This window comes from Sphingomonas sp. Mn802worker (assembly GCF_000382485.1).
Taxonomy (GTDB): domain Bacteria; phylum Pseudomonadota; class Alphaproteobacteria; order Sphingomonadales; family Sphingomonadaceae; genus Sphingomonas.
Window position 1 is genome coordinate 1 of the sequence record NZ_AORY01000011.1, and the last position, 223,670, is coordinate 223,670.

The following is a 223,670-nucleotide window of genomic DNA, read 5'->3' on the forward strand; positions in this document are numbered from 1 at the left end:
TTCGCCCGCGCAGCGCCCGGCGGGGCCGCGCCACACCTCATCGCCGGCGAGCGCCTGCGCCGACTCGCGTAATCCCGCCACCAGCTCGGGCAGGCTCGAGCTACCACGCCCGAACACCGCCGCAACCGGCTCCAGCAATGCGCGCGCCTCCGCCCACCATGGGAGCACCGCGCGGCGCAGTTCCTGCTCGCGCTCGGGACCGCCCTCCAGATGCGCGGTGATCCCGTCGAGTCCCGGCGCCGGACGAGGCCCACGCAGCGCGCGGTCGAGGCGTCGCACGCCCTCCAGCCAGCGACCACGCTGCTCGCCGCTCCTGACCAGCGGGTGCTTGAGCAGCGTCAGCAGCGCCATCGGCGCGAAATCCTGCGCCGCCGCCTCGACGATCGCGGTCAGCAGCGTGCCCGGCGGCAGGATCGACAGCGCGCGCCCGGCGCTGTCATCGATCGGAATATTCCAGCGCGCGCAATGCGCCGCCACGCGCCGTGCGAGCAAACGGTCCGGGGTGACGAGCGCGGCGGTCTGCCCTGGCTGCTCGATCCACTCGCGCATCGCGAGCGCGATCGCCTGCGCTTCCTCGGCCGGGGTGGCGAGCTCGGCCGCCTCGACCCCGGTCAGCCGCCGCTCGGATGCGTCCAGTCCGGTCCACTTGCCGGTGAAGTCGGCGGGGGTCAGCGCGTTGGCGATCGCGCGACCGCGGACCGCGCTCGCATCATGGTCGCTGCCGCCGACCCACGTCCTGACCTCGCCACGCCCGACACCCATGCGGTCGAGGATCAGCTTCAGGTGAAATTGCGGGTGCACCTCGATCGAGCGGCGGCGCAGCCCGGTAACGGGATCGGGGTCATGCGGACCGAGCGCGTCCCATTCCTCCTGCGGCATCCGCGTGTCGAGGTTGGCGAAGGCGACCATCCCCTGCGGCAATCCCGCCACCACGCGCAGCAGCCGCGCGATCGCGGGCGCGGGATCGGTAATCCCGATCGCGCAGACGAACCCACCCGGCGGTGTCGCCCGCCAGCGTGTCGCCTGCGCGTCGAGCAGCGCGATGCGGCGCACGCCCGCCTCGATCCGCCCGAGCCGGTCGCGCTCGGCAGGCCAGCGATCGAGCACGATGCGGAACAGCGCCAGCGCGTTCTGCCAATGCTCGGTCAGCCCCTCGCCCGGATCGATCTCCGCCAGCCGTTCGGGCGCGACCTCCTCGACGATCAGCTGGTCGAGCGTGCGCGCGAGGTCGCCCGCCAACCGGACCGCCTCCGCCGCGTCGATCGGCTGCCCGACACGTGCACGCTCCTCCTCGACCATGCGGGCGAGCACCATGCGTCGCTGGAGCGGATCGATCGCGGGCGGCAGCAACGGGGTGACACCGGCAGGATCGAGCGCGGCCCCCAGCGCCTCACCCAGATCGTCGCCCGCCAGGCTGACGATCCGCGGCAGCAGCAGCGCGCCTCCGCTCGCGCGCACGAACGCGCGTGTGATCGCGACGCCCGCGCGGTTGTTGGGCACCAGCACCGTTCCGCGCGCCAGCGCCAGCCGGTCGCCACCGAACCGGCGCAGCAGCCCCGCGACAGCCGCGTCGGCGATCGCGCGGTGCGCCGGTATGGTGTAGAGGTTGAGGCCGCGTCTCTCAGCCATCAGGCCTCAGCCATCCGCCAGGATCGCCTCGGTCCGCGCGATCGCGCCCGGCGTGCCGACGTCGAACCACAATCCCTGATGCACCACGCCGAACGCGCGCCCCGCCCCGATCGCGCGGTCCCAGAACAGGTTGGTCGAGAACGGCCCCTCCGGCCAATCGGCGATGACCCGCGGCGACAGGATCTGCACGCCGGTGTAGACGAACGGAGCGACCCGGCCCGGACGTCGCCGCCCGGTGATCCTGCCCGCTGCATCGAGGTGGAAGTCGCCCTGCCCGCGATGATTGTGCGCACGCGCATACGGCACCAGCAGCAACAGCGCGTCCATCGCCGCGTCATCCCAATGCGACGCAAGCAAGCGGATCGCATCGGTAGGTCCGTCGAGCCACAGATTGTCGCTGTTAACGACCAGGAACGGTGCATCGCCCAGCGCCTCGCGCGCCTTGACCAGCCCACCCCCGGTCTCGAGCAATTGCGCGCGCTCATCCGACACGATCACGTCGAGCCCGCGGACGCGGTGCGTCACGTGCGCCTCCAGCGCGTCGGCCAGATAATGGACGTTGACCACCGCGCGCTCGACCCCCGCATCGCGCAGCCGGTCGAACACATGGTCGATCAACGGCTTGCCCGCCACCGCGATCAGCGGCTTGGGACGCAGCGCGGTCAACGGGCGCATCCGTTTGCCCAGTCCCGCCGCCATCACCATCGCGGTCTTCGGCACGCCCGCGTTCGGCACCGGGCGGATGTAGCGCGGCCGCGTCACGCCTCGCCGCCCCGGACCAGCATCGGATCGCCTCGCAACTCAGCAGGTATGTTGGCGTCGAACCAGCGCGCGACCGGAGCGAGCACCGGATGGCTCAGGTCACGCTCCAGATAGGCCCAGACGCGCGGACACAGAGCGGCATAACGCGGCTTGCCGTCGCGCCGCCACAACCGCGTGAAGATGCCGATGATCTTCGAATTCCGCTGCGCGCCGAGCACGTGGTAGGCGTCGAGGAACGCAGCTCCCGCGCCGTTCGCCGCGGTGTAGCGCGCCAGCATCGCTTCCTCGATCGACGGCTCGACGTCGCGCCGCGCGTCCTGCAACAGCGAGACAAGATCATAGGCGGGATGCCCGGCAAGCGCGTCCTGGAAATCGAGCAGGCCGAGCGAGCGCTCGGGACCGACCAGCATCAGATTCTCGGCATGATAATCGCGCAGCACCGTGACCGGCGTGTCGGATAACGCATGGTGCAGCACCTCGTCCCACGCCGCGCGGTAGCCATCGGCGTCGACACTCAGCCCGACCGCCGGGCAATACCATTCGATCAGCAGCCCTACCTCGCGCTGCAACTCCGCCCGGTCGTACACGCGCCACGCGCCCGCCGGGTGGCGGTGCAGCGCGATCAGCACGTCGATCGCGGCGGAGTAAAGCGGCACCAGCGTGTCCGGATTGGCGTCGGCGGTTTCGCGCATCCGCTCGTCGCCGAAATCCTCGATCAGCAACAGACCCTGATCGAGGTCGATCGCGTGCAGCTTTGGCGCGGCAAACCCGCGCGCGTGCAGCCACTCGGCGACCGCGATGAACGGGCGCGGATCCTCGTGCGGCGGCGGCGCGTCCATCAACACCGCACGGCGTTCGCCCGCATGGACGCGGAAGTAGCGGCGGAACGACGCATCGCCCGCCAGCGGCTCGATCCGCGCGCCGCCCCAGCCGGCCTTGTCGAGGAACGCGTCGGCGTTCGCGGGAGGAATCATGTCGGTCGCCATCGCCGTTCCCATGCCGCCGACCCGTCCCAAGTCAAGCAACGCCCGCCCGCCGGTGCGGCTGCGAAGGTGAGACACAGCGGATCGCGCCAGTAGCTGCGCGGCACCTGCTCGGGCCATTCGACCAGCAGCGCCGAATCGTACAGCGCGTCGGCAAGTCCCAGCTCCTCCAGCTCGCCCGCATCCTCGATCCGGTACAGATCGGCGTGGAGTACCGGCAGCCGCGTCTCGGGCGGGGCGTAAGGCTGCACGATCGCGAACGTCGGGCTCGGCGCCTCGCCTTCCAGCCCGAGCGCCGACAGCACGCCGCGCGCGAAACTCGTCTTCCCCATGCCGAGCCCGCCCGACAGCAGCACCACATCGCCCGCGCGCAACACAGGGGCGAGGCTGCGCCCCAGCGCCTCGGTCGCGGCCGCGTCGGGAAGGAACACCGCTCCGGTCATCGCCGCGGCAGCTCGACCGTGACGAGCGAACCCTGTCCCGGCTCGCTCACCAGCGACACACTGCCGCCATGCGCCTCGACGAACTGCTTGGCGAGCGGGAGACCGAGCCCCAGCGCACGTTCCTGCCCCGGCGTGATGCCGGGTTGTGCGAAGCGATCGAACGCGCGCGCGGCCTCCGCCACGGTCATGCCCGCGCCGTCGTCGGACACCACGATCCGCGCCCGCTTCGAATCGCCGTCGACGTGGAGCAGCACGCGTCCGCCGGCGCGCGTTGCGCCGACCGCGTGGCGCAGCAGGTGCTCCACCGCCTCGCGGATGCGGCGGCGATCGACATGAACGCGTCCGGCGGTGCGCTGCACCTCGACGACGAACTCGATCCGATGGCGCCTGGCTGAGGCGGTCAGCGCATCGGCGGCGGCGCGCACCACCGCGCCGAGCTCGACATCCTCGCGCTCCAGCGTGGTACTGTCCGCCTGCGTCAGGTCGAGCACGTCGTCGATCAGCACGCCCAACCGCTCGACCGAATCGAGGATCGCATCGACATACGCGATCGCCTCACCCGACAGATTGCCCGCATAACCGCCGTGCAGCATCTCCGCGAAGCCGCTGATCGAGGTCAGCGGCGTGCGCAATTCGTAGCTCATGTTGGCGACGAAGGCGGTCTTGACCCGGTCGGCCGCTTCCAGCGCCTCGTTGCGGTCGCGCAGCGCCTGCTCGATCCGGCGACTGTCGGAGATGTCGAGCATTGTCACCAGCGCGTTGCCGTCGGGCAGCGGCACCGCGGCGAACTCGAAATGCCGCCCGTCGGCAAGCGCGACACGCCCGCCGCGCTGCTTGCGCTCGATCGTGGCGTAGCGGACCAGCTCGGGTACCAGCGCCGATCGCGCTTGGTTGGCGAGCTGCGGCGCCAATCGCTCGGCGATGGCGTCGACGCGCGGGTGCCCGGCGAGGAATTCCTCCTCGAAATTCCACAATGCGCGAAAACGGTTGTTCCACAGCTGCAACCGGCCATCGGCGGCGAACACGCCCAGCGCCTCGAACAGATTGTCGAACGTCGCGGTGCGCACGCGCAGCAACGTGTCGCGCGCGCTGGCGAGCTGCACCTGCTCGGTGCGGTCCTCGAAAATCAGCAGCAGCCCGCCATCGGGCAATGGTTGGGCCACGACGCGCAGGTGCGTGCCGCCGGGCAGATGCCAGTTCTCCTCGGCCGCCCCGTCGGTGGCCAAGAACCAGCCGCGCCGCTCCGCCTTCCAACCGGGAAAGTCGCGCACCTCGGGCACGCGCCCCGCCTCGCGCATCCGCTCCAGCACGCGGTCGAACTCGGGTCGATCGGACAGCCACTCGCGCCGCATCGCGAACATGCGGCGGAACGGCTGGTTGCAGAAGATGAGACTTCGGTCGCGCCCGAACTGCACCACGCCCGCCGACAGCCGGTCGAGCATCGCGCGCTGCGCCTCGGCGAAGCGCTTCTCGCGCGCATTGGCCTGTTCCAGTTCCTCGATGTCGATCGCGAAGCCCGCGACACCGCCGACCGCAAGCGGCACGTCGTGGAGCCTGAACGCGCGACGCGCGCCGCCGATTGTCGCGGGCAGCACACGCTCTTGCGGCTGGCCGGTGTCGCGCGCCGCGATCGCCCCGGCGCGCGGGCCGCCCTGCCCCGACCCTTCGATCAGTTCCAGCCCGCGCGCGATCACGCTCGCCGGATCGAGCGCCTCGACCGCGGAGACATAGGCCGCGTTGACCATCGCGAGCTGCAATCCGGTGTCGCGGTACCACATCGGCAGCGGTGCCGCTTCGATCATCCCGCTGAGCGCAGCGAACGCCTCGTTCAGCTCGGCCGCCTCGGTGCGCAATCCCGCGAGCTGCTCCTCGCTGGCGCTGACATCGCTGAACCACAGCATCGTGTCGTCGCCGCGTCGTTCACCCGTTACCCGGAGCGCGCGTGCATCGTCGCGGGTGCGGACGATGCGGTCGAAGCTGCGCGCGGCGCGGCGCGTCGCCTCCACGTCGCGCTGCAACGCCGTCGCGTCGGCGGGTGCCAGCCCCCAGCCGCTCGCGGCAAGCTCGGCAATAGAGCCGGCACTACCCGCCAGCCCGAGCCACTCGGCCAACCTGACCGGCAGGTCGAGCGCGCCACCGGACGCGATCACCAACAATTGCGCAGGCGCTTCGGCCAATCGACGCGTCAGCCGTTCACGGTCGGCAATCGCGTCCGCCGCCTTGCTCCGCAGCGTCAGACCGCGATAGAGCATCCAGCACGAGCCCGCGAGGACAAGCGCGAGCAGGACGCCCGCGAGGATCAGCACGCCCTCGCTCACCACTGCCGCACCGTTCGCCTCGCCCGCATGGACGGTTCCTATCGCCCCGGCCGGACGAGCGGAAGCGCAGCGACGAAAAAGACCGGCTGGTTACCCAAACAAAAAGGGCGGAGCCGAAGCCCCGCCCTTTCACGCAGATGCAACGGGGTTGCAGCCGATCAGTAGCGATAATGATCCGGCTTGAACGGGCCTTCGACCGGCACGCCGATGTAGCCGGCCTGCTTCGCCGTCAGCTTCGACAGCTGGACGCCCAGCTTCTCGAGGTGGAGCGCCGCGACCTTCTCGTCGAGGTGCTTGGGCAGAACGTAGACCTCGTTCTTGTAGTTCTCACCCTTGGTCCACAGCTCGATCTGCGCCAGCGTCTGGTTGGTGAACGATGCCGACATGACGAACGACGGGTGGCCGGTCGCGCAGCCCAGGTTCACCAGGCGGCCCTTCGCCAGGATGATGATCTGCTTGCCATCCGGGAACTTCACTAGGTCGGTGCCGGGCTTCACCTCGGTCCAGGCGTAATTGTCGAGCGCGGCGATCTGGATCTCGCTGTCGAAGTGGCCGATGTTGCACACGATCGACATCGGTTTCATCGCCTTCATGTGATCGGCGGTGATGACGTCGGCGTTGCCGGTCGCGGTGCAGAAGATGTCGGCGCGCTTGACCGCCTCGTCCATCGTCACGACCTCGAACCCTTCCATCGCTGCCTGCAACGCGCAGATCGGATCGATCTCGGTCACCAGCACGCGCGCGCCGCCGTTGCGCAAGCTCTGCGCCGAACCCTTGCCGACGTCGCCGAAGCCTGCAACGCACGCGACCTTGCCCGCCAGCATCACGTCGGTCGCACGGCGGATCGCGTCGACCAGCGATTCCTTGCAGCCGTACAGATTGTCGAACTTCGACTTGGTGACCGAGTCGTTGACGTTGATCGCGGGGAACGGCAGCTCGCCCTTCTTCGCGATCTCATACAGGCGGTGGACGCCCGTCGTCGTCTCTTCCGACACGCCCTTCAGGTTCTTGACCGTCTCGGTCAGATAGCCCGGCTTCTTGGCGATGAACGCCTTCAGCGCGCGCTGGAACTCGACTTCCTCGGCGTTCTCGGGTTCGCCGAAGCTTTCGCCGCGCTCGAGCTTCGCGCCCCACAAGGCGAACATCGTCGCATCGCCGCCGTCGTCGAGGATGATGTTGGCGGTCTGACCCTTGCCGTCATCCCAGTCGAAGATGTTGCCGACATAATCCCAGTAATCGGCCAGGCTCTCGCCCTTGATCGCGAACACCGGGATACCCGCCGCCGCAATCGCCGCGGCGGCGTGGTCCTGTGTCGAGAAGATGTTGCACGTCGCCCAGCGCACATCGGCACCGAGTGCGGTCAGCGTCTCGATCAGCACCGCAGTCTGGATTGTCATGTGGAGCGACCCGGTGATCCGCGCTCCCTTGAGCGGCTTCGACGCACCGAACTCCTCGCGCAGCGCCATCAGGCCCGGCATCTCGGTTTCCGCGATCTCGATCTCCTTGCGACCGAAATCGGCGAGGCCGATGTCTGCGATGACGTAATCGTTGTTGTCCAAAACGGGGGCGGTAGCCACGGCGTTTCTCCAGTCGTGTGAGGCCGCCCAAGGTGAACACACGCACCGGACGACATGCGCGGCCATGTAGCGGCCCGCGCACGAAGGAGCAAATATAAAGATATCTTTATATGTCGAGTAGGTCGGCGAGCCTGTGGCTAAGCCGACCTACTCGACCGGCCGGCGGCGCCAAAGCGCCGACCGACGACGCGGGGATTAACTCCCCGCGTCATCCCGCCGTTACAAAGCTAAGCCCGCCCCGCCTCGAACCCCAGCATGCGCGGATCGACCCCCGCAACGCGGAACCCGCGACCCCAGCGCTCCTCCGCCGGCGTCCCGAACAGCATCGCATCGTCGTCGGCGACGTTGAGCCAGCCGTGCCGCGTCAGCTCCTCGTCCAATTGCCCCGCGCCCCAGCCGGCATAGCCGAGCGCCACGATCCACCTCGACGGCCCCGTACCACCCGCGATCGCGCGCAGTACGTCGAGCGTGCTCGACAGCGACCAGCGCCCGGCGACCGACAGCGTGTCCTGCCCGCCCCAGTCGGTCGAATGAAGCACGAAGCCGCGCCGCGCCTCTACGGGTCCACCGAAATGCACCGGCGCATCGGGTGCGACGCCGGGTGCGATCTCCAACTGCTCCAGCACGTCGTGCAGCCCGAGCCCGCTGATCGTCGCGCCGACGCCGATGCCCAGCGCGCCCTCCTCGTCGTGGTTGCACATCGCGATCACCGAACGCTCGAACCGCGGATCGCCGATCCCCGGCATGGCGAGCAGGAACTGGCCGGTCAGGTAGCGCGTCTCTTCCATTCCGCACAATCTAGGGCCGACAGCGGGCAAGCGCCAAGGCTTGTATTAGTCGGTGGCGCTTGCGACAGCACGGGCGATCCAACCCACAGGAGCATATCGGACATGACGATCAGCGTCGGCGAGCAACTGCCGCAGGTGAAGCTCACCAAAGTCACCACGGACGGCCCCGAGCCGATCGACACTGGTGATTATTTCAAGGGTCGCCGCGTCGCGTTGTTCGCGGTGCCGGGCGCGTTCACCCCGACCTGCTCGGCCAAGCACTTGCCCGGCTTCGTCGAGAAGGACAGTGCGTTGAAAGCGAAGGGTATCGATGAGATCGCCTGCACCTCGGTCAACGACGCCTTCGTAATGGGCGCGTGGGGCAAGTCGGCGGACGCGGGCGGCGTCACGATGCTGGCCGACGGCAACGGCGACTTCGCCGAAGCGCTGGGGCTGACGATGGACGGCAGCAAGTTCGGCATGGGCACGCGCAGCCAGCGCTATTCGATGGTCGTCAACGACGGCGTGGTCGAGCAGCTGAATATCGAGGGCCCGGGCGAATTCAGCGTCAGCTCGGCCGATCACCTGCTCGGTCAGCTGTAACGACAGGCGCGGGCGGCGTCAGCGCGTCGCCCGCTTTCATCCGCACGCGGACTTGAAAGCGCAACACACCGGGCATAATCGCTGGTGATGACTGCTGCCGACATCGTCCACGAACTGAACCGCCTCTACACCGCCTCGGTCGACCGGCTGAAGACCGCCGTCGCCGCCTATATCGCCGATCGGACCGAGCCCGATCCGGCGTGGCGCAAGGACGGGTCGTTCGCCTACCCAGAGATCCGCATCCGCTTCAACGGCGCACCGTCGCGCACCGCCCCGCCGCGCTCGTTCGGGCGGCTCGTCACGCCGGGCGAGTACCGCATCAGCGTGACCAAGCCCGACCTGTTCCACGATTATCTGGTCGAGCAATTGACCTTCCTGATCGAGGATTACGAGGTCGAGGTCGATGCGGTCGCGGGCAAGCAGGAAATCCCCTTCCCCTACGTGCTCGACGCCGGCAGCGCGCTGAGCCTCGACCAGGTCTCGGCCGCCGAGCTGGCGCGCTGGTTCCCGACCACCGAGCTCGCCTATATCGGCGACGAGATCGCGGACGGCCTATGGGCATCGTTCGACGGCACGCGCCCGCTGGCGCTGTTCGACGGGCTGCGCACCGATTTCAGCCTCGCGCGACTGCGCCACTATACCGGCACCCCGCCCGAGCACGTCCAGCGCTACGTGCTGTTCACCAACTACCACCGCTACGTCGACGAATTCGTCCGCTGGGCCGCGGCGCAAGTCGGCGGTGAGTCGCGCTTCACCGCGCTTTCGGGTCCGGGCGGCGTCATGTTCCGCGCCGGCGACGACCCCGCGATGCTAGACGACAGCGCGTGGCGGCGGTTGCAGATGCCGGCCTATCATTTGATGGCGGACGACCGCACCGGCATCACGCTCGTCAACATCGGCGTCGGCCCGTCGAACGCCAAGACGATCTGCGACCATCTCGCCGTCATGCGGCCCGAGGCGTGGCTGATGATCGGCCATTGCGGCGGCCTGCGCCCGTCGCAACGTATCGGCGACTACGTTCTGGCGCATGCCTATCTTCGTGACGACCACGTGCTCGACGACATGCTGCCGCCCGAAATCCCCGTCCCCGCGATCGCCGAGGTGCAGCAGGCGCTCGCGCGCGCGGCGGAGACGATCTCGGGCCAGTCGGGCGAGGAACTGAAGCGTCGCCTGCGCACCGGCACGATCGTCACCACCGACGATCGAAACTGGGAGCTTCGCTACGCCCGCTCCGCGCTGCGCTTCTCGCTCAGCCGTGCGGTCGCGATCGACATGGAATCGGCCACGATCGCGGCCCAAGGCTATCGCTTCCGCGTCCCCTATGGCACCTTGCTGTGCGTGTCCGACAAGCCCTTGCACGGCGAGCTCAAGCTGCCGGGCCAGGCCAATCGCTTCTACGAACGCGCGATCAGCGAGCATATGCGGATCGGCATCGAGACCTGCGAGGAACTGCGCCGCGAGGGCGACCGCCTCCACAGCCGCAAGCTGCGCGCGTTCAACGAGCCCCCGTTCCGATAAGGGCCTCTCAGTGACGGCAGTCCGTTGAGCGCCGTCGCCCGGCGGGAAACCATCGCACGGCCATGCGTTACGCACCCGGAATCATTTTTCGCAGGGAGCTGACCATGGCCGACGAGAGCGACACCCCGACCCCGCCGGCAAGCGGCTCGCCAGCAACGACGCCGCGCCGTCGCGCGCCGCGCAAGACCGCCGCGACGACCACCGCAAAGCCGAAAGCGCCAGCAAAGACCGCCGCTGCCGATACGCCGGCCAAGCCCGCGAAGGCGCCACCCAAGCCTCGCTCCAGCAAGCGCACCTCGCCGAAAACCACACCGCGCACCCGTGTCAGCAGCGCCGCGCATGACGTGAGCGATGCAGTGACGCAAGCGGAGGAACGCGCCGCCAAGGTCGCGAAGACCGCCGCGCGTCGCACCCGCACCACCGCGAAGAAGGCCGGTGCCGCGACCGGCAAGGCGACAGGCAAGGCCACGGCCAAGGTCGGCGGTAAATGGGGCGCGGCCGCGATCGCGGGCGGCGTGGCAGCGGTCGGCGCGGCTGCGACCGCTGCAATCCTGTCGCTGCGCAGCTCGTCTTCCCGCGCGACGAAAGACAAGCCGGCATCTGCCAGCGCGAAGCACGAGGGTGCCAAGCCCACCGCCACCGCGCACCAGCCCGACGGCGCCGACGCGTCGAAGTCGTTCGAAGCCGGCATTGCCGATGAGAACACGATCCCGGACGGCGGCACACCGAAGGAATGATTCTGACGGGCGGGCGGAGCCGTCAGCCCCGCCCGTTCTTCGGCATTCGACGCGCCGTCGCCGTGTTCATGTCGGAATCTTCGTTGTGCGGTCAGCGCGCGAGAAAGTCCGCGATCGCCTGCCCCAGTTCGGCCTTGGTCACTGCGCTCATGTGATTGCCCGGCACTTCGACATAGCGCCCGCCGGGCAGCGCCTCCGCCAAATCCTGCGCCGACCCGTTGTCATCATCCTCGTCGCCCGCAGCGACGAGAACTTGCTGCGTGATCGTCTCGAGCGCAGCGCGCGGCGTGTCGACGAACGTGTCGAGCACGCGCAGCAACGCTTGCGGATCGCCCTTGGTCGTCTTGAGAAACGCCTCGGTCAGCCACTCGCGGCTACCGCGCTCGAACGTGCCCAGATTGGTCAGCACGTTGCGGAAGTACCCGCCTCGCCCCGCCGTCGCGACGATCCCCGCCAGCCCCATGCCCGACAGCACCACGCGCTTGGGCGTCGCGCCATTCACCAGCATGCGGACGGTTGTGCGCGCGCCGAGCGAGTAGCCGCCCAGATCATAGTCGGTCAGCCTCAGGTGCTCGACCAGCGCCAACCCATCGCGCATCAGCGCATCCGCCGGGTAGCTCGCCGGATCGTGCGGCTTTGCGCTGTCGCCGTGTCCGCGCAGGTCGGGCATGATGACGCGGAAGCCCTTGGCCGCTACCGCCGCCGCGTGGCCGTAACGCAGCCAGTTGGTCTTCGCGTCGGAGAAATAGCCATGGATCAGCACCACTGGCCGCCCCTCGCCCAGCTCACGCCACGCGATCCGCGTGCCATCGAAACTGTCGAAGAATTGCGGCTCGATCTCATTACCCGTCACGCGCTTGCTCCCACTTGGCGACGAGCGGCTGGTATTCGTCGCTGCGCAGCCGTGGCAAGTCGGCGGTGTCGAGCCAAGGCTCAAGGTGGCTCTCCCAGCCGAAGTGCGACGTCGGCCGAAAGCGCGCCGGATCGTCGAAGCTGCCCAGCGTCAGGTCGATCTTCGCGGGCCTCCCGTCGAATGGCTGCTCGACATATTCGAACGTGAGTGGGGTTCCGCATGCCGAACAGAAGCCGCGCCATGCGATCGGCGAAGAGGCGTATCGATCGGGCTCGCACGTCCACGTGACCGCGTCGCGCAGCACCTGCTTGAATGCCGCCGCAACACCGCCGGTCGCGCGCTGGCACATGCGGCAGTGGCACAGATAGGCGTCGTTGCCCTCGACTTCGGCCACGTAGCGGACGCGACCGCACTGGCACCCGCCCGCCATCCGCTCGCTCACCCGCACCTCCTCCTATTATAGCTGGTCAGCCCGGATAGACGCTCGTCGTCGTCGTCACTACGCGCCACACGCCGCCGGTTCGTCGCTCCCACACGTTCAGCCCGGTGCCGGGCAGATGCACCTCGATCATCGCGCGATCACCTTTCACCAGCGGCCCGCGCAGGTCGAAGCACGACGCCGCCGTGCCGATCGGAACGCCGCCCAGCGTTGCGCCCTTGACGCCGCCGCCACCGTGGAACGTACCGGACGCGTAGAGGTCGGCGTAGCCCGGTGGCGCGGGTGGATCGATCCGCCGCGACCTTGCCGCGGACTGCCAGGTTCCGATCACGCGATCGACACACAGCGCCTGCCCCGGCGCGGTGCGCGCAACCTCCTCCATCGCCACACCCGCTATGTCGGCAATCTCGTTGCGCGGGTTCGGCTGGCACGCGGACAGGGGAGCGAGCGCGAACAGCACCACCGCCGCGACCACGCGCCGCATCTACGTCAGTCCGCCTTCTTCAGATGCCGCCGCCCCAGCAACTCGGCGATTTGTACCGCGTTCAGCGCCGCACCCTTGCGCAGGTTGTCGCTGACGCACCACAACGACAGGCCGTTCTCGACCGTCGGGTCCTCGCGCACGCGGCTGACATAGGTGGCATCGTCGCCCGCCGCCTCGATCGGGGTGATGTACCCTTCGTCCTCGCGCTTATCGATCAGCATGATGCCCGGCGCCTCGCGAAGGATGCGCTGCGCGTCCTCGGCCGAGATCTCGTCCTCGAACTCGATGTTGATCGCCTCCGAATGGCCGACGAACACCGGCACGCGGACGCAGGTCGCGGCGACCTTGATCTTCGCGCCCAGGATCTTCTTGGTCTCGACGACCATCTTCCATTCTTCCTTGGTCGACCCGTCGTCGAGGAAGCTGTCGATGTGCGGAATGACGTTGAACGCGATCTGCTTGGTGAACTTCTTCGGCTCGGCCGGATCGCCGACGAAGATGTTGCGGCTCTGCTCGAACAGCTCGTCCATGCCCGCCTTGCCCGCGCCCGACACCGATTGGTAGGTCGCGACCACGACGCGCTTGATCGTCGCGGCGTCGTGCAGCGGCTTCAGCGCGACGACCATCTGCGCGGTGGAGCAATTCGGGTTGGCGATGATGTTCTTGGCGCGATATCCGTCGATCGCATCGGCGTTCACCTCCGGCACGATCAGCGGCACGTCGGGGTCCATGCGGTAGAGCGACGAATTGTCGATTACGGTGCACCCCGCCGCCGCGAACTTGGGCGCATAAACCTTGGTCGCGTCCGATCCGATCGCGAACAGCGCCATGTCCCAGCCGGCGGGATCGAAATGCTCGATATTCTGTATCTTGAGCATACGACCGGTATCACCATACTCGATCTGGTCGCCCTGGCTGCGCGACGACGCCAGCACCGCGATCTCGTCGGCGGGAAACTGCCGCTCGGCCAGGATGTTGACCATTTCGCGCCCGACATTCCCGGTCGCGCCCGCGACCACCACCCGGTAACCCATCACCATCTCCACTTCGTGCGCTGCGTTGCGGCATTGCGCGACGCGGGGCAACTGCTTTCCTAATCGTGCGTACGCGCCTGCCATGTCGCGTGCACGACCCCGTGCACGCGGGCGAGATGCTCGACGATCGCGTCGAGCTCGTCGCTCGGCACGTTGGTGCTGACCAACGTCGCGGTCAGCGACAGGCGATCGCCGCCGAGCGGCTGCGTCGACAGTTCGGCCACCGGCAGGCTCTGCGCCTCCAGATGCTCGACCAGCATGTCACCCATCGGCCCCGCAACCCCGACCGGCGCGGTGAGCGTAACCGTGTAGGTAGCCTCCAGCGTATGCTGGTCGGTCGGCACCCGGTTGATCGCATCGACCAGCGGGCGCAGCAGCGTGTTGGCGGTCAGCACCAGCACCGTCAGCAGCACCGCCTCCGCGATCATGTCGCTGCCCGCGATCGCACCGACCGCGGCCGAGCACCACAGCGTCGCCGCGGTGTTCAGCCCGCGGACGTGCATCCCCTCCTTCATGATGACGCCCGCGCCGAGGAAGCCAATGCCGGAGACGACATAGGCGATCACGCGGATCGACTCGACGTCGCCGCCCAGCCGCTGCCCCAGATCGACGAACGCCGCCGATCCTATTGCGACCAGGGCGTTGGTGCGCAGCCCGGCGGTGCGCTGCCGCAACTGCCGCTCCGCCCCGATCGCGGTGCCGAGCACCAGCGCCACGACATAGCTGACCAGTGTGTCGAGGAACGGCCACAGGTGGAAGGTGGTGAGGAAACGCACCCGCGCGCCCGCTTTACTTCGCCGCTGGCGTCGCGCCCGCCGGCTTGTTCTTCACCTCGCGGTTCAGGAAGTCGAGGATCGTCGTCCACAGATGCTCGCTGATGCGCGGCCCGCCGACGCGGTGCGTTTGCCCCGGGTACATCATCATCTCGAACGGCGTCGCGGTCTTCTGCAACTCGGCGGCGAGCTTGGTCGAATTGTCGAGGAAGACGTTGTCGTCCGCCATGCCGTGGATCAACAGCAACGGATCGCTGATCTTCGGCGCATCACCGACCGCGCCCGACGCGGCATAAGCCTCGGGCACCTGCCGCGGATCGCCCATGTAGCGTTCGGTGTAATGCGTATCGTACAGCTGCCAGTCGGTCACCGGCGCGCCTGCCACCGCGGCGGCGTAGACACCCGGCGTCTTCTCCAGCATCTTGACCGACATGTACCCGCCGTACGACCAGCCATAGGTTGCGATCCTGTCAGGCGCGACAAACGGCAGCGTCTTCAGATAGTCCGCGCCGGCCTTCTGGTCCTCGACCTCGACCGTGCCCATCGCGTGGTAGATCGTGTCCTCGAACGCCTTGCCGCGATTGATCGAGCCGCGGTTGTCGAGCTGGAAGAAGATCCAGCCCTGGCTGACCAGATATTGTGCCAGCGCGCCGTTCCAGTTGCGCATCACCGTCTGGCTGTGCGGCCCGCCGTAGTGCTGGAAGAACACCGGGTAGCGGCGGCCCTTCTCCAGCTTGGGCGTGATCATCTGCCAGTAGAGCGGCGTACCATCGGTCACCTTGATGGTGCCGAACTCGGTCGGGCGATGTGCCGCCATGAACGGCGCGTACGGGTGATCGCCCGCGACGCGGTTCTCGTTGATCCACGCGACGCGCTTGCCCGCCGCATCGGCGAGGTACGTCTGCGCCGGCTGCTGCGGATTGGAGCGCGTCACGATGAAGCGCGTGCCCGTTCCGTCGGCGGTGGCCGAGTTCCACCAGCCACGCTCGGTCAACCGCGTGACGGCGCGGGTCTTCAGGTCGAGTGCGTAAAGCTGCTGCTCGAGCACATCGTCCTTGTTGGCGAGGAAGTACGCCTTGCCTGCGCCCTCGTCGACCGCGACCAGCCCGGTCACGACCCACGGCCCGCTGGTCAACTGCTGCCACGCCCCCGCCCGCCACAGCCACAGATGGCCATAGCCGTCGCGTTCCGACCGCCACAGGATGCTGCCGTCTCTCATCACGCGATAGGCGTCGGTCAGGTTGATCCAGCTCTTCGCGCCCGATTGCTCGGTGAACATCACGCTCGACTTGCCGGTCGCGGGGTCGACGCGCAGCATGTCGAGCCGGGTCTGCGCACGGTTCTCGCGCTGGACAAGCAAGGCGGCGCCATCAGGCGTCCAGTCGACCCGCGCCAGATAGATGTCGGGATCGGCGCCCAGATCGACCTTCACGCGGCCCGAGCCGTCGGGCTTCATCACGTACAGGTCGACCAGCGCGTTGGGCGTGCCCGCCGCGGGGTAGCGCTGCTGGTAGATCCTGGTGCCCGACGCACCGATCGAGGCGCGCGTCGCGACGTGGACCGGCGCATCGTCGAAGCGCTCGACCGCGATGTAGCGCTCGTCGGGCGACCACCAGTAACCGGTGCGACGGTCCATTTCCTCCTGCGCGACGAACTCGGCCTCGCCCCAATGGACGGTATCGCCGCCACCTGTCGTGATCGCCTTTGCTGCCCCGTGTCCGAGCGGTGCAACCTGTAGGTTCTGGTCGCGTACGAACGCGATATAGCGCCCGCGCGGGCTGATCGTCGGATTGAGCGCGCCCTTCGTACCCTCCAGCTTGCGCGCCTGCCCGTCGCGGCCTGCCAGGAACAGCTCGCCGTCGATCGGCACCAGCAGGCTTTGCCCGTCGGGGGACCAGTCATATTGCAGCACCCCGGTCTTGCCGGTCAGCGACCGGTCGCGCTCGCGCTGCATCTTGGCGGCTTCGGACAGTTCGGCGCCGCTGCCCAGCTTCTTGCTGTCGACCAGCATCCGCTCCGCGCCCGTCGTGGTGTCGAGCGCCCACAGATCGTAGCGCTGCCGCTCATCGGCGCGGTTGCGGACCGAGGTCAGCAGCGTGCCGTCCGGCGACAACCGCAGCGACTGCGGCTGCGGTCCGGCGAGGTCGGGGCTGCCGAACACGCGCTTGAGCGTCAGCGTCGATGCTTTTGCCTCGGCCGTGCTGGCAGGGGCCGCGTTGCGATCAGCAGCCACCGCGCTGCCCCCGCTCGCGCACGCGATCGCCATTGCCGCCGCACTCACGCTCCACCATGTCCGCATCTCATCCTCCGCGCCGCGCTGCTGCGGCTTGTCGGCGGCCGGATTAGCGGTCCGCCGCGCGATAGACCACCCGCAGACCGTTGCATCGGCGCGGAACCGGAATCGTTGCGCAGTGTTGCCCGCGCGATGACCACCGACGATTGCATCATCATCGGCGGCGGCCCCGCCGGGCTCACCGCCGCGATCTACCTGGCGCGCTATCATCTGCGTGTGCGGCTGTTCGACAGCGGATCGAGCCGCGCGGCGATGATCCCGCGGACGCGCAACCATGCCGGCTACCCCGATGGTATCGCGGGCAAGGACCTGCTCGCGCTGATGCTCGAACAGGCGGAGAAGTACGGCGTCGAACGGCAGGCGGTACGCGTCGAACGATTGCGGCACGACGATGAAGGCTTCGCGCTCGCGACCGAGGATGGCGACTATCGCGCGCGCTCGGTGTTGCTGGCGACCGGTGTGGTGAACCACCGGCCTAGGCATCTGCTACCCGAGGTGCACGACCCGGCGCTGGAACGCGGATTGCTGCGCTATTGCCCGGTGTGCGACGGTTACGAGGTGACCGACAAGAAGGTCGGCGTGATCGGCACCGGCGACCACGGCGTGCGCGAGGCGTTGTTCCTGCGAAGCTTCACGCGCGACGTGACCCTGATCGCGCCCGAGGCCGAACACGCGCTCGACCCGGCGTGTGCGGCCAAGCTGGACGAGGCCGGCATCGCGCGCGTCAACGGCCCCTGCGGCAATTACGCGATTGAACAAAATGGCCAGGGTGAGCAGCTCGCCTTCGACACTGCACGCGGGCGCATGGCGTTCGACAGCGTCTATCCCGCACTCGGATCGCGCATCCGCTCGCACCTAGCGGTCGAGGCGGGCGCACGCGCGACGGACGAAGGCTGTCTTGAGGTCGACGATCACCAGCGCACCAGCATCCCCGGCCTGTTCGCCGCCGGCGACGTGGTGAAAGGGCTCGATCAGATCAGCCACGCGATGGGTGAGGCAGGCGTCGCCGCGACGACGATCCGCAACATGTTGGGCGATCAGCGACCGCTCTGGCGCTGAGCGAGGGTTCAGTCGACGAATGCGGCCTCGATCACCAGCCGCTCGTCATTCCACTCGGGCACGGCGGTGATCGGCACCATGAAGCGCTTGCCCGGACGACCATCCACCGCGGGTCGCTCGATCTCGATCACGTCGCCTGCGCCGAAGTTCTCGACCGCAACGACATGACCAAGGCTGTCGCCATCGGTTGAGACCGCCGGTAACCCGATCAGATCGGCATGGTAATATTCGCCCTCGTCGAGAGCAGGCAGCGCCTCACGCGCCACCGTCAGCACGGTTCCCCGCATTGCCTCGGCGGCGTTGCGATCCGCGATCTCCTTGAAGCGCGCGATGTTGCCGTTGCGCAGTGACTGAAGCGTCAGCGAACCGTCGTTGAACGACCGATGCGCGTCCAGTTGCTCGGCAAAGACCTTTAGCTTCACCTCGCCGCCGACGCCGTGCGCGCCAGCGATGGCGGCGAGCACGACCTGCCCCGGCGGCACCACGCGCACCGGAGCCGCCGCGTCAGGCAGGCTCGGGCGAGCCGTCGCTGCCGCCGGGGGCGTCGTCGGCGCCTTCGGCGGGCGCGGGGGACGAGGCCCCTTGGTTGGTGGCGTCCTGGTCGTCATGCTCGTGCGAAAACTGGTCGGGGTCGGTCAAGGCTAGCTCCTCTCGTTGGAACAAGGGAACGCACGATGACCGGTCCGGTGCCGCAGCCGATCGGATGCCGGCCGATACGAACACCGGCCGGCACAAGCGGGCTCAGGCCTCCGCCGTCTCGGCCTCGGTCGTCTCGGCCGGGGCGTTGGCGGCTTCCTGCGCCGCCTTTAGCTTCTCGGCACGCTCCTCGGCGCGCTCGGTCGCCTTCTCGCCGGGCTTGCCCTTGGTCGGGTTGTTGCGCGCTGCGCGCTCCTTGACGCCGGCCTTGTCGAGGAAGCGGGCGACGCGGTCGGTCGGCTGCGCGCCGACGCCGATCCAGTGCTTCGCGCGCTCGGCGTCGAGGATGATGCGCTTCTCGTCGTCCTTGCCGAGCAGCGGGTTGTAGTTGCCGATCTTCTCGATGAACTTGCCGTCACGCGGGCTACGCGCGTCGGCGACGACGATACGGTAATAAGGACGCTTCTTCGAGCCACCACGCGACAGACGAATGCTCAGTGCCATGTTACTCTTCTTCCTTCTTCGATTTGGAACGCCCGCCGTAGCGGGCACGTGAAACTTACTTCTTGAACTTGAACCCGCCGGGCATTCCCGGCAGCCCGCCCGGTATGCCACCCGGCCCCGGCAATCCCGGCATCCCCGCCAGGCTTCCGCCCGGCCCGCCCGCCTTGGACATCATGTCGCCCAGCTCCGCGCCGCCCAGCGCGTTGCCAAGACCACCCAGCCCGCCCTTGCCGAGCATGCCAAGCAGTCCCTTCATCCCGCCCATCTTCTTGATCTTCTTCATGGCGGTCTGCATTTCCAGGTGCATCTTCAGGAGCTTGTTGACCTCCTGCACGTTGGTGCCCGATCCCTTGGCGATGCGGATCTTGCGCTTGGCGTTGATCAGCTCGGGCTTGGCACGTTCCTTGACCGTCATCGACGTGATCATCGCGTCCATCCGCAGCAGGATCTTCTCGTCCACCGCGCCCGACGCCATCGCCTTCTGCGCGCCCTTCATGCCGGGCAACATGCCGGCGAGCGCGCCCAGTCCGCCCATGCGCCGCATCTGCGCCAACTGCGCGCGCAGGTCGTTCATGTCGAACTGACCCTTGGCAAGCCGCGCGGTCATCCGCTCGGCGTCCTCCTGCTGGATCGCCTCCGCAGCGCGCTCGACCAGGCTGACGACGTCGCCCATGCCCAGGATGCGCCCCGCGACACGGCTCGGCTGGAACGCTTCCAGCGCGTCCATTTTCTCGCCGACGCCCGCGAACTTGATCGGCTTGCCCGTCACCGCGCGCATCGACAGCGCCGCACCACCGCGCGCGTCGCCGTCCATGCGGGTCAGCACCACGCCCGTCAGCGGCACCTGATCGGAGAAGTTCTGCGCGACGTTGACCGCATCCTGGCCGGTCAGCGAGTCGACGACGAGCAGGATCTCGTTCGGCGTCGTGACCTCGGCCACCGCCTTCATCTCGTCCATCAACGCCTGATCGACGTGCAGACGACCCGCGGTGTCGAGCATCAGCACGTCGAAACCCTGCAGCTTCGCCGCCTGCAGCGCGCGGCGAGCGATGTCGACCGGCTGCTGGCCCGCCACGATCGGCAGCGTCGCGACCTCGACCTGCGTGCCCAGCGTCGCCAGCTGCTCCTGCGCGTTCGGGCGATTGACGTCCAGCGACGCCATCAGCACCTTCTTCGTCGGGCGACCGGTGATCGAACCCTTCGACAGTCGCCGCGCGATCTTGGCCGTCGTGGTCGTCTTGCCCGACCCTTGCAGGCCGACCATCATCACGACCGCCGGCGGCGCGACGTTCAGGTCGAGCTCGGCGCCCTCGGGATCGTCGCCGCCCAGCATCTCGACCAGCGCGTCGTTGACGATCTTGACGACCTGCTGCCCCGGCGTGACCGAGCGCAGCACGTTCTGCCCGATCGCCGCCTCAGTCGCCTTGTCGACGAACTGACGCGCGACGGGCAGCGCCACGTCGGCTTCGAGCAGCGCGATGCGGACCTCGCGCATCGCCTGGCGCACGTCGGCCTCGGTCAGCGCGCCACGACCACGCAGCCGGTCGAACACGCCACCAAGACGATCGCTGAGGCTCTCGAACATCCAAATCCCTTCCGCCGGCCGCGAAATCACACCCGGCTAAACCCGCCCACCGCCAAACGCAAAAGCGCCGGCGGGCGAAACCTCGCCGGCCAGCGTGCGCCGCAGATGGACGCGTTGCTCAAGCGTTCACGGTGGAACGTGGTCGGGCCCTTAGCGCAACGACACCCCGCCGGCAAGATCACATGGGCAACCGCAAACAAGGTACGACGCGGCCACGTTGAACACCCGCCGCCTTTCATGCTTTAATTCAAGCAAGCCGTGAGACCAATGCGGCATCAATCGCAGGAGACGATGCGTGGGCCAGCCATCCGACAAACAGAAACAGCTTCACCACGATGTCACCAACGTCGGGCTTCGCGCGCAGGTCACGGCGGTTGGGCTGATCCAGCTCTGCGTCGAACTGCGCAAGACCAACGCGCTGAGCGAAGACGGATTGAACAACGTCAAAAAGGCGATCGCCGACGAACTGCTGATCGGGCAGAACCGGCGGTACTGCTCGCGCGACCAGCGCTGCGAGATCGAGGAACGGATCGATCGCATCTTCGCGGGCGAGCAAAAGGTCGGGCCGGCAGAAGAACTGTCCTTCGTCACCGATCCCGAAGGTGCGCCGCTACACTGAGGGCCGCACCCGTGGTTGACCTGGCGCGCGGCATCATTGAGGGGCGGGTAATCACCGATCGGAAGCCGCTTCGCCTGTGCCGTTTCACGCCACCGTCCTGACGCTCTACCCCGACATGTTCCCGGGACCCCTCGGTCACGCGCTCGCCGGACGGGCGCTCGCGAGCGGCTTGTGGTCGCTCGACGCGGTCAACATCCGCGACAGCGCGACCGATCGCCACCGCACCGTCGATGATACGCCCGCGGGCGGCGGCGCCGGCATGGTGCTGCGCGCCGACGTGGTCGCCAGCGCGCTCGACAAGGTCAGCGACGATCGACCGGTCCTGGCCATGACGCCCCGGGGTGCTCCCCTCACCCAGTCGCGCGTCCGCACGCTTGCGGCCGGGCCCGGCGCGGTGATCCTGTGCGGGCGCTTCGAGGGGTTCGACGAACGCCTGTTCGATGCGCGCGACGTCGAGCAGGTCGCGATCGGCGACTATGTACTCTCGGGCGGTGAGATGGGGGCGATGGTGCTGCTCGACGCTTGCGTCCGGCTGGTTCCGGGCGTAATGGGCGCGGCTTCTAGCGGGGACGAGGAAAGCTTCGAAAGCGGCCTCCTCGAATATCCGCATTATACCCGACCATATGAATGGGAAGGGCGCACGATCCCCGAAGTGCTGCGATCGGGGGATCATGCGAGGATCGCCGCCTGGCGAAAGCAACAGGCGGAGGTCGACACACGGCTACGGCGGCCGGACCTGTGGGAGCGTCACACCGGCGCTCGGGTTCGGTCGCCCTCTGGTGCGCGGCATGATGATGAAGGTTGAATACACATGAACCTGATCCAGACGCTCGAAGCAGAGCAGATCGCCAAGCTCGTCGCCAAGCGCGAGATCCCCGAGTTCCGCGCCGGCGACTCGCTGCGCGTCGGTGTCCGCGTGGTCGAGGGTGAGCGTACCCGCGTCCAGAACTACGAGGGCGTGTGCATCGCGCGCTCGAACAAGGGCATGGGCTCGAGCTTCACCGTTCGCAAGATCTCGTTCGGTGAGGGTGTGGAGCGCGTGTTCCCGCTCTACTCGCCCAACATCGAATCGATCACGGTCGTCCGCAAGGGTGCGGTGCGTCGTGCGAAGCTCTACTACCTGCGCGGTCGCACGGGTAAGTCGGCGCGTATCGCCGAGCGTCGCGATACCCGCCCGACGGCAACTGCGGCCGAGTAATCGGCGCGCTCCATACGGTAGCGTCACGGGGCGTGGGTGGTGTCTGCCATCCGCGCCCTTTTCGCGTCCGACGCGCCCGTACCGTGGACTTGATCCGCCCCCGCCCCTAGATCGCCCGGCATGTCCGCTTCCCCCCGGCCCGTTGTCACGCTGGGCTGCCGCCTCAACATCGCCGAGAGCGAGGCGATCCGCCAGCTCCTGCCCGCCAGCGCGAACGGTCGCGACGTGGCGGTGGTGAACAGCTGCGGGGTCACCAACCAGGCGGTGAAGGACACGCGCGCCGCGATCCGCCGGCTGCGCCGCGAGCGGCCGGATGCGGAACTGGTCGTCACCGGTTGTGCCTCCGATATGGACCGCGCCGCGTTCGAGGCCATGCCCGAGGTCGATCGCGTCGTCGCCAACGCCGCCAAGCTGCTGCCCGCCACCTGGGGCCCACGCGCCAACATGGCGCCGCCGCGTCGCCACACGCGCGGCTTCGTCGGCGTGCAGAACGGCTGCGACCACGCCTGCACCTTCTGCGCGATTCCGCAGGGGCGCGGCACCAGCCGCTCCGACCCGATCGGCACGGTAATCGATCACGTCGTGACCTTGGTCGAGGAAGGTAAGCGCGAGGTCGTGTTGAGCGGGGTCGACCTGACCAGCTACGACGATCACGGCGCGCGCCTGCCGGTGCTCGTCGAGCGGCTGCTCACGCAGGTGCCCGCGCTTGAACGGCTACGCCTCTCCTCGCTCGATCCCGCGGAGGTTGACGACCACCTCTTCGCGCTGTTGACGCAGGAGCCGCGTGTCATGCCGCATGTCCATCTGTCGCTACAGGCGGGTGACGACCTGATCCTCAAGCGGATGCGCCGCCGCCACACCCGGGCGCAGGCGAGTGCGCTGTCACAGGCGCTCAAGGCCGCGCGGCCGGAGATCACGATCGGCGCCGACCTGATCGCGGGCTTTCCCACAGAGAGCGAGCCTGCGCACGCCAACACGCTCGCGATGATCGATGACGCCGACATCACCCACGCGCACGTTTTCCCCTACTCCCCGCGCGACCGTACCCCAGCCGCACGGATGCCGCAGGTCGCGCCAGATATCGCGCGCGCGCGTGCCGCGGCGGTGCGAGCCGCCAGTGCCCAACGCCGCGCCCAGTGGCTCCTTACGCAGGTCGGCACGGTACAGCCGGTGCTCATCGAGCGCCCGGGTGACCGCGGCCACACTCCTGCCTTTGCCGATCTGCACCTAAACGCGGCCGCGCCGGTCGGCAGCATCGTCAACGCCCGCGTCACTGCGGCCACTTCTACTCACCTGATCGGGACCCCTGAATGAGCACCAGCTGGCACGACAAGCTGCTCGGCGGCTTTCGCCGCACCTCCGACCGCCTCGTCGGCAATCTCGCGGGGCTGGGCGGCGCGCGGCTCGACGACGACACGCTTGATGAGATCGAAGAAGCGCTGATCGCCTCCGACCTTGGCCCCGAGACCGCCACCCGCGTCCGCGCGCGCCTCGCCGAGGGCACGTTCGAGCGCAACATGGAGGAGCTCGGCATCCGCGTCGTCGTCGCGGAGGAAGTCGAGAAGGTGCTGGCTGAGGTCGCCAAGCCGATCGAGATCGAGGCATTTCCGCGCCCGCAGGTGATCCTCGTCATCGGCGTCAACGGATCGGGCAAGACGACCACGATCGCGAAGCTCGCGCACCTGTTCATGGAACAGGATTACGCCGTCATGCTGGCGGCGGGCGACACCTTCCGCGCCGCCGCGATCGGGCAGCTGCGCACCTGGGCCGAGCGGATCGGCGTGCCGATCGTCACCGGCCCCGAGGGTGGCGACGCCGCCGGCATCGTGTGGGACGCGGTCAAGAAGGCGACCGAGATCGGCACCGACGTGCTGATCGTCGACACCGCCGGCCGGCTGCAGAACAAGCGCGAGCTGATGGACGAACTCGCCAAGATCCGCCGCGTGCTCGGTCGCTTGAACCCGGCCGCACCACACGACGTACTGCTCGTCCTCGACGCTACCACGGGGCAGAACGCGCTCAACCAGATCGAGGTGTTCAAGGAGGTGGCAGGCGTCACCGGGCTCGTCATGACCAAGCTTGACGGTACCGCGCGCGGCGGCGTGCTGGTCGCGGCGGCGGAGCGGTACGGCCTGCCGATCCACGCGATCGGGGTGGGCGAGCAGATGGACGATCTGCGCCCGTTCAACGCCAACGAGGTCAGCCGCATCATCGCCGGCGTCGACACGGGGCCGCGCAAGTGAGCACCGCGCCCACTCCAGTCGTCGAGCCGAGCGCCGGCATCAAGCACCTCGTCGACTACGGCCCGCTGGTCGTCTTCTTCCTCGTCAACTTCCTCGTCCCAGCGACCGCGGCGCGCGGGATCGTGTCGCATTTCACCCGCGCGCTCGACGGCATGGCGCAGGTCGAGATGCTGCTGATGGCGCGCGTGATCCTGGCGACCGCCGCCTTCGTGATTGCGAGCGCCGCCGCGCTGGTCCTCGCCAAAGTGAAGCTCGGCCGCGTGCCGCCGCTGCTGCTGATCTCGGCCGGTCTGGTGCTCGTGTTCGGCGGGCTGACGATGTATTTCCGCGACGCACGCTTCATCCAGATGAAGCCGACGATTGTCTACGCTTTGCTGTCGGGCGTGCTGCTCGGCGGCCTTGTCGCGCACAAGCCGCTGCTGCGCGACCTGCTTGGCAGCACCTATCCGGGCTTGAGCGAGGCAGGCTGGCGGCGGCTGACGATCAACTGGATCCTGTTCTTCGCCGCGATGGCGATCGCGAACGAGGCCGTCTGGCGCGGCGCCTACGCGCTCTACGGCAAGTCGCGCGGCTGGGACCTGTGGGCGATCTACAAATTGTGGGTGGTGATCCCCCTCACCCTGATCTTTGCGATCGCGAACGTGCCGATGCTGCTGCGGCACGGTGCGCAACTGGGGCAGGAGCCGCCGCTGCCGCCGGAGGGGTGACATGAAAAAGGGCGCGTCACCCGACGCGCCCTCCTCGTTCACTCGAGAATGTTCAGCCCGCGGCCTGCTCGTAGCGGCGTCCGGCCTCGTCCCAGTTCACCACGTCCCACCACGCCTTCAGATAACCCGGCCGGTCATTCATGTAGGTCAGGTAGTAGGCATGCTCCCACACGTCGTTGCCGAGGATCGGCGTGCCCGGCTCCTTGGCGTCGTCCATCAGCGGGTTGTCCTGGTTCGGCGTCGACGTGACCTTGAGCGTGCCGTCCTTGTCCGCGATCACCCACGCCCAGCCCGAGCCGAACTGGCCCGCACCCTTCGTGTTGAAATCCTCCTTCAGCTTGTCGAGCCCGCCGTAAGCGTCGATCGCCTCCTTGAGCTTGCCCGACGGCTGAGTCGAACCCTTCGGCCCCATGATCTTCCAGAAGAAATCGTGGTTCCAATAACCGCCGCCGTTGTTGCGGACGAGCGCGGGCTGCTGCGAGATCATGCCGAGGATTTCCTCGATCGACTTGCCCTCCAGCTTCGGGTCGGCGGCGACGCCCTCGTTCAGCTTGTTGGTATAGGCCGCGTGATGCTTGTCGTGGTGGAACGTCATCGTCTCCTTGGAGATGACCGGCTCCAGCGCGTCATAAGCGTACGGCAGCGGCGGCAGTTCGAAAGCCATGAGAATGCTCCTTGATGGGGTTCGCGGATCAAACGCGACCGCTCCCAAATGGCTCCGGCAAGGTCGTTACGCAACCGCTCCGATCAGGTCGTGGCGGCGTAGCGCGTGGCGTAGCTGATCGTAGCTGAGCCCCAGCGCCTCCGCGGTCGCGCGCTGGTTGAAGCGGTGCTCAGCGAGCGTGCGCGCCAGCAGCTCGCGTTCGAACCGCGCGACGCGCGACTTGAAGTCGGATGGCCCCTCCTCGCACGCGACGACGGGAGCGTCCTCGTCGGACACGTCGCGCGACTTCGTCTCTGGCGCGGGTTCGCTGCGCGACGTCGGCCGGGCAGTCGCAGGACGATAGGGCGAGTGGAACGGATCGATCTCGATCGCGTCGATCGGCCCGGCCTCCTCCCAGCGGTACACCGCCCGCTCGACCACGTTGCGCAACTCGCGCACGTTGCCGGGCCAGCGGTGATCCATCAGCACCTCGACCGCCTTGGGTCCGAAGCCCGCGAACTCGTCATGCCCCAGTTCCGACGCCATCCGCCGCCCGAAATGCTCGGCGAGCACCGGAATGTCGCTGCGCCGCGCGCGAAGTGGCGGCAGCGTCACGACCTCGAACGACAGCCGGTCGAGCAGGTCGGCACGGAACGTGCCCGCGTCGACGCGGTCGGGTAGATGCTCGTTGGTTGCAGCCACGATCCGCACGTCGACCGTCATCGCGCGCGACGATCCGATCCGCGTCACCTCGCCGTACTCGACCGCGCGCAGCAGCCGCTCCTGCGCGCCCATCGACAAGGTGCCGAGTTCGTCGAGGAACAGCGTCCCGGCATCCGCCTCCTCGAACCTGCCAGTGCGCGCCTTGGTCGCGCCGGTGAACGCGCCCGCCTCGTGCCCGAACAACTCCGCCTCGATCAGCGTTTCGGGCAGCGCGGCGCAGTTCATCGTGACGAGCGACTGGCTCCACCTGGGCGACAAATGGTGGAGGCGTTCCGCGACCAGCTCCTTGCCCGTGCCGCGCTCGCCGATCACCAGCACCGGGCGGTCGAGCGCGGCAGCGCGGCTGGCGCGTTCGAGCGCGTCGAGAAAGGCACCCGATTGCCCGATCACCTGCGTGGTCCTGCGCATGAACCAACGCTTGGCAAAGTTCGCCAAGTGTTGGCAATCCCCAAATCTTCACAACAGGCACCGCTGGCACCAAGTTGTTGCTTTCGCGCGGTTTTCCGATTTGGCACGCTCTCTGCAAAGCATGGGACAACAACGCACACAGGGAGTTACACCAATGACCAACATCACCAGCAAGCTCGCCGCGATCGCCTGCACCATCGTCGTCAGCGCCACCATGCTCTTCGGCGCGGTCGGCCCCGCCACGGCGATCGGGCACACCGCCCCCATCTCTCGCGTCGCCTGACGCTCCGGTCCGGCGGCAGGCCCGTTTCCGCCCCCGCCGGAACCGAGTAAGAAGCGCGTATCATCAGGAGTCCAACGTACATGGGCATTTTCTCCCGAACCCGCGACATCGTCGCCGCCAACATGGCCGAGCTGCTCGAGAAGGCGGACGACCCGGCGAAGATGATCCGGATGATCATCTCGGAGATGGAGGACACGCTGGTCGAGGTCCGCGCCTCCGCCGCGCGCACCATCGCCGACAGCAAGGAGATGCGCCGCCATATCGAGCGTCTGTCCGAGCTGGAGGAAAGCTGGACCGAGAAGGCGGAACTGGCGCTCAGCAAGGAGCGTGAGGACCTCGCCAAGGCAGCGCTGGTTGAGCGCCGCAAGGCCGGCGACATGGCGCAGCAGCTGCGCGACGAGGTCAAGCTGCTCGATGACAGCCTTCGCGCCAGCGAGGACGATATCGCCAAGCTCCAGTCGAAGCTACGCGAGGCACGCACCAAGCAGAACGCGATCGCGACCCGGCTGGAAAGCGCCAACACCAAGGCGCGCCTGCGCGAACTCTGGAACGGTCCTAAGACGCACGAGGCGTTTAGCCGCTTCGAGTTGCTCGAACGCCGCGCCGATGAGGCCGAGGGCCGCGCCGAAGCGATGGGGCTGACGCCCAAGACGCTGGAAGACGAATTCAACGAACTGCGCTCGAGCGACAAGATCGACGCCGAGCTCGCCGCGCTCAAGGCGCGCATGAACAAGGATCGCTGAGATGGAGGATTTCTTCGGTATTTCCGTGTCGGTCATCACGCTGTTCATCGCGCTGCCGTGGTTGATCCTGCACTACGTCACCAAGTGGAAGCAGGCGCCCAAGATCACCGGCGAAGACGAGCAACTGCTCGACGAGATGTACAATCTTGCTCGCCGGCTTGAGGATCGCCTCAACACGGTCGAGCGGATCGTCGCTGCCGACAATCCCGATTTCCGCCCCGGCATGGCCGATTACCGCGGCCAGCCCGACTACCGGCTCGAAGGCGGCGACGCCCGCTTCGAGTCGAACCGCCAACAGCGTCCCTCGTATGAGCGGAGGAACTGATGTCCGACAGCCGCACCAAATTCTACCTCGATAAGCAGGACGCCAAGTGGAAGGGCGTGTGCGCAGGGATCGCCGACTACACCGGGATCGATGTGCTCTGGGTCCGTGTCGCCGCCGTGCTGATGACCGTGGTCGCGCAGCAATGGTGGATCATCCTGGCTTACTGGGTCGTCGCCTGGATGGCCGAGCCCAAGCCGATCAACCTCTACCAGGACCGCGCCGACCAGAAATTCTGGCAGGGCGTACGCAGCAACCCGACGCGCTCGGCCGCCGAGGTCCGCTCCACACTGCGCGACGTGGATCGCCGGTTAGCCGACATCGAGCTGCATTATACCAGCCGCAACAGCACGCTCGCCAACGAGATCGACAGCCTGCGCTGATCGACCGCGAGTTTGAAGGGGAGAAGAACAATGCATGGTCCGTGGTTCGTCCTGTCGATCATCGCGATGTCGATGGCCGCCTGGGTCATCAACAACTGGATCCGCGCCCGGCACGGTTACTCGATCAGCGACGACTGGGGTCGCAACATCGACAAAAGTGACGCGGGCGCCAACCGCAACATCGCGCTGCTGGGACGCGAGAACGAGCGCCTGACCGGGCAGGTCAGTCGCCTCGAAGAGCGGATCGCGGTGCTGGAACGCATCGCGACGGACCCCGCCGTCCGCACCGCACGCGAGATCGACGCGCTGCGCGATCGCTGATCGACGCCCACGACACTCATCAAGAACAAGGAACGACGATGCCCTGGTCCGTAGCTTTCATGGTGGTGATGATCGTGTTGATCACGGCCATCGCGAAGACCGCCCGCCACCGCAACCACCACATGCTGGATGGCCAGCCCGCCCCGCACGAGGTCACCCACGCGCAGGAAGAGATTCGCCAGCTGAAGGAGCGCGTTCAGGTGCTCGAGCGCGTGATCACCGAGAACCACAACAGCCTCGACCTCGACCGCGAGATCGCGCGGCTGCGCGACCGCTGACGAAGCGAACGAAAGGAGATGACCGCCATGTCCGATCCTAACTTCTACCTGACGATGGCCGCCGCCGCGCTCGCCGGACTCGCCATGCTGACCTTCGCCGCGCTGAACGGCTGGCGCGGATGGTTGCAGCTGAAGCATCAGCAGATGTCGCAGGATCAGCTCGCCGCCGCTCCCGCCGGCCCGAGTGCGGGCGCGCGGATCGAGATCGCCGATCTGAAGGAACGCATCCGCAAGCTGGAAGCGATCGCGGCGGGCGTCGACCTGTGACGACCCCGGCGGGCGCCCTCCCCGCCGCCGCGTCTACACACCTGCCGCACGCCGCCGCCCGCCTGCAAGGTTGCCGCACGCAGCCGCAGAAGTTAGCGCGACACGCATGACCGACACCCCCGCCCCTACCCTTGCCGACGTGCGCGACGAATATGAGTTTCTTGAAGGCGACGACCGCTACCGCCTGCTGGTCGATCTGGGGCGTGAGCTGGAGGAGATGCCCGCGCCGCTCAAGACCGAAGCCACGCTGGTGCGCGGCTGCTCCGCGTCGGTCTGGGTCTACCCGACCGTACAGGACGACGGCACGCTTCACTTCCTCGCCGACAGCAATGCCGCGATCACCAAGGGGATCATCGCGCTGGTGCTGCTGACCGTGCAGGACCGCGCGCCCGCCGCGATCCTGGCGACCGACGTGGACGCCGAACTCGCGCCCTTCAACCTCAAGGCGCAGCTCAGCTCCAACCGCACGCAGGGCATTCCCAACATGATCGCGCTGATCCGCGAGACCGCCGCCCGCTACGCCTGAGTGTCCGGCCCGGGCGTTGCGTCGCTCAGGTGCGCGGCAGGCCCGCGATCCAGCTTTCCAGCGCCGCGTCGTCGCGCATGTCGCCGGTGAAGCGATAATGCGGGATCGCGGGCTGGTTCGATGCCCGCTTGCGATCGCGATAGACCTTCATCGGGATCACGGCCTCACCGATCCCGCTCGGCAACGGCTTTTCGCGCACGTCCATGTAGAGCGTGTCGGCCGAGGTATCCTGCCCGACCTGCACCGCGCCGAGCGCCGTCCACAGGTCGACCGCGTCCAAGCACGCCGAGCCGCAGCCCCAGTCAGTCAGCACGAACACGCGCGCGGTGGGCGGCGCCACCGCGGCGGGGGTGACCGGCTCGTTCTTTGTCTCATCGCTGTCGTCCCGCCATAGCGGCTCGCCGCGCGCACGGGCGCGCGCCATGCCGTCCACGATCTTGCCAGCCCAGGCGATCGCCTCGGGTGAGCCGTTGGGCGACGCCTGCCACTCTGCCTTATAGCCCTGCAGCGTCGCGAGATTGCTGGCCGACGCACGCCACTCGACCGCTTCCGAACTGACCGCGGCCTTGTCGACCGCCGCCCGCCCCCAGATCACCCGCGCGATCTGCTGCGACCATTCGGACGAGCCGCCACCGTTGCCGCGCAGGTCGAGCACGATCCGCGGCGCGGCGACGACCTGATCGCGATCGCGCGTCAAATCCGCGATCATTGGCCGCAGCGCCTTCGCAGTCGCGCCCTCGGGATTGCCGTCAAAATTGCTCATCGCATACCAGCGCGTGCCATCCGCCAGCACATGCGCCCCGATCGCCGGACGCGCTCGCGGCGCGGTCGCGGCGAAGCGCGTGTCGAACTCGGCATCGGGTAGCGGCCGCCACGCGAGCGTCACCTGCTGCCGCCTGCCGTTCACGCGAAACGTGCACCGCGACGGCCGCGTGATGAACGGATTCCGCGCATCGATGAACAGCCGCCCTCCCTGCGTCGCGCGCTGGCTGGCAAGCTGCCACCGCCCACGGAACGCTCCCACGTTGCGCGCGGCGAGCGTTTCGGCCGCGATCCCGTCGCATTGCTCCAGCACCGCGCCGACCGGCGGCAGCCCCGCGCCTTCCGCGACCGTCCGCACGACCTGCCGCCCCGCACCATCGAAGCCGGTCAGGAACCCCGGCCATTCGAGCGCGATCGGCTCCGGCTTTTGTACATCAAAGGCGACATGGCCGTCGTTGAAGTGCGCGACATAGCCGCGCATCGCCCACAGATAACCGGGATAGTCGCGCACCTGCCGCGCGCGCGTCAGCGCAAGCGCGAGCGCGCGGTCGTTCGAGGCCGAAAAGCCCGGATCGAGCCGGTTATAGGGTCCGGGATGATCCTCGACGACCTGATCGTGGAACGCCTGCGCGTCGGTGAGCAGCGTCGCGGACCAGTCACGCGGCGCATCCGCAGCGCCGAGCATCGCCGCGCCGGTGAGCAGGATCAGCGCTTTTAAGACTCGTAACCTTCGGCACATCGTTGATCTCCCCGCCCGTGGGCGATCATGTGCGAGCAAGGACCCGTCCGCAATCGTGCGGCGAGGAGAAGCCGGATGGTGCCGACGCTAGCGTGCGCTGCCGCGCAGTTCATCGCCCAGCAACCCGACGTCCATCCCCTCGGCCACGATCCGCCAGCGATCGGGCACCCGCGTGTCGACGACAACGACAGCGCGCTTCGGGCAGATGCCGAGGCATTTGGTCTCGACCACGCCGATCCCCGCCTTGCGTCCCTTGCCGAAGCCCGGCTCGTCGCGCAGCGCCTTGGCCATCGACGTGCGCCCTTTGTCGCCGAACCCGCCACCCAGTTTCTTCGAGCATTTGCCGCACACCAGGATCGCGCCAGACCAATGCGCGCGCACATGGTCCTTCATGCCGGCGCCCGCACGTGATCCCTCACGCCGTGCCCGGCTTCCACGTCCGCGCGTCCTCGGCGCTGCGCAGCACATCATACGCCGCCTGGATCGCCTGGAACCGCTTCGCCGCCTCGGGATCGTTCGGGCGGACGTCGGGATGGTTCGACTTGGCCAGCCGCCGCCACGCGAGCTTCACCTCCTCGAACGAGGCATCGACCTCAAGGTCCAGCACGTCGAGCGCGCGCATCTCGTCGCGCGACCGGGTGCCGTCGCCCGGTCCGGCCCAGGCCTGATGCTTTGATTGCGCAAAGCCGCCCGAATCGCGCCGCTCGTTCGCCTCGCGCTCGGCGGCTTCTTCGGCCGACAGCCCTTCAAAATAGTTCCAGCCGCGGTTATACTCGCCCGCGTGCGTCTGGCAGAAATACCAGCGTTCGGGGCTGTTCGGGCTCTTGGGCGCAGGACAATCGCCTGGCTCCTCGCAGCCGTGGCGATCGCACAGCCGGACCGTCTGCGCCGCGCGCCCGCTGCCGTAACCGCGCCAGCGAGGAAAGCCCCAGTCGTTCGATCGTGTGGTGTGTCGCGCCATGAAGCGCCCGAGATAGGCCGCGTGGGCGCAAGGGCAACCGCGAAGATGCGTGTCAGAGGGTCTGTAAGCCGGGTTCTGTCCCCCTCGCCCTCGCGAACAAGGATAGGCGACCATTCCTCTCGGCCCGCGCTCGCACGCGGGCTCCAGCAATCAACCCGGGCAGCGGGTGGGAACACACCCTGGCACGCGAACGTACCGCGCCGCCCCTATTCGATCTTGCTCCCGGTGGGGTTTGCCGTGCCGCCCCTGTTACCAGGCGCGCGGTGCGCTCTTGCCGCACCCTTTCACCGTGACCGCACCGAAGCGCGGCCGTCTGCTCTCTGTGGCACTTTCCCTGGGGTCACCCCCGGCGGGCGTTACCCGCCACCGTTGTTCCGCGGAGCCCGGACTTTCCTCGACGTTTGCACGACGCGGCCGCCCGACCCTCTGACGGGATGAGCCTCTAGTCGTCACCCTGCGGTTTGGGAAGCAGCAACGCGAGCAGGATCATGCGGCATTCCGCATCGATCTCGCCGTCGATCAATTCGGGGCGGAAGCGCCGCTGGAACGCCATGATCGCCGCCATCCGGTCGGACACGTCATAGCCGAAGCGTTCGAGCGCGAGGCAGAAGCCCGCCTCGCTCCAGAACGGATCGGCGAGATTCTTCGTCGGTCGCGGCAACGCCAGCCGCAGCCGCGCGAGCTTCCCCCACGGGAACAGCTCGCCCGGATCGCGCTTGCGCGTCGGCGCGATGTCGGAGTGGCCCACGACGTTGCCGCGCGTGATCTCGTATTTGTCCTTCAGGTGCGCGACGAGGCGGATCACCGCGTCGATCTGCGCGTCAGGAAAGGTGCGATAGCCCCATTCATGCCCCGGATTGACGATCTCGATCCCGATCGAGGCGGCGTTGACGTCCTCGACGTCGCGCCAGTGCGACTTGCCCGCGTGCCAGGCGCGATGCTCGTCAGCGACCATGCGCAGCACCGTTCCGTCCTCGTGCACCAGATAATGGCACGACACTTCCGCGGCCGGGTCCTGCAAGCGCGCAACCGCCGCCTCGGCGCTCTCCATGCCGGTGTAATGCAGCACCAGCATCGTGATCGGCAGCGTGCGTGCATTGAAATTGGGCGATGGCGCCTCGACGACCTTCACCCGCACACCTGCTTCATCGCGCTTGTCCCCGTCGCTGCGACGCCCGCCTATAGGGCGCGTGCCCGGCAGAGGGAAGCGCGCTAGCCGCGGGCGGCGAGCGGAGCGGTGTCACGCGCGACCCGCTCGTAAAAGCCGCGATACGCCGCACTCGGCCGCAACGACTCGCTTTGCCCGATCACCGTCTCACCGGCACCCAGCAACAGCAACGCACCGGGTTTGAGCGCCTGCGCCAATCGCTCCAGCACTACCTGCCGCACCGCCGGCGTCAGGTAGAACAGCACGTTGCGGCACAGGATCAGGTCATATCGTCCCGGAACTGGATCGGTCGCCAGATTGTGGCGGCGATAACTGATGCCTGTCAGCAGCGCCTTGTTCGCGATCCAGTCACCGTCGTCGCTTTCGAACCAGCGCATCATGCGACGAATCGGCAGGCCACGCTGGATCTCGAATTGCGAGTAACTTGCCATGCGTGCCCGCGCGATGGCGCTTGCCGACACATCGGTGGCGAGGATGTCGGGCGCGGTGCCACCGTCCTCGGCGAACAGCATCGCGAGCGACAACGGCTCCTGACCCGTCGCGCAGGCCGCGCACCAGATGCGCGGGCGTGTGCCCGCCGGCACGGCGCTACGCACCGCCTGCACCGCTGCCTCGATCACGCCCGCATCGCGGAAGAACGACGTTTCATGGTTGAGCAGCGCATCGACGATCCGGTCGCCGATGCGGTGATCGTGTCCGTCGAGCAGCCTTGCGACCAGCGCGTCGGCGTGCGGCAGCGACAATTCGGCGAGCAGCGGACCGAGTGCCGCCTCAAGCCGCCAGGTGCGATTGGCGGCGAGTTGCTGCCCGGTGCGCGCCTCCAGCAGCGCGGACAGGACGGCGGTCGCGCCTGCGCTCGGCGGCTCGCTGCGAACGGCCACGCTCATGGTCGACCGTTGGCGGTGATGAAACCCGCGATCTGATCGGGTGACAGCACCGCGTGCGCCAACCCCTCGCCCGCCACCGCACCCGGCATGCCCCAGACGACCGAGGAGGCACGGTCCTGCACCACCACGGTGCCGCCGCTGGCGCGCACCTGCCGTGCGCCGTCCAGTCCGTCGCGCCCCATCCCGCTCAACACCACCGCCAGCAACCGCTCGCGATAGATCGCCGCGAGCGATGCGAACATCGGGTCGACCGCGGGCAGATTGCCGGTCGTGGCCGGCTCGCGCGACAGGCGGAGCGCCGCCGTGCCGTCGCCCAGCGACCGGGCGACGACGTGCGCGTCACCCGGGGCAACGACGATCTGTCCGGGCAGCAGACGCGTGCACTCGCTCGCAACCGTGCACACCCGGCCCGATGCCGTGGTGATCTGATCCGCGAAGAAGGTTGAGAAACTGCTCGGCAGATGCTGGGTCACGACGATGGGGCGCTGCATCGTCTCCGGGATCGCACGCAGGACGCTGGTCAACGCGTGGATGCCGCCTGTCGAGGCGCCGATCGCGACCACATCGAAGGGGTAAGCGGGCCGGGTCCACGCGCGCGACACAGGAACCGCGATGGCCTCTGCCTCGGTCAATCCATCGAGTTTGGCGAGCAGCGTGTCCGCGAACCGCGTCCCCATCGTCGCCGCGCCCGGCTTGACCAGCGTGTCCGCCGCGCCGAGTGCCAACGCCTCCACCGCGTGCGCCGCTCCGTCCGCCGCCGACCCCGACACGATCAGCACCTTCGCGCCGCGCGCCGCGCGCAGCAGATCGGGCAAGGCCGCCAGTCCGCTGGTCCGCGGCATTTCGATATCGAGCAGGAGCAGCTCGACGCTCGTTTGGCGCAACAGCACCAGCGCCTCCGACGCGCTCGCACACATGCCGGCCACGCGGTAGCGGCCGCTCTCCGCAACCATCCGCGACAAGGCCGCGCGCGCGACCGCCGAATCGTCGACGATCATCACGCGCGGCACAGGGACGCATGACGTCGCTGGTCGTTCGAGGGAGCATGACGACGCCATGGCGCGTGTCCGTGTCCGATTCAGGCGACGCCGACGATCTGGAGCTTGCTTTCCAGCGTTTCGCGGTCGAACGGCTTCATGACATATTCATCCGCCCCCGCCTCGATCGCGGCGCGAATGTGCGCCATGCCGTTTTCGGTGGTGCAGAACACGACCTTCGGCCGCTTCGCCAGCGTCTCGTCGCCCAATGCGCGCAGGAACTCCATCCCGCTCATCACCGGCATGTTCCAGTCGAGCAGCACCACATCGGGTTGGTGCGCGTGGCATTGCGCCAGCGCCTCGCGACCATCCGCCGCCTCCGCCACCGCGAAGTTCAGCGTCTCCAGGATGTGGCGCGCGACCTTGCGGATGACCTTTGAGTCGTCGACGATCAGGCAGGTTTTCATGCGGTTACTCGACTTGCATCGTTGTTCAGAGACCTTGGCAGACAGGCGTAAGTGTCGCGTTAACGGAAGCCGAAGCGATCAAGCGGCGGCCAGTTCGACCAGTCGCTTCACATCCAGCAACATCAGCGTCTCGCCGCTGCCCTCCGCCACCCCGCGCACGGCCGACCAGCCGCCCTCCAGCGCCATGCCGGCGGGCGGCGGCGCGATCGTCACCGTCGCGACATCCTCAAGCGTGTCGACCGCGATCGCGTACAGGTGACCATCGACCATCGTCACGACACCGCGCGACGCGGCTTGATCGTCGCCCGGCAGGTCGAGCACGCGGCGCGTCTCGATCACGGTGGCGACACGACTGCGCAAGGCCGCGAGCCCACGGATCGTCGCCGGCGCACCGGGTGCCGGCTGCACCGCGGGCAGGTCGACCACGGAATCGATCTGCGCGGCGTCGAACAGGATGCCACGGCCCGCGACGTGCGCGAGCAGGTGAAGCGTCGGCTCGTTCATGCGCGGAGTTCCTGCAACGCGGCGACCAGGGCGGCACGGTCACCCCGGTAAAGCCCGGAGCCGGCATGTCGGCTCAATCGGATGACGCGGCCCGGCGCGGTTCCCGCCTCTTCCTCCATCGCCAACGCGACTGCGACCGGGCTGCCGGGTCGGGTGTGGCGCACGACCTGATACCCCGCCGCCTCGATCGTCGGACGCAGGAAGGCTTCCATCCAGCCGCTCTCGCTACCATGAAGCAGGCACAGCGGCCGTGTTGCGGGTGCCGCCGCGACGTCGAAGAGCGTGAGCGGATCGACCAGCTCGATCGGCTCGTCTGCCAACATCACAAGCGTGGTGCCGTCCGGTCCTTCGATCGTTTCCTCCGGCAGGTCGACGATCTCGATCGCTTCGATGACTGGATAGGCCATCTCACGTCCGTCGAGTTGCAGGCGCAGGATTGTCCTGATCGCCGCCGGATCGGCGGCGCGCGTGATCGAGACCGGCACCGCCGCGCCGTCGCGCGTCACCCACCAGCGACCGGCTGCAAGCGACAGCGCATCGGCCGGAACCTGCTCGATCCGGCCGACCGCCTCCGCCGCGATCAGTCGGGTGCGCCCGTCGACGTCGCGGAACAGCAACGCGCGCGGTGCCTCGACCACGACCTCCGCCTCCACGACCACCTCCTGCCGCTCAAATCGCAAGCCTGCGCGTGCGGCGATCCCGGCGGCATCGAGCAACAGGATCGGCATGCCGTCGTCCGGCAGCATCTGCCCGGCGTAGATGCCTGCGGCCATGACCGCGGGCGCGGCCGGCTTGACCACCAGTTCCTGCGTCTCGACGACCCCGCTGATGCCCAACGCGAACATGCCCTCGCGCAACGACAGGATCGCGACCAGCGTCACTTGCTCCGGCTTGGCGAGCCCCAGCAGCGACGGCAGGTCGACCATCGGCATGCGTCGCCCGCGCACGACCGCCATCGCATGTGCGCCGAACCGTTCGATCCGCAGCGCGCCCTGCTCGACCGCGACGATTTCCTCGACTACCTGCCGCGACAGCGCGAACCGCGTGCCCGCCGCCTCGACGATCACCGCGTTCAGGATCGCAAGCGTCAGCGGCACCTCGATCGTGACGGTCAGGCCGCGCCCGGGCTCGTTCTTCAGCGCGATCCGCCCGCCGATCTGTTCGACGTTCGCCTTGACGACATCCATCCCCACGCCGCGCCCGGAAATGTCGCTCGCTTCCTCGCGCGTCGTCAGCCCGGGTTCGAAGATCAGGTCAAGCCGGCGCGCTTCGCTCCATCCGGCGATCTCGCTTGCGCGGCTCGGCTGGGCGCGAATGGCCTTTTCTACAAGCCGATCCGCATCGATCCCGCGCCCGTCGTCAACGATCTCGATGACGATCAGATTGCCCGCCTGCCGTGCGGCGACGCGGAGCGTTCCGGCCACCGGCTTGCGCGCGAAGACGCGGTCGGCGCGTGCCTCGATCCCGTGATCGATCGCGTTGCGGACCATGTGCGCCAGCGGATCGCGCAGCATCTCGATCATCTCGCGGTCAAGCTCGACATCGCCGCCCTCAATCACCAGCGACACGATCTTGCCGACCGCCGCTGCAGTATCGCGGACCATGCGCGGCAATGCCTGGAACAGCGCATCGATCCGCTGCATCCGCGTCAGCGTCACAGTTTCGCGCAGCTCCGCCACCGTCATCGACAGTCGCTCGAGCATCGCCTCGAGCTTCGGATCGCCCGCGTCCCGCAGCTGCCGCGCGACCTGATTGCGCGCCAGCACCATGTCCGACACACCGCTCATCATCCGGTCGAGCAGGTCAACCGACAGTCGCACGGTTCGCTTGGGTGCGCGCGCCGACTTGCCGGGTATTATGGCGGTGCCGTGCGCTTCGGCATCAACGGTCGGTGAGGCCGCTACACGCTGGTCCAGCTGGGCGATCAACGCCGCCTCGTCGCCGTCGTCGAGCGGCTGCCCCGCATCGATCGCCTCGACGATCTCGCCGATCCGATCAACGATCGCGAGGATGGCCGACACGGTTGCGGCATCGGGTTGACGCGTACCCGAGCGGACGGCCGACAGCACATCCTCGGCCGCGTGGCTCAATCGGGCAAGGCGCGGCAGGTCGAGGAAGCCGCAGCTTCCCTTGATCGTGTGGACAAAGCGGAAGATCGCGCCCAGCCGCGCCTGATCGCTCGGATCGCGCTCCCAGCCGACGATCTCGCCCGAGAGCGCTTCCAGCGTCTCGCGCGTCTCGGCAATGAATTCCTGCAGCAGATCGTCCATGCGGCCTCGATGTCCCAGACCGCCGGCATGGCACGATTAGGTTAAGAGCGGCTTAGGAGCCGCCCCTACCATCGCGATACGCGCTCACCGCGAGGACGGGAGCGTCGCCCCGAACATTAGCGAACCGTCCTCCGCTTCGCTCACCACGACAGAACCGCCCGCTTCGTCGGCGATCGCGTGCACCATATAGGCAGCCGCTGCGCGCGGGGTGACCGCATCGTCGGCGGCTCCGTCGACGAGCACAGCGCGCAGGTCGGGATCGAGCACGATGCGTGGCCCCTCTGCGTGCAGCACGATTTCGGTCAGCCCGTCGCTGTCCTCCGCCCCGATCGTCAACCGGCCACCACGCAGCAGCGCATCGCCCGCGATCATCGACAGGTTCAACAGCACCTTGATCGCCGATTTGGTCAGGTCGGCGCGTTCGACCACCCAGTTCAGCGTCAACCGCTTGTTGTCGCCGAGCAGCCCCTCGATCGCGATCTGCGCCTCGCGCGTGTCGACCCGCTCGCCGAACCCGCCAGCCGCGCCAAAGGCCAGCCGGAAGAACTTGAGCTTGTTCGCCGATACCCGCGCGCTTTCGTTGAGCAATTCCATGCAGCGCGCACGCATCGCCGGATCGGTCTCGTCCGCAAGCAACTCCAGCCCGTTGTTGAGCGCGCCCACCGGCGACAACAGGTCGTGGCACAACCGTGAGCAGAGCAGGCTGCCGAAATCGACCGGACTGATGGCCATGGATGATCCTTGGGATGCGCGGAACTGATGCAGGCGTTGTGACCGCTGCGCGGTAGCGGCGCAAGCAGGGTTAATGCGGTCTTATTCCGCCGTGACGACCAGTTCGACCGGATCGAAGCGCCCGTGCAGCGCCCCGTGCTCCACCGCGCGCCATGCCGCCAACTGGCCCGCTCCGACGATGATCCAGACCGCCCCGTCCGCGGCCGCCTCCCTCGCGTCGGTCCGTGACGGACACATGTCGCCGGTCGGATGGGAGTGATAATGACCGATCACGCTCGACCCTCCCTTCCTCGCCGCGCGCCACGCCGCGATCAGCGCGGCGGGATCGAGCTCGAACCGCGTCGCCGGCTCGCGGCTGACGTTCGCGCATCCCTCGACCGCGGCGATCCGCCCTACCCCGCCCAACAACAGTCCGCACACTTCCGCGCGCGACGCCGCGGCGTGATCCAAGATTCGTTGCCGATCCGTAATTGAAATTTTCACTCTCATCGCCATCTAGGATGCAGCATGGACCGGGGGGTTTCCATCATCGAAGCGACGATCGCCTCGGCTGCCGACGGCTGGCGGCTCGATCGTGCGCTGGCGGACGCGGTTCCGACCCTGTCGCGTGAGCGGTTGAAGGTGCTGATTAACGCCGGACTGGTCTCGCAGGGCGAGACGCTGGTGCGCGATCCGGCACGAAAGTCGCGCGGTGGCGAACGGTTCAGCGTCGCCGTGCCCGCCCCCGCCCCGGCGCACAACGAGGCGCAGGACATTCCGCTCGTCGTCGCGTTCGAGGACGAGCATTTGATCGTCGTCGACAAACCTGCCGGGCTGGTCGTCCATCCAGCCGCGGGCAATCTCGACGGGACGCTCGTCAATGCGCTGCTCCACCACTGCGGCGGCAGCCTGTCGGGGATCGGCGGCGTCGCCCGGCCCGGCATTGTCCACCGTATCGACAAGGACACGTCCGGACTGATGGTCGCGGCCAAGACCGACCGCGCACATGAGGGGCTGGCGAAGCAGTTCGCCGCGCATTCGATCGACCGCCGCTACCACGCGATCGTCGCCGGGCGACCGATGCCGGCGGCAGGAAGCGTCGACGCCCCACTCGCGCGGAGCCCGCAGAACCGCAAAAAGGTCGCGATCGTTGCCGGCGGAAAGCGCGCCCTGACGCATTACCGCACCCTGCACAGCTTGCGTGAGGCGGCAATGGTTGAGTGTCGGCTCGAGACCGGCCGCACGCATCAGGTCCGCGTCCACATGGCATCGCTTGGCCATTCCTTGCTGGGCGACCCGGTTTATGGTAGAACAAAACAGGCTCACAAGGGCGTGTTGGACACGCTGAACTTCCGTCGGCAGGCGCTGCACGCCACCCGGTTGGGGTTCGTTCATCCGATTTCGACCGCCACGATGGCGTTCGACAGCCCGATGCCCGCCGACATGCAGGAACTGTTCAGGCGGCTTGACGTATAGGATCGGACCACGCGTGCTGCACCGCAATGGGACAGCAAAGGTGCGTTCTCCGCGAGAAAGGGAGACACAAAGGATCATGGCAAAAGGCAGCAACGTCCCGGCGACGATCCCGGCGCTCGGCGGCGAGCAAAGCCTCAACCGCTACCTGTCCGAGATCAAAAAATTTCCGATCCTAGCGCCCGAGCAGGAGTTCATGCTCGCTAAGCGGTTCCAGGAGCATGGCGACACCGATGCGGCGGCGCAGCTTGTCACCAGCCACCTGCGCCTCGTCGCGAAGATCGCGATGGGTTATCGCGGCTACGGCCTGCCAACGTCCGAGTTGATCTCCGAAGGCAACATCGGGCTGATGCAGGGCGTGAAGAAGTTCGAGCCCGATCGTGGCTTCCGTCTTGCAACCTACGCAATGTGGTGGATCCGCGCCTCGATCCAGGAATATATCCTGCGCTCGTGGAGCCTCGTGAAGATGGGCACCACCGCGGCGCAGAAGAAGCTGTTCTTCAACCTGCGCCGCATGAAGGCGCGGCTCGACGCGTTCGAGGACGGCGATCTCAGCCCCGAAAACGTGCAGAAGATCGCGACCGATCTCGGCGTGACCGAGGCCGACGTGGTCAGCATGAACCGCCGCATGGCAATGGGTGGCGACACCTCGCTCAACGTTTCGATGCGCGAGGACGGCGAGGGTCAGTGGCAGGATTGGCTGCAGGACGATGCGCCGCTGCAGGACAAGGTGGTCGCCGACCAGCAGGAAGCGGACGTGCGCCACGACATGCTGGTCAACGCGATGGAGGACCTGAACGACCGCGAGAAGCACATCCTGACCGAGCGTCGCCTGACCGACGATCCCAAGACGCTGGAGGAGTTGAGCCAGGTCTACGGCGTCAGCCGCGAGCGCGTGCGGCAGATCGAAGTGCGCGCGTTCGAGAAACTGCAACGCGCGATGATGCGGCTGGCAGGCGAGAAGCGACTGCTGACCGCTTGACGGATCGCCGGCCGACCGGTCTTCTTTCCTGCAAACGGGGGGGTGAACCATGTGGCGGTCGATCAAACAGGTGTACGGCGGCGCTGCCCGGTTCGCGCGAGCGGCGCCGCTATTGTTTCTGGTGCCGGTGCTGATCGAGTTGGCGCAGCACATCGTCGAAGTGCAATCCGGCATGTACGTCAGCCGCGACGTGGCGCGCGCGGTGGCAAGCGATCCGGTGCGCATGGCCTTCGGTTTCGCCAAGATATTAGCGCTGCTGCTACCGGGTTACTGGTTCGTGCGCTTTCTCGCGTTTGAGGGTGACACACGGCGGATGCTCTCGTTCGACGCGCGCGCACTCGGGTTGTTCGCGATCCAATTCGTGCTAGCGGGCAGCGTCCAGTATCTGATGCTGTTCGGACCCTCGCTCAGCGCACTGTTTGGACTCGATGCGCGTTCGGCCTCGGTCGTCACGGCGGTGCTCGCGGTCGCACAGTCGGTGCTCGGCATCTATCTGACCGCCTGGTTCGTCGCCTGGCCGCTCGGCAACGCCAGTCTTGGCCCGCTTCGCTCGTGCGCCGTGATGGCCGGCAGCTTCTGGCGCGCGGTCGTGTACCTGCTCGCGGGCGTTATCCCGCTCATGGCACTGCACTACGCGCTTGGACTTGGCGCGATCGGTCGTCCATCTGCGCTGGTGTGGGTTATGCTCGCGCTCGACGCGATCGTGGTCGGCTGCCTGGCGTTGACGATGAGCGCCGCCAAATATGTTGCCGCGCGCGATGGCGCGATGCGCAAGCAGGTGTCATTGCTCCCTGAGGATCAACCCCAATCGGTGCCGTCGTTTCAGTGAGCACCGACGTCCTCGTCATCGGTGCAGGGGCGGCGGGGATTGCCGCCGCGCGACACCTGCATGACGCAGGCGTCGACACGCTGCTGATCGAGGCGCGTGAGCGGATCGGCGGGCGCGCGCACACGGTGCATTACCGTGACGCCGCGCTCGACCTCGGCTGCGGCTGGCTCCATTCGGCGCGGCGCAACAGCTGGACCGACGTGGCACGCGCGGCCGGCTTCACCATCGCCACCGACACCGCGCGCTGGGGCGACCAGTGGCGCGACCTCGGCTACCCGCCCGACGAGCAGGCCGCGTTCAGTCGTGCTTGGGATGCGTGGGAAGCGCGGGCCCGGACAGCGGCAAGTGGTCCCGACCAACCGCTGTCGGCATTCGTTGCACACGACGATCGTTGGCGCCCGATGCTCGACGCGATCTCGGGCTACGCCAACGGCGCGAACCTCAACGACGTGTCGCTGCACGACTGGCTCGCCTATGAGGATGCCGCGACCGAGGACAATTGGGCGGTGCGCGAGGGCTATGGCACGCTCGTCGCCCAGCACGCCGCGGGAGTAAGGATCCGCACAGGTGTGGTCGCGACCCACGTCGATCATTCCGCTCGGGCGCTGCACGTCTCCACCTCTGCCGGTACGATCACGGCGCGCGTCGTTATCGTCGCGGTGCCGACGACGGTGCTCGCCGACGAACGGCTGTCGTTCACCCCCGCGCTGCCCGACAAGCACCACGCCGCCGCCGCGCTCCCGCTCGGCGTGGCCGACAAGGCGTTTCTGTCCGTCGATCGTGCCGACTGGCCGCACGACGCGCACCTGATCGGCAATCCGTATCGCACCTGCACCGCGAGCCACCGCTTGTCGCCGTTCGGCTGGCCGATGGTGGAGAGCTTCTTTGGCGGCGATTGCGCCGACCAGCTCGAAGACGGCGACGCCGCAGCCTTCGCGATCGACGAACTCGTCGCGCTGCTCGGCAGCGACTGGCGCCCTCGCTTCACGCCGATCACCACGACGCGTTGGCGGCACGAGGCCTGGATCGAGGGCAGCTACTCGCACGCGCGCGTCGGACAGGCGGACCAGCGCGCAATGCTGTCGCAGCCGATCGACGATCGCCTGTTCTTCGCGGGCGAAGCCTGCTCGCCACATGATTTTTCCACAGCACATGGCGCGCGTGACACCGGCCTCATCGCCGCGGCGGCAGCCCTCCGCGCGTTGACGGCTTTGAGCTGAGGCACACGCTTGCAGAGGTGACCATCTCTCATTCGCGCGATCACCCTTCACCCCGCCTGCTCGACCGCGTAGGTTCCGCGCCACCATGACCCGCGTGCTTCTTATCGCTTTCAAGGCAGTCCTGTGGTTCGTCGTTGTGTCGGTCCTGTGGGTCGGCATCTACGCGCTCGTCCCGCCGCCGTTCACCTTCACGATGGCTGGCGACTTGGTGCAGGGCCGCTCGATCACGAAGGATTGGACCCCGCTCGCCGACATCGACCCCGACATGCCGCGCGCAGCGATCGCGGGCGAGGACTCACGGTTCTGCATGCATCACGGATTCGACTGGCGCGCGATCGCAGGCGCGGCGGCACGCAACGCGCAGGGTGGTCGCATCCGCGGCGGTTCGACCATCAGCCAGCAGACGGCGAAAAACGCCTTCCTGTGGCAGGGCGGCGGCTATGTCCGCAAGGCGCTGGAGGCGTGGTTCACGATGCTGATCGAGCTGATCTGGGGCAAGCGCCGGATCATGGAGGTCTACCTTAACCTGGCCGAGACGGGCATCGGCACATATGGCGTCGAGGCGGGATCGATCCGCTACTTCAACCACTCGGCCGCGCGCCTGACGCCGACCGAGGCGGGACGAATCGCGGCGGTGCTACCGCTACCCAAGAAGCGCGAGGCGATTGACCCGCGCGGGTTCGTTCGCCGTCACGGCAACACGCTCGCCGCTCGCATCGGCGTGGTGCGCCGCGACGGGTTTGATGCCTGCCTCAGGTGACCAGGCTGCCATCACGGCAACGCTAGTGATCGGGGCGGCGGCACGGTCACCCTATCGTCGCCCGGTCTATATCTCAGCTATTCTTGTCGATCGCCGCACCGGCCTTGTCTGCGGTCGACCCGACGCTCTTCGCCGCCGACGTGATCGCGTTGTTCTTCGCCATTTCGCTGTTGCTTCCGACAAACAGGAAGTACGCCCCGACGCAGATGACGACGAGAGCGATGAGCCCGATGATCAGCCCGCTGCTCGATCCGCGACGCTCGATCACGGTGGTGTGCGGGGTCTGCGTGATGCGATCTTCGTCCATGCCATCCTCCTGTGATTGGTGATGGCAAAAACCGAGCCGGACAGCACTTGTTCCGCGTGCGTGACGAACGCCGGACACGCGAACGGCGGGGCTGCGTCTCCGCTGCCCCGCCGCACATCGCTGACGATTTGAGGCTATCAGAACGGCAGCTTGAATCCCGGCGGCAGTTGGAGACCGCTGGTCATTTTCGACATTTCAGTCGACGACGCCGCATCCGCCTTCGCGCGCGCGTCGTTCAGCGCGGCAGCGACCAGATCCTCGACCATCTGCTTCTCGCTCGGCTGGAGCAGCGATTCGTCGATCGACACCGCGATGATCCGGCCTTTCGCCGACGCCTTGACCTTGACGAGGCCACCGCCGGCGGTGCCATCAACCTCGATCGTGTCGAGCCCGTCCTGTGCCTTCTGCAATTCGGCCTGGACGTTCTGCGCCATCGCCAGAATGTCGTTCAAATCCTTCACGAGAGACTCCGTTTGGCTGCGGGCGGATCGATGAGCTCCGCCCCGGGAAAAGCGTCGAGCGCCGCCAGTACGGCCGGGCTCTGCGCAACAGCATCGTGACGCGCCTGCACCGCGTCGAGTTCCGCCTCGCGCACCGATGGCGCACCCGGCGCGTCGACCATCGCGACCTTCCACACCCGCCCGGTCGCGTCCTTCAACGCGGTCGCGAGTTCGACCAGCAGGTCGGCCGGCAGCGGACGAGTGTTGCTGAACTCGATCTCGGGCGGCGCGTAGCGGACCAGTCGCGCCGCGTGGCGCAACCGCGCGACCAACGCGATCTGCCCGGCCTGTTCGACCACGTCGAGTGCGTCGGCAAACTCGCGCGGGGTTCGATCGGCGGGCGGGGGCGGGCTCGCGGGTGCCGGCGGAGCGGCGGGTGCAGCAGCAGGTCCGCGCCGTGCCAACTCGCCCGGATCGGGCAGGCCGGCGGCATGGATCACACGCAGCAGCGCCATCTCGGCGGTCTCGATCGGCAACGACGCGCCGCTGACCTCCTCATAGCCCTTGAGCAGCAGCTGCCACAGCCGGTGGAGCACCGGGAACGACATCGCTCCCGCCCACTCGCGATAGGCGGCGCGCTCCTCGACCGGCTGCGCAGGGTCCTCGGTCGAGCCGACCTTGATCAGCGTGATGCCGTGCACTGCCTCGAGCAGCCCGCGCATGACCGTCTGCGGATCGACGCCCAGCGCATATTGCCGCCTAAGCGCCACGAGCGCGTCGGGTGCATTCCCCTCGAGCAACAGCGCGAGCAGGTCACGCACCGCGCCGCGATCGGACAGCCCCAGCATGTCGCGAACGGCTTCGGCGCGCACCGCCCCGCCCTCCAAATCCGCGTGCGCGATCGCCTGGTCGAGGATCGACAATCCGTCACGCGCCGATCCTTCCGCCGCGCGCGCGATTAGCGCCAGCGCCTCGGGCTCGGCCGCCACGCCTTCCGCCTCGGACACGCGCGCGAAATGATCGGCGAGCTTCTCGGCCGGGATACGCCTGAGATCGAAGCGCTGGCAGCGCGACAGGACGGTGATCGGCACCTTGTTCACCTCGGTCGTGGCGAACAGGAACTTCACATGCGCGGGCGGCTCCTCCAGCGTTTTCAACAGCCCGTTGAACGCCGCCTTCGACAGCATGTGGACCTCGTCCACGATGTAGATCTTGAATCGCGCCGATACCGCGGCGTAGCGCGATGCCTCGATGATCTCGCGCACGTCGTCGATGCCGGTATGGCTCGCCGCGTCCATCTCGATCACGTCGATATGGCGCCCTTCCGCGATCGCGCGGCACGGCTCGCACACCCCGCACGGATCGATCGTCGGTCCGCCCTGCCCATCCGGGCCGATGCAGTTGAGCGCTTTCGCGATCAGCCGTGCAGTGGAGGTCTTGCCGACGCCGCGTACCCCGGTCAGCAGGAACGCATGCGCCAGCCGTCCACGGCGGATCGCGTTGGCGAGCGTCGTCACCATCGCGTCCTGCCCGATCAACGCGGAGAAGGTCTGCGGCCGGTACTTGCGCGCGAGAACGCGGTACGTCTCGGGCTTGGCGGATGCCGCCGGCTGGGGTGAAGAGCCGAGGTCGAGGGAGTCGGACATTGCAACCGATGTAGGACGCGGGGGCGCGTTTGTCGAAGGCTGCGTGGAGACGAATGAGCTAGTTCGGTGCGACGGGCGGCGCCGAGACAAAGCCGCCTCGTCGGACGATGCTTCGCGTCGCCGGCCGCGCTTGTTGCTGGAGGCGCCTCGCGCTCTTGCAACTGCGCGGTGAGAGCCGGAACGACCCGCGGCGAAATCGTTGTGGCTGCTTCCTTCCGGACCTGACCAGGTTGGCGACGACCACGTCCGCCCGACTCTCGCGCGCCATATGGCGGAGCCGGGCGGTTGGATCAAGCGATTAGCGGCGGTAGCGCACCGTGCGGCACACCGTCACGCGGCGATGGTTGCGCCAACGCTTCTCGCACACGCGCTTGGTGCGCCAGCGATTGTGGTAGCGCGGGCCATCGTGGCGAACGACGGTGCGCTCACGCACCACCACGCGCTGCTGCGCCGCGGCAGGAGCGGCGCTCGCCGCCACACCGGTGAGCGACAATGCGCCGAGCGCGAGCATGGAAAGCAGTTTCTTCATGGTCTTCTCTCCTCAGTAACGAACACGATAGCAGCGGCGGACGGAGCCATAGCGCGCCGGACGATAGCGGCAGACGGTGCGGAAACGCGGTCCACGCCAGCGGCGATCGTTGCGGTATCCGCGGCCACGGAACCGGCGCGGCGGCGCGTAATATCGGCCACCATGATAGTAGCGGCCCGAATGCCAGCCGCGATCGTCGCGCCAGCGCTGTGCGTCCGCCGCCACCGGCGTCATCGCGCTCGCCGCGACCACGCCGGCCAGGCTCAACATCATCAGCTTCATGCCTCTCACTCCTCTGCTTGCCCCCATGCTGCGCAGAATAGGCCAGCGATGCTGCTGGTTCCGTGAACCGCCCGGTCAGCGGAGAGTCAGGCTGCCGGGAGACTGAGGCGCAGCATTTCCTGCGCAGGCGTCAGCACGATCTGACAGGCGAGGCGACTGGTACGGCGGCTTGCGGGTACGAGATCGAGCATGTCCTCTTCCTCCTCGCTGGCGGGGGGCAAACGCGCGAAATCCTCGGCCGCGACGATCACGTGGCAGGTCGCGCACGCCATGTCGCCGCCGCAGGTACCCTCCAGCGGCAACCCCGCACGCTGGCAGGCATCGAGCAATCGCTCGCCCGGTTCGCCCATGAATTCGGAGACGGCGTCCCCGTCGACGACATACAGCTTCACGCCGCGACCCTCTGCGCACGCGCGGCGGCGGCGATCCGCGCGACCCCGTCGCGCACCTCCGCCTCGGTCGTGTACCGCCCGAAGCCGAGCCGGATCGAGCTTCGCGCCTCGCGCTCGCTTAGCCCGATTGCGCGCAGCACGTGGCTCGCGCGCCCCGATCCGCTCGCACACGCGCTGCCGGCGGAGAAAGCGAGATCGCGCAGGTCGCTCATCAATCGGTTCACATCCAGTCCGTCGTGCCGGACATTCAGATTACCGTGGTAGCGCGGATCAATCGCGCCGTTGACCGTCCAGTCTCGCAGTTGTTCGGTCGCGAGTTGCCAGAGCAGATCGATGTGCGCGGCGTCCTCGACCTTACGCTCGCGCATCAAACGCGCCGCCGCGCCGAACCCTGCGCACAGGGCCGGGCTGAGCGTACCCGAACGCCCGTCCTCCTGGTCGCCGCCGTGCAGCAGCGGCGTGAGCGCTACGCGGTCACGCCGCCACAGCGCGCCGATGCCCTTGGGTCCGTGCACCTTGTGTGCCGACACCGCGACCAGATCGACCGTGTCAGGGATCGGAACGCGGCCGTACGCCTGGACCGCGTCGCACAGCACCACCGCGCCCACCGCATGCGCCATCTCCGCCAGCGCCGCGACCGGCTGCACCACACCGATCTCGTTGTTGACCAGCATCGCGGCGACCAGACCGGTGCCGGGCACGATCGCCGCGCGCGCCACCTCCAGGTCGATCAGTCCATCGGGTCGGACCGGCAGCACCGTCACCGATCTCCCACGCGCCGCCTCGGCTGCAACCGTGTCGAGTACCGCGGCATGTTCGGTCGCGGGCGTGACGATGCCGCCGCTCGTCCCCTTGATCGCCCAGTTGAGTGCCTCGGTCGCGCCGCTGGTAAATGACACGTGTCCGCCCGGCGGCAGCAGCAGCGCGATCTCGTCGCGGACGACCTCGACCGCCGCCCTAGCGGCACGGCCCGCGCGGTGCGACGAATGCGGATTGGCGAACCCGTCGCGAAGCCATGGCAGCATCGCGTCCAATGCCTCGGGCGCGAGCGGCACGGTCGCCTGATAGTCGAGGTAGATCACGCAGCGAACGTCCGCGTCTCGCGCGCGATACCGCGCCACGCGGCGATGAACCGCTCGACCTCGGCCTCGCTCGTCATGCGCCCGAAGCTGACGCGGATCACCTCGCCCGTACGTTCCTCGCTCCATCCCATCGCGCGCAGCACATGGCTGGGTTTCAGGCTTCCGCTCGCGCACGCGCTGCCGGCCGACACCGCAATGCCGCCCAGATCGAAGCGGATCAGCTGCGCGTTCGCTGCGACGCCGGGCATGCGGTAGCTGCCGATTGCGGGGTGACGCTCGGCACCCTCACCCACGACCTCGCCGCCCGAGCGGCGGATCGCGTCGTCGAGACGCGCGCGCATCACTGCCCAGCGCTCGATCGGCTCGGCTTCGGCGAGCGCCGCCGCATAGCCGAGCACGCCGGGAAGGTTCTCCGTTCCCGCGCGATAGCCGCGCTCCTGTCCGCCCGACGGTGCGAGCGTCGCCAGATCGCGCACCAGCAGCGCGCCGACACCCGCCGGTCCTCCGCGCTTGTGCGCCGAGAGCGCGACCATGTCGGCGTGCGCGGCGACATCCGCGCCCTCACCTGCCGGCATCTGCGCTGCGTCCACCAGCAGCAGCGCGCCGGCCGCGTGCACTGCCTCGGCGATCACGGCGATCGGCTGGCGCACGCCCGTCTCGCTGTTGCACCATTGCACGCACACCAGCCCGCCGGTGACTGCAGTCAGCGCCTCGCGCGTCACCACGCCATTCGCATCGACCGCCATCACCTGCGGGGTCGCGCCCGAGCGCCACACCGCGTCGTGCTCGACCGCGCTCGCCCAGCGCCCAGGCGCGTGCGTGCGTTGAAGCGCGATGCCGAGCGACTCGCTAGCGCCGCTGGTGAACAGCACTTCGCCCGCCCAGCCGTAAGCCCGCGCCACCTGCGCGCGTGCTTCCTCAAACGCCTTGCGCGCGGCGCGTCCCTCGGCATGCGGCGACGATGGATTGGCCCAGACCGCCATGCCCGCGAGCACTGCCTCGCGCGCGCTCACGGTCATCGCCGTCGTCGCGGCATGGTCGAGATAGAGGCGATCCAACACAAAACGTTCCATTCCTGACGGCCGCGCCTATATAGCGCGCCATTCAGGACGCTTGCGCGTCCTAGGCTCCTATAACGAGTGACCATGCCCGAAGTCATCTTTCCCGGTCCCGAAGGTCGCATTGAAGGCCGCTTCGCCCCCGCGCCGCGCCCGCGCGCGCCGGTGGCGATGATCCTGCACCCGCATCCGACCGCGGGCGGCACGATGAACAACCGCATCGTGCAGGAACTCTACAAGACGTTCCAGCGCCGCGGCTTCGCCACCCTTCGGTTCAACTTCCGCGGCGTGGGCAAGAGCCAAGGCGTGTTCGACAACGGCGTCGGCGAGCTGTCGGATGCGGCCGCCGCGCTCGACTGGATCCAGAGCTTCCACCCCGAGGCGCAGACGACCTGGATCGCCGGGTTCAGCTTCGGCGCGTGGATCGGCATGCAGCTGCTGATGCGCCGTCCCGAGATTCGCGGCTTCATCTCGGTCGCGCCGCCTGCCAACCTTTACGACTTCACCTTCCTCGCGCCGTGTCCGTCTTCGGGCATCATCATCCAGGGCGCGGAGGACGAAGTGGCGACTCCGCCCGCGACGCAGAAGCTGGTCGACAAGCTGCGCACGCAGAAGCACATCACGATCCACCACGACACGATTCCACGCGCAAACCACTTCTTCGAGCATGAGATGCCAGATTTGATGAAGAGCGTGGATAATTACTTGGATATGCGGCTGGACCCTAATTCACCCATTCGGTGAATGAGGGGCCAGCCCGGCCGGCGGCGCGCCAGCGGCGACCGACGACGCGGGCTTCGCCCGTGTCGCTTCCTTACAGCGTCCAGATCAGCACGTTCCCCAGGAGCACCAGCGCCATCGCGAGCATCAGCACGCCCTTGCGCCGATCGCGTCCGGTCCTGATCAGCTGAACACCGCCGATCACGCAAGCGAACACGCCCAGCATGGCGATGGCCGGCGCGGCACTTGCGATCGAGCCATACACGCCCCCGGTCACGCGATCGCCCGCGCGTAAGCGTCGACATCGACGTTCCCGCCAGACAGGATCACCAGCAACCCCGGCTCCAGCGTGACCTTGCCCGACAACAGCGCAGCGAGCGCGACCGCCCCGCCCGGCTCGACCACCAGCCGCAACCGCTCCGCCGCCCAGCGCTGCGCGGCGCGCACCTCCGCCTCGCTGACCGCCACGCCCGTCGCGTCTCGCCGGCTCAACACGTCAAAGGTTAATGGCGAGACTTGCCTGGTCTGCAACGCGTCGCACGCGGTCGGCGGCGGATTTGGGCCGACGGGCTTGATCCAGCTCGCCTCCAGGCTACGGCGCATGTCGTCCCAGCCCTCGGGCTCGACCACGGTGATCGCGACATCCTTGAGCGCCAGCGCGATACCTGCCGCCAACCCGCCGCCGCCGCACGGGATCACCGCGCGGGCGCACGGCGGCAGCCCCGCCGCCGCCATCTGCTCCGCCGCCTCGATCCCGGCGCTGCCCTGCCCCTCAATGATCCACGGATCGTCGAAGCTCGGCACCAATGTGGCGCCGCGCGCCTCTGCCAGCCGTGCGGCGATCACTTCGCGGCTCTCGCTCATACGATCATAGTCGACCACCTCGGCGCCGAGCGCGAGCGTCGCCTCGCGCTTCGCCCTGGGCGCGTCCGCCGGCATCACGATCGTCGCCGCCATGCCGAGCCGCTTCGCCGCCCAGGCGACACCTTGCGCATGGTTGCCGCTGGAGAAGGCGACGACGCCGCGCGCGCGCGCTTCCTCGTCCATCGCGGTCAGCCGGTGCCACGCGCCGCGTATCTTGAAAGCGCCGATCGGCTGGAGTGATTCGGCCTTCATCGCCACCGCCACGCCGTCGATCGTCACCACGTACAGCGGCGTCGGCGGCAGGATCGCCGCGACCTTTGCAGCAGCGTCGCGAACCCCTGCGCGTGTCGGTTGTCGTAAAATCGTCACAGCTCGTGGAATGGCACGAAACAAGGGTCCGTGAAACGCTTTACAGGGGGGTATCGCACTCCTATGTGACCCCTCCGCTGCCCCAAGGGACTTCCACCGCAAGGCAGTGATCTGTCGAACAACAAGTCCGCGGCGCCGCCGTGGCACGGAGGTCCCTTGAATTGCACAACCATCATCGCGCGCTGGGGCTAGCGTCCCAATCGACTGCCGCTCGTGGCGGCATCGACATCGCCAAGGGTGGACCGGTTCAGCCGGTCACGCTCGTTCGTCCCCACGCCGCGGCGCGGGCCGCCCGCTTCTTTTCGGAGAAGTTTCCCGGCCGCTCGATGTATGCGGTGAAGGCGAACCCGAGCCCCGAGCTCCTGCAGATCCTGTGGGACAACGGCATCACGCACTACGACGTCGCCAGCCTCGCAGAGGTGCGGCTCGTCGCGCGCACGCTGCCGCAAGCGACGCTTTGCTTCATGCATCCGGTCAAGGCCGAGGAAGCCGTACGCGAGGCATATGCCACGCACGGTGTCCGCACGTTCAGCCTCGATTCGATCGAGGAGCTGGACAAGATCATGCGCGCGACCGGAAACGCGACCGACCTGACGCTGTGCGTCCGGTTGCGTGTGTCGTCTGAACACTCGAAGCTGAGTCTCGCGTCCAAGTTCGGCGTCGCGCCGCACGAGGCGAAGGAGCTGCTGTTCGCCGCACGCCAGGCGGCTGACGCGCTCGGCATCTGCTTCCACGTCGGTAGCCAGGCGATGACGCCCGAGGCCTATTCCGACGCGATGGAGCGCGTCCGTGCCGCGATCGTCGAGGCAGCGGTGACGGTCGACGTGATCGACGTCGGAGGCGGTTTCCCGTCGAGCTATCCCGGCATGGAGCCGGCCCCGCTCGAACGGTATTTCGAGACGATCCACCGCGCGTTCGAGAGCCTGCCGATCTCCTACTCGGCCGAGCTTTGGGCCGAGCCGGGTCGGGCTTTGTGCGCCGAGTACAGCAGCGTCGTCGTGCGCGTCGAGCGTCGCCGCGGCGACGAGCTGTACATCAACGACGGCGCATACGGCGCGCTGTTCGACGCCGCGCACATCGGCTGGCGCTTCCCGGTCACGCTGCTGCGCGAGCCGGAATCGACCGTTCGCGATCATCCGTTCTCATTCTACGGTCCGACCTGCGACGACCTCGACCATATGGCAGGCCCGTTCCTGTTGCCGGCGGACGTGCAGGTGGGCGATTACATCGAGATCGGCATGCTCGGCGCTTACGGCTCGGCAATGCGCACGGCGTTCAACGGCTTCGGCTCGGACGAGACCGTCATCGTCACCGACGAGCCGATGGTCTCGCTTTATGAGACGATCGAGCAGGACAACGTCGAAGTCACCTCGAACGTCGTCAAGCTGTAACCCACAGCCTGCAACGAACCGGTGGCGGCGCGCATTGACGTGCCGCCATCAACGGGTTTGCGCGTCCCCATTCGAACGACGTCGCGCCGATCATGCGGGGAGCAACCCATGACTGACACCCTCAACAAGACCGCCGGTGCCAACGCGCCGATCAACGACAATCGCAAGGCTGAACTGCTGTCGAAGCAGGTCAAGCATATCGACATCAAGAGCTTCGACGCGCGTCCGATTGTCGATGCGATGTCGGACATGAGCTTCACCAGTCGCGACCTCGGTCGCGCGACAAAGATCTACAACGACATGCTCGCAGATAAGGACTGCACGGTGGTGCTGGTCATCGCCGGCTCGACCTCAGCGGGCGGCTGCATGGACCTGTACGCCGAACTGGTCCGCAACAAGATGGTCGACGTGATCGTCGCCACCGGCGCTACCATCGTCGATATGGACTTCTTCGAGGGGCTGGGTCACAAGCACTACCAAGCGCTCGAGGTGCCCGACGACGACACGCTCCGCAGCCTCTACATCGACCGCATCTACGACACGTACATCGATGAGCAGCAGCTACAGGACTGCGACTTCACGATCAACAAGATCGCGGAAAGCTTGGAGCCAAAGCCGTACAGCAGCCGCGCGTTCATTCGCGAGATGGGCAAGTACCTCGTCGAGCATGGCAAGAAGGACAACAGCCTCGTCAAGTTGGCCTATGAGCATGACGTGCCGATCTTCTGCCCGGCGTTCGTCGACTCGTCGGCCGGCTTCGGCCTCGTCAAGCATCAGGTCGACGCGGCAAAGGAAGGTCGTCCGTACATGGTGCTCGACGCGATCGCCGACTTCCGCGAGCTTACGCAGATCAAGATCGAGGCGGGCACCACCGGGCTCCTGATGATCGGCGGCGGCGTGCCGAAGAACTTCATCCAAGACACCGTAGTTTGCGCCGAGATCCTGGGCCACGAGGATGTCGAGGTGCACAAATACGCGGTGCAGATCACCGTCGCCGACGTGCGTGACGGTGCCTGCTCGTCCTCGACGCTGCAAGAGGCGGCGAGCTGGGGCAAGGTCAACACCGGCATCGAGCAGATGGTATTCGCCGAGGCCGGCTCGGTGATGCCGCTGCTGGCTAGCGACGCGTATCATCGTGGTCACTGGAAGGATCGAGCGAAGCGGGGTTGGGCGAAGCTGTTCGCCTGAGCCGCACGCGAATAGCAGCGCTATTCGCGAGACGGCCAAGGCTCGGCTGGCGCGGGTGCCCGCACTCGCGTCCGACGTCACGGGGTTCATCCCCGTGACGCAGCCCTTTCCTCCACGCCCCTTCCGCGAAACGACCGCCTGCACTAACGTCGCAACATGGACGTGCCCCCCTCTCCACGCGATCCTTCAGCCGGTCGTTGCGCTGATCGCGTGGACGCTGGTGATGCTCGGCTGGATGCTCGCCACCCGGCTGCCTGCGATGACCCGCGCTGGGGTCAAGCTGTCGGCGCTAGTCGGCAGCAAGGCGGCGGACGCCGACCGCTCGCTGCCGGCCGAAGCGCAGTGGAAGGCGCACAATTACAATCACCTGCTCGAACAGCCGGTGCTGTTCTACGCGGTGTGCGGGGTGATCGCGCTGACCGGTACGGGCTACGGGGTCAACGTCGCGCTCGCCTGGATCTACGTCGCCTTGCGCGTCGCGCACAGCATCTGGCAGGCGACGGTCAACCGCGTGTCGGTGCGCTTCTATCTCTTCATCGCGTCGTCGCTGGTGCTGTCCGCGCTGACGCTCCACGCAGGTCTGGCGGTATTCTGACATGGCAAAGGGCGAAACGTTCGAACGGCACCGGCAACCCTGGACCGCGGACGAGATCCAGAAGCTCCACACGCTCGCCAAAAAGGGCATGGCGCTGAAGGCGATCGCCAAGGCGCTGAAACGATCCGAGGAGTCGACCAAGGACCGCGCCAAGGCCGACGGCCTCTCGATCGCCAAGCTGCGCTGAGGTGAATTTTACGTTCGCGCGCTGGACGACGCGCGCGCACTTACGCCATCATCCCCGATCAAAGGGGGAGCGACGATGATCCTGCTATCCATGCTGCTGGCCGCGACGCCGACGTCGGCGCGGCGCGGCTGGCGCGCGCGGTCGACTTGTACGAGACGGCGTGCCTCAAGACCTTTCCCGACGACGCCGCGATCGACGCGTTGATGGCGGAGCGTAGCGCCGAGCCGCTCAGCGCAGAGGATGTGAAGGTCACGCTCCGCGACGATCCAGGACGCGTGGCAGCTCGGCAGCGGCGCGGAACGCTTGTTCGTGTACCTCGAGCTACCGCCTTACCACGCTTGTTCTGTGCGATTTATGATGCCCGACGCGCAATATGACTTGGCCGGCTACCGCGAGGTCGAACGTCGGTACATGAAATCCGTAGGCACGTTCACCGATTCTGAGCCGCTCGAACTCGATCAGGGTCCGTTGCACATCCGACTCATCGGGAAGGAACGGCGAGAACTCGACACGACCGAAACGCTGATGATCGACGACCAGCACATTACCGATATCGCTCGGCGAAAAGCGGGCGAGACGGCCGTGTCATTGCGTTTTGTAAGGCAGATCAAAGCGGACGAACCAGCCACATGACCGCGAGTTAACTGGCGCGGTGACGTCCGCCCGCGCATGATCGGCCGCATGGAGATCGAAGTCAGCGCCGAGGCGAAGGACAAGCGCCTGAACCGCGGGGTCGCTGTGACGGTCGTCGTGCTGTCGGTCGCGATGGGGCTGGGCAACATTAAGGACGGCAACATCGTGCAGGCGATGGACCGTGCCGAGGCGCACAGCGTCGACCGCTGGAACGAATATCAGGCGACGCGGGTCAAGGCGCGTGTGATCGAGACGAGCATGGCCGAGGTCGCGGCGACCCATGCCGCTCCACCGCCCTCATTTGCCGCCGACCTCGCGCGCTACAAGGCTGAGACACCTGTGCTGAAGACGCAGGCACAGGGCTTTGAAACACAGTACGACGCGCTTAACGTGCATGACGATCAGTTCGATGCCAGCGAGGCGGCGCTGTCCACCGCGATCTCGGTTGCGGCGGTGGCGGCTTTGGTCGAGGCGCCATGGGTGCTTGCGGCGGCATGGTGCTTCGGCGCGTTCGGGTTGTTCCTGTCGCTGTGCGGGTTCGCCGGCTGGGGCTTCCACCCCGATGTGCTGAGCACGCTGCTGGGTTAGGCGAGGCGGTCAGGCGAATAGGCGCGTGAGGCTGCGTTCCAGCATCACGAACTGCCACAAGGTCCGCCCATGCTCCTCGCGCCCGGTCCGGTGCGCCTCCGCCACGCGCGCGATCTCGTTCATGTCGAACCAGCCGCTGTCGCCGAGCACGCGCGAGCGCGCCAGCCCGGCGGCCTCACCCGACAGGCCCCCGCGGAACCACGCGCTGACCGGCGTCACGAACCCCATCTTGGGCCGGTAGAGGATGTCGCGCGGCAGATAGCGTTCGAGCGACCGCTTCATCAGCCACTTGCCCTCGCCGCCGCGCAGCCGCATCGTCTGCGGCAGGGTCGCGGCGAACTCGACCAGCCGGTGATCGAGCAGCGGCTCGCGTGCCTCCAGCCCCACCGCCATGCTGGTACGATCGCTCTTGGTCAGGATGTCGCCGGGCAGCCAGATCTTCATGTCGGCATATTGCGCACGGTCGATCGCATCGCGCGCGGGCGCGTCATGCATCGCGGCGACGTAGCGATCCTCCGCCCGGTGCCCGCCGAGCGCACGGCGCGCGGCATCGCTGAACAGCGCGCGGCGCAGTGCCGGCATCGTCACCCCGACCGAGCGCGCATAGGCCTCCGCCCCGTCGTCGGCGAGTGCCAGCAGCGTCGTCTTTGCGCGTAGCGGGCGCGGCGCCCAGTCAGCCTTGGGATAGACACGCCCCAGCGTCCCGAACACTTGTCGACGCAGGTCGGGCCGCAGTAGCCCGCGCACGCGCTCCTCCGCCGCCTGGAAGCGATAGCGACGATAGCCCGCCATCGCCTCATCCGCGCCGTCGCCCGACAACGCGACCGTGACGTGCTCGCGCGCCAAGCGTGCGACCTGGTAGGTGGCGAGCGCGGAGGCGTCCGCGAACGGTTCGTCGAATGCCGCCACCAACGTGTCGATCAATCCGAAATCGTCCGGTCGCACGACGCGAACGTGATGATCGGTCGCGAACCGCTCGGCCACCGCGGCGGCATGCGCGCGCTCGTCATGCCCCGCCTCGTCGAAGCCGATCGTGCAGGTCTTGACCGCGGCGCGGCTCGCCTCCGCCATCAACGCGACCACTGCCGAGCTGTCGACGCCGCCCGACAGGAATGCGCCGAGCGGCACGTCGGCGACCATCCGCGAGCGCACGCCGTCGCGCATCCGCTCGAGCAACTCCTCGCCCAGCGCCGCCGCCGAGCCACGCGCGCGATTGGCGAAGGACACGTCCCACCATTGCCGCTGCTTGGGCGTGCCCTTGCCGCGCTCGATCAGCATGTAATGGCCGGCGGCGAGCTTGCTCACGCCCGCGACCAGACAGGCATCGTCGGGCACGTAGCCGTAGGCGAGGTAATCCTCCACCGCGCGCACGTCGGGTTTGCGCCTTAGCAGCGGGTGCGCGAGCAGCGCCTTCAGCTCGGACCCGAACGCGACCGCGCCATCGGACAGCTCGGCATAGTGAAGCGGCTTCACGCCCATCCGATCGCGCGCCAGGAACAGCGCCTGCGTCTTCGCGTCGTGGATCGCAAAGGCGAACATGCCGTTCAATCGCTGCAACATAGCAGGGCCCCAGGCGGCATAGCCGTGGAGCAGGACCTCGGTATCACCATCGGTCGTGAAGACGTGGCCGCGCCGCTGCAATTCGTCGCGCAGCTCGCGGTAGTTATAGATTTCGCCGTTGAAGACGATCGTCAGCCGCGCATCGGCGGTCGCCATCGGCTGCGGCGAGCCTTCGAGGTCGATGATCGACAGCCGCCGGTGCGCGAAGCCGACGCCGGGCGCGGTCCACACCCCTGCGCCATCGGGGCCACGATGCGCGATCGCGTCCGCTATCGCGCGCAACCGTGCCGGGTCGACCGGCTTGGGCGTGGCGGGATAGAACAACCCCGCGATGCCGCACATCAGCGCGGCGTCTCGGCAACCCGCAGCATCGCCGCACCCGGATCCCCCAGGCTGGCGAGGAAGCGTCCGATCACGGCGCGCGGATCGTGCCCCGGCGCCGCCACCGCCGACAGGTGCAGCGCAATCGCCGGCTGGGGCGCGCCAAACAGACGCATCTTCACCGTTGCGAGCTTCACCGTCCTGTCGTCCCCGGTCACCGTGTCACCGATGCGGTACCATGTCGCGACGACGCGCTCCACCTCCCCGCCGCCTGTACCGGGCGGTGCATCGGCAACGATCCGCATCACGCTGCCGCCATCCAGGCCAGGCAGGTCGGCGACGCGGACCCAGTGGTCGTCCTCGCGCAAGACGCCGGTGTCGTAGGAGACGAGCTCGCGGCCCTCCTCCTGATTGGCATAGACCGCGACGCTCATGTCGACCGCATTGCCGTCGGCATCAGCGTAACGCCCGAGCAGGAAGTGGTCGGCGCCGGGATGATAGGGCGACCACGCCGTGCGCGGATCGAGATCGACGCGGTGCCAGCCCGCGACCGGCGGCAGGCCGATATGCGCGGGAAGCGGAGCGGCGCGTGCCATGATCGCCGCCGCGGTAGCCGGGAACACGCCTGCCCCCGCGATAACCAGCGCGCCTGCGACCACCACCTCCAGCGTCAGCCGCACGGGTGCCTGCGACAATGCCGGGTCGAACGCGGGATCGTCGGGCGAGCGGTCGAACCAGCGCCACGCAATCGCGATCACGCCCGCCATCACGATCGCGAAGAACACCCAGCCATAGACGATATGATCGAATCCCGTCGCCGCCTCGACGCTGGTCAGATGCGCGGCGTAGATCGTCCCGAACGCGCGCACGCCGTTGGCGAGCACCGGCACGACGACGCAGACGAACATGAACACGGCGCGCCTGCCCCAGGAGGTGAAGCACTGGTTCGCAACCAGCACGCCGAATGCGACCATGGAGATGACGAACTTCGCGCCCGAACAGGCCTCGGCCACCTCGAAATAATAGCGCCCGGCATGGATCAGCACGCCGTCGACGACCGCAGGGACACCGAAGAGGTGGAGCAGCGGCATGGTGATCGCGACGGTCACGTCCTGCAGCGGTGGTTCCAGCTCCTGCCCGAACGGCACCATGAAGAAGGCGTAGCCGAGCGGAAACATCAGCCCGCGGGCGACATTCGGCCCAAGTGTCGCGACGACAGCGCCTTCCAGCATCAGCACGAGGCCGAGTTGCCGCGCCAGTGCCACGCCGCCGACCTCGCCAAGCAGCCATCCCGCGCCTCCTGCCGCAACGACCAGCAGGCCCGGCGCCCATGCGACCGGCTGCAACCGCGCAAGCTCGGCGCGTCTGGACCACACCAGCCAGGCGACGACGGGGCCGATGAACAGGCAGTGGCCGAACGTCGTGCTGGTCCACCACAGGTGCACGATATCACGGACGTCGCCCTCGAACATCAGCAGCAGCGCCGCCGCTGCGAGCGTCAGGACGACGAGATGCCGAGTCCACGTCGAGGCCGAAAAGGCGCGCCGGGAGAGCGCGATCGTCACGCCGCGACCTTTGCAGGCGTCTCGAGCTCAATCAGGGTGTCGAGCGGGGCGAGGCACGCGTCCCAGGCATAACGCGCCTGAACCCGCGCCCGTGCCCTCAGCCCCAAAGAGTTCGCGCTTGCCGGCTCGTCGAGCAACGTGTTGACCGCTTGGGCCATCGATGCTTTCGCCGCGACGCAGATCGAGCCGGCGTGGTCGATCCCCTCGGCTGCGGCCGGCGAGGCGACCACCGCGCGCGCCATCGCCATCGCCTCCAGCACCTTGTTCTGTATCCCTCGCGCCAGCCCGAGCGGGGCGACAACGAGTTCCGCGGCGGCGAGCCAGCCGCGCACGTCGGGCACTTCGCCGGTCACGATCACCGCCTCGCCTGCAAGCGCGCGCACCTCGCGCACCGGCGCACGGCCGACGATCGCGAAGCGCACGTTGGAATGTCGCGCGCGTATCAGGGGCAGCACGTCGCGCGCGAAGCCGACCACTGCGTCGACGTTGGGTTTATAGTCCATCTGGCCGGTGAAGACGATCAATCGGCCCTGCCCGACCACCGGCACGAACGCCGCCGCGGGATCGAAGAAGGCGGTATCGATCCCATTCTCCAGCGCGCGTGCCCCGGGCACCAGCGCCGCCTCCTCGGCGCTGACGAACAGGCTCGCCCCCACGCGGGCGGTCACCGCACGCTCGTAGGCGCCGAGCAGGCGCGCCTCACGACGATACATCCAGCGTGCCACCCCGCTCGCATCCTCCGCAAAGGCGGCGAACTTGGCCGAATCGGCGTCGACGAAGTCCATCACCGCCGGCACGCCTTGGGGCAGATATTGCGCCATCTGCCCCGAAAAAGCATAAACGCGATCGATTGCATGTTCGCGTACAATCCGCGCGACCGCGGCACGCACGCGCGCGTCATCGAACGCCGCCAACGACAACGGCCGCCCGCCCGCCAGCGCCTCAACGCCGGCACGCCACCGCGGCTTGGTCCGCTCCACCACCACGCACTCACCCAGCAAGGCACGAAACTCGGCCGGCGGATCCAGGTCACGAGAATCGTCGGCGAACGCGACCAGATGCACCCGCGCGCGCGCTGCCAGATGGCGCAGTATATGGAAGCTCCTGATCTTGTCGCCGCGATCGGGCGGAAACGGCACACGGTGCGCGAGGAACAGGATGTCCATCGTCAGCCCAGCCCGCGGCTGATCCACGGCCCCACCATGTTGGCGAGCGGCAGCGGCAGCTTCGACCAAGTCCGTACCATCAACGCGTATTTGGGATTGAGCGGATTGACCTCGCGCCGCTCGCCCTCGCTCCACGATGCGTAGGCGAGCGGTTCGCCGGTAAAACCCCAGTTCTTCTTGAACGCAGCGGCACCGGTGCCGACCTTCGAGCGCCCGAAGTCGAACCGCGTGCATCCGCGTGCACGCGCGTGGGCCATCAGCGCGAAATACATCCGGTCGTTGGCGCGAAGGCTACGTGCTGCCTGGGTGCCCCCGCCCCAATATGGGTAGACGGTGCCGCGCCAATAGAGGCTCAGCACGCTCGCCACCGCGACACCGGCATGCCGCACCGTCAGCACGTCGGCGTCCATGCGCGTCATCACCTCACGGAACAGCGCGCGCGGGAACACCGGCGTTCCCAAATTACGTACTGACTCGGCGTAAACACGATAATGGTCGCGCAACGCCGCCGCATCGCGTCCGACCTCGACCGTCAGGTCGTTCGCCAGCGCCTTGCGCACCTCGGCGCGCTGTTTGCGTGGGATCGCGAGCAGTTCGGCCTCATCGTCCGCGGCGAGCGGGCGTGCGAAGCCGAGATAACTGCCCGCATCGACCGCCCAGCCCGCCGGATGCGCACCGCCGCGAAGCTCGATCGACGGACAGCCCAGCCGAGCCGCCAAATCGCGTGCCGCCGACGCCAACGGCTCGATCGCAGCTGCTTCACCCAACATGCCGCCATCGACCGCAAACCCGCTCGACACCAGCGCGCGCCCGAACAGCGGCGATCGCATTTCAGTGAGCGGCAACGCGCCTGCAATGCTGCCATCGGCATGTTCGGCGACCAACAAATGCGCGCGCTGCCCGCACGCAGCCGCGATCGCCTCGCCCCATTGGGACAAGTGAAACGGCGTCGCATCGGGGTGTGCGCATACGAAGGCGTCCAGCGCGGCGCGGTCCCCTGCGCCGGCCCCACGCACCCCGATTGGTCGATTGAGCAACGGCATCGTCACGCCAGCAGCCGCTCCACCACGGCATCGACGCGGCCCCATTCGTGGCGTTCGAGCAAGCCGCGCAGCTTGCCCGCCATCGCGCCCAGGCGGCTGTAATGGCGCAGTTTCGACCGGAGCGGCGCCGCGGTCACGCGTGGCTGGCCGGGATCCACTTCCCACGGATGAAAGTAGAACATGCCGGGCTGCGCGGCCGCATTGACCTGTCGCAGCGCGAAGTCGGTCACGCCCGCGGGCAGCAGGCGGAAGAACCCGCCGCCGGTCGCGAAACGTCGTCCCGCCGCCTCGCCCACGGTCACGGGAACTTCGACCAGCGCGTCGTCGCTCAGCGGCCGCCACGCGTAGCGCGGACTGTCGCGCCAGCCGTAATGGTCGTGCACGACCGGCGCGACGCTGGACGAGTAACGATAGCCTTCCTCCGCCAGCACTGCGTGCGCCCAGGGCGTGCGCTGATCGATCGAGAAGCTCGGCGCGCGATAGCCGGTGATCGCGGACCCCGTCGCATCTTCGAGCGACACGCGCGCACGGTGGAGGTCAGCTCTAAACGCGTCGGCATCCATCGTGAACACGCGCTGGTGATCCCAGCCGTGGCTCGCAACCTCATGCCCCTCGCCCACGATTCGGCGCATCAGCGCGCCTTGCCGCGCCGCGACCCAGCCGAGTGTGAAGAACGTGGCCTTGGTGTTCGTCTCGGCAAACAGGTCGAGCACGCGCGCGGTATTGTCGGCGACCCGGCTTTCGAGCGTCGACCAATCGGCTTTGTCGATCGTGCGCTCGAACGCGCCGACCTGGAACCATTCCTCCACATCGACCGACATGCCGTTGAGAACGCGGCCGTTTGCCATTGCTCAGGCGGCTCCGCGCACCGGCATGTCGCGCAACTCGTCGCGCTCGACCCAGTCGATCAACAGCGTCAGCACGCGCCTGAGCGCCGCATCTTGTTCCGCGATCCGCTCCTCCAGCATGGTGAGGCGCTCGTCGTCGATCGCCGCGGGCGCAACCCGCGCCGCCTCGACCTCGTCATGGTTGGTGTTGGCCGCCGCCGGACGCTCAGGCGCGGATGCAGGTTGTGCCGCCACCGCCGGCATCTCGCGCCGTTGATCGTTCACGACCGCGCGCACGACCTTGGCATCGATCATCTCGATCTCGGCCACCGCAGCATGGAGCAACACGCGGCTCATCAACTGGTTGAGCCGGCGCGGCACACCTTCACTGGCGCGGTACAGCACCGGGAACGCATCCTCGGTGAAGTTCGGGCGACCGGTCCAGCCGGCGATCTGCAAGCGGTGGCCGACGTAATCGGCGACCTCGTCGGGTTCCATCGGATCGAGGTGATGCACCGCGATCACGCGCTGGCGCAACTGCTCCAGCCGCGCCGATCCGTTCAACCGCTCGCGAAACTCGGGCTGGCCGAGCAGGAAAATCTGCAGCACCGCATGCCCGCCTGCCTGGAAATTCGACAGCATTCGCAACTCTTCGAGCGCGGAGGTCGGCAGCGCCTGGCTCTCGTCGACGATCAGTAATGTGCGCCGCCCGGTGCGCGCAACGGCGTGAAGCCCGCGCTCGATCAGCAGCAGCAATTCGGCCTTGTTCTTGCCCGCGTGATCGATGCCCAGTCCGGTTGCGACGATGCGCAGCAGATCATCGGCCTCGATCGCGGTCGACACGATCTTGATCACCTTCAGGTTCGCGGGATCGATCTGGTCCATCAGATGCCCGACCAACGTCGTCTTGCCCGCGCCGATGTCGCCGGTGATGACGATGAAGCCCTCACCCTGCGCCAGGCCGTAGCCCAAATACGCCATAGCCTTCTTGTGCGTGGCGGTGTCGAACCAGAAACGCGGGTCGGGCGTCAACTGGAACGGGCGGTCGTGAAATCCGAAGAACGTCTCGTACATGGCCGTTTCCGTTCAGAAATTATATCGTGCGCCGAGCAGCGCCTGCGCCGACACCTGCTTGTCGAAATCACCCTGGTCGAACGCGTACAGCCCCGCCGACAGCGACGTGCCGAGCCGACCGAAGTTGCGGCTGTAGGTGCCGTTCATGCCCGTCCCGTACACGTCCTGCGCGCCGGGCAGGTCGCTCGAAAACCAGTTGGCGTAGAGATTGGCGTCGAACTGCGACACGCGGCTCAAGGCACGCGAGTAGAACACCTGCGCATAGGCGCTCTGGTCCTCAAGCCCCAGCACCTGCGTGCCGACCGCGACGCGCGGCGCATAGAGCCGGCGGTTGGCATAGCCCGCACCGATGCCGTAGCCGGTGCGACCCTGCTGCACGCTCCACGCGCCGTCGATTCCGCGTGCGCGGTAGCTGGCGGTCGAGATCGACTGGAACACGTCGTTCAGGCAGCCGCCCGCACCGCTCTCGCGGCTGCCGCCCTGGCGCCCGAACACGCAGCCGCCGAACAGCTGCCCGAACGGGTCGTTCTGCGTCTGGAAACTGGTCGGCAGCCCCGCAATCCCGTCGCGCAGCTGCCGCCCGAACGTCTCGATCGCGTCATAGACGACGACCTGCAGCCCAGATGCCTCCGACATCCGCCACGACAGTGCGCCGGTATAGGTCTCACCGCCGTAGCGATAGCCCGCGGTCGCCTGCAACTCGACGCGCGGCGACGGACGCCAGATCACGCCCGCGTCGTAGATCAACCCGTCGGTGTCGTAGGCGATTCGCTCGGGCGAGTTCGGGTCGGTGACGAAACGGCCGTTGCCGTCCACCACCGCATTGCCGGCGGTGTCGACCAGGGGGTCGCGCTGCGTCGCCTTGATCCGCTCGTAACCCGCGCCCGCGCGCAGCGCGACGGTGCGGCTGACCGGCACCACCACGTCGCCGCGCCCATAATAGCCCTCGTATTTTTGATCGAGCTGGTTCGCGTCCTCGCGCTCATACGCGCCGCTCAGCGTCACGCCGAACGGCGCGATCCGGTTCGCGGGCACGCCGATGCTCGCCTGCACGACATGGTTGGTCGAGGAGTCGAAATTGTCGAGCCGCGGCGATCCCGGCGCGAGCGCGATGTCGGTGTCACCTTCGACCTTGGTATAGCCGAAACGGTAGCTGCCGCTCACGTCGAACGGTCCTGCCCGCGTCGCGACGCTGGGGCCGGCGAACAGCGAATAGACCTGGCTCAGATTGTCGGTGGTGCCGATCAGGTTGACCGGCGCCGCGCCGCGAATGTCGCTGCGCTGCCGCGTGGCGATCGCACCGCCATCGAGCAACAGCCACGGTGCGACCTGCATCGTGACGCGCGCGAGGCCGCTGTGGATGCTCTGGTCCTCGGTGTTGCTTTCCCATGAGAAACGCCGCTCGTAGCGATAGCTGATCTGGCCATCGGTGCGCGCGGTGCTGATCCCTGCGTCCACCCCTGCGGCGAGCGAGGTGTAGGTGACGACGTCGTCGCCGTTCGACAGATCGGCCGCAACCGCCTGCGTCGCCTCGATATAGGGCGACACGTAATGCGACCGCGACTGCGCCGCGACCGGCACGGCGACAAGCGTCGCCGCCGATGCCAGCAACGCACCCGCCAAGGTGCTGGATGACCGGGCCACGATTACTTCTCCTGACCGTAATAGCTGCCGAAGCGACCGCGCCCCGGCTCGAACGAGACCGAATTGATGACGAGGTGGATCTGCTCGCACCCGTCGAGCAGCTGCACTGCCTCGCGCACGTCGGCCTCGGTGGTGCGATCGGCGCGCACCACCAGCATGACCTGCCCGACCAAGAGTGCGAGCGTGGAGGCGGGCGATGCGGCGAGTGCCGGTGGCGTGTCGAAGATGATGATCCGCCGCGGGTTCGCCGCCAGCAACCGGTCGATCACCGCCTCGGTCCGGTGCGACGCGAGCAATTCGGTATCGGCGTGCGTGCGCTGTCCGGCGGGCAGCAGCGACAATTGCGGCACGTCGGTGCGCACCACACATGTCTCTGGATCGAGCCGCGGGTCACCCAGGATGTCGAGCAGCCCCAGGCTGTCTTCCAGCCCCAGCCGCTGCATGATGTCGGGCTTGGCGAAGTCGCCATCGACCAGCAGGATCTCGACATCACGCTCGGCCGCCAGGCTGATCGCGAGGTTGATCGCGCAGAATGTCTTGCCCTCGCCCGGCTTGCCCGATCCGACAATGATCGTGCGCGCACGCTGTCCGATCGGTCCGGCGGCGATGTCGCGGGCGGTCAGCAGCAGCTGGCGCTTGACCAGCCGGAACTCCTCCGCGAGCGCGCCGACGGGCGCGCCGGGGACGAGCATGCCCGCCTCCGCCAGCATCGTGCGGTCGATCTGCGCCACGTCGCTCTCGGGTGCTTCCCATTCGTCCAGCCCGTCGTCGTCGCTGTCCGACAGGAACTCCGCCGGGATTGCCGCGAGCGTTGGCGACACCGGCTGCGCGTGAGCCGTGACGGGGGGAACAGCGGCCGGCTCCTCGTCCACGAACGGCGCGGGTTCCTCAAACGCCGGGATGTCGCGTGCGCGCAGATGGGCGCCGAAGTCATAGACCTTGGCCGCGCGCTCGATCAGCGATTCCTCGGGGTTGCGTTTCGGGTGCTGGGTCATGCGGCAAGTCCCCGCTGGAGCATCTCGACGCCGAGCAGCGCCACGTAAGCGAGCCCCAGCGCGGCAAATCCACCTGCCAGCCACGTCAGGCGGCGGCGGCGCAACTCGGTCTGCTGGCGGGTCACCATCTCACCGATCGAGCCGATCACGGCCATGCCGGTGACCTTCTCAAGCTTCTGCGCGGTCGGGAACGTGCCCTGCAACTGGCCGAGCGCGAAGGCCGCTCCGATGCCCGCGGCCAGCCCGACGATCAGCACGCCGGTCAACAGCAGCGGGCGGTTGGGTGCGGTCGGCGTGCGCGGCACCGTCGGCGGATCGATCACGCTGAACTTGACCGCGTCGGTCTGCGTCTGCGCCTGGCTGCGCAAGGAAACCTGTTCACGCTGCGCGAGCAACTGGTCATACTGGCTTTTCAGCACATCGTAATTGCGATCGATGTCGCCCTGTTCGGCTGCAACCGCGGGATCGCCTGCCAGCTTCGCGTTCAACTGGTCGAGATCGCTCTGCAACTGCTGCTTGCGCGCCTGCAGCGCGGCAACGGTCGAGCCCTTGTCGGTCATCATCGCCTGCAACGAGGAATAGGCCGGGTTGGCGACGCCGCCGTCGCTGCCGCCGGTCAGCGGCTCGCCGCGCGCAGCGGCCTGCGCCTGCGCCAGCTGCCGCTTTAACGCGATCACGTCGGGGTGGCTGTCGGTGTAGCCACGGCCGTAAGCGTCGGAAAGCTGGCCCTGGATCGCCGCCAGCCGCGCGCGCGCCGGGCCGACGCCGGGTGCGATCCCTGCGCCCGCGATCGTCTTCGGCGTCGCCGCCATCTGCCCCGACAGCGCCGCCATGCTCGACTGCGCCGCCGCCAGATCGCCGTCGACCTGGCTCATCTGCGTGCGAGCCGCACCGATACGGTCGCTGATCGATCCGGTGCCGGGCAGCGCACCGAGATAATTGTTCTGGAACGACGCGCGCTTTGCCTCGGCGTCTTGCAACTTGGTGCCGAGCGTCTGCAACTGCCCGTCAAGAAAGGCGAGCGTCTGCGTGTTCTGCGACCGATCCGACGACAGGTTGGTCTCGACAAAGATATCGATCAGCTTCTGCGTGATCGCGGCGGCCAGCTTGGGGCTTGCGGCAGTGGTGGTGATCTCGAACAGATTGTCCTGCTGCGCGACGATCTTGATCGCGTTCTGCAACCCGGCGACGCGGTCGGCAACATCGCGGTCGCTCGACACCGTTTTCGCAAGGTCGGTGCCGCGCACGACCTTTTCGAGACTGACCGCGCTGGTCAGCGTCTGGCGCACCGTGTCGATGTCGTGCGCGTCGTCGTTCGCCGCCTGCATCGAATCGGCGCCCGTCGGCAGGACCGATCGCATCTGCACGAACACGCGCGCCTTGGAATCGTAGCGGCTGGGGATCTGACTGACGACCAGCCACCCGGCGATGCACACGCCCCACGCGACCGCCAGCGCGATCCAGCGCCGCGTCCAGATCGCGTGCAGCGCGATCCGCGCTTCGTTGATGAGACCGCCCACCCGCGTTTCCTTAGAACATGCTTTCGGGGATGATGATCACGTCGCCCGGCTCCAGCCGGACGTTCGCGCTGGCGTCGCCATCCTTCAGCAGCTTGTTGATGCGCAGGCCGTATTCGGTCTGCTTGCCGGTCGCGCGGTCATAGCGGATCAGCCGCGCCTTGTTGCCCGCGGCATATTCGCCTAGCCCGCCGACCGCAATCATCGCATCGAGCAGCGTCATGTTGGCGCGATACGGCAGGCTGGCGGGCTTCTGCGTCGCGCCGACGATGCGGACCTGCTGGCTGAACGTGCCGGAGAAGCTGTCCACGATCACCGAAACGATCGGGTCCTTGATATATTCGCCCAGCGCCAGCTTCATGTCGGCGGCGAGCATCGCGGGCGTCTTGCCGACTGCGGGCATGTCGCTGATCAGCGGCGTGGTGATGCGGCCGTCGGGGCGCACCTGCACCTTCGACGACAGTTCGGGATTGCGCCACACGAAGATGCTGAGCGAGTCGAGCGGGCCGATGACATACTCCTCGCCGGGCTGCTCCTTGCTGGCGACGAAGGTCGCGGGCGGCAGTTCTGGGCGCGCGGCCCCGCCGCCGGCGCAGGCGGTGAGCGTCGTCGACGCCATCAGCGCTGCGACCAGACCCTTGGAAACCTTCGCGAACCGCATTCAACCCTCCGTACACGCCGACCGACCGGCCCTGCGTGACTCGCGTCAGGCGGACTGGTGGCGTCGGTGCTCAGCTATGGGCGGTAGAGGTGAAGATAGCGTTTAGGACGCCCCTGCCAGCACCTCGGCAGGCGCCGGGTGTCCCAAAAAGGCACTGGGGCTTGCGGTCAGGCCGTAGGCGCCTGCGATAAAGATCGCGATCACGTCGCCCACATCGGCGCGCGGCAGCACGACGCGGTCGGCAAGCCGGTCGAGCGGGGTGCACAGGCATCCGACGACAGATACCGGATCGTCCGGCTCCTGCCCCATGCGGTGTGCAATCGCGACCGGATAGTTGCGCCGCACGACGGTGCCGAAATTGCCCGAGGCGGCGAGTTGGTGGTGCAATCCGCCGTCCACCACCAGGAACGTCTCGCCGCGGCTTTCCTTTCGATCGACCACACGCGTCAGGTAAACGCCCGCCTCTCCGACCAGCCAGCGGCCGAGTTCGATCGCAAAGGCCGTGTCGGCCAGCATCGCGCCGCGCGCTGCCAGCGTCTCATGCAGCGCCGCACCGATCCGCTCGAGATCGATCGGGCGATCGCCTGAGAAATGCGGTATACCGAACCCGCCGCCCAGATTGATCATCGGCGGCGCGTGCCCGCTCTCTTCCGCCAGCCGGGCAGCAAGCGCGAGCGTCGCCGCCTGCGTCTCGATCAACGCGTCGCTGTCGAGCGCCTGCGATCCCGCGAAGATGTGGAACCCGCGCCAGTCGGCCCCGCTCGCGACGATCTCGCGGACCAGCGCGGGCACACGCTCGGCATCGACCCCGAAGGGCGAGGCGCGACCGCCCATCTTCATCCCCGATCCGCGCAGTTCCAGATCGGGATTGACCCGCACCGCCAGCCGCGGCGCGACTCCCAGCCGCGCGCCGATTGCGATCGCACGCCGCGCTTCGCCTTTCGACTCGACGTTGAGCGTCACGCCCGCGCGCACCGCCGAATCCAGTTCGGCGTCGCGCTTGCCCGGGCCCGCGAAGCTGATCGCAGCAGCAGGCTTGAACACCCGCACCTCCGCAAGCTCACCCGCCGAGGCGACATCAAGCCCGTCGACCAGCGGCGCAATCGCCTGCACCAGCGGCGCATAGGGGTTCGCCTTGACCGCATAATGCAGCCGTACGCCCCTGGGCATCGCGGCGCGGAAACGCTCCACTTGCGCGCGCACGCCACCGAAATCGTACACGAACACCGGCGAGCCATGCTCCGCCACCCACGCGTCGGCGGTGCGTCCCGCGATCGTCAGCATGTCGTGCTGGTCCGCGAAGGCGGGGGGGATCGGTCCAATCGGCTTCACGCGCGTGCCCCGCGGATCTCGGCGGCGAGCGCGGCGCGGTCGAGCTTGCCGTTTGCGTTGCGCGGCAGCTCGGCGCGCCAGACGATTTCGGCCGGTTGCATGTAGGTCGGCAGGTCACGCTTCAGCCGGGCGAGCAGCGTCGACGCCAGATCGGCATTGCCTCGCGCCACCACGACGATCCGCTGCCCCAGCCGCGCGTCCGCCACGCCGATCGCGACGGCCTCACTCGCCTCGTGGCCCGCGGTCACCGCTTCCTCTACCTCCTGCGGGCTGACGCGGTTGCCGGAGGTTTTGATCATCTCATCATCGCGCCCGACGAAGCGCAACAGCCCGTCCGCGTCCGCGACCACCGTGTCGCCCGACCAGACGGCTACCCCGCCTTCCTGCGAGAAGTCGGGCGCTGGGCGGAAACGCTGCGCCGTCCGCGCCGGATCGCGCCAATAACCCTGCGCCACCAACGGCCCGGCATGGACCAGCTCGCCCGGCTCCCCCGCGGCTGCCTGGCTCCCATCCCCACGCACCACCATCACCTCCGCGAAAGGGATCGCGCGCCCGATCGAGTCGGGGCTCGCGTCGACCAGCGCGGGCGGCAGATAGGTCGAGCGGAACGCCTCAGTCAGGCCGTACATCGGATACAGGTCAGCCATCGGAAACCGCGCCCGCAAAGCACGCACCATCGCCGGCGTCAGCGCCCCTCCCGAATTAGTGAGCCGCCGCAGCCGCGCCGCCGTCTCTGCCGGCCATTCCGCCTCGATCAATTGCGTCCATAGCGGCGGCACGCCTGCGAGCGTCGTCGCGCCGACGCGCTCGATCGCCTTCACCACGTCGCGCGGCGTCAGGTAATCGAGCGCCGCGACCGCACCACCCGCGATCCAGGTCGAGAACAGCTGGTTCTGCCCGTAGTCGAACGACAGCGGCAGCACCGCCAGTACGCGGTCGTCGGGCGTGATCCCGAGGTAGTGCGCCACCGAGACGGCGCCGAGCCACAGATTCGCATGGCTGAGCATCACGCCCTTCGCTCGCCCGGTCGATCCCGAAGTGTAGAGGATCGCGGCCAATGCAGTCGGGTCGGCATCCGACGGCGGCAGCGGGTCGCCCGCGCCGGTTTCGACGTGCACGCGGGTATCCGCCGGCACGTCCCCTTCCTCCAGCGTCGCAGCGCGCGCGGGTTGGGTAAGGAGCAGCGACGCGCCGCTATCGGCCAGAATATGCGCCACCTGCGCGCGCTTGAGCGCCGGATTGACCGGCACATGGACCAGCCCGGCCCGCGCCGCGGCGAGCGGCATCAGGCACGCCTCGCGTGACTTGGGCAACCAGGTCGCGACCCGCGCGCCCGGTTCCGGCACCGCCGCACGCAGCCAACCCGCGATCCTCGCCATTTCCTCCTCGGCCTGCGCGAACGTCACCGCGCCGGCGCGGTCGATCAGCGCAGGCGCATCGGGCACACCACACAGGATGTGATCGATCGGTCGGGCGTGGCGGTCGAGCGGCACCATCTGCCCTCCATAGCGCGCCCGTTGCGCATTTCACCCCCTGCGCCTATCGCACCGCAGCAAAGAACGGGAGGATGCGCGTGATACCGGAAGGCACCGTAGAGATCGAGAAGACGCTGCGCGCGGTGCTCGCCGACGTGCTGAGCCTGTCGCCCGAGCGCGTCGCGACCTTCACGCCCGACACCGGCCTATTCGGCACGCTGCCTGAGCTCGACTCGATGGCGGTTGCAGGCGTCTTGACCGAGCTTGAGGACCGGCTCGGCATCGTGATCGAGGACGACGAGGTCGATGGCGAGATGCTCGAAACCCTCGGCACACTGACCACCTTCGCCGCGACCAAGGTCCTCAACTGAGCGGCTTGCGCTTCGTCGATTATGCATGGCGCGGCGGCCGCGAGGCGATGTTGCGCATGGGGCCGGACGACGGCCCCACGATCCTCGCTTTCCCCGCGTTGTTCGAGGAAGCGAACCGCACCCGCGCGACCCTGATCGGCGTGCTGCGCCGGCTTGCGGAAGCGGGCAGGTCGGTCGTGCTGCCCGACCTGCCGGGTCAGGGCGAGAGCCTGCTGCCGGTCAGCGCAGTCAACCTTTCGATGTGGCACGACGCTGCCGCCGCCGCTGCGGCGCATGTGTCGGGGTCGATCCACGTCGTCGCGGTGCGTGGCGGCGCGCTGGTCGACACTGCGGTCGCGGCGGCGAGCCGCTGGCACTGGGCGCCGCTGACCGGAGCGGAACAGGTGCGCGAACTCACCCGGCTCCGCAGCTTGAGCGACGGGGAAGGCTATGCCGGCAACGACCTGTCCGACGATCTGCTCGCGCAATTGCAGCAGGCCGAACCAATGCTGACCCCACCGTCGCGCGTCGTGCGGATGGCCAGCGACCCTCGCCCCGCCGATCTGCACCTCGACGGCTTGCCGCCGTGGCGAGCGAGCGAGCCGGTGACCGATCGCGACCTCGCCGCCCGGCTCGCCGACGATCTCGACCAGTGGCTCGCCGCGAGGATGGCGTGAAACGCCAGATGATGACCTTCACGTGCGAGGGCGCGACGCTGGTCGGCACGCTGGATCAGGCGGCGGGCACCACCGGGCTGCTGATCGTATCAGGCGGGAACGAGGTGCGACACGGCGCGCATCGCGGCATGGCGATGCTTGCGGCACGGCTGGCGGCGCAGGGCACGCCGGTGTTCCGCTACGATCGCCGCGGGGTCGGCGACTCGGATGGCGAGAACAGCGGCTTCGCGTACGCAGGCGATGACCTTCGTGCCGCCGCGGACTCGTTCCGCCGCGCTGCACCGCAGGTCACGCGGCTGTACGGCTTCGGCAATTGCGATGCCGCCTCGCTGCTCGCGCTCGAAGGACGCAACGCCGGTATCGCACGCGTGTTGCTCGCCAATCCATGGACGATCGAACAGGACGACGACCTGCCCCCCGCCGCCGCGATCCGTGCGGGTTATACGCAGCAGTTGCTCGATCTGGCCGAGTGGCGCCGACTGCTTCGCGGCGGGATCGATATGGGCAAGGCAATCAAAGGCTTGTGGAAGATCGCTCGTACCCGATCACAGCCGAACACGCTGGCAACGAAGGTGACGAGCGCAATTGCCGAATGGGGCGATGCCGTCACGGTGCTGCTCGCGCGCGATGACAACACCGCCCGTGCCTTCGCCGACGCGGCGCGCGCCCACACGTTCCATACACTCGCGCTCGATACCTCGTCGCACAGCTTCGCGCGTGCCGCCGACAAGAAGGCGCTCGCCGAGATCGTCACCCGCTGGCTAAGCGCCTGAGCGGCTTCACTCCGCCGCTTCCTTGAACTCCTCGAACTCGACCGCCGCCAGGAACCGCTCGGCGTCGAGCGCCGCCATGCAGCCGGTGCCGGCCGCGGTCACCGCCTGCCGGTACGACTTGTCCATGACGTCGCCGCACGCGAACACGCCCGCCACGCTCGTCTTGGTGGTGCCGGTCTCGACCGCGATATAACCATCGTCGTCGAGCGCCAGATGGCCGCGGAACAGCTCGGTCGCCGGATGGTGCCCGATCGCGACGAAGCCGCCGTCGACCGGGATGCGCGAATGCTCACCGGTCTGCGTGTCCTCGAGCTCCAGCGCGACCAGCCCCGCATTGCCGCCGCCGTCGACGAACTCGCGCACTTCCTGATTCCACAGCACCTTGATCGACGGATGCGCATGCAACCGCTCCTGCAGGATGCGCTCGGCGCGGAGCGAGTCGCGGCGATGGATCAGCGTCACGTCGTCGCTGTGATTAGTCAGGTACAACGCTTCCTCGACCGCGGTATTGCCACCGCCGATCACCGCCACCTTCTTGCCGCGGTAAAAGAAGCCGTCGCACGTCGCGCACGCGCTGACGCCCTTGCCCTTCATCGCGTCCTCGCTGTCGAGCCCTAGCCATTTCGCCTGCGCGCCGGTCGCGATCACCAGCACCTCGCCCTCGTACACGTCGCCGCCATCGCCAATCAGACGGAACGGTCGTGTCGACAGGTCGACGTGTATAATCGTGTCCCACATCATTCGCGTGCCGACATGCTCGGCCTGTTTCTGCATCTGCTCCATCAGCCACGGACCCTGGATCACGTCAGCGAAGCCGGGATAATTCTCGACGTCGGTGGTGGTGGTCAGCTGGCCGCCGGGCTGGATGCCCTGCACCACGATCGGCTTCATGCCGGCGCGGGCGGCGTAGATGGCGGCGGTCAGCCCGGCGGGGCCCGAGCCGAGCACGAGCATGCGAGTCGAATGTGTCGTCATGGGTCGCGATGTAGGACGCGAGGAGGGCAATGGAAACTATCGGCCGCGACAGCTTCGTTGCGCCCTCGCCCAAGTCCTGCTTTGGTCGCGCGCATGACCGATTTCACCTTCCTGCTCCAGCCCGACCGCGGCCAGCCCGCACGCGATATCCACGTCGTCCACCCCGACCGGTACGAGGCGTGGGCGGCCGAGCAGGGAGCGCGCGTACGCGCAGCGCTTGCGGCCAATCGCGTCACCGGCAAGCTGGGCAACCGCGCGGTGCTGCCTGGCGACAATGCGGATGACTGGTCGATGCTGTTGGTGTGCAACGAGCCGCTCGACTCGCCGTGGCGCATCGCGTCGCTGGGCGACGGCCTGCCCGAGGGCACCTACCGTCTCGCCGGCAACGCGCCGGTCGGTGCAGCCGCGCTCGGCTGGCTGCTCGCGCAGCATCGCTTCACGCGGTACCGCAAGGGCGAGCCGGTACCGCACCGCGTCCTGCTGACCGACGACCATGCCGGGATCGAGCAGACCGTGCGCCTCGCGCGCGCGACCGCGTACCTTCGCGACCTGGTCGATACCGGCGCGAGCGACATGGGCCCGGCCGAGTTGCAGGCAGAGGCCGCTGCCCTCGCCGACCGCCATTCGGCGACGCTCGCGGTCACCACCGGTGACGCGCTCAAGACCGGCTATCCGATGATCCACGCGGTCGGGCGCGCCGCCGCCGAGCACCGTGCACCCCGGCTGATCGAACTCGAATGGGGCGACGCCAGCCACCCGCGGGTCGCGATCGTCGGCAAGGGCGTGTGCTTCGATTCGGGCGGGCTCGACATCAAGCCCGCCGCGGGCATGCGGTTGATGAAGAAGGACATGGGCGGGGCCGCGCACGCGCTGGCGCTCGCCAGCCTCGTCATGCAGGCGGGGCTGCAGGTGCGGCTCCACCTGCTGATCCCGGCGGTAGAGAATGCGATCTCCGCCGACGCCTTTCGTCCCGGCGACGTGCTGGCGACGCGCAAGGGCGTGAGCGTGGAGAACACCAACACCGACGCGGAAGGCCGCCTGATCCTCGCCGACGCGTTGACCAAGGCGGGCGAAAGCGACCCTGCGCTCATCATCGACTTTGCGACGCTGACCGGCGCGGCCCGCGTCGCGCTCGGTCCCGACCTGCCCGCCACGTTCGTCAACGACGACGCGCTCGCTGCTGATCTGTTCGCCGCCGCCGACGCGGTAAAGGATCCGCTCTGGCGGCTGCCCTTGTGGGACGGGTACGACGATATGCTGCGGTCTGATGTCGCCGATATGGTCAACGCGCCCGACGGCGGGTTCGCAGGCGCGGTCACGGCAGCCTTGTTCCTGCGCCGCTTCGTCACCGCCGACACGCCCTGGGCGCACCTCGACACCTTCGCGTGGCGTCCGGCGGCGAAGCCGGGGCGTCCCAAGGGCGGCGAGGCATACGGCCTGCGCGCCGCATTCGAGCTGCTGCGCCGCCGCTACCCCGCCTGAGGCTTCACGCTTTATGGATTATCGGGCCGCGGCGATTACGGGCACGAACTTCGCTGCGGTCAGGCTGGCACCGCCGACCAGTGCGCCGTCGACATCCGCGACATGGAGCAGCTCACGCGCATTGTCGGGCGTGACAGACCCGCCGTAGAGGATGCGCAGCCGATCGGCCTCGCCGCCGATCAGTTCGCGCAGCTTCGCGCGGATCGCGCCGTGCATTGCGGCGACATCGTCCGCGGTCGGCGTCCGTCCGGTGCCGATCGCCCAGACTGGCTCATAGGCGATGGAGCACCAGTCGCCGCTCGCGCCATCAGGCAACGAGCCCGCAATCTGCGCGGTCACGACCGCCTCGGCATGGCCCGCCTCGCGCTCGTCGAGCGTTTCACCGACGCAGACGATCGCATGCAGGCCGTGCCGGTGCAGCGCTTCCGCCTTTGCTTTTACGTCCGCGTCCGTCTCACCCTGATCTGCGCGCCGCTCCGAATGGCCGACGATCGAGAAGCGCGCGCCCGCTTCCTTGACCATCGCGGCGGAGATGCAGCCGGTATGGGCGCCGTGATCGGCGGCATGGACATCCTCGGCGCCGATCGACAGCGCGGGCGCACGCTCGGCAGCAGGTGCGATCAGCGTCGCGGGCAGCGCGACCGCGACATCGACGCCGGGGCGTGTCGCCGCCGCTTGCGCGATCGCATCAAGCTCCGTCAGGGCCGCGCGGCTGCCGTTCATCTTCCAGTTTCCCGCCACCAGTTTGCGCCGCGCCATGCCACTCTCCCCACGATCATGCCCGTATGTCGTCGTGCGATAGCCGCGGACGCGCCGCTGCGCCAAGTCCTGCCGCGTCTAGCTACATGATGCCGCACGCCATTGCCTCAAGTCGGAGCGGTGCCTAAAGCCGCCGGGTTTCTTGGTCCACGGCTCTCGGGTACATGCTCAGCTTCTTTCGCCGCATCGTGAATTCAAAGGCCGGCGTCTTCATCACGCTCGCGCTGCTCGGCATCATCGCGCTGTCGTTCGCGGCGGGCGACGTGACCGGTCTGTCGTCGGGCGGCGGCGGTCTCCTCGGCAGCTCGGTCGAGACGGTCGGGAATGCCGGCATCACCGCGGCGGATGTGCGCAAGCGCGCGCAGGACGAAGTTCGCTACGCGCAGACGCAGCAGCCCGGCTTCGACATGGCGCAGCTGGTTCAGCTGGGCGGGGTCGAGTCGATCATCGAGCGGCTGGCGAATGCGATCGGGCTTGACAAGTTCGGCCATGACCAGGGTCTGCGCGTCAGCCGCGCGCTGGTCGGCAGCGAAATCAAGAGCATCCCCGCCTTCCTCGGCCCGACGGGCCAGTTCGACCAGCAGACCTATGAGCGGCTGATCGCGCAGCGCGGGTTGAACGACGCGCAGGTGCAGGAGGAATTCCGCCGCAGCATCATGACGCAGTTCCTCGTCACCCCGACGGTCGGCGCGAGCCAGGTGTCGGAAAAGCTGGCGCTGCCTTATGCATCGCTGCTGCTCGAACGCCGTGAGGGACAGATCGCGCTGATCCCCGCCGCCGGCGTCCCCGCCGGTCCCGCACCGACCGACGCAGAGGTGCAGAAATTCTACGCCGGCCACTTGCCGCGCTACACCGTGCCGGAGCGCCGCGTGGTGCGCTACGCCGTGGTCACGCCCGACAGTGTCAAGGCGCAGGCGACGCCGACCGATGCCGAGATCCAGCAGGCGTATAACGGCAACCGCGCCGCCTATCAGCCGCGCGAGCAGCGCAGCGTCAGCGTCGTCACCGTGCTGGACCAGAAGGCCGCCGACGCGCTTGCGGCCAAGGTAAAGGCGGGCGCTGCGCTCGGCGTCGCTGCCCGCGCATCGGGGCTCGAACCGCGCACGATCGAGAAGGTCGAAAAATCCGCGCTCGCCACGCAGACCTCGGCCGCGGTCGCCGATGCCCTGTTCGCGGCACAGAAAGGCGCGGTCGTCGGCCCGATCAAGGGCTCGATCGGCTTCGTCGTCGCGCAGGTCGACGGCATCACGCAGGTCGCGGGCCGCTCGCTTGCGCAAGCGCGCGACGAGATCGTGCAGACGCTGACGCGCAGCAAGACGACGGATGCCCTGTCGAAGATGCAGAACAAGATCGACGACGCGCTATCCGACAACGCGAACATCAACGAAGTCGCGTCGGATCAGAAGCTGACCGTCTCGGCGACCAAGCCGCTGCTCGCCTCTGGCATCGACCCCGATGATGCGGCGACCAAGCCTGATGCGCGGCTAGCACCGATCATGCAGGCAGGCTTCGCGGCTGAGGAAGGCGACACGCCGACGATCGTCGCGCTCGGCACCGATGGCGGTTTCGCGGTCGTGGCGCTCGACCGCGTCGTCCGTGCCGCCCCGCGCCCGCTCGCGCAGGTACGCGCGCAGGTGGTCAAGGACGTGATCGCGGAGCGGCAGCGCAACGCAGCCAAGCAGATCGCGGCGCAGGCGCTCGCCAAGCTCGACAAGGGGGCAGCGCTCGCCACCGTGCTTTCGCAGACCGGCGCACGTGGTCCCGCGCCGCAGCGCATCGACACGACGCGCGCGCAACTGAACGCCGACCGCCGCGGCGTCGACCCGACGCTCGCGCTGCTGTTCTCGATGAAGCAGGGTAGCGCCAAGATGCTCGCCGCCCCCAACAACCTCGGCTGGCTGCTGGTCAAGCTCGACCGCGTGACGCCGGGCGACGCGAAGACCAAGCCCGGCGTGATCGCGGCGACGCGCGCCGATCTCGGCCGCGTGATCGGGCAGGAATATGCGCAGCAATTCACCCGCGCCGCGGTTGAGACGATCGGGATCAAGCGGAAGCCTGATGCGATCGCCGAGCTGAAGCGCGAGCTGGCGGGTCAGGGTGGCAACCAGTAATCCGGGCGACAGGGCCGACGCATCGATCGACCCGCGCGCCGAACTCGCCGCGGCTCGTCCCGCGCTCGTCTGGCGGCGCCGGATCGCCGACACCGAGACGCCGGTCGCCGCCGCGCTCAAGCTGATCGAGCCGGGTCGCGGCGACTTCCTGCTCGAATCGGTCGAGGGCGGCGCGGTGCGCGGGCGCTACAGCCTGCTCGGGCTGGCCCCCGATCTCGTGTTTCGTGCGCAAGGCCAGCGTGCCGAGATCAACGCGCGCTGGCTGGACGACCGAGACGCGTTTTCGCCCTGCACCGAGCCGACGCTGCCCGCACTCCGCGCGCTCGTCGCGTCGTGCCGGATGAAGGTCGCGCCCGAGCTGCCGCGCGCACTCGCCTGCCTCGTCGGCTATTTCGGCTATGAGACGATCGGGCTGGTCGAGCAACTGGCGACGCCCATCGCCGACCCGCTCGGCGTACCCGACTTGATGTTCGTGCGGCCGACGACGATCCTGGTGTTCGACCGCCTCGCCGACGCGCTCTACCTGGTCGCACCGGTCTGGCCCGATCAGGCGCAGACACCGGAGGCGCTGATCGCCGCCGCTGAGGATCGTCTCGACGCTGTCGAGGCGCGCTTGGCGCACGCCGCCTTGCCGCCGCGGGTGCGTGCCGAGACGAGCGACCTCATCCTCACCCCGACGCTGCCCGCTGGCCGCTATGCCGAGATGGTCGCGGCGGCGCAGGACTACATTCACGCCGGCGATATCTTCCAGGTCGTGCTGGCACAGCGCTTCACAGCGCCGTTCGCCCTGCCCGCGTTCGAGCTCTATCGCGCGCTCCGGCGGATCAACCCGTCGCCGTTCCTCTACCACCTCGATCTGCCCGGCTTCTCGCTGACGGGGTCGAGCCCGGAGATCCTGGTCCGCGCGCGCGATGGCGAGGTGACGATCCGCCCGATCGCCGGCACGCGCCCGCGTGGGCGCACCGCAGCCGAAGACGCCGCCAATCGCGCCTCCCTGCTCGACGACCCGAAGGAACGCGCCGAGCATCTGATGCTGCTCGACCTTGGCCGGAACGACGTCGGCCGCGTCGCGCAGGCGGGCAGCGTCACCGTCACCGACAGCTACACCGTCGAATTCTACAGCCACGTCATGCACATCGTCTCGAACGTGGTGGGCCGGCTCGATCCAGCGCACGACGGCGTCGATGCGCTGCTTGCAGGGTTTCCCGCGGGCACCGTCAGCGGCGCGCCCAAGGTACGTGCGTGCCAGATCATCGCCGAACTGGAGCCCGAGAAGCGCGGCGCCTACGCTGGGGGGGTCGGCTACTTCTCGCCCGACGGCAGCATGGATTCGTGCATCGTGCTGCGCACCGCGCTGGTGAAGGACGGCGTGATGCACGTACAGGCCGGTGCGGGCATCGTTGCCGACAGCAATCCGGCCTACGAACAGCGCGAGTGCGAGGCGAAGTCCGGCGCGCTCCTGGCTGCCGCGCGCGAAGCGATCAGGCAGGCGGGCGAGGCAGGGTTCGGGCAGTAGCTGCCTGACCTGCCCGGATGCTTATCGCGGCGCGGCGCCCGGCATCATCGCATCATTCTTCTCCGCCGCCTTTTTGTCCGCGGCATAGGCACGCGCCCACATCTGCGAGCACCCCGACTGGCCGCCGGTGCCGACGGGCGAGCAGGTGTCGGGCAGACCACCCGCCACGCGACCTACCTCATCGGCGACCGCGGTGCGATTGGCCCAGCTCTGGTTCTGCGCCGCCGGCTCAGCGGTGTTCCGCAACTGCTTGGGGATGCGATATTGCTCGTCGGGATTGATCCGGCTGCACACCACGACCTCGTCCCCTTGCGCGGCCGGGCATTTGTCGTTGCCGGTCAGTTGCACGTTGCGGATGCGGCTCGGCGCGCGACCGGTTTCCGCCTGTGCCTGCGCGGTCGAGCTAACCTGACCGGATTGTGCCAGCGCGGCGGAGGGCAGCAGGACGAGGGAAACGGCGGATAGAAGACGCAGCATGCGAAGGGCTCCTTGGGTGCTGCTACAAACGCCCGCCACCCTGAATATCTCCTTACGCCCGGACCACGATCGTGTGTCGCGACGATTTCCGCGGCGTAACGCGGTTTCAACACGTTGCGCCTGCCCGCGCATCGGCTATGGCGGCGGGCATGATCCTGGTGATCGACAATTACGACAGCTTTACCTGGAACCTGGTCCATTACCTGATGGAGCTGGGCGCGCCGGTGCGGGTGGTGCGCAACGACGCGCTGTCCGCCGCCGAGGCGCTGGCGAGCGACGCGACCGCGTTCCTGATCTCGCCCGGTCCATGCACACCGAACGAAGCGGGCGTGAGCCTCGATCTCGTCGCCGCCTGCGCAGACGCGCGTCGCCCGCTGTTGGGGGTATGCCTCGGACATCAGGCGATCGGCCAGCATTTCGGCGGCACGGTGCGGCGCGGCGGATTGATGCACGGCAAGACCTGCCCGGTGGAACATGACAGGACCGGCGTGTTCGCCGACCTGCCCTCGCCTTTCACCGCGACACGCTACCATTCACTGATCGTCACCGACGTGCCCGATAGCCTGATCGTCAACGCGACCGCCGAGGATGCATCGGTGATGGGGCTGCGCCACCGCGAACTGCCGATCCACGGTGTGCAATTCCACCCCGAGAGCATCGCGACCGAGCACGGCCACGCGCTGCTCGCCAATTTCCTGCGCATCGCCGGCCTGCCCGTATCGGCGCACGCGTGACCAGCTTCGCGCAATTGCCCGATCCCGGCTCGCCCTTGAGCCGGCAGAGCGCGAGCCAAGCGTTCGCCGACATCCTCGACGGCCGTGCGAGCGAGGAGGCGATTGCCGAATTCCTTGTCGCGCTGTCGATCCGCGGCGAGACCAGCCTCGAGATCGCGGAAGCGGCGCGCGCACTGCGCGAGCGGCTGATCCCGATCACCGCACCCGCCGACGCGATCGACGTGTGCGGCACCGGCGGCGACGGGCAGCACACGTTGAATGTCTCGACCGCGGTCAGCCTCGTGGTCGCGAGCTGCGGCGTGCCGGTCGCCAAGCACGGCAATCGTGCCGCCTCGTCAAAGGCGGGCGCCGCCGACACACTCGAAGCGCTCGGGCTCGACATGGACCGTGCCGGCGCGCAGGCGGAGGGGACGCTCACCGACCTCGGCATCTGCTTCCTGTTTGCGGCGAACCATCACCCCGCGATGAAGCGGATCACGCCGATCCGCCGCCGCATCGGGCGTCGGACAATCTTCAACCTGATGGGTCCGCTCGCCAACCCCGCGCACGTCACCCGCCAGCTGATCGGCATCGCGCGGCCCGATTACGCGCCGGTTTACGCCGAGGCACTGGCGCAACTGGGCAGTGAGGGCGCACTCGTCGTTTCGGGCGAGGAAGGGCTCGATGAGATTTCGGGCGCGGGCGCGACCGTGGTGGTCAGCATCGGCGATGTCGCTTTGCCCGAGCGGATCGTGCCCGAGGACGCCGGCGTTCCGCGTCATCCGACCAGCGCGATCCGTGGCGGCGACGCGGCCTACAACGCGGTCGCGTTGCGCCAATTGCTGCTGGGCGAGCACGGACCCTATCGCGACGCGGTGCTGCTCAATGCTGCCGCCGCCTTAGTGCTATCGGGTACGCAGACCGCCCTGCCTGATGCTGCCGCGCACGCCGCGGAGGCGCTCGACCGCGGTGATGCCAACGCATTGCTCGACCGCTGGATCGCCTACGCATGACCATCCTCGATCAGATCATCGCCACCAAGCGTGAGGAGGTCGCCGCGCGCAAGGCCGCCGTGACCCGCGCCGAACTCGACGCGCGGATCGCCGCACAGTCGCCGCCGCGTGGTTTTCGCGCCGCGCTCGACCGCAGTGTCGCCGAAGGCCGCCACGCGCTAATCGCAGAGATCAAGAAGGCGAGCCCATCGAAGGGTTTGATCCGCGCCGACTTCGATCCGCCGGCGTACGCCCGCGCCTATGCGGCGGGCGGGGCGACCTGCCTGTCGGTGCTGACCGACGAGCGGTACTTCCAGGGCTCAGATGCCTTCCTTCAGGCAGCGCGTGCGGCTTGCGACCTCCCGGTGATCCGCAAGGATTTCACGGTCGACCCGTTTCAGGCGATCGAAGCGCGCGCGCTCGGCGCCGACGCGATCCTGCTGATCGTCGCCGCGATCGACGACGAGGCGCTTGCCGAGTGCGAGGCCGCCGCGATCGAGGTCGGGCTCGACGTGCTGGTCGAGGTGCACGACGCGGGCGAGATGGAGCGCGCCGCGCGCCTCACCTCGCGGCTGATCGGCGTCAACAACCGCGACCTGCGCGATTTCACCGTCGACTATCGCCGCACCTACGACCTCGTCGCCCACGCACCCGCCGGCTGCACCTTCGTCGCCGAAAGCGGCCTGACGACACGCGCCGACCTTGATGCGATGGCGGATCACGGCATCGGCTGCTTCCTGATCGGCGAGGCATTGATGCGGCAGCCTGACGTTGAGGCAGCAACGCGCGCGCTGGTCGGATGAGCCAACTTACGCACCTCGACGCGGACGGCGCGGCGCACATGGTCGATGTCGGTGACAAGGCGGTCACCCGACGCGAGGCCACCGCCACCGGGCAGATCGTCATGTCGGCGGAGGCGGTCGCGGCGATCCGGGAAGGCGCGGTCAAGAAAGGCGACGTACTCGCCGTCGCGCGCGTCGCCGGGATCATGGCCGCAAAGCGCACCAGCGACCTCGTGCCCTTGTGCCATCCGCTGCCGATCACGCGCGTCTCGCTCGACCTTGATGTCGGCACTGAGGGCGTCAACGCCACCGCGACTGTGCGCACCGACGGCAAAACGGGGGTCGAGATGGAAGCGCTGACCGCCGTGTCGGTCGCGCTGCTGACCGTCTACGACATGGCAAAGGCGATCGACAAGGCGATGACATTGCAGGACATTCAGGTCGTCGCCAAAAGCGGCGGCCGCTCCGGCGACTGGCAGCGTTGAACGACTTTGGCGATCCGCCTGTCGTGCCGTGGCGTACGGCCGCGCGTGAGACGTTGATCGCCGATCGCTGGCTGACGCTCCACGCCGATCGTTGCGTGACCGCCGATGGCGCGGAGATCGCGCCTTATTACGTCACCGATTATCCCGACTGGGTGTTGATCGTTGCGATGGATGGCGACGACAATCTGCTGATGATCGAGCAGTATCGGCATGCGCGCGGGCTCGTGTCGCTCGAACTGCCGGGCGGCGGAGTCGATGCAAGCGACGCCGATCTGCTTACGGCTTCGCAGCGCGAACTGCTGGAGGAAACCGGCTGTGTCGCCGATGAGTGGGAGGTGGTTGCCTCGCTTAGCCCCAATCCGGCGATCCACAGCAATCGCTGTCACGCGATGCTGGCGCGCGGAACCCGCTGCATCGCCGCGCCGCATGACGAACCAAGCGAGCGCGTCTGTCGCCGCTGGATGCCCGTTGTCGAGGTCGTCCGTCGCGCAATGGCGGGCGAGGTGCAGCAGGCGGTCCACGTCGCCGCTTTGGCGATCGTGCTCGGCCGCATGAACCGCTGGAGCGCCGCATGAGCCTGCTGCCGATCGCCGAAGCGCAGGCGCGCGTCCTGGCACTCGGCACCCCTGCCACGCACGAGGAGATCGCGCTGCACGATGCGCTCGGACGCTGGGCGGTCGAGCCGATGGTGGCAAGGCGCACCCAGCCGGCGCGCGATCTGTCGGCGATGGACGGCTATGCGATCCGCTTCGCCGACATGCCCGGACCCTGGCGTGTCATCGGCGAAAGCGCGGCGGGCAAGACCTTCGACGGCAGCGTCGCTACGGGCGAGGCAGTACGCATCTTCACCGGTGCGGCGATGCCTGATGGTGCCGATACCGTGCTGGTGCAGGAGGAGGCCGCGCGCGACGGCGATCGCCTGACGCTTGCGGGAGAAGGCCCACCCCATGCGATGCGCAACGTCCGCCGTCGTGGGCTCGACTTCAATGCAGGCGACGTGCTGGTCGACGCCGGCGAGCGGCTGACCCCGGCCCGGCTGGCGGTCTGTGCCACCGGCGGCGTCGCGCGGGTGCGGGTCGCGCGCCCGATCCGTGTGGCGCTCGCCGCGACCGGCGACGAACTGGTCGAGCCGGGCGACGATGCAGCGCCCGACGCTCTCCCTGAGTCGAACCGGTTGCTGCTGCGCTCGCTGCTGGCCGATCTGCCTGTCCACTTCGTTGACCTCGGCATCCTGCCCGATCGGCTCGACGTGTTGACCGCGGCGTTTGCGCAGGTGGAGGCGGACGTGCTCGTCACAACCGGCGGCGCCTCGGTCGGCGACCATGATCTCGTCCGTCCGGCCTTGGCAGGCGCAGGCTTCTCGCTCGACTTCTGGCGGATCGCGCTACGCCCTGGCAAGCCGATGCTCGCGGGCCGACGCGGTGCCACCGCTGTTGTCGGTCTGCCCGGCAACCCCGTCTCCGCGTTCGTCACCGCCATGCTGTTCGTCCGGCCGCTTGTTGCGCATCTTTCCGTTGCCGCCGATCCGTTTCCGCGCACCACCAGCGCCATCCTGGGAGAGCCGTTGGCGGCCAACAACGGTCGCACCGACTATCTGCGCGCCGAGTTGCGTGACGGACGGGTCTACGCCTCGACGATCCAGGACAGCTCGATGTTGCGCACGCTGGCGCGATCGACCTGCCTCGTCGTACGACCGCCGCACGCCCCGGCCGCCAGCAGCGGCGACTCGGCAGAAATCCTGATGATCGCCTAAGCGCCTCGCTTGACGGAACATTCGTTGTTCCATAAAGGTTCTTCATCTGTTCACCAAAGGAGCCGCGCGATGCTTACCCGCAAACAGCATGAGCTGATTTGCTTCATCGAAGATCGGCTGATCGAAACCGGAGTGTCGCCCTCGTTCGAGGAGATGAAGGCAGCGCTCGATCTCAAGTCGAAGTCAGGCGTGCATCGCCTCATCAGCGCGCTGGAGGAACGCGGTTACATCCGGCGTCTGCCCAACCGTGCACGCGCGCTCGAAATCCTGCGTGTGCCCGAGCGCGCCGATGCGGACGGCACGCCGCGACCCGCGCCGCGCGACCTGCCGCAGCCGGCAAACGACGTGGTCGAGATTCCGCTTCACGGCCGGATCGCCGCGGGCGTACCGATCGAGGCGTTCGAGGGTTCGACCAGCCTGCCCGTTCCTGCGGCGCTGCTTGGTGCGGGTGAGCATTACGCGCTTGAGGTGTCGGGCGATTCGATGGTTGAGGCCGGTATCCTCGACGGCGATTATGCGCTGATCCGCAAGCAGGAGGTTGCGCGCGACGGCGAAATCGTGGTCGCATTGATCGACGAGAGCGAGGCGACGCTCAAATACTTCCGTCACGAAGGCGCGATGGTCCGGCTTGATCCCGCCAATCGCGCCTATGATCCGCAGCGTTACGCTCCCGCGCAGGTACGCGTTCAGGGTAAGCTCGCGGGAATTCTGCGCCGCTACGCCTGATCCATGGGTGTGCGTCGCCAGGTGCGCGCACCGTTGTCACCGTGCCGGTGGCGAAGGTTACCGCCACGCCGCCGGTTCGTCGCAGGCTGGCGCGATCAAGCGTCAGCCATCGCGCGCGACAACGCCGGGGTACGCGGCGCTCGCTCACGACGATGTCGACGCGGCGGCATAGATCGATGAACTCGCCAGCCGGGACCAGGTAGCCGCTGCGGGTCGCAAGCAAGGTGGTGCGGCGATCGCCCGCCATGTGGCTGGCCCAGCACAGATCCTGATTGCAACGCGCCTCGCGCGTCTCCGACAAGGCCGCCATCTCGCCGTCGAGACCTGCATTCTCCGCCAGCGTGTCACGCGTATAGTCGCCCGCGCGCTCACGCAGCAGCGCCAATCCTCCGTAGCTTCCACGCCACGCCAGATGACGACCGTCGCCGGTGACAATCAGGTCGGGTGCGGGCGTCAAAAGCGTCCAGCAGCCGCCGACGATGACGGGCAGCAATCCCGCCCATCTGACACGCGTGCGCCAAAGCGCGATCCACAAGCTGCCGGCGATCATCAACGCGAATGCACCGCGCGGCATCGCCGGCAGCGCCGCGACCGATCCCGGCGCAGCTGCAACGACATGCGCGATCCACAACAGCAATCGCAGCCCCTGTCCGGCCATCCACCACATCGGTGCGCCCAATCCGATTGCGTCGAGCAGCAGCGCAATCGCCTCGACCGGCATGACCACGAAGGTCGTCAGGGGAATGGCGACGATGTTGGCGACCGCACCGTACACGCCCGCCTTGTGGAAGTGGAACACTGCGATCGGCATGAGCGCCAGTTCGACCAGCAAGCCGGTGACGAGAAGCGACACGCCCTCGCGGACGCCGCGTCGCCACCACGCCTCTTCGCGCGCCAGAAATAGGTCGCGGACGCGTGGATGCTCGTGCAGCGCGACGATCGCAGTGACGGCCGCGAAGGATAGCTGGAAGCTCGCACTCGCCACCGCCTGCGGCCATGCGATCAGTACGACGAGCGCGCCGGCCGCGACCAGCCGGAGCGTCACCGCCTCGCGCCCCAGCGCCAATGCCGCCAGCACCATCAAGGCGGCGACACAGCTGCGGATCGTCGGCACCTCCGCACCCGTCAACCATGTATAGCCGATCGCCGCCGCCGCCCCCGCCGCGCCGGCCAGCAGCGGCACGCGTCCGGTAAGCGCGAGTGCAGGCGACAAGGCGAGCAGCCGCAACGCCAGCGCCATGACGATCCCAACCGCGGCGGTGATGTGCAGCCCGCTGACCGACAGCAGGTGCGCAAGCCCCGCCCGGCGCATCGCCTCCGCATCGTCATCGCTGATCGCACCGGTGTCACCGGTCGCCAGTGCCGCGGCGATCCCGCCCGCGCTGCCGGGCAGTTGCGCCTCGATATGGCGTGTCAGCCGGGCGCGCACGCCTTCCTGATCGGACGCGGCGCGCGCCGTCACCGCAATATCGAGCGCGCGTCCGGTCGCGCCCAGTCCATCGAACCAGGCGACCCGCGCGAAGTCATAGGCGCCGGGCACCGCGGGAGGTGCCGGCGGCATCAGTCGCGCCCGCACCCGCACAATGCTGCCTGGGACTAGGCCGGCTGGCATATGATCGTCCGCCACGTTGACGCGCACTCGGCGCGGCATGTCCGCACGTGCCGTGCCGTCCCATGCGCGCACGCCGAGCCACAGCCGGGTCAGGTCGCGCGCGGGCTGTGGCTGCACGCGCGTAACCCGCGCGGTCAACACGACGATCGCGGGCCGCGCGAGCACCGGTGCGCGCGCCGCCTCCGCGCGCCACCAGATCGACGCGAGCCCGCTGGCGAAAGCGAGCGCCGCCACCGCGATCACCATCCCGCCCCGCCCGCCGCGTGCCCCCGCCAGCGCGAGCCCCGCGATGCCAAGCGCACACAGCAGCGCCGCAGACCAGCCGTGCGCGTCGGGCAGCACGAACCACGCCGCCACACCAGCGCCGAGCATGACCGGCAACCACAGCATTAACTGGTGTCGCTCGGCCTCCAGCCAGCGCTCCCACGCGCCCGTACAGCCCGCGATTTGAAGCAGGCGCTGCGCTTTGCTAGGGGCGGTCGCGGCTGGACTGGCCATCACATTCCTCGCAGACTGGGAGCAAGCGCGCTTGAGCGCAACCACCAACTCCGACGCCCCCGCGGCACGCGCCGACGCGAACCCGAGCACGCCGAAGGTCGTCACCCGGTTCGCGCCGTCGCCGACCGGTTTCCTCCACTTGGGGGGCGCGCGCACCGCGCTGTTCAACCTGCTCTACGCGCGCCACCACGGCGGCACGTTCCGGTTGCGGATCGAGGATACCGACCGCGCGCGCTCGACCGAGCCTGCGATTGCCGCCATCCTGAACGGGATGCGCTGGCTCGGGCTCGATTGGGATGGCGATGAGGTCTTCCAGTTCGCGCGCGCCGACCGCCACGCCGCCGTCGCGCAAACGATGGTCGAGCACGGTCACGCCTATCGCTGCTACATGACCCAGGGTGAGATCGACGCGATGCGCGCCGAGGCACAGGCGGCGAAGAAGCCGCTGCGTATCCGCTCGCCCTGGCGCGACCGCAGCGACGGTCCTGCAGACCAGCCGTTCGTGGTCCGGCTGAAGGCGCCGACCGAGGGCGCGGTCACTATCCACGATCAGGTGCAGGGTGCGGTGACCGTCCAGAATGCCGAGCTCGACGACATGGTCCTGCTCCGCTCCGACGGCACGCCGACCTACATGCTCGCGGTCGTCGTCGACGATCACGACATGGGTGTGACGCACGTCATCCGCGGCGACGATCACCTCAACAACGCCTTCCGCCAGCTGCCGATCTACCGTGCGATGGACGCGATCGAGGGTGGCTGGCCAGACCCGGTCTATGCGCACATCCCGCTGATTCATGGCTCGGACGGCGCCAAGCTATCGAAACGTCACGGCGCGGTCGGGATCGAGGCCTACCGCGACGAACTCGGCATCCTGCCCGAGGCGCTCGACAACTACCTGCTCCGCCTCGGCTGGGGTCACGGCGACGACGAGATCATCGCGCGCGACGACGCGATCCGCTGGTTCGACCTCTCGGGTGTCGGCAAGAGCCCGTCGCGTTTCGACCTCAAGAAGCTCGAGAACCTCAACGGTCATTACATCCGCACTGCCGACGATGCTCGCCTCGCCGGATTGGTCGCCGACAAGCTTGGCTTTGCGGACGAGGACACGCGATGCGAGACGCTCGTCGCCGCGATGCCCGCGCTCAAGCCCCGTGCGGCGAACATCAACGAGCTGGTCGATGGCGCCGCGTTCCTGTTTGCCCAGCGCCCGCTTGCCATCGACGATGCTGCGGCCCCGCTGGTCGGCGGCGACGCGCCGGCGCTGCTCGCCCGGCTCCACGCAGCGCTTGACGCAGTGCACAACTGGGATACGGAGACCGCAGAGGCCGCGGTGCGGCAGGTCGCCGAAGACGCGGGCGTGAAGCTCGGACAGGTGGCCCAGCCGCTTCGCGTCGCACTAACCGGACGCAAGACGTCGCCGGGCATCTTCGACGTACTCGTCCTTTTAGGACGCGAGGAAAGCCTGGCGCGGATCGCGGATCATACACCCGGCAACGCATAAGCCCTTGGGCCTGACAGGAGACGATCATGACCGACACAGCCACCTTCGATCTGGCGGGCAAGAACTTCGACTATCCCGTGCTCTCGGGATCGGTCGGCCCCGACGTGGTCGACATTCGCAAGCTTTATGGCCAGACCGGTGCCTTCACCTACGATCCGGGCTTCACCTCGACCGCGTCGTGCCGCTCCGAGATCACCTATATCGACGGTGACGAAGGCGTGCTGCTTCACCGGGGCTACCCGATCGGCGAACTGGCCGAGAAGTCGAGCTTCATGGAGGTCGCCTATCTGCTGCTGAACGGCGAACTGCCGTCGGCGGACGAGCTGTCGGGCTTCAACCACACGATCAGCCGCCACACGATGGTGCACGAGCAGCTGGCGACCTTCTTCCGGGGTTTCCGCCGCGATGCGCACCCGATGGCCATCATGTGCGGCGTCGTCGGCGCGCTGTCGGCCTTCTATCACGATTCGACCGACATCCACGATCCGCAGCAGCGCATGATCGCATCGCACCGCCTTATCGCGAAGATTCCGACGATCGCGGCGATGGCGTACAAGTATTCGGTGGGTCAGCCGTTCCTCTACCCCGACAATTCGCTGTCCTACACCGGCAACTTCCTGCGCATGACCTTCGGCGTGCCGGCGGAAGCCTATGAGGTGAACCCGGCGATCGAGCGGGCGATGGATCGCATCTTCATCCTACACGCCGACCACGAGCAGAACGCGTCGACCTCTACCGTCCGTCTCGCCGGCTCATCGGGCGCGAACCCGTTCGCGTGCATGGCGGCGGGCATCGCCTGCCTGTGGGGTCCGGCGCACGGCGGCGCGAACGAGGCCGCGCTCAACATGCTGCACGAAATCGGTACGCCCGATCGCATCCCCGAGTTCATCGCGCGCGCGAAGGACAAGAACGATCCGTTCCGCCTGATGGGCTTCGGCCACCGCGTGTACAAGAACTACGACCCGCGCGCGACCGTGATGCAGAAGACCGTGCGTGAGGTGTTTGAGACGCTGAACGTCTCCGATCCCGTGTTCGAGACCGCGCTGAAGCTGGAAGAGATCGCGCTCAACGATCCGTATTTTATCGAAAAGAAGCTGTTCCCGAACGTCGACTTCTACTCGGGCGTGATCCTGTCTGCGATCGGGTTCCCGACCAGCATGTTCACCGTGTTGTTCGCACTTGCGCGCACGGTCGGCTGGGTCGCGCAGTGGAACGAGATGATCACCGACCCCGACCAGAAGATCGGCCGCCCGCGCCAGCTTTACACCGGCCCGACGCAGCGCAGCTACGTCCCCGCCGGCGAGCGCTAAACGCGTGCAGCGGCTCCGGCCGGCTCTCCTCGGCCTGGGTGTGCTCTGCACGCTCATGGGCGTGCTATGGATCGGCCAGGGCCGCGGCCTGATCCACTGGCCCGCGTCGAGCTTCATGCTCGACCAGCGCGTCTGGGCCGACTACGGTGCAGCACTGGCGGTGGCGGGGTTGCTGATGGTCCTGCTGGCGCGGCGCTTGCGGCGATGACGTTGGTCGAGATCGCTCGCAGGACGCCTTTGCTGACCTATTCACGATCCTGCCACTTCGTTGCCCTTGTGTTGTCCCTGCTCAGGCAGAACAGTTCGCGCCCGAGCTGTTAAATGGGAGCGTTCGACGGAAAGGTCGTGCTCGTCATTGGTGGAACGCGTGGCATCGGCGCGGCCATCAGTCGCAGGATGGTGGCCGATGGTGCCTGCTTAGGCATTATCTATCGAAGCCGTGTCGGTGACGCGGAAGGTCTTGCCGACGAGCTGCGCAGCCAAGGTAAGACAGTTGTCTTGATCCAAGCTGACGTAAGCAACGTCGCCGCGCTGAATCGCGCGATGGACGAGATTATAGACGCGCTCGGCCGGCTGGACGTTCTTGTGAGCGTAGCCGGAACAGCGATCGTCGGGCCGCTGGAAAGCTATGCTGATGACGCGTTCGATCAGATTTTGGCGGTGAACGTACGCGCGCCATTCTTTGCTGCAAAGAAGGCCGCCTTAGTAATGACGAACGGCGGTCGGATCATCATCCTTGGCAGCATTGTCGCCGATAGGATGCCGGGAGCAGGCGGAACCCTGTATTTCGCGAGCAAGGCGGCTCTTGGCGGTATGATCCGCGGGCTGGCGCGCGATTTAGGATCACGGGCAATAACGGCAAACCTTGTCCAGCCGGGTCCTATCGACACGGAACGCAATCCAGCCAATGGCCCGGATGCGTCAATCAATCGGAGCCCGTTGGCCATTCCCCGGCACGGCACAACTGAAGAGGTAGCGGGGCTGGTCGCCTACATTGCATCCCCCGAAGCTGGCTTTGTCACCGGAGCCACATATAATATCGACGGCGGTTGGAGCGCGTAGCGGAATGTTCGACTGACAGGCGTAACCGCTCACAGCGCAACTCACATCAGAGATGTAGCAGTGATCCTACGCCCCCGCCGGCAACCACAGCAGGAAGCGCGCGCCCATGCCGACGTCGCTGTCGACCGTCAGGTCACCCCCCATCGCACGCGCCAGACGCCGCGCGATGTAGAGCCCAAGGCCGCTACCGCCTGCCTCGTTCGCATCGACGCGCTCGAACTTTTCAAAGATGCGCGCCTGGTCGCCTTGCGCGATACCCTTGCCCTGATCGGCGACGATCACAACCGCGCGGTCGCCGTCGCGTTGCGCGCGAAGCCAGATCGTCGCGCCTTCGGGCGAGTAGCGCACTGCATTGCCGATGAGGTTGACGAGGATCTGCAGCGTGCGCCGGAACTCGCCGCGCGCGGGCAGCGCCGCGTCCAGCCCATCGCGGTCGATCGTCACGCCCGCATTCGCCGCGCGCACCTGCAACAGCCCCGCCGCTCGCCGCACGACATCGGCAAGGTCGATCGCGTCATCCTCGACCGTGAAGTCCTCGCGCTCGATTGCCTCCAAGTCGACCAAATCGTCGACCAGCCCCAGCAGGTGCCGTCCCGCGCTGGCGATATCGGCGGCGTAGTCGGCGTAATGCGGATCGATCGAGCCGTCGGTGGCGGCGTTGATGCTGTCGGCGTTGGCGACGATCCGTCCAAGCGGCCCGCGCAGCACCTGGTCGAGGCGCGCGTTGAACGTCTCGGCAACCGGTTCTGGCGGTGCCTCGTCGAGCAGATAGGTGCCGCCGACGAAGCCGTCGAACCCGCCAAGCGGATCACGCCTGACCGATCCGGCGAGGAACACGCGGACGCCGCTCTCGCGGATCGTCGCCACCTGCCGGTCGAAGTCGACCCGCTCCGCCACCGCATCGAGGATCATGACGTTGCCGCGCTCGTCCGGCTCCATCGCGAACAACCGCGTCAGCGGGCGCGACAATGCCGCAACCGCGTCGAAGCCGTGGCGTACGCCCGCCTGCTCATCGATTCGCGTGACCCGCAACTCGGCATCGACCTCCCATTGCCAGTCGGCACCCGGCGGCGGCGGCAGGGCGGCGACCGTGTTCGCGCTGGTCGGCGTCCGCCACGCCGGCCGCTCCCGCAGCACCGAGACCGCGAGCGAGGTGCCGCCATCGCCCGGCGTCGCCTTGATCCAGCAATCGAGATCGATCTCGCCATCGGCGATCGTCACCCCGCGCGAGATCAGGATACGCAGTCGCCGCGCAAGCCGCGCCAGCGTGTTGAACTGCGGCACCGCCAGCACCTGCCCGCGGTGTCCGCCCGCGCGCTCGTTGATCGCGCCGAAGCCCTCGTCGGCGTCGATCAGCCGGTCCTCGCGGTCGAGCCGCGCGTGCAGGATCAAAGGCTCGCTCACGCAGCGCTACCGATCGACAGCGCACGCACCGCCTGCCGGAAATCGCGCGTCAGCATCAGTGGCGCGATCACCGCGCCTGCCTGCTCGGGCTGCACCCCCGCCGCGGCGTCGATCGCCTCCGGCAGCGCCTCGACATCGCGCGATCGATCGGCTTCACCCAGCGCCCAGCCGATGCGCGCGAGCACGTCGCGCTCCATGCGCAGCGCGCGCAGGGCGATCCACAGCCGCTCGCCGTCGGGCTCGAGTGCGAGTGCGCGCGCTTCGTCCATCTCGATCCCGAGCGCATGCGCCAGGAACGCCGCGAACAGCGTCAGCCGCCCCTCGGTCAACGCCTCGATCAACAATCCGGGCAGCCGCTCGACATCGGCGTCGATCGCGGCGGCGAGGCGATGCGCGGCGATGATCGTACCCGCGGCGCCATCGAAATGCGCGATCCGCTGCATTGCGGCATCGACCAGCGCGCGGTCGGCCGTGGCGGAGACGCCGCCCAGCCGCTCGCGCAGTGCCGCTGCCACCCACCAGACCAACTGATGGTGCAACTCGGCGGGCAGTTCGGCGCGACGTTCCTCGATCGGAGCGCGGCGGCGGCTTTCGGCGAGCAGATAATCGATCGCCGCGTCGCGAATCATCGGGTCGGCGTGGTCGCGCAGCCGTGCGAGCAGCCCGGTGGTGACGCCGGGCGCGCGATTGCTGATCAGCGCCTCGTCGATCAGGTCGACCCGCGCCTGCGCGACGATCTCGTCCATCAGCGCGCGGTCGCGGAGCAATCCCGACTCGATCAGCCGCGCGAGCACGCCCGCGTTGCCGGTCGCAAGCGCCTTCGCCGCCGCGCTGTCGCCGCGCCCGGCGAGCAAGCGGGCCGCAGCCGCGCCGACATCATGCTCGATCGCGGCGACACTCGCCTCGACCATCGCGCTGATCAACGCGCGCGCGCGATCGTCGAGCCGGTCCTGCTCGACCCGGAAGAAATCCTCGATCGCGGCGCCGAGCCGACGACCGGCGCGCCGCTCGGCGGCCGCAGCGCGGAGCGCCAGCTCCGCTGCGGTCGTATCCGTCGGCGAGGAAGGGGAAAGCGACATGGTGCCATTGTCTAGCGCGGCTTCGTTAAAGGGGCGCTAAGCCTGAACCCTCAACGCTTCGATCGCGCCGCCAACCGTCGCGGTGGAGTAGATCGCCGCTGCCGCAAGCCCCCAGATCGGCAGGCCAAGCAGCGTCCCCGCCGTCACGATCGCCAGATAGGCAGGCGCCCCGCCCCACCAGCGGCGACGCGTCGCCGGCTGCGTCGCGCGCTCCGACAGACCGCCCGCCACCACCGTCTGCACGCCAAGCAGCAGTGCGACCGAGCCCAGCCCCTTTCCCAGCAACAGCAATGCCAGCGCGGGACAGGCCAGCGCCGCGATCGACAACCCGCGCGACACCTCCGCTTCGTCGCGGAACAGCGCGAGCGATCCGGCAAGCTCACCGACGATCGTCGCTAGCAGCACGACGATAAGCCCCGACGCGCGCCAGCCCGACCAGACGCCGACCAGCCCGCACGACGCCAGCACGCCCGCGACGCCAGCCACCGCCATCGTCGCGACGCCACGACGTGCGACCTCCGGCACCGCCAGTCGCGCGATCGGGCGCAGGATCACGCGATCGAACCAGCTCGGCCGCGTCGCCATCGACGCTGCCAGCATCGCACGGCCGCGCTGATCGAGCGCACTAGCCCGGTGCTCGATCCCATGGCCTTGCGCGATCGTATGCGCAGGCAGTTCGATCCGTGCCGCGCGCGCCTGCGCGAGAACGTGGAGCAGGGTCGATTGCAGATCGTAATCGGCGGGCATGCCGGCCGCCTCACCCAGCCGTCGCGCATCCATCCGCGCCAGTCCAGCCCAGGCGACCCCGCCGCCGATCCGCTCGAACTCCGTGCCGGCCGCCGCCTCGGGCACGACCAGCAACGTGTCGTCCTGCTCCACGGCAAGCGCATTCACCACAGGCTCGCTGGTCACCAGACCATCGGCGATCAACAACACGCGCGCGAGCGGGTGCAGCTTGCCCAGCGCATCGGTTGCGCTCCGCACCGCGTCGACCGCCACCCCGCGCTTGCCGATCCGCGCCAGTGCGCCGATCAACTCGGGCGTGAGGCGCGACACGATGACAACGATCTGAGACGCGCCCGCGGCGATCAGCAACCGCGCCTGATATTCGATCAGCGTCGCGGCGGCGAACGGCAGCGTTGCGGTCAGCGTGCCCGAACGATCGGTCGCCTCTCGTGTCGCAAAGAGCAAGCCAGCCAGCATCCGTGGCAGTTACGGCGGCATCCTGCGGCGGGCAACCCGCCTTCCGACGTCCGATTTAGCGTTGAAGGCGATCGATGTTGCGGCGGATCAGCCGCAGCGCGGGGGCGTCACCAACCCTGGCATCCGCTGCCTCGCTCGCCAGCGCGGCGAGCCGGACCGCGCCGAAACTCGCCGCCAACCCACGCAATCGCAGCAATGCGGTCCGCCAGCCTGCATCATCGCCGGCCTGTTCGAGCGCATGAAGCGCCACCCGCGCGCTGTCGCCGAACGCCGCGCGCAGGTCGGCGATCAGCGCGGGATCGTTCCCGACCGCCGCCGACAGTGCATGATCGATCGCGCCCGGATCATAGGCCATCCACCAGCTATTGACCGCACCACGTTAACGTGACGTTCGTGGCCCCGAACGCGTTCCGCCGCACGCTCCGTCGCGAACCGCTTTCGCCGCGCCACAAACGTGGTAAGCCGTCGATCATGAACGGGGGGCCGTCAATCATCGGAATACGCATGTCCGACGACATGCAGCGCAGCGGGCTCGAGATCGAGCAGGATGCGCCGGTCGAAACCTATGCCACAGACTGGCATGAGCCCAGCGAGAACACCGACGCGACCTTCGGCGACGGTATCGAACCTGAACCGGCCTGGCGCACAATGATGCCGTGGCTGCTCGGCGTCTTTGCCACCTTGTGGGTCGGCGCGCTGATCGCGCTCGCCTGGGACCGCGTCTCGATCCCGCTGGAGATCGCGCAGATCGCTGCTGCCGCGCTGCTCGGCCCGATCGCTGCCGGCGTTGCGTGGCTGCTCGCACTCCGCACCAGTCGTGCAGAGGCGAAGCGGTTCGGCGCCAGCGCGCGCGCGATGCGGCTGGAGGCGGAAGCGCTCGAATCGACCGTCGGAGCGCTCGGCCTCGTCATCGATCAACAGCGCGCGCAACTCGCCGAGCAGGTCCGGATGCTCGCGGCGACCGGCGATGCAGCGACCGCACGCCTCGCCTCGATCGGGCGCGGGCTGTCAGAGGAGATCGATCAGGCCGACGTTCACGCCCGCGCGCTCGCCGACGCTGCTTCGACCGCACAGGCAAGCCTCTCGACGCTGCTCAATGGCCTGCCCCATGCCCAAGCCGAGACGCAGGCGCTGACCCAGTCGATCGAGCACGCCGGGCTGACCGCGGGCGAGCGAGCCGCGGCGCTCGACGCGCAGATCGCGGCGTTGACCGCGCGCGGTCGCGAAGCGGAGACGGTCGCAGGTGGCGCAGCGGAGAAGCTTGCCGCGCACATCCGCCGCATGGAAGCGACCAGCGAGACGGCCGGCGCACGGCTGGAGACGGTCACCTCGCACGCTGCGGCGGCGGTCGATGCGCTGCTCGATCGGACCGCCACCGCGATCGACGAATCGCGCAAGGGCATCGCCGCTCAGGGCGAGGCGATGCTGGCCTTGATCGGAACCAGCCAGGTTGCACTCGACCAGGCCGCGCGCGAAAGTGCGGAAGCGCTGACCCAGCGGATCGAGCTGGTCGAAATGGTGATCGAGCGGATCGCACGGCGACTGGACGCCCAGCGCGGCGTCGGTGAGGAGCTGTTCTCCGCGCTTGAGGACAGTCTGCGCCGAAACGAACGCCGGATCGAGGCGCTGCACCTGAGTGGCACCGAGCGTGCGCAGCAGCTTGCCGCCTCGATCAGCGCGTTGACCAGCTCGGCCGAGGCGATGGGCGATGCGCTGCAATCGGGCGACCAACTCGCCACACGCACGATCGGAACGACCGAGACGCTGCTCACCGCGTTGGACGCTGCCACCCGTGAGATCGACGAGACCCTGCCCGAGGCGATCGACCGGCTCGACGCCCGCATCGTTGCCAGCCAGTCGGTCGTCGTCGCCGCACGCCCCGAATTGCTGGCACTCGTCACCGCGGCGGAGAGCACGCATGGCGCAATCGAGGCGATCGCGCAGGTCATTGCGGAACAGCGCCGTACCGTCGATGCGCTCACCGGCACCCTGCTCGACGCACTCACCAGCGGCCGCGCCAAGGCCGACGCGATCGGCCACACCGTCGACGAGGCAACCGAGCGTGCGCATCGTCTCGCCGAGGAAGCCGCGCCGCGGCTGATCGAGGCGCTGATGCGCGTGCGCGACACGGCCGCCGCTGCCGCGGACCACGCGCGCGACACGCTGGCGCAAGTCATTCCGGAGGCTGCCGAGGCGCTGCAGGCCGCCAGCAACGACGCGCTCCACCGCTCGGTCACCAACGGGGTCGAGGCGCAACTGGCGCAAGTGTCTGCGGTTGCCGAGACCGCAGTCGAGGCCGCGGCCCGCGCGACGCAGCGACTGGAACAGCAGATCGCCGTCATCGACGCCGCCGCCGCGCGCGTCGACACGCGTCTGGCCGAGGAGCAGCAGCACCGCGATCGCGTCGAGCAGGACAGCTTCGCACGCCGCGCGTCGCTGCTGATCGAGCAACTCAACTCCGCCTCGATCGACCTGACCCGCACGCTCGCACCCGACGTGTCGGACAGCGCCTGGGCGGCGTATCTGAAGGGTGATCGCGGGGTCTTCACGCGCCGTGCCGTCCGCCTGCTCGATGCCGCCGAGCAGCGCGACATCGCACATCTGTACGACGAGCAGCCGACTTTCCGCGATCAGGTCAACCGCTACATCCACGATTTCGAAGCGATGCTGCGCACCATCCTGACGCAGCGTGATTCTTCACCGCTGGGCGTGACGCTGCTGTCCTCGGACATGGGCAAACTCTACGTCGCGCTGGCGCAAGCGATCGAACGGTTGCGGTAGAACCTTTTCAACGAGGACGGCCTGTTGGTCAGCCCGAGTTGGAAAGCGATCAGCGGCGCATCAAGCGCGCCGCGCCCGTCACACCGCGTTGGCAGCGTCGGAATAGTCGAGCGAACCGGCGTCTACCCAGCCGAACTCGTAATTGGCGATGAACAGCGCGAACAGGATCGTCGCGACGATTGTCGTGCGCACAACCACTTTCTTCAGCGAGAACTCGTGCGGTGAACTCTCGGCCGTTCCCGGCACATGCTCCGCCCCCGCCTCCGCCGAGGTTTTCACCCCGAACGGCAGGACGAGAAAAACAGAGAACGCCCAGAACAGGACGTAGATCGCCAGCATCGAGGTCCAGCGCATCGAATCAGACCTGAACGACGACCACGTCGATGACCGGCTTCTTGCCGGTCCAGCGCGTCGCAACGCGGCGCACCGCCAGGCGAACCTGCTCACGCAGCTTCTCGCGGTCGCGCGGGCTACCGCGCATTGCCTCGCTGACAGCGGCGACCGCATCCTCAAGGAACGCTTCACGCTCTTCTTCGACCGGCACGCCCTGTACACGCACGTCGGGCACGCCGCCCGCGCGGCCGTTACGATCGACCGCGATCCCAACCGAAATCTGGCCGTTGACCGCGATCCGGCGACGCTCGTTGATCGTGCTGCCGTTCGACGGCAGAATAACGTCGCCGTCGAGCACCAGCCGCCCAACCGGCGCAATCCCGATCTTCTCCGGTCCGTTCGGCGCCAGCCGCACGATGTCGCCGTCGGTCTGCACCAGCGCGCGCGCAATGCCGTTCGCCAGCCCGAAGCGCGCCTGCTCCTTCAGGTGGCGCATCTCACCATGCACGGGGATCAGCGCCTTGGGCCGCATCCACTCGTACATCGACTTGAGCTCGGGTCGGCCTGGGTGACCGGAGACATGCACGTGCGCCTGCTTCTCGGTCACCATCTCGACACCCTTGGCAGCGAGCTGGTTCTGGATGCGCCCGATCGCGACCTCGTTGCCGGGGATCTGCTTCGACGAGAAGATCACCGTATCGCCCTCGTCGAGCTTGATCGGGTGCGTGCCTTCAGCGACGCGCGCCAGCGCCGCGCGCGGCTCGCCCTGCCCGCCCGTCGCGATCACCAGCACCTTGTTGCGAGGCAGCCGCATCGCGGTCTCGGCGTCGATCAGGTTCGGCAGGTCCTTGAGGTAACCCGTCGCCTGTGCCACACGGATGATCCGGTCGAGCGAGCGGCCCGCAACCGCCAGCTTGCGCCCGGTCTCTTCCGCCACCTTGCCCAGCGTCGCGATCCGCGCCGCGTTCGACGCGAACGAGGTGACCAGCACGCGGCCCTTCGCCTTCGCCACCGTCTCGGCGATGCCGCGGCGCACATCCGCCTCGCTGCCCGACGCCTCGGCGTTGAACACGTTGGTCGAATCGCACACCAAAACGTCGATACCCTTGTCGCCGATCGCGCGCAGTTCCTCGGGTGTCGAGGGCTTGCCGATCAGCGGGGTCGCATCGAGCTTCCAGTCGCCGGTGTGGAACACCCGCGCGGCCTTGGTCTCGATCACCAAGCCGTTCGCCTCGGGGATTGAGTGCGCCAAAGGCACCATCGTGATCTTGAACGGACCGACGTCGAATGCCTTGTTCGCCTCGACTAGCTTGATCTTGACGCGGTCGTCGATCCGCTCTTCCTCAAGCTTCCCGCGGATCAGTCCGGCGGTGAACGGCGTCGCATAGAGCGGGACGCCCAGATCCTCGGCCAGATACGGCAGCGCGCCGATGTGATCCTCATGCCCGTGCGTCAGCACCAGGCCGACGAGATTGTCGATCTGCTCCTCGATGAAGCGCAGGTCGGGCAAGATCACGTCGATGCCCGGAAAGCCCGCATCGGCGAAAGTCACGCCGCAATCCACCATCACCCATTTGCCGGCGTGGCCGTAGAGGTTGACGTTCATCCCGATCTCGCCCGATCCGCCGAGCGCGCAGAAAAGCAATTCGTTGTTCTTCGGTGTCATTCTTGTCCTTCACGCGCCGCTCCGCTCGGACGCATGGTCGAACGGTAGCTCAAAAGCGCGACTTTCACTTGTTTCCGGGTAGCGGCCCCGGCGCCGATTTCATTGATCTATATGGGCGCGTTGCCACATGATCGCCAGCCCCTGGATCGTCAGGTCGGGCTCGATCGCATCGAACACGTCCGTGTGCCGCTCGAACAGCGCGGCAAGCCCACCGGTCGCGATCACCCTCACCGGGCGGCCGACCTCGGCCTTCATCCGCGCGACCAGGCCCTCGATCATCGCGATATAGCCCCAGTAGATGCCGATGTTCATCTGGTCGACGGTGTTGCGCCCGATGACGCTGTTCACCGCCGGTGCCTCGATCGCGATGCGCGGCAACTTGGCGGCGGCAGCGACCAGTGCGTCGAGCGACAGGTTGATGCCCGGCGCGATGATCCCGCCCTTGTACGCGCCCTTGTAGTCGGAAAAGTCGACGGTCGTCGCGGTGCCGAAGTCGATCACGATCAGGTCACCCGCGTGGAGCGCGTGCGCCGCGATCGTGTTCACCGCGCGGTCGGCACCCAGCGACGCGGGTTCGTCGACGTCAATCGACACACTCCATTCGAGCGGCACACGCCCTGCGATCAGCGCGTCGCCGCCAAAATACTTGCTCGCCAACACCTGCAGGTTGTGGAGGGCACGCGGGACCACGGTCGAGATGACGACCGCCGACACGTCGTCACGCGAAAACCCTTCAAGCGTGAGCAGCTGGCTCAGCCACACCGCATATTCGTCCGCCGTACGCCGCGGGTCGGTCGCGATCCGCCAGCGTGCGCGGATCTCACGCCCCTCCGCGGTAACCTCGACCAGCGCGAAGACCACGTTGGTGTTGCCGGCATCGATCGCGAGCAGCATGGCTTCCTCCTAGACCAGGAACACGTCGCCGGCGTGGATGACACGCGTACCGCCGTCTTCCAAGCGCAACCGCAGCGCACCCTGAGCGTCGAGCCCGTCGAACACGCCTGCCTGCTCGCCACCGTCCGGCAGGCGCACGCGCAGCGGCGCACCAATCGGATGCGCCCGCTCGCACCAGCGCGCGATCACGGAAGCGAGACCGTGTGAGCGCCACAGTGATAGCCATGCTGCCATCAACCCGGCGAGCCGCTCTGCGAACGCTGACACTTCGACGTTTGCGCCTTGAGCATGAAGGCTCGTTGTTAACCGGTCGGTCACGTCCGGGTGATGTGCGATGTTCACGCCCATGCCGATTACGACGTGGGCACCAGCGCGTTCGAGCAAAATGCCCGACACCTTTGCGCCACCGATCAAAAGATCATTCGGCCATTTGATCGTGAGTTTGCGACGAGCCGTATCAGGCAGAACGGCACCGATCGCCTCGTCGAGCGCGACCGCCGCGACCAGCGCGAGGCTTGGCGCGGACGGATCGTCGCCACGCACGGTGACGATCGTGCTCGCGTAGAGATTACCGACCGGCGACGACCAGTCCCGCCCCAGCCGCCCGCGCCCGGCGATCTGACGATCGGCGCGCAGCCACACACCTTCCGCGGCACTGCCCGCTTCCGCCATCCGTAGCAGGTCGGCGTTGGTCGATCCCGTTTCCGGGACCGAGATGATGCGCGGACCTGTCAGCGTGGAGATCAGAACAATGCTCGTGCCGCAGCCAGCGTCCAGCCAGACAGCAGCGGGATCGCAAGGTAGCCGAGCGGCGAGACGATGATGGCGGCCACCGCGATCAGCCCGCCCTCGAGCGCATCACCGCGACCGAACTCGGCGACCGGCTCATCGAAGTACATCGTCTTGATGACGCGCAGGTAGTAATAGGCACCGATGACACTGAACGCGATGCCGAACACCGCCAGCGGGAACAGCCCCGCCTGAACCGCAGCGTAGAACACCTCGAACTTGGCGTAGAAGCCGAACAGCGGCGGGATGCCGGCGAGGCTGAACATGAAGATCGCCAGCGCCGCGGCGAGCGCCGGGCGCGTCCGCGACAGCCCCGACAGGCTCGCGATCGTCTCGACCGGCTGACCGTCCGCGTCGCGCATCTGCAGCACGACCAGGAAGCTGCCCAGCGTCATCGCGATATAGATCGCCATGTAGTTGAGCACCGACGCGACACCCTCGGGCGTTCCCGCCGCCAGACCGATCAGCGCGAAGCCGACGTTGTTGATCGACGAGTAAGCGAGCAGTCGCTTGATGTTCTGCTGCCCGATCGCCGCCACCGCGCCGAGCAGTATTGAGGCGAGTGCCGCGAAGATCACGATCTGCCGCCACTGCCCCTCGGCCGGCCCCATCGCCTCCACCGCCACGCGGACGCCGAGCGCGACCGAGGCGACTTTCGGCGCGGAGGCGAAGAACGCGGTCACCGGGGTCGGGGCGCCCTCGTACACGTCGGGCGTCCACATATGGAACGGCACCGCCGACATCTTGAACGCCAACCCAGCGAATACGAACACCAGCCCGAACAGCAGCCCGTACGACTTGGCCTCGCCCGACAACGGGGTCGCCGCATAAGCGCCTGCGATCTCGTTGAACATCGTCGACCCGGTAAAGCCGTAGACCAGGCTGATGCCGTAAAGCAGGATGCCCGAGGCAAGTGCGCCGAGCACGAAGTACTTGAGCCCCGCCTCTGCCGAGCGCGCATCCTGCCGCATGAAGCTGGCAAGCACGTAAGCCGAGAGACTCTGCAGTTCGAGACCGACATAAAGGGTCAGCAGATCGGCCGCCGACACCATCATCCCCATGCCCGCCGCAGACAATAGGATCAGCACCGGATATTCGGGCCGAAGATTGTCGCCCGCGGTCCGCGCAAAGAAATCGGGCGCCATCACGATCGCGACGGCCGCGGCGATGAAGATCAGCACCTTCGCAAAACCGGCGAAGCCGTCGGCGCGGTACAGGCCGCCGAACGCCTCACCACCCGAAGTTGCCGGGCCGACAAGCGCGATCAGCGCACCCGCAAGCACCGCGACCGCGGCCCATGACACGGCCTTGGTCGACGCCGGCCCACCCCAGGCCGCGACGAGCATCAGCACGATGGCACCGACCGCGAGGATCACCTCGGGCAGGGTCATGGCCAGTTGGGAAGCATAGTCCATCAATGCGCCTCCCCGGACGCCGGATTGTCGTGGGCAGATTCGGCATGCGCCGACGGAATGATGCCGGTGCCGCGCGTCGGCTTGCTGTCGCCTGCGGGCTGCGCGCGATTGATGCGCGCGAGCAGCACCTGCGTGTCCTTGCGCATCGGCGCGAGGAAGCTTTCAGGGTAGACGCCCATCCACAGCACCACTGCGGCGATCGGTGCGAGCAGCCACAGTTCGCGGCGCGACAGGTCGGGCATCGCGCGGACCTCGTCCGACTTGATCTCGCCGAACACGACGCGGCGATACAGGTACAGCATGTATGCCGCACCCAGGATGATGCCGGTCGTGCACAACAGCGCGGTCCAGGTCGACACCTGATACGCCCCCATCAGGCTCAGGATCTCGCCGACGAAGTTGCTGGTGCCCGGCAGGCCGATCGACGCCATCGTGAACAGCAGAAAGAAGATCGCGTAGCGTGGCATGTTGATCGCCAGACCGCCGTAGCGCGCGATCTCACGCGTGTGCAGCCGGTCGTAGATCACGCCGACGCACAGGAACAGCGCGCCCGACACCAGGCCGTGGCCCAGCATGACCATCATCGCGCCCTCGATACCCTGCGCATTGAACGCGAACAGTCCGATCGTCACGATCGCCATGTGCGCGACCGACGAATAAGCGATCAGCTTCTTCATGTCGGCCTGCACCAGCGCGACGAGGCTGGTGTAGATCACCGCCACTGCGCTGAGGCCGAAGATTAATGGCGTCAGCTGCGCCGAGGCTTCGGGGAACATCGGCAAACTGAAGCGCAGAAAGCCATAGCCGCCTAGCTTCAGCAGCACGCCCGCCAGGATCACCGAGCCCGCGGTCGGCGCTTGGACGTGCGCGTCGGGCAGCCAGGTGTGGACCGGCCACATCGGCATCTTGACCGCGAACGACGCGAAGAAGGCGAGCCACAGCCACGTCTGCACGTGCGCAGGGAAGTCGTACGCCATCAGCACCGGAATGCTGGTCGTGTTCGCGGTGATGCTCATGTACAGCATCGCGATGAACATCAGCAGCGAGCCGAGCAGCGTGTACAGGAAGAACTTGTACGACGCGTAGATGCGGTTCGCGCCGCCCCAGATGCCGATGATCAGGAACATCGGGATCAGGCCGGCTTCGAAGAAGATGTAGAACAGGAAGATGTCCTGCGCCGCGAAGGTGCCGATCATCAGCACTTCGGTGAACAGGAACGCCGACATGTATTCGGGCACGCGCTTCTGAATCGCGTGCCAGCTCGCCCCGATGCAGATCGGCATCAGGAACACGCTTAGTGCGATCAGCAACAGCGCATAGCCGTCGATACCCAGCGCCCAGCCGAAGCGGCCGAACAGCGGCGCGCTCTCAACGAACTGCCACTGCGCGCCGCCGATGTCGAAGTTGAGCCACAGCACGACGCCGAGCGCCAGGTTGACCAGCGTCGCGCCGAGCGCGGTCAACCGCGCGGTCTGTGCCGACAGGAACAGGCACGCGACGGCGGCGATCGCCGGCACCGCGAGCATGACGGAAAGGATGGGGAAGCCGTTCATCGTGCCGCCCTCAACCCGCGATCGCCCAGGTGACCGCGGCGGTCAGCCCGATCAGCATGACAAAAGCATAGGTGTAAACATATCCCGTCTGGACGCGCCCCGCCATGCGGCTGCCGACCTGGACCAGCCACGCCGATCCGTTCGGACCGAAGCGATCGATCGTCCCCTCATCGCCCTTGTGCCACAAGAGGCGCCCGATCGCGAACGCGGGCCGGACAAAGAGGAAGTTGTAGAGCTCGTCGATGTACCACTTGTTCAACAGGAAGCGGTAGATCGGCTGGAACGTGTCCGCGGCCTTCGCCGGCGTCGACGGCGAGCGGATGTAGCTCGCCCAGGCGATCAGCAGCCCGGTCAGCATCACGATCGTCGCCGACAGCTTCACCAGCAACGGCACGCCGTGCATCGAGTGCATCAGATGCTCGTTGAACGCGATCGCGCCCTTCCAGAACCGCTCACCCGCATCCGGCTCGATGAACCAGCCGTGGAAGGTGAAGCCAGCAGCCACTGCGCCGACCGACAGGACGATCAGCGGGATCAGCATCGGCAACGGACTTTCGTGCGGGTGGTACCCGCCGGTGCCGACCGGAATTTCGTTGAACCCGCGCGTCTCGACATGCGGTGTGTGGCCGGCATCCTCGTGCGCGACGTCGCCGTGATGATGCTCGGCCTGCTTGCCGTGCTCATGCACCTCGTGATCCGCCGCATGCGTCTTATCCCCGGCGTGGTCATGCCCATGCGCGTGCGCGTCGTGGATCGCGTGCTGGATGTGCTCCGACGCGGCCCAGCGCGGCTTGCCCCAGAAGGTGAGGAACATGAGCCGCCACGAGTAGAAGCTCGTCAGCAGCGCAGCGAACACGCCGACCATCGACGCGACCGGCGATCCTGCCGCCCAGCTCACCTCGATGATTGCATCCTTCGAGTGATAACCCGCGAACCCGCCGATCCCGTAGATGCCGACGCCGGTGATCGCGAGCGTACCAAGCAGCATCGCCCAGAATGTGACGGGGATCTCCTTACGCAGGCCGCCGTAATAACGCATGTCTTGTTCGTGGTGCATTGCGTGGATCACCGAACCCGCGCCCAGGAACAGCAGCGCCTTGAAGAAGGCATGCGTGAACAGGTGGAACATCGCCGCGCCGTACGCGCCGACGCCGGCGGCGAAGAACATGTAGCCGAGCTGCGAGCAGGTCGAATAGGCAATCACGCGCTTGATGTCGGTCTGCGTCGTGCCGATCGTGGCCGCGAACAGGCAGGTCGCCGCACCGATGAAGGTGACGAAACCCAATGCTGTCGGACTGGTCTCGAACATCGGCGACAGGCGGCACACCATGAACACGCCCGCGGTCACCATCGTCGCGGCGTGGATCAGCGCCGACACCGGGGTAGGACCTTCCATCGCGTCGGGCAGCCAGGTGTGAAGACCAAGTTGCGCCGACTTGCCCATCGCGCCGACGAACAGCAGCAGGCACAACACCGTCATCGTGTCGGCGCGGAACCACAGGAATCCGATCGTCGACCCTGCCATTGACGGCGCGGCGGCGAGGATCGCCGGGATCGAGACGGTGTTGAACACCAGATAGGTGCCGAAGATGCCCAGCATGAAGCCCAGGTCACCGACACGGTTGACGACGAACGCCTTGATCGCGGCCGCATTGGCGCTGGGCTTACGGAACCAGAACCCGATCAGCAGGTAACTCGCGAGGCCGACGCCTTCCCAGCCGAAGAACATCTGAATCAGATTGTCGGCGGTCACGAGCATCAGCATCGCGAAGGTGAACAGGCACAGATAGGCGAAGAAGCGCGGCTGATCCGGGTCCTCCGCCATGTACCCCCACGAGTACAGGTGGACGAGCGCGGAGACGCTGGTGATGACGACCAGCATGACCGCGGTCAGCGCGTCGACGCGCAGCGCCCACGAGACGTCGAACGTGCCCGAGGTGATGAAGTGCAGCACCGGCGTGACGGTCGCTTCCGCGCTGCCGCTCAGATAGCCGATGAAGATCGGCCACGACAGCAGGCACGACACGAACAGCGCGCCGGTTGTGATGACCTTCGCCGGCACTACGCCGAGCGAGCGATTGCCCAGCCCGGCAATCGCGGCCGCAACCAGCGGCAGGAAGACGATGAAGAGGATCGAGTGCACGGACGTCTTATCCCTTCATCCGGCTGGGATCGTCGACCGAGATCGAGCCGCGACCACGGAAGAAGATGACCAGGATGGCGAGCCCGATCGCGGCTTCGCCCGCTGCTACGGTCAGCACAAACATCGCGAACACTTGACCGACCAGATCATGCAGCGCGGCCGAGAAGGCGACGAGGTTGATGTTCACGGCCAGCAGGATCAGCTCGATCGCCATCAGGATGACGATGATGTTCTTGCGGTTGAGGAAGATGCCCAGCACCCCCATCGTGAACAGCAGCGCCGCCACGACCAGATAATGGACGAGGCCAACGCCGCCCGCGATTTCGCCGCTCACAATTGCACTCCCTGCCCGATCTCGGGCCGCACGTTGCGCGTCGCGTCCTGTGGACGACGCGCATTCTGCCGCGCGATGTTCTGATAACGCGAGCCCGACCGTTCACGGTGGGTGAGCACGATCGCGCCGATCATCGCGACCAGCAACACCAGCCCCGCGCCCTCGAAGATGAACAGGTAGCGCGTGTAGAGCAATTGCCCGATCGCCTCGATGTTCGGGACCGCGGCATCGGTCGGCGCCGTGCGCCGCGCGAGATTGATCCCGCCCGCGCTCCACGCGCCGACGCCGATCAGGATTTCCGCGACCAAAGCGACCGCCAGCAGCAGGCCGAGCGCCGCGTAGCGCACGAACCCTGCCCTCAACTCCGCGAAATCGATGTCGAGCATCATGACAACGAACAGGAACAGCACCGCGACCGCGCCGACATAGACGATGACGAGCAGCATCGCGATGAACTCCGCCCCCACCAGCACCATCAGGCCGGCGGCGTTGAAGAACGCCAGGATCAACCACAGCACGGAATGGACCGGATTGCGCGACAGGATCGTCAGCGCGCCCGAAAGCAGCACGACGAGCGCGAACAGGTAAAAGGCGAGCGCCTGGATCACGATATTCTACGAGCCCCTTTGGTGCCTGTCGATTTTGGCGGCTGTCGGTCTTGGCGCGCGCTTAACGGTACGGCGCGTCGGCGGCAAGGTTCGCGGCGATTGCGCGTTCCCAGCGGTCGCCGTTGTCGAGCAGCTTGGCCTTGTCGTAGATCAGCTCCTCGCGCGTTTCGGTCGCGAAATCGAGGTTCGGACCTTCGACGATCGCGTCAACCGGGCACGCTTCCTGACACAGGCCGCAGTAGATGCATTTGGTCATGTCGATGTCGTAGCGCGTCGTGCGGCGACTGCCGTCGTCGCGCGGCTCGGCCTCGATCGTGATCGCCTGCGCCGGGCACACCGCCTCGCACAGCTTGCACGCGATGCAGCGTTCCTCCCCGTTCGGATAGCGACGCAGCGCGTGCTCGCCGCGGAAACGCGGTGACAGCGGGTTCTTCTCGAACGGATAGTTGATCGTCGCTTTGGGCTTGAAGAAATACTTCAGCGTGAGGGCGTGCGCCTTCACGAACTCCCACAAGGTGAACGACTTGATCGTCTGCGCGATACTCATTTCAAATCCCCACGCGCATGAACATCAGCACGCCCGACACCAGGAACACCCAGAACAGCGACAGCGGCAGGAACACCTTCCACCCCAGCCGCATCAGCTGGTCGTAACGGTAACGTGGCACCGTCGCCTTGATCCAGGAGAACACGAAGAAAAAGAACAGGATTTTGGCGAACAGCCAGATGATACCCGGCACGAAATACAACGGTGCCCAGTCGAACGGCGGCAGATACCCGCCCCAGAACAGCGTCGCGTTGAGCGTGCACATCAACAGCACGTTGGCGTACTCGCCCAGCCAGTAGAGCGCGAAACTCATCGAGCTGTACTCGGTCTGGTAACCGGCGACGAGCTCCGACTCAGCCTCGGTCAGATCGAACGGCGCCCGCTGCGTCTCCGCCAGCGACGAGATCAGGAACACCACCGACATCGGGAACAGCAGCGGATTGAACGCGAAGCCGTTGATGAAGCCGTACAGCCCCTTCTGCGCCTCGACGATCCCGGTCAGGTTGAACGTCCCCGCCCACATCACGATCGAGATCAGCACGAAGCCGATTGCGACTTCGTAGCTGACCATCTGCGCCGCGGCGCGAATGGCGGAGAAGAACGGGTATTTGGAGTTGGACGACCAGCCCGCCAGGATGATGCCGTAAACGCCGAGCGACGACGCCGCGAGCACGTAGAGCAACCCGACGTTGATGTTGGCGAGCACCACGCTCGGCTGGAACGGCACCACCGCCCAGACGATCAGCGCGACCGTGAAGGTGATGATCGGCGCGAGCAGGAACAGCCCACGGTTTGCCGCCGAAGGGACGATCGTTTCCTGCAGGAACACCTTCAGACCGTCGGCGAAGCTCTGCAGCAGCCCGAAAGGGCCGACGACGTTAGGGCCGCGACGCAGCGCCATCGCCGCCCAGATCTTGCGATCGGCGTAAATGATCATCGCCACCGCCAGCATCAGCGGCAGCGCGATCACCAGAATGCCGATGATCGTCGCCAGGAACCACGACCAGCCGTACGACAGACCCAGCGTTGTGTTGAAGAAGCCGGTCACTCCGCTGCCTCCGCGAAGCTCTCACCGTGGATCAGTTCCGCCGAGCAGCGCTGCATTGTCGGCGATGCGCGGCAGATCGCGTTGGTGAGGTAGAAGTCCTTGATCGGATAGCCCTCGATCCGCCCCGATGCGGTGGCGTCGAGCGACGGCGGGTTCCACGCGAACGTCCTGAGCCCGAGCGTCGCCAGATCAGGGCAGTCGAGTGCCATCGCAGCGCGCAGTTCCTCGAGCGTGTCGAACGACAGCGTCTTGCCGAGCTTGTCCGACAATGCGCGGAAGATCGCCCAGTCCTCGCGCGCGTCGCCCGGCGGGAAGCCGGCGCGCTCGCCGCGCTGCACACGACCCTCGAGGTTCACGAACGTGCCCGACTTCTCGGCGTAGCTCGCGCCCGGCAGGATCACATCGGCGTGGTGCGCGCCGCGATCACCGTGGTGACCCACGAACACCTTGAAGCCGCTGAACCTGGAGAAATCGCACTCGTCCGCGCCCAGGAAGAAGGCGAGCTTCGCATCATGCAGGTCGGCAATACCGCCCTTCGATGCATAGCCCTGCATCAACCCGCCCATCCGGCTAGCCGCCATGTGGACGACGTTGAAGCCGTTCCAGCCGTCCCGCACCAGGTTGAGGCTGTTGACGAGCCCCAGCGCCGCGCCGTGCGCGCCCTTCAGCGCCGCACCGCCGACGATCACCATCGGCCGCTCGGCCTTGCCGAACGCGTTCGTGACTGCCTCGGGCAAGTCGCCCAGGATCGACAGATCGTCGCCCAGCCACTCGACCTTGTAGGTCAGCTCGGTTTCGGGTCCGATCGCGAACACCTTCGCGCCGCGCTTGATCGCCTTGCGCACGCGCGTGTTCACCAGCGCGGCTTCCCAGCGCAGATTGGTGCCGACCAGCAGGATCGCGTCCGCTTCCTCGACGCCTGCGATCGTGGTGTTGAAGTTCACCGCCGCGAGGCTGGACGTGTCATAGTCCATGCCGGTCTGCCGACCCTCGAACCTGGCCTCGCCCAGTTCGTTCAGCAGCGCCTTGGCCGCGAACATCGTCTCGCAGTCGACCAGATCGCCCGCGACCGCCGCCACCGAGCCGCCGTGATCGACCGAGGCGATGGTTGCGAACGCCTCGTCCCACGTAACCGCGTGCAGCTTGCCGTCGCGGCGCACGTACGGACGGTCGAGCCGCTTGCGCACCAGCCCGTCGACCGCGTGGCGCGTCTTGTCGGTCGCCCACTCCTCGTTCACGTCGTCGTTGACGCGCGGTACCGCACGCAGCACCTGCCGCCCGCGTGCGTCGAGCCGGATGTTGGTGCCGACCGCGTCCATCACGTCGATCGACAGCGTCTTGCGCAGCTCCCACGGCCGCGCCTCGAAGGCGTAGGGCTTGGCTGTAAGCGCGCCGACCGGGCACAGATCGACGACGTTGCCCGACAGTTCGCTCGTCACCGCCTCCTCGAGATAGCTGGTGATCTGCATGTTCTCGCCGCGATAGATCGCGCCGATCTCCTCCACGCCCGCGACTTCCTCGGCAAAACGGACGCAGCGCGTGCACTGGATGCAGCGGGTCATGATCGTCTTGACGATCGGCCCCATGTACTTCTCGGTCACCGCACGCTTGTTCTCGGCGAAGCGCGAGCGCCCGCGGCCGTAGGCGACCGACTGGTCCTGCAGGTCGCACTCGCCGCCCTGATCGCAGATCGGGCAGTCGAGCGGGTGATTGATCAGCAGGAATTCCATGATGCCCTCGCGGGCATGCTTCACCATCGGCGTGGTGGTGAACACTTCCTGATTGTCCGCGGCGGGCAGCGCGCACGACGCCTGCGGCTTGGGCGGGCCGGGCTTCACCTCGACCAGGCACATGCGGCAATTGCCCGCGATGCTCAGTCGCTCATGATAGCAGAAGCGCGGGATCTCCTTGCCCGCAATCTCGCACGCCTGAAGGACCGTGGCACCGGCAGGCACCTCGACCTCGATCCCGTCTACTTTCAGCTTGGGCATGGTTACTTCTTCTCGGAAACAGCCGCCGAAGCCGACGGCGTGCTCAAATTCTGGTAATAGACCGCCGCGGCTAGCGCCAAACGCAATCCCGCACGGCTGCTCGTCAAGGTCGTACCACGAATCAGGCACTGCGAGATCAGCGGCATGAGCGTCTGGAACGCCGCAGCCTCCTGCGGCGAAGCAGGCTCGGACTTGACCAGCGCGGTAGAGGTGACGCGGTCGCGCTCGACGAGGCAGGTCGCCATCTCCTGAACGACACGATGCGGCACGTCGCTCGTCATCCACGTGCCGGCGGCGAGTTTATCGCGGGTAGGAACAGCAAAGTTCGCTTCTGCGCTCAAAAGAGCCTCTGACAGCGCTTCTTGGAAAAGCGTTACACTCAACTTCATCTGACCCGCATAGGCGACCCGATCAAAACACGCCGGCAGTTTAGCTTGCAGCGAGGACGTCAACCCAGGCTGGCTTGCATAATTATTCAGGTACTCGGCGACACCCGGACCAGCCTTCTCTAACAAACAGCTTGCCATCGTCCGCGTGTACCGAATCGCGTCATCACCCGAACTTACAGTCAAGTTTTGTAGGTCATCGTCTCCAACCCTGCTGACCATCGCCGTCCGAGAGCCGGGGATACGACTACCCGTATGCTGCGCCACCGCGGCACACGGCAGCACAGCCGCAACCGACATCAGAATGGCAACCCCTCGCCTCACTCCGCCGCTTCCTGCATCGGTGCCAGCGAACCGGCCGCGCCGCCACGCTCGTTGATACGGCGCTCCAGCTCGGGGCGGAAATGCTTGATCAGGCCCTGGATCGGCCAAGCCGCGGCGTCGCCCAGCGCGCAGATGGAATGGCCCTCGACCTGCTTGGTCACCTGCTGAAGCATGTCGATCTCGCCGATCTCGGCGTCACCGGTCCGCAGCCGCTCCATCACGCGCCACATCCAGCCGGTGCCCTCACGACACGGCGTGCACTGGCCGCAGCTCTCGTGCTTGTAGAAGTATGAGATACGGCTGATCGCGCGGACGACGTCGGTCGACTTGTCCATGACGATGACGGCGGCGGTGCCCAGACCCGAGCCGACGCCCTTCAACCCGTCGAAATCCATCGGACAGTCGATGATGTCCTTCGCCGGCACCAGCGGCACCGACGATCCGCCCGGGATCACCGCGAGCAGATTGTCCCAGCCGCCGCGAATGCCGCCGCAATGCTTCTCGATCAGCTCGCGGAAGCTGATGCTCATCGCTTCCTCGACCACCGTCGGCTTCTCGACGTGGCCGCTGATCTGAAACAGCTTGGTGCCCTTGTTGTTCTCGTTGCCGAAGCTGGAAAACCACGCCGCACCGCGCCTGAGGATCGTCGGCGCAACCGCGATCGATTCAACGTTGTTGACCGTCGTCGGGCAGCCGTAGAGGCCCGCTCCCGCCGGGAACGGCGGCTTGAGGCGCGGCTGGCCCTTCTTGCCCTCTAGGCTCTCGAGCATCGCGGTTTCTTCACCGCAAATGTACGCGCCCGCCCCGCGGTGGACGAACACGTCGAAGTCGTAGCCCGACCCGCACGCATTCTTGCCGACCAGACCGCGGTCATACGCCTCGGCGACCGCCGCGAACAGCACCTCGGCCTCGCGGATATATTCCCCGCGAATATAGATGTAGGCCGCCCGCGCGCGCATCGCGAAGCCCGCAACGAGCGCACCCTCGATCAGCTTGTGCGGATCGTGCCGCATGATCTCGCGATCCTTGCAACTGCCAGGCTCGGATTCGTCGGCGTTGATGACCAGGAAGTTGGGACGGTCTGGCTTGGGCTCCTTGGGCATGAAGCTCCACTTCGTGCCCGTCGGGAACCCCGCACCGCCGCGCCCGCGTAGACCCGACGCCTTGATTACGTCGATGATCTTGTCCTGGCCGAGCGCCAGCAGGTCCTTGGTGTTGTCCCAATCACCGCGCTGCATCGCGGCGTCGACCCGCCACGACTGGAAGCCGTACAGGTTGGTGAAAATACGATCCTTGTCGGCGAGACTCATGCCTGCTGCTCCACCGCCTCGGGCTGCGCTACCTGCCCCCATTCACCGCGGTAATCGTGGTTCTCGTTCACCATCGCCGTCAGCGTCGTCGGACCGCCGTACGGCTCAACCGTGTGACGCCCCGGCTCCTGCGATCCGGGCTTGGGAGTGCCACCGTTCGCCAGTGCCTCAAGGATCGCTGTGGTGCGATCGTAGTCGAGATCCTCGTAATTGTCGTCGTTGATCTGGACCATCGGCGCCGACGCGCAATTGCCCATGCACTCGACCTCGGTCAGCGTGAACAAGCCGTCGGGGGTGGTGCGGCCCTTGATCAGCCCCTTGTTCTTGCACGCGGCGAACACGTCGTCCGACCCGCGCAGCACGCACGGCGTCGTGCCGCACACCTGGACGTGGAAACGCCCTACCGGAGCCAGGTTGAACATCGTGTAGAAGGTAGCGACCTCGAATACGCGGATGTACGGCACGCCGATCTCACGCGCGACGAACTCGATCACGGGCACGGGCAGCCACCCTTGCGTGTGCGTCTCGCGGCCGACTTGACGCTGCGCCAGATCGAGCAGCGGGATCGACGCCGACTGCTCGCGGCCGGCCGGGTAGCGCGCCATGATCGCATTGCGCTTCTCGCGGCTCTCATCGTCCCACGCGAACGCACCCCAGCGCACGCGGGTCTCGGCTTCGTCGGGGATCTGCGGTCCGTCAGCCATCAGCGATGTTCCGTAAGGTCGAGGCGGCTCTCGATCCGCTCGACACGATCATTCAGGCGGTCGAGGCGGCTGTTGACGCCCGACGTTGCGATAATGGAGCTGCCGAGGTGCTCCTCGACCATCGTCATCCGTACCTTCAGGTCACGCACGTCGTATTTCAGCTCCGACAGGTCGGTCTGCATCTTCTGCATGACCGAGTAGATCAGTTCGTTGGTGACGCTCTCACTCAACGATCACACTCCCCGAACACGATGTCCATCGCGCCCAGGATGGCCGTCGTGTCCGCCAGCATGTGGCCGCGGCTCATGAAGTCCATCGCCTGCAAATGCGAGAACGCCGTCGGGCGGATCTTGCAGCGATACGGCTTGTTGCTGCCGTCGCTGACCAGATATACGCCGAACTCGCCCTTCGGGCTCTCGGTCGCGACATACACCTCGCCCGCGGGGACGTGATAGCCTTCGGTGTAGAGCTTGAAGTGATGGATCAGCGCTTCCATCGACTGCTTCATCTCGGCGCGCTTGGGCGGGACCACCTTGCGGTCGAGGCTGGCGATCGGCCCCTCTGGCATCTCGTTCAGGCACTGGCGAATGATGCGCGCGGACTGACGCACCTCCTCCACGCGGACCATGAAACGATCGTAGCAATCGCCGCGCGTGCCGACCGGCACGTCGAAGTCCATGCGGTCGTAGACGTCGTAGGGCTGCGACTTGCGCAGGTCCCACGGGATTCCTGCCGCACGGATCATCGGGCCCGAGAAGCCCCAGGCGATCGCGTCGTCGCGGGAAACCGTACCTATGTCGACGTTGCGCTGCTTGAAGATGCGGTTGTCGGCGACCAGGCTGATCGCGTCCTCGAACAAACGCGGCAGCCGCGTGTCGAGCCAGTCGGCGATGTCGGTCAGCAGCTTCAGCGGCACGTCCTGGTGAACACCGCCCGGCCGCATGTAATTGTGGTGCATACGCGCGCCCGACGCGCGCTCAAAGAAGCCGTAGCAATCCTCGCGGATTTCAAACAACCACAGGTTAGGCGTCATCGCGCCCACGTCCATCACATGGCTGCCGAGGTTTAGCATGTGGTTGGAAATGCGCGTTAGCTCCGCGAACAGCACGCGCAGATATTGCGCGCGCAGCGGCACCTCCAGATCGAGCAGCTTCTCGATCGCGAGCACAAACGTGTGCTCCATGCACATCGGCGAGCAGTAATCGAGCCGGTCGAAATACGGGATCGCCTGCGCGTACGTCTTGTACTCGATCAGCTTCTCGGTGCCGCGGTGGAGGAGGCCAACGTGCGGGTCGATCCGCTCGATGATCTCGCCGTCCAGCTCCATGACGAGGCGAAGCACGCCGTGTGCCGCAGGGTGCTGCGGGCCGAAGTTGATCGTGTAGTTCTGGATCGCAACATCGCCCGCGCTTGGGTGCGAGGCGTCGGTCGCGTGGATGATCTTCTCGACCGCGGGATCGACCTCGCGGTCGACGGCCATGTCCTTCTCGACAAGCGTGTCGGTCATTGGTTCTGCCCTCCCTTGCCCGGCGCGACATCGGGATCGCGCGGCTCGGGCTTGGAATCAGGATTGCTCTTGCCGGCGCCGGTCTCGGCGGTGCTCGCCGCGTCCTTCTTGGCGTACGGCTCGCTCGATGCGGAGGGCGGCTGCTTGTCGCTCTCGCTTGCGCCGGCCTTCTGCACCTGCGTGGCGGTCACCGGCGTCTGCGCGCCCTTGGCCTGAGGCAGCGCGGCATCCTTCGCCTTCTCGTCGCCCGGTAGCACGTATTCCGCGCCTTCCCACGGGCTCATGAAATCGAAGCTGCGGAAATCCTGTGCGAGCTGGACCGGCTCGTACACGACGCGCTTCTGCTCCTCGGAATAGCGCATCTCGACGAAGCCGGAGAGCGGGAAGTCTTTGCGAAACGGATGGCCGCGAAAGCCGTAGTCGGTCAGGATGCGGCGCAGGTCCTGGTTGCCCGCGAACAGCACGCCGTACATGTCGTACACCTCGCGCTCGAGCCAGCCCGCGACCGGCCACAGTCCCGTGACGCTCGGCACTGGCGTATCCTCTGACGCGCGCACGTGGACGTGCAGACGGTGGTTACGCGTCAGCGAGAGCAGGCAGTAGACGACCTCGAACCGCTCGACCCCGCGATCGGGATAGTCGACGCCCGCGATCTCCATCAGCTGCTGGTATTCGAGGCCCGGCGTGTCGCGCAGCACGGTCAGCGCACCGATCAGCGCCTCGCGCGTCACGTGCAGCTGCACCTCGCCCGCACGCGCGAACGCGTCGGTCAGCCCGCTGCCGATCGCGCGCTCGGCCGCCGCGATCGTCTCATCGTTCAAGCTATAGGCATAAGCCGGTGCCGGCGCCTTCATCGCTCGATGCTCCCGCTGCGGCGGATCTTACGCTGCAACTGCATGATGCCGTAGAGCAACGCCTCCGCGGTCGGCGGGCACCCCGGCACGTAGATGTCGACCGGCACAACGCGGTCACAACCGCGCACCACCGAGTAGCTGTAGTGATAGTAACCGCCGCCGTTGGCGCAGCTGCCCATAGAGATGACGTACTTCGGCTCCGACATCTGGTCGTAGACCTTGCGCAGTGCCGGCGCCATCTTGTTGCACAACGTCCCAGCGACGATCATCACGTCCGACTGTCGCGGGCTCGCGCGCGGCGCGGCACCGAAGCGTTCGAGGTCGTAGCGCGGCATGTTGACGTGGATCATCTCCACCGCGCAGCACGCGAGACCGAACGTCATCCACCACAAAGAGCCCGTACGCGCCCATTGGAACAGCTCCTCCGAGGAGGTAACCAGGAAACCCTTGTCGGTCAGCTCGCCGTTCAGGCTATCAAAGAAGCCTTGGTCGGGCGCGACGACCGAGCGGTCGGTTTCCGGCGCGTTGACGAGCCCTACGGGTCCGGAGTGCACTTCTACTCCCACTCCAACGCTCCCTTCTTCCACGCGTACACGAGACCGAGCGCCAGCTCCGCGATAAATACCATCATGCTGATCCACGCCGTCCATCCGAGCGAGAAAACGCTTACCGCCCAAGGATATAGGAACGCCGCCTCGAGATCGAAGATGATGAACAAAATGGCAACGAGATAAAAACGCACGTCGAACTGGCTGCGACTGTCCTCGAACGCGGGGAAACCGCACTCATATTCGGACAGCTTCTCCGCGGTCGGCTTGTGCGATCCGGTGATCCGCGACACCGCCATCGGCAGGAACACGAACGCCGACGACAGGACAAGCGCGACCCCCAGGAACATCAGGATCGGCAGATATTGCGACAGGTCGACCAATGTCAGACTCTCGATATGGCTTGCATGGGTTCGTACTGCATATGCGAACGAATGCCCGCCGCTTTAGGCTCCGCGACAGAGGCGGGCAAGGTTTGCGGGGCGTGAGAATGAATCGCAACACGCCTGACCAATCCGCGGAAGGGGGAAGCTTCCGACCTCAGCAACTCAACGAAGCGATTGCGCCACCATCTTGTGCAGCCTCGAGTGCAGGCTATCGTTCGACGCCAGGAACTCGTTGCGCTCCATGTAGCGGTCGCCGCCGCGGAAATCGGTGACGAAGCCGCCCGCTTCCTTGACCAGCAGCACGCCCGCCGACACGTCCCACGGCTTCAGGTCGCTTTCCCAAAAGCCATCGAAGCGCCCGGCCGCGACCCAGGCAAGGTCGAGCGTCGCGGCGCCCAGCCGCCGGATGCCCGCAACCTGCGGCGCGACCGCACCGAAGATTCGCGTCCATTGCACGAAGTCGCCGTGCCCCATGAACGGGATGCCGGTCGCGATCAACGCCTCCGACGGTTCGCGTCGCGCCGAAACGCGCAACCGCTGGTCCTGCAACCACGCACCGCGGCCTTTTTCGGCCCAGAAACTCTCGTCGGTCAGCGGCTGGTAGGTCAGTGCGGTCGTGATCTCGCGCTTGCCGTTCGGCAGCGGCTCCTCGACCGCAATCGAGATCGCAAAATGCGGAATGCCGTGGAGGAAGTTCGACGTACCGTCGAGCGGGTCGACGATGAAGCGCGGCTTGGTCGGATCGCCTTCGATCTCGCCGCGCTCCTCCATCAGGAAACCCCAGTCGGGCCGCGCCTTTGACAGTTCCTCGTACAGCGTCTGCTCGCAGCGTTGATCGGCCTGGCTGACGAAATCGGCCGGCCCCTTGCGGCTGACCTGCAACTGCTGGACCTCGTTGAAGTCGCGACGCAGCCGCGGCGCGGCCTTGCGCGCCGCGCGCTCGATGATCGTGAACAGGCCGGAATGGGATGGCATGATAAAAGCCCTCGCCCCTCCGGGGAGAGGGTTTGGCAGAGGGGAGCCCCACGCACCGTCGCGTGAGGGAGATGGTCGCCCCGGCGGCCCCTCCCCGGCCCTTCGTCGAGGGCGGTAACTTGTCGGCAGCCCGCCGCGGGAGAAGCCCGCGGCGTCGGTCGCGCCTTACGGCACGCCGGCCGGGCGACGGATTGTGCGATTAGCTTGCGCTAATCGTCTCAATCCGCACGCCTCACATACGTCTGCTCATAAACATCAACGACGATCCGCGTGCCGGCCGAAATGTGCGGCGGCACCATCACGCGGACGCCATTGTCAAGGATCGCGGGCTTGTAGCTCGAAGAGGCGGTCTGCCCCTTCACGACCGCATCGGCCTCAACGATCTCGGCCTCAATCGTGTCGGGCAACTGCACGCTGATCGCCTCGTCGTCGTACAATTCCATGACGACATCCATGCCGTCCTGCAGGAACGCGGCGGCATCACCCAGCAGATCGCGCGGCAGCGTCACCTGATCGTAGGTCTGCTTGTCCATGAAGACGAGCCCGTCGCCGTCGGCGAACAAGAACTGGAAATCCTTGGTGTCGAGCCGCACGCGCTCGACCGACTCTGCCGAGCGGAAACGGACGTTGTTCTTGCGCCCGTCGCGCAGGTTCTTCAGTTCCACCTGCATGTACGCACCACCCTTGCCGGGCTGCGTGTGCTGGATCTTCACGGCGCGCCAGATGCCGCCTTCATACTCGATGATGTTGCCGGGACGGATGTCCACGCCGCTGATCTTCATGGATCTCGCCTATGGAAAAGAGCTGGGGCCTCGCCGCACGCGCGGGAAGCCCATGCCCGCCACTTAGCGCCCGGAGCGCGGACGGGCAAGAAGCGGATACGGGTCGACGCTCTCACCCTGCCACCAGCGCTCGCCCGCGCCCATACGCGACAGGCCGAAATGGAGGTGGTAATTGCCAGCACCCGCATTGCCGCTGTCGCCGACATAGCCGAGCAGCTGACCACGCCCGACCCGCAACCCCTCGCGCAGACCCGACGCATAGCCGGCGAGATGCGCGTAATAATAGACCCAACGCCCGTCCGCGGACCGCTGATACAAAGTCGTCCCGCCGCGCCCGCTCTCGAACAGCTTTTCGATCCAGCCGTCCGCGGTCGCGATCACCGGCGTGCCGCCCGGCGCCATGATGTCGATGCCCTGGTGCCCGCGCTCGCCACCCTCGCGCGCCTCGCCCCAGCTGTCGTGCAGCGCCTCACGCCTAACGCCCGCGACCGGCACGCTCAGCCCTGCGCCGTCACTCGCCGACGATGGAGCCACCACTGTCTCGTCAGCGCTGCGGCTCACGCGCGTGGGCACGCCACCGAACGACAGCATCGACGCGAAACCGACCCCGACCACGACAATGATCAGCAGGATGATGGCGCCGAGCCGGGTCATAGCACCGCTATGAACGGCGGACCGACGCGCTCGTCAAGCGCGCTGTCAGCGATCAGCGCCGATGCGCGTCGGCCAGTGCCGCCTCGAACGCCTTCACCGCCGCGACCTCGTCGCCGTTCCACACCGACCCTGACGCCGCAACGAAGTCTGCGCCCGCTGCCACCAGCGGCGCGACATTGTCGGGCGTGATCCCGCCGATAGCCACGCTCGGTAATTCGAACAGCGTCGACCACCACGACAGGATCGACGGCTCGGGGTGATGCTTCACGTGCTTGGTCGTGGTCGGGTAGAAAGCACCGAAAGCGACATAATCCGCATTCGCCTCGCCTGCTTCCATCGCCAGATGGCGGCTGTCGTGGCACGTCACCCCGATTTGCACTTTCGGCCCGAGCAGCGCGCGCGCATCACGCGCGTCGTCATCGTCCTGCCCGAGGTGCACGCCATCCGCGCCCAGCCGCTTGGCAAGGCTCGCGCTGTCGTTGACGATGAACGCGACATCGTGCTCGGCGCAGATCGCCTGCAGCGGCTCGGCCAGCTTCGCCGCGGCGTGCTGGTCGATGTCCTTTACGCGGAATTGGAACGCCGCAACCGGACCTGCGCCGAGTGCGCGGCGCAAACGGTCGGGAAAGCCCCCGCTTACGTCCAGTGGCGAGACAAGGTACAATTGGCAGGCCGGCCGTCGATCGTCGCGCCGGAAAGCGGTCGCGAAACCGGGGTCGAGCGGGCCGAGCGGGTCTTCGATATCCATCGAACCGCACTAGCGCTTCGCCACTTGGGACGAAAGCGCCAACGCCGACCTGTGCGCGTTCGCAGCGGCCCATTGAAGAGCCGCCGCGATCATAACGCCTTATTCCTCGTTCTTGTAGATCGCGATCAGCTTGGCGAGCATCTCCAGCGCCTCGCCGCGCTCACGCTGGAAGGTGTTGCGTCCGATGATCGAGCCGTTGCCCCCACCGTCGCGGATGTCGCGCGCGTCCTGGTACACCGCGTCCGCGCCCTTCGACGCGCCGCCCGAGAAGACCACCACGCGCCGTCCGGCGAAGCTCGCCTGCACGACATGCGCGACGCGCTTGGCCTGCGTTGACGCGTCGAGCTTCTCGTATGCCTTCTTGGCGTCCTTCTGCTCGATATGCGCGGTCGGCAGCTTCACCTTGATGATGTGTGCGCCCAGCAATGCCGCCATGTGCGCCGCGTACGCGCCGACGTCGAGCGCGAGTTCGCCGTCCTTTGTCAGGTCGCCGCCGCGCGGGTACGACCAGATCACCGTCGCGAGGCCCGCAGCCTCGGCCTCTTCGCGGAGCGCACGGATTTGCTCGATCATTTCGAAAATGTGGTCGGAGCCCGGATAGATCGTAAAGCCGATCGCCGCGCAACCGAGCCGCAACGCATCCTCGACGCTGCCGGTCTGTGCCTGGTTGATGCTCGTCGCCCAGCTGTTCGATGAATTGACCTTCAGGATCGTCGGGATTTGCCCCGCGAACGTGTCGGTGCCTGCCTCCAGCATGCCGAGCGGCGCTGCATAAGCCGACAGCCCGGCGTCGATCGCGATTTGGTAATGGTAATGCGGGTCGTATGCTGCCGGATTGATCGCGAACGAGCGCGCGGGGCCATGCTCGAACCCCTGGTCGACCGGCAGGATCACCACCTTGCCCGTGCCGCCCAGCTTGCCGTGCATCAGGATACGCGCGAGATTGGCCTTCACCGCCGGGCTGGTGCCCTCGTATTTGTCGAGGATGTTCTTGACGATCGGGGTCATGTTCAGCTCCTATTGCTCTGTAATCACAAGGTAAGCCAGCGCCGCAGCGCCTGGTCGACCTGTTCCATCCGGGTCGGTGATGCATGGCCGATCACTTTGACGATCCGATGACGCCTGACCGACGTGATCCGATCCACCTGCACCTCGCATTCGACCGACAGGCCGGTATGTTCCTGCGGCGAGATCGCGACGCGGAACAGCGACTCGCCGCCGATGGTGGCGGTCAATGGGCAGAGCGTGATCGTCGCGTGGGTGTCGTTGAACAGGTCGGCCTGCACGACGACGCTCGCGCGCGGCGCAGCATCGCCGGTCGGGTCGGCGACCATCACGATCGCGCCATGTCTGATTTCGGGCGTCTTCAATGGTCGACCGTGACCTCGAAGGATTCAACTGCCTCCCAGAACGCGTGATCCTTGCTCGTCTCGCGTCGCGATGCGCGCAGCGACTGCCGCCGCGCCTCGCGCCGGAACGCCTCGTCATGCAAGTCGACGTAACGCCTGACCGCCTCGCGCGCGATGTCGCTCTTGCTGCGTCCCTGCGAACGCGCGACCGCGGCGAGACGCTGTTCCAGCTCCTCGTCCAGTCGCACACCCAGCATTTCGCGCACCCTTGTTTAACGTGTTAAACGCAGCTCTACGCTTCCTTGCAAATGCGTGCAAGCAGCGTTGACGTGTCATGCGCACCGTCACAGCATCGCTGCGGGGGGATGATCGATGATGAAACGATGGCTAGCAGCCGCCGCAGCGGCCCTGATGTGCGCTGCACCCGCGAGTGCGCGCCTGCCGAAGGTCGGTGAGGTCGCGCCCGATTTCACCTTCACGCTGATGGACGGCAGCAAGGTGTCCCGGGATGACCTGAAAGGACAGGTGGTGCTGCTCAACTTCTGGGCGACATGGTGCGTGCCGTGCCGCAAGGAACTGCCGCTGATCGACCGATATTATGATATTCAGAAGAAGCACGGCTTCCGCGCGTTCGCGGTCACGACCGAGGACTCGCTACCGTTATACCGCATGAAACCGTTGTTCGCCGCGATGCCGATCCCGGCGGTGAAGCGGTCGAAGGGGCCGTATTCGGAAGTGTCGGCAGTGCCGATGAACTACATTATCGATCGCGCCGGACGCATCCGTTATGCCACCGCCGGCGCGTTCGACCTCGACACGCTCAACAAGGTCATCGTGCCGTTGTTGCAGGAACCCGCCCCCGCCGGCTGAGCGCGCGACCGGACCGGCCGCGCGCTTGCGACATCAGCGTGCGAGCGCCGCCACGCCGGGCAGTTCGCGCCCTTCCATCCATTCAAGGAACGCGCCGCCGGCAGTCGACACGAAGCTGAAGTCTCCCGCGACGCCAGCCTGGTTGAGCGCCGCAACCGTGTCGCCGCCGCCCGCGACCGAGACGAGCCCGCCTTCCTTGGTCAGCGCCGCCGCGGTACGCGCCAGCGCGACCGTCGCCGCATCGAACGGCGGCGTCTCGAACGCGCCGAGTGGACCGTTCCACACGAGCGTGCGGCAGTTCTTAAGCACATCGCCCAGCGACTCGGCTGCGGCAGGTCCGATGTCGAGGATCATCTCGTCCGCGGCGACCTCGTGGACGTTGACGGTGCGCGTGTCCGGGTTCGGCTTGAACTCACGCGCGACCACGACGTCGTACGGCAGGTGCACGGTGCAGCCCGCCCTGTCCGCCGCGTCGAGGATTTCCTCCGCGGTACCGGTCAGGTCGTGCTCGCACAGGCTCTTGCCCACATTCACGCCGCGCGCCGCGAGGAACGTGTTCGCCATGCCGCCGCCAATGATCAGGTGATCCACCCGCGCGACCAGATGCTTGAGCACATCGAGCTTGGTCGACACCTTGGCACCGCCGACGACCGCGGCGACCGGATGCTCGGGATTGCCCAGCGCCTTCTCCAGCGCATCGAGCTCCGCCTCCATCTGACGCCCGGCATAGGCGGGCAAGCGGCGCGCGAGGCCCTCGGTCGAGGCATGCGCACGGTGCGCGGCAGAGAAGGCATCGTTGACGTAGAGGTCGCCCAGCCCGGCAAAGCGATCAACGACTTGCGCGTCGTTCTTCTCTTCGCCGCCGAAGAAGCGCGTGTTTTCCAGCACACCCACGTCGCCCGGCTGCATCGTCGCGATCGCCGCCTCTGCACCCTCCCAGTCGATGTAGCGTACCGCGCGGCCGAGCACCGCCTCGTACGGCTTGACGATCTGCGCCAGCGACATCTCCGGCGACGGCACGCCCTTGGGACGGCCGAAATGCGCCAGGATCAGCACGATCGCGCCCTTGTCGGACAGCTCCGCGATCGTCGGAATGGTCGCACGCAGACGGGTATCATCGCTCACATGCCCGTCGTGCAACGGTACGTTCAGATCCTCGCGAACGAGGACGCGGCGGCCGTGGACATCGCTGATGTCGTCGAGCGTTCGGAAGGACTTGTCCATGTTTCCTCGATCCTGATTTCGTCACCGACGGCGATCACGCCGCCTTGTCTCACCATTGCGCACGCGCCGCCGCGCCAGTCGGGCAGCAGCGCCGCCTTCAATCCCGGTGCCAGTGCTTCCATCCGCTCGCACGGATCGGTCTCGCGCGTGATCTCCAGCACCACGTCGACACCGATCCGAAGCAGCGTACCCGGCACCTGCGGCAGGTCGAACTGGTCGATCAACAGGTTGGAACGCCGCTCCTCCCAGCCGATGCTCCGTCCGATCTCGGCCAGCGCCGCCGCCCAGTCGCCGCGTTCGATCAGCGTCATCTGCCGCTTGTACGGCTTGCGCTTCATCGCGCCGCGATAGTCGCCGTGGATGCCCTCCTCGCACGTCACGACTGCGCGGTCGATTAGTTCCATCGGCGCCTTGGGGAAGGCATGGCGCGCGATGCCGAGGAGGATGCCCATCGTGGTTCCGTGTTGATGCGCTGCCGCGGGGCTGCCGCAACGGCGAAGGTTGTCAGCCGAAGTTCGCCATCGCGGTGGCGGTGTCGACCATGCGGTTGGAGAAGCCCCATTCGTTGTCGTACCACGTGACCACACGCACCAGCTTGCCGTCGATCACCGCCGTCTCAAGGCTGTCGACCGTCGACGAATACGGCGTGTGGACGATGTCGATCGAGACGAGCGGCTCGTCGGAGAAGTGCAGCACGCCCTTCATCGGACCTTCCGCCGCCGCCTTGAGCAACTCGTTGACCTCGTCGCGCGTCGTGTCGCGTGCGGGCGTGAAGGTCAGATCGACCAGGCTGCCGTCGGGCACCGGCACGCGGACGGCTGATCCGTCGAGCTTGCCCTTCAGCTCGGGCAGCACCTCGCCCACCGCGCGCGCCGCGCCCGTGGTGGTCGGGATCATGCTCATCGCCGCCGCACGCGCACGGCGCAGGTCGGGGTGGATCTGGTCGAGGATCTTCTGGTCGTTGGTATAAGCGTGGATGGTGGTCATCAGCCCGCGCTCGATCCCGATCGCATCGTTCAGCACCTTGGCGACCGGCGCCAGGCAGTTGGTCGTGCACGACGCGTTAGACACGATCGTGTGCCCGGCCTCCAGCTTGTCGTCGTTGACACCGTAGACGACGGTGATGTCGACGCCTTTAGCGGGTGCCGAGATCAGCACTTTCTTTGCGCCCGCATCGATATGCTTCTGCGCGCTCTCGCGGTCGGTGAAGAAGCCGGTGCATTCGAGCACGATGTCGACGCCCAGTTCCTTGTGCGGCAAATTGGCAGGGTCGCGCTCGGCGGTCACGCGGATGCGCCGCCCGTCGATCACCAGGTCGTTGCCCTCGGCCTCGACCGTGCCGTTATAGCGGCCATGGACGCTGTCGCGGCTGAACAGCCACGCGTTCGACTTCGCGTCGGCGAGATCGTTGATCGTCACGAGTTCGAGCTCGCTGTTCCGCTCGAGCAATGCGCGCGCCACCAGGCGGCCGATCCGCCCGAAACCGTTGATCGCTACCTTCGTCATCGCCGTTCCCTCGCCCGGTTGTTCGCAATTGCAGCGGCCTTTGCCGGGCAAGCGGGGCATGCGTCAACCGCATCGGACGTATTCGTTCACCTATGCCTACACGCGGGACGAAAACCAGTGTCTTGCCCGGCCGCCGGTGCCTGCCTATCGCTTGCCTTCATGGATCATCCGGCACTCGCGCGCATCGAACAGGCGATTGAACGAATCGAAGCGGCGATCGCGCGCCGCCGCGTCGCAGCGGAGGCAGTGGCCGAGCGTCACGCTGCGCTGAAATCGCGCATGGCGGAGGCGGTCGCCGCGCTCGACGCGGTGATGGCGCGCGAGGGAGCCGAATAATGGCGATGGTCACGCTCAAGATCGGCGATCTCTCCTACGAGGTCGCGTGCCGCGACGGCGGCGAGGCACGGCTGTTGCAGGCGGGCGCCTTGATCGACGAGCGTTGGGCGGCGGCCAAGCGTGCGGCGGGCAGCGGCGGGGTGCCGCGCACGTTCCTGCTCACGGCACTGATGCTTGCGGACGCGCTGATCGAGGCGCGCGAGGCACCCCCGCCCGAGACGCCCGCCGATGTCGCGCTCGGGCGCATCGCCGAACGGCTCGAAACACTCGCCGCAGCCCTTGAGGACGAGGGCACGAAGCCCTAAGTCATGTGGCGGCGGGTTCTGCCCGGTACGAGCCAGACTTATCCCTGAGGCTATTCATCATCCAAAGGGGGTTGTCCCTGCCCGGATCCTGGTCCGACGTATATGATCCCCACCTGACGTACCGTGCGTCAGTGGATATACCGGCAAACGACCATGGCGGTCCCGCCACCCGCCCTGCGCCACGGCGTTCAGCATGACCGACAAGAAACGGCTCCGCGCCGAGATGCGCCGCGCGCGCGACGCCTTCGTCGCCGCCGCACCCCGCGCGTTCTCCGTGCCAGCCCGACTGCGTGCCATGCTCCGCCGCGACATGATCGTCGCAGCCTATATGCCGATCGGCAGCGAGGCCGACCCTGCGCCACTCGTCGCCGCTGCGCGTGCAGCGGGATGCCGCGTCGCGTTGCCGCATGTCGTTGATCGCGAAACCGCGCTTGCGTTTCTCATCTGGGACGAGAACGCGCCGCTCCTCGACGGACCATTCCGCCTGCGCCAGCCGGCCGAGAATGCCGAGCCGGTCACGCCCGACCTCGTCCTCACCCCGCTGGTCGCATTCGACCGCGCGCTCAACCGGGTCGGGCAAGGCGCTGGCCACTATGATCGCGCGTTTGCACAATCTTCCGATGCCGCCCGCGTCGGCGTCGCGTGGAGCATTCAGGAGGTTGCCCGGATCGACGCCGATCCGTGGGACGCGCCGCTCCACGCGATCGTCACCGAACAGGAATGGATCACGCGATGACACCCGACTGGCGCAAACCCGTGGGCATGCTCGCCATCCTCGCGTTGATCTTCATCTGGTCGCTGGTGATCATGTCGCTGTCGGGCGTGGTCGGGCGCTGGCACTGGACGCTCCAGTTCGCTTTCTACCTCGTCGCGGGCATCATCTGGATCACGCCGCTCAAGCCGCTGCTACGCTGGATGGAGACCGGCCGCTGGCGCGCGTAGCCGCGGTATGGACCAACGATGATGCTGTCGTAATAACGCCGGCAATGGCGCGAGTGACGGGGCTCGAACCCGCGACCTCCGGCGTGACAGGCCGGCGCTCTAACCAACTGAGCTACACCCGCTTGCAAAGCGTGAAGGCGCGCCAACTAAGCTGGCGCCCCTTGCGTGTCAACACGCTGACTTCGACCACCACGCTCGCGTTATGGCGAGGGGAATGGCGCGAGTGACGGGGCTCGAACCCGCGACCTCCGGCGTGACAGGCCGGCGCTCTAACCAACTGAGCTACACCCGCTTGTAGAAGCGTGAGGCGCGGCTGCTAGGCGGCGCCCGCCCCCCTGTCAACCGGATCGCGTATCGTCGTCGAAGTTTTTCGCGTCCCGTTCGCGCCCGCGCACCAAGGTGCCGTGCTCGAACAGGAAACCGGTGATGTCGGGCCGCCCCGCCGCCCCGATCACCGTCTGCACGATGATCAGAATCGGCACCGCCAGCAGCGCTCCTGCGGTGCCCCAGACCCAGCCCCAGAAGCTGATCGAGATGAGGATCAGCACAGGGTTGATCGTCAGCCGATGTCCGACGATCAACGGCGTCACCACATTCGCCTCGACCAGATGCACGCCGTACATGATCGCGGGCGCGGTCAGCGCGGTCCAGATGTCGTTGAACGTCATCAAGCCGCCGATCGCCAGCAGAACCGCCGCGATCACCGGCCCGAAATAGGGAATGTAGTTCAACAGCACGACGATGCCGCCCCACATCAATGGAAACGGCATGCCGATCAGGTACAGCGCAGTTGCGATGATCGCGCCCAGCGCGATGTTGATCGCGGTGATCGTGCCGAGGTACGACGACACGTCGTCGACCACGTCCTGCAACACGCGCGCGGTCGCCATCGCGCCGCCGAAGCTCGACCGCTCGGTGATCATCCGTTGCCGCAGTCGCGTCCAGCCGCTCAGGAAGAAGTATGCGACGAGGATGGCGTAGAACACCTGCACGATGAACGCAGGCGCGCTGGTCGCGGCGAGCTCGACGATCGAGCTGGGCGGCGACACCGCGGCGCTGGGCGACGGGCGCACCGGCGATGACGCCACCTGCCGCAGCGTGCGGTTCACGTAATGCTCGAGGTTGGAATAAAGATCGAGCAGCGGTCGCAGGTTCGACTGGATTCGCCCGATCCGCGACGGCAGCAGCCGGAAGAAATCGGTTGCGGGCACGACGATCGCAGCGATCGCGATATTGGCGGCGACGAGGAACAGGATCACGCACATTAGTGCCGCGATCGGCGACGGCAGCCGCCGCCGCTCAAGCCATTGCAGCAGCGGGATCAGCGCCAGCGACACCACCAGCGCGACCGTCGTCGGCAAAAAGAACTCCGACCCCGACTTCAACGCGAACGGCAGACCCACCATCAATCCGACGCCAGCCGTCAGCGTCAGCGAGGCCAGCAACCGGTCACGCCGCTGCGCGATCCGCGCGTCCTCGCCCGGCGTGGACGGAAGACCGAACACACCCGCAGGCGCAGGCTCGGCCGGGCCGGTCAGTGGGTCAGCCGGAGTGACGACAGGGTCGGGAAGATCAGCCATGTACCTCCACGCGTACCGCCAATCGGCACCCGCGAATATCCCCGACGCGCACACGTGCGCTCAAACGTCGATTTTACCCCATGGTCCGGTGTCGAGATACAGATAATCGGCATCGAATTCGCCGATCCGGGCAAGCCGGGCCGCGTCGCCGACCCGCACTTCGCCACGCGCGACATCGGCGACGCCTTCCTCACGCAATCGGCGCAGCGTGCGGTTGACGTGGACACTGGTCAGCCCGCACGCCTCGCCGATATCCTGCTGCGTCAGCGGCAGCGCGAACACATCCCCGGTGACGCGCCCGATCGCCTCCATCCGTGCGTGCACCTCACAGATGAAATGCGCGACCCGCCCGGCGGCATCGAGTCGCCCGAGCCGGAAGATCCACTCGCGGTGCATCGCCGCGTCGAGCAACGTGGAGCGCCACAGCATCTTCGCCAGCCGCGGATGGTCGCGCATGATCTGGTCGATCCGGCCGTGCGCGACCATCGCCACGCGCGACTCGACGATCGTCGCGACGTCGTGATCGAGCCGTTGCAGCGTATAGCCGTGCATGTCGACGAAATCGCCCGGCACGTGATAGGCGAGCAGCTGGCGATAGCCGTCACGCGCATCGAGGTAGCGGCACATCGCGCCCTCGATCAGCAGCGTGCTCTCGCGCACCCGGTCGCCGCGGCGGGTGATTGCGGTGCGCGCCGGGAACGTCTCGATGCGATCGATCGCCTGTTCCAGCGCCGCCCATTCGTCGGCGGTCAGCACTTGTCGCCCGCGCCCGCGCAGGAAATCGTCGGTCACCCCCAACTATTCGCTCCCTCGATCAGTCGCGGAAAGCTTTACGCGGCGACCGGGTCCTCGAACAGCGTCTTCAGGTCGCGCTTCAGGATCTTGCCGTTGGCGTTTCGCGGCAGCGTCTCGGGCACGAAGCGGACTGCGACCGGCACCTTGAACGCGGCCAGCCGCGCGCGCACCCACGCCTGCAATTCCGCCTCGGTCGCGCTCGCACCCGGCGCCAGGTGGACCACTGCTGCGGGCTCCTCGCCCAGGATGCGGTGCGGCAGCCCGATCAGCGCGCAGTCGGTGACGGCCGGATGGTCGTACAGCACGTTCTCGATCTCGGTCGAATAGATGTTCTCGCCACCGCGGATGATCATGTCCTTGGCGCGGTCGAGGATGAAGCAGAACCCTTCCTCATCGACGCGCGCAAGGTCGCCGGTGCGGACCCAGCCGTCGACAAAGGTCGCCGCGCTCGCCTCGGGCTTGTTCCAATACCCCTTCACGATCATTGGCCCGCGCGCCCACAATTCGCCGACCTCGCCGATCGGCAGCTCGGTGACGCCGTCGTCAGCCATGATCTTCAGGTCGGCGACCGCGACGGGCGGGCCGCAGCTCTCGGGCCGGTGGATGTAATCCTCCGCGCCGTGCGTGGTGACGGTCGCGGTCGTCTCGGTCATGCCCCAGCCGTTGGTCGGGATCGCGCGCAGGTCGCCCGCAATCTTGCGCACCAGCTCGGGCGCGGAGGGCGCGCCGCCGTAGCCGACCGCCTCCAGGCTGGAGAGGTCGTATTTGTCGCGATCGGGATGCTCCAGCAACTGCCATGCGATCGTCGGCACGCCGCCGGTCGAATTGACCTTCTCGCGCTCGATGATCTCGAACGCGCGCAACGCCTCGAATTTGCGCATGTAGATGCTGGTGTGCCCTGCCGCCATCGCGCCCATCAGCCCGGCGGACAGCGCAGTCGCGTGAAACAGCGGAATGACGGTCAACCCGACGCGCGGTTGCGGCGCGGGAATCGGATCGCCGCGTCGCAGCAGCATCCGTGCGCCGGCGTAGCCTGTCGACATGATGTTGGTCATGAAATTGCGATGCGTGCCGAGCGCGCCCTTCGGCTTGCCGGTCGTGCCGCTGGTGTAGAGGATCGTCGCGTCGTCCTCGGGCACCAGTCCGGCGTCGGGCAGCGGACGCTCGGGTAGCGCACGCCACTCGTTCGGAATGCCGATCGCATCCTCCAGCCGCGTGGCGGGCGACTCCAGCGGCGCGGTCGCGCGGCTGACCAGCACATGCGCCGGCGCGGGCAGTTCGGCCAGATGCGGCGCGATCCGGTCCCAGCGCTCACCGTCGCACACCAGCAATGTCGCGCCCGAGTCGTCCAAACCGTAGGTCAGCTCGTCCCCGGTCCACCACGCATTCAGCGGCACCGCGATCGCGCCAAGGACGGTCGCGGCGAAGAAGGCAACCGGCCATTCGGGCAGGTTGCGCATCGCCAGCGCGACGCGGTCGCCCTTTCTCACGCCGTGCTCGCGATATACTTCGGCCAGCGCAACGATCGCGCGATATTGCGCCTCGTAGCTGACGCGCTCGTCCTCGTAGATCGTCGCCAGCCGCTCGCCATGGGTACGTGACAGCGCGACCAGCGCACCCATATGCGGCGGCGCGTTCTTCCACACCCGCGTCGGCACGCCGCGAATGTCGATCGTCTCCATCTCGAACCGGGCACCCGGCGCGCACAGCGCGCGTTCTACCGCGTCGAGCGTCATCGCCGGCCACTTGCCCGCATCTGCCATCGCCTGTGTCGCCACGCACCGTCTCCGTTGCTCAGGTCCACCCGAATCTTGAAGATCGGGTTCGCTTGCGTGTGAGGTTAGAGTTGATTTGCGCGCCGCTCAAGGCGTAGGAAGCGGATGTTCTTCGAACCAGGGGTACGGACCGCACGATGACGAACGCCAAACCTGCCGAGCACGGGTTCGATACCGACCGGCTGGCCGCGATCGATGCCTTCGTGAAGGCGCGCTACCTCGACACCGGCCTCTTGCCGCACGCACAACTGCTCGTCGCGCGCGAAGGCGCGGTCGTGCACCTGTCGTCGCAGGGTCCCGCGCGCGAGGGCGAGGACGCCGCCATCAACGATCGCTCGCTGTTCCGCATCGCGTCGATGACCAAGCCGGTCACCTCGGTCGCGTTCATGATGCTGGTGGAGGAAGGCCGTGTCGCGCTCGACACGCCCGTCCACCACGTACTGCCCGAGTTGAAGAACGTCGGCGTCTATGCGGGTGGCGGCGCGGGCGTGCCGTTCGCGACCAAGGCGACGGACGAGCCGATGCGGATGGTCGACCTGCTGCGGCACACCGCCGGGTTCACCTACGGGTTCCAGAACCGCTCCAACATCGATGCTGCGCACCGCGAGCTGAAGCTGGAGAGCTGGCACGGCGGCCACGACCTCGACGGTTTCGTCGCCGAATTGGGCAAGCTGCCGCTCGAATTCTCGCCGGGCACGCAGTGGAACTACTCGGTCGCGACCGACGTGCTCGGCGCCGTCGTGCAGCGCGTGTCGGGCATGTCGCTCGATCGCTTCTTCGGGACACGCATCTTCCAGCCGCTCGGCATGCACGACACCTTCTTCGCGGTGCCGGAGGACAAGATCGACCGGCTGACCGACTGCTATGCCTTCGTGCCTGGGCAAGGTCGGCAGATGTACGACCGCGGCGCGGCCAGCGCGTGGAGCCGGATACCGCGGCTGGTCTCGGGCGGCGGGGGGCTCGTTTCGACCGCGCTCGACTATCACCGGTTCTGCGCCATGTGCCTGAACGGCGGCGTGCTGGAGGGCACCCGCATCCTCGGGCGCAAGACGATCGAGCTGATGACGATCAACCACCTGCCCGGCAAGGCGGACCTGTCGGTGATGTCGAAGTCGCTGTTCAGCGAAACGCAGAATGCAGGCACCGGGTTCGGGCTCGGCTTCGCAGTGACGATCGATGTCGCGCGCTCAATGATGCCGGGCAGCGTCGGCGAATATTACTGGGGCGGGATGTTCTCGACCGCGTTCTTCATCGATCCGGTCGAGCGCATCAACATGGTCTTCATGACGCAGCTGAGCCCGTCGAGCCTGTATCCGATCCGGCGCGAGTTAAAGACGATGATCTACGCCGCGCTGACCTAATCCCCCTTTCACGCCGCGGCGACGCGGCCCTTCCCTTTTTTTCGGAGTATCGCCTTCCATGACTTCGCCTGCGCAGAACCCCGTCCGCACCGAACGCCACGGCGACGTGCTCGTCATCATCTCCGACTCACCGCCCGTCAACGCGCTCGGCGCTGCGGTGCGCAACGGGTTGGAGGCGGCCGTTAAGGAAGGTGTCGTAGACGCCTCGATCACTGCGATGGTGCTGCGCTGCGACGGACGCACCTTCTTCGCGGGCGCCGACATCACCGAGTTCGGCAAGCCGATGCAGGGGATCGGCCTGCACGAGGTGATCGACATGATCGACGCCAGCAGCAAGCCGATCGTCGCCGCAATCCACGGCACTGCGCTCGGCGGTGGGTGCGAGGTCGCACTCGCGTGCCAGTACCGCGTCGCGGTGTCCTCCGCCAAGGTCGGCCTGCCCGAGGTCAAGCTCGGCCTGTTGCCGGGTGCGGGCGGCACGCAGCGGCTGCCGCGCCTCGTCGGCGTCAAGGCGGCGCTGGAGATGATCGCGCTCGGCGATCCCGTGTCGGCGAAGAAAGCCGCGGAGATCGGGCTGGTCGACAAGGTCGTGGGCGAGGACAATCTGGAAGCCGACGCGATCGCCTTCGCACGCGAGGTCGCAAACAAGCGCCCGATCCCGCGCGTGCGCGACCGCGAGGTGGCCCCCGACCCTGAAGCCGTCGAGGCGTTCAAGAAGGCCAACGGCCGCAAGATGCGCGGCTTCGACGCGCCCGCCGCGTGCGTCGCCTGCGTCGTCGCCGCGACCGAGAAGCCGTTCGACGAGGGAATGCAGTTCGAGCGCGAGCAGTTCCTGCGCCTGATGACGGGCACGCAATCCGCCGCGCAACGCCACATCTTTTTCGCCGAGCGTCAGGCCGCGAAGATCGACGGCATCGCGCCCGATATCGCGTTGCGCCCGATCAACCGCGTCGGCGTGATCGGCGCGGGCACGATGGGCGGCGGGATCAGCATGAACTTCCTGTCGGCCGGGATCGCGGTGACGATCGTCGAGATGCAGCAGGACGCGCTCGACCGCGGTACGGGCGTGATGCGCAAGAATTACGAGGCGTCGGCGGCGAAGGGCCGGATCAAGCCGGACGCGCCCGAACAGGCGATGGGGCTGCTGAAACCCACGCTCAACCTCGAGGATCTCGCCGACTGCGACCTCATCATCGAGGCGGTGTACGAGAACATGGAGGTCAAGAAGGAGATTTTCGGCAAGCTCGACAAAATCGCCAAGCCCGGCGCGATCCTGGCCTCGAACACCAGCTACCTCGACGTGGACGAGATCGCGGCATCGACCAGCCGACCGCAAGACGTGCTCGGCATGCACTTCTTCTCGCCCGCCAATGTCATGAAGCTGCTCGAGATCGTGCGTGGCGAAAAGACCGCGGACGATGTGCTCGCAACCGCGATGGCGCTGGCGAAGAAGATCAGAAAGGTCGCGGTGGTCGCCGGCGTCACGCACGGCTTCATCGGCAACCGCATGCTGATGCCGCGCCAGGTCGAGGCGAACAAGCTGCTGATGGAGGGCGCGACGCCGGAGCAGATCGACCGCGTCCACACCGAATTCGGCATGCCGATGGGACCGTTCCAGATGAGCGATCTCGCCGGCGTCGACATCGGCTGGCACCGCGATCCCAACCGGATCGAGAGCATCCGCGACGCGCTCGCCGCCGAAGGGCGCTGGGGGCAGAAGAAGCAGGCGGGCTATTACGACTACGACGAGAAGCGTAATGCCACCCCCTCCCCGCGCGTCGCTGAGATCATCGAGGATTTCCGCAGTCGCTCGAACATGCCCAAGCGCGAGATCACCGATCAGGAGATCGTCGAGCGCACGCTCTACCCGATGGTCAACGAGGGCGCGCTGATCCTTGAGGAAGGAAAGGCGCAGCGCGCGTCCGACGTCGATGTGGTGTGGATCTACGGCTACGGCTGGCCGGTGTATCGCGGCGGCCCGATGTTCTGGGCGCAGAGCGAAGGCTATGACAAGGTCGTCGCGGGGCTGGAGAAGCACGGCTTCAAGGTCGCGGATACGCTCAAGGCCGGTACGATCAAGTGATGGTGGCGGCGCATCATGCCCCCTCTACCCATCGGGCAGAGGGCTAGTGGCTCACGAACGCTCCGCCCTCGCCACCGCCGCCGCAATCCGCACGCGCGAGACCACCGCGCTTGCCGAGACCGATGCCGCGATCGCGCGGATCGAGGCACGCGACGGTGCGCTGAACGCGGTCGTCGTGCGCGACTTCGACCGAGCACGCGCTGCCGCCGCCGCGCTTGACGGGCGAATCGCCGACGGCTTCGACGCGCCATTGCTCGGCGTGCCGATGACGATCAAGGAGAGCTTCGACGTCGTCGGTTTGCCGACGACGTTCGGCTTTGAGGAACATCGCGACTTCATTCCTGCCGCCGACGCGGTCGCGGTGAAGCGATTGAAGGCGGCGGGCGCGATCCTGCTCGGCAAGACCAACGTGCCGCCCGCGCTCTCCGACCTGCAATCGAACAATCCGGTCTACGGCCGCACGCTGAACGCCGTGAACCCCGACCGCAGCGCCGGGGGATCGTCGGGCGGCTCGGCGGTCGCACTCGCCAGCGGGATGGTGCCGCTCGAATTCGGCTCCGACATCGGCGGCTCGATCCGCGTGCCGGCCGCCTTCAACGGCGTGTGGGGGCACAAGCCGACCTGGGGCGTGCTGCCGACCGATGGCCATTTCCATCCCGGCACAGACAGCGCGCGCAGCGTTCTGTCCGTCATCGGCCCACTCGCTCGGCACCCCGACGATCTCGATACCGCGCTCGACGTGGTGGCCGACCACCCGCTCAAGCCTTCGTCCGTGCGAAACGCCGCTGATCTGCACATCCTGCTGCTGACCAGCCACCCGCTCGCGACCGCGCAGGACGCGATCGTTCAGGCGCTCGAAATGCTCGGCACGGTGCTGGAGCATGGCGGCGCGCATGTAGACCGCACCAGCGACGTGTTACCCGACCTCGCGCGGCAGCACGACACCTATTGGAACATGCTCAACATCGCGATGTCGCGGCGCGGTCCGCCCGATAGCCGCCCACCCGTGTCGGTCGATACCTGGCTGCACCTCCACGACGAGCAGGCGCGGCTGCAACGCCAGTGGCGGCGACTATTCGAGAATTACGACGCGGTGATCGCGCCGACCCTCGGCACCACCGCCTTCCCGCACGACGACACCCCGCTTGCCGAGCGCCGCCTCGACGTGGACGGCGCCGACACGCAATTCTTTCACCAGTTCGCCTGGGCCGGCCTCGCCACGCTGCCGATGCTGCCCGCCACCAGCTTGCCCCTAGAGCACGACGGCGACGGCCTGCCGATCGGCGCGCAAGTGATCGCAGACCTTTACGCCGACCATCACGCCATCGCGGTCGCGCGCGTCGCGCACGACCTCGTCAGGAGCCGTATATGACCGATCTCGACACGTTCCGCACGGAGACACGCGCCTGGCTGGAGGAGAACTGCCCGCCCGAAATGCGCGAGCCCATACGCTCGGACAAGGACACTGCCTGGGGCGGCCGCGACCAGAGCGACATGACGCCGGCGCAAAAGGCGTGGATGGACCGCATGGGCGCGCGCGGCTGGACCGTCCCCGACTGGCCAAAGGAATATGGCGGCGGCGGGCTGTCGGCGGCGGAGACCAAGGTGCTGCGCGAGGAAATGGCCCGCATCCGCGCGCGCAATCCGCTCTACTCCTTCGGCATCTCGATGCTCGGGCCGGCACTGCTCAAATACGGCACCGAGGAACAGAAGAAGCGTTTCCTGCCCGAGATCGCGCGTGGCGAGATCCGCTGGTGCCAGGGCTATTCCGAGCCCAATGCCGGGTCCGATCTCGCCAGCCTCGCGACCAGCGCGGAGGACAAGGGCGACCATTTCCTCGTCAACGGACAAAAGGTATGGACCAGCTACGCCGACAAGGCCGACTGGATCTTCTGCCTGGTCCGCACCGACAAGACGACGAAGCAGGGCGGGATCAGCTTCGTGCTGTTCGACATGCGCACGCCGGGCGTCTCGACCAAGCCGATCCTGCTGATCAGCGGCTACTCGCCCTTCTGCGAGACGTTCTTCGACAATGTCGAGGTGCCGAAGGAAAACCTGGTCGGCGAACTCAACCGCGGCTGGGACGTCGCCAAATACCTGCTCGGGCACGAGCGCGAGATGATCTCAGGGATGGGGCTCGGCGCCGGTGGCAAGAACCCGCTGATCGAGGGCGCGCTGGCGACGATCGGGCTCGACCATGACGGCCGCCTCGCCGACCCGTTGCTGCGCGCGCAGATCGCGTTGTTCGAGGTACGCGCCCGTGCCTTCACCGCGCAGAGCGAGCGCTTCATCGACGAGTTGAAGGCCGGCCGCGCGCACCCCGCGCAGCCGAGCATGATGAAATATTACGGCACCGAGCTGAACAAGAGTCGCCACGAGCTGATGATGGCAGCGGGCGGCTCCGACGAGCTCGAATGGGAGAGCGAGGCGAGCCGCGGCGGGCACCACGCCCGCGCGTGGCTGCGTACCAAGGCGAACTCGATCGAGGGCGGGACGAGCGAGATCCAGCTCAACATCATCGCCAAGCGCATCCTGGAACTACCGGGCGCGTAACCAACGACCTCTCCCCCTGCGGGGAGGGTCGAAGGACGGGTCACCCCATCCGACAACATCAATTTGGGCCGGAGTGCGAGGCTACCCCTCACTCCGGCCCTCTCCCCACCGGGGAGAGGGAGTAGATCAATGCCGCTTTTCCTGAATGACGAACAGACGATGCTGCGCGACACCGCGAAGGATTTCGTCGCCGAACATGCCCCCGTCAGCCACATGCGCGCACTTCGCGACGGGGATGACAAGACCGGATTCAGCCGCCACCTGTGGAAGCAGTTCGCCGAGATGGGCTTCACCGGCATGCTGATCGGTGAGGACCAGAGTGGGCTCGGGCTTGGCCATATCGAGGCGGGCGTGGTGCTTGAGGAGATCGGGCGCAACCTGTCGCCGTCGCCCTTCCTCTCGACCGCGGTGGCGGCGGTCGAAGCGCTCAAAGGCAGCGCGCAGGCCGAACGCTGGTTCCCCGGCATCATCGCGGGCGACACGGTCGTCGGCCTCGCAATCGACGAGGGCGCAAAGCACCGCCACGCCGTCGGCATGAAGGCCGAGCGCTCGGGCAACGGGTTCAGGCTGACCGGTGCCAAGCAGTTCGTGACGCACGGCCACGTCGCCGACCTGCTGATCGTCGCCGCGCGCACCGCAGGCTCGGCCGAGGACGAACAGGGCGTGACGCTGTTCGCGGTGCCTGGGGACGCCGCGAACCTTTCGGCGAATCCGGAGCGGCTGACCGACGCGAGCCTCGCCGCACGTATTCAGTTCGACGGGGTGGAAGTCGACGCCGACGCGGTGATCGGCGAGGTTGACGCGGGCCGCGACCCGCTCGGCCGGCTGCTGCGCGCGGGCCGCACCGGTGCAGCGGCGGAAATGCTGGGCGTCGGCGGCGGTGCGATGGACATGACGCTCGGCTACCTCAAGGAACGCAAGCAGTTCGGCACGCTGATCGGCAGCTACCAGGCGCTTCAGCACCGCGCAGCGCACCTGTACGCGGAAATGGAGGTCGCGCGCGCCGCGGTGTTGAAGGCGCAGCAATTGCTCGATCTGGGCGACCACCACGCTGACGCCGCCGTCTCGGTCGCCAAGGCGATGACCGGCATCGCCACCACCCTGGCGGTGCAGGAGGGCGTGCAGATGCACGGTGGCATTGGTATGACCGACGAGTACGACATCGGCTTCTACATGAAGCGGGGTCGCGTGCTGGCCGAGATGTTCGGCGACGCCAACTTCCACGCCGACCAACTCGCGCGCGCATCAGGCTACTGACGCGCCCCACGAAACGACTTGCCCGCGCAGGCCGGGTGCGCTTGTTGGGTCCGATTATCTGAGTGAGACGATGACCGACCAAGCGCCCCCTCCCCCGACCGAACTCGCCGCCGATCTGGTGGACCTGCTCGACGTCGAGGAAATCGACACCGACCTCTACCGCGGGCGTCGCTCGCGCGGCGGGGTCGGGCGCGTGTTCGGCGGACAGGTGATCGCGCAGGCGTTGCAGGCAGCGCAGCGCTCGACCGACGCGCCCAAGACCGCGCACTCGCTTCATGCCTATTTCATGCGCGCCGGCGACGAACGGCATCCCATCATCTACCGCGTCGTACGCGATTTCGAAGGACGCAGCTTCGCCACCCGCCGCGTCATCGCGATGCAGCGCGGGCAGCCGATCCTCAACATGGCCGCCTCGTTCCAGCTGCCGGAGGAAGGCTACCACCATCAGGCCCAGATGCCCGACGTGCCCGGGCCCGAGACGCTGGAGAGCGAGGCAGTGATCCGCGCGCGCGAGAGCGTCCATGTCGACGAACGCTTCCGCGCCAATCTGACCCGCCCGCGCCCGATCGAGATACGCCCCGTCTACCCGCGCAAATGGTTCAAGCCGCAGCCGACCGACCCGGTGCAGCACAGCTGGTTCCGCATCTGCTCGCCCATTGGCGACGACGCCGCGGTCCACCGCGCGGTGCTCGCCTATGCCAGCGACATGGCGCTGCTCGGCACCTCGATGCTGCCGCACGGGATCAACTGGACTTCCCCCGGCTTGCAGAGCGCGAGCCTCGACCATGCGCTATGGCTGCACGAACCTTTTCGCGCCGACGAATGGCTGCTCTACGCCTGCGACAGCACCTGGGCAGGCCACGCGCGCGGATTCAACCGTGGGCAGATCTTCGCGCAGGATGGGCGGCTGGTCGCCAGCGTCGCGCAGGAAGGGCTGATCCGCATGCGCGAGCCGAAGCCAAGCAGCGACTGACGCTCAGTCGCGCGTGCGGACGATCTCGCACCCGACGGTCGCGTCGGGGTAGATGTCGAGCTTGGTGGAGCGCACGCGCACCTCGCGGACACGCTGGTCGGACAGGCAGAGCGCCGCCACCGCCTCGACCAGCGTTTCCTGCAACGCGAAGCCCGGCCCCGCCGCCAGCGCGTGCACCCCGTCGCGCACGAAGTCGTAGTCGAGGACTTCCTCGATCCGGTCCGCACTCGGCGCGGCTGCATAGCGGACATGGAGGTGCACCGACAGCCGCACGCGCTGCGGCGTCGCCTCATGCGGGTGGATGCCTAGCCGCATCGCCACGTCCAAATCGTCGAGGATCACCGCATAATCAGGCATCGCCGCCCTCGAACATCACGTCGCTGTCGCGCGCGAGGAAACGCTGGCCCGCGTCGACGAACAGGGTCTGCCCGGTCGTGCTCTGCGCGCCGAGCAGGAAGAGCACCGCCTCCGCAACCCGCCGCGCACCGACCGGATGCTGCAACAGGTTGCGGCTGGCGACCTTCTCGAACTCGGCGTCGCTCTGGTCGCCGCTCGGCAGCGTCAGGCCGGGCGCGACCGCATTGACGCGCACCCGCGGCGCGAACGCCTGCGCCAGCATCGTCGTCGCCCCCTCAAGCGCGTATTTGCTCAGCGTGTAGGAGAAGAAGTCGGGGTTCGGATTGGCGAGCTTCTGATCGAGCAGATTCACCACCGTGCCCTCGCGTCCCTGCGCCGCCAGTGCCGCGGTCAGTGTCGCAGGCGCCAGACAGTTGACCGCATACAATCGCGCGGCAAGCACCGGATCGATCGCGTTCGCCGCGTCATACTCGAACACCGATGCGCTGTTGACCAGCCCGTCGATCGGCCCCGCTCCCGCGGCGCGCGCGAACAGGTCAGGCAGCGCCGCCGTGTCCGTCAGATCGCCGCCGACCGCGCTGCCACCAAGCTCGTCTGCCAACGCCTCCGCCTCCGCCCGCGAACTGCCGTAATGGATCACCACCTCGTGACCCGCACCTGCGACAGCGCGCGCGATGGCGGCACCCAGCCGCTTCGCCCCGCCTGTGACGAGAACCCTCAACCCAGCCCCATCAGTGCGAGCACTTCCTTGCGGCTGCGCTCGTCGTCGCGGAACACGCCCATCATCCGGCTCGTCACCATCGCGACCCCCGGCGTGCGCACGCCGCGCGCGGTCATGCAGGCGTGGCTCGCCTCGATCACCACCGCGACGCCTTGCGGATGGAGCCCGTTCCAGATGCAGTCGGCGACCTCGGCGGTCAGCCGCTCCTGCACCTGCAAACGCCGCGCGAAGCCGTGCAGCACGCGCGCCAGCTTGGAGATGCCGACGACGTGGTCCTTGGGTAGGTAGGCGATGTGCGCGCGCCCGATGATCGGCGCCATATGGTGTTCGCAATGCGACTGGAAAGGAATGTCCTTCAGCAGCACGATCTCGTCATAGCCGCCGACCTCCTCGAACACGCGCGCCAGATGGACGCCTGGATCCTCGCCGTACCCGCTGCAATATTCCTTCCACGCCCGCGCCACGCGCCTAGGCGTATCGACCAAGCCCTCTCGCGCGGGATCGTCGCCGGCCCATTCGATCAGCGTGCGGATCGCCGCTGCCACATGGTCTGGGACGGGCAGCTTGCCGTCGGGTGCCACCAGGTCGCCGTCCTCCGGCTCGCCACTCTCGATCGTCGTCATCTCGGTCAAACGTCCTTCCGGCACGTCTCGTAGCAGAAAGCCCGCGTCATTCGACAACTGTCTCTTTTCGGCCACGTTCGGGCGCCGCGTAACATGCAGCAATAATTTCGTTTGACGACGCTCGATTTTCGGCGCTTCCTCCATACCGGTTCATCGAAACGCCGTCACATCGCCATAGAGCGGGGACGGTTCCCAGGAGGGGATGCCATGAAGAAGTTCCACCTGCTCGCCGCGTCGGCGCTCGCGCTCGTGACCTCGTTTCCCGCCCATGCGCAGACCGGAGCGACCACCTCATCGCAGAATACCGCACCAACGAACGGTCCGGGACAGGAGGCACCCTCCTCCACCCCGACCGACACGCAGCCAAGCAGCCAGACCAGCACCACCAATCAGGGTTACGGCCCCGACATCGTCGTCACCGCGCAACGCCAGTCGCAGCGGTTGCAGGACGTGCCGATCGCGGTGACCGCCTTCACCGCCGACAATCTGGAAAAGCAGCAGATCGTCAACCCGGTCGCGCTGCAGCAATCGCTGCCCAACATCACCTTCACCAAGACGAACTTCACCTCGTCCAGCTTCACGATCCGCGGCGTCGGCGACCTGTGCACCGGCACGACCTGCGACAGCGCGACCGCGATTCACGTCAACGACATGCCGCTGCTCGCCACCCGCCTGTTCGAGAGCGAATTCTTCGACCTCGAACGCGTCGAGGTGCTGCGCGGCCCGCAGGGCACGCTGTTCGGCCGCAACGCGACCTCGGGCGTGGTCAATTTCATCACCGCGAAACCCGACCTGTCGGGCATCCACGCCGCAGGCGAGTTCGAGTACGGCAATTACGATTCGAAGCGCGTCCGCGCGATGTTGAACCTGCCGTTCTCCGACACGCTCGGCATCCGAGTCGCGGGCACCTACCTCAACCGCGACGGCTACACGTATAACGAATATACCGGCAACCGCATCGACGGGCGCGACCTCTACTCGGTTCGCGGCACGCTGTCGTGGGAGCCGAGCCCCGACACCCGCGTCGACCTGATCGCTTATTATTTCCACGAGAAGGACGACCGTAGCCGTATCCAGAAACAGCTGTGCAATCGCGACGCGACCGGCATTCTAGGCTGCGCGCCCGATCGGCTGGCGAACGGGATCACCAACGGCAATTCGTCGCTCGCCTCGATCTTCACCAGCCGCGAGTTCCTGGCCGTATCGGGTGCCGGCGCGCTCGCGCCTTTCGCGCTCGGCAGCGTGTACCAGACGCCCGACGCCTTCTCCGGCGCGACCAACCCGACCGACGTCCGCCGCGTCAGCATCGATGCCGAGCCGACCTATTTCGCCGAGGAACAGCAATATACCGCCAAGATCTTTCACGATTTCGGGAAGGTCAGCTTCAACTTCACCGGCGGCTATATGGAGAACAAGGTCGATTCGACGACCGATTATACGCTGGCGGTCGAGAACAGCTATGCGAACAATGCCGGGCTCAACCTGCTCAATCTGATCGGCCGCCCGGGCGCACCCGGTGCGGTGCTGAACGGCGTGCGCCAAACGCTGATTCCCAACGGCCCCGCTACCTTGTGCCAATCGCTGCCCGACGCCAACAACTCGGGCGTCTACGGCGGCGCGGGCGTGTGCGCCGCCACCGCGCTCGACGTCGACCGTTCCTACAACAAGGCACGGCAATATAGCGCAGAGGCGCACATCGACAGCAAGTTCGACGGCATGTTCAACTTCCTGCTCGGCGGCATCTATTTCGACAGCAAGCAGAGCAACGATTATTACGTCAGCGCTTTCGGGCTTGATTATGCCTCGGGCCTGATCGGGGCGGGCCGGTCGGGGGGCACTTCGTTTGCGGCGACGCCTTATTACCGCAACAGCACGCCGCTGTTCCGCCTGAAAAGCTACGGCATCTTCGGCGAGACCTACTTCGAGTTCAACGACCGCGCCAAGCTGACGCTGGGCCTGCGCTACAATCACGACGACAAGTTCGTCCGCGCGCGCACCTCGCTGCTGGTCGACAACGCCGTGCCGGGCCTGCCCGTGCTGGTTCCCATCGGTACGACCAGCGCCTTCCCGACCATGGACGGCGGCCAGTACGATTACGACGCCACCCGCGCCGGAGTGCAGCCCTATGCGGAGGATAGCGTCAACTTCTCACGCGTGACGGGTCGTGCGGTGTTCGACTACAAGATCACGCCCGACAATCTGCTCTACGCATCCTATTCGCGCGGCTACAAGTCGGGCGGCATCAACCCGCCGCTGTCGCCGGTCTTCTCGGTCCCGACCGCCTTCGCGCCGGAAAGCGTCGACGCCTATGAAATCGGGTCGAAGAACACGTTCGGCGGCGGTGCCTTTCGTCTCAATCTGACCGGCTTCTACTACAAGTACAAGAACCTGCAGCTGTCGCGCATCGTCGCGCGTACCTCGGTCAACGACAACGTCAACGCCGACATCTACGGCGTCGAGGCCGAGGCGGTGATCAGCCCGATCCCGCGCTTCGTCGTCAACGCGAACGCCAGCTACCTGAAGACCAAGGTCGCCGACGATCGCTTCCTCGCCAACCCGCGCGATCCGTCCGGCGGGCGCTCCGACGCGGTCATCATCAAGGACATCACCACCGCGGCGAACTGCGCGGTGGTGCCGACGACCGCGGGCAACGCGGCGGGCGCGAACGCTTTCGTCAACACGATCAACCGCGGGATCGGCGCGTCCTTCGGCAACGCCAACCTGCTGCAAGGCACGGTGGCGGTGCCCGGCACCAACACCACCGGCGCGTTCAGCATCTGCTCCGCGCTCACCGCGCAGGCGGCGGCGGTCGGCGCAGCGTTCGGCGGCATCCAGGTGCTCGGCTCGGGCGTTGAGACGAACATTCGCGGCAACCAGCTGCCCAATGCGCCGACCTACAAATGGTCGATCGGCGCGCAATACACGATCGACTTCGCCGACAGCGGCTTCACGCTCGTGCCGCGCGTCGACCTCAACTACACCGGCAATGCCTGGGGCACGGTCTTCAACAAGAACCCGATCGATCGCCTGCCCGGCTACGAGGTCGTCAACGCGCAGATCCAGCTGAACGCGCCTGACGATCGCTTCTACGTCCGCGGCTTCGTCTCCAATCTGACCAAGAACAACGCGACAACCGGCCTCTACGTCACCGATCAGTCATCGGGCCTGTACACCAACATCTTCACGATCGAGCCGCGTCGCTACGGCGTCGCCGCCGGATTCAAGTTCTGACCCTCACACGGGCTGCGCGTCCCGATGTCGGACGCGCCGCCTGCGCAACCTTTGCCGCCGCCGCCGATTGATCGCGCACTGATCTAAATCAAAGGAGAAGGCATATGGCAAAGGATTTGCACAAGGGTGACGAGGTGACGTGGAAGTCGCACGGCGGCGAGGCGCACGGCACGGTCGAGAAGAAGCAGACCAGCGACACCAAGATCAAGAGCCACACGGTCAAGGCATCGAAGGACGATCCGCAATACATCGTCAAGACCGACAGCGGCGCAAAGGCTGCGCACAAGCCCGAGGCACTGAAGAAAGCCTGAACATACGATCGGGTCATCCGGCTGCGCACGGCCACGTCGTGGCAGCCGAGCGACCCGATGTCATCCGCCGGTCGGCGCGAGCGCACCGGCCTCTCTCATGCGGATTGATTAACCCGCGCTCGCGCGATACGCAGCAGCGGCGCCCCCGTAGCTCAGCCGGATAGAGCGACGGTTTCCTAAACCGCAGGCCGTGAGTTCGAATCTCGCCGGGGGCACCAGCTTCACAAGCTTGGTTGCGCAAGTGCGGTCCAACCAGCAACGTAGCGACAAGGTGCTGTTTGGGAGCACCCCACGCACGTCGTCCCGGCTACGCTACCTATGGCAGCATCATCTCTTCGCGCGGCGCAAATATATGATTGTGCCGTCGTAACTTGTCCGAGCCCAGATTAACCACTTGCCGACTTCCAAGTCTTGTAAATATCAGCAGATAGAAACAGAACCGTTGCTGACGTATATCCCAGTAGGGAGGACGGAATGACAGCGAAGAATACAGCCGTTCTCGTGCCTTGCCGTATCAATGTGGATGCATTGTGGGACAATGCCTGCATTCACGACATTGGCAGCAAAACGATCATCATCTCCTCACCGATGTCGTTGAAAACCGGCAAGTATCTGCAAATACGGCGGGGAACGCTGACGATTATCGGCCGGGTGACATGGGTGCGCAGCGGTCGTGTTGGGGTCGCGACTCAGGATCCCGTCGACGTGCACGCGTTGATCAACGAAGCACGATTGCTGCATCGTCCGACAGAGACTGGCACGGGTGACCGACGCCACCACGCGCGCTCCGCGCAAGCCGCCCGCTCGACCCCGCCGCGCTCACCCGCCGAACAGGCGGAACGCAGCCGCCGGATCGCGTCTCTGCTGCAATATGCAGCGATCACGCTCGCAACCGGCGGCGGCGCCTATATGCTGGCATCACAGCTTTATCTTGTGCTGACGGTGCCGTTCAGCCACATCTCAACCGCGCTCGGCGGCTGATCCCAGTTATCGCCTGCGCGGCACCATCCTACACTCCAAGAGCACCCACGGTGCTGCATCGCGCACCCGCACGATCCTCAGCCGCGCTTCTCCACCCGATCAAACCACGCGCCAAGCTTCCCGTGCGACCACGCCAGCGCCTGATAGAAACCAAGCGCCGCCTTGGCGGGCCGTAGGTACAGCGCGTGCCAGCCCGTCCGGCGCCCAAGCCAGAACAAGCGATGGCTCCACCACGCGACTACCGCGCGCGTGCGATAGACCAACCGTCGCCGGCGCGTCAGCGTGCCCGTACCCGGCGCGACGCGCTTCACCGGCCGCACGCCGCGTCGCCACCAGGTCAGCCGATAGGCGAGCCCTTCGCGACGATGTCGGAACCCTGCCGCCTGCGTGCCGACGATATAGTCTGCATCCACCTCGGTGAGCGCCAGCCGCCCGTCCGCTACCGCCTCCGCAACCATCGCCGCCAGTTCGGGCGAGCGCACCACCGCGACGTTGCTGCCGCGCCCATCGGAGGAATATGGCTCGACCCAGGCATCGCCAAACGCGATGTCCGCGGTTTCCGCGACCACATCGTCGCACATGTTGCAGGCCGAATTCTGGAAGAACCCCGCGCCCCAGTCGCCATCCGCCAGGTGCCACCAATCCTGCGCCCGTGCACTCCCATCGGCGAGCGTGAGGTGCGCTCGGTACCAGTTCGCCGGCCGCCCTTCGTCCTTGATGCGGTAATCGACGCCGCGCACCTGATCGATGGCCGTATCCAGCTGCCAGGCGAAGCTCTCGACCAGCCGCGCGCTCTTCATATGGCCGCAGAACAGCCCCAGCATGTGCGTCACGCGTTCGGCGATCACCGGATCGCTGCGGCGGAGCAGCTGGATGGCCTTGATGAAGCACGGCACCCCGACCACGGCGTAGCGGCCCGGCGTCGCCCGGATCGCGCGGATCACTTCGGTGAGGTCGATCGGATAGTAGCGCGACTTCGCACCCTCGGCGATCTCCGCACGGGTGCGCGACAGGCGGTAACGGAAGAAGCGCGCATCCTCACCGACCGGATCGGTCGCGACTACATGCGCCACGGCATCGACGCGGCCGGTGCGCAGCAGCTCGTTCGCGACCCAGCTGACCATCCCGCCCGAGCTGCCGTCACTTCGGAACGTGTCCTTCGCCACATGCCCGACCCAGGCATGCTCGTAGCGGCCGATCCGCCCGTCGACATGCGGCGCATCCGGCAGGCGCTCGGCCGCGATCACATCCTCGTTCGCGGCGGTCGGCGAGAACGGGCAGCGTGCAGCAAAGGTCGTCGTCGGCGCGGCGTACCAGTTCGCCGGCCCCTCGGGCTTTAACTGCCCGAACGCATCCCACGCCATACCCGCGCCCGGCTGATCCGCCGCGCAGCCGCCGCAGCCGACGCACAGCCCCGATCGCACGATGTCGCGCGGCGCAAGCGCGGGCGCCTCACCCAAGCGCGGAGTCCAGAAACGCGCCCGATTGTACCCGCAGCGCGTCGATCGCATCGCCGATGCGGGCCGCAGGCGGCGTCCCCAGCAATCGGTCGAACACCCCCGCGTCGCTGTCAGCCGTCACGACATGCTCGCGCGCGTCCAGCGCGTTGGTCAGGTCGCGCACCTTGTTGAAGCGATATTCGCTCGGCGATGTCACGAACGGCTTGTTGCCCGTCAGCGCGAAAACGCAGCCGTGGAAGAAATTGGTCACCACCGCGCTTGCCCCGGCCATCAGACTCGCGAATTCGATCGGGCCCGCCTCGATCAGGTGCCGTTCAACCCAGTCATTGCGATAGCCGACGCTGACCAGCTCGACGCCGCTGCGCTTGCTCCACGCCGTCACCTGCACCTGCAACCAATCGGGGAAGATATGGCCGTAGACCAACGCATAGCGCCGCTCGGCCACGGTCGGCGCAACGCGCGCGACATCCGGGAATTGCAGGCACGGGTCGAGCACCATCGCCGGCTCCTCGCCCAACGCCTCGATCACCAGCCGCCGCGCATTCTCGTCGCGCACCGAGATCGCGGTGAACCGCGCCAGACGCGCGACCCACTCGGGCGCGATCCCGTCAACGGCATCATGGTTGCCGAAGCTCGCGGCGTAGGAGACGAGCCGCGGCGCGCCAACGCCTTCCCCGAAGAAGATCGGTTTGCCACCGTACCAGGGATGGCGGAAATTCCACACCTCGTCGCTGCCGACCACGACCGCGTCAAACCCTTCCAACGCCTCGGGTTGGTCGAGCCGGAAGCGCTCGCTCTGCGGCAGCGCGTCGAACGCGGCGAGGAACTTGCGTCCCTTCGCCTTGTAGCGCGGCAAGTCGTCAGCCCGAGAACGTAGCGGCAGGCTCGGCTGGAACGCGCAACGCCACTCGGCACGCGCCACGTCGTCGTCGTGATGGTCGAGCAGCACCGCATCATGCCCGCGCCCGCGCAGTCCCTCCACCAGACAGCGTGCCTGCCAGTAGGAACCGTAATTGATACAACGATGAAAGGTGAGAACGCCGACGCGCAAGGGAGAAGCCATTGCCGCCCTCATGACAGCAACGCCGACCCGTTCCAACCGACCCGGTGTTGATGTGGATCAATTTTTCTCCCGCGTTGCTCAACCCTTGACCGTCAGCCATTCCTCTTCCGGCGCGCGGGCGGAGCGGGTCAGGTTGGCGGGATCGTCGGGGTCCTCATAGCCGATCGCGACACCGCAGAAGAGCATCCGCTCCGCCGGTGTCGTGAGAAACGCCTCGACGGTCTGCGGGAACATCGCCCAGCATTCCTGCGGGCAGGTCGCAAGCCCCTGCTCGACTGCGAGCAGCATCAGATTCTGCAGGTACATGCCCAGGTCCGACCATTGCGGCGGCCCCATCCGCCGATCGACCGTGACGAAATAGGCCGCGGGCGCGCCGAAGAACTGGAAATTGCGCGCGAACCAGATCGCACGCGCGCGCTTGTCCTCGCGCGGAATGCCGAGCCGACCGTACATCTCCTCGCCGATCGCGAAGGTGCGGGCGCGGTACAGGTCGTCCATTTCCTTGGGATAGACGTCATAGCCCGGCGTCTCGCGCTCGCGTCGCTCGGTCTTTCCCGCCATGACCTGCTTGAGCGATCGCATCGACTCGCCATGCACGATATCGACGTGCCACGGCTGGATGTTGCCCCCGGTCGCCGCACGCGCCGCCTTGACCGCCAGATCCTTGAGCGTTGCCACGTCGATCGCACGATCGAGGAAGCCGCGCACCGATCGACGCGCCGCGACTGCCTGTGTCACATCCATCTCGCCCGCTCCACTCTTGCCGTCCGCCTGAATTTGCGCGATCAAGCCCAAGATAACAACTGTTATGGAGAAGGAAGTGGCCGAGGCATATATCGTCGACGCGGTTCGCACCGCAGGCGGGCGGCGCGGCGGGAAGCTGGCGGGCGTCCACCCGGTCGATCTCGCCGCCTACGTGCTCGACGCCTTGGTCGAGCGAAGCGGCATACCGCCTGAGGCGGTCGACGACGTCGTTATGGGTTGCGTCAGCCAGGGCGGCGAGCAGGCCGGACAGGTCGGCCGCAATGCGGTGCTCGCGTCGAAGAAGCTGCCGCAATCGACACCGGCGGTGACGATCGACCGGCAGTGCGGTTCGTCGCAGCAGGCGATCCAGTTCGCCGCGCAGGCGGTAATGTCGGGCACGCAGGACGTCGTGATCGCAGCAGGCGTCGAGAGCATGACGCGCGTGCCGATGGGCTCGACCTACAAGCTGTTCGACGAGGCCGGGATGGGCAACAACAAGTCGCCCGGGCTTGAGGAGAAATACCCCGGCGTCCGCTTCAGCCAGTTCACCGGCGCGGAGATGATGGCGAAGAAGTACGGTTTCACGCGCGAGGACACCGACGCCTTCTCGCTCCGCTCGCACCAGAAAGCGGTCGCTGCAGCCGACGCCGGGCGCTTCAACGACGAGATCGTGCCGGTCGACATCGACACGCCCGAGGGCAGCGCCGCGCACCGGGCCGACGAAGGCATTCGCCGCGACGCCAGCGCGGAGAGCATGGCCGGGGTCAAGCTATTATCGGACGGCGGCGTGCTGACCGCGGCTTCCGCCAGCCAGATCTGCGACGGCGCGTCGGCGGTGCTGATCGCCAGCGCCGAAGCGGTCGAGAAATACGGGCTCAAACCGCTTGCGCGCATCGTCAACTTGACCGTGACCGCGGGCGATCCCGTCGTGATGCTTGAGGAACCGCTGTTCGCCACCGACAAGGCGTTGTCGCGCGCCGGGCTGAGCATCGCCGACATCGATCTGTACGAGGTGAACGAGGCATTCGCGCCGGTGCCGATGGCGTGGCTCAAGCACACCGGCGCCGATCCTGACAAGCTCAACGTCAACGGCGGCGCGATCGCGCTCGGCCATCCGCTCGGCGCGTCGGGCACCAAGCTGATGGCGACGCTGGTGCACGAATTGAAGCGCCGCGGCGGCCGCTACGGCTTGCAGACGATGTGCGAAGGCGGCGGCGTCGCCAACGTCACCATTATCGAACGCGTCGACGCGGCCTGACCGGAAAGGGACATCATGAAACTCGACAACACCGTGTCCGCGGTCATCACCGGCGGTGCCTCGGGCCTGGGCGAAGCGACCGCGCGTGCGCTGGCGGCAAAGGGCGTCAAGGTCGCGCTGTTCGACCTGAACGAGACGAAAGGCGAGACAGTCGCGCACGAGCTCGGCGGCGTGTTCTGCAAGGTCAACGTGACCGACGAGGCATCGGTCGACGCCGGCTTCGAGCGCGCCCGCGCCGCGATCGGTCAGGAACGCATCCTCGTCAATTGCGCGGGTACCGGCAACGCGATCAAGACCGCCAGCCGGTCAAAGGAAGACGGCTCGATCAAGCACTTCCCGCTCGACGCATTCAACGCGATCATTCAGATCAACCTCGTCGGCACCTTCCGCTGTATTGCCAAGTCGGCGGCGGGGATGCTGTCGCTCGATCCGACCGCGGACGGCGATCGCGGCGTCATCATCAACACCGCCAGCGTCGCTGCCGAAGACGGGCAGATCGGGCAGGCGGCCTATTCGGCGTCGAAAGGCGGCGTCGTCGGCATGACGCTGCCGATCGCGCGCGACCTGATGGGCGAGGCGATCCGCGTCAACACGATCCTGCCCGGCATCTTCAACACGCCCCTCCTCGCCGCCGCGCCGCAGAACGTGAAGGAGGCGCTGTCCGCCTCCGTCCCCTTCCCCAAGCGGCTCGGCAACCCGCCCGAATATGCCAGCCTCGCATTGACGATGATCGAGAACGGTTATTTCAACGGCGAGGACGTGAGGCTGGACGGGGGTATACGAATGGCGCCGCGGTGAGCCGCAGCGCGGGACCGGCATAGGCATAGCCTAAGCCGCCCACGCGCAAGGCCGGCCGGCGGCTCGGCACCGCCGCCCCGTCCGACGACGCGGGATTAACTCCCGCGTCGGCCGCCCCGAAGTGATCCCGCGCGATAATCACTCGCCCGCTGCCCGCCGACTGCTCCCGACGCGAAATCGCCTAGGAAACGAGCCCCCACTCAAGGTCGAGCTGGCAGACGGGATCAGATCACCCCCCGCCCCATCCAGAAAGCCGCCATGCCCCGCCCCGCCGCCTACCGTCTCGACCTCGCCAGCTACCCCGTCCGCGAGACCGTCCCGACGCGCTACCAGGACCTTGACGCGATGGGGCACATCAACAACGTCGCGTTCGCGGCGCTGTTCGAAACCGCGCGGGTGCGCTTCAACTGGCAGCTCGGCCGCTTCAACCGCGACGACGGCTTTCACGCGGTCGTGGCGATGAACGCGGTCAACTATCTGGCGGAGGGCAGCTTCCCCGCCGATGTCGAGATCGCGACCGGCATCGGCCACATCGGGAACCGGTCCTGGGACATTTTGGCGGTCATGCACCAGCACGGCCGCGCGATCGCGACCTGCGACACCGTGCTCGTCATGACCGATCCGAAGGACGGCGGAATCCCCGACGACTTTCGCGCGGCGCTCGCGGGCAAGCTGATGAACGTCACCGCCGCCGATTGAGCCGACGTCAGTCCTCAAATACCGGCGCGCGCTTCTCCATGTTGGCACGCACCGCCTCGATCTGCTCAGGCTTGCGGATCAGCGCGAGCTGCTCCTCGCTCTCGGCCAGCAGGATCGCGGCCGCGTCCAGATCGGGCAGCGCATTGAAGATGCGCTTGGCCGCACGCACCGCCTTTGGACTACGCCCCGCGATCTCCCGCGCGATGCTCATCGCGCGGGCGTGCGGATCGTCGTCCAGATGCGTGACCAGCCCCCATGCCTGCGCCTCGCCCGCGCTGAACTCCCGGCTGGTGTAGACGAGCTCGCGCAGCACGTCGTCGCGTGCGGTGCCGCGCCACAGCACGAAGCCGCCCATGTCGGGGACCAGCCCCCAATAGGTCTCGCGGATCGCCATGCGTGTGGCGGGATGCGCGACGCGGATGTCGGCACCCGACAGCAACTGGAAACCGCCGCCCATCGCCACACCGTGGATCGCCGCGATCACCGGCACGCCCAGCTCGCGCCAGCCGGTGCAGACGTATTGGGGCGTGTTGGCGATCCCGTATGTCCGCTCGTCGAGCTTTAGCCCCGATCCGCCGCCTGCCATCGATGCCATGTCGAGCCCGGCGCAGAACGCGCGCCCGTCGCCCGACAGCACGACAGCGCGAAGGCCTTGCATCGTCTTCAATCGTTCAATTGCGTCGACCAGCGCGGCGAACATCGCGGGGTCGAGCGCGTTCATCTTGTCCGCGCGCGTCAGCCGTACGTCGGCGACGCCGTCCTCGAGCGTGATCGACACACGGCCGCTGCCGCTGACTTGATCGCTATCAACCACCGCGTCGCTCATGCCCGCCGCCTCTCCGTGTCTCGTTGCCAAGGGCTAGCGCACCGCAACCCGGCCCTGCAACCCGACCCCGCGTCCATAAGAGACGCACGTTGCCTCCCGCACTTGCCGGTGTAGGAGGTGCGGATGAAATGGGACCCTTCATCGATGACGCTTGACCAACTCGCCGCCACCCGGTTCGGCGGCCACGGCGGTCGGCTCGGCATCCGCTTTCACGCGCGCGCGGCGGACTGGATCGAGCTCGCGTTGCCCTATTCAAACGCATTAATCGGCGACGAAGCGAGCGGCGTGATCGCCTCGGGTCCGATCATCGCGATGATGGATATGGCGACCAGCTTCGCGATCTGGAACCGGATCAAGACCTTCGTGCCTCAGGCGACGCTCGACCTGCGGATCGATTACCTTCGCCCCGCGCGGCCCGGTCACACGGTGATCGGGCGTGCCGAGTGCCTGCGCGTCGCGCGCTCGATCGCCTTCACGCGCGGGATCGCGCACGACGGCGACCTGAACGATCCCGTCGCGCACGTCGCCGCCACCTTCATGATCCCGAGCGGGCAATATCCCCGCCTCTCCCCTACGCAGGTCGACGCGGAGCCACAGGCATGAGACTGCCGCCCTATGCCGCGCTGCTCGGCGCGGTGCTCGAACGCGCCGACGATGGCACGCCCGTCATGATGATGCCGTTCCACGACGGCGTGATCGGCCGCCCCGGCTTCCTGCAGGGCGGCGCAATCTCGGGCCTTCTCGAAGTCGCCGCGATCGTCGCGCTGCACCATGCGCTGGCGGAGGAGGGCAGCGGTCGGGTCAAGCCGATCAACGTCACGATCGACTTCATGCGCGGCGGTCGCGACCACGAGACGCGCGCGGCGGGCACGATCACGCGGCTGGGCACCCGCGTCGCCAATGTCGAGGCGTTTGCTTGGCAGGACGACCGTGCCCGTCCGATCGCGGCGGCGCGGATGAACTATCTGATCGAACGCGACTGACCTAGGATCAACCCTTCGGCGTCAGTCGCAGCAGCTTGCCGCCGCCCCCTTCCCGCCGTCCTGGATGACCCAGATCGCCCCATCGGGTGCCTGCGCCACGTCGCGGATGCGCTCGCCCATGTTCCACTGCTCGGCGACGCGCGCCTGTGCGCCATTCACCACGACGCGCACCAGCGACTTGCTCGACAGCCCGGCGATGAACAGCGAGCCGCGATACTGCGGGAATATCGCGCCGGTATAGGCGATCATCCCGCCCGGCGAGATCACCGGGTTCCACCATAGTACCGGCGCCTGGAACTCGGGGCGGGAGGGATGGTCGGGGATCTCGACACCCGAATAATTGTCGCCGTTTGATACCAGCGGCCAGCCATAATTCTTGCCCGGCTCGATCAGGTTCAGCTCGTCCCCGCCCTTTGGCCCCATTTCCTCTTCCCACAACCGTCCATCGGGGGCGACGACCAGCCCATAGGGGTTACGATGCCCGCTAGACCACGTCATTGCACGTGCACCGCCCGCCTTGTACATCGGGTTGCCCGGCCATGCCTTTCCGTCGAGCGTCAGTCGCACGATCTTGCCCAGCAATTGTTGCGGGTCCTGCGCCGGGGTGAAGCGCTGCCGCTCGCCCGAAGTGAGGAACAGCGACTTGCCGTCGGGTGCAAAGGCGATCGTCGCGCCGAACTGCCCGCCCGGGCCGTCCGACCCCGCACGCCAGATCACCTGCTGCCCGCTCAAGCGCTCATCGTCCAACCGTGCGCGCATCAGCGCAAGGCTCGATCCGCCGTTCGGACGCGGCTCGGCGTAGCTCAGGTAGATCAGGCGGCTCGTCGCGAAATCGGGCGCGATCGCAATGTCGAGCAACCCGCCCTGCCCGCCGCTTGCCACCGCGGGAACGCCGCTGACGTTGCCGACGCGACCGTCAACGGCACGGTGCTTGAGCGCGCCCGCCTTCTCGGTCACGAGGAGGCTCGCATCCGGCAGGAACGCGATCGCGAACGGCGCATCGAACTGCCCCATCTCGGCAATCGCGACCGGCGGCGCGGTCAGCGCGATGTTGGCGCGACCGGTCGTCGCCGCCACGTTGCGCGCGGTCGGCGCGGGCGCGTTCTTCGGGACCGGATCGTTGCTTCCAGCGATCTGCGGCCCTTGCGGCCCCGTCGTCACGTCGGACGGCGCTGCCGCGCTGTTACCCTGTGCTTGCGGTTGCGCCGAGCAGGCGGTGGAGGCGAGCAGCGCGGCGGCAAAGGCAATCAATCGCACGTATGTATCCCTCGGGTTCGGTCACGCGAACAAAGGCGCATCGCTGCCTCTTGTTCCCCGCATGCCTGTCACGAAGCGTTGCCGGCTTGCGGCGCTCACCCGATCGGTCTATATCACGCGTGCTTTCTCTTACATCGTCAGGTGCAAGGGGCTGCGGAGCTCGGCTCCGCGGCGGCAAGAAACGCATGTTCGGATGACCCGCTTGGACGATACAAACGCCCTTTCTGCAACGAAGGCTTTGGCTGCCATGATCGCACCCGAGGCCGAGGCACTCGGTTTCGCGCTGGTGCGCGTGCGCCTGTTCGGCAAGGGAGACGAGCGTACGTTGCAGGTGATGGCCGAGCGTCCCGACACGCGCCAGCTGACGATCGACGATTGCGCCGACTTATCGCGCCGCATCTCCGATCAGCTCGACGCCGCGGAAGCGGCCGGACGCGATTACATCGATGGCGCCTACCGGCTTGAGGTGTCGAGCCCCGGCATCGACCGTCCGCTCACCAGGTTGCAGGATTTCGAGGACTGGAAGGGGCACGAGGCCCGCATCCACCTGACCGCGCCGGTCGACGGTCGCAAGCAGCTGACCGGCGACCTCGTCGGCACCGACGGCGACCGGATCACGATCGACGTGCGCAAGCATGAAGCGATGACGATCGGGTTCGATCAGGTCGCCGATGCGAAGCTGTTGCTCACCGACCGGCTGATCGCCGCCACCGTCCCGCTCTCGCAAGAGGGTGCGGAAGAAGAAGAATTCGAAGAAGAGGACAGTCAGTAAGATGGCCACGGGCGTCACTGCGAACCGCGCGGAACTGATCGCGATCGCCAATTCGGTCGCGTCGGAGAAGATGATCGACAAGGGCATCGTCATTGAGGCGATGGAGGACGCGATCCAGCGCGCGGCGCGCACGCGCTACGGCCAGGAAATGGACATCCGCGCCAAGCTCGATCCCAACAACGGCGACCTGCGTCTGTGGCGCGTCGTCGAGGTGGTCGAGCTGGTCGACGACATCTACAAGCAGGTCGACCTGAAGGGTGCGCAGAAGCTTCAGGAGGGCGCGGAGCTGGGAGACTATCTGGTCGATCCGCTGCCCCCGATCGAGTTCGGCCGCATCCAGGCGCAGGCCGCCAAGCAGACGATCTTCCAGAAGGTGCGCGACGCCGAGCGCGAGCGGCAGTTCGAGGAGTTCAAGGACCGTGCAGGTGAGATCATCACCGGCGTCGTCAAGCGGGTCGAGTTCGGCCACATCGTCGTCGACCTCGGCCGCGCCGAGGGCGTGATCCGCCGCGACGCGCAGATCCCGCGCGAGGTGGTGCGCGTCAACGACCGCATCCGCAGCCTGATCCTCAAGGTCGTGCGCGAGAACCGCGGCCCGCAGATCTTCCTGTCACGCGCGCATCCCGACTTCATGAAAAAGCTGTTCGCGCAGGAAGTGCCCGAAATCTACGACGGCATCATCGAGATCAAGGCGGCCGCGCGAGACCCGGGCAGCCGCGCGAAGATCGGCGTCATCTCTCACGATTCCTCAATCGATCCGGTCGGCGCCTGCGTCGGCATGAAGGGCAGCCGCGTTCAGGCGGTCGTGCAGGAGATGCAGGGCGAAAAGATCGACATCATCCCCTGGTCGCCCGACACCGCGACCTTTGTCGTCAACGCGCTGCAGCCGGCGAACGTCGCGCGCGTGCTGATCGACGAGGAAGACGACCGGATCGAGGTCGTCGTCCCCGACGATCAGCTTTCCCTCGCGATCGGTCGTCGCGGCCAGAACGTGCGCCTCGCCTCGCAGCTGACCGCCAAGGCGATCGACATCCTGACCGAGACCGATTCGAGCGAGAAGCGTCAGGCCGAGTTCGTCAAGAACAGCGACACGTTCCAGAACGAGCTCGATGTCGACGAGACGCTCGCGCAGCTGCTCGTCGCTGAAGGCTTCAGCGAGCTCGAGGAAGTCGCCTATGTCGAACTCGACGAGCTGGCGGGGATCGAGGGCTTCGACGAGGACCTCGCGCAGGAATTGCAGAGCCGCGCGCAGGAAGCGCTCGAACGGCGCGAGACCGCGCAGCGCGAGGAGCGACGTGCGCTCGGCGTCGAGGACGCGCTGGCCGAGCTGCCGTACATGACCGAGGCGATGCTGGTCACGCTCGGCAAGGCGAAGATCAAGACGCTCGACGACTTGGCCGACCTCGCCACCGACGAGCTGATCGAGAAGAAGCGTCAGGAGCCGCGTCGCCGCAACGACGACGCGCCCAAGCGTCCGGAGCACAAGGGCGGCGTGCTCGGTGCCTATGGCCTGACCGAGGAGCAGGGCAACGAGATGATCATGGCCGCACGCGCCCACTGGTTCGAGGACGAGCCGGCAGCGGCGGGCGAGAACGCTGAGCCCGCAACCCAGGAGGCGGCGCGCGACTGATGCCGTTCGTGTCGATCCGACTGGCGGGCAGTGCGACCCGCGACCAGAAAGCGGGGATCGTGGCTGATGTCACCTCCTCGCTGGTGACGCGGCTGGGCAAGAACCCGGCCGCGGTGCAGGTCGTGATCGAGGAAGTGTCACCAGAGAATTATGGTGCGGGCGGGCAGTTGATCGCCGATCGCGACTCGCCAGCAACGCCAACTACCGCCAAGGGAGACGCGCATGCGGAACCCCGACCATGAGGCGCTAGAAAGCCCCACCCGCTCCTGCATCCTGACCCGCGATCGTGCGCCGCAGCACGTGCTGGTGCGGTTGGTGCTCGGCCCCGACAATCTGGTCTACCCCGACGTGCGCGCAAAAGCGCCAGGTCGCGGTGCCTGGATCGGGGTAACGCGTGGCGAACTCGAACAGGCCTATGCCAAGGGCCGGCTGCGCGGCGCGCTCGCCCGCGCGTTCAAGTCGAACGACGTGCAACTGTCCGACACGCTGCCGCAGCAGATCGCGACCGCGCTGGAGAAGAACGCGCTCGACCGTTTGGGGCTTGAGGCCCGTGCAGGGCACCTGCTGACCGGTGCCGAGCGGATCGAGAATGCGGCCCGCGGCGGGCAACTTCGTGCGCTCTATCACGCCGCTGATGCGGGTGAGGACGGCGCGCGCAAGCTCGCCCAGGCGTGGCGCGTCGGCTCCGATCGTGAGGGAAGCGACCTCAAGGGTCTGGTTCTTCCCGTCCCGCGCCCCATATTGTCGTTGGCGCTGGGCCGCGAGAATGTGGTACATATCGGCGTCACCGACCGCACGGCGGCCGATCGACTGGGCGAAGCGCTCGGTCGCTGGCTGCACTTTATCGGCCCTGATCCTATCCCGGCACCTTGCGAAACGGCCTCGCAAGGCGCATCGGCGCCCGGTCCCGAGCTTGCCTCGAACCTGGCGCCTACGGCCGTGACGATGAACGAGGAATTTGAGTGAGCGAGACCGACAACGACAAGCCGAAACTCGGAATGCGCGCGCCCTTGGGGCTGAAGCGCACGGTCGAGACCGGCAAGGTGAAGCAGAGCTTCAGCCACGGCCGTAGCAATACGGTGGTGGTCGAGGTGAAGCGTCGCCGCGTGCTCGGTCCGCAGGGCGCGGCCGAACAGGCTCCTGCGCCCGAGCCGACGCCCTCACCCGCGCCTGCTGCACCGCAGCCGCAGGCCGCGCCGCCGCGCGCGCCGGTCAGCAACGAAAGCGCGCAGGAGCGCCAGTCGCGTCTGCTGCGTGAGGCCGAGGAACAGCGCATGCACGCGCTGGAGGAAACGCGCCGTCGCCAGGACAGCGAGCGTCAGCACGCCGCCGAGGCCGAGCGCACCCGCGCCGAAGAGAAGCGCCGTGCCGAGGCCGAGGCGCAGGCGGCACCGCCGGCACCCGCACCCGAGCCGACCCCGGCTCCGACGCCTGCCCCTGCCCCCGTGCAGGAAGCAGCGCCTGCGCGGACCGTCGCGACGCCGATGGGCGCGCGTGGCTTCCGCCCGGTCGTGCGTGAGACCCCGCCGGCACCCGAGCCGACCCCGGCTCCGGCTGTCGAGGCGACGCCCGCACCCGCTCCGGTCGAGGCGGCAGCACCCGCTCCGACCCCGGCGCCCGCACCGACCCCTGCGCCCACGCCCGCCCCGACACCCGCACCCGCGCCGCGTGCGACGATCGAGCTGGGTCGCGATCCGTCGATGCCCGCGCCGCGCCGCTTCTCGCCGGTCGCGCGTCCCGACATTCCGAAGCCGCAGCCCAAGCCCGAGCCGAAGCCGGCGGCTGCCGCCACTCCGTCGCAGCCTGCGTCGAACGGTGGCGTCAATACGCCGCGCGCGATGCCCGCGGGCACGATGGCGGCACGCGGCGCGACCGCTGCACGTCCGCAGCAGCGCGACCGCAAGTCGGACGAGCGCCGCGGCGGCAAGCTGACCGTCAACCGCGCGTTGAACGAGGACGGCGCCCGCGCCCGCAGTCTCGCCGCGCTGAAGCGTGCGCGCGAGAAGGAGAAGCGTGGCTTCGGCGGCCCGCGCGAGCCGCAGGCCAAGCAGGTCCGCGACGTGCAGGTGCCCGAGGTCATCACGGTGCAGGAACTCGCCAATCGCATGGCGGAACGCGGTGCCGACCTGGTGAAGGCGCTGTTCAAGATGGGCATGCCCGTTACGATGACGCAGTCGATCGATCAGGACACCGCCGAGTTGCTGGTGACGGAATTCGGCCACAACATCGTCCGCGTCTCCGACAGCGACATCGACCTCGCGTTCGACACAGCGCCCGACGCTGAGGGCGATCTGCAGCCGCGTCCGCCGGTGGTCACGATCATGGGCCACGTCGATCATGGCAAGACGTCCTTGCTCGATGCGCTGCGCGGCACCGACGTGGTGCGCGGTGAAGCCGGCGGCATCACGCAGCACATCGGCGCGTATCAGGTGACGCTCAAGGACAAGTCGAAGGTCACCTTCCTCGACACGCCGGGCCACGAGGCGTTCACCGCCATGCGTGCGCGCGGCGCCGACGTGACCGACATCGTGGTGCTGGTGGTCGCGGCCGATGACGGGCTGATGCCGCAGACGATTGAGGCGATCAACCACACGAAGGCGGCAGGCAAGCCGATGATCGTGGCGATCAACAAAGTCGACAAGCACGACGCCAACCCGCAGCGCGTGCGCGAGCGTTTGCTCGAACACGACATTCAGGTCGAGGCGATGGGCGGCGAGACGCAGGACGTCGAAGTCTCCGCGCTTAAGAAGACCGGGCTCGACGAGCTGATCGCCAAGATCCAGCTTCAGGCCGAACTGCTAGAGTTGCGCGCCAACCCTGATCGCGATGCCGAGGGCAGCGTGGTCGAGGCGAAGCTCGACAAGGGCCGCGGCCCGGTCGCGACCGTGCTCGTCACGCGCGGCACGCTTAAGGTCGGCGACGTGTTCGTCGTCGGTGCGGAAAGCGGCAAGGTGCGCGCGATCGTCGACGACAAGGGCCGCCAGCTCAAGAACGCCGGTCCGTCGATGCCGGTCGAGGTGCTCGGCATCACCGGAACGCCGTCGGCGGGCGACCAGTTGCAGGTGGTCGAGAACGAGCAGCGCGCGCGCGAAGTGGCGGAATATCGCCAGGGCGTGTTGACGCAGAAGCGCACCACGACAGCGCCGGCTAGCCTAGAGAGCATGTTCTCCGCGCTCGCCGCCAACAAGGCGATCGAATATCCGCTCGTCGTCAAGGCGGACACGCAAGGCACGGTCGAGGCGATCGTCGCGTCGATCAACAAGATCTCGACCGACCTCATCCGCGCGCGCGTACTGCACTCGGGCGTCGGCGGTATCACCGAGAGCGACGTGACGCTCGCGGGTGCGTCGGGCGCGCCGATCATCGGCTTTAACGTCCGCGCGAACGCCAAGGCACGCGAGATCGCCGAGCGGCAGAAGGTGGCGCTGAAATATTACGATGTCATCTACGACCTGATCGACGAAATCCGCGCCGGCATGGCGGGCGAGCTCGGGCCGGAGGCGTTCGAGACCGTCGTCGGTCGCGCCGAGATCCGCGAGGTCTTCTCGGCCGGCAAGCACGGTCGCGCGGCGGGTCTGCTCGTCACCGACGGTGTTATCCGCAAGTCGCTCAAGGCGCGTATCACGCGTCAGGACGTCATCATCTACCAGGGCGAGATCGCGTCGCTGCGTCGCTTCAAGGACGACGTGCCCGAGGTCCGCGCCGGGTTGGAGTGCGGTGTCACGTTCACGCAGAACTTCACCGACATCAAGGCCGGCGATTACCTCGAGACCTACGAGGTCGAACTGCGCGAGCGCACGCTCTAAGCACGCCTGAGCGGGCGGATGATGTCACAGACACAGATCATCCGCCCGCTTGGCGAGGCGCTCGGCTGGCTTTAAAAGGAGCTCGACTGGGGCGCGCCGCGCGCCGAGTTGCACCATCTGACGGGACGCATCAGTGAGCTCTGCGCCGCCATGTTGACCCACGGTGAGATGGCTGGTGCGGTCAACCAGCGCGGCTACGACGTGGTTGGCTTCGACGGAGAGCGCATCTCGGGTCAAGAAGGTGACATCGAGTGGCTGAGCGACGTTCAACCCGCGCACGCTTGAACTGGTCGATCGCATCATCGTCCTGCGCATCAGCGCCGATACCGACAACGGCGTGTCGATTGGCATATTGCTAGATGTGCTGCGTGCAGGCTTCAATCGACATCTGCGATACCTGGCAATGGAGAGATCGACTACGCGATACGGTCGCCTCGAGCATTCGCGCGTGACCTGGACGATCGGGCGATCGTCGCGGAGTTGTTCACCACTGTTGGATGGTCCGCCATATGAGAGCGGGACCGTGCGAGTGCTGGACGACGGTGTGGAACTTGCGAACGCGATGCCGCCGCTACGCATGTTCGCGGCGACACTTGGCGTCGACCTGCGTAATGCTAATGGCGGGTTTCGGAACACGCGGCAGCTCGGCGACGCTGTGCTCGTAGCGATGAGAGTTTGATATGAAGAACGACGAAAAGCCCGATAAATCCGTTCGGACGCTGCGCGTCGGCGAGCAGGTCCGCCACGTCCTGTCCGAGATCCTGCAACGCGGCGACGTGCATGACGAGACGTTGGCGAAACACATGGTCAGCGTCACGGAAGTGCGCATGTCGCCCGACCTGCGGCACGCGACCGTGTTCGTGAAGCCGCTGCTCGGCCGCGATGAGGAAGCGGTGTTGAAGGCGCTGCGCACCAACACAGCCTACCTCCAGCGCGAGGTCGCGCACCGCGTACAGAACAAGTACGCCGCGAAGCTCAAATTCCTCGCCGATGAGAGCTTTGACGAGGGCAGTCATATCGACGCGCTGCTGCGTCGCCCCGAGGTTGCACGCGACCTGAACGACGGCGAATAGGCGCGCCGTGGCAAAGCTCTATTTCTACTATGCCAGCATGAACGCGGGCAAGTCGACCAACCTGCTTCAGGCTGACTTCAACTATCGCGAGCGCGGCATGGCGACGATGCTGTTCACTGCCGCGATCGACGATCGCTTCGCCGCGGGTACGATCACCTCGCGCATCGGCCTGTCCGCGCCCGCGACCCCCTTCGACCACTTGACCGACATCGCCGCGCAGGTGGCGGCGCAGCACGCCGACGCACCGGTCGCATGCGTGCTGGTCGACGAGGCGCAGTTCCTCACCGACGCGCAGGTCGACCAGCTCGCCTGGCTCGCCGACACACTCGGCGTGCCGGTGCTCGCCTACGGCCTGCGCACCGACTTTCAGGGACAGCTCTTTCCCGGCTCGGCGCGCCTGCTCGCGCTCGCCGACTCGCTCAATGAGATAAAGTCGGTGTGCGCCTGCGGGCGCAAGGCGACGATGAACCTGCGGGTCGACAGCTCTGGAAACCCGATCGCGCAGGGGCAGCAGACTGAGATCGGCGGCAACGACCGCTACGTCGCGCTATGCCGCCGCCACTTCACCGAGGCGCTGGCAGGCTGAGCGGCGATCTGTCGCGGCAGATCTCCCGGCTACGCACTCGTCTTCCCAGGCTTGATCGGAGGTCACGCTTCTTCTGCGCGGTGAGAAGGAGGGAGGGATAGCGGGGCCAGGTCACTCCACCACCTCTGCGCAAAGCCCCGGCCAGTTACCCAGCCGGGGCTCAACTCACTTAACGGTCGTCGCGTCTCACGCCTTGACGGTCGCCGCCTTACCACCCTTCTTCTTGGGCTTGGGCGCTGCCGGTTCGATCGTAAAGGCGAGCGCGTTGTCCTTCAGCTTCACCGTCACCTCGCCGCCGTGGACCAGCTTGCCGAACAGCAGTTCCTCGGCGAGTGGCTGCTTGATCTTCTCCTGAATCAACCGGCCCATCGGGCGCGCGCCGTATAGCTTGTCATAGCCCTTGGTCGTCAGCCATGTCTTCGCCTCGTCGTCCAGCTTAATGTGGACGTCGCGGTCGGCGAGCTGGAGTTCCAGCTGGAGGATGAACTTGTCGACCACCCGCGCGACCACCTCGGGCGGCAGGTAACCGAACGGCACCACCGCATCCAGCCGGTTGCGGAATTCGGGCGTGAACATCCGCTGCACCGCCTGCTCGTCCTCACCCTCACGGGTCAGGTTGCCGAAGCCAACCGTCTCGCGCGCCATGTCGCTCGCACCCGCATTGGTCGTCATGATCAGGATGGTGTTGCGGAAGTCGACCGTCTTGCCGTGCTGATCGGTCAGACGCCCGTTGTCCATCACCTGCAACAGGATGTTGAACAGGTCGGGATGCGCCTTCTCGATCTCGTCGAGCAGCAGCACGCAATGCGGGTTCTGGTCGACCGCATCGGTCAACAAACCGCCCTGGTCGAACCCGACATAGCCCGGTGGCGCACCGATCAGCCGGCTGACCGAGTGGCGCTCCATATACTCCGACATGTCAAACCGCTGCAGCGGAATGCCGAGAATCGTCGCCAGCTGCTTCGCCACCTCGGTCTTGCCGACGCCGGTGGGGCCCGAGAACAGATAATTGCCGATCGGCTTCTCCGGCTCGCGCAAGCCGGCACGCGCCAGCTTGATCGCCGACGACAGCTTCTCGATCGCTGCATTCTGCCCGAACACCACGCGCTTCAGGTCGGTCTCGAGATGCTCAAGCACCTTCTTGTCGTCGGTCGACACCGACTTCGGCGGAATGCGCGCCATCGTCGCGATCACCTGCTCGATCTCCTTGGCGGTGATCGTCTTCTTGCGCTTGTTCGGCGCCACCAGCATCTGCATCGCGCCGACCTCGTCGATCACGTCGATCGCCTTGTCGGGCAGCTTGCGGTCGTTGATGTATCGTGCCGACAGCTCCACCGCCGACTTGATCGCCTCGGGCGTGTACTTGACCGAATGGTGCTCCTCGAACGCGGAGCGCAGGCCGGCGAGGATCTTGATCGTGTCCTCGATCGTCGGCTCGTTCACGTCGATCTTCTGGAACCGGCGCAGCAGCGCGCGATCCTTCTCGAAGTGGTTGCGGAACTCCTTGTAGGTGGTCGACCCGATGCAACGAATAGTGCCGCCCGACAGCGCGGGCTTGAGCAGGTTGGACGCATCCATCGCCCCGCCCGAGGTCGCACCCGCGCCGATTACGGTGTGGATCTCGTCGATGAAGAGCACCGCGTCGGGCATCTTCTCCAATTCGTTGACGACCGCCTTCAATCGCTCCTCGAAGTCGCCGCGATAGCGCGTGCCGGCGAGCAGCGCGCCCATGTCGAGCGAGTAGATGACGGCGGGCAACAAAACCTCGGGCACGTCGCCCTCGACGATCTTGCGCGCCAGACCTTCCGCAATCGCGGTCTTCCCCACGCCCGGATCACCGACGTAAAGCGGGTTGTTCTTCGAGCGGCGACACAGGATCTGCACCGTGCGGTCAACCTCGGCCGAACGCCCGATCAGCGGATCGACCTTACCGGTCTTCGCCTTCTCGTTCAGGTCGACGGTGAATTGCTTGAGCGCGCTCTCACCCTTCTTTCCGCCCTCGGCCTTTTCCTTCTTCTCTTCCTCCGCACCCTTCACGCTCGTCGCCTCCGGAGTGGCGCTGCCCTTGCCAACGCCGTGGCTGATGTAGCTGACCGCATCCAGCCGGCTCATGTCCTGCTGCTGGAGGAAATAGACCGCGTAACTCTCGCGCTCGCTGAACAGCGCGACGAGCACGTTGGCGCCCGTCACCTCGTCCCGGCCCGACGACTGGACGTGGAGGATCGCGCGCTGGACGACGCGCTGGAAGCCGCTGGTCGGTGACGGATCGGTGGCGGCGTCGACTTTCAACGCGCCGAGTTCGGTGTCGAGGTAGTGCGCGACGGTGGTCTTCAACTCACCCGTGTCGACCCCACACGCCGCCATCACCTGGCTGGCATGCTCGTCGTCGATCAACGCGAGCAGAAGGTGCTCCAGCGTCGCATATTCGTGGCGACGCGAGGAGGCGGCCTCGAGCGCCTTGTGCAGCGTGGTCTCGAGAGCGCTGGCGAAAGAAGGCATCTGTTACTTACTCCTGTCGGGCGCTGCCCGAACAGGCATCGCCCTTTCCACCTATGTCGGTAGTGACACGCCCCGCATCAAGCCGCGCGTCCCTGTGGTCGGCACCGTCGCCAGATTGAACGTCCGTGCCGATCGATCGGCCGCGGCGCAGCCGGTCCGGCACGACGTGACCGCGCACCCGCCGCATCGCCGTGGTCGGCGCGTGCAGGCGGGCGGTCCCGATCATCGGCGCGCGCGTCTCACGACTTGAACAGCGAATCCGCGCTCGCACGGTGGCTCACCGCGCCGTCAATCTTCACACGGCAGCGCGCGATCTCGCCCTCCAGCGCCGTGACCCGCGCCTCCAGTTCGCCGACCGACAGCCGATCGAGATCCTCCGCCAGCAACGCCGTCAGCGGGTCGTCGCCGCGGCGACCGAGGATATCGTCCAGGTCCACGATGACGAACGTTGACCCTGCCGGATGCGAAGTCAATAAGGCCGCGGCGAAATGGGGGACTTCGTGTGATGGGTGACCTGCCCGAGACGATGCTGGCGATCGACCCGGAGACGCCGGGCGGACCCGAGGTGCTGGTGCCGGTGGAGCGACCCGTACCGACGCCCGCCGCGGGCGAGCTGCTGATCCGCGTCGCCGCCGCCGGGGTCAACCGCCCCGACGTGCTCCAGCGCAAGGGAGGCTACCCGCCCCCGCCCGGCGCCTCCTCCACGTTGGGGCTCGAACTCGCCGGACACGTCGTCGCGGTCGGTGACGAGGTCGACGCGGCGATGATCGGTCAGCCGGTCTGCGCGCTGGTCGCGGGCGGTGCCTATGCCGAGTACGCCGTTGCTCCCGCCGCGCAGTGCCTGCCCGTGCCAGAGGCTCTGTCGATGGCCGAGGCCGCCGCGCTGCCGGAAACGCTGTTCACCGTGTGGACCAACCTGTTCGAGCGCGCCTTCGCGGTCGAGGGCGACACCGTGCTCGTACACGGCGGCACCGGCGGCATCGGCACGATGGCGATCGCGCTCGCCAACCTGTTCGGGCTGACGATCATCGTGACCGCGGGCTCGGACGAGAAATGCGCCGCCGCACGCGTGCTCGGCGCGCACCATGCGATCAACTACAAGACGCAGGATTTCGTAGCCGAGGTGAAAACGATCACCGGGGGCAACGGCTGCGCCGCGGTGCTCGACATGGTCGGCGGCGATTACGTGCCGCGCAACATGCAGTGCCTGGCGGACGATGGGCGTCATGTCTCGATCGCGGTGCAGGGCGGCACCCATGCGACGATCCCGATCTTCGACATCATGCGCCGCCGCCTGACGCTGACCGGATCGACGCTGCGCGCGCGCGACGCCGCGTTCAAGGGGCTCGTCGCCGACGAACTTCACAAGACGGTATGGCCGCACGTCGAGGCGGGTCGGTTGAAGCCGGTGATGGACCGCACCTTCCCGCTCGCCCAGGCCGCCGACGCGCACCGCCGGATGGAGGCGGGCGACCATGTCGGAAAGATCGTGCTGACGCTCGACTAAGCACCACTGCGGCCAACAACAAAACGGCGCGCCGGGCATCCCCGCCGCGCCGTTTTCTGTTTCACTCCGCTGATCGGCGAAGCGCCTCGGCTCAGTTGCTGTCGCTGTTCCCGTTGCCGTCGGTCGCGACCAGCACCACCGCGACGATCGCCGCCAGGATGCCGATGCTGATCAGCGTGCCGGTCGGCACGGCCGCGCCGATCTTGCTCGACTTCGCAGCCGGAGCGGCAGCGCGGATCGACAAGGACGCCGCCGGGTTCGTCGGCGCCGGCGCAGGCGCGGCTACGGCGGCGGTAGAAACGGTCATCAGTGCGGCGGCGACGCTGCCACCCAGCATGGACTTGAACGACATGATAAATTCCTCCTGTTGACGCCCGCTTCCCTCGTGCCGCCACGTCTGTCAACGATGCGGCACGCCCCCGCGGCGTGTGGTGCGCGTAAAAGCACAGCCATGTTGCAGGCGTGAGACACTTGCACGGCCGCGCGCATGTCGCCGAACCGTCACGCGCGTGTCGCGCCGGCGTCACGCTTACGAGACGCGGGCGTAACATCGCCGGTGCATAGCCGTTCGCGACTGGGAGGGCTCGCTATGACCGCCAAGACGATCGCGCGCTTACGTTCGCACGCTCCGCATGACACGGGCGGTGCCAACATCACCGCCCTCTTTGATTTCGCCGCCTCGCGCCTCGACAGTCCCCAACCCGAGCAACCGGAGTTCGATGGTTTTGAGCCCGAAGGGCGCCGCCGCCGCTATCGCACGATCTGGATCAGCGACGTGCATCTCGGCACCCGCGGCTGCAACGCCGATCTGTTGATCGACTTCCTCGATCATGTCGACAGCGACAGGATGTACCTCGTTGGCGACATGATCGACGGCTGGCGGTTGAAGAAGCGGTTCTACTGGCCCGCCGCGCACAACGATGTCGTCTGGCGGCTGATGAAGCGTGTGCGCCGCGGCACGCGGATGGTCTACATTCCCGGCAACCACGACGAGATGTTCCGCCAGTTCGCCGGGCTCGACTTCGGCGGCATCCAGATCAGGCGCAAGGCGATCCACGAGACCGCCGACGGTCGTCGCCTCCTCGTCCTTCACGGCGACGAGTTCGACGCCATCACGCTTGCGCACACCTGGCTCGCGCACGTCGGTGACGCCGCCTATACCGCGCTGATGGCGGTCAACCGCTGGGTCAACGCCTTCCGCCGCCGTGCCGGCATGCCCTATTGGTCGCTGTCGAAACACGCCAAGGCGAAGGTGAAAAACGCCGTCGCCTTTATCTCGCGCTTCGAGGAGGTGGTCGCGCAGGCTGCCGGCTCGCGCGGGGTCGACGGCGTCGTGTGCGGCCACATCCACACCGCGGAGATGCGCGACATCGCCGGCGTCGCTTATTACAACGACGGCGACTGGGTTGAGGGCTGCACCGCGCTGGTCGAGCATCACGACGGCCGCATGGAGCTGCTTCACTGGGCCGACGAGATCGCGCGTCGCGAACGTGATGCCGCCGCTCCCGCACCGCTGACGCTTGCCGCCTGAGCGCTCGCGTGCGGATCGCGATCGTCACCGACGCATGGGCGCCGCAAGTCAACGGCGTCGTCCGCACGCTGGAGGCGACGCGCACCCACCTGCTGGCGCTCGGACATCAGGTGCTGGTGATCGCGCCCGACGCCTTCGCCAGCCTGCCCTGCCCGACCTATCCCGAAATCCGCCTCGCGCTCGCCGGGCGCAGCGCCGTCGGCCGCCGCCTCGCCGCGTTCGCCCCCCACGCAATCCATATCGCGACCGAAGGCCCGCTCGGGCTCGCGGCCCGGCGCTGGTGCGGCGCGCGCGCGCTTCCCTTCACCACTGCCTATCACACACAGTTTCCCGATTACGTCGCCGCGCGCACCGGCGTCGACCCTGAGTGGGTGTGGCGCTACGTCCGTTGGTTCCACGCCGCGGCGCAAGCCGTGCTCGTCTCCACCCCGACGATCGCCGCCGAGCTGCACGCGCACGGCCTCGCTCACACGCGCCTGTGGGGCCGCGGCGTCGACCTCGCCTGCTTCGCGCCGTCAGGTCCGATCGAACGAGCGATCTGCGCGCTGCCCGGCCCCGTGCTGCTCTACGTCGGCCGCGTCGCGGTGGAGAAGAACCTCGATGCGTTCCTCTCGGCACCAGTCCATGCCAGCAAGGTCGTGATCGGCGACGGACCTGCGCTCGCGTCGCTCCAACAGCGTTTCCCGGCCGTGCACTTCCTCGGCCGGCGCTCGGGCGATGCTCTCGCCGCCGTCTATCGCAGCGCCGACGCCTTCGTCTTTCCCAGCCGCACCGACACGTTCGGTTTGGTGATGATCGAGGCGATCGCCTGCGGCACGCCCGTCGCCGCTTACCCAGTCGCAGGGCCGATCGACGTCCTGACCGCCGAAACGGGCGCGATGCACGCCGACCTCCCAACCGCGATCCGCGCCGCCCTCACGCTCGACCGCCACGCCTGCGCAGCCGCCGGCGCACGCTTCACCTGGACGGCCGCGACCGAGCAGTTCCTCGCGGCCCTGCAACCGATCGCCCCCGCCGCGCTCGCCGCCTGACCGCTCATCTTCGTCACGCGCGAGTGCCGCGTATCACCCGCTTGCCCTCGCCCTCCCCCTGCACTAAGTCTGCGGGCATGGTGTGGCCGCTCCGGTAAGGGGCGGCCCTTTGCATTTATGGAGTTCCCGCATGGCCCAGCCGCTCATGCCCCACGCCACTGCTTCCTGGCTGGTCGACAATACCGCGCTCTCCTTTGAGCAGATCGCCGACTTCTGCGGCCTCCACATCCTTGAGGTGCAGGCGATCGCCGATGACACCGCCGCGACCAAGCTGACCGGGCGCGATCCGATCCGCGCGCACGAGGTGACGCAGGAAGAGGTCGACCGCGCGCAGGCCGATCCCGATTACCGGATGCAGATGACCAAGGGCCCCGACCAGGTCCGCCGCACCAAGGGGCCGCGCTACACACCGGTGTCTAAGCGGCAGGACAAGCCCGACGGCATCGCCTGGATCATCCGCAACCATCCCGAGATCTCGGACGGCCAGATCTCGCTGCTGATCGGCACCACGCGCACGACGATCGCCGCGATCCGCGACCGTAGCCACTGGAACATCGCCAACATCACGCCGAAGGATCCCGTCACGCTCGGCCTCACCAGCCAGCGCGAGCTCGACGCCGCGGTGAGCAAGGCTGCAAAGGCGGCGGGCATCGAGCAGCAGCAGACCGACACCCGCCTCGATGGCGACCGTCAGGCGCTGATCGCGTCGTTGCGTGCCGAGCGAGACCAGGCCGCACGCGACGCCGAAAACGGTTTTGACGAAGGCGCGACCGCCCGCCCTGCGTTCGAGGACCCGTTCCGCCGCTGAGGCGCGCCTGGGCAACCAACAAGAGCCGCGAGCGGAGCTCCGTTCGCGGCTCTTGTTGGTTGCGGCTGTACCTCGGCATCGTCGGGGCACCCGCATCATTTATCACGTGACGCGCGCCGCCCGCGACCGCTAGCGTCGTGCGTATGGCAACACACCACCAGCGCGGACTGATCGGCGACGAGGGATTGACCCCGACCAGCGCCGCCGGCCTCACCTATCCCTTCGGTGATCGCGCACCCAAATCGGGCGAGCTGGTGACGATCGCGCCCGGCATCCGCTGGTGGCGCGTGCCGATGTCGGGGCCGCTCAAGCACGTCAACGGACTGATCCTAGACGACCGCGATGCGACCGGCCCGTGCCTGCTTAGCGTAGACACCGGCACCGCCAGCCCGCGCAGCACGGAGGCGTGGCGAACGATCCTCGACGGGCCGCTCGCCGGCGACCGGATCGGCCGCATCCTGTGCACCCACATGCACCCCGACCACATCGGGCTCGCCGGCTGGCTGTCGCGCCGCTTCGACGATGCTCCCATCCTGATGACCCGCACCGAGTGGCTGACCGCACGGATGCTGTCGTCCGACGCGCGCGAACAGGTGCCCGACGAGCAGGTCGCCTTCTGGCACGGCGCGGGCTGGACTGGCGAACAGATCGCGGAAGCGAGCAAGGGCGGCTTTGCGCGCTTCGCCAAGATGATCGCGCGGCTCCCACTCGGCTACACTCGCATTCGTGACGGCGAGGTGCTGCGGATCGGCGAGGCCGACTGGCACGTCGTCGTCGGCCAAGGCCACTCGCCCGAGCACGCCTGCCTCGTCGACTATGACCGCCGCATCCTGATCGCGGGCGATCAGGTCCTGCCACGGATCAGTTCCAACATCTCGCTTCACGCCGGCGAGCCCGGCGCCGATCCGCTCGGCGACTGGCTAGCCTCGATCGAACGCTTCCGTCAGCTACCCGACGATTTGCTCGTTCTTCCCGGCCACGGCGATCCCTTTTACGGCCTCCACGCGCGGCTCGACGCGCTGGAGCAGGAACACCGCGACCGGCTTGACGCGCTCGTCGCTTACATGACCGAGCCGCGCCGCGCAGTGGACTGCTTCACGCAGCTGTTCCGCCGCCCGATCGGCCCCGACGTGATCGGCATGGCGACCGGCGAGGCACTCGCGCACCTGCGCCACCTGGAGGTCACCGGCCGCGCGGTTCGCACCACGCGAGGCGGCGTGTGGTGGTATTCGCAAGCCTGAACGCCCATTTACCCGTCGTGTCGAGCTTCACTACCCGCCCCCGCCCGCAACCGCAGATCGTTCGCGTCATTGATCTGGAGACGACCGGCTCCGCCCCGCCCGCGCATGCGGTGTGCGAGGTCGGCTGGCAGGATGTGGCGCTCGGCGAGGACGGCCGTTGGGAGCTGTACGGCGACGGTGGCAACATCCTCGTCAACCCCGGCCGCCCGATGCCGCCGGTCACGCAAGCGATTCACCATATCCGCGACGAGGATGTCGCCGACGCGCCCTACTGGCACGACGTCGCGCGCCAGGTGCTCGATCCCTACCCGCGCCGCGTCGCGCTCGCCGCGCACCGTGCCGCGTTCGAGGAGCAGTTCTGCACCCCCGCCTTCACGCGCAACGCCGACTGGATCTGCACGTGGAAATGCGCGCTCCGGCTCTGGCCCGACAGCCCGTCCTTCTCCAACCAGGTGCTGCGCTACTGGCGCAAGCCATACGGGCTCGAACATGAGCGTGGCCTGCCGGCACACCGCGCCTTCCCCGACGCCTATGTCACCGCGCACCATGTCCGCGACCAGCTGAACGAGGCGAGCGTCGCGCAGCTGATCGAATGGTCGAACGCGCCGGGCCTCCTGCCGCGTGTCCGCTACGGCCCCGATCGCGGCAAGGAATGGCGCGAGATCGAGGAGGAAAGCCTCGTCAAGTTCATGACCGATCGCGATCCCGACATCCGCTTCACCGCCGAGACCGAGATGGCCAGGCGGCGCGGCGGCGGACACGTCGGTCGCGCCACCGCGCAGGAATTGCTGCTTTAATCGTCGCACAAGGCCGGGCTACTAACCTATCGCACTTGTGACCGGTCCGCTTTACTGCTTAGCGCAGGTGCGATGGCCCGCTCGTCCGCCCTGTTCGTCTCACCTGCGGAGAGCCCAATCGGCAAGCGGCTGACCGCGCTAATGACGATCGGCTTTCTCGCACTCGTCGCAGCCGGGATCGCGGCGGCGTGGATGACTGGGCGCAATCAGGGACATGCGCGCTGGGTCGAACACACCTACCGCGTCGAGAATGCGATCATCGACCTGCGCCGCCTGATCGAGGAAGGCGAGACGACGCGGCGCGGCTACCTGCTCGCGCCCGATGTCGCGATCATGAAGGGTGCGTACGAGGCCGCCGCGCGCGAGCTGCCGATGCGACTGACCGCGCTCGACGCGCTCGTGGCCGATAACGACCGGCAACGCGGCAACGTCGCGTCGCTGCGCCAGCAGGTCCGCCCGATCATCACCGCGCGCGCGGAGTCGATCGCGCTGGTCGACGCCGGACAGGTCGTGCGCGCGCGCGAGTTGTTCCGCGCCGAAACCGCCTCGCGCCGCATGGTCGGCGTGCGCCGAACAATGGACCGCATGATCGCCGTCGAGCGTGCGCTGCTCGCCGCCCGCGACGCAGAGCTGCGCAGCGCTGTGCACGCCTTCTACGTCATGCTCGCGCTGACCGGCGTGCTGCTGGTAGTGGTGGCGCTGATCTCGCTTGCCGCGGTGCTCACTTACACCCGCGATCTCGGGCGGTCGCGCGACACACTCAACGAGTTGAACGCCAATCTCGAAGCGATCGTCGCCGATCGCACCGCGGACCTGACCCGCGCCAACGAGGAAATACAGCGCTTCGCCTATATCGTCAGCCACGACCTGCGCTCCCCCCTCGTCAACGTGATGGGCTTCACCGCCGAGCTGGAGGCATCAACGCAGCAGCTTGGCCAATTGCTCGATCAGGCCGAGCAGGACGCGCCGCACCTCGTCAGCGAGGAAGCGCGCCTCGCGGTGCGCGAGGATCTGCCTGAGGCGATCGGCTTCATCCGTACCTCGACGCAGAAGATGGACCGGCTGATCAACGCCATCCTGATGCTGTCGCGTCAGGGCCGCCGCGTCCTCTCGCCCGAACCGCTCGACCTTGTCGACTTGGTCGAGAATATCCGTGACGCGATGACCCACCGCCTGACCGAGGCGAATGCCGAACTGGTGATCGAGCAACCGATGCCCGATCTCGTCAGCGACCGCTTCTCGCTCGACCAGATCCTCTCCAACCTCGTCGACAATGCGGTCAAGTACCTGAAACCTGGCGTGCCCGGTCGCATCATCGTGCGCGGTCGCCGCCAGGCCTCGCGCGTCATCATCGAGGTCGCCGACAACGGCCGCGGCATCGACCCGCGCGACCATTCGCGCGTGTTCGACCTGTTCCGCCGCTCGGGCACGCAGGACCGCCCTGGTGAGGGGATCGGCCTCGCCACCGTCCGCGCGCTCGTCTTCCGCCTGGGCGGGCATATCGACGTTTCCTCGACGCTCGGCGAAGGTGCCACCTTCCGCCTGACCCTTCCCCTTTCGCTTGAATCGCAGGACCAGCCCGCATGAACGCGTCATCTAACCCGCAGTCGGTCAACATCGTGATGATCGAGGATGACGAGGGCCACGCGCGCCTGATCGAGAAGAACATCCGCCGCGCCGGCATCTCGAACCATATCCGTCACTTCACCGACGGCACCAGCGCGCTCGATTACCTGTTCAACGCCGATGACGGTCCGCAGCGCAACGGCCCCGCGCTCGTCCTGCTCGACCTGAATCTGCCCGACATGAGCGGCACAGACATCCTCGCCCGGATCAAGGGCAGCGACGGTCCGGTGCGGCGTACCCCGGTCGTCGTGCTGACCACCACCGACGACAAGGTGGAAATACAGCGCTGCTACGATCTCGGCGCCAACGTCTACATCACCAAGCCGGTGAACTACGAAAGCTTCGCGCAGGCGATTCGCCAGCTCGGCCTGTTCCTGTCGGTCATCCAGGTGCCCGATCTGGACGACGGCCGGTAACGGACGCGTGAACGTGCGCCGCGTCCTCTACATCGATGACGATGCCGGCATCCGTCGGCTGGTGTCGCGCGCGCTCGAACGGCGCGGCTATTCGGTTACGGTGGCGGACGGCGGTGAGGCGGGCGTCGCCGCGGCGGCGGGCGAGCCGTTCGATCTGGTCGCGGTCGATCACTACATGCCCGGCATCGACGGGCTCGAGACACTCGCGCGGCTGCGCGCGCTGCCGGTGCCGCCCGCGGTCGTCTACGTCACCGGCTCGGAGGAAAGCCGCGTCGCGATCGCCGCCTTGCGCAGCGGTGCGGCCGATTACGTCGTAAAGACGCCGGGCGAGGACTTCTTCGACCTGCTCGACGCCAGCTTCGCGCAGGTGATCGAACGCGGCTTGCTTGAACAGGAGAAATTTCGCGCCGAGGAAGACCTACGCGCCAGCAACGCGCGGCTCGAGGCGCTGCTCGCCGAGGTCAACCATCGCGTCGCCAACTCGCTTCAGCTCGTCTCGGCGATGGTCCGGATGCAGTCTAGCGCACTGACCGATCCCGCCGCGCGCGCCGCGCTTGAGGATACGCAGCGCCGCATCACCGCGATCGCGCAGGTCCACCGCCGCCTCTACACCGGCGACGCGGTTGAGAGCGTCGACATGCACGAATATCTGACCGCGCTGATCGACGAACTGACCGCGACCTGGTCGACTCCTGCCACGCCGCGCGCCTTGAAGCTCGTCGCCGAGCCTGTCCGGCTGCCGACCGATCGGGCCGTCTCGCTTGGCGTGATCGTCACCGAACTGGTCAGCAACGCGTGCAAATACGCTTATCCGAGCGGCGGTGGCGAAATCCGCGTCGCGCTTGCCCGCGACGGCACCGAGCGCTTCCGCCTGTCGGTCGAGGATGACGGCGTTGGTATCGGTGACGCCGCGCCGAAGGGCACCGGCGTCGGCACCAAGCTGATCCGCGCGATGGCGCAGAGCCTCGACACGATCGTCGAATATGATGTGGCACACCGTGGCACGCGCGCGACACTAGCGGGAACGATTTAGCCCGGTGCGGCCGGCCGCCTAGCGGCGGCGGAACGATGCCCGTGCTACTAGCGCACCGATGCCTAGCAGCACGATCGGCGCGAGCCACAACGGCCACGTCTTGCCCCCGACCGGCGGATCGAACGTCACATAATCGCCGTAGCGCGCGATCAGCCATTGTCGCACCGCCTCGGGCCGCTCGCCACCCGCGATCCGCTGCCGCACCAGCGCACGCATGTCGCCCGCCATATCGGCGTCCGAATCCGCGATCGACTGCCCCTGACAGACGACGCAGCGCAGCGTCTCCATCAACGCGCGCGCCTCCGCCTCCTGCGCCGGATCGCTGAGCTGCGTATAGGCAAGCGCCGCGGGCAATCGCTGTGCCAATGCCGGCGTCGCCAGCAACGCCAGTGCCATAACCAGCCGCTTCACTCCGCCTCCGCCAGCGCCTGCTGCAACTTCGCGACATCCTCGACGCGGATATCGCCGACATGCTGCATCCGGATCACGCCCTTGCCGTCGATCACGAATGTCTCTGGCACCCCCGACGAGCCCAGCGCCAGTTGCAGCCGGCTGGTCGCATCATCGCCGATCCGTACGTAGGGATCGCCGTTGCGGCGCAGGAAGCCGCCGACCGCTTCGCTCCGATCGCGGATCGCCACCGCGTCGATCGGCACGCCTGCGGCTTTCAGCGTCATTAGCTGCGGCGCCTCGGCGATGCACGGGATGCACCAGCTTGCGAACACGTTGAGCAGCCGCGGCTTGCCCTGTCGAAAGTCCCTGTCCGACAATCCTGCCTTGCCCGCCACGATCGGCGGCAATGTGAACGCGGGCAGCGGCTTTCCGACCATCGCTGACCGGACCGTGCGGTCGGCGGGCAGGTAGAGCCCCCACATCACCACCGCGACGATCACGCCGAACGCACACAACGGCAGCCACACCAGCCAGCGTTTCACGCCCACCACTCCATCGCCGCACGCCGCTGCCGCTTCATCCACCCACGTCGCTGGTGCCCGATGATCGACAAGGCACCGCCCGACGCGATCATCGCGCCGCCCAGCCAGATCAGCGTCACGAACGGCTTCCACCACAATCGCAACTGCCAGCGCCCGTCATCGCCCAGCGCGCCCAGCACGGTGTAAAGCTGCCCGCCCGCCAGCGTCGCAATCGCGCTCTCGTTCGTCGTCGTCACCGGCGTGGTGAAATATCGCACCTGCGGATGGAGCACGAACGCCGCGTCGTCGCCGTCGCGCACCGACAATCTCGCCTCCAGCGCAGTCCAATTGTCACCGATCACCGGCCGCACCCCGTCCAGCGTCACCGTGAACCCCGCCACCTGCACCGGATCGCCAACATAGACCGCCGCCAGCCGCTCGGTCGTGAACGCGCTCGACGCCGCCATCCCCGCCAGGCTCACCGCCACACCCAAATGCGCGACCACCATGCCCCACAGCGTCAATGGCACGCGCCGCAGATTGCGCTTCGCCAGCGGCGCGACGCTCGCCACCGCCAGCCCCGCGGCAAGCCCGATCCCCGCGGTCGGCAGCACGCCGATCCATCCGCCCAGCACGAATACGCCGACGCTCGCGAACAGCGCCGCGCCGATCGGCCACAGCAATCGCTCCAGCACCGCGCCCGCCTCGTCGCGCCGCCACCGCATCAGCGGACCCGCCGCCATCACCGCGATGAGCAGCAGCGCAAGCGGACCCGCCGTCTTGTCGAAGAACGGCGCGCCGACCGACAATTGCACGCCGAACGCGCCCGCGACGATCGGGTAGAACGTCCCGATCAGCACCACGCCCAGGATCACCGACAACAGCAGGTTGTTGACCACCAGCGCGCCTTCGCGGCTCAGCGGATCGAACAAATTGCCCTGCCTGACGGTCCCGACCCGCGCCCCGAACAGCGCCAGCGCCCCGCCGATATAGATCACCAGCAAGGCAAGGATGAAGCTCCCCCGCGTCGGATCGACCGCGAAGGCATGGACGCTCGTCAGGATGCCCGACCGCACCAGGAACGTGCCGATCATGCTCATCGAAAACGCGACCACCGCCAGCATGATCGTCCATGCGCGCAATCCATCGCGCGTCGCCAGCACGCTGACCGAATGGAGCAACGCGGTCGCCGCCAGCCACGGCATCAGGCTGGCATTCTCGGTCGGGTCCCAGAACCACCACCCGCCCCAGCCGAGCTCGTAATAGGCCCAGTACGACCCCGCGGTGATGCCCAGCGTCAGGAACACCCACGCGCCGAGCACCCACGGCCGCATCGCGCGCGCGAACACCGGCCCGACATCGCGCGTGATGAGTGCACCAACCGCGAACGAGAACGCGACCGACAGGCCGACATAGCCGGCGTAGAGCGTCGGCGGATGGAACGCGAGGCCGGGGTCCTGCAACAACGGGTTCAACCCCGCTCCATCGGCGGGCGCCGGATCGGCACGCGCGAACGGGTTGGAGGCGAACAGCAGGAAGGCGTAGAATCCCAAAGCGATCGCCGCCTGCGCCCCCAGCGTCGCGATCAGCGTGCGCTCGGGCAGCCGGCGCTCGAACTGCGCTACCGCCGCCCCCGCCAGCCCCAGGATCGTCACCCACAAGAGCATCGAGCCCTCGTGGTTCCCCCACGCGCCCGCGAACTTGTACAGCCACGGTTTCGCCGAATGGCTGTTCGCCGCGACCAGCGCGACCGACATGTCGGAGGCAAGGAAACACGCGATCAGCGCCGCCATCGCGATCGCTACCAGCGCCCCCTGCACGATCGCCACCGGCCGCGTCGCTGCGGTCACATCGGCGCGTCCACGCGTCAGCGCGAGTGCGGACAGCACGATCTGCAACACCGCCAGTGTCGCGGCAAACCACAAGGCGGCAAGGCCGAGTTCGGCCGTCATCGGGAAAAAGGATCGAAGCTCACGTCGCCTGCGCCTTACCCGGCCGTTCTCCGAAGGACCAGCGTCGACACACCTGCCGCTCCACGATCATCGTCGTCGCTTGCGTCAGGCGAGGCCTGTCACGCGCCCACGTCGGCGCCGTCGCTAAGGCTGGTATTGAGGATCACCGCAGCACGTTATCGCGGGCATTAAAAGCGGCAGCACCACGTTCGGTAAGCCCACCGCCCTGCTCCGCGATCGTTCGCCTGCGCCATTCGGACGGCGTCACGCCCTTCCACGCGCGAAAGGCACGCAGGAACGACGACGCGTCGTCATAGCCCACGAATGCCGCGACCGCGGCCACTTTCATCGAAGACGTGGCGAGCAGATCCGACGCGACCTCCTGCCTTACCTCGGTGACCACGGCGGTGAACGAGCGCTCCTCGTGCGAAAGACGTCGTTGCAGCGATCGCTCGCTCATCCCCAACGCGGCCGCGACCGACGACAAGCTGACGCTCATTCTGGGCAATTGCTCCCTGACCGTCGCCTTGACGAGCCGCTCGATCGTCTCTGCGGCGTGTCGATCTTCTATACCGGTCCGGATGCCTGCGCTCAGCGACGCCAACGTCTCGCCGTCGTGTGAGATTAGCGGCCGGCGCAGGTCACCCGTCTTGAACGCGATCGCGTTACACGGTGACTTGTAGTGGATAGGGCATCCAAAAAACTCCTGGTGGAACGACGACGTGGCGCGCTCCCTCTTTAGGAAAACTTGATGAGCCTTTACATCCACTCCCGTTCCCACCCGACCGAGTGCCAGCAGCGTGCCGAGCGTGAAATCGACCGCCACGTCCGGCTCGTCCTCGATGCTGCCCGGAATATGCCTGGTGAAGCAGACCGCCTCACCTTGGTTCTCACGCGTGATCCGCGCAGGCGAGTGCAGGGAACGCGTTTGAAGATAAAGCGTCAGCGCGTCGTCAAAGGTCGCCGCACGACTTGCCGCCAGGAACGTGCTGTCGGTACCGACCTTGCTCGCCGCCTTCATCAACTTAAAACCGAGCAACGGATCCTGCGCCAGATCGGAGAGGGCGCGCCACAGCGCAAAGGTCTGCACCGTCGTCAGTTCACAAGATGGATCATGCCGGACGTGGTCGGGCAGATTGGCGCGAGCGACAAGCGGTCCGGCGTCGTAACCAAGCCGCTGAAACGCCTTCCAAAGGACAGCGGGGATGCGCCACGTGGTGATGGTTTGTGCCACTGATGCCTCGCAAAACTGCCGCTGGGACAGCCTAGCTGCACTTTTTCCACCTAGGCAACCACCTCTCGTATCAACATGGATCAGCATTCCCCACCACGATCGTGACGCCGCGACGATACAGCCACGTTGGCGCGCCGTGCCGACATTTTGGCGCACTCGGCCATTCGCCATCGCACGCCAACGCAACGTGCGCCGCTATGACGGCGCCGCTACGCCGGCTCCATCACTGCCAATATGTCATCCACGCTGCCAACCGCGAACGCGCTATATTCGTCCCCGATCGCATAGGGCAGCATCACCTGCCGCCCATGCAGCAACCCGCCGCAGCTGTAGGTGACGTTCGGCACATACCCGCCGCGCTGCTCGGCGCTGGGGAACAGCAAGGGTGACGGCGTGCGCTTCAGCACCTTGGCCGGGTTGTCCTTGTCGAGCAGGCACGCGCCCACGCAGTAACCACGCACCATGCCGACGCCGTGGGTGAACACTAGCCAGCCCTCGTCGATCTCGATCGGCGATCCGCAATTGCCCATCTGGACGAACTCCCACGGATATTTCGGCCCCATGATGATTTCGCCGTCTTCCCACGTGTCCATATCGTCGGAGCGGAGAAGCCAGATGTTCTCATTGTCCTGTCGCCCCAGCATGACGAAGTCGCCGTCGATCCGCCGCGGGAACAACGCCATCCCCTTGTAGCCCGTCATCCGCCCGGTCAGCGGACGCATCTCGACTGTGCGCAGATCGACGCCGCGCAGCATCTCCTGCCGCGCATCCTTGCCGTCGAATGCGGTATAGGTGCCGAGGATACTGCGCGTGCCGTCGTCGTCGGTGAAGTTGACCAGCCGCACGTCCTCAATCCCCTGCCGCTGGCTCGGCAGCACCGGGAAGATCACCGTCTCCGACACGTCCTGGCTGTCCTCGCAGATCAGCCGCACCCAGCCGTCGTCGTGCGGCGACACCTGCGGCGGAATGCCGGTCGTGCTTGGCGGATCGAGCGTCAGTCCGCGGTCGCCGTCCCACTCGCCGGTGCGGAACGTGACGGAGGAGATGTGTCCCTCGCCGATCCCGCGCAGCGACATCAGAAACCGCACCGAACCCGGCTTCGCGTCGGTCTGCTCGGGCAGCGCCACCATGCTGGGATTGAACAGCGCCGCCGATTCGAACGCATATTCCTGGCTGAAATACGCACCGATCAGCACCCGATCGGTTTCGTCCTGCGCCGGATCGCCGATCTCCGCCTTCACATCCTCGTAACGCCGCAGGAACGTGTGCTGCACGTTGCGGTGGCGCTCGCACATCGGCGTCATCAACAGGTCGCGCATCCGCGCGCGCATGTCCGGCGCAAGCGACATCAGCCGCCCGGCGACCGCGGTCGCGCGCGGCGTCCGCCCGTCGGCGAAATCGGCCGGGTAGCTGAACCCGAACGGCCGCACGACGGTGCGCGAGGGATCGGGCTTTAACTCCAACTCGAGCGTCGAGAACACATCCGCCGCTGTCATCGCGGTCGGATGCAGACCCGGCGATGCGCTCCCGTTCGGATCGCTCGCCGCTTCATGCTCACCAGGCGACAGCGTCGCCTGCACCGGCGCCGCCGCCTCGGGCTGGCCGGACCGGTATCGTGCCTGCTGGTCAAGCGTCTGGGACATGCAAAAAACCTCCGCCGCGCGGCTGCTTTATGCCCCGTGCTGCCGCCTGAACGGCGGCGCGCGCATTCCGCTCCCGCGGTGACGTAAAACGTCACGCGCGGGAGAGAATTGATGCAGATCAGGCAACATCCCGCCCGCTCGCGCGGGTGGGCACCAGCCTCAACGCCGCTCGTACGCCTTGGGCAGCGCGCCCTCGGTCGGCGTCAGGTACCGGTCGCGCAACTCGGTCTGGCGCGACCGCATCGGCTGCGGCTTGCCGTCGATCCAGATCGCGACCGGCTTCGACGACAGTTCCAGCGGATCGCCATCCCACATCACTACGTCGCCGCGCCGTCCGGGGCGAAGCGAGCCGATCTCGCCGTCCATCCCCAACGCCGCCGCCGGCCCGCTGGTGATGCTGGCCAGCGCATGACCCCAGTCGAGCCCGGTCGCGCCCGGCACCCGCGTGATCGCGACCAGATTGCCGGCGAACTGCTTGACGACATGCTCGCCCGGCGCGTCATTGTAGCCGAGCGTCGAGAGCGCGACCGTCACCCCGGCCGCTGACATGCGCCCGACATTCGACTCGGTCGCCGCGACCTGCTCGAACGAGGCGGGCAGATCGGCCAGCGCCTGCGCGATCACGGGCACCCGCGCGGCCGCAATCTCGCGCGCGACCATCCACCCTTCCGCGACCCCGACCAGCACCAGCTTCACCTGCGGGTAGTCGCGCTTCAGCGCCAGTACCGAGCGGATGTCGCTGGCGCGCTCGACATGCACCAGCAGAGGCACGCGTCCGTCGAGCACCTGCACCAGCGCCTGCGCATCGCCGCGCTTGATCAGCGCATCGCGTCCGCGTCCGTCGAAGGTGGCCGGGCTGCGGCGATAATCCTGCGCCTGCGCGAACGCGTCGCGCAACGCCGCATAGGCCGCCGGGCGACTGCCGCCCGCCTGGCGTCCGCCATCCTCGCCCAGTTCGACATATTGGAACGCGCGCGGGCGGATCACCGTGTCGGCGTCGCCCCCCAGCCCGATCACCGCGCCTTGGCCGGCGAAGATCGACCCCGCCGAACGCGGCGAGACGATCGCGCGCGTGACGCCGCCCAGCCGCTCGTTGGCAATGATCACGCTCGCCGGGTTGATCGCGGGTGCGATGTCGATCGCGGCGTTGAACGGTGACTGCCGCGCGGTCACGTCATTGCTTTCCTCGACCCCGTCGGCATCCTCCAGCCCCATGTTGGAGAAGCCCGCGACGAAGCCTGGCGCGACCCATTTGCCCGTCGCGTCGATCACCTGCGCGCCCGCGGGCACCGCGACCCCGCGCCCGGCCGCGACGACGCGCCCGTTCTGCACCACCACGGTCCCGCCTTCGATCGGCGCGGAGCCGTCACCGATCGCGACCGTGCCGCCGGTGATGGCGACCGTCTGCGCGCCAGCGGGGACCGACAGCAACGCAGCGGCGGAGAGGAGAAATGCGCGCTTCACTTGACGTCTCCCGAACCCGGCTGCCCCAACTCGAAGTCGCTCACCGGCCGCAGCCGCAGATTGTCCGCGTCGTACAACAGCGCGCCGTCGATCCACACCTTCTCGGGCCGGGTATAGACGCTGAATGGATTGCCGTTCCACAGCACCACATCCGCCATCTTGCCCGCCACCAGGCTGCCGGTCCGGTCCGCGATATGGAGCGACTTCGCCGGGTTGAGCGACAGCCACTTCCACGCCGCCGCATTGCTGATCTCGATGCCGGCATGCCTGGCCGACGACAACACCTTGGCGACTTCCTGGTTCAATCGCTGGATACCGTTCTCGTCGTCGGAATGGATCATCCCGCACGCGCCCGACTTCTCGAGGATGGCAAGGTTCTCGCCGATCCCGTCGTAGCTCTCCATCTTGAACCCGTACCAGTCGGCCCACACCGCGGCGCAGGTGTTGTTGGCCTTGAGCAGGTCGGCGATCTTGTACGCCTCGACCGCGTGATGGAACGCCTCGACGTGGTAACCGAACTCCTTTGCCATATCGAGCACGTTGGCCATCTCGTCGGCGCGGTAGCAGTGGTTCTGCACTAGGATCTCGCCAGACAAGACACCGCGCAGCGTGTCCATCGCGATGTCGCGGTCGGGCATGTCGCCGCCGTCGGCGTCATACTTGTCCCATTTGCGCTTGTACGCCGCCGCCTTCGCCCAAGTCGCGCGGTCGACCGCGATGTTGCCCATCCGCGTCGACGGCTCGCGCCCCTTCGAACCGTAGACGCGCTTCGGATTCTCGCCGCACGCCATCTTCAACCCGTAGGGTGCGCCGGGAAACTTCATCCCCTGCGTCGTGCGCGCATAGACGTTCTTCAGCACCACCGATCGCCCGCCGAACAGGTTGGCGGATCCCGGCAGGATCTGCAGCGTGGTCACGCCGCCGTTTGCCAGCGCGCGGCTGAACCCCGGGTCCTGCGGCCATACGCTGTGCTCGGCCCAAACGTCGGCGGTGACCGGCGCGGTCGCCTCGTTCCCGTCCGAAAGCGCGCGCACCTGCGGGCTCGGGTAGTCGCCCAGATGGCTGTGGATGTCGACGATGCCCGGCGTCACGAACTTGCCCGTACCGTCGATCGTCGTGACGCCGGCGGGCGCGGAGACGCTCTGCCCCACGCTCACGATCTTGCCATCGGCGAACAGCACCTGTCCGCGCTCGATCCGGTTGCCCTCGCCGTCGAACACCGTGACGTTGGTGACCAGCGTCGGCACACCCGGATAGGCGTGGTAGGTCGAGGGGAACGGATCGCGCGAATAGGGCTTGGGCGGCGCCTTGCGGCTGGCGTCACCGCGCGACGCTGTCTGCGGCCGCGCTCCGGCCTGCGTGCACGCCGGCAGCACCAGCGCGAGCGCCGCCGTCATCCCCAGCGCCCGTCCGGCGCGCCCCGTCTTCATTCCCTGCCCCCGTTCACAGCGCAATTATTCTGCATCTCGATCCTGCCGCCCGCACGAGGCGCGTGCAAGCGCTAACCATGACGCGATCGTCGCTGATCGTGCGCATTGAACAACTCGCCCACGCGATACTTTGCGCCACCGATCACCGATCGCACCAATATTGTGAGGTCACAAAGATTCTTTGTCTCGTTTATGTTGAAATTTACAAGTCGGCATGTTGACGATCGAATGCCCGATGTTATTTGGGCTCACGAAATCAAGGAGCCAGCAGACGTGAATGATGACGCGATGACCAACAACACCGTGGAGCTTGCAACCGAGCTGACCATCGCGTGGCTCTCCAATCCCAACACCCGCGCCGCCAGTGAAGACGTTCCTGCCTTCCTGCAGCAGATGCACCATGCGGTCAGCAACCTGACCGGCACCGGAGCGCCCGAAAGCAGCGAGGAGCCGCAGGCCGAATATACGCCCGCCGTGTCGGTGCGTAAGTCCTTGGCGTCGAAGGACCACATCATTTCGCTGATCGACGGCAAGCCGTACAAGACCTTGCGTCGTCACCTCGCCGGTCAGGGCTTGACCCCGGACGAGTATCGCCAGCGCTATGGCCTGAAGTCCGACTATCCGATGGTTGCCGAAAGCTATTCGGAAGCACGCCGCGACATGGCGAAGAAGATCGGTCTCGGCCGCAAGGCCGGCGCGAAGAAGTCGACCGAGCAGGCCGCCGAAGCCGAGACGCCTGCACCGCGCCGTGGCCGCAAGGCCGCTGCAGCCAGCGCCGAGGGCTGACACCGCGCCCGATACCCGCTCGCCCTTCCCCGACGTCCGCGCCGTACTCGCCACGCGAGTACGCGCGCTCGTCGGTTCGGGCGAGATGGACCTGACGCGACCACCCGGCGACGACGGGCTGTTCGGCCCGAGCTCGGCGGCGTGGCGCGTTCACGGTGATTTCACCGCCATGATGATCGGCGGCATATCCGCGCTGTTATTGCAGATGCTCCACCCCGCCGCGCTCGCGGGCGTGTGGGACCATTCGGGCTTCCGCGACGATCGCCACGGACGGCTGAAACGCACCGCACGTTTCATCGCCGCGACCACGTTCGGCTCAACCGAGCAGGCCCGCACCGCGATCGCGCAGGTTCGCCGCATCCACGACTGCATCGGCGGCGTCATGCCCGATGGCACGCGCTACACCGCCAACGATCCCGTTCTGCTCACCTGGGTCCATGTCGCGGAAGTCGACAGCTTCCTGCGCGCCTATCTACGCTACCGCGACCAACGAATGAGCGCAATCGACCAGGACCGCTATCTCGCCGAAACTGCCACGGTCGCCGAAGCACTTGGCGCTACCGACGTGCCGCGCTCCCGCGCAGCGATCGACGCTTACTTCGCCAGCATCCGCCCCGACCTGCGCGCCGATCACCGCACGCGCGAGGTAGCGCAGGCACTGCTCGCACCGGGCGACGACCGCGCGACCACCTCGGCCATGAACCTCGCGGTCGCCGCCGCGATCGACCTGCTGCCGCCATGGGCACAGGCGCTCCACGGCCGCAGCCTACCCACCTATGCGCGCTCCGCGGTCCGCCTTGGTGCCAATAGCATGGGCAGCGTTCTGCGCTGGGCGCTCAAAGCCTGAGCCTCGTTCCGTCACCCCGGACTTGATCCGGGATGACGAAGGTTCTTTCACGCCCGATCGCTCGGATCGGCCGCTAAGCCGACCCGAACAAGCCTCAGCTCACCACCACGGTCACCGCACGGCGGTTCCGCGCATAGCTCGCCTCGTCCGAACCGAGCGCAACCGGGCGTTCCTTGCCGTAGCTGATGACGCTAATCCGCGCCGGGCTGATGCCGCGCGCCGCCAGATAGTTCTTCGCCGCATTGGCGCGCCGGTCGCCAAGCGCCAGGTTATACTCACGCGTCCCGCGCTCGTCGGCGTGACCCTCGATCGTGACGCGCACGTTGGGGTAACGCGTCAGCCATTGCACCTGCGTGTCGAGGATCGCGCGCGCTTCGCTGTCGATGTCGTACATGTCGAGCGCGAACAGCACCGTGTCGCTTGTCACCGAGCGCTTGAAATCGGCCGCCGACCCCGGCGTCGCCGCGCCCGCGCCGCCGCCGTTCAGCCCGCCGTTCGGGTCCTGGTACGCAGGCGGCGGCGCCTCGCCGGCGGCGGGCGGCAGCACCGCGGGGCGCTTCTTGGAGCACGCCGCCGTCGCCACCAATGCGGTCGCCAGCAATATCGTCGTCGTCAGTCGTGCCATGCTCTTCAACTCCCGTGATGATCCCCTGGATGCCCGTGTCGGGCAGATGCTCCCAGTGGTAATGTGCGCTGTTGGTTGACCCAAGCGCTTACGGCTGAAGCGGTCCCCACGCCGGATCGGACCCGTCGAGCGGAGTCGGGATACGCCGCGCGTTGACCCCGGTCAGGTCGACCGACCACAGGTCCGCCTTGCCCCCGCTGCCGCTCCCGGTGCGGAAGAAGGTGATGACGCGCCCGTTCGGCGACCAGCTCGGCCCCTCGTCCTGGTTGCCGTCGGTCAGCAACTTCTCACCCGAGCCGTTCGGGCTCATCACGCCGATGCGGAACGATCCCGCCAGCTTGGTGAACGCGATCAGGTCGCCGCGCGGGCTCCACACCGGCGTCGCGTAGCGACCGCCGCCGAAGCTGATCCGCTGCTGGTTCGACCCGTCCGCGTTCATGACGTAGATCTGCTGCCCGCCCGAACGATCGCTCTCGAACACGATTCTGGAGCCGTCGGGCGAATAGCTGCCGCCGGTGTCGATCCCGGGCGAGTTGGTCAGCCGCTCGGGCGTCCCCCCGCCTGCGCTCGACACGCGGTAGATGTCGGTGTTGCCGCCGTCCGCGCGCGAGAACAAAATCCAGCGGCCGTCTGGCGAGAAGCGCGGCGCGAACGTCGTTGCCGCACTCTGCACCACCAGCCGCTGCTTGCCCGTGCCGATGTCGTATACGTAGATCGCCGGGTTCTTGCCGACATAACTCATGTAGACGATCGACTGCTGGTTGGGCGCGAAGCGCGGCGTCAGCACGATCGACGACCCCGCGGTCAGGAAGCGGTGGTTGGCGCCGTCCTGGTCCATGATCGCCAGCCGTTTGATCCGGTTGCCCTTCGGACCCGTCTCGGACACGTAGACGACGCGGCTGTCGAAATACGGCCCCTCGCCCGTCAGCCTTGCATAGATCGCGTCGGCGCATTTGTGCGCCGCGCGGCGCCACTGCGACGGCGGCACCACGAAGCCCTGCCGCACCAGCTCGGCGCGCGCGGTCACGTCGTACAGATAGCATCCGACCGCGAGCGACCCGTCGTTGTTGGCGCGGATATAGCCCTGCACCAGCGCCTGCGCGCCCGTCCCGCCCCAATAGTCATACGCGGGCGCGGTGACCTCGGGGAACATGACCGTGCGCAACTGCGCCGGCGGGATCGGCGTGAACAGCCCCGATCCGCGCAGGTCATTGGCGATGATGTCGGCCAGCTGCCGCCCCAGCGCATCGGTCGACCCTGCCGGCGTGCTCGTCACCGCGGGCGTCGGCATCGCCGGGATCGCGATCGGCATCGGCGCGGAAATGCCGCCGGTCACGTCGACCTCGAGCGGCGGCGGGGTCGCGCCCGGCGCGGCTTGTGGCGGCTGCGCCCCCGCCGGCGGCGTGAGCGTCACCGGCGGCACGTCCTGCGCGCACGCCGGGGCCGAGACGATCCCGGCGGCGAGCGCCGAGACGAGAAGAAGCGCGCTGATCCTCACCGCAATTTCCAATTGTAGTTGATGTTGCTCCACCCCCCGTTGGCGGTGGCGTAATATTCGGCCGGCAGTTTCAGCGGCGAGCACCCCTTGAACGCGGCAATTCCCAGATCGACCACGCGCCGTGCATAACGCTGGTTGTCGTCGTCGACGCCGCGCTGGCGCACGACCGTGGGCGTCGCCGACAGCGTGCCGTCGCGGTTGAGGCGCAGGTTCAGCGTCGTCACGATCTGGTTCGCGCCGGGACCTGGGTCGACTTGGCGATCGGCGCACGGCTGGATCTGCCGCGCGATCGCCTGCTGGATCGCGGCGAGCGCAGCGCCGTCGACGCGCGCGGCCGAAGGCGGCGCATCGCTGCTCTTCGCCCTGCTCGGCTCGGCCGACAGCCCTTTGAGGAAATCGTCGCCCAGCCTCCCGCCGCGCGGACGTGACGCGGTCGCCTTCTCGCTCGCGCCACTGCCCTGCTTCGTCGCCGGCTTGGCGGCTGGCTTGCCCGAAGACTTGGCAGTTGAGGGCGCGGTGCTTGCCTTGCTTGACGTCGACTTGCTGGACGTCGACTTGCTCGCACTCGCCTGCTTGGCCGGCGCGGGCTTCGCCGCTGGCTTCGCGGTCGACTTGGCCGGCGCCTTCTCCGCCGCCTCGCGCACCGGCGGCTTTGGCTTCGGCTTGGGCGCAGCCTTTGGAACCGGCTTTGGCTTCGGCGCGGGCTTTGGCTTTGGCGCCGGTTCCGGCTTCGGTGCAGGCTTGGGCGGCGCCGGCTTGGGCGCGGGCTGCGGCTTTGGCTTGGGTTCCGGCTTCGGTTCTGGCGCGGGTGCGGGCGCAGGTGCCGGCTCGGGCAAGGGCTCCGGCTCGGCCGCGGGCGGCGCCGCATCCTCCGGCTCGCCCGCTTCCGGCGACACACGCTGCGACGGTGCCTCGCTGCTTGCCGGGGCCGCTGCTTCCAGCGCGACGTCGGGCACCAGGCTGACCTCGACCGGCGTCTGCTTCAGCTTGACCGGATTGGGCGTGTCGAGAAAGCCGAGCGACATCGCGCCGAACAGCAGGACGTGGCCTGCGATCGCAACGCCCAGGCCGACCTTCTCGGCGCGGTCCATCAATCCTCCCCGACCGTCACCAGCGCGACGCGGTTGAGGCCGGCGCGGTTCAGCTCGCCCATTACGCGCATCACCTGCCCGTAATCGAGCTTGCGGTCGGCGCGCAGGTATACCTGCGGCGGCTCACCACCCTGCGCGGCGGCGGCGATCGCGTCCAATCGCGCCGACAGCGTGTCGAACGACATCTCCTCCTTCGCGATGAAGATGCGACCCTCAGCGTCCAGCGAGATCTCGGTCGGCTGCTTTTCCTGGTCGAGCGGCTTGGCGCGGCTGTCGGGCAGATTCACCGGCACGCCCGCCGTCAACAATGGCGCCGTCACCATGAAGATGATCAGCAGCACCAGCATCACGTCGACCAGCGGCGTCACGTTGATGTCCGCCATCGGCGCGCGCCGCCCGCGGCTCCGCCCGGAAGGGAGATGCATCGCCATGTGCCTGCCTCAGCGCTCGCGGTCGAGCTGGCGCGACAGGGTCGCGTGGAACCCGTCGGCGAAGCGGTTCAACCGCGCCTCGATCCGGTTGATGCCGTGGCTGAACCGGTTGTACGCGATCACCGCCGGGATCGCGGCGAACAGCCCGATCGCGGTCGCGAACAGCGCCTCGGCGATGCCGGGTGCCACCACCGCAAGGCTGGTGTTCTGCTGGCTCGCGATCGAGGTGAAGCTGCGCATGATGCCCCACACCGTGCCGAACAACCCTACGAAGGGCGCGACCGACCCGACCGTCGCCAGCACGTTCAGCCGGTCGGACAGTTCGTCGATCTCCTTCGCGACCGCCGCGCCCATCGTCGTCGCCAGCCGGTCGCGCGTGCCTTCGCGGTCGATCACCTGCCCCTGCGTCGATCGCCGCCACTCGGCGACGCCCGCCGCCAGCACCCGCGCGGAGGGCAGGTCGGCATTGCCGTTCGATTTGTAGAAAGCGTCGATGTCCTCCGCCTTCCAGAAATCGCGCTCGAACTTCTCGGTCGCCTTCCTGGTCCGCCCGACCTTCAGCCAGAACATGACGATGATGGCCCAGGTCCAGATGCTGGCGAGCAACAGCCCCAGCATCACGCCCTTCACCACCCAGTCGGCCTGGAGGAACAGGGCGATCGGCGACAGCGTCGCCGCATCGGTGTTCACGATCGGGTTCAAGTGACGGGCTCCCCAATATTCATATCGTTAACAGGCGTCAGCGTGCGGAACAGCTCGAGCCACGCCGCCGGTTGCCGTCGCGGGCGACCGTCGGGTCCGACCAGCGCCGCGGTGACGACGCCGCGCGTCAACAAGACCGCCTCGCGCCTGACTGTCTGATGAATGACGACGCGCGCGGGCGTCACCGCCTCGATGCTGGACTCTACGACAAGCGCATCGTCCAGCCGCGCCGGCGCGGCGTAGCGGATCTGTAGATCGTGGATTGCATAGACGCCGCCGCCCTCATCGAAATGCGCGCGCTGGTCGATGCCGGCGACGCGCAGCATGTCCGATCGCGCGCGCTCCATGTAGCGCAGGTAATTGGCATGGTAGACGACACCCGACAGGTCGGTGTCCTCGAAATAGACGCGCAGCGGGTACAGGTGCACCCTGCCCTCGAAGCCTCCACTCGCGGGCAATGGTCCGCCACTCGCCATCAGCAGGCTTTAACCAACACCGCGCCGCAACGGAACCCCGCGCGGCGTTGCGTCAGCCGTGCTTAATTGAGCGCCGATGCGTCCACGTTCAGCCGCGGCAGGTCCTTCGCGACCAGCGGCGTCGCGGTGGCGCGTGCGGGCACCGCCTGCGTCACCATCTGCGTGCGCGGCTCGGCCCTCGGCACCGCCTGCACGGTCGCTGCGGCTGCGACGACTGGTGCGGCAAGCGGACGCGGACCGACCGGCACCAGCGCCGCCTGCGTGCGCCACGCGTCATACGCGCGGAAGAAATCGGTGAACGGCTGGTCGAGCAGTGCAAGCTGCGTCGTCGCAAAGCTCGCGAACTCCGCATCGGGCACGCCGGGCGCTGCCGCCAGCGCCTGCTTCGCCGCCGCACAGAAACCGGCGCGCGCGAAATCCTGCGACCAATAATTGTACAACCGCGTCATCGAGTCATCATAAGTGTCGCGCCAGTCGCCGCCGCGTGCCTTGAACTCCGTCGACAGCGTCGTCTCCGCACTCGCCAGCACCGACTTCCGCGCGGTCAGCATCGCGTTGTACGCCGCCGTGGTCTGCGCCTCGTCGGTGTCGCGGCACGCGAGCGCCGCGACGTTCAGCGCGGTTCGCAAGTGCCACACGGTCGCCGCGCCGGTCAGCGCACGGTTCGGGGTCGCATAGCTGCCGTCGGCCAGTCGGATCGGGATCACCATGCCGGGACGCCCGCCCTTCGGCATCTGCGGCTGCACGACCACCGGTGCAGGCGGCAACGTCGCCACCACCGGCGGCGGTGCGACCTTCGCGCATCCCGCGACCAGCGCGAGCGTGCTGACGACGACGATCTTGTGGAGCGGCAACCTACGCATCACGAATCCTTCCGGCCCCCCGGCAGAACCCGTTCTTACAAGGCGATTGGTTAACGCGCGGTAATCATGCGGCGAGCCGTGGCTGCGCTGACACGCCCGCCGTTGCTTATGCCGCCCGCGCGCGCAGCGCGTCCGCCGCTTGCGCCATCAACTGCGCGATGATGTCGGCGATCGGCTCTTCCTTGGTCACCATGCCCACCGACTGGCCCGCCATGACGCTGCCGTGCTCGACATCGCCGTCGATCACCGCGCGGCGCAGCGCCCCCGCCCAATAATGCTCGATCTCCAGCTGCGCCTCGACCATCGCGACCGCGCTCTCGTCCAGCCGCTGCGCCACCTCGCGCTGCTTGGCGGTGAACAGCTCTCCGCCTGCATTCTTGAGCGCGCGCACCGGGATGACCGGCAACCGCGGATCGATCTGCACACTCGCGACCGCATCGCGCGCCGAGGCACGGATGAACGCGCGCTTGAAGTTCGGATGCGCGACGCACTCGGTCGCGCAGACGAACCGCGTGCCGAGCTGCACCCCGGCCGCCCCCATGTCGAGATAGCCCGCGATCGCCTCGCCGCGCCCGATCCCGCCCGCGACGAACACCGGCACCTTGTCCGCAATATCGGGCAGCATTTCCTGCGCCAGCACGCTGGTGGAGACCGGGCCGATATGCCCGCCTGCCTCCATTCCCTCGATCACCAGCGCGTCGACGCCCGACCGGATCAGCTTCTTCGCCAGCGCCAGCGTCGGCGCGAAGCAGATCACCTTCGCGCCTGAAGCCTTGATCGCCTCCAGCGCGCCCTTCGGCGGCAACCCGCCCGCCAGCACGACGTGACCCACGCTGTGCCGCGCGCACACCGCGATCAACTCGTCGAGCTGCGGATGCATCGTGATCAGATTGACCCCGAACGGCCGAACGGTCAGCGCCTTCGTCGCCGCGATCTCGGCGTCGAGCAGCGCCGGCTTCATCGCGCCGCACGCGATCAGCCCGAACCCACCCGCGTTCGACATGGCGGCCACGAGGTTGCGCTCCGACACCCACGACATCGCCCCCGCCATGATCGCCATCTCGGACCCGAGAAAGGCGCATCCGCGTTCCATGCGTCGGGACAGGCGATCGGCGCCGGTGGTGTTCACATCGTTCATCAAGCGTCCCTAGCGCGCGCAGACCAGCGGAGAAAGCATGAAGCAGGCATCGGGCGAACTGACGATCGACACGCGCGGACAGGGCCTGGTCGAGGTCACCGATCAGGTCACGCGCTGGCTGGGTGACCAGGCGATCACGACCGGGCTGCTGACGGTGTTCTGCCGCCACACCTCCGCCTCGCTCCTCATCAACGAGAACGCAGCCCCCGCCGTCCGGCGCGACATCCAGCGCTATTTCGCGAAGGTCGCACCGGAATCGCACGACTACGAACACGATGACGAAGGCCCCGACGACATGCCCGCCCACCTGCGCACTGCGCTGACGGACGTGTCGCTATCGATCCCCATCGCCCACGGCGCACCCGTGCTAGGCACCTGGCAAGGCATCTACCTCTTCGAACACCGCGCCGCGCCGCATCGCCGCCGCATCGCGCTCCACGTCATCGGGGAGTGACCGCGCTGCTCGCCGGAGCGGCGGCGTTCGCCGATACGACCGCGCACGAACTCACCCGCTGCGTTGCCGCCGATCCCTCCACCGCGGGGCAGTTGATGTGCGAGGACGCCGCCCGCCGCCGCTATGACGCGCGCATGAACCGCGTCTACGCAGCACTGCTGCGCCGCCTGCCCGCGCCTGCGGCGGCCCGGCTGCGCATCGCGCAGCGCGCGTGGCTCGTTTTTCGCGACGCCGACGCCAACGCGCGATCGGCAGTGTACGCGACGCGCATCGGCACGATGTACGCACCGATGCAGGCCGCGGACTCCACTGCGATGGTCCGCGACCGCGCGCTGGCGCTGGAAAAGCAGCTGCGCGTGCTCTCGATCGACGACTGAGGCAGCGGTCAGTCGGTATGCGACGGCAGCGGCACCGCATCGCGCGGTCCCCGCGACAGATGGCAGGCTCCAGTGACGCGCGACCATCAATCGTCGCGCGTTGGTCAGCAGTACATCTGCCCTGCCGACGCGAGCCAGAGAGCGAAGGTTACGCCGCCTCGGCGTCCAGCCCATAGGCGGTGTGCAGCACGCGCACCGCCAGTTCGGTTTCGTCCTCGTGGATCAGCACGCTGACCTTGATCTCGCTGGTCGAGATCGCGAGGATGTTGATCCCGCGCGCGCCCAGCGTCTCGAACATCGTCGACGCAACGCCCGCGTGGCTGCGCATGCCGACACCGACGACGCTGATCTTCGCCACGCGCGTGTCGTGGATCAGCTCGCCGAACCCGATCTCGGCCCGCGCCTGGTTAAGCGCCTCGATCGATCGCGGCAGATCGGACGACGGCACCGTGAAGGTCACGTCAGTCGCGCTCGCCGACCCACTGCTGCGGTGCGCGATATTCTGGATGATCATGTCGACGTTGATGTTCGCCGCGGACAAAGGCGCAAAGATCGCCGCAACCGAGCCGGGCGTGTCGGGCACGCCCGTCAGCGTGATCTTGGCCTCGTTCTTGTCGTGCGCGATGCCGGTGATGAGCTGGCGTTCCACGTCTTCGATCTCCTCTTCGCCCACGATCATCGTGCCGGGCAATGTATCCGCCGCGGGTGCGTCGTCACCGGTCAGCGACGACAGCACCTGCACGCGCACCTGTTCCTTCATCGCGAGCCCGACCGAGCGCGTCTGCAACACCTTCGCCCCGACGCTCGCCAGCTCCAGCATCTCCTCGTACGTCACCTGGCGTAACTTGCGCGCGCGCGGCACGATGCGCGGGTCGGTCGTATAGACGCCGTCCACGTCGGTGTAGATGTCGCACCGGTCCGCCTTCATCGCCGCCGCGATCGCGACCGCGGAGGTATCCGACCCGCCACGCCCCAGCGTCGTGATCCGCCCGTCCTCGCTGACGCCCTGAAACCCCGGGATCACCGCGACCTCGCCCGCCGACAGGCTGGCGTTCAGCGCCTCGGTATCGATACCGCCGATCCGCGCCTTGGCGAACGCCTGATCGGTGTTGATCGGCAATTGCCATCCCAGCCACGACCGTGCCTTGACGCCCATAGCCTGCAACGCAATCGCGAGCAGCCCGCTCGTCACCTGCTCGCCCGAGGCGACCACCACGTCATATTCGCGCGGATCGTACAGCGGCGACGCCTCCCGGCAGAACCCCACCAGCCGATCGGTCTCCCCCGCCATCGCGGAGACGACCACCGCCACCTCGTTGCCCGCCTCGACCTCGCGTTTCACGCGCGCGGCGACCGAACGGATGCGCTCGATGCCTGCCATCGAGGTGCCGCCGAACTTCATCACGATGCGCGCCATGCCGCTGGTCCAAACGCCTTGGGGTAAGAGGGCGGTCCTGATAGGATCGGCACATGACGACCGCAACCGTAACAACCGCAACCACTTCCCCTCCCCAAAGATCGGAGGCGCACGCATCGGTGATCGATCGCGAGGCGGCGCATTTCGGGCGCATGGCGGTGGAATGGTGGGACCCGAAGGGCTCGTCGGCGATGCTTCACCGCCTCAATCCCGTCCGGCTCGGCTACATTCGCCAGCGCGTCGACAGCCACTGGGACCTGGATGACCGCAGCTTCGCGCCCTTACGCGGGCGCCGCGTGCTCGACGTCGGCTGCGGCGCCGGGCTCCTCGCCGAACCGCTCGCGCGGCTAGGCGCGCACGTCACCGCGATCGACGCGGCGGGCGAAAGCATCTCGGTCGCGCGCGACCATGCCTCGCGCCGCGGGCTCGCGATCGACTACCGCGTCGGCGGCGTCGAGGCGGCGGCGGGCGAACGCTTCGACCTCGTCACCTCGATGGAGGTGGTCGAGCACGTCTCCGACCCAGCCAGCTTCGTCCGCGGCCTCGCCGACGCGGTCGCGACCGGCGGTCTGCTTGTCATGTCGACGCCCAACCGCACGTGGCTGACCCGCCTCGCGCTGATCGAGGCGGCGGAGCGCACCGGCGTCATCCCGCGCGGCACGCACGATTGGGACAAGTTTCTCACCCCTGACGAACTCACCACGCTGATCCGCGACGCCGGGCTGGACGTGATCGACACCACCGGTCTGACGCTATCGGCAAAGGGCTTCGCGCTAGGCGAGTCGACGACGCTCGACTATTTCCTCACTGCGCGTCGCAAGTCCGATTCAACGAACGCCAGCGGCGCGATCGTCACCCTTCCAAATTCCGCGACGCTAACGCCGCCGGCCGTTCAAGCGACTGACCTCCAGCAGACAGTCGAGTGAACGCAAGATTTGGGTGAAGTAGAGTGGCTTGGCCGTCATGATGCACTAAGCTAAACTGTCAGGCTATACTTCAGTAGCCTTGAAACGATAAGCTCGCGTCGATTACCCGCGTATTGCAGCCTTCGTAGACGATTTCGCCCACTGCGGCGCATTCGAGCGGCACGTTCCGCTGATGACCGGGAACGACAGATCGTTGTTACGTGCCAGCGCTGCGGGCAGCGCCGCCTGACATTGCTGCACCGTGCTGTAACGAACCGGGTCGACTCGGACTTCGGTGCAGGCGGTGTTCGCGTCACCGCAGCCCATGATCGCCATGACGAAGAAGACAGCTTCCATCTTCGGCCTCCCTTATGTCATTCAAAACGTGAAGGTAGCTGCCAGGTTCCACACCAGCTATTGACAAACGCGCCGATCTACGCCGTTCCGGACCGACCTGCTCCATCAGAGCGCGCGCATTGACGCGGGCACCCGCGCGCACGACATCGGCGTCAATGCCGCCGCAAACATCCATCGCACCGGGTGCCGATCGCCCGCTGCTCCCAACCATCCGGCGCTTCCTGCCCGATCTTTGGCCCAGCGATGCGCCCGGCATGAAGCTGCGCGTCGCGGGCGCGCTCGTGCTCGTCATCCTGTCGAAGCTTGTGCAGGTCTACGGCGCGCCCTTCGCACTACAGGGCGCGATCGACGGCATGGGGGTCGCCCGCACGCCCGTCTCTCTCGTCGTGCTGCTGATCCTCGGCTACGCCGCGGCGCGCTTCGGCTCCACGCTGTTCGACAACTTACGCAACACCGTGTTCGAGCGCGTCGGGCAGGAAGCGACTCGACGCCTGGCCGCGCGCGTGTTCCGCCACCTCCACCAATTGTCGCTGCGCTTCCACCTCGAACGCCGCACCGGCGCGGTCACCAAGGTGGTCGAGCGCGGGACCAAGAGCATCGACACGATGCTCTACTTCCTCCTGTTCAACATCGCGCCGACGATCCTCGAACTGGCGCTTGTCGTCGGCATCTTCTGGGTGAAGTTCGGCTGGCCGCTCGTCGCCGCGACGCTGGTGATGGTCGTCGCCTATATTTGGTTCACCCGCATCGTCACTGACTGGCGCTCATCCTTGCGCGAGCGGATGAACGATCTCGATACCGGCGCGGTCGCGCACGCGGTAGATTCGCTCTTGAACTTCGAGACGGTCAAATATTTCGGTGCGGAGGAGCGCGAGGCACGCCGCTACGACGCCGCGATGCGCTCCTACGCCGATGCCGCGGTCAAGTCGGAGAACAGCCTCGCCTGGCTGAACGTCGGTCAGGCGCTCATCACCAACCTGATGCTCGGCGGCGGCATGGCGTACGTCGCCTGGGGGTGGAGCCAGGGGCGCTTCACCGCCGGCAATGTCGTGCTCGTCTCCACTCTCCTGTCGCAGCTGTTCCGCCCGCTCGACCTGCTCGGCATGGTCTATCGCACCATCCGCCAGGGCGTGATCGACATGGCCGCGATGTTCGACCTGATCGACACCCCGTCCGAGGTCACCGACGCCGCCGGCGCCCGCCCGCTGTCGGTCGCGCGCGGCCACGTCCGCTTCGAGGGCGTACGCTTCGGCTACGACGACGGCATGCCGATCCTGAAAGGCATCGACCTAGATGTCGCGCCCGGCAGCACGGTCGCGGTCGTCGGCCCTTCGGGTGCAGGCAAGTCGACGCTCGCGCGGCTGATGTACCGCTTCTACGACCTGACCGGCGGGCGGGTCACGATCGATGGGCAGGACATTTCGCACGTCACGCAGGCAAGCTTGCGCGCCGCGATCGGCATCGTGCCGCAGGACACCGTGCTGTTCAACGACACGATCGGCTACAACATCGCCTACGGTCGCGAAGGCGCGGCGCGCGCCGATATCGAGGGTGCGGCGAAAGGCGCCGCGATCGCCGGCTTCATCGAACGCCAGCCCGATGGCTACGACACCCGCGTCGGTGAGCGCGGGCTGAAACTCTCGGGCGGCGAGAAACAACGCGTCGCGATCGCGCGCACCCTGCTCAAGAACCCGCCGATCTTGATCCTCGACGAGGCGACCAGCGCGCTCGACAGCCGCACCGAGGCCGAGATCATGGACACGCTGGAGGCGATCGAGCGCGGCCGCACCACCATCGTCATCGCGCATCGGCTGTCGACGATCGTCCACGCCGACCAGATCGTCGTGCTGGAAGCGGGCGAGATCGTCGAGCGCGGCACCCACGCCGAGTTGCTCCGCCGCGGCGGCCTCTACGCCGAAATGTGGGAACGCCAGGCCAGCGAGCGCGAGGAAGCCGAGGCGGAAGCCGAAGCCGCCTGAACTTGCGCTACACCGTTCAGCACCACGTCAGCCCCGCTGCCCTAAATGTTACGCCATGTTTCGCCGCGCACTTGATGCCCGCCCCTCGTGGGTGCATTACGCGCACCATACACGCTCAAGAGGAACAACGATGCGCCTGCTCGCTGCCACTGCCCTGATGACGCTGATGTCGACCACTGCGATTGCCCAGACCGCCGCGCCGGCTCCTGCCGCCACGAGCACGACGCTGCCCGCCTCCAACCCGTTCGCGCAGCCGAGCACCTTGCCGTTCCAGGCACCCCCGTTCGACCGCATCAAGAGCAGCGACTATGCCCCCGCGCTCCTCGCCGGCATGGCGCAGCAACGCGCCGAGATCAACGCGATTACCCGCGCGCGCTCCGCGCCGACGTTCGAGAACACGATCGCCGCAATGGAACGCTCGGGCCGCCTGCTCGAACGCGCCAGCATGGCGTTCTACGGCGTCGTCGGCGCCAACACCGACGACACCTTGCAGAAGACGCAGGCCGATCTAGCACCGAAGTTTGCCGCGCATCAGGACGCGATCAATCTCGATCCCGCGCTCTTCGCGCGCGTGAAGACGCTCTACGACCAGCGCCAGTCGCTTCGCCTCAACCCCGAGCAGCTCCAGGTTCTGACGCTTACCTATGAGGGCATGGTCCGCGCCGGCGCGCAGCTGTCGCCGGCCGATAAGCAGACGCTCAGCCAGTACAACAGCCAGCTCTCGACGCTCGAGACCGCGTTCCAGCAGAAGCTGCTCGCCGCCGCCAAGGCGGGCGCGCTCGTCGTCGACGACAAGGCGAAGCTCGCCGGGCTTTCCGACGCCGAGATCGCCGCCGCTGCCGATGCCGCCAAGTCGCGCGGGATGGACGGCAAGTACGTCCTCACGCTCCAGAACACGACGCAGCAGCCCGAACTCGCGACGATGAAGGATCGCGCCACGCGCGAGGCGCTGTTCAACGCCAGCATCAACCGCGCCAACAAGGGCGACGCCAACGACACGCGCGACACCATCTCGCAGATCGCTTTGCTGCGCGCGCAGAAGGCCAAGCTGCTCGGCTTCCCGACCTGGGCCGATTACGTGCTGCAGGACCAGATGGCGAAGAACCCGAAGACCGCATTGGGCTTCATGCAGCAGCTCGGGACTCCAGTGGCCGCCGAGCAGCGCCGCGAGGCCGCCGAGCTTCAGGCGCAGATCAAGGCGACCGGCGGCAACTTCCAGCTCAAGCCGTGGGACTGGGACTTCTATTCCGAACAGGTCCGCAAGGCCAAGTACGACCTCAATCAGGACGAGCTGAAACCCTATTTCGAGATCAACAAGGTACTGACCGACGGCGTGTTCTACGCCGCCAACCAGCTCTACGGCCTCACCTTCAAGCGCCGCACCGACATTCCCGTCTACCAGCCCGACGTCATGGTCTACGAAGTAAACGAGGAGAACGGCACGCCAGTGGGTCTGATGTATTTTGATTACTGGAAGCGCGACAACAAGAACGGCGGCGCGTGGATGTCGAACTTCGTCAACCAGTCGCGGCTGAACGGCACCAAGCCGGTCATCTACAATGTCGGCAATTTCACCAAGCCCGCCGCCGGCCAACCCGCGCTCGTCAGCTTCGACGACGTAACAACGATGTTCCACGAATTCGGCCACGCATTGCACGGCCTCTTCGCCAACCAGACCTATCCCAGCGTCTCGGGCACCAACACCGCGCGCGACTTCGTCGAGTTCCCGTCGCAGTTCAACGAACATTGGGCGCTCGATCCCAAGGTGCTGCCGCACTATGCGGTCAACTACAAGACGGGTGCGGTGATCCCGCAGGCGTTGGTCGACAAGATCAAGCGCGCCGGCACGTTCAACTCGGGCTATTCCTTCGGTGAGGCACTCGCCGCGGCCGAGATGGACATGAGCTGGCACTCGCTGACCGCGGCACAGGGCAAACAGAACGCCGACGCGTTCGAGCAGAAGGCGCTCGCCGCCACCGGGCTTGACGTGGCGGACGTGCCGCCGCGCTACCGCTCGCCCTACTTCCTCCACATCTGGGGCAACGGCTATTCGGCGGGTTATTACGCCTACAGCTGGACCAAGATGCTGAGCGCCAACGCGTTTAACTGGTTCGAGCAGCATGGCGGCATGACGCGCGCCAACGGCCAGCGTTTCCGCGACATGGTCCTGTCGCGCGGCCACACGATGGATTACGCACCGATGTTCCGCGCCTTCAACGGCGCCGACCCGCAGGTCGCGCCGCTCCTCGCCGACCTCGGGCTCAACGCGGACGGGTCGCGCATCGCGCCCTCGACCGGCGCCACGCCGAACAGCGATGGCCCGGTTCCGACCGCACCCGCCCCGCGCTTGGCCGCGCCGGGCAAGACTGGCAAGTAACCCGCCGACCGATCTCCCCTCCCGATCACGGGAGGGGAGATCACCTCACCCCAGCATGTCGCGCATCTCGGGGTGCTTATCCATGTACGCCCGCACAAACGGGCATTGCGGCACAACCTTCAGTCCGCGATCACGCGCTGAATCAAGCGCTGCCTGGATCAGCTTCGTACCCACGCCGCGCCCCTCGATGGCGGGCGGCACCTCGGTGTGGGTGAAGACGATCGTGTCGCCCTCAAGTTGGTACGCCGCAACCGCGCGATAGCCGTCCACGGTCAGCTCGAATTCCTGCTCGGCCTTGTTGTCGATCACGCTCTTCATCCAGCACTCCCTTCGTCGCGCACCCCAACGCCCCGCCCCGCCCGCCTGTTGCGCCGACCGACCGCAATCCCGATAGGAGCGTCGTGCAAGACCCCCGGCTCGAACTACAGCGCATCTTCGGCTTTCCCGACTTCCGCGGCGTCCAGCGGCAGGTCGTCGATCGCACGCTTGGCGGGCAACGCACGCTCGCCGTCATGCCGACCGGCGCGGGCAAGTCGCTGACCTATCAGCTGCCCGCCGCGATGCTGCCGGGCACCTGCGTGGTCGTGTCGCCGCTGATCGCGCTGATGCACGACCAACTCCGCGCCGCCGAAGCGGTCGGCCTCGCTGCCGCCACGCTGACCAGCGTCGACGAGAATCGCGCAGAGACGATGCAGCGCTTTCGCGATGGCCAGCTCGACCTGCTCTACGTCGCGCCCGAACGCGCCTCCAACGCGAGCTTCCGCGACCTGCTCTCCGCCGCGCCGCTCGCGTTGTTCGCAATCGACGAGGCACATTGCGTCAGCGAATGGGGCCACGATTTCCGCCCCGACTACCGCCTGCTGCGCCCGCTGCTCGACAGCTTCCCCGATGTACCGCGCCTCGCACTCACCGCCACCGCCGATGCACACACCCGCGCCGACATCCTCGAACAGCTCGGCATCTCGGCAGAGGGGATGATCGTCGCCGGGTTCGATCGCCCCAACATCCGCTACACGATACAGCCCAAGGACAACCTCACCCGCCAGATCGCCGACGTGGTGCGCGACACGCGCGGCCCCGGCATCGTCTACGTCCAGACCCGCGCCGCGACCGAGAAGATGGCCGCCGCACTCGCCGCCACCGGCCGCCCGACCCGCGCCTATCACGCCGGGCTCGACCCCGCGATCCGCGCCAAGAACCAGCGCGATTTCGTCGCGTCAGAAGACATGGTGATGTGCGCCACCGTCGCCTTCGGCATGGGCATCGACAAGCCCGACGTCCGCTTCGTTGCGCACGCCGGGCTGCCCAAGTCGATCGAGGCCTATTACCAGGAAACCGGCCGCGCCGGCCGTGACGGCGACCCCAGCGTCGCGCATCTGTTCTGGGGCGCGGAGGACTTCGCCCGCGCACGACAGCGCATCGCCGAGATGGAGCCCGAGCGTCACGCCGGTGAACGCCAGCGCCTCGCCAGTCTCGGCGCGCTGGTCGAGACCGCCGGCTGCCGCCGCGCGATCCTGCTCCGTCACTTCGGCGAGGACCCGCCCGCCACTTGTGGCAATTGCGACAATTGCCTCTCGCCCCCGCGCTCGACCGACGCCACTGAGGTCGCGCGCAAATACCTTTCCGCGGTGTTCCGCACCGGTCAGATGTTCGGCTCGGGCTATATCGAGAGCGTGCTGACCGCCAAGTCGAGCGAGCGCAGCCTCATGAACGGCCACGAACAACTCTCGGTCTGGGGCATCGTCGAGGGCGAAGACGCCGCCTTGCTCAAGCCGGTCGGCCGCGCGCTGCTGCTGCGCGACGCGCTACGCACCAACCCGCACGGCGGGCTCGAATTCGGCCCCGCCGCGCGCGCGATCCTGAAGGGCGAGACCGACGTCGCGCTGCTCGAGGCACCCGCCCGCCCCAAGCGCCGCCGCGGCGGCGGCTCAGGCACGACCGCGAATCCCAGCGACGATCCGCTGTTCGAGGCGCTGCGCGCCCGCCGCCGCGACCTCGCCAAGGAGCAGGGCGTCCCCCCCTACGTCATCTTCCACGATTCGGTGCTGCGCGAGATGGCGGAGGCGCGCCCGCGCGACGCCTGGGCGCTTGGCCGCATCACCGGCGTCGGCCAGCGCAAGCTCGACGCCTACGGCGACGCCTTCCTCGAGGTCATCCGCGAGCACGCCTGATAGGCCAGCCACTCTCGCTTGATCGGGAGTGACGGCGGCCGATCAAACCCACACAAGCCTCGTGACGATCGCCCGATCATCTTCTATCGCGCCCACATGGACATCCGCCGCATCGACGCGCGCATCGCCGTCTCGCCCCAGATCGACCCCGCCGACATCCCCGCGATCAAGGCCGCGGGCTTCACCGCGATCGTCAACAACCGCCCCGACGGCGAGGAAGCCGCGCAGCCCAGCGGCGACGCGATCCGCGCCGCGGCGGAGGACGCCGGGCTCGCCTACACCGCGATCCCCGTCACCCACGCCGGCTTCTCGCACCCGCAGGTCGCCGCGATGATCGACGCGATTGCCCAAGCGAACGGCCCCGTCCTCGCCTACTGCCGCTCGGGCACGCGCTCGTGCAACCTCTGGGCGCTGGCGCAAGCCGGGCTCGGCGAGGATCACGACACTTTGGTCGAGCACGGCGCCGCTGCCGGCTACGACCTGAACGGTTTGCGCCCGCTGATGGACGCCGTCTCGCCCGATCGGAATGACGACAATCGGAGTGGCGGCGAGCAGTGATCGCGCCTGCGTTGAGGCCTGCGTGATGCTGGGGTTCGGCCGCCCCAATCGCCTGCTGCGCTCTCCCGACGAGGTGATTGCCGCGATCGCGGAAACACCCGTCGCCTTCACCGCGATCGACGCGCTCGTCTCCAACGACGGCCGTTCAGGGCTGGCGATCGACGCCGCGGGACAGGTGCTCGCCGTTCGCCTGCGTGGGCCACGCGCGCTCGCCTGCCTCGTGCCCTGGACTGCGCTGCGCCAGACGATCGAAGGGATTGTCATCGACGGCGACCGCCGCTTCGGCACCGTCACGCTGATCGGCATCAGCGCGCTCGACGTCCGGCGCCTCGGCCAGCCGCAGGCGCAAGAGGCGTAACTTTCCCCGCTCTCCACGCGTTCGCATCCGGACACAGGAGAGCAGATCATGGCCAGCACCCTCACACCCGACCCCCGGCCCAACCACGGCGAGCACGACCCCGACCAGACCGGCGTCACCCCGACCGAGGCCGACCCCGTCGCCCACCCCGAACAGCCGCCACTCGACGATGACGCCTCCGGCCTGCCCGACAAACCGACCGAAAACCTCGGCGACTTCGCCTAATTGTCAGCGACGCGGCGCTATCCCGCAAGGATCAGCGCCGCCCCGCTCAGGATCGCCGCCACCGCGCCCACGCGCTGCGCCGTCACACGCTCACCGAGCGCAAACACCCCGATCAGCAGCGCCATCACCATCCCCGTCTCGCGAAGCGCGGCAAGCGGTGCGGTCGGCCCCAGCGCAAACGCCGTCAGCGCCGCGCCATAAGTTACGATCGACAGCGCCCCCGCGATCACGGCTGCGCGCCACTGCGTTCCCACGCCTGCAATGATCCGCCCGCGCGACACAATCGCGAACATTGCGGTCACGCCCACGCCCATCGCCACGAACAACCAGACGATATAGCTCGCCGCGGACGGCGCCGCGCGAACGCCGTGCGCGTCGATCACCGTGTAGAGCGCGATCGTGCACCCGGTCAGCAACGACCAGCCGAGCGCGCCGCGCCCCAGATGCCGACCCACGACCAGCAACAGCATCGCCTCGCCGATCAGCGCGATGCCCGCCACCTGCGCCACGCGCACCGGCTCGCCCAGCAAGCCGATCGTGACCACCGCGGTCAGAAACGGCGCCGTCCCGCGCAGGATCGGATAAGCCGCGCTCAGGTCGGCCTGCTCATACGCGCGGATCAGCGCGAAAAGGTAGATCAGGTGCGCCGCCGTGCTTGCCGCCAACCACCACCACGCACCCGCGGGCGATGCCACGAACGGCAGCACCGGCAGCAGGATCAGCGCGCTCGCACCATCGGTCAGTGCGCGCGCCGCCAGCTTGTCGCGGCCGACCCCAAATACATTAGGCGCCGATTGCGTTGACGACTGCGTGCACCGATCCCGACACGATCATCAGCACGGCGGCGAGGGTGAAAGGCGTAACGGCACCGCAGCGTGCCACGCGTTGCGCTTCACGTCACCAGCTTGCGCAACCCCGCGATCGTGTCCGCCTCGTGCGCGGGCTTGTCGGTGCGGATGCGCGCGATCCGGGGAAAGCGCATCGCCAACCCCGATTTGTGCCGCTTCGAATCGTGGATCGAATCGAATGCGATCTCCAGCACCAGCGATCGCTCGACCTCGCGCACCGGCCCGAAGCGGTTGGTGGTATGGTGCCGCACGAACCGGTCGAGCTGGCGCAGTTCCTCGTCGGTGATCCCCTGATACGCCTTGCCGACCGGCAGCAGCTCGCCCTCGCCCGCCGCCCCGCCGGTCCAGCACCCGAAGGTATAGTCACTGTAATAGGACGATCGCCGTCCGTTGCCGCGCTGCGCGTACATCATCACGCAATCGGCAGTCAGCGGATCGCGCTTCCACTTGTACCACAGACCTGCGCGCCGCCCCGCAACATAGGGAGCATCGCGGCGCTTGAGCATCATGCCCTCGATCGCCGCGTCGCGCGCGCCCATGCGGATCGCCTCCAGCGCGGTAAAATCCTCCGCCTCGACCACCGCCGACAGGTCGAACCGGTCGGGATCGAGCCGCGGCACGAACGCCTCCAGCCGCTTGCGCCGCTCGCTCCAGCCGAGGGACCGCAGGTCTTCGGTCCCATCGAACAGAATGTCGTAGAGCCGCACGAACGCTGGGCTTTCCTCCAGCATCTTGGCCGATACGACTTTCCGCCCCAGCCGCTGCTGCAGCGCATTGAAGCTCGCCGCCCCCCCGCCGTCCTCCAACGCGCCGCCCTGCACGTCGCCCTTCACCATCAACTCGCCGTCGAGCACGCCCGGCGTGCGGAACGCCGCCGCTACGTCAGGAAAGGCGCGGGTCACGTCGTCGCCGGTACGGCTGTACAGCCGCGTCTCGCCGTGCCCGGTCGCATCCACGACGTGGACCAGCTGGACGCGGATACCATCCCACTTCCACTCCGCGACATAGTCGGACAGATCCACGCGCAGATCCTCCAGCGGGTGCGCCAGCATGAAAGGTCGAAACACCGGCACGTCGGCGGGCGTCGGCTGCTCGCCCGCGCCCTCGCCCCAAGCAAACAGCGTCGGGTACGGCGGCTCCAGCCCGTGCCACACCTCCTCCACCGCATCGACGTCGAGCCCGAACGCGTCCGCCAGCGCCTGCTTCGCCAGCCTGGACGACACACCGACGCGAAGCGAGCCCGTCGCCATCTTGAGCAGCGCAAACCGCTCCTCCGCGTCCAGCCGGTCGAGCATTCCCGCCAGCACCCCGCCCGCATCCGACCGCGACAGATGCATCAACCGATCGACCACCGCCGACACGGTCAGCGGCTCGGCGTCCACCACGCCCTCGGGCGTCGGCCACAGCAGCGCGATCGTCTCCGCGGTGTCGCCGACATATTCGCGGCTCATCCGGAACAGGACGGGATCGAACCGTTCCTCGATCAGCGCGCGCAGCAGCGCCGGCTTGACCCCCGGCAGGTCGAGGTCGCCCGTCAATGCCGCCATCGCCCAGCCGCGATCGGGATCGGGCGTCACGCGCAGGTAATCGCCGATCAGCTTCAGCTTGGCGTTGCGCGACCGGGTATAGATCAGCGAGTCGAGAAGCTGCGCAAAGGCGTGCATGGGTCCGTAACGATCGGCACGCGGCGCGGCTCCGTGTTCTGGGGCTCTTCGCCGGCGTTAGTTGCCACCCTCCGTCGCGCCTTCGATCCCCGGCACCGCCGCCAGTCGCTGCTCGAAATCGCTCGCGATGTCAGCCAGCGACACCTCGGACAGCCGGTGGATCAGCAGCGCCTCCGCCTTGCGCAGCGCGCTGCCCAGCGACTCGTTGACTGACTGCTCGACCAGACAGGCGGGTGCCGGGTCCGCCGGGCCGAGCGCAAACACGCGCTGCTCGCCAAGCGCGCGGTACACGTCGAGCATGGTGAGCTGACCCAGCCCGCGCGTCAGCATCCACCCGCCGCCATGCCCCTTGGTCGACCGAACGTATCCCGCCTCGCGCAGCCCCGCCATCGTCCGCCGCACGACGACCGGGTTCGTTCCCAGCATCACCGCCGCCGCATCCGACGTCAGCGGCCCATCCATCCTTCCCATATGGATCAACAGGTGCAGCATTCTCGACAGGCGCGCGTCCATCAACCCTCATCTCCGATCACGTTCGCACAGTCATGTAACTTCATATGTTGCACATGATGCACAAACCACATATGTAACATCGGTAATTACGTGAAAGCAGTTCGATGTACGACGCAATTGTTATCGGGGGCAGCTTCGCAGGGCTGTCGGCGGCGTTGCAGCTGGCACGTGCACGGCAGCACGTCCTGGTGATTGACGCCGGATCCCCGCGCAATCGCTTCGCCGACGAGGCGCACGGCTTCCTCGGGCAGGACGGTCGCGCACCCGCGGCGATCATGCGCGACGCTCGCTGTCAGCTGGAGCGCTACCCCACGGCCGAGACCCTGTCGGGTGAGGCAAGTCACGCCGCGGCGATCGAAGACGGCTTCACGATCACGCTGTCGAGTGGCGGCGAGCGGCGTGGACGCCGGCTGATCCTGGCGACCGGCGTGTCGGATCAACTGCCCGCGATCCCCGGGCTGAGTGAGCGCTGGGGTGCCACCGTACTCCATTGCCCTTATTGCCACGGTTACGAGATGCGCGACCTGCCGCTCGGTGTCATCGCCGCGCACCCCCTGTCGGCACATCAGGCGATCCTGATCCCCGACTGGGGCCCGACCACCTATTTCACGCAAGCTGAGTTCGAACCCGACGCGGCCGAGCTTCACGCCTTTGCCGCGCGCGGCATCACGGTAGAACGGACGCCGGTGGTCGAACTGCTCGGCGACGCGCCTGCCCTGGAGGGCGTGCGATTGGCGGACGGCCGCATCGTCGCGCTGTCGGCGGTCTTCACCGCCCCGCGCACCAGCCCGTCGACGCCGCTCGCCGCGCAGCTCGGCTGCGCCCACGAAGACGGGCCGACCGGTCCGTTCGTCAAGGTCGACCAATGGGGCGCGACCTCGGTACCGGGCGTCTGGGCGGCGGGCGATGTCGCGACGGCCATGCACAACGCGACACTCGCCTCCGCCGCAGGGGTACTCGCCGGCATCGGCGTGCATCAGGCGGGGGTGCGCGCCTCGACCACGTGAAGTCAGACGCCGGCCACGCCAGCATGTGCCTGCACCGCGTCGGCGCAGTGCCAGGCATTGCCGGCCGCACTCATCCGGAGCGCTTGCGCGGCGGGGTGCCCGCACTAAACCCCGCCACCATGCAACGCCGCCTGCTTGTCCTTCTTCCTGCCGTGATCGTGCTCGCGGTCGCCGCGTTCGTGGCTGGCGTGTGGAACGCGCGCGCCGATCCAGTCGTCCGACAGGCGGACGTGAAATTGCACGATTGGCCCGGCGACGCTGCACCGCTCCGCGTCGCGGTGATGAGCGACATCCATCTCGGCAGCCTCGCGATGGATCAGGCGCGGCTCGACCGCATCGTACGCCAAGTCAACGCGCTCCGCCCCGATCTCGTGCTGATCGCGGGCGACTTCATCAACGGCTATGGTGCCGCCGATGCGCACGCGGTCGAGGTGCCGCTGACGCACGCTTTGTCGCACCTTGAGGCCCCGCTCGGCGTCGTCGCGGTGCCGGGCAATCATGACCACGGCACCAGCATGGCCGCGGTCCGCACCGCGCTGACCCGCGCGGGCATCACCGTGCTCGCCAACGAAGCGCTACGCCGCGGTCCGCTCGCAATCGGCGGCGTTGATGACGATTACAGCCACTTCGACAATCTGCCCGCCACACTGGACGAACTGCGCCGGACCGGCGGTGCGGCGCTGCTGCTGACCCATTCGCCCGATCTCGCGACCAAGCTGCCAGCGCAGGCACCGTTCCTGATCGCCGGGCACACGCACTGCGGTCAGGTGCAACTGCCACTCATCGGGCCGCCGATCCTGCCGGTCCGCACCAGCCGGCGTTTCCTGTGTGGGCTGGTCAGCGATGCCGGGCATCAGGTGCTCGTCACCGCCGGCCTCGGCACCAGCGACATCCCCGTCCGCTGGCGCGCGCCGCCCGACCTCTGGCTGCTGACCATCGGCCCGGCGGACCCGGATCGTTAATCGATCGCGGACTTGACCGCCTTTCCGGTCAGCAACGCGATGACGAGGAAGATGGCGAACAACGCGATTGCGATAAAGAACAGCACCTTGGCGATCCCGACGAACGTCCCCGCCAGACCGCCGAAGCCGAGCAGGCCGAGCACCAGCCCGATGACGAGGAAGGTAAGCGCGAGCTTGAGCATGAACATTCTCCAAATTGCATGAAAAGGCGACCGCCCAAGATCAGCCGAAGCGGCACCCAAATTGAGCGTGCCGCCTCGACCGGCTACACCGGCTCAGCCCTTGCGGCTGGCCTCGAACAGGAACCACGCGCGCTCTTCGGCCTGGTCGATCCAGTCGTCCGCCAGGCTCGACGTCGCGGTGTCGTTCGCTTCCTCGGCCTTCTCGCGCGCACGGCGCAGCGCCTCGACCAGCTTCAGGTTATCTTCGCGCAGCTCGGCCAGCATGTCATCGGGCGACACGAACTCGCGGTCGTTGTCGGCGACCTGCTGGCGGCGGCTGATATCGCCGATCGAGCGCAGCGTGGTGTTGCCCGTCTTGCGCACGCGCTCCGCGATCGCGTCGGTCACGCCCAGGATCTGCGACGCCTGATCGTCGAGCATCAGGTGATAGTCGCGGAAATGCGGCCCCGACACGTGCCAGTGGAAGTTCTTGGTTTTCAGGTACACCGCGAAGCAATCCGCCAGCGCGACGTTCAGCGCGTCGGCCGCGGTCATCGTGTCATTGCGGGCTAGGTCGGTCGGGGTAGCGAGCTTGGGATCGATGTCGGCCACGGCTCAGGTCTCCAGCTAGGTTTGATTTCGCCCCCACAACGAGCCCGCCGCCGAATGGCTCCCCGCCCCCTTTTACATCAGCCGCGTCAGACCAGCCTGAGCGCGTTCAACCCGATCACCACGCCCGCGATCAGCAGGATCGCCGCCGCCGCGACGCGCAAGCCCTTGAGCGGCAGCCTGAGCCACGCCGCCTCGCCCAGCGCCACCGCGACGACGTTGACCGCGCTCGCCCCCAACACCGCGCCCACCATCGCCGCCCATGGCAGCGTGCTCCGCCCGGCGAGTGCGGCGACGATGAACTGCATCCGGTCGCCGAACGCCATGATGGCGAGCCCGGCGATGCTGGTGAACGCCGCGCCCGTTCGCCATCCCTCCAGCGGATCGGGTCGCTTCAACCGAAACCCGGTGCCTGCCCCCGCCAGCACCAGCGCGAGCGCCAGCAGCAACAGTCGCGCCTCGGGCGTCAGCAGCGCGGTCACCGCCAGCCCCGCCGCCACGCCGATCGCGTAGTTGAGGCTGAGCGCCAGCACCGCCGCCAGCACCACCAGCACCGGGCGTCCGAACCGGTCGGCGAAGATCGCCGCCAGCCATGGCGTCTTGTCGGACAGTTGCGTGATCGCGCCCAGCACGATCGCGGCCATCAATGCATCCATCGCGTCAGCCGCTCGTGGAAAGCGAACGCGTCACGCCACGAACCGGACCTGGCACGCCGCCGCGAACGTGTCCGACGCCGCCGCATCCTGCCGCTCGCTCGCCACCGCCTCGCCCAGCATCCCCAACCAAGCGTGGACGATCGGGCCATGATCGCCGCGCGCCAGCGCGCGCTCGAGCTGCTGCGCCACCACCAGCGCGGGCAACATGCCGTTCGCGCGCGCGATGCGGCGGATCTGGTCGATCTCGTCGATCAGCCGCGCCGGGCTGCTGCGCCACTCGATCGCCGCCACCCGCCGCACCAGATCGGCCCTGACCGCGCCCGCGTCTGCCCGCTCCTGCTCCTTGCTCATTCCGGCCTCCCCTCCGCCCTCCACCGCATCATGCGCGCGCCGCGGTTAACGCGCGGCTAAATCGCAGAGCCGGGGGACGATAGAACCACCGCCGAGATACCTTGACTTGGGGTCACGAATCCGTCATTCGCCCTCACCAGACGCGGCAAGGCAGCCCAGCGGGCACGCCTCGCCGCTTTTTGTTTTCTATTCGTACAGGATACGGTCATGGCAAAGCCGACCACCGTCAAGATCAAGCTTGTCAGCTCGGCTGACACCGGTTTCTTCTACGTCACCAAGAAGAACCCCCGTACCCAGACCGAGAAGCTCAGCTTCCGCAAGTATGATCCCGTCGTGCGCAAGCATGTCGACTTCAAGGAAGCCAAGATCAAGTAATCGCGCCGGCGGCCTCGCGCCGCCGCAGGTTACGCTGCTATGCAAAAACCGCGGTGGAGCGATCCAGCGCGGTTTTTTGGCGTCGAAACTCTCCCCAGCGGGGACAGGGGTCACAGCAGCGCGCCTACCGCCTGCATGAACCGCGCAAGGCTGATCGGTTTCGACACATACGCGTCCGCCCCCGCCGCACGGATGCGCTCCTCGTCCTCACGCCCCGAATAGGCGGTCACCGCCATCACGGGAATGTGCCGCAGCGCCTCGTCCGCCTTCAATTCCAGGATCAGCTCGTACCCGGTCACGTACGGCATCTGGATGTCCATGATGATCAACTCGGGCATCACCTCGCGCGCGCGCGCCACCGCCTCGCGCCCATCGCGCACCGCTTCCGCCGTAAAGTCATGCGCGCGCAGCAGGTCGCAGAACAGCTTCAGGTTCAGTTCGTTGTCCTCGACAACGAGCACCCTTTTCGCCACGTGTTCATCAACCCCTTTTCAACGCGTCCCAACCCTTGGCAAGAGATAGGCAATGCGCACGCCCCTGACAAATGCGAAGACCGGCGCACGAACGAGCGGTGCCGGCGATCCCGACGCCGCCGCCGCTCTGGCGCTGTCCGCGCTCGCCTGGGTATTGTCGGACGATGACCGCGCCGGCCGGCTGCTGACGCTCACCGGCCTGGCGCCGGGCGACCTGCGCGAGCGACTGGGCGAACCTGCCGTCCTCGCCGCCGTGCTCACCTATCTCGAAAGCTACGAACCCGACCTCGTCGCCTGTGCCGAAGACCTCGGCACCCGCCCCGAAACCCTCGTCGCCGCGCGCGCGATGCTGGAGCATGCATGACCCGTCCCCTCCTCATCACCGATTGCGACGAAGTCCTCGTCCACATGGTCCGCCATTTCGCCGACTGGCTCGATCAGGAGCATGACGTCGACTTCGCCTACGGCTCATGGGAACTCGCCAAGAACATGCGCCGCCGTTCGGGCGAGCCGCTGACCCAGGAGGAGATGTGGGGCTATCTCCACGGCTTCTTCCCCGACCAGATGCACCGCCAGACGATCGTGCCGCACGCGCGCGAGGCGATCGCGGCGCTGGCTGAGCAAGCCGACGTGGTGATCCTCACCAATTTGCAGGACCAATGCCAGACGCACCGCGTCGAACAGCTCGCCGCCTTCGGCATCCCGCACCGCGTCGTCTGCAATCAGGGCGGCAAGGGCACGCCGGTCGCCGCGCTTATCGCCGAGTACCAGCCGAGCGTCGCGGTCTTCGTCGACGATCTGCCCGTGCATCATCAATCGGTCGCCGAGCACGCGCCCGATGTCTGGCGGCTCCATATGGTGTCCGAACCGCAACTCGCCGCCGGCATCGCGCCTGCCCCCGCCGCACACGCCCGCATCGACGATTGGCACGAGGCGCAGGCGTGGATCGAGGCGCGCTTCGCCGCCGCAGAACCCGCTCCGCCAATCGAGGTGCTCGCCACCTCTTGACCTCTTGAGGCACCGCGCCCAATCCGCAGCCCATGACCGACCAGATCGACCGCAAACTCGCCGACCTCGGGCTCGAACTGCCCCAGGCCGCGGCCCCCGTCGCCTCCTACACCCCCGTCGTCGAGGCGGGCGGGCTGCTCCACATCTCGGGCCAACTTCCCTTCAAGGACGGGCAGATCATCACCGGCCGCCTCGGCGACGATGTCAGCCTCGAAGCCGGGCAGGAGGCGGCACGCGCCTGCGGCCTGATGCTGGTCGCGCAGATCAAGGCGCACATCGGCAACCTCGCCCACGTCAAGCGGATCGTGAAGCTCGGCGTGTTCGTGAATTCCACCCCCGACTTTACCGACCAGCCCAAGGTCGCGAACGGCGCGTCGGACCTGATGACCGCGCTGTTCGGTGATGCCGGCAAGCACGCGCGCTCCGCGGTCGGCGTCGCCGTCCTGCCGCTCGGCGCCGCGGTCGAAGTCGACGCCATCGTCGAGATCGAACGCTCGCTCTGATCCGTCTTCGGGGCGGGTGCGGATCAACCCACCCGCCTCCCCCGTCATCCCGCGTCGCTCACGCTGGGTGACGAAGGCGAATAGGCCACCCCTATTCCTGACGCCGCCGCGCCCCTATCTTGGCGCGCAATGACCGCCATCACCGCACGGATCGCCGACGGCGTTGCCGCGATCCCCGCCGATCAGTGGGACGCTTGCGCCGGATCGGCCAATCCGTTCGTCAGCCACGCCTTCCTCAAGGCATTGGAAGATTCAGGCAGCGTCGGCGCACGCACCGGCTGGCAGCCGATCCCGCTCGTCATCGACGGTGACGATGGTGTTCCGATCGCGGTCGCGCCTGCCTACGGTAAGAGCCACAGCCAGGGCGAGTACGTCTTCGACCACGCTTGGGCCGACGCGTGGACGCGCGCGGGCGGTGACTATTACCCCAAGCTACAGCTCGCCGCCCCCTTCACCCCCGTCCCCGGCCCCCGCCTGCTGCTGCGCGATCCCAGCGCCGCGCCCGCGCTGATCGCCGCGATCGAGGCGATGACGCGCCAGCACGAACTGTCGAGCGCGCATGCCACCTTCGTCACGCCCGATCAGCTGCCGTTGTTCGAGGCCGCGGGCTGGCTGATCCGCGAGGGCACGCAGTTCCACTGGCAGAACGATGGTTACGCGACCTTCGACGACTTCCTCGCCGCGCTCGCCAGCCGCAAGCGCAAGGCTATCCGCAAGGAACGCGCGGCCGCGGTCGCCGGCCTGACGATCCGTCACCTGACCGGCGCCGAGATCGGCCGACGCGAATGGGACGCCTTCTGGACCTTCTACCAGGATACCGGCAGCCGCAAATGGGGAACACCGTACCTGAAACGCGCCTTCTTCCCGCTGCTGGGTGAGGCACTCGGCGACCGCGTGCTGCTGATCCTTGCCGAGCGCGACGACGTGCCGATCGCGGGTGCGCTCAACCTCATCGGCGAGGACGCGCTCTACGGTCGCTACTGGGGTTGTACCGAGGACGTGCCCTTCCTCCACTTCGAACTCTGCTATTATCAGGCGATCGACGCCGCGATCGCGCGCGGGCTGAAGACGGTCGAGGCCGGCGCGCAGGGCGAACACAAGCTCGCGCGTGGTTATTCGCCGGTTCCGACATGGTCGGCGCACTTCATTCCCGACGCCGGTTTCCGCCGCGCCGTGTCCGACTTCCTTATCCGCGAACGCGCCGCGGTGGAGAGTGACCAGCACTTCCTCGAACAAATGACTCCGTTCAAACGCGGCTGACCGCGCCCGCTACTTCCCGATCGCGCCGCTCGCGATCAACCGCTCACGCCGCCGCCGCATGAACTCGACGATATAATGCGGGATGCCCAGCTCCTCGTCGGTTGCTTCCGGCGCGGGCACCGAATGGTCGATGCGGAACAGCACCGACGAACTCGTCGGCGAGCGCCACACCGGCACCAGACCGGGCGCAAAACGCGGGTTCCACGTCGGCGGACGGATCAGCCACACATAATCGAACGCGGCGCGCGGCAGACGCCCGATCGCATAATTGACCGGCCGCCACCATTCGCCGCGACACCTCACCGGCGTGACGATCTGCGTCGGATCGTGCGAGTAACCACCCGCCGCGTCATAGCGGACCGTCATCAACTGCCCGCCCGCCATCGACCATTGGTCGTCAGTGTACGCCAGCCGCCGCTCGAGCGCGAGCGCGGGCATGTGCTCCAGCCGGCTCATCCGCCAGTCGTTGTGGCAATTATGCCCGACGAATGACAGCAGCCGCGCACCGACCGGCACGTGATTGAGCGCGACCAGTTCCTCGTCGTAGTCGCGATCGAACATCGCATAGCTGACGGTTGTGCCGGCGATCCGCACCAGAAAGAACGCGAGCCCGACCGCGGCCAGCACGCTCGCGTGGCGGAACGTCATGCCGGGCTTGGGCCGGATCGCGATCACCGCGATCGCCAGCATGAACGGCGCGAGCCGCATGTCGGCATAGGCCGATCCGAACACGATCCGCGGCAGCACGATGAACACCGCCAGCATGAACAGCGCCGACAGCCCCAGATGCCGCGAATAGGTGATCCGCGGATCGCGTAGCGCCTTGAACAGCACCAGATAGATCACCGCGACCGACGCCACGTCGAACCACAGCCAGCGGTCGCGTAAGGACATCAACACCCAGGCGATCTTGGTGCGCCAATAAAAGAAATCGGCCGTCTGCCCGGTCACGTCCGCGCCCGATCGCCACGCGACCATCAGCACCATCGGCAGCGCCAGCGGCACGCAGCCCAAACCGGCACGGAACCAGCTCGCCACCCAATGCCCCGACTGCCGATCCTTCCTCAGGTCGTGCTGGCGGATCATCTCGGCGGAGAAGGCAAGCACGCCCAGCACGCCCCAGCCGAACGTGTGGCAAACCCATAGCAGGCACGACAGCGGCACGAACACCGCCGCGCGCAACCGCAACCGCCTCAGTCGCGCCATCCTGAGCCAGAGCGCGAACAGGCACAACGCCAGCGCCATCGACAGCGCGAAGTTCACGAAGCCGAACTGGAACGGGTAACCGTAGGCGAGCGGCAGCGCGAACAACGCGGTCGCCGGAATGCGCCCCTGTACCTCGCGCGCGATCCACAGGAAACCCGCGACGGTCAGCGCCGGAATTGCCATCACGATCAGCTTGACCGCCGGCTCCAGCCCGATGATCGGCGCCAAGGGCTCGATCAGCAGGTCGACGCCCAGGTTACCGATCAGCGACCATTGGAAATCGTACCAATCCGCCAGCCACGCATGCGCGCCACGGTCGAGCTGGACGCGGTAGCGCCCCATGTGCCCGGGCAAATCGACGATCGGCGGGATGTCGGGCCAGATCAGCGGCACGCACGCGATCAGCGCCGCCGCGACGACGAACCACCTGGTCTGCCACCAATGAAGCCGCACCCCCGCGTCCATGTTCAGCGCCTTACGGGCGACAGGGGTGTGCCTGCAAGGCTGTCGTAACCGGGCGGGTCGCTGCGACCCGCCCGTGTCACTCAGCGATCGCGCCGCCCGAGCAAGCGCAACCGCAGTGCGTTCAGCTTGATGAACCCCGCCGCGTCGCGCTGGTCGTACGCGCCCTGGTCGTCCTCGAACGTCACGACCTTCTCCGAATACAGCGTGTTGGGCGACTTGCGCCCCGTCACCGACGCCAGCCCCTTGTAGAGCTTCAACCGCACCGTCCCCGACACCTTCTCCTGGCTCAGGTCGATCGCCGCCTGCAGCATTTCGCGCTCGGGCGAAAACCAGAAGCCGTTGTAGATCAGCTCGGCATAGCGCGGCATCAACTCGTCCTTCAGGTGCGCCGCGCCGCGATCGAGCGTGATTGCCTCGATGCCCCGGTGCGCCTCGAGGTAGATCGTGCCGCCCGGCGTCTCGTACATGCCGCGGCTCTTCATCCCGACGAAGCGGTTCTCGACCAGGTCGAGCCGCCCGATCCCGTGCTTGCGCCCGAGTTCATTGAGCGCTTCCAGCAGCGTCGCCGGCGACATCCGCTGGCCGTTCAGCGCCACGCCGTCGCCGCGCTCGAACTCGATCTCGATCGTCTCCGGCTGATCGGGCGCATCCTCGGGATTGACCGTGCGCGAGAAGACATAATCGGGCACCTCGTCCCACGGGTCCTCCAGCACCAGCCCCTCGCTCGAGGTATGCAGCAGGTTGGCGTCGGTCGAGAACGGCGCCTCGCCGCGCTTGTTGTGCGGGATCGGCACCTGCCTGGCTTCCGCCCATTCGATCAGCTTGGTGCGGCTGTTCAAATCCCATTCGCGCCACGGCGCGATCACTTTGATGTCGGGGTCGAGTGCGTAGGCCGACAGCTCGAAGCGCACCTGGTCGTTGCCCTTGCCGGTCGCACCGTGCGCCACCGCGTCCGCGCCCGTCTCGCGTGCGATCTCGATCAATCGCTTGGAGATCAGTGGCCGCGCGATCGAGGTGCCGAGCAGGTACAAACCCTCGTATTGCGCATTGGCCCGCATCATCGGGAACACGAATTCGCGCACGAACTCTTCGCGCAGGTCGTCGATATAAATATGCTCGGGCTTCACACCCATCAACTCGGCCTTGGCGCGCGCCGGCTCCAGTTCCTCGCCCTGCCCTAGATCGGCGGTGAAGGTGACGACCTCGCAGCCGTAGGTCTCCTGCAGCCATTTCAGGATCACGCTGGTGTCGAGGCCACCGGAATAAGCGAGGACGACCTTCTTGATGGGCTCGGACATGCGGGCAGCGCTCCTGTGCGGGTAATTTGCGCGCGGACCTATGCGCGCACGCGTCAGCGTGCAACCGTTGACGCCGGCCGTGGCTCCCTCGGTGATGCACGTAACGGCGCGGCTGAACCCACCGCCACCCGCACGCGTTCATCACCGGTACAATCGGTCCGCGCCAACACGGCGCCCGTTTTCCGTGGAAAGACCCTCTCCAATGACCCGCGCCCTCTTTCTCGCCACCCTGATGCTCCCCGCGCTCGCCCTTCCCGCCACCGCGCAGGAAACGCGCAAGAGCGCGGAGACCAAGCTCGACGGCGAGTTCGCCGCCTCCGACACCAACCACGACGGTTTCCTCAGCTATGCCGAGGTGCTCACGCGGATGAGCGCCATGAAGGTCGCCGGCGGCAAGAAACTCGACCCGGCGCAGGCGAAGAAGATCGCGACCCTGTTCATGGCGCGCGCCGACACCAACAAGGACGGCAAGGTCAGCGAGGCGGAATCGCAAGCGCTGATGAACCAAGTTTTCAAGCGCTACGATCTCAACCACGACGGCCGCGTCGACGGCCAGGAAGCCGCCGCCGCCCGCGCCGCTGCCAAGGCCGCCGGCAAGAGCGGCCCGACCGACGGTCGCTGACACGAACTCGGCAGGAGGGCACACGCACCCGCGTCTGGGCGACAACTTTTTCTGCTCGCCCGAGCGCGGATGCCTCACCTGTCGAATCGCACGATCGCCGCGGGGGATCACCCGCGAACAACACCGAAGTAGCGTGACCCGCTGCTAACACGTTGATCTGGGTCAATAACGCGCCGTTCTGCCGGAACGCTCGCGATTGCGAAGCGCTTGGTCCGTTCGTTCAAGACGGAGGCTGGTGTGACCGATAGCCGCGATGACGGGCCCATAGTGGCCGCAAAGAAGAATCCCGACGAACTGACCGCCGCGACCATCCCCGATGCGCACGGCAATCACGCACTCGCACGCGCGGTGACGATCAACCGGCCGGTGGCGGAGGTCTATTCCTACTTCCGCGACTTCGCCAATCTGCCGCACTTCATGGAAAATGTCGTCAGCATCGACACGTCCGATGCGACACGCTCGCACTGGGTGGTGAAGGCGCCCGGTGGCACCACGGTCGAATGGGACGCGCGCGTGACCGAGGACCAACCGAATGCGCTGATCGCCTGGGCCAGCGAGGAAGGCGCCGATGTGCCCAACTCGGGCCGGGTCGAGTTCCGCGATGCCGGCGCGCGCGGCACCGTCGTGACCGCCACCATCCTCTACGATCCGCCCGGCGGCACGGTCGGCAAGCTGATCGCCAAGATGTTCCAGCGCGAACCCGCGATCCAGGCGCGCCGCGATCTGCGCCGCTTCAAGCAACTGATGGAGGCGGGGGAGATCGCCACCCCCGCGATGAACCGGAAGCAGTTCGAGGAGATGGGATTGTGAGAGCGCTGACCTGGCACGGCAAGCATGACGTGCGCGTCGACACCGTCGACGATCCCGGCATCGTCAATCCGCGCGACTGCATCATCAAGGTGACCTCGACCGCGATCTGCGGCTCCGACCTCCACCTCTACGACGGCTACATCCCGACGATGAAGGCGGGCGACATCCTCGGTCACGAATTCATGGGCGAGGTGGTCGAGGTCGGTGCGAAGTCGACGCTCAAGAAAGGCCAGCGCGTCGTCGTGCCCTTCACGATCGCGTGCGGCAGCTGCTACCATTGCGGGAAGCACCAATATTCCGCCTGCGACAACGGCCTGCCTGCGGACAACCAGGACATCGCACAGGAGCTGTATGGCCAACCGATGGCCGGGCTGTTCGGCTACAGCCACATGACCGGAGGCTATGCCGGCGGTCAGGCCGAGTATGTCCGCGTGCCGTTCAGCGACGTTGGCCCGATCGTCATCCCCGACGGCATCGAGGACGACAAGGTGCTGTTCCTGTCCGACATCCTGCCGACCGGCTGGATGGCGGCGGAAAATGCCGACATCGAACCCGGCGACACCGTTGCGGTATGGGGTTGCGGACCGGTCGGCCTCTTCGCGGTTCAGTCGGCGTTCTTGATGGGGGCCGAGCGCGTCATCGCGATCGACCATTTCCCACGCCGGCTTGAGCTCGCACGCAAGTTCGGTGCGGAGACGCTCAACTTCGAGCAGACCGACATCTACGACGCGCTGATGCTGATGACCGGCGGGATCGGTCCCGACGCGGTGATCGACTCGGTCGGGCTCGAATCCCACGGGCTGTACGTCGACAACGTGGTCGACCAGATCAAGGCATCGACCTTCCTCGGCACCGATCGCCCTCACGCCAATCGTCAGGCGATCATCGCCTGTCGCAAGGGCGGCCGCGTGTCGATGCCCGCGGTCTACGGTGGCTTTGTCGACAAATGGCCGCTGGGTGCGTTCATGGAAAAGGGGCTGACGCTCAAGACCGGGCAGACCCACGTCCAGCATTACCTGCCCGGCCTTCTCCAGGCGATCATCGACGGGAAGATCGACACGACCTTCCTCATCTCGCATCGCATGGACCTCGAGGACGCCCCGCTCGGCTATCAGAAGTTCCATGACGAGCAGAACGATTACACCAAGATCGTGCTCAAGCCCGGCCTGAACGGCTGAACAGGAGAGAGACAATGGCAGACAAATTCGCCGTCATCACCGGCGCATCGACCGGCATCGGGTTCGAACTGGCAACGCTCGCCGCCAAGGACGGGTACGACATTCTCGTCGTCGCCGACGAGCCGCTGATCAACGACGCCGCACGCGACTTCGAGCAGTTCGGCACGACCGTGCAGGCGGTCGAGGCCGATCTGTCCACCATCGAGGGAGTCGACAAACTCCTCGCCGCCGCGAACGGCCGCCGCATCGACATACTGTGCGCCAACGCGGGCCGCGGGCTCGGTCACGGCTTCCTCGATCAGAAGGTCGACGACTGGCGCCACGTGGTCGACACCAACATCACCGGCACCGCCTATCTGCTCCAGCGCGTGCTGCCCGACATGGTCACGCGCAACGACGGCAAGGTGCTCGTCGTCGGCTCTGTTGCGGGCTACATCCCCGGCGCGTTCCAGGCGGTGTACAATGGCACCAAGGCATTCATCGACAGCTTCACCGAGGCGCTGCGTAACGAGTTGAAGGACGCCGACGGCGTCACGATCAGCACGCTGATGCCCGGCCCCGTCGACACCGAGTTCTTCGCGCGCGGCGACCTGCTCGACACGCAGGTCGGATCCGACCCGAACAAGCGCTCGGCCGAGGATGTGGCGGCGGACGGATGGAAGGCACTGATGAGCGGCAAGCCGTCGATCTTCTCGGGCTGGACGACCAAAATCCAGGGTGTGCTCGCCAACATCGTTCCCGGCTCGATCCTCGCCGAACAACACCGCAAGATGGCGGAACCGGGTTCGGCCGAGCAGTAAGCAGCAAGGTAAGACACCAACCCGCGCCGCTCCGAATTAGTAGCGCGGGTCGGTACAAGATCATAACAGGCCGGATCAGCGTCGTGACTGGCGACGAGGAAGTCGCCGCCGTCCGCGCCGCAGGCAAGAACGACCCGACCGACGGGCGCTGACACAAACTCGTAAGGGCAGCAGGCGGAGTCGTTCACCCGCGTGCTGAACCAGGCCGACCGCCTACCGCAGGATCACCGCAGTTTGACAGCGTGCAGCCCTGTCGAAGTGGCGATGATCAGGTAACCGTCCGGCGTGATCGCCAGCGATCCGCCGAAGCTCGTCTTCCACATGGTTGGATAGTCGCTCTTGGTCAGGTCGACCGCAAAGGTGGTGGTCGCGCTGGACACGAACAGGTGGCTGTCGGACACGACCACGTTGCTCGACAGGTTGGCGTTTCCGCCGACATCGATCGAGGCGGTGATCGCGCCGCTCGCGGTATCGATCAGGTCGACGATCGTGCTCGCCGAACGAACGGCATACAGCCTGTCACCCCGCACGGCGGCCTGCCCGGTGTAGCTCAGGCCGGAACGCCACAACGGCCGTTCGCTGTCGTAGGAGAAAGCCGCGATCGGCAGCGCCTTGCCGATCGAATAATTGTCGGTGAAGGTGAAGATCCGGCCCTTTCCGTCAAGGATCGGCGCGCCGTCATATTCGCCGAAATAGCTGAGCCCATTCTGCGTGAAGAACGAGTTCTGGATTGACTTCAGCAACTTGCCGGTGCGCGACAGGATGCCAAGCGAGCCGCCCTTGAAGAAATAAACGTAGTTCTGGTCGACCGCAACGCTTTCGCCCTGCATCACATAGCCGCCGTAATCGCCGGCGACTTCCGTCCGCCACAGCCTCGTCGCGGTCAGCGCATCGGCAGCATAGACGACGTTGCCGTAATATCCCGATGAGAAGAACAGGTCCTCGCCGACCGGCGTCACCACGCTGCCGTCGGAAAACTGCGCGTCATAGGTCGGTGTGCTGACGTAACCGCCGGTGGTTGCGTTGATGACCTGCATGGGCGCGCCGGTCGATGTGTCGTTCGGCGCCATCGACACCACCCGACCATTGGCATAGGCCGGAGCATAAAGCCGTCTTGTCTGCGCATAACGGGTGGTGCCGATGTCGAAGACCCACAATGACGATCCGTTGGTGGTCGACACGGCATGGGTGTAGATGTGCCCGTCACCATGAACGCTGTTGTAAAATATGCCGCCCGACCGTGCCGCCACGTCGCTCGGCGTGCCAGACGTCGTTATCGTCCACGCGTCCGCGAACGCCGCGGTGTTGAACGTCGATCGGACATAGCCCGTATGCCCCGGATCGCCCTGCAGCGTTGACCAATTGCCATCGGCCGCGATCGGTGTCGGTGATGCAAGCGGTGTCGGCGAAGGCGACGGTGTGGGTGTCGGCGTTGGCTGCGGAGTGGGCGTCGGGGTCGGAACCGGCGTCGGCGTCGGTGTGGGCGTCGGCACCGGCGCCGGGGCGACGATCACCGCGCCGCCGCCGCTTGAATCGTCGTCGCCGCACGCGCTGACGAACAACACCAGGGGCAAGACGCCCCACGCCGATCTCTTCATGAACCCCCCGGTACGAAACTGTCAGGGAGCGCTAATATGGAAGGAATGCTGCCCGCAAGCGCTTCCTTCGACCTGTAAGTTTTTGCGCGCTTCTATGCGTCGCACGCTTATC

The 223,670-nt window shown here is 67.2% G+C and carries 237 protein-coding genes, 3 tRNA genes, 2 other RNA genes and 2 pseudogenes; 106 read left to right on the plus strand and 138 right to left on the minus strand.

Annotated features, from left to right (window positions below):
* The 7 genes and pseudogenes from SMN802W_RS0108610 to SMN802W_RS0108640 form a co-directional block, all read right to left on the minus strand.
* Positions 1-1,629: pseudogene (locus SMN802W_RS0108610) on the minus strand (double-strand break repair protein AddB); the annotation flags it as partial.
* Between the two features lie 6 nt (positions 1,630-1,635).
* Positions 1,636-2,334 carry a nucleotidyltransferase family protein gene (locus tag SMN802W_RS0108615; protein ID WP_083925701.1) on the minus strand — a complete coding sequence of 233 codons (699 nt, stop codon included), beginning with the start codon at positions 2,332-2,334 and terminating at the stop codon, positions 1,636-1,638.
* Between the two features lie 53 nt (positions 2,335-2,387).
* On the minus strand, positions 2,388-3,377 hold the full coding sequence (locus SMN802W_RS0108620) for a phosphotransferase (protein WP_019516500.1): 990 nt from the start codon (positions 3,375-3,377) through the stop codon (positions 2,388-2,390).
* Positions 3,362-3,817, minus strand: a complete 456-nt coding sequence (tsaE, locus tag SMN802W_RS0108625; protein ID WP_019516501.1) for a tRNA (adenosine(37)-N6)-threonylcarbamoyltransferase complex ATPase subunit type 1 TsaE — start codon at positions 3,815-3,817, stop codon at positions 3,362-3,364. The genes SMN802W_RS0108620 and tsaE overlap by 16 nt, the downstream gene beginning before the upstream one ends.
* Positions 3,814-6,069, minus strand: coding sequence for a sensor histidine kinase (locus tag SMN802W_RS0108630; RefSeq protein ID WP_083925703.1), 2,256 nt, complete (start codon positions 6,067-6,069; stop codon positions 3,814-3,816). Before SMN802W_RS0108630 ends, tsaE begins: the two co-directional genes overlap by 4 nt.
* Positions 6,070-6,293: 224 nt before the next feature.
* A complete protein-coding gene (gene ahcY, locus SMN802W_RS0108635) occupies positions 6,294-7,712 on the minus strand; it encodes an adenosylhomocysteinase (RefSeq protein ID WP_019516503.1) in 1,419 nt (472 codons plus the stop codon).
* Between the two features lie 227 nt (positions 7,713-7,939).
* Entirely contained in the window at positions 7,940-8,500 is a 561-nt protein-coding gene (locus SMN802W_RS0108640; protein ID WP_019516504.1) for a YqgE/AlgH family protein, read from the minus strand.
* A 102-nt stretch (positions 8,501-8,602) separates the two neighbouring features.
* Between SMN802W_RS0108640 and SMN802W_RS0108645 the strand changes: the two genes are divergently transcribed.
* The 3 genes from SMN802W_RS0108645 (at position 8,603) to SMN802W_RS17930 (ending at position 11,337) form a co-directional block, all read left to right on the plus strand.
* A complete protein-coding gene (locus SMN802W_RS0108645; RefSeq protein WP_019516505.1) occupies positions 8,603-9,082 on the plus strand; it encodes a peroxiredoxin in 480 nt (159 codons plus the stop codon).
* An 87-nt stretch (positions 9,083-9,169) separates the two neighbouring features.
* Complete coding sequence (locus tag SMN802W_RS0108650; RefSeq protein WP_019516506.1) at positions 9,170-10,600, plus strand: AMP nucleosidase; 1,431 nt, start codon at positions 9,170-9,172, stop codon at positions 10,598-10,600.
* A gap of 104 nt (positions 10,601-10,704) precedes the next feature.
* Positions 10,705-11,337 (plus strand): hypothetical protein, encoded by a 633-nt coding sequence (locus SMN802W_RS17930; RefSeq protein WP_026325921.1) that lies wholly within the window; start codon positions 10,705-10,707, stop codon positions 11,335-11,337.
* Between the two features lie 91 nt (positions 11,338-11,428).
* Here SMN802W_RS17930 and SMN802W_RS0108660 read toward each other — a convergent pair whose 3' ends face one another.
* Genes SMN802W_RS0108660 through SMN802W_RS0108685 form a run of 6 tightly spaced genes read right to left on the minus strand, consistent with a single transcriptional unit; the run spans position 11,429 to position 17,219 of the window.
* Positions 11,429-12,190 carry an alpha/beta fold hydrolase gene (locus tag SMN802W_RS0108660; RefSeq protein ID WP_019516509.1) on the minus strand — a complete coding sequence of 254 codons (762 nt, stop codon included), beginning with the start codon at positions 12,188-12,190 and terminating at the stop codon, positions 11,429-11,431.
* Positions 12,180-12,632 carry a GFA family protein gene (locus SMN802W_RS0108665; protein WP_026325922.1) on the minus strand — a complete coding sequence of 151 codons (453 nt, stop codon included), beginning with the start codon at positions 12,630-12,632 and terminating at the stop codon, positions 12,180-12,182. Before SMN802W_RS0108665 ends, SMN802W_RS0108660 begins: the two co-directional genes overlap by 11 nt.
* 25 nt (positions 12,633-12,657) lie before the next feature.
* The gene (locus SMN802W_RS0108670) at positions 12,658-13,113 is read right to left on the minus strand and encodes a hypothetical protein (RefSeq protein WP_019516511.1); all 456 of its coding nucleotides are present in this window, start codon (positions 13,111-13,113) and stop codon (positions 12,658-12,660) included.
* A 5-nt stretch (positions 13,114-13,118) separates the two neighbouring features.
* Positions 13,119-14,147: an aspartate-semialdehyde dehydrogenase gene (locus SMN802W_RS0108675; protein ID WP_026325923.1), complete on the minus strand. Its 1,029-nt coding sequence runs from the start codon at positions 14,145-14,147 to the stop codon at positions 13,119-13,121.
* Between the two features lie 59 nt (positions 14,148-14,206).
* Positions 14,207-14,923 carry an MgtC/SapB family protein gene (locus tag SMN802W_RS0108680; RefSeq protein WP_019516513.1) on the minus strand — a complete coding sequence of 239 codons (717 nt, stop codon included), beginning with the start codon at positions 14,921-14,923 and terminating at the stop codon, positions 14,207-14,209.
* A 13-nt stretch (positions 14,924-14,936) separates the two neighbouring features.
* On the minus strand, positions 14,937-17,219 hold the full coding sequence (locus tag SMN802W_RS0108685; protein WP_026325924.1) for a DPP IV N-terminal domain-containing protein: 2,283 nt from the start codon (positions 17,217-17,219) through the stop codon (positions 14,937-14,939).
* Positions 17,220-17,345: 126 nt separating this feature from the next.
* Here SMN802W_RS0108685 and SMN802W_RS0108690 point away from each other — a divergent pair, with 126 nt between their 5' ends.
* A complete protein-coding gene (locus SMN802W_RS0108690; RefSeq protein ID WP_019516515.1) occupies positions 17,346-18,272 on the plus strand; it encodes an NAD(P)/FAD-dependent oxidoreductase in 927 nt (308 codons plus the stop codon).
* An 8-nt stretch (positions 18,273-18,280) separates the two neighbouring features.
* On the opposite strand, the gene rimM is transcribed toward SMN802W_RS0108690, so the two are convergent.
* The 4 genes from rimM to ffh all read right to left on the minus strand — a co-directional run bounded on the left by rimM (position 18,281) and on the right by ffh (position 20,997).
* The gene (gene rimM, locus SMN802W_RS0108695) at positions 18,281-18,763 is read right to left on the minus strand and encodes a ribosome maturation factor RimM (protein ID WP_019516516.1); all 483 of its coding nucleotides are present in this window, start codon (positions 18,761-18,763) and stop codon (positions 18,281-18,283) included.
* Positions 18,764-18,776: 13 nt separating this feature from the next.
* Positions 18,777-18,911 (minus strand): hypothetical protein, encoded by a 135-nt coding sequence (locus SMN802W_RS18830; protein ID WP_274543659.1) that lies wholly within the window; start codon positions 18,909-18,911, stop codon positions 18,777-18,779.
* 102 nt (positions 18,912-19,013) lie between these two features.
* A complete protein-coding gene (gene rpsP / locus SMN802W_RS0108705) occupies positions 19,014-19,412 on the minus strand; it encodes a 30S ribosomal protein S16 (RefSeq protein ID WP_019516518.1) in 399 nt (132 codons plus the stop codon).
* 55 nt (positions 19,413-19,467) lie between these two features.
* On the minus strand, positions 19,468-20,997 hold the full coding sequence (gene ffh / locus SMN802W_RS0108710) for a signal recognition particle protein (RefSeq protein WP_019516519.1): 1,530 nt from the start codon (positions 20,995-20,997) through the stop codon (positions 19,468-19,470).
* Between the two features lie 295 nt (positions 20,998-21,292).
* Between ffh and SMN802W_RS0108715 the strand changes: the two genes are divergently transcribed.
* From SMN802W_RS0108715 to SMN802W_RS0108740, 6 genes are all read left to right on the plus strand, one after another.
* On the plus strand, positions 21,293-21,616 hold the full coding sequence (locus SMN802W_RS0108715; protein WP_019516520.1) for a hypothetical protein: 324 nt from the start codon (positions 21,293-21,295) through the stop codon (positions 21,614-21,616).
* A 76-nt stretch (positions 21,617-21,692) separates the two neighbouring features.
* Entirely contained in the window at positions 21,693-22,421 is a 729-nt protein-coding gene (trmD, locus tag SMN802W_RS0108720; RefSeq protein WP_019516521.1) for a tRNA (guanosine(37)-N1)-methyltransferase TrmD, read from the plus strand.
* A gap of 6 nt (positions 22,422-22,427) precedes the next feature.
* Positions 22,428-22,814, plus strand: a complete 387-nt coding sequence (rplS, locus tag SMN802W_RS0108725) for a 50S ribosomal protein L19 (RefSeq protein ID WP_019516522.1) — start codon at positions 22,428-22,430, stop codon at positions 22,812-22,814.
* A gap of 120 nt (positions 22,815-22,934) precedes the next feature.
* A complete protein-coding gene (locus tag SMN802W_RS0108730; RefSeq protein ID WP_019516523.1) occupies positions 22,935-24,128 on the plus strand; it encodes a MiaB/RimO family radical SAM methylthiotransferase in 1,194 nt (397 codons plus the stop codon).
* Positions 24,125-25,057 (plus strand): signal recognition particle-docking protein FtsY, encoded by a 933-nt coding sequence (ftsY, locus tag SMN802W_RS0108735; protein WP_019516524.1) that lies wholly within the window; start codon positions 24,125-24,127, stop codon positions 25,055-25,057. Before SMN802W_RS0108730 ends, ftsY begins: the two co-directional genes overlap by 4 nt.
* Positions 25,054-25,764, plus strand: coding sequence for an inner membrane-spanning protein YciB (locus SMN802W_RS0108740; protein WP_019516525.1), 711 nt, complete (start codon positions 25,054-25,056; stop codon positions 25,762-25,764). Before ftsY ends, SMN802W_RS0108740 begins: the two co-directional genes overlap by 4 nt.
* Positions 25,765-25,816: 52 nt before the next feature.
* On the opposite strand, the gene SMN802W_RS0108745 is transcribed toward SMN802W_RS0108740, so the two are convergent.
* Both SMN802W_RS0108745 and pspF read right to left on the minus strand, forming a co-directional pair.
* A complete protein-coding gene (locus SMN802W_RS0108745) occupies positions 25,817-26,428 on the minus strand; it encodes a superoxide dismutase (protein ID WP_019516526.1) in 612 nt (203 codons plus the stop codon).
* A gap of 66 nt (positions 26,429-26,494) precedes the next feature.
* Positions 26,495-27,538, minus strand: coding sequence for a phage shock protein operon transcriptional activator (gene pspF / locus SMN802W_RS0108750; RefSeq protein ID WP_026325925.1), 1,044 nt, complete (start codon positions 27,536-27,538; stop codon positions 26,495-26,497).
* Between the two features lie 154 nt (positions 27,539-27,692).
* Between pspF and SMN802W_RS18835 the strand changes: the two genes are divergently transcribed.
* From SMN802W_RS18835 to SMN802W_RS0108790, 8 genes are all read left to right on the plus strand, one after another.
* Positions 27,693-27,821, plus strand: coding sequence for a hypothetical protein (locus tag SMN802W_RS18835; protein ID WP_019516528.1), 129 nt, complete (start codon positions 27,693-27,695; stop codon positions 27,819-27,821).
* 80 nt (positions 27,822-27,901) lie between these two features.
* A complete protein-coding gene (gene pspA / locus SMN802W_RS0108760; RefSeq protein WP_019516529.1) occupies positions 27,902-28,564 on the plus strand; it encodes a phage shock protein PspA in 663 nt (220 codons plus the stop codon).
* A gap of 1 nt (position 28,565) precedes the next feature.
* A complete protein-coding gene (gene pspB / locus SMN802W_RS0108765) occupies positions 28,566-28,889 on the plus strand; it encodes an envelope stress response membrane protein PspB (RefSeq protein WP_019516530.1) in 324 nt (107 codons plus the stop codon).
* Positions 28,889-29,269: an envelope stress response membrane protein PspC gene (gene pspC, locus SMN802W_RS0108770; RefSeq protein WP_019516531.1), complete on the plus strand. Its 381-nt coding sequence runs from the start codon at positions 28,889-28,891 to the stop codon at positions 29,267-29,269. Before pspB ends, pspC begins: the two co-directional genes overlap by 1 nt.
* 30 nt (positions 29,270-29,299) lie before the next feature.
* A complete protein-coding gene (locus tag SMN802W_RS0108775; protein ID WP_019516532.1) occupies positions 29,300-29,590 on the plus strand; it encodes a hypothetical protein in 291 nt (96 codons plus the stop codon).
* Positions 29,591-29,649: 59 nt separating this feature from the next.
* Positions 29,650-29,868 carry a hypothetical protein gene (locus SMN802W_RS0108780; RefSeq protein WP_019516533.1) on the plus strand — a complete coding sequence of 73 codons (219 nt, stop codon included), beginning with the start codon at positions 29,650-29,652 and terminating at the stop codon, positions 29,866-29,868.
* A 27-nt stretch (positions 29,869-29,895) separates the two neighbouring features.
* Positions 29,896-30,135 carry a hypothetical protein gene (locus SMN802W_RS16780; RefSeq protein WP_019516534.1) on the plus strand — a complete coding sequence of 80 codons (240 nt, stop codon included), beginning with the start codon at positions 29,896-29,898 and terminating at the stop codon, positions 30,133-30,135.
* A 106-nt stretch (positions 30,136-30,241) separates the two neighbouring features.
* Positions 30,242-30,661: a SufE family protein gene (locus SMN802W_RS0108790; protein ID WP_026325927.1), complete on the plus strand. Its 420-nt coding sequence runs from the start codon at positions 30,242-30,244 to the stop codon at positions 30,659-30,661.
* A gap of 25 nt (positions 30,662-30,686) precedes the next feature.
* Here SMN802W_RS0108790 and SMN802W_RS0108795 read toward each other — a convergent pair whose 3' ends face one another.
* From SMN802W_RS0108795 to SMN802W_RS0108845, 12 genes are all read right to left on the minus strand, one after another.
* Positions 30,687-32,162 (minus strand): S41 family peptidase, encoded by a 1,476-nt coding sequence (locus tag SMN802W_RS0108795; RefSeq protein WP_238560168.1) that lies wholly within the window; start codon positions 32,160-32,162, stop codon positions 30,687-30,689.
* 87 nt (positions 32,163-32,249) lie between these two features.
* Entirely contained in the window at positions 32,250-32,555 is a 306-nt protein-coding gene (locus SMN802W_RS0108800) for a hypothetical protein (protein ID WP_019516537.1), read from the minus strand.
* Positions 32,556-32,577: 22 nt separating this feature from the next.
* Positions 32,578-33,123 carry a J domain-containing protein gene (locus SMN802W_RS0108805; protein WP_019516538.1) on the minus strand — a complete coding sequence of 182 codons (546 nt, stop codon included), beginning with the start codon at positions 33,121-33,123 and terminating at the stop codon, positions 32,578-32,580.
* Between the two features lie 48 nt (positions 33,124-33,171).
* An RNA gene (gene rnpB / locus SMN802W_RS17615) (RNase P RNA component class A) lies at positions 33,172-33,553 on the minus strand.
* Positions 33,554-33,565: 12 nt separating this feature from the next.
* Positions 33,566-34,198, minus strand: coding sequence for an N-acetylmuramoyl-L-alanine amidase (locus SMN802W_RS0108810; protein ID WP_083925706.1), 633 nt, complete (start codon positions 34,196-34,198; stop codon positions 33,566-33,568).
* Positions 34,199-34,335: 137 nt separating this feature from the next.
* Positions 34,336-35,178, minus strand: coding sequence for a CheR family methyltransferase (locus SMN802W_RS0108815; protein WP_019516540.1), 843 nt, complete (start codon positions 35,176-35,178; stop codon positions 34,336-34,338).
* Positions 35,175-36,176, minus strand: coding sequence for a chemotaxis protein CheB (locus SMN802W_RS0108820; protein ID WP_037523790.1), 1,002 nt, complete (start codon positions 36,174-36,176; stop codon positions 35,175-35,177). Before SMN802W_RS0108820 ends, SMN802W_RS0108815 begins: the two co-directional genes overlap by 4 nt.
* An 80-nt stretch (positions 36,177-36,256) precedes the next feature.
* Positions 36,257-36,622 (minus strand): response regulator, encoded by a 366-nt coding sequence (locus SMN802W_RS0108825; RefSeq protein ID WP_019516542.1) that lies wholly within the window; start codon positions 36,620-36,622, stop codon positions 36,257-36,259.
* A gap of 78 nt (positions 36,623-36,700) precedes the next feature.
* A complete protein-coding gene (locus SMN802W_RS0108830; RefSeq protein ID WP_019516543.1) occupies positions 36,701-37,126 on the minus strand; it encodes a chemotaxis protein CheW in 426 nt (141 codons plus the stop codon).
* The gene (locus tag SMN802W_RS0108835; RefSeq protein ID WP_019516544.1) at positions 37,123-39,396 is read right to left on the minus strand and encodes a chemotaxis protein CheA; all 2,274 of its coding nucleotides are present in this window, start codon (positions 39,394-39,396) and stop codon (positions 37,123-37,125) included. Before SMN802W_RS0108835 ends, SMN802W_RS0108830 begins: the two co-directional genes overlap by 4 nt.
* Before the next feature lie 84 nt (positions 39,397-39,480).
* A complete protein-coding gene (locus SMN802W_RS0108840; protein ID WP_019516545.1) occupies positions 39,481-40,128 on the minus strand; it encodes a histidine phosphotransferase family protein in 648 nt (215 codons plus the stop codon).
* 81 nt (positions 40,129-40,209) lie between these two features.
* Positions 40,210-40,578, minus strand: coding sequence for a Mov34/MPN/PAD-1 family protein (locus SMN802W_RS0108845; protein WP_019516546.1), 369 nt, complete (start codon positions 40,576-40,578; stop codon positions 40,210-40,212).
* Positions 40,579-40,635: 57 nt separating this feature from the next.
* On the opposite strand from SMN802W_RS0108845, the gene SMN802W_RS0108850 reads away from it, so the two are divergent.
* From SMN802W_RS0108850 to mtgA, 5 genes are all read left to right on the plus strand, one after another.
* Complete coding sequence (locus SMN802W_RS0108850; protein WP_019516547.1) at positions 40,636-41,583, plus strand: RluA family pseudouridine synthase; 948 nt, start codon at positions 40,636-40,638, stop codon at positions 41,581-41,583.
* A 76-nt stretch (positions 41,584-41,659) separates the two neighbouring features.
* Positions 41,660-42,562 (plus strand): RNA polymerase sigma factor RpoH, encoded by a 903-nt coding sequence (rpoH, locus tag SMN802W_RS0108855; RefSeq protein ID WP_019516548.1) that lies wholly within the window; start codon positions 41,660-41,662, stop codon positions 42,560-42,562.
* A 49-nt stretch (positions 42,563-42,611) separates the two neighbouring features.
* Positions 42,612-43,391, plus strand: a complete 780-nt coding sequence (locus SMN802W_RS0108860; RefSeq protein WP_019516549.1) for a hypothetical protein — start codon at positions 42,612-42,614, stop codon at positions 43,389-43,391.
* Positions 43,388-44,611 carry a flavin monoamine oxidase family protein gene (locus SMN802W_RS0108865; RefSeq protein ID WP_019516550.1) on the plus strand — a complete coding sequence of 408 codons (1,224 nt, stop codon included), beginning with the start codon at positions 43,388-43,390 and terminating at the stop codon, positions 44,609-44,611. Before SMN802W_RS0108860 ends, SMN802W_RS0108865 begins: the two co-directional genes overlap by 4 nt.
* 85 nt (positions 44,612-44,696) lie before the next feature.
* Positions 44,697-45,371, plus strand: a complete 675-nt coding sequence (mtgA, locus tag SMN802W_RS0108870) for a monofunctional biosynthetic peptidoglycan transglycosylase (protein WP_019516551.1) — start codon at positions 44,697-44,699, stop codon at positions 45,369-45,371.
* A 73-nt stretch (positions 45,372-45,444) separates the two neighbouring features.
* On the opposite strand, the gene SMN802W_RS0108875 is transcribed toward mtgA, so the two are convergent.
* From SMN802W_RS0108875 to SMN802W_RS0108910, 9 genes are all read right to left on the minus strand, one after another.
* A complete protein-coding gene (locus SMN802W_RS0108875) occupies positions 45,445-45,678 on the minus strand; it encodes a hypothetical protein (protein WP_019516552.1) in 234 nt (77 codons plus the stop codon).
* Positions 45,679-45,815: 137 nt separating this feature from the next.
* A complete protein-coding gene (locus SMN802W_RS0108880) occupies positions 45,816-46,139 on the minus strand; it encodes a YbaB/EbfC family nucleoid-associated protein (protein ID WP_019516553.1) in 324 nt (107 codons plus the stop codon).
* A complete protein-coding gene (locus tag SMN802W_RS0108885; RefSeq protein WP_019516554.1) occupies positions 46,136-47,764 on the minus strand; it encodes a DNA polymerase III subunit gamma/tau in 1,629 nt (542 codons plus the stop codon). Before SMN802W_RS0108885 ends, SMN802W_RS0108880 begins: the two co-directional genes overlap by 4 nt.
* A gap of 166 nt (positions 47,765-47,930) precedes the next feature.
* An RNA gene (ffs, locus tag SMN802W_RS17935) (signal recognition particle sRNA small type) lies at positions 47,931-48,024 on the minus strand.
* A 38-nt stretch (positions 48,025-48,062) separates the two neighbouring features.
* Positions 48,063-48,293, minus strand: a complete 231-nt coding sequence (locus SMN802W_RS0108890; protein ID WP_019516555.1) for a hypothetical protein — start codon at positions 48,291-48,293, stop codon at positions 48,063-48,065.
* Positions 48,294-48,305: 12 nt separating this feature from the next.
* The gene (locus tag SMN802W_RS0108895) at positions 48,306-48,575 is read right to left on the minus strand and encodes a hypothetical protein (RefSeq protein ID WP_019516556.1); all 270 of its coding nucleotides are present in this window, start codon (positions 48,573-48,575) and stop codon (positions 48,306-48,308) included.
* Between the two features lie 86 nt (positions 48,576-48,661).
* A complete protein-coding gene (locus SMN802W_RS0108900; protein WP_019516557.1) occupies positions 48,662-48,967 on the minus strand; it encodes a 2Fe-2S iron-sulfur cluster-binding protein in 306 nt (101 codons plus the stop codon).
* Positions 48,964-50,049 carry a cysteine desulfurase family protein gene (locus tag SMN802W_RS0108905; RefSeq protein ID WP_026325930.1) on the minus strand — a complete coding sequence of 362 codons (1,086 nt, stop codon included), beginning with the start codon at positions 50,047-50,049 and terminating at the stop codon, positions 48,964-48,966. Before SMN802W_RS0108905 ends, SMN802W_RS0108900 begins: the two co-directional genes overlap by 4 nt.
* Positions 50,046-51,122, minus strand: a complete 1,077-nt coding sequence (locus tag SMN802W_RS0108910) for a cysteine desulfurase family protein (RefSeq protein WP_026325931.1) — start codon at positions 51,120-51,122, stop codon at positions 50,046-50,048. The genes SMN802W_RS0108905 and SMN802W_RS0108910 overlap by 4 nt, the downstream gene beginning before the upstream one ends.
* A 72-nt stretch (positions 51,123-51,194) precedes the next feature.
* Between SMN802W_RS0108910 and SMN802W_RS0108915 the strand changes: the two genes are divergently transcribed.
* On the plus strand, positions 51,195-51,851 hold the full coding sequence (locus SMN802W_RS0108915; RefSeq protein ID WP_026325932.1) for an alpha/beta hydrolase: 657 nt from the start codon (positions 51,195-51,197) through the stop codon (positions 51,849-51,851).
* A 70-nt stretch (positions 51,852-51,921) separates the two neighbouring features.
* On the opposite strand, the gene SMN802W_RS18250 is transcribed toward SMN802W_RS0108915, so the two are convergent.
* On the minus strand, positions 51,922-52,104 hold the full coding sequence (locus SMN802W_RS18250) for a hypothetical protein (protein WP_156818803.1): 183 nt from the start codon (positions 52,102-52,104) through the stop codon (positions 51,922-51,924).
* Positions 52,101-53,060, minus strand: coding sequence for a threonine ammonia-lyase (locus SMN802W_RS0108925; protein WP_019516562.1), 960 nt, complete (start codon positions 53,058-53,060; stop codon positions 52,101-52,103). Before SMN802W_RS0108925 ends, SMN802W_RS18250 begins: the two co-directional genes overlap by 4 nt.
* 161 nt (positions 53,061-53,221) lie before the next feature.
* Between SMN802W_RS0108925 and SMN802W_RS0108930 the strand changes: the two genes are divergently transcribed.
* The 6 genes from SMN802W_RS0108930 to SMN802W_RS0108955 all read left to right on the plus strand — a co-directional run bounded on the left by SMN802W_RS0108930 (position 53,222) and on the right by SMN802W_RS0108955 (position 57,642).
* Positions 53,222-54,451 carry a type III PLP-dependent enzyme gene (locus SMN802W_RS0108930; RefSeq protein ID WP_019516563.1) on the plus strand — a complete coding sequence of 410 codons (1,230 nt, stop codon included), beginning with the start codon at positions 53,222-53,224 and terminating at the stop codon, positions 54,449-54,451.
* A gap of 108 nt (positions 54,452-54,559) precedes the next feature.
* Entirely contained in the window at positions 54,560-55,639 is a 1,080-nt protein-coding gene (locus SMN802W_RS0108935) for a 1,9-bis(guanidino)-5-aza-nonane synthase (protein ID WP_019516564.1), read from the plus strand.
* A gap of 181 nt (positions 55,640-55,820) precedes the next feature.
* Entirely contained in the window at positions 55,821-56,234 is a 414-nt protein-coding gene (locus SMN802W_RS0108940) for an MAPEG family protein (RefSeq protein WP_037523792.1), read from the plus strand.
* 1 nt (position 56,235) lies between these two features.
* On the plus strand, positions 56,236-56,421 hold the full coding sequence (locus SMN802W_RS0108945) for a hypothetical protein (protein ID WP_017978200.1): 186 nt from the start codon (positions 56,236-56,238) through the stop codon (positions 56,419-56,421).
* Between the two features lie 357 nt (positions 56,422-56,778).
* The gene (locus SMN802W_RS0108950; RefSeq protein WP_156818804.1) at positions 56,779-57,054 is read left to right on the plus strand and encodes a hypothetical protein; all 276 of its coding nucleotides are present in this window, start codon (positions 56,779-56,781) and stop codon (positions 57,052-57,054) included.
* A 48-nt stretch (positions 57,055-57,102) separates the two neighbouring features.
* Positions 57,103-57,642, plus strand: a complete 540-nt coding sequence (locus SMN802W_RS0108955; RefSeq protein ID WP_019516567.1) for a DUF4337 family protein — start codon at positions 57,103-57,105, stop codon at positions 57,640-57,642.
* Between the two features lie 9 nt (positions 57,643-57,651).
* Here the strand turns inward: SMN802W_RS0108955 and SMN802W_RS0108960 are convergent, their stop codons facing one another.
* The 12 genes from SMN802W_RS0108960 to SMN802W_RS0109015 form a co-directional block, all read right to left on the minus strand.
* Positions 57,652-59,544 (minus strand): XrtA/PEP-CTERM system amidotransferase, encoded by a 1,893-nt coding sequence (locus tag SMN802W_RS0108960; protein ID WP_019516568.1) that lies wholly within the window; start codon positions 59,542-59,544, stop codon positions 57,652-57,654.
* Complete coding sequence (gene xrtA, locus SMN802W_RS0108965; protein ID WP_019516569.1) at positions 59,544-61,088, minus strand: exosortase A; 1,545 nt, start codon at positions 61,086-61,088, stop codon at positions 59,544-59,546. Before xrtA ends, SMN802W_RS0108960 begins: the two co-directional genes overlap by 1 nt.
* The gene (locus SMN802W_RS0108970; protein ID WP_019516570.1) at positions 61,085-62,254 is read right to left on the minus strand and encodes a TIGR03087 family PEP-CTERM/XrtA system glycosyltransferase; all 1,170 of its coding nucleotides are present in this window, start codon (positions 62,252-62,254) and stop codon (positions 61,085-61,087) included. Before SMN802W_RS0108970 ends, xrtA begins: the two co-directional genes overlap by 4 nt.
* Before the next feature lie 2 nt (positions 62,255-62,256).
* Positions 62,257-63,297 carry a FemAB family XrtA/PEP-CTERM system-associated protein gene (locus SMN802W_RS0108975; RefSeq protein WP_051083558.1) on the minus strand — a complete coding sequence of 347 codons (1,041 nt, stop codon included), beginning with the start codon at positions 63,295-63,297 and terminating at the stop codon, positions 62,257-62,259.
* Positions 63,298-63,299: 2 nt separating this feature from the next.
* Entirely contained in the window at positions 63,300-64,145 is an 846-nt protein-coding gene (locus tag SMN802W_RS0108980; protein ID WP_019516572.1) for an XrtA system polysaccharide deacetylase, read from the minus strand.
* Between the two features lie 3 nt (positions 64,146-64,148).
* Entirely contained in the window at positions 64,149-65,198 is a 1,050-nt protein-coding gene (locus tag SMN802W_RS0108985) for an XrtA/PEP-CTERM system-associated ATPase (protein WP_019516573.1), read from the minus strand.
* A 12-nt stretch (positions 65,199-65,210) separates the two neighbouring features.
* Positions 65,211-66,842, minus strand: coding sequence for a hypothetical protein (locus tag SMN802W_RS0108990; RefSeq protein ID WP_156818805.1), 1,632 nt, complete (start codon positions 66,840-66,842; stop codon positions 65,211-65,213).
* A gap of 2 nt (positions 66,843-66,844) precedes the next feature.
* Positions 66,845-67,837: an AAA family ATPase gene (locus SMN802W_RS0108995; RefSeq protein ID WP_019516575.1), complete on the minus strand. Its 993-nt coding sequence runs from the start codon at positions 67,835-67,837 to the stop codon at positions 66,845-66,847.
* Positions 67,834-69,357 carry an XrtA system polysaccharide chain length determinant gene (locus tag SMN802W_RS0109000; protein WP_019516576.1) on the minus strand — a complete coding sequence of 508 codons (1,524 nt, stop codon included), beginning with the start codon at positions 69,355-69,357 and terminating at the stop codon, positions 67,834-67,836. The genes SMN802W_RS0108995 and SMN802W_RS0109000 overlap by 4 nt, the downstream gene beginning before the upstream one ends.
* 10 nt (positions 69,358-69,367) lie before the next feature.
* Positions 69,368-70,015: an XrtA/PEP-CTERM system exopolysaccharide export protein gene (locus SMN802W_RS0109005; RefSeq protein WP_019516577.1), complete on the minus strand. Its 648-nt coding sequence runs from the start codon at positions 70,013-70,015 to the stop codon at positions 69,368-69,370.
* Positions 70,016-70,117: 102 nt separating this feature from the next.
* Entirely contained in the window at positions 70,118-71,347 is a 1,230-nt protein-coding gene (locus SMN802W_RS0109010) for a pyridoxal-dependent decarboxylase, exosortase A system-associated (protein WP_019516578.1), read from the minus strand.
* Positions 71,344-72,843: an acyl-CoA ligase (AMP-forming), exosortase A system-associated gene (locus SMN802W_RS0109015; RefSeq protein WP_019516579.1), complete on the minus strand. Its 1,500-nt coding sequence runs from the start codon at positions 72,841-72,843 to the stop codon at positions 71,344-71,346. The genes SMN802W_RS0109010 and SMN802W_RS0109015 overlap by 4 nt, the downstream gene beginning before the upstream one ends.
* A gap of 71 nt (positions 72,844-72,914) precedes the next feature.
* On the opposite strand from SMN802W_RS0109015, the gene SMN802W_RS0109020 reads away from it, so the two are divergent.
* The 3 genes from SMN802W_RS0109020 to SMN802W_RS0109030 are packed head-to-tail and all read left to right on the plus strand — an operon-like array spanning position 72,915 to position 74,622.
* Positions 72,915-73,193 (plus strand): phosphopantetheine-binding protein, encoded by a 279-nt coding sequence (locus tag SMN802W_RS0109020; protein ID WP_019516580.1) that lies wholly within the window; start codon positions 72,915-72,917, stop codon positions 73,191-73,193.
* A 5-nt stretch (positions 73,194-73,198) separates the two neighbouring features.
* Positions 73,199-73,849, plus strand: coding sequence for a hypothetical protein (locus SMN802W_RS0109025; protein WP_019516581.1), 651 nt, complete (start codon positions 73,199-73,201; stop codon positions 73,847-73,849).
* Positions 73,846-74,622 (plus strand): hydrolase 1, exosortase A system-associated, encoded by a 777-nt coding sequence (locus tag SMN802W_RS0109030; protein ID WP_026325936.1) that lies wholly within the window; start codon positions 73,846-73,848, stop codon positions 74,620-74,622. The genes SMN802W_RS0109025 and SMN802W_RS0109030 overlap by 4 nt, the downstream gene beginning before the upstream one ends.
* Before the next feature lie 6 nt (positions 74,623-74,628).
* Here SMN802W_RS0109030 and trxB read toward each other — a convergent pair whose 3' ends face one another.
* On the minus strand, positions 74,629-75,597 hold the full coding sequence (trxB, locus tag SMN802W_RS0109035) for a thioredoxin-disulfide reductase (RefSeq protein ID WP_026325937.1): 969 nt from the start codon (positions 75,595-75,597) through the stop codon (positions 74,629-74,631).
* 93 nt (positions 75,598-75,690) lie between these two features.
* On the opposite strand from trxB, the gene SMN802W_RS0109040 reads away from it, so the two are divergent.
* Positions 75,691-77,079: a leucyl aminopeptidase family protein gene (locus SMN802W_RS0109040; protein ID WP_026325938.1), complete on the plus strand. Its 1,389-nt coding sequence runs from the start codon at positions 75,691-75,693 to the stop codon at positions 77,077-77,079.
* Positions 77,080-77,097: 18 nt separating this feature from the next.
* On the opposite strand, the gene tpiA is transcribed toward SMN802W_RS0109040, so the two are convergent.
* Complete coding sequence (gene tpiA / locus SMN802W_RS0109045) at positions 77,098-77,838, minus strand: triose-phosphate isomerase (protein ID WP_019516585.1); 741 nt, start codon at positions 77,836-77,838, stop codon at positions 77,098-77,100.
* 164 nt (positions 77,839-78,002) lie between these two features.
* Here tpiA and SMN802W_RS0109050 point away from each other — a divergent pair, with 164 nt between their 5' ends.
* Both SMN802W_RS0109050 and SMN802W_RS0109055 read left to right on the plus strand, forming a co-directional pair.
* Positions 78,003-79,949: a peptidyl-prolyl cis-trans isomerase gene (locus tag SMN802W_RS0109050; RefSeq protein ID WP_019516586.1), complete on the plus strand. Its 1,947-nt coding sequence runs from the start codon at positions 78,003-78,005 to the stop codon at positions 79,947-79,949.
* Positions 79,936-81,465, plus strand: coding sequence for an anthranilate synthase component I (locus SMN802W_RS0109055; RefSeq protein ID WP_019516587.1), 1,530 nt, complete (start codon positions 79,936-79,938; stop codon positions 81,463-81,465). Before SMN802W_RS0109050 ends, SMN802W_RS0109055 begins: the two co-directional genes overlap by 14 nt.
* 21 nt (positions 81,466-81,486) lie before the next feature.
* Here the strand turns inward: SMN802W_RS0109055 and SMN802W_RS0109060 are convergent, their stop codons facing one another.
* Positions 81,487-81,942 (minus strand): hypothetical protein, encoded by a 456-nt coding sequence (locus SMN802W_RS0109060; protein WP_019516588.1) that lies wholly within the window; start codon positions 81,940-81,942, stop codon positions 81,487-81,489.
* Between the two features lie 149 nt (positions 81,943-82,091).
* Between SMN802W_RS0109060 and SMN802W_RS0109065 the strand changes: the two genes are divergently transcribed.
* The 7 genes from SMN802W_RS0109065 (at position 82,092) to lexA (ending at position 87,393) form a co-directional block, all read left to right on the plus strand.
* Positions 82,092-82,676 (plus strand): anthranilate synthase component II, encoded by a 585-nt coding sequence (locus tag SMN802W_RS0109065; protein ID WP_026325939.1) that lies wholly within the window; start codon positions 82,092-82,094, stop codon positions 82,674-82,676.
* Positions 82,673-83,668: an anthranilate phosphoribosyltransferase gene (gene trpD, locus SMN802W_RS0109070; RefSeq protein ID WP_019516590.1), complete on the plus strand. Its 996-nt coding sequence runs from the start codon at positions 82,673-82,675 to the stop codon at positions 83,666-83,668. The genes SMN802W_RS0109065 and trpD overlap by 4 nt, the downstream gene beginning before the upstream one ends.
* Positions 83,665-84,450, plus strand: coding sequence for an indole-3-glycerol phosphate synthase TrpC (trpC, locus tag SMN802W_RS0109075; RefSeq protein WP_019516591.1), 786 nt, complete (start codon positions 83,665-83,667; stop codon positions 84,448-84,450). The genes trpD and trpC overlap by 4 nt, the downstream gene beginning before the upstream one ends.
* On the plus strand, positions 84,447-84,914 hold the full coding sequence (gene moaC / locus SMN802W_RS0109080) for a cyclic pyranopterin monophosphate synthase MoaC (protein ID WP_019516592.1): 468 nt from the start codon (positions 84,447-84,449) through the stop codon (positions 84,912-84,914). The genes trpC and moaC overlap by 4 nt, the downstream gene beginning before the upstream one ends.
* A gap of 23 nt (positions 84,915-84,937) precedes the next feature.
* Positions 84,938-85,489, plus strand: a complete 552-nt coding sequence (locus SMN802W_RS0109085) for an NUDIX hydrolase (protein WP_019516593.1) — start codon at positions 84,938-84,940, stop codon at positions 85,487-85,489.
* A complete protein-coding gene (locus SMN802W_RS0109090) occupies positions 85,486-86,667 on the plus strand; it encodes a molybdopterin molybdotransferase MoeA (RefSeq protein ID WP_019516594.1) in 1,182 nt (393 codons plus the stop codon). The genes SMN802W_RS0109085 and SMN802W_RS0109090 overlap by 4 nt, the downstream gene beginning before the upstream one ends.
* A 69-nt stretch (positions 86,668-86,736) precedes the next feature.
* Entirely contained in the window at positions 86,737-87,393 is a 657-nt protein-coding gene (gene lexA, locus SMN802W_RS0109095; RefSeq protein WP_019516595.1) for a transcriptional repressor LexA, read from the plus strand.
* A 568-nt stretch (positions 87,394-87,961) separates the two neighbouring features.
* Here the strand turns inward: lexA and SMN802W_RS16785 are convergent.
* A pseudogene (locus SMN802W_RS16785) lies at positions 87,962-89,503 on the minus strand (ComEC/Rec2 family competence protein); the annotation flags it as partial.
* A 31-nt stretch (positions 89,504-89,534) separates the two neighbouring features.
* On the opposite strand from SMN802W_RS16785, the gene gltX reads away from it, so the two are divergent.
* The 4 genes from gltX (at position 89,535) to SMN802W_RS0109125 (ending at position 93,376) form a co-directional block, all read left to right on the plus strand.
* Positions 89,535-91,004, plus strand: coding sequence for a glutamate--tRNA ligase (gene gltX, locus SMN802W_RS0109110; protein ID WP_019516597.1), 1,470 nt, complete (start codon positions 89,535-89,537; stop codon positions 91,002-91,004).
* Between the two features lie 26 nt (positions 91,005-91,030).
* Positions 91,031-92,314 carry a citrate synthase gene (locus tag SMN802W_RS0109115; RefSeq protein WP_019516598.1) on the plus strand — a complete coding sequence of 428 codons (1,284 nt, stop codon included), beginning with the start codon at positions 91,031-91,033 and terminating at the stop codon, positions 92,312-92,314.
* A gap of 61 nt (positions 92,315-92,375) precedes the next feature.
* Positions 92,376-92,522: a hypothetical protein gene (locus SMN802W_RS0109120; protein ID WP_193378584.1), complete on the plus strand. Its 147-nt coding sequence runs from the start codon at positions 92,376-92,378 to the stop codon at positions 92,520-92,522.
* A 113-nt stretch (positions 92,523-92,635) separates the two neighbouring features.
* Positions 92,636-93,376 carry an SDR family oxidoreductase gene (locus SMN802W_RS0109125; RefSeq protein WP_019516600.1) on the plus strand — a complete coding sequence of 247 codons (741 nt, stop codon included), beginning with the start codon at positions 92,636-92,638 and terminating at the stop codon, positions 93,374-93,376.
* Positions 93,377-93,442: 66 nt separating this feature from the next.
* Here SMN802W_RS0109125 and SMN802W_RS0109130 read toward each other — a convergent pair whose 3' ends face one another.
* Genes SMN802W_RS0109130 through SMN802W_RS0109145 form a run of 4 tightly spaced genes read right to left on the minus strand, consistent with a single transcriptional unit; the run spans position 93,443 to position 97,417 of the window.
* Entirely contained in the window at positions 93,443-94,780 is a 1,338-nt protein-coding gene (locus SMN802W_RS0109130; protein WP_019516601.1) for a sensor histidine kinase, read from the minus strand.
* Entirely contained in the window at positions 94,777-95,859 is a 1,083-nt protein-coding gene (locus SMN802W_RS16790) for a DUF2336 domain-containing protein (RefSeq protein WP_019516602.1), read from the minus strand. Before SMN802W_RS16790 ends, SMN802W_RS0109130 begins: the two co-directional genes overlap by 4 nt.
* A gap of 36 nt (positions 95,860-95,895) precedes the next feature.
* The gene (locus SMN802W_RS0109140) at positions 95,896-97,062 is read right to left on the minus strand and encodes a hypothetical protein (protein WP_019516603.1); all 1,167 of its coding nucleotides are present in this window, start codon (positions 97,060-97,062) and stop codon (positions 95,896-95,898) included.
* Between the two features lie 55 nt (positions 97,063-97,117).
* On the minus strand, positions 97,118-97,417 hold the full coding sequence (locus SMN802W_RS0109145; protein WP_019516604.1) for a hypothetical protein: 300 nt from the start codon (positions 97,415-97,417) through the stop codon (positions 97,118-97,120).
* A gap of 149 nt (positions 97,418-97,566) precedes the next feature.
* Between SMN802W_RS0109145 and SMN802W_RS0109150 the strand changes: the two genes are divergently transcribed.
* The gene (locus tag SMN802W_RS0109150; RefSeq protein ID WP_019516605.1) at positions 97,567-99,843 is read left to right on the plus strand and encodes a hypothetical protein; all 2,277 of its coding nucleotides are present in this window, start codon (positions 97,567-97,569) and stop codon (positions 99,841-99,843) included.
* A gap of 78 nt (positions 99,844-99,921) precedes the next feature.
* Here the strand turns inward: SMN802W_RS0109150 and SMN802W_RS0109155 are convergent, their stop codons facing one another.
* The 27 genes from SMN802W_RS0109155 to SMN802W_RS0109285 form a co-directional block, all read right to left on the minus strand.
* Positions 99,922-100,197 (minus strand): DUF1467 family protein, encoded by a 276-nt coding sequence (locus SMN802W_RS0109155; protein ID WP_019516606.1) that lies wholly within the window; start codon positions 100,195-100,197, stop codon positions 99,922-99,924.
* Between the two features lie 4 nt (positions 100,198-100,201).
* Positions 100,202-101,842: a ribonuclease J gene (locus SMN802W_RS0109160; RefSeq protein WP_019516607.1), complete on the minus strand. Its 1,641-nt coding sequence runs from the start codon at positions 101,840-101,842 to the stop codon at positions 100,202-100,204.
* A gap of 99 nt (positions 101,843-101,941) precedes the next feature.
* Entirely contained in the window at positions 101,942-102,736 is a 795-nt protein-coding gene (locus SMN802W_RS0109165) for a type III pantothenate kinase (RefSeq protein WP_019516608.1), read from the minus strand.
* Positions 102,737-102,745: 9 nt separating this feature from the next.
* Positions 102,746-103,456: a biotin--[acetyl-CoA-carboxylase] ligase gene (locus tag SMN802W_RS0109170; RefSeq protein ID WP_083925690.1), complete on the minus strand. Its 711-nt coding sequence runs from the start codon at positions 103,454-103,456 to the stop codon at positions 102,746-102,748.
* A gap of 23 nt (positions 103,457-103,479) precedes the next feature.
* Positions 103,480-104,940, minus strand: a complete 1,461-nt coding sequence (gene nuoN / locus SMN802W_RS0109175; protein ID WP_026325946.1) for an NADH-quinone oxidoreductase subunit NuoN — start codon at positions 104,938-104,940, stop codon at positions 103,480-103,482.
* Entirely contained in the window at positions 104,940-106,493 is a 1,554-nt protein-coding gene (locus tag SMN802W_RS0109180; protein WP_019516611.1) for an NADH-quinone oxidoreductase subunit M, read from the minus strand. Before SMN802W_RS0109180 ends, nuoN begins: the two co-directional genes overlap by 1 nt.
* 10 nt (positions 106,494-106,503) lie before the next feature.
* Positions 106,504-108,636, minus strand: a complete 2,133-nt coding sequence (nuoL, locus tag SMN802W_RS0109185) for an NADH-quinone oxidoreductase subunit L (RefSeq protein ID WP_019516612.1) — start codon at positions 108,634-108,636, stop codon at positions 106,504-106,506.
* 7 nt (positions 108,637-108,643) lie between these two features.
* Positions 108,644-108,958: an NADH-quinone oxidoreductase subunit NuoK gene (gene nuoK / locus SMN802W_RS0109190; RefSeq protein WP_037523803.1), complete on the minus strand. Its 315-nt coding sequence runs from the start codon at positions 108,956-108,958 to the stop codon at positions 108,644-108,646.
* An 8-nt stretch (positions 108,959-108,966) separates the two neighbouring features.
* Positions 108,967-109,578 (minus strand): NADH-quinone oxidoreductase subunit J, encoded by a 612-nt coding sequence (locus SMN802W_RS0109195; protein WP_019516614.1) that lies wholly within the window; start codon positions 109,576-109,578, stop codon positions 108,967-108,969.
* A 61-nt stretch (positions 109,579-109,639) separates the two neighbouring features.
* Entirely contained in the window at positions 109,640-110,125 is a 486-nt protein-coding gene (gene nuoI / locus SMN802W_RS0109200; RefSeq protein ID WP_019516615.1) for an NADH-quinone oxidoreductase subunit NuoI, read from the minus strand.
* 1 nt (position 110,126) lies between these two features.
* On the minus strand, positions 110,127-111,173 hold the full coding sequence (gene nuoH, locus SMN802W_RS0109205) for an NADH-quinone oxidoreductase subunit NuoH (RefSeq protein ID WP_019516616.1): 1,047 nt from the start codon (positions 111,171-111,173) through the stop codon (positions 110,127-110,129).
* Entirely contained in the window at positions 111,170-113,164 is a 1,995-nt protein-coding gene (nuoG, locus tag SMN802W_RS0109210) for an NADH-quinone oxidoreductase subunit NuoG (protein WP_019516617.1), read from the minus strand. The genes nuoH and nuoG overlap by 4 nt, the downstream gene beginning before the upstream one ends.
* 2 nt (positions 113,165-113,166) lie before the next feature.
* On the minus strand, positions 113,167-113,691 hold the full coding sequence (locus tag SMN802W_RS18255) for a hypothetical protein (RefSeq protein WP_156818806.1): 525 nt from the start codon (positions 113,689-113,691) through the stop codon (positions 113,167-113,169).
* A 179-nt stretch (positions 113,692-113,870) separates the two neighbouring features.
* Entirely contained in the window at positions 113,871-115,184 is a 1,314-nt protein-coding gene (nuoF, locus tag SMN802W_RS0109220) for an NADH-quinone oxidoreductase subunit NuoF (protein WP_019516619.1), read from the minus strand.
* Positions 115,181-115,888: a complex I 24 kDa subunit family protein gene (locus SMN802W_RS0109225; protein WP_019516620.1), complete on the minus strand. Its 708-nt coding sequence runs from the start codon at positions 115,886-115,888 to the stop codon at positions 115,181-115,183. The genes nuoF and SMN802W_RS0109225 overlap by 4 nt, the downstream gene beginning before the upstream one ends.
* Positions 115,888-116,118, minus strand: coding sequence for a hypothetical protein (locus SMN802W_RS0109230; protein ID WP_019516621.1), 231 nt, complete (start codon positions 116,116-116,118; stop codon positions 115,888-115,890). Before SMN802W_RS0109230 ends, SMN802W_RS0109225 begins: the two co-directional genes overlap by 1 nt.
* The gene (locus SMN802W_RS0109235; RefSeq protein ID WP_019516622.1) at positions 116,115-117,395 is read right to left on the minus strand and encodes an NADH-quinone oxidoreductase subunit D; all 1,281 of its coding nucleotides are present in this window, start codon (positions 117,393-117,395) and stop codon (positions 116,115-116,117) included. The genes SMN802W_RS0109230 and SMN802W_RS0109235 overlap by 4 nt, the downstream gene beginning before the upstream one ends.
* Entirely contained in the window at positions 117,392-118,249 is an 858-nt protein-coding gene (locus SMN802W_RS0109240; RefSeq protein ID WP_019516623.1) for an NADH-quinone oxidoreductase subunit C, read from the minus strand. The genes SMN802W_RS0109235 and SMN802W_RS0109240 overlap by 4 nt, the downstream gene beginning before the upstream one ends.
* On the minus strand, positions 118,246-118,803 hold the full coding sequence (locus SMN802W_RS0109245) for a NuoB/complex I 20 kDa subunit family protein (RefSeq protein WP_019516624.1): 558 nt from the start codon (positions 118,801-118,803) through the stop codon (positions 118,246-118,248). Before SMN802W_RS0109245 ends, SMN802W_RS0109240 begins: the two co-directional genes overlap by 4 nt.
* A 2-nt stretch (positions 118,804-118,805) precedes the next feature.
* Positions 118,806-119,180, minus strand: coding sequence for an NADH-quinone oxidoreductase subunit A (locus SMN802W_RS0109250; RefSeq protein WP_019516625.1), 375 nt, complete (start codon positions 119,178-119,180; stop codon positions 118,806-118,808).
* A gap of 165 nt (positions 119,181-119,345) precedes the next feature.
* Entirely contained in the window at positions 119,346-120,158 is an 813-nt protein-coding gene (locus SMN802W_RS0109255; protein WP_019516626.1) for an inositol monophosphatase family protein, read from the minus strand.
* 218 nt (positions 120,159-120,376) lie between these two features.
* Positions 120,377-120,940 carry an elongation factor P gene (efp, locus tag SMN802W_RS0109260; protein WP_019516627.1) on the minus strand — a complete coding sequence of 188 codons (564 nt, stop codon included), beginning with the start codon at positions 120,938-120,940 and terminating at the stop codon, positions 120,377-120,379.
* A gap of 63 nt (positions 120,941-121,003) precedes the next feature.
* Positions 121,004-121,594: a M23 family metallopeptidase gene (locus SMN802W_RS0109265; protein WP_019516628.1), complete on the minus strand. Its 591-nt coding sequence runs from the start codon at positions 121,592-121,594 to the stop codon at positions 121,004-121,006.
* A 52-nt stretch (positions 121,595-121,646) separates the two neighbouring features.
* Positions 121,647-122,342 (minus strand): thiamine phosphate synthase, encoded by a 696-nt coding sequence (gene thiE, locus SMN802W_RS0109270; protein ID WP_019516629.1) that lies wholly within the window; start codon positions 122,340-122,342, stop codon positions 121,647-121,649.
* A 99-nt stretch (positions 122,343-122,441) separates the two neighbouring features.
* Entirely contained in the window at positions 122,442-123,350 is a 909-nt protein-coding gene (locus SMN802W_RS0109275; RefSeq protein ID WP_019516630.1) for a class I fructose-bisphosphate aldolase, read from the minus strand.
* Between the two features lie 23 nt (positions 123,351-123,373).
* Positions 123,374-123,712, minus strand: a complete 339-nt coding sequence (locus SMN802W_RS0109280; protein WP_019516631.1) for a type II toxin-antitoxin system PemK/MazF family toxin — start codon at positions 123,710-123,712, stop codon at positions 123,374-123,376.
* Positions 123,709-123,948: a ribbon-helix-helix protein, CopG family gene (locus SMN802W_RS0109285; protein ID WP_019516632.1), complete on the minus strand. Its 240-nt coding sequence runs from the start codon at positions 123,946-123,948 to the stop codon at positions 123,709-123,711. Before SMN802W_RS0109285 ends, SMN802W_RS0109280 begins: the two co-directional genes overlap by 4 nt.
* 154 nt (positions 123,949-124,102) lie before the next feature.
* Here SMN802W_RS0109285 and SMN802W_RS0109290 point away from each other — a divergent pair, with 154 nt between their 5' ends.
* On the plus strand, positions 124,103-124,561 hold the full coding sequence (locus SMN802W_RS0109290; RefSeq protein ID WP_019516633.1) for a TlpA family protein disulfide reductase: 459 nt from the start codon (positions 124,103-124,105) through the stop codon (positions 124,559-124,561).
* Between the two features lie 33 nt (positions 124,562-124,594).
* On the opposite strand, the gene SMN802W_RS0109295 is transcribed toward SMN802W_RS0109290, so the two are convergent.
* The 3 genes from SMN802W_RS0109295 to gap are packed head-to-tail and all read right to left on the minus strand — an operon-like array spanning position 124,595 to position 127,291.
* Positions 124,595-125,785: a phosphoglycerate kinase gene (locus SMN802W_RS0109295; RefSeq protein ID WP_019516634.1), complete on the minus strand. Its 1,191-nt coding sequence runs from the start codon at positions 125,783-125,785 to the stop codon at positions 124,595-124,597.
* Complete coding sequence (locus SMN802W_RS0109300; protein WP_019516635.1) at positions 125,710-126,237, minus strand: MOSC domain-containing protein; 528 nt, start codon at positions 126,235-126,237, stop codon at positions 125,710-125,712. Before SMN802W_RS0109300 ends, SMN802W_RS0109295 begins: the two co-directional genes overlap by 76 nt.
* Before the next feature lie 52 nt (positions 126,238-126,289).
* Positions 126,290-127,291 carry a type I glyceraldehyde-3-phosphate dehydrogenase gene (gene gap, locus SMN802W_RS0109305; RefSeq protein ID WP_026325951.1) on the minus strand — a complete coding sequence of 334 codons (1,002 nt, stop codon included), beginning with the start codon at positions 127,289-127,291 and terminating at the stop codon, positions 126,290-126,292.
* 159 nt (positions 127,292-127,450) lie between these two features.
* Here gap and SMN802W_RS18580 point away from each other — a divergent pair, with 159 nt between their 5' ends.
* The 4 genes from SMN802W_RS18580 (at position 127,451) to SMN802W_RS0109325 (ending at position 128,874) form a co-directional block, all read left to right on the plus strand.
* Complete coding sequence (locus SMN802W_RS18580; protein ID WP_019516637.1) at positions 127,451-127,627, plus strand: hypothetical protein; 177 nt, start codon at positions 127,451-127,453, stop codon at positions 127,625-127,627.
* Positions 127,627-127,932 (plus strand): cell division protein ZapA, encoded by a 306-nt coding sequence (locus tag SMN802W_RS0109315; RefSeq protein ID WP_019516638.1) that lies wholly within the window; start codon positions 127,627-127,629, stop codon positions 127,930-127,932. Before SMN802W_RS18580 ends, SMN802W_RS0109315 begins: the two co-directional genes overlap by 1 nt.
* A 193-nt stretch (positions 127,933-128,125) precedes the next feature.
* The gene (locus SMN802W_RS0109320) at positions 128,126-128,668 is read left to right on the plus strand and encodes a 5-formyltetrahydrofolate cyclo-ligase (RefSeq protein ID WP_019516639.1); all 543 of its coding nucleotides are present in this window, start codon (positions 128,126-128,128) and stop codon (positions 128,666-128,668) included.
* Entirely contained in the window at positions 128,665-128,874 is a 210-nt protein-coding gene (locus SMN802W_RS0109325; protein WP_026325952.1) for a DUF2842 domain-containing protein, read from the plus strand. Before SMN802W_RS0109320 ends, SMN802W_RS0109325 begins: the two co-directional genes overlap by 4 nt.
* A 45-nt stretch (positions 128,875-128,919) precedes the next feature.
* On the opposite strand, the gene SMN802W_RS0109330 is transcribed toward SMN802W_RS0109325, so the two are convergent.
* The 5 genes from SMN802W_RS0109330 to SMN802W_RS0109350 form a co-directional block, all read right to left on the minus strand.
* Positions 128,920-128,996, minus strand: a tRNA-Asp gene (locus SMN802W_RS0109330).
* Positions 128,997-129,089: 93 nt separating this feature from the next.
* Positions 129,090-129,166, minus strand: a tRNA-Asp gene (locus tag SMN802W_RS0109335).
* Positions 129,167-129,212: 46 nt separating this feature from the next.
* Entirely contained in the window at positions 129,213-130,454 is a 1,242-nt protein-coding gene (locus tag SMN802W_RS0109340) for an AI-2E family transporter (RefSeq protein ID WP_019516641.1), read from the minus strand.
* A gap of 60 nt (positions 130,455-130,514) precedes the next feature.
* Positions 130,515-131,246: a Crp/Fnr family transcriptional regulator gene (locus SMN802W_RS0109345; protein ID WP_019516642.1), complete on the minus strand. Its 732-nt coding sequence runs from the start codon at positions 131,244-131,246 to the stop codon at positions 130,515-130,517.
* 38 nt (positions 131,247-131,284) lie between these two features.
* Positions 131,285-133,012, minus strand: a complete 1,728-nt coding sequence (locus SMN802W_RS0109350; RefSeq protein ID WP_051083570.1) for a class I adenylate-forming enzyme family protein — start codon at positions 133,010-133,012, stop codon at positions 131,285-131,287.
* A gap of 149 nt (positions 133,013-133,161) precedes the next feature.
* Between SMN802W_RS0109350 and SMN802W_RS0109355 the strand changes: the two genes are divergently transcribed.
* From SMN802W_RS0109355 to SMN802W_RS0109380, 6 genes are all read left to right on the plus strand, one after another.
* On the plus strand, positions 133,162-134,385 hold the full coding sequence (locus SMN802W_RS0109355; RefSeq protein WP_019516644.1) for a serine hydrolase domain-containing protein: 1,224 nt from the start codon (positions 133,162-133,164) through the stop codon (positions 134,383-134,385).
* Positions 134,386-134,443: 58 nt separating this feature from the next.
* Complete coding sequence (locus SMN802W_RS0109360; protein WP_019516645.1) at positions 134,444-136,468, plus strand: 3-hydroxyacyl-CoA dehydrogenase NAD-binding domain-containing protein; 2,025 nt, start codon at positions 134,444-134,446, stop codon at positions 136,466-136,468.
* 46 nt (positions 136,469-136,514) lie between these two features.
* A complete protein-coding gene (locus tag SMN802W_RS0109365; RefSeq protein WP_019516646.1) occupies positions 136,515-137,840 on the plus strand; it encodes an amidase family protein in 1,326 nt (441 codons plus the stop codon).
* Entirely contained in the window at positions 137,837-139,021 is a 1,185-nt protein-coding gene (locus SMN802W_RS0109370; RefSeq protein ID WP_019516647.1) for an acyl-CoA dehydrogenase family protein, read from the plus strand. Before SMN802W_RS0109365 ends, SMN802W_RS0109370 begins: the two co-directional genes overlap by 4 nt.
* Before the next feature lie 129 nt (positions 139,022-139,150).
* A complete protein-coding gene (locus tag SMN802W_RS0109375; protein WP_019516648.1) occupies positions 139,151-140,278 on the plus strand; it encodes an acyl-CoA dehydrogenase family protein in 1,128 nt (375 codons plus the stop codon).
* A 70-nt stretch (positions 140,279-140,348) separates the two neighbouring features.
* Positions 140,349-141,251, plus strand: a complete 903-nt coding sequence (locus SMN802W_RS0109380; protein WP_019516649.1) for an acyl-CoA thioesterase — start codon at positions 140,349-140,351, stop codon at positions 141,249-141,251.
* Between the two features lie 3 nt (positions 141,252-141,254).
* Here SMN802W_RS0109380 and SMN802W_RS0109385 read toward each other — a convergent pair whose 3' ends face one another.
* Genes SMN802W_RS0109385 through folE form a run of 3 tightly spaced genes read right to left on the minus strand, consistent with a single transcriptional unit; the run spans position 141,255 to position 142,952 of the window.
* Positions 141,255-141,608, minus strand: a complete 354-nt coding sequence (locus SMN802W_RS0109385; RefSeq protein WP_019516650.1) for a dihydroneopterin aldolase — start codon at positions 141,606-141,608, stop codon at positions 141,255-141,257.
* The gene (locus tag SMN802W_RS0109390; RefSeq protein WP_019516651.1) at positions 141,601-142,329 is read right to left on the minus strand and encodes an SDR family oxidoreductase; all 729 of its coding nucleotides are present in this window, start codon (positions 142,327-142,329) and stop codon (positions 141,601-141,603) included. Before SMN802W_RS0109390 ends, SMN802W_RS0109385 begins: the two co-directional genes overlap by 8 nt.
* Positions 142,326-142,952 (minus strand): GTP cyclohydrolase I FolE, encoded by a 627-nt coding sequence (gene folE, locus SMN802W_RS0109395; protein WP_026325953.1) that lies wholly within the window; start codon positions 142,950-142,952, stop codon positions 142,326-142,328. Before folE ends, SMN802W_RS0109390 begins: the two co-directional genes overlap by 4 nt.
* A 207-nt stretch (positions 142,953-143,159) precedes the next feature.
* Between folE and SMN802W_RS0109400 the strand changes: the two genes are divergently transcribed.
* From SMN802W_RS0109400 to SMN802W_RS17600, 4 genes are all read left to right on the plus strand, one after another.
* The gene (locus SMN802W_RS0109400; RefSeq protein WP_019516653.1) at positions 143,160-146,183 is read left to right on the plus strand and encodes a TonB-dependent receptor; all 3,024 of its coding nucleotides are present in this window, start codon (positions 143,160-143,162) and stop codon (positions 146,181-146,183) included.
* Between the two features lie 104 nt (positions 146,184-146,287).
* On the plus strand, positions 146,288-146,494 hold the full coding sequence (locus tag SMN802W_RS0109405; protein WP_019516654.1) for a DUF2945 domain-containing protein: 207 nt from the start codon (positions 146,288-146,290) through the stop codon (positions 146,492-146,494).
* 141 nt (positions 146,495-146,635) lie between these two features.
* Positions 146,636-146,712 (plus strand) — tRNA-Arg (locus SMN802W_RS0109410).
* A gap of 256 nt (positions 146,713-146,968) precedes the next feature.
* On the plus strand, positions 146,969-147,475 hold the full coding sequence (locus SMN802W_RS17600) for a hypothetical protein (protein ID WP_156818807.1): 507 nt from the start codon (positions 146,969-146,971) through the stop codon (positions 147,473-147,475).
* A gap of 77 nt (positions 147,476-147,552) precedes the next feature.
* On the opposite strand, the gene SMN802W_RS0109420 is transcribed toward SMN802W_RS17600, so the two are convergent.
* From SMN802W_RS0109420 to SMN802W_RS0109430, 3 genes are all read right to left on the minus strand, one after another.
* Positions 147,553-148,935, minus strand: a complete 1,383-nt coding sequence (locus SMN802W_RS0109420; RefSeq protein WP_019516656.1) for a Coenzyme F420 hydrogenase/dehydrogenase, beta subunit C-terminal domain — start codon at positions 148,933-148,935, stop codon at positions 147,553-147,555.
* On the minus strand, positions 148,928-149,998 hold the full coding sequence (locus tag SMN802W_RS0109425) for a polysaccharide pyruvyl transferase family protein (protein WP_238560169.1): 1,071 nt from the start codon (positions 149,996-149,998) through the stop codon (positions 148,928-148,930). Before SMN802W_RS0109425 ends, SMN802W_RS0109420 begins: the two co-directional genes overlap by 8 nt.
* Before the next feature lie 78 nt (positions 149,999-150,076).
* The gene (locus tag SMN802W_RS0109430) at positions 150,077-150,742 is read right to left on the minus strand and encodes a nitroreductase (RefSeq protein WP_026325955.1); all 666 of its coding nucleotides are present in this window, start codon (positions 150,740-150,742) and stop codon (positions 150,077-150,079) included.
* 76 nt (positions 150,743-150,818) lie between these two features.
* On the opposite strand from SMN802W_RS0109430, the gene SMN802W_RS0109435 reads away from it, so the two are divergent.
* The 3 genes from SMN802W_RS0109435 (at position 150,819) to SMN802W_RS0109445 (ending at position 153,497) form a co-directional block, all read left to right on the plus strand.
* Entirely contained in the window at positions 150,819-152,000 is a 1,182-nt protein-coding gene (locus tag SMN802W_RS0109435; protein WP_026325956.1) for an acetyl-CoA C-acetyltransferase, read from the plus strand.
* A 15-nt stretch (positions 152,001-152,015) separates the two neighbouring features.
* Entirely contained in the window at positions 152,016-152,798 is a 783-nt protein-coding gene (locus SMN802W_RS0109440) for an SDR family NAD(P)-dependent oxidoreductase (protein ID WP_019516660.1), read from the plus strand.
* Between the two features lie 258 nt (positions 152,799-153,056).
* The gene (locus tag SMN802W_RS0109445; RefSeq protein WP_019516661.1) at positions 153,057-153,497 is read left to right on the plus strand and encodes an acyl-CoA thioesterase; all 441 of its coding nucleotides are present in this window, start codon (positions 153,057-153,059) and stop codon (positions 153,495-153,497) included.
* A gap of 7 nt (positions 153,498-153,504) precedes the next feature.
* On the opposite strand, the gene SMN802W_RS0109450 is transcribed toward SMN802W_RS0109445, so the two are convergent.
* Positions 153,505-154,323, minus strand: coding sequence for a crotonase/enoyl-CoA hydratase family protein (locus SMN802W_RS0109450; RefSeq protein ID WP_019516662.1), 819 nt, complete (start codon positions 154,321-154,323; stop codon positions 153,505-153,507).
* A 123-nt stretch (positions 154,324-154,446) separates the two neighbouring features.
* Between SMN802W_RS0109450 and SMN802W_RS0109455 the strand changes: the two genes are divergently transcribed.
* Both SMN802W_RS0109455 and SMN802W_RS0109460 read left to right on the plus strand, forming a co-directional pair.
* Positions 154,447-154,926: a PaaI family thioesterase gene (locus tag SMN802W_RS0109455; RefSeq protein WP_156818808.1), complete on the plus strand. Its 480-nt coding sequence runs from the start codon at positions 154,447-154,449 to the stop codon at positions 154,924-154,926.
* Positions 154,923-155,306, plus strand: a complete 384-nt coding sequence (locus SMN802W_RS0109460; RefSeq protein WP_019516664.1) for a PaaI family thioesterase — start codon at positions 154,923-154,925, stop codon at positions 155,304-155,306. Before SMN802W_RS0109455 ends, SMN802W_RS0109460 begins: the two co-directional genes overlap by 4 nt.
* Positions 155,307-155,327: 21 nt before the next feature.
* On the opposite strand, the gene SMN802W_RS0109465 is transcribed toward SMN802W_RS0109460, so the two are convergent.
* On the minus strand, positions 155,328-156,563 hold the full coding sequence (locus SMN802W_RS0109465; RefSeq protein ID WP_156818809.1) for a PQQ-dependent sugar dehydrogenase: 1,236 nt from the start codon (positions 156,561-156,563) through the stop codon (positions 155,328-155,330).
* Positions 156,564-156,756: 193 nt separating this feature from the next.
* Between SMN802W_RS0109465 and rimP the strand changes: the two genes are divergently transcribed.
* From rimP to infB, 5 genes are read left to right on the plus strand one after another with little or no spacing between them, the layout of a single operon-like run.
* Positions 156,757-157,335: a ribosome maturation protein RimP gene (rimP, locus tag SMN802W_RS0109470; protein WP_051083560.1), complete on the plus strand. Its 579-nt coding sequence runs from the start codon at positions 156,757-156,759 to the stop codon at positions 157,333-157,335.
* A gap of 1 nt (position 157,336) precedes the next feature.
* On the plus strand, positions 157,337-158,965 hold the full coding sequence (nusA, locus tag SMN802W_RS0109475; RefSeq protein WP_019516667.1) for a transcription termination factor NusA: 1,629 nt from the start codon (positions 157,337-157,339) through the stop codon (positions 158,963-158,965).
* Positions 158,965-159,207, plus strand: a complete 243-nt coding sequence (locus SMN802W_RS0109480) for a tautomerase family protein (protein ID WP_019516668.1) — start codon at positions 158,965-158,967, stop codon at positions 159,205-159,207. The genes nusA and SMN802W_RS0109480 overlap by 1 nt, the downstream gene beginning before the upstream one ends.
* Complete coding sequence (locus SMN802W_RS0109485; protein WP_051083562.1) at positions 159,188-159,931, plus strand: DUF448 domain-containing protein; 744 nt, start codon at positions 159,188-159,190, stop codon at positions 159,929-159,931. The genes SMN802W_RS0109480 and SMN802W_RS0109485 overlap by 20 nt, the downstream gene beginning before the upstream one ends.
* Complete coding sequence (gene infB, locus SMN802W_RS0109490; RefSeq protein ID WP_019516670.1) at positions 159,928-162,771, plus strand: translation initiation factor IF-2; 2,844 nt, start codon at positions 159,928-159,930, stop codon at positions 162,769-162,771. The genes SMN802W_RS0109485 and infB overlap by 4 nt, the downstream gene beginning before the upstream one ends.
* A gap of 24 nt (positions 162,772-162,795) precedes the next feature.
* Here infB and SMN802W_RS18260 read toward each other — a convergent pair whose 3' ends face one another.
* Complete coding sequence (locus SMN802W_RS18260; RefSeq protein ID WP_019516671.1) at positions 162,796-163,122, minus strand: hypothetical protein; 327 nt, start codon at positions 163,120-163,122, stop codon at positions 162,796-162,798.
* Positions 163,123-163,451: 329 nt separating this feature from the next.
* On the opposite strand from SMN802W_RS18260, the gene rbfA reads away from it, so the two are divergent.
* Both rbfA and SMN802W_RS0109510 read left to right on the plus strand, forming a co-directional pair.
* On the plus strand, positions 163,452-163,844 hold the full coding sequence (gene rbfA / locus SMN802W_RS0109505) for a 30S ribosome-binding factor RbfA (RefSeq protein ID WP_019516673.1): 393 nt from the start codon (positions 163,452-163,454) through the stop codon (positions 163,842-163,844).
* A gap of 7 nt (positions 163,845-163,851) precedes the next feature.
* Positions 163,852-164,430 (plus strand): thymidine kinase, encoded by a 579-nt coding sequence (locus SMN802W_RS0109510; protein WP_019516674.1) that lies wholly within the window; start codon positions 163,852-163,854, stop codon positions 164,428-164,430.
* A gap of 186 nt (positions 164,431-164,616) precedes the next feature.
* Here the strand turns inward: SMN802W_RS0109510 and clpA are convergent, their stop codons facing one another.
* The gene (clpA, locus tag SMN802W_RS0109515; protein ID WP_019516675.1) at positions 164,617-166,929 is read right to left on the minus strand and encodes an ATP-dependent Clp protease ATP-binding subunit ClpA; all 2,313 of its coding nucleotides are present in this window, start codon (positions 166,927-166,929) and stop codon (positions 164,617-164,619) included.
* A 239-nt stretch (positions 166,930-167,168) separates the two neighbouring features.
* Positions 167,169-167,366: a DUF1192 domain-containing protein gene (locus SMN802W_RS0109525; protein ID WP_019516677.1), complete on the minus strand. Its 198-nt coding sequence runs from the start codon at positions 167,364-167,366 to the stop codon at positions 167,169-167,171.
* A 68-nt stretch (positions 167,367-167,434) separates the two neighbouring features.
* On the opposite strand from SMN802W_RS0109525, the gene SMN802W_RS0109530 reads away from it, so the two are divergent.
* Complete coding sequence (locus tag SMN802W_RS0109530; RefSeq protein WP_019516678.1) at positions 167,435-168,436, plus strand: NAD(P)H-quinone oxidoreductase; 1,002 nt, start codon at positions 167,435-167,437, stop codon at positions 168,434-168,436.
* Positions 168,437-168,527: 91 nt separating this feature from the next.
* Here SMN802W_RS0109530 and SMN802W_RS0109535 read toward each other — a convergent pair whose 3' ends face one another.
* Positions 168,528-168,788 carry a hypothetical protein gene (locus SMN802W_RS0109535; protein WP_037523776.1) on the minus strand — a complete coding sequence of 87 codons (261 nt, stop codon included), beginning with the start codon at positions 168,786-168,788 and terminating at the stop codon, positions 168,528-168,530.
* A 237-nt stretch (positions 168,789-169,025) separates the two neighbouring features.
* Here SMN802W_RS0109535 and SMN802W_RS0109540 point away from each other — a divergent pair, with 237 nt between their 5' ends.
* The 8 genes from SMN802W_RS0109540 (at position 169,026) to SMN802W_RS0109575 (ending at position 176,919) form a co-directional block, all read left to right on the plus strand.
* Positions 169,026-169,967, plus strand: a complete 942-nt coding sequence (locus SMN802W_RS0109540) for a UDP-2,3-diacylglucosamine diphosphatase (protein WP_019516680.1) — start codon at positions 169,026-169,028, stop codon at positions 169,965-169,967.
* 8 nt (positions 169,968-169,975) lie between these two features.
* Positions 169,976-170,998 carry a glycosyltransferase family 4 protein gene (locus SMN802W_RS0109545; RefSeq protein ID WP_019516681.1) on the plus strand — a complete coding sequence of 341 codons (1,023 nt, stop codon included), beginning with the start codon at positions 169,976-169,978 and terminating at the stop codon, positions 170,996-170,998.
* 130 nt (positions 170,999-171,128) lie between these two features.
* A complete protein-coding gene (locus tag SMN802W_RS0109550; RefSeq protein WP_019516682.1) occupies positions 171,129-171,806 on the plus strand; it encodes a DUF1013 domain-containing protein in 678 nt (225 codons plus the stop codon).
* Positions 171,807-171,949: 143 nt separating this feature from the next.
* Positions 171,950-173,047, plus strand: coding sequence for an MBL fold metallo-hydrolase (locus SMN802W_RS0109555; RefSeq protein WP_026325960.1), 1,098 nt, complete (start codon positions 171,950-171,952; stop codon positions 173,045-173,047).
* A 56-nt stretch (positions 173,048-173,103) separates the two neighbouring features.
* A complete protein-coding gene (locus tag SMN802W_RS0109560; RefSeq protein WP_026325961.1) occupies positions 173,104-173,844 on the plus strand; it encodes an exonuclease domain-containing protein in 741 nt (246 codons plus the stop codon).
* A 72-nt stretch (positions 173,845-173,916) separates the two neighbouring features.
* On the plus strand, positions 173,917-175,431 hold the full coding sequence (locus SMN802W_RS0109565) for a sensor histidine kinase (RefSeq protein ID WP_019516685.1): 1,515 nt from the start codon (positions 173,917-173,919) through the stop codon (positions 175,429-175,431).
* Positions 175,428-175,886, plus strand: a complete 459-nt coding sequence (locus SMN802W_RS0109570) for a response regulator (protein ID WP_019516686.1) — start codon at positions 175,428-175,430, stop codon at positions 175,884-175,886. The genes SMN802W_RS0109565 and SMN802W_RS0109570 overlap by 4 nt, the downstream gene beginning before the upstream one ends.
* 7 nt (positions 175,887-175,893) lie before the next feature.
* Complete coding sequence (locus tag SMN802W_RS0109575; protein WP_019516687.1) at positions 175,894-176,919, plus strand: histidine kinase dimerization/phosphoacceptor domain -containing protein; 1,026 nt, start codon at positions 175,894-175,896, stop codon at positions 176,917-176,919.
* Positions 176,920-176,937: 18 nt separating this feature from the next.
* Here SMN802W_RS0109575 and SMN802W_RS0109580 read toward each other — a convergent pair whose 3' ends face one another.
* From SMN802W_RS0109580 to SMN802W_RS0109610, 7 genes are all read right to left on the minus strand, one after another.
* Positions 176,938-177,315: a cytochrome c-type biogenesis protein gene (locus SMN802W_RS0109580; RefSeq protein WP_051083571.1), complete on the minus strand. Its 378-nt coding sequence runs from the start codon at positions 177,313-177,315 to the stop codon at positions 176,938-176,940.
* Positions 177,316-177,326: 11 nt separating this feature from the next.
* Positions 177,327-177,854 (minus strand): DsbE family thiol:disulfide interchange protein, encoded by a 528-nt coding sequence (locus SMN802W_RS0109585; protein WP_026325963.1) that lies wholly within the window; start codon positions 177,852-177,854, stop codon positions 177,327-177,329.
* Positions 177,851-179,785: a heme lyase CcmF/NrfE family subunit gene (locus tag SMN802W_RS0109590; RefSeq protein ID WP_019516690.1), complete on the minus strand. Its 1,935-nt coding sequence runs from the start codon at positions 179,783-179,785 to the stop codon at positions 177,851-177,853. Before SMN802W_RS0109590 ends, SMN802W_RS0109585 begins: the two co-directional genes overlap by 4 nt.
* A gap of 163 nt (positions 179,786-179,948) precedes the next feature.
* On the minus strand, positions 179,949-181,106 hold the full coding sequence (locus SMN802W_RS0109595) for a helix-turn-helix domain-containing protein (RefSeq protein WP_162140010.1): 1,158 nt from the start codon (positions 181,104-181,106) through the stop codon (positions 179,949-179,951).
* Positions 181,107-181,228: 122 nt separating this feature from the next.
* A complete protein-coding gene (locus SMN802W_RS0109600; RefSeq protein WP_026325964.1) occupies positions 181,229-182,515 on the minus strand; it encodes a glycoside hydrolase family 130 protein in 1,287 nt (428 codons plus the stop codon).
* A gap of 306 nt (positions 182,516-182,821) precedes the next feature.
* A complete protein-coding gene (locus tag SMN802W_RS0109605; protein ID WP_019516693.1) occupies positions 182,822-184,126 on the minus strand; it encodes an amidohydrolase family protein in 1,305 nt (434 codons plus the stop codon).
* Positions 184,123-185,556, minus strand: coding sequence for an amidohydrolase (locus tag SMN802W_RS0109610; protein WP_019516694.1), 1,434 nt, complete (start codon positions 185,554-185,556; stop codon positions 184,123-184,125). The genes SMN802W_RS0109605 and SMN802W_RS0109610 overlap by 4 nt, the downstream gene beginning before the upstream one ends.
* Positions 185,557-185,844: 288 nt before the next feature.
* Between SMN802W_RS0109610 and SMN802W_RS0109615 the strand changes: the two genes are divergently transcribed.
* Positions 185,845-186,342 (plus strand): MucR family transcriptional regulator, encoded by a 498-nt coding sequence (locus tag SMN802W_RS0109615; RefSeq protein WP_037523824.1) that lies wholly within the window; start codon positions 185,845-185,847, stop codon positions 186,340-186,342.
* An 85-nt stretch (positions 186,343-186,427) separates the two neighbouring features.
* Complete coding sequence (locus SMN802W_RS0109620; protein WP_019516696.1) at positions 186,428-187,189, plus strand: oxygenase MpaB family protein; 762 nt, start codon at positions 186,428-186,430, stop codon at positions 187,187-187,189.
* A gap of 94 nt (positions 187,190-187,283) precedes the next feature.
* Here the strand turns inward: SMN802W_RS0109620 and pal are convergent, their stop codons facing one another.
* The 8 genes from pal to SMN802W_RS0109660 form a co-directional block, all read right to left on the minus strand.
* Positions 187,284-187,814: a peptidoglycan-associated lipoprotein Pal gene (gene pal, locus SMN802W_RS0109625; protein ID WP_019516697.1), complete on the minus strand. Its 531-nt coding sequence runs from the start codon at positions 187,812-187,814 to the stop codon at positions 187,284-187,286.
* Between the two features lie 88 nt (positions 187,815-187,902).
* Complete coding sequence (gene tolB, locus SMN802W_RS0109630) at positions 187,903-189,228, minus strand: Tol-Pal system beta propeller repeat protein TolB (protein WP_443208726.1); 1,326 nt, start codon at positions 189,226-189,228, stop codon at positions 187,903-187,905.
* A gap of 80 nt (positions 189,229-189,308) precedes the next feature.
* Positions 189,309-190,403: a hypothetical protein gene (locus tag SMN802W_RS0109635; RefSeq protein ID WP_019516699.1), complete on the minus strand. Its 1,095-nt coding sequence runs from the start codon at positions 190,401-190,403 to the stop codon at positions 189,309-189,311.
* Positions 190,403-190,834 carry a protein TolR gene (tolR, locus tag SMN802W_RS0109640; RefSeq protein ID WP_026325966.1) on the minus strand — a complete coding sequence of 144 codons (432 nt, stop codon included), beginning with the start codon at positions 190,832-190,834 and terminating at the stop codon, positions 190,403-190,405. Before tolR ends, SMN802W_RS0109635 begins: the two co-directional genes overlap by 1 nt.
* Positions 190,835-190,843: 9 nt before the next feature.
* Complete coding sequence (gene tolQ / locus SMN802W_RS0109645) at positions 190,844-191,536, minus strand: protein TolQ (protein WP_019516701.1); 693 nt, start codon at positions 191,534-191,536, stop codon at positions 190,844-190,846.
* Positions 191,533-192,012: a YbgC/FadM family acyl-CoA thioesterase gene (locus tag SMN802W_RS0109650; protein ID WP_083925697.1), complete on the minus strand. Its 480-nt coding sequence runs from the start codon at positions 192,010-192,012 to the stop codon at positions 191,533-191,535. The genes tolQ and SMN802W_RS0109650 overlap by 4 nt, the downstream gene beginning before the upstream one ends.
* A gap of 62 nt (positions 192,013-192,074) precedes the next feature.
* The gene (locus SMN802W_RS16805; RefSeq protein ID WP_156818812.1) at positions 192,075-192,875 is read right to left on the minus strand and encodes a hypothetical protein; all 801 of its coding nucleotides are present in this window, start codon (positions 192,873-192,875) and stop codon (positions 192,075-192,077) included.
* Positions 192,876-192,981: 106 nt separating this feature from the next.
* Positions 192,982-194,013, minus strand: a complete 1,032-nt coding sequence (locus tag SMN802W_RS0109660) for an NAD(P)H-dependent flavin oxidoreductase (RefSeq protein ID WP_019516704.1) — start codon at positions 194,011-194,013, stop codon at positions 192,982-192,984.
* A gap of 37 nt (positions 194,014-194,050) precedes the next feature.
* Between SMN802W_RS0109660 and SMN802W_RS0109665 the strand changes: the two genes are divergently transcribed.
* Both SMN802W_RS0109665 and SMN802W_RS0109670 read left to right on the plus strand, forming a co-directional pair.
* The gene (locus SMN802W_RS0109665) at positions 194,051-194,467 is read left to right on the plus strand and encodes a secondary thiamine-phosphate synthase enzyme YjbQ (protein ID WP_019516705.1); all 417 of its coding nucleotides are present in this window, start codon (positions 194,051-194,053) and stop codon (positions 194,465-194,467) included.
* Positions 194,464-194,844, plus strand: a complete 381-nt coding sequence (locus SMN802W_RS0109670) for a lysozyme inhibitor LprI family protein (protein WP_019516706.1) — start codon at positions 194,464-194,466, stop codon at positions 194,842-194,844. The genes SMN802W_RS0109665 and SMN802W_RS0109670 overlap by 4 nt, the downstream gene beginning before the upstream one ends.
* 148 nt (positions 194,845-194,992) lie before the next feature.
* Here the strand turns inward: SMN802W_RS0109670 and SMN802W_RS0109675 are convergent, their stop codons facing one another.
* Positions 194,993-196,261, minus strand: a complete 1,269-nt coding sequence (locus tag SMN802W_RS0109675; RefSeq protein ID WP_019516707.1) for an aspartate kinase — start codon at positions 196,259-196,261, stop codon at positions 194,993-194,995.
* 53 nt (positions 196,262-196,314) lie between these two features.
* Here SMN802W_RS0109675 and ubiG point away from each other — a divergent pair, with 53 nt between their 5' ends.
* Positions 196,315-197,187, plus strand: a complete 873-nt coding sequence (ubiG, locus tag SMN802W_RS16810; protein ID WP_156818813.1) for a bifunctional 2-polyprenyl-6-hydroxyphenol methylase/3-demethylubiquinol 3-O-methyltransferase UbiG — start codon at positions 196,315-196,317, stop codon at positions 197,185-197,187.
* Positions 197,188-197,289: 102 nt separating this feature from the next.
* Here the strand turns inward: ubiG and SMN802W_RS0109685 are convergent, their stop codons facing one another.
* Positions 197,290-197,523, minus strand: a complete 234-nt coding sequence (locus SMN802W_RS0109685; protein WP_019516709.1) for a hypothetical protein — start codon at positions 197,521-197,523, stop codon at positions 197,290-197,292.
* A gap of 155 nt (positions 197,524-197,678) precedes the next feature.
* Between SMN802W_RS0109685 and SMN802W_RS0109690 the strand changes: the two genes are divergently transcribed.
* Positions 197,679-199,502: an ABCB family ABC transporter ATP-binding protein/permease gene (locus SMN802W_RS0109690; RefSeq protein WP_019516710.1), complete on the plus strand. Its 1,824-nt coding sequence runs from the start codon at positions 197,679-197,681 to the stop codon at positions 199,500-199,502.
* A 130-nt stretch (positions 199,503-199,632) separates the two neighbouring features.
* Positions 199,633-201,879, plus strand: a complete 2,247-nt coding sequence (locus SMN802W_RS0109695) for a M3 family metallopeptidase (protein WP_019516711.1) — start codon at positions 199,633-199,635, stop codon at positions 201,877-201,879.
* A gap of 45 nt (positions 201,880-201,924) precedes the next feature.
* Here SMN802W_RS0109695 and SMN802W_RS0109700 read toward each other — a convergent pair whose 3' ends face one another.
* A complete protein-coding gene (locus SMN802W_RS0109700; RefSeq protein ID WP_019516712.1) occupies positions 201,925-202,197 on the minus strand; it encodes a GNAT family N-acetyltransferase in 273 nt (90 codons plus the stop codon).
* Positions 202,198-202,280: 83 nt separating this feature from the next.
* On the opposite strand from SMN802W_RS0109700, the gene recQ reads away from it, so the two are divergent.
* The 4 genes from recQ to SMN802W_RS18265 all read left to right on the plus strand — a co-directional run bounded on the left by recQ (position 202,281) and on the right by SMN802W_RS18265 (position 205,191).
* The gene (gene recQ / locus SMN802W_RS0109705) at positions 202,281-204,050 is read left to right on the plus strand and encodes a DNA helicase RecQ (protein WP_019516713.1); all 1,770 of its coding nucleotides are present in this window, start codon (positions 202,281-202,283) and stop codon (positions 204,048-204,050) included.
* A 96-nt stretch (positions 204,051-204,146) separates the two neighbouring features.
* Positions 204,147-204,608: a TIGR01244 family sulfur transferase gene (locus SMN802W_RS0109710; RefSeq protein ID WP_019516714.1), complete on the plus strand. Its 462-nt coding sequence runs from the start codon at positions 204,147-204,149 to the stop codon at positions 204,606-204,608.
* A 22-nt stretch (positions 204,609-204,630) separates the two neighbouring features.
* On the plus strand, positions 204,631-204,966 hold the full coding sequence (locus SMN802W_RS16815; protein ID WP_156818814.1) for a hypothetical protein: 336 nt from the start codon (positions 204,631-204,633) through the stop codon (positions 204,964-204,966).
* 48 nt (positions 204,967-205,014) lie between these two features.
* On the plus strand, positions 205,015-205,191 hold the full coding sequence (locus SMN802W_RS18265; RefSeq protein ID WP_019516716.1) for a hypothetical protein: 177 nt from the start codon (positions 205,015-205,017) through the stop codon (positions 205,189-205,191).
* Between the two features lie 17 nt (positions 205,192-205,208).
* On the opposite strand, the gene SMN802W_RS16820 is transcribed toward SMN802W_RS18265, so the two are convergent.
* The 3 genes from SMN802W_RS16820 to SMN802W_RS0109740 form a co-directional block, all read right to left on the minus strand.
* Positions 205,209-205,886, minus strand: coding sequence for a DMT family transporter (locus tag SMN802W_RS16820; RefSeq protein ID WP_238560173.1), 678 nt, complete (start codon positions 205,884-205,886; stop codon positions 205,209-205,211).
* 197 nt (positions 205,887-206,083) lie between these two features.
* On the minus strand, positions 206,084-207,703 hold the full coding sequence (locus SMN802W_RS0109735) for a cisplatin damage response ATP-dependent DNA ligase (RefSeq protein WP_019516719.1): 1,620 nt from the start codon (positions 207,701-207,703) through the stop codon (positions 206,084-206,086).
* A 57-nt stretch (positions 207,704-207,760) separates the two neighbouring features.
* Complete coding sequence (locus tag SMN802W_RS0109740) at positions 207,761-208,216, minus strand: RrF2 family transcriptional regulator (RefSeq protein ID WP_019516720.1); 456 nt, start codon at positions 208,214-208,216, stop codon at positions 207,761-207,763.
* 104 nt (positions 208,217-208,320) lie between these two features.
* Here SMN802W_RS0109740 and SMN802W_RS0109745 point away from each other — a divergent pair, with 104 nt between their 5' ends.
* On the plus strand, positions 208,321-209,223 hold the full coding sequence (locus tag SMN802W_RS0109745) for an NAD(P)/FAD-dependent oxidoreductase (protein WP_019516721.1): 903 nt from the start codon (positions 208,321-208,323) through the stop codon (positions 209,221-209,223).
* Entirely contained in the window at positions 209,220-210,185 is a 966-nt protein-coding gene (locus SMN802W_RS0109750; RefSeq protein WP_238560174.1) for a metallophosphoesterase, read from the plus strand. The genes SMN802W_RS0109745 and SMN802W_RS0109750 overlap by 4 nt, the downstream gene beginning before the upstream one ends.
* On the opposite strand, the gene SMN802W_RS0109755 is transcribed toward SMN802W_RS0109750, so the two are convergent.
* The 4 genes from SMN802W_RS0109755 to SMN802W_RS0109770 form a co-directional block, all read right to left on the minus strand.
* Positions 210,182-210,367 carry a DUF1328 family protein gene (locus tag SMN802W_RS0109755; RefSeq protein WP_026325968.1) on the minus strand — a complete coding sequence of 62 codons (186 nt, stop codon included), beginning with the start codon at positions 210,365-210,367 and terminating at the stop codon, positions 210,182-210,184. The genes SMN802W_RS0109750 and SMN802W_RS0109755 overlap by 4 nt on opposite strands.
* 93 nt (positions 210,368-210,460) lie before the next feature.
* Positions 210,461-210,901, minus strand: a complete 441-nt coding sequence (locus SMN802W_RS0109760) for a Dps family protein (RefSeq protein WP_051083574.1) — start codon at positions 210,899-210,901, stop codon at positions 210,461-210,463.
* 143 nt (positions 210,902-211,044) lie between these two features.
* Positions 211,045-211,599, minus strand: a complete 555-nt coding sequence (locus SMN802W_RS0109765) for a TMEM165/GDT1 family protein (RefSeq protein WP_238560175.1) — start codon at positions 211,597-211,599, stop codon at positions 211,045-211,047.
* A 42-nt stretch (positions 211,600-211,641) separates the two neighbouring features.
* Positions 211,642-211,962: a hypothetical protein gene (locus tag SMN802W_RS0109770; RefSeq protein ID WP_019516726.1), complete on the minus strand. Its 321-nt coding sequence runs from the start codon at positions 211,960-211,962 to the stop codon at positions 211,642-211,644.
* Between the two features lie 207 nt (positions 211,963-212,169).
* On the opposite strand from SMN802W_RS0109770, the gene rpmG reads away from it, so the two are divergent.
* Complete coding sequence (gene rpmG, locus SMN802W_RS0109775) at positions 212,170-212,337, plus strand: 50S ribosomal protein L33 (protein ID WP_019516727.1); 168 nt, start codon at positions 212,170-212,172, stop codon at positions 212,335-212,337.
* Between the two features lie 110 nt (positions 212,338-212,447).
* Here rpmG and SMN802W_RS0109780 read toward each other — a convergent pair whose 3' ends face one another.
* The gene (locus SMN802W_RS0109780) at positions 212,448-212,810 is read right to left on the minus strand and encodes a response regulator (RefSeq protein ID WP_026325969.1); all 363 of its coding nucleotides are present in this window, start codon (positions 212,808-212,810) and stop codon (positions 212,448-212,450) included.
* A gap of 52 nt (positions 212,811-212,862) precedes the next feature.
* Between SMN802W_RS0109780 and SMN802W_RS0109785 the strand changes: the two genes are divergently transcribed.
* From SMN802W_RS0109785 to SMN802W_RS0109800, 4 genes are all read left to right on the plus strand, one after another.
* Positions 212,863-213,174 (plus strand): DUF3572 domain-containing protein, encoded by a 312-nt coding sequence (locus tag SMN802W_RS0109785; RefSeq protein ID WP_019516729.1) that lies wholly within the window; start codon positions 212,863-212,865, stop codon positions 213,172-213,174.
* Positions 213,171-213,818, plus strand: a complete 648-nt coding sequence (locus SMN802W_RS0109790; RefSeq protein ID WP_019516730.1) for a hypothetical protein — start codon at positions 213,171-213,173, stop codon at positions 213,816-213,818. The genes SMN802W_RS0109785 and SMN802W_RS0109790 overlap by 4 nt, the downstream gene beginning before the upstream one ends.
* Before the next feature lie 32 nt (positions 213,819-213,850).
* Positions 213,851-214,321, plus strand: coding sequence for a RidA family protein (locus SMN802W_RS0109795; RefSeq protein ID WP_019516731.1), 471 nt, complete (start codon positions 213,851-213,853; stop codon positions 214,319-214,321).
* Positions 214,322-214,450: 129 nt separating this feature from the next.
* Positions 214,451-215,581 carry a GNAT family N-acetyltransferase gene (locus SMN802W_RS0109800; protein WP_019516732.1) on the plus strand — a complete coding sequence of 377 codons (1,131 nt, stop codon included), beginning with the start codon at positions 214,451-214,453 and terminating at the stop codon, positions 215,579-215,581.
* Between the two features lie 9 nt (positions 215,582-215,590).
* Here SMN802W_RS0109800 and SMN802W_RS0109805 read toward each other — a convergent pair whose 3' ends face one another.
* Positions 215,591-217,252, minus strand: coding sequence for a hypothetical protein (locus tag SMN802W_RS0109805; protein WP_019516733.1), 1,662 nt, complete (start codon positions 217,250-217,252; stop codon positions 215,591-215,593).
* 80 nt (positions 217,253-217,332) lie between these two features.
* Positions 217,333-218,550 carry an argininosuccinate synthase gene (locus SMN802W_RS0109810; RefSeq protein WP_019516734.1) on the minus strand — a complete coding sequence of 406 codons (1,218 nt, stop codon included), beginning with the start codon at positions 218,548-218,550 and terminating at the stop codon, positions 217,333-217,335.
* A gap of 202 nt (positions 218,551-218,752) precedes the next feature.
* Here SMN802W_RS0109810 and SMN802W_RS16825 point away from each other — a divergent pair, with 202 nt between their 5' ends.
* The 4 genes from SMN802W_RS16825 (at position 218,753) to SMN802W_RS0109830 (ending at position 221,960) form a co-directional block, all read left to right on the plus strand.
* On the plus strand, positions 218,753-219,172 hold the full coding sequence (locus SMN802W_RS16825; RefSeq protein WP_019516735.1) for an EF-hand domain-containing protein: 420 nt from the start codon (positions 218,753-218,755) through the stop codon (positions 219,170-219,172).
* 237 nt (positions 219,173-219,409) lie between these two features.
* Positions 219,410-219,982 (plus strand): SRPBCC family protein, encoded by a 573-nt coding sequence (locus SMN802W_RS0109820; RefSeq protein WP_026325970.1) that lies wholly within the window; start codon positions 219,410-219,412, stop codon positions 219,980-219,982.
* On the plus strand, positions 219,979-221,160 hold the full coding sequence (locus SMN802W_RS0109825) for a zinc-dependent alcohol dehydrogenase (protein WP_019516737.1): 1,182 nt from the start codon (positions 219,979-219,981) through the stop codon (positions 221,158-221,160). The genes SMN802W_RS0109820 and SMN802W_RS0109825 overlap by 4 nt, the downstream gene beginning before the upstream one ends.
* Positions 221,161-221,174: 14 nt before the next feature.
* Complete coding sequence (locus SMN802W_RS0109830) at positions 221,175-221,960, plus strand: SDR family NAD(P)-dependent oxidoreductase (protein WP_019516738.1); 786 nt, start codon at positions 221,175-221,177, stop codon at positions 221,958-221,960.
* 224 nt (positions 221,961-222,184) lie between these two features.
* Here SMN802W_RS0109830 and SMN802W_RS0109835 read toward each other — a convergent pair whose 3' ends face one another.
* Positions 222,185-223,558, minus strand: coding sequence for an outer membrane protein assembly factor BamB family protein (locus tag SMN802W_RS0109835; RefSeq protein ID WP_193378580.1), 1,374 nt, complete (start codon positions 223,556-223,558; stop codon positions 222,185-222,187).
* Positions 223,559-223,670: the final 112 nt, after the last annotated feature.

Bases quoted from the DNA above. Each gene is read 5' to 3' on its own strand.
- SMN802W_RS0108615 (WP_083925701.1), bottom strand. From the start codon at position 2,334: ATGGTGATGGCGGCGGGACTGGGCAAACGGATGCGCCCGTTGACCGCG.
- SMN802W_RS0108620 (WP_019516500.1), bottom strand. From the start codon at position 3,377: ATGGCGACCGACATGATTCCTCCCGCGAACGCCGACGCGTTCCTCGAC.
- tsaE (WP_019516501.1), bottom strand. From the start codon at position 3,817: ATGACCGGAGCGGTGTTCCTTCCCGACGCGGCCGCGACCGAGGCGCTG.
- SMN802W_RS0108630 (WP_083925703.1), bottom strand. From the start codon at position 6,069: ATGCTCTATCGCGGTCTGACGCTGCGGAGCAAGGCGGCGGACGCGATT.
- SMN802W_RS0108640 (WP_019516504.1), bottom strand. From the start codon at position 8,500: ATGGAAGAGACGCGCTACCTGACCGGCCAGTTCCTGCTCGCCATGCCG.
- SMN802W_RS0108645 (WP_019516505.1), top strand. From the start codon at position 8,603: ATGACGATCAGCGTCGGCGAGCAACTGCCGCAGGTGAAGCTCACCAAA.
- SMN802W_RS0108650 (WP_019516506.1), top strand. From the start codon at position 9,170: ATGACTGCTGCCGACATCGTCCACGAACTGAACCGCCTCTACACCGCC.
- SMN802W_RS17930 (WP_026325921.1), top strand. From the start codon at position 10,705: ATGGCCGACGAGAGCGACACCCCGACCCCGCCGGCAAGCGGCTCGCCA.
- SMN802W_RS0108670 (WP_019516511.1), bottom strand. From the start codon at position 13,113: ATGCGGCGCGTGGTCGCGGCGGTGGTGCTGTTCGCGCTCGCTCCCCTG.
- SMN802W_RS0108675 (WP_026325923.1), bottom strand. From the start codon at position 14,147: ATGGGTTACCGGGTGGTGGTCGCGGGCGCGACCGGGAATGTCGGGCGC.
- SMN802W_RS0108685 (WP_026325924.1), bottom strand. From the start codon at position 17,219: ATGCGGACATGGTGGAGCGTGAGTGCGGCGGCAATGGCGATCGCGTGC.
- SMN802W_RS0108690 (WP_019516515.1), top strand. From the start codon at position 17,346: ATGACCACCGACGATTGCATCATCATCGGCGGCGGCCCCGCCGGGCTC.
- rpsP (WP_019516518.1), bottom strand. From the start codon at position 19,412: ATGGCACTGAGCATTCGTCTGTCGCGTGGTGGCTCGAAGAAGCGTCCT.
- ffh (WP_019516519.1), bottom strand. From the start codon at position 20,997: ATGTTCGAGAGCCTCAGCGATCGTCTTGGTGGCGTGTTCGACCGGCTG.
- rplS (WP_019516522.1), top strand. From the start codon at position 22,428: ATGAACCTGATCCAGACGCTCGAAGCAGAGCAGATCGCCAAGCTCGTC.
- SMN802W_RS0108730 (WP_019516523.1), top strand. From the start codon at position 22,935: ATGTCCGCTTCCCCCCGGCCCGTTGTCACGCTGGGCTGCCGCCTCAAC.
- ftsY (WP_019516524.1), top strand. From the start codon at position 24,125: ATGAGCACCAGCTGGCACGACAAGCTGCTCGGCGGCTTTCGCCGCACC.
- SMN802W_RS0108745 (WP_019516526.1), bottom strand. From the start codon at position 26,428: ATGGCTTTCGAACTGCCGCCGCTGCCGTACGCTTATGACGCGCTGGAG.
- pspF (WP_026325925.1), bottom strand. From the start codon at position 27,538: ATGCGCAGGACCACGCAGGTGATCGGGCAATCGGGTGCCTTTCTCGAC.
- SMN802W_RS18835 (WP_019516528.1), top strand. From the start codon at position 27,693: ATGACCAACATCACCAGCAAGCTCGCCGCGATCGCCTGCACCATCGTC.
- pspA (WP_019516529.1), top strand. From the start codon at position 27,902: ATGGGCATTTTCTCCCGAACCCGCGACATCGTCGCCGCCAACATGGCC.
- pspB (WP_019516530.1), top strand. From the start codon at position 28,566: ATGGAGGATTTCTTCGGTATTTCCGTGTCGGTCATCACGCTGTTCATC.
- pspC (WP_019516531.1), top strand. From the start codon at position 28,889: ATGTCCGACAGCCGCACCAAATTCTACCTCGATAAGCAGGACGCCAAG.
- SMN802W_RS0108775 (WP_019516532.1), top strand. From the start codon at position 29,300: ATGCATGGTCCGTGGTTCGTCCTGTCGATCATCGCGATGTCGATGGCC.
- SMN802W_RS0108780 (WP_019516533.1), top strand. From the start codon at position 29,650: ATGGTGGTGATGATCGTGTTGATCACGGCCATCGCGAAGACCGCCCGC.
- SMN802W_RS16780 (WP_019516534.1), top strand. From the start codon at position 29,896: ATGTCCGATCCTAACTTCTACCTGACGATGGCCGCCGCCGCGCTCGCC.
- SMN802W_RS0108790 (WP_026325927.1), top strand. From the start codon at position 30,242: ATGACCGACACCCCCGCCCCTACCCTTGCCGACGTGCGCGACGAATAT.
- SMN802W_RS0108795 (WP_238560168.1), bottom strand. From the start codon at position 32,162: ATGTGCCGAAGGTTACGAGTCTTAAAAGCGCTGATCCTGCTCACCGGC.
- SMN802W_RS0108800 (WP_019516537.1), bottom strand. From the start codon at position 32,555: ATGAAGGACCATGTGCGCGCGCATTGGTCTGGCGCGATCCTGGTGTGC.
- SMN802W_RS0108805 (WP_019516538.1), bottom strand. From the start codon at position 33,123: ATGGCGCGACACACCACACGATCGAACGACTGGGGCTTTCCTCGCTGG.
- SMN802W_RS0108810 (WP_083925706.1), bottom strand. From the start codon at position 34,198: ATGCTGGTGCTGCATTACACCGGCATGGAGAGCGCCGAGGCGGCGGTT.
- SMN802W_RS0108815 (WP_019516540.1), bottom strand. From the start codon at position 35,178: ATGAGCGTGGCCGTTCGCAGCGAGCCGCCGAGCGCAGGCGCGACCGCC.
- SMN802W_RS0108820 (WP_037523790.1), bottom strand. From the start codon at position 36,176: ATGATCGTCGACGATTCGGCGGTCGCGCGCGCGGCCTTGTCGCGGATG.
- SMN802W_RS0108825 (WP_019516542.1), bottom strand. From the start codon at position 36,622: ATGAAAACCTGCCTGATCGTCGACGACTCAAAGGTCATCCGCAAGGTC.
- SMN802W_RS0108830 (WP_019516543.1), bottom strand. From the start codon at position 37,126: ATGAACGAGCCGACGCTTCACCTGCTCGCGCACGTCGCGGGCCGTGGC.
- SMN802W_RS0108835 (WP_019516544.1), bottom strand. From the start codon at position 39,396: ATGGACGATCTGCTGCAGGAATTCATTGCCGAGACGCGCGAGACGCTG.
- SMN802W_RS0108840 (WP_019516545.1), bottom strand. From the start codon at position 40,128: ATGGCCATCAGTCCGGTCGATTTCGGCAGCCTGCTCTGCTCACGGTTG.
- SMN802W_RS0108850 (WP_019516547.1), top strand. From the start codon at position 40,636: ATGGACCGGGGGGTTTCCATCATCGAAGCGACGATCGCCTCGGCTGCC.
- rpoH (WP_019516548.1), top strand. From the start codon at position 41,660: ATGGCAAAAGGCAGCAACGTCCCGGCGACGATCCCGGCGCTCGGCGGC.
- SMN802W_RS0108860 (WP_019516549.1), top strand. From the start codon at position 42,612: ATGTGGCGGTCGATCAAACAGGTGTACGGCGGCGCTGCCCGGTTCGCG.
- mtgA (WP_019516551.1), top strand. From the start codon at position 44,697: ATGACCCGCGTGCTTCTTATCGCTTTCAAGGCAGTCCTGTGGTTCGTC.
- SMN802W_RS0108875 (WP_019516552.1), bottom strand. From the start codon at position 45,678: ATGGACGAAGATCGCATCACGCAGACCCCGCACACCACCGTGATCGAG.
- SMN802W_RS0108885 (WP_019516554.1), bottom strand. From the start codon at position 47,764: ATGTCCGACTCCCTCGACCTCGGCTCTTCACCCCAGCCGGCGGCATCC.
- SMN802W_RS0108890 (WP_019516555.1), bottom strand. From the start codon at position 48,293: ATGAAGAAACTGCTTTCCATGCTCGCGCTCGGCGCATTGTCGCTCACC.
- SMN802W_RS0108895 (WP_019516556.1), bottom strand. From the start codon at position 48,575: ATGAAGCTGATGATGTTGAGCCTGGCCGGCGTGGTCGCGGCGAGCGCG.
- SMN802W_RS0108910 (WP_026325931.1), bottom strand. From the start codon at position 51,122: ATGGAACGTTTTGTGTTGGATCGCCTCTATCTCGACCATGCCGCGACG.
- SMN802W_RS0108915 (WP_026325932.1), top strand. From the start codon at position 51,195: ATGCCCGAAGTCATCTTTCCCGGTCCCGAAGGTCGCATTGAAGGCCGC.
- SMN802W_RS0108935 (WP_019516564.1), top strand. From the start codon at position 54,560: ATGACTGACACCCTCAACAAGACCGCCGGTGCCAACGCGCCGATCAAC.
- SMN802W_RS0108945 (WP_017978200.1), top strand. From the start codon at position 56,236: ATGGCAAAGGGCGAAACGTTCGAACGGCACCGGCAACCCTGGACCGCG.
- SMN802W_RS0108950 (WP_156818804.1), top strand. From the start codon at position 56,779: ATGCCCGACGCGCAATATGACTTGGCCGGCTACCGCGAGGTCGAACGT.
- SMN802W_RS0108955 (WP_019516567.1), top strand. From the start codon at position 57,103: ATGGAGATCGAAGTCAGCGCCGAGGCGAAGGACAAGCGCCTGAACCGC.
- SMN802W_RS0108960 (WP_019516568.1), bottom strand. From the start codon at position 59,544: ATGTGCGGCATCGCGGGGTTGTTCTATCCCGCCACGCCCAAGCCGGTC.
- SMN802W_RS0108970 (WP_019516570.1), bottom strand. From the start codon at position 62,254: ATGGACATCCTGTTCCTCGCGCACCGTGTGCCGTTTCCGCCCGATCGC.
- SMN802W_RS0108975 (WP_051083558.1), bottom strand. From the start codon at position 63,297: ATGCCGTTGCTCAATCGACCAATCGGGGTGCGTGGGGCCGGCGCAGGG.
- SMN802W_RS0108980 (WP_019516572.1), bottom strand. From the start codon at position 64,145: ATGGCAAACGGCCGCGTTCTCAACGGCATGTCGGTCGATGTGGAGGAA.
- SMN802W_RS0108985 (WP_019516573.1), bottom strand. From the start codon at position 65,198: ATGTACGAGACGTTCTTCGGATTTCACGACCGCCCGTTCCAGTTGACG.
- SMN802W_RS0108995 (WP_019516575.1), bottom strand. From the start codon at position 67,837: ATGACCCAGCACCCGAAACGCAACCCCGAGGAATCGCTGATCGAGCGC.
- SMN802W_RS0109005 (WP_019516577.1), bottom strand. From the start codon at position 70,015: ATGCGGTTCGCGAAGGTTTCCAAGGGTCTGGTCGCAGCGCTGATGGCG.
- SMN802W_RS0109015 (WP_019516579.1), bottom strand. From the start codon at position 72,843: ATGGTGCCGCTCGACCGCCACGCCCGACCGATCGATCACATCCTGTGT.
- SMN802W_RS0109020 (WP_019516580.1), top strand. From the start codon at position 72,915: ATGCGCGTGATACCGGAAGGCACCGTAGAGATCGAGAAGACGCTGCGC.
- trxB (WP_026325937.1), bottom strand. From the start codon at position 75,597: ATGACGACACATTCGACTCGCATGCTCGTGCTCGGCTCGGGCCCCGCC.
- SMN802W_RS0109040 (WP_026325938.1), top strand. From the start codon at position 75,691: ATGACCGATTTCACCTTCCTGCTCCAGCCCGACCGCGGCCAGCCCGCA.
- tpiA (WP_019516585.1), bottom strand. From the start codon at position 77,838: ATGGCGCGGCGCAAACTGGTGGCGGGAAACTGGAAGATGAACGGCAGC.
- SMN802W_RS0109050 (WP_019516586.1), top strand. From the start codon at position 78,003: ATGCTCAGCTTCTTTCGCCGCATCGTGAATTCAAAGGCCGGCGTCTTC.
- SMN802W_RS0109060 (WP_019516588.1), bottom strand. From the start codon at position 81,942: ATGCTGCGTCTTCTATCCGCCGTTTCCCTCGTCCTGCTGCCCTCCGCC.
- SMN802W_RS0109065 (WP_026325939.1), top strand. From the start codon at position 82,092: ATGATCCTGGTGATCGACAATTACGACAGCTTTACCTGGAACCTGGTC.
- trpC (WP_019516591.1), top strand. From the start codon at position 83,665: ATGACCATCCTCGATCAGATCATCGCCACCAAGCGTGAGGAGGTCGCC.
- moaC (WP_019516592.1), top strand. From the start codon at position 84,447: ATGAGCCAACTTACGCACCTCGACGCGGACGGCGCGGCGCACATGGTC.
- SMN802W_RS0109090 (WP_019516594.1), top strand. From the start codon at position 85,486: ATGAGCCTGCTGCCGATCGCCGAAGCGCAGGCGCGCGTCCTGGCACTC.
- lexA (WP_019516595.1), top strand. From the start codon at position 86,737: ATGCTTACCCGCAAACAGCATGAGCTGATTTGCTTCATCGAAGATCGG.
- SMN802W_RS0109115 (WP_019516598.1), top strand. From the start codon at position 91,031: ATGACCGACACAGCCACCTTCGATCTGGCGGGCAAGAACTTCGACTAT.
- SMN802W_RS0109125 (WP_019516600.1), top strand. From the start codon at position 92,636: ATGGGAGCGTTCGACGGAAAGGTCGTGCTCGTCATTGGTGGAACGCGT.
- SMN802W_RS16790 (WP_019516602.1), bottom strand. From the start codon at position 95,859: ATGTCGCTTTCCCCTTCCTCGCCGACGGATACGACCGCAGCGGAGCTG.
- SMN802W_RS0109140 (WP_019516603.1), bottom strand. From the start codon at position 97,062: ATGCTGGCTGGCTTGCTCTTTGCGACACGAGAGGCGACCGATCGTTCG.
- SMN802W_RS0109145 (WP_019516604.1), bottom strand. From the start codon at position 97,417: ATGGCCTATGATCCGGGCGCGATCGATCATGCACTGTCGGCGGCGGTC.
- SMN802W_RS0109150 (WP_019516605.1), top strand. From the start codon at position 97,567: ATGTCCGACGACATGCAGCGCAGCGGGCTCGAGATCGAGCAGGATGCG.
- SMN802W_RS0109155 (WP_019516606.1), bottom strand. From the start codon at position 100,197: ATGCGCTGGACCTCGATGCTGGCGATCTACGTCCTGTTCTGGGCGTTC.
- SMN802W_RS0109160 (WP_019516607.1), bottom strand. From the start codon at position 101,842: ATGACACCGAAGAACAACGAATTGCTTTTCTGCGCGCTCGGCGGATCG.
- SMN802W_RS0109165 (WP_019516608.1), bottom strand. From the start codon at position 102,736: ATGCTGCTCGCGATCGATGCCGGCAACACCAACGTGGTCTTCGCGCTG.
- nuoN (WP_026325946.1), bottom strand. From the start codon at position 104,940: ATGGACTATGCTTCCCAACTGGCCATGACCCTGCCCGAGGTGATCCTC.
- SMN802W_RS0109180 (WP_019516611.1), bottom strand. From the start codon at position 106,493: ATGAACGGCTTCCCCATCCTTTCCGTCATGCTCGCGGTGCCGGCGATC.
- nuoI (WP_019516615.1), bottom strand. From the start codon at position 110,125: ATGAGTATCGCGCAGACGATCAAGTCGTTCACCTTGTGGGAGTTCGTG.
- nuoG (WP_019516617.1), bottom strand. From the start codon at position 113,164: ATGCCCAAGCTGAAAGTAGACGGGATCGAGGTCGAGGTGCCTGCCGGT.
- SMN802W_RS18255 (WP_156818806.1), bottom strand. From the start codon at position 113,691: ATGGCAAGCTGTTTGTTAGAGAAGGCTGGTCCGGGTGTCGCCGAGTAC.
- nuoF (WP_019516619.1), bottom strand. From the start codon at position 115,184: ATGAGTCTCGCCGACAAGGATCGTATTTTCACCAACCTGTACGGCTTC.
- SMN802W_RS0109225 (WP_019516620.1), bottom strand. From the start codon at position 115,888: ATGGCTGACGGACCGCAGATCCCCGACGAAGCCGAGACCCGCGTGCGC.
- SMN802W_RS0109235 (WP_019516622.1), bottom strand. From the start codon at position 117,395: ATGACCGACACGCTTGTCGAGAAGGACATGGCCGTCGACCGCGAGGTC.
- SMN802W_RS0109240 (WP_019516623.1), bottom strand. From the start codon at position 118,249: ATGAAGGCGCCGGCACCGGCTTATGCCTATAGCTTGAACGATGAGACG.
- SMN802W_RS0109255 (WP_019516626.1), bottom strand. From the start codon at position 120,158: ATGCCATCCCATTCCGGCCTGTTCACGATCATCGAGCGCGCGGCGCGC.
- efp (WP_019516627.1), bottom strand. From the start codon at position 120,940: ATGAAGATCAGCGGCGTGGACATCCGTCCCGGCAACATCATCGAGTAT.
- SMN802W_RS0109265 (WP_019516628.1), bottom strand. From the start codon at position 121,594: ATGACCCGGCTCGGCGCCATCATCCTGCTGATCATTGTCGTGGTCGGG.
- thiE (WP_019516629.1), bottom strand. From the start codon at position 122,342: ATGGATATCGAAGACCCGCTCGGCCCGCTCGACCCCGGTTTCGCGACC.
- SMN802W_RS0109275 (WP_019516630.1), bottom strand. From the start codon at position 123,350: ATGACCCCGATCGTCAAGAACATCCTCGACAAATACGAGGGCACCAGC.
- SMN802W_RS0109285 (WP_019516632.1), bottom strand. From the start codon at position 123,948: ATGCTGGGTGTGCGACTGGACGAGGAGCTGGAACAGCGTCTCGCCGCG.
- SMN802W_RS0109290 (WP_019516633.1), top strand. From the start codon at position 124,103: ATGTGCGCTGCACCCGCGAGTGCGCGCCTGCCGAAGGTCGGTGAGGTC.
- SMN802W_RS0109295 (WP_019516634.1), bottom strand. From the start codon at position 125,785: ATGGACAAGTCCTTCCGAACGCTCGACGACATCAGCGATGTCCACGGC.
- SMN802W_RS0109300 (WP_019516635.1), bottom strand. From the start codon at position 126,237: ATGGGCATCCTCCTCGGCATCGCGCGCCATGCCTTCCCCAAGGCGCCG.
- gap (WP_026325951.1), bottom strand. From the start codon at position 127,291: ATGACGAAGGTAGCGATCAACGGTTTCGGGCGGATCGGCCGCCTGGTG.
- SMN802W_RS18580 (WP_019516637.1), top strand. From the start codon at position 127,451: ATGGATCATCCGGCACTCGCGCGCATCGAACAGGCGATTGAACGAATC.
- SMN802W_RS0109315 (WP_019516638.1), top strand. From the start codon at position 127,627: ATGGCGATGGTCACGCTCAAGATCGGCGATCTCTCCTACGAGGTCGCG.
- SMN802W_RS0109320 (WP_019516639.1), top strand. From the start codon at position 128,126: ATGACCGACAAGAAACGGCTCCGCGCCGAGATGCGCCGCGCGCGCGAC.
- SMN802W_RS0109325 (WP_026325952.1), top strand. From the start codon at position 128,665: ATGACACCCGACTGGCGCAAACCCGTGGGCATGCTCGCCATCCTCGCG.
- SMN802W_RS0109340 (WP_019516641.1), bottom strand. From the start codon at position 130,454: ATGGCTGATCTTCCCGACCCTGTCGTCACTCCGGCTGACCCACTGACC.
- SMN802W_RS0109350 (WP_051083570.1), bottom strand. From the start codon at position 133,012: ATGGCAGATGCGGGCAAGTGGCCGGCGATGACGCTCGACGCGGTAGAA.
- SMN802W_RS0109355 (WP_019516644.1), top strand. From the start codon at position 133,162: ATGACGAACGCCAAACCTGCCGAGCACGGGTTCGATACCGACCGGCTG.
- SMN802W_RS0109360 (WP_019516645.1), top strand. From the start codon at position 134,444: ATGACTTCGCCTGCGCAGAACCCCGTCCGCACCGAACGCCACGGCGAC.
- SMN802W_RS0109370 (WP_019516647.1), top strand. From the start codon at position 137,837: ATGACCGATCTCGACACGTTCCGCACGGAGACACGCGCCTGGCTGGAG.
- SMN802W_RS0109375 (WP_019516648.1), top strand. From the start codon at position 139,151: ATGCCGCTTTTCCTGAATGACGAACAGACGATGCTGCGCGACACCGCG.
- SMN802W_RS0109380 (WP_019516649.1), top strand. From the start codon at position 140,349: ATGACCGACCAAGCGCCCCCTCCCCCGACCGAACTCGCCGCCGATCTG.
- SMN802W_RS0109385 (WP_019516650.1), bottom strand. From the start codon at position 141,608: ATGCCTGATTATGCGGTGATCCTCGACGATTTGGACGTGGCGATGCGG.
- folE (WP_026325953.1), bottom strand. From the start codon at position 142,952: ATGACGACGATCGAGAGTGGCGAGCCGGAGGACGGCGACCTGGTGGCA.
- SMN802W_RS0109400 (WP_019516653.1), top strand. From the start codon at position 143,160: ATGAAGAAGTTCCACCTGCTCGCCGCGTCGGCGCTCGCGCTCGTGACC.
- SMN802W_RS0109405 (WP_019516654.1), top strand. From the start codon at position 146,288: ATGGCAAAGGATTTGCACAAGGGTGACGAGGTGACGTGGAAGTCGCAC.
- SMN802W_RS17600 (WP_156818807.1), top strand. From the start codon at position 146,969: ATGACAGCGAAGAATACAGCCGTTCTCGTGCCTTGCCGTATCAATGTG.
- SMN802W_RS0109425 (WP_238560169.1), bottom strand. From the start codon at position 149,998: ATGGCTTCTCCCTTGCGCGTCGGCGTTCTCACCTTTCATCGTTGTATC.
- SMN802W_RS0109430 (WP_026325955.1), bottom strand. From the start codon at position 150,742: ATGGATGTGACACAGGCAGTCGCGGCGCGTCGATCGGTGCGCGGCTTC.
- SMN802W_RS0109440 (WP_019516660.1), top strand. From the start codon at position 152,016: ATGAAACTCGACAACACCGTGTCCGCGGTCATCACCGGCGGTGCCTCG.
- SMN802W_RS0109445 (WP_019516661.1), top strand. From the start codon at position 153,057: ATGCCCCGCCCCGCCGCCTACCGTCTCGACCTCGCCAGCTACCCCGTC.
- SMN802W_RS0109450 (WP_019516662.1), bottom strand. From the start codon at position 154,323: ATGAGCGACGCGGTGGTTGATAGCGATCAAGTCAGCGGCAGCGGCCGT.
- SMN802W_RS0109455 (WP_156818808.1), top strand. From the start codon at position 154,447: ATGAAATGGGACCCTTCATCGATGACGCTTGACCAACTCGCCGCCACC.
- SMN802W_RS0109460 (WP_019516664.1), top strand. From the start codon at position 154,923: ATGAGACTGCCGCCCTATGCCGCGCTGCTCGGCGCGGTGCTCGAACGC.
- rimP (WP_051083560.1), top strand. From the start codon at position 156,757: ATGACCCGCTTGGACGATACAAACGCCCTTTCTGCAACGAAGGCTTTG.
- nusA (WP_019516667.1), top strand. From the start codon at position 157,337: ATGGCCACGGGCGTCACTGCGAACCGCGCGGAACTGATCGCGATCGCC.
- SMN802W_RS0109480 (WP_019516668.1), top strand. From the start codon at position 158,965: ATGCCGTTCGTGTCGATCCGACTGGCGGGCAGTGCGACCCGCGACCAG.
- SMN802W_RS0109485 (WP_051083562.1), top strand. From the start codon at position 159,188: ATGCGGAACCCCGACCATGAGGCGCTAGAAAGCCCCACCCGCTCCTGC.
- SMN802W_RS18260 (WP_019516671.1), bottom strand. From the start codon at position 163,122: ATGCCAATCGACACGCCGTTGTCGGTATCGGCGCTGATGCGCAGGACG.
- rbfA (WP_019516673.1), top strand. From the start codon at position 163,452: ATGAAGAACGACGAAAAGCCCGATAAATCCGTTCGGACGCTGCGCGTC.
- clpA (WP_019516675.1), bottom strand. From the start codon at position 166,929: ATGCCTTCTTTCGCCAGCGCTCTCGAGACCACGCTGCACAAGGCGCTC.
- SMN802W_RS0109530 (WP_019516678.1), top strand. From the start codon at position 167,435: ATGGGTGACCTGCCCGAGACGATGCTGGCGATCGACCCGGAGACGCCG.
- SMN802W_RS0109535 (WP_037523776.1), bottom strand. From the start codon at position 168,788: ATGTCGTTCAAGTCCATGCTGGGTGGCAGCGTCGCCGCCGCACTGATG.
- SMN802W_RS0109540 (WP_019516680.1), top strand. From the start codon at position 169,026: ATGACCGCCAAGACGATCGCGCGCTTACGTTCGCACGCTCCGCATGAC.
- SMN802W_RS0109550 (WP_019516682.1), top strand. From the start codon at position 171,129: ATGGCCCAGCCGCTCATGCCCCACGCCACTGCTTCCTGGCTGGTCGAC.
- SMN802W_RS0109555 (WP_026325960.1), top strand. From the start codon at position 171,950: ATGGCAACACACCACCAGCGCGGACTGATCGGCGACGAGGGATTGACC.
- SMN802W_RS0109565 (WP_019516685.1), top strand. From the start codon at position 173,917: ATGGCCCGCTCGTCCGCCCTGTTCGTCTCACCTGCGGAGAGCCCAATC.
- SMN802W_RS0109570 (WP_019516686.1), top strand. From the start codon at position 175,428: ATGAACGCGTCATCTAACCCGCAGTCGGTCAACATCGTGATGATCGAG.
- SMN802W_RS0109580 (WP_051083571.1), bottom strand. From the start codon at position 177,315: ATGGCACTGGCGTTGCTGGCGACGCCGGCATTGGCACAGCGATTGCCC.
- SMN802W_RS0109590 (WP_019516690.1), bottom strand. From the start codon at position 179,785: ATGACGGCCGAACTCGGCCTTGCCGCCTTGTGGTTTGCCGCGACACTG.
- SMN802W_RS0109595 (WP_162140010.1), bottom strand. From the start codon at position 181,106: ATGCTGATCCATGTTGATACGAGAGGTGGTTGCCTAGGTGGAAAAAGT.
- SMN802W_RS0109600 (WP_026325964.1), bottom strand. From the start codon at position 182,515: ATGACAGCGGCGGATGTGTTCTCGACGCTCGAGTTGGAGTTAAAGCCC.
- SMN802W_RS0109610 (WP_019516694.1), bottom strand. From the start codon at position 185,556: ATGAAGACGGGGCGCGCCGGACGGGCGCTGGGGATGACGGCGGCGCTC.
- SMN802W_RS0109615 (WP_037523824.1), top strand. From the start codon at position 185,845: ATGACCAACAACACCGTGGAGCTTGCAACCGAGCTGACCATCGCGTGG.
- SMN802W_RS0109620 (WP_019516696.1), top strand. From the start codon at position 186,428: ATGGACCTGACGCGACCACCCGGCGACGACGGGCTGTTCGGCCCGAGC.
- pal (WP_019516697.1), bottom strand. From the start codon at position 187,814: ATGGCACGACTGACGACGACGATATTGCTGGCGACCGCATTGGTGGCG.
- SMN802W_RS0109635 (WP_019516699.1), bottom strand. From the start codon at position 190,403: ATGGACCGCGCCGAGAAGGTCGGCCTGGGCGTTGCGATCGCAGGCCAC.
- tolR (WP_026325966.1), bottom strand. From the start codon at position 190,834: ATGGCGATGCATCTCCCTTCCGGGCGGAGCCGCGGGCGGCGCGCGCCG.
- SMN802W_RS0109650 (WP_083925697.1), bottom strand. From the start codon at position 192,012: ATGGCGAGTGGCGGACCATTGCCCGCGAGTGGAGGCTTCGAGGGCAGG.
- SMN802W_RS16805 (WP_156818812.1), bottom strand. From the start codon at position 192,875: ATGCGTAGGTTGCCGCTCCACAAGATCGTCGTCGTCAGCACGCTCGCG.
- SMN802W_RS0109660 (WP_019516704.1), bottom strand. From the start codon at position 194,013: ATGAACGATGTGAACACCACCGGCGCCGATCGCCTGTCCCGACGCATG.
- SMN802W_RS0109665 (WP_019516705.1), top strand. From the start codon at position 194,051: ATGAAGCAGGCATCGGGCGAACTGACGATCGACACGCGCGGACAGGGC.
- SMN802W_RS0109675 (WP_019516707.1), bottom strand. From the start codon at position 196,261: ATGGCGCGCATCGTGATGAAGTTCGGCGGCACCTCGATGGCAGGCATC.
- ubiG (WP_156818813.1), top strand. From the start codon at position 196,315: ATGACGACCGCAACCGTAACAACCGCAACCACTTCCCCTCCCCAAAGA.
- SMN802W_RS0109685 (WP_019516709.1), bottom strand. From the start codon at position 197,523: ATGGAAGCTGTCTTCTTCGTCATGGCGATCATGGGCTGCGGTGACGCG.
- SMN802W_RS0109690 (WP_019516710.1), top strand. From the start codon at position 197,679: ATGCCGCCGCAAACATCCATCGCACCGGGTGCCGATCGCCCGCTGCTC.
- SMN802W_RS0109695 (WP_019516711.1), top strand. From the start codon at position 199,633: ATGCGCCTGCTCGCTGCCACTGCCCTGATGACGCTGATGTCGACCACT.
- SMN802W_RS0109700 (WP_019516712.1), bottom strand. From the start codon at position 202,197: ATGAAGAGCGTGATCGACAACAAGGCCGAGCAGGAATTCGAGCTGACC.
- SMN802W_RS0109710 (WP_019516714.1), top strand. From the start codon at position 204,147: ATGGACATCCGCCGCATCGACGCGCGCATCGCCGTCTCGCCCCAGATC.
- SMN802W_RS18265 (WP_019516716.1), top strand. From the start codon at position 205,015: ATGGCCAGCACCCTCACACCCGACCCCCGGCCCAACCACGGCGAGCAC.
- SMN802W_RS0109735 (WP_019516719.1), bottom strand. From the start codon at position 207,703: ATGCACGCCTTTGCGCAGCTTCTCGACTCGCTGATCTATACCCGGTCG.
- SMN802W_RS0109740 (WP_019516720.1), bottom strand. From the start codon at position 208,216: ATGGACGCGCGCCTGTCGAGAATGCTGCACCTGTTGATCCATATGGGA.
- SMN802W_RS0109745 (WP_019516721.1), top strand. From the start codon at position 208,321: ATGTACGACGCAATTGTTATCGGGGGCAGCTTCGCAGGGCTGTCGGCG.
- SMN802W_RS0109755 (WP_026325968.1), bottom strand. From the start codon at position 210,367: ATGCTCAAGCTCGCGCTTACCTTCCTCGTCATCGGGCTGGTGCTCGGC.
- SMN802W_RS0109760 (WP_051083574.1), bottom strand. From the start codon at position 210,901: ATGACCGCGGCCGACGCGCTGAACGTCGCGCTGGCGGATTGCTTCGCG.
- SMN802W_RS0109765 (WP_238560175.1), bottom strand. From the start codon at position 211,599: ATGGCCGCGATCGTGCTGGGCGCGATCACGCAACTGTCCGACAAGACG.
- SMN802W_RS0109770 (WP_019516726.1), bottom strand. From the start codon at position 211,962: ATGAGCAAGGAGCAGGAGCGGGCAGACGCGGGCGCGGTCAGGGCCGAT.
- rpmG (WP_019516727.1), top strand. From the start codon at position 212,170: ATGGCAAAGCCGACCACCGTCAAGATCAAGCTTGTCAGCTCGGCTGAC.
- SMN802W_RS0109785 (WP_019516729.1), top strand. From the start codon at position 212,863: ATGCGCACGCCCCTGACAAATGCGAAGACCGGCGCACGAACGAGCGGT.
- SMN802W_RS0109790 (WP_019516730.1), top strand. From the start codon at position 213,171: ATGACCCGTCCCCTCCTCATCACCGATTGCGACGAAGTCCTCGTCCAC.
- SMN802W_RS0109795 (WP_019516731.1), top strand. From the start codon at position 213,851: ATGACCGACCAGATCGACCGCAAACTCGCCGACCTCGGGCTCGAACTG.
- SMN802W_RS0109800 (WP_019516732.1), top strand. From the start codon at position 214,451: ATGACCGCCATCACCGCACGGATCGCCGACGGCGTTGCCGCGATCCCC.
- SMN802W_RS0109805 (WP_019516733.1), bottom strand. From the start codon at position 217,252: ATGGACGCGGGGGTGCGGCTTCATTGGTGGCAGACCAGGTGGTTCGTC.
- SMN802W_RS0109810 (WP_019516734.1), bottom strand. From the start codon at position 218,550: ATGTCCGAGCCCATCAAGAAGGTCGTCCTCGCTTATTCCGGTGGCCTC.
- SMN802W_RS16825 (WP_019516735.1), top strand. From the start codon at position 218,753: ATGACCCGCGCCCTCTTTCTCGCCACCCTGATGCTCCCCGCGCTCGCC.
- SMN802W_RS0109830 (WP_019516738.1), top strand. From the start codon at position 221,175: ATGGCAGACAAATTCGCCGTCATCACCGGCGCATCGACCGGCATCGGG.
- SMN802W_RS0109835 (WP_193378580.1), bottom strand. From the start codon at position 223,558: ATGAAGAGATCGGCGTGGGGCGTCTTGCCCCTGGTGTTGTTCGTCAGC.